This window comes from Amycolatopsis sp. 195334CR, assembly GCF_017309385.1.
Lineage (GTDB): Bacteria > Actinomycetota > Actinomycetes > Mycobacteriales > Pseudonocardiaceae > Amycolatopsis.
The window spans coordinates 56052-282763 of sequence record NZ_JAFJMJ010000004.1 but is presented as its reverse complement, the minus strand read 5'-3'; the positions used below and the strand labels follow the sequence as shown (position 1 = coordinate 282763).

220 protein-coding genes (2 of these 220 cut by a window edge) are annotated in these 226712 nt (G+C 71.0%); 119 read left to right on the top strand and 101 right to left on the bottom strand.

Annotated elements, in window-relative coordinates:
- The 14 genes in view from JYK18_RS45100 to JYK18_RS45035 are tightly spaced (at most 35 nt apart) and all read left to right on the top strand, a layout consistent with a single transcriptional unit that may run on beyond the window.
- Nucleotides 1-638, top strand: the 3' portion of a protein-coding gene (locus JYK18_RS45100; protein ID WP_206810426.1) for a GNAT family N-acetyltransferase. 172 nt of this gene lie to the left of the window's left edge; the window shows 638 of its 810 coding nt (coding positions 173-810); its start codon lies off the left edge, out of view; it ends in the stop codon at nt 636-638.
- Nucleotides 632-2098: a class I adenylate-forming enzyme family protein gene (locus tag JYK18_RS45095; RefSeq protein WP_206810425.1), complete on the top strand. Its 1467-nt coding sequence runs from the start codon at nt 632-634 to the stop codon at nt 2096-2098. The genes JYK18_RS45100 and JYK18_RS45095 overlap by 7 nt, the downstream gene beginning before the upstream one ends.
- Nucleotides 2095-3291: an aldehyde dehydrogenase family protein gene (locus JYK18_RS45090; RefSeq protein ID WP_206810424.1), complete on the top strand. Its 1197-nt coding sequence runs from the start codon at nt 2095-2097 to the stop codon at nt 3289-3291. Before JYK18_RS45095 ends, JYK18_RS45090 begins: the two co-directional genes overlap by 4 nt.
- Nucleotides 3292-3319: 28 nt before the next feature.
- Nucleotides 3320-4498 (top strand): Xaa-Pro peptidase family protein, encoded by a 1179-nt coding sequence (locus JYK18_RS45085; protein ID WP_206810423.1) that lies wholly within the window; start codon nt 3320-3322, stop codon nt 4496-4498.
- Nucleotides 4498-5835 carry a DegT/DnrJ/EryC1/StrS aminotransferase family protein gene (locus tag JYK18_RS45080; RefSeq protein WP_206810422.1) on the top strand — a complete coding sequence of 446 codons (1338 nt, stop codon included), beginning with the start codon at nt 4498-4500 and terminating at the stop codon, nt 5833-5835. The genes JYK18_RS45085 and JYK18_RS45080 overlap by 1 nt, the downstream gene beginning before the upstream one ends.
- Nucleotides 5836-5870: 35 nt before the next feature.
- The gene (locus tag JYK18_RS45075; RefSeq protein ID WP_206810421.1) at nt 5871-6704 is read left to right on the top strand and encodes a transketolase; all 834 of its coding nucleotides are present in this window, start codon (nt 5871-5873) and stop codon (nt 6702-6704) included.
- The gene (locus tag JYK18_RS45070; protein WP_206810420.1) at nt 6701-7696 is read left to right on the top strand and encodes a transketolase family protein; all 996 of its coding nucleotides are present in this window, start codon (nt 6701-6703) and stop codon (nt 7694-7696) included. Before JYK18_RS45075 ends, JYK18_RS45070 begins: the two co-directional genes overlap by 4 nt.
- Nucleotides 7693-8415 carry a hypothetical protein gene (locus JYK18_RS45065; RefSeq protein ID WP_206810419.1) on the top strand — a complete coding sequence of 241 codons (723 nt, stop codon included), beginning with the start codon at nt 7693-7695 and terminating at the stop codon, nt 8413-8415. Before JYK18_RS45070 ends, JYK18_RS45065 begins: the two co-directional genes overlap by 4 nt.
- Nucleotides 8408-9544: an iron-containing alcohol dehydrogenase gene (locus JYK18_RS45060; protein ID WP_206810418.1), complete on the top strand. Its 1137-nt coding sequence runs from the start codon at nt 8408-8410 to the stop codon at nt 9542-9544. Before JYK18_RS45065 ends, JYK18_RS45060 begins: the two co-directional genes overlap by 8 nt.
- Nucleotides 9544-10527, top strand: a complete 984-nt coding sequence (locus JYK18_RS45055; RefSeq protein ID WP_206810416.1) for a transketolase family protein — start codon at nt 9544-9546, stop codon at nt 10525-10527. The genes JYK18_RS45060 and JYK18_RS45055 overlap by 1 nt, the downstream gene beginning before the upstream one ends.
- Nucleotides 10509-11642 (top strand): iron-containing alcohol dehydrogenase family protein, encoded by a 1134-nt coding sequence (locus JYK18_RS45050; RefSeq protein WP_206810415.1) that lies wholly within the window; start codon nt 10509-10511, stop codon nt 11640-11642. Before JYK18_RS45055 ends, JYK18_RS45050 begins: the two co-directional genes overlap by 19 nt.
- A complete protein-coding gene (locus JYK18_RS45045) occupies nt 11639-12751 on the top strand; it encodes a M20 family metallopeptidase (protein WP_206810414.1) in 1113 nt (370 codons plus the stop codon). The genes JYK18_RS45050 and JYK18_RS45045 overlap by 4 nt, the downstream gene beginning before the upstream one ends.
- On the top strand, nt 12748-15900 hold the full coding sequence (locus JYK18_RS45040; protein ID WP_206810413.1) for a non-ribosomal peptide synthetase: 3153 nt from the start codon (nt 12748-12750) through the stop codon (nt 15898-15900). The genes JYK18_RS45045 and JYK18_RS45040 overlap by 4 nt, the downstream gene beginning before the upstream one ends.
- Nucleotides 15890-16690 (top strand): alpha/beta fold hydrolase, encoded by an 801-nt coding sequence (locus JYK18_RS45035; RefSeq protein ID WP_206810412.1) that lies wholly within the window; start codon nt 15890-15892, stop codon nt 16688-16690. The genes JYK18_RS45040 and JYK18_RS45035 overlap by 11 nt, the downstream gene beginning before the upstream one ends.
- Here the strand turns inward: JYK18_RS45035 and JYK18_RS45030 are convergent.
- The 3 genes from JYK18_RS45030 to alr form a co-directional block, all read right to left on the bottom strand.
- Complete coding sequence (locus JYK18_RS45030; RefSeq protein WP_206810411.1) at nt 16662-18896, bottom strand: non-ribosomal peptide synthetase; 2235 nt, start codon at nt 18894-18896, stop codon at nt 16662-16664. The two genes, JYK18_RS45035 and JYK18_RS45030, sit on opposite strands and share 29 nt — an antisense overlap.
- Nucleotides 18896-20167, bottom strand: coding sequence for a serine hydroxymethyltransferase (glyA, locus tag JYK18_RS45025; RefSeq protein ID WP_206810410.1), 1272 nt, complete (start codon nt 20165-20167; stop codon nt 18896-18898). The genes JYK18_RS45030 and glyA overlap by 1 nt, the downstream gene beginning before the upstream one ends.
- A gap of 92 nt (nt 20168-20259) precedes the next feature.
- On the bottom strand, nt 20260-21477 hold the full coding sequence (gene alr / locus JYK18_RS45020) for an alanine racemase (protein ID WP_206810408.1): 1218 nt from the start codon (nt 21475-21477) through the stop codon (nt 20260-20262).
- Nucleotides 21478-21578: 101 nt separating this feature from the next.
- On the opposite strand from alr, the gene JYK18_RS45015 reads away from it, so the two are divergent.
- The 12 genes from JYK18_RS45015 to JYK18_RS44960 all read left to right on the top strand — a co-directional run bounded on the left by JYK18_RS45015 (nt 21579) and on the right by JYK18_RS44960 (nt 37027).
- Nucleotides 21579-21716, top strand: coding sequence for a hypothetical protein (locus JYK18_RS45015; protein WP_206810407.1), 138 nt, complete (start codon nt 21579-21581; stop codon nt 21714-21716).
- A gap of 58 nt (nt 21717-21774) precedes the next feature.
- A complete protein-coding gene (locus JYK18_RS45010; RefSeq protein WP_206810813.1) occupies nt 21775-24843 on the top strand; it encodes a BTAD domain-containing putative transcriptional regulator in 3069 nt (1022 codons plus the stop codon).
- Between the two features lie 280 nt (nt 24844-25123).
- Nucleotides 25124-26608 carry an MFS transporter gene (locus tag JYK18_RS45005; protein WP_206810405.1) on the top strand — a complete coding sequence of 495 codons (1485 nt, stop codon included), beginning with the start codon at nt 25124-25126 and terminating at the stop codon, nt 26606-26608.
- The gene (locus JYK18_RS45000) at nt 26605-26805 is read left to right on the top strand and encodes a ferredoxin (protein WP_206810404.1); all 201 of its coding nucleotides are present in this window, start codon (nt 26605-26607) and stop codon (nt 26803-26805) included. Before JYK18_RS45005 ends, JYK18_RS45000 begins: the two co-directional genes overlap by 4 nt.
- A complete protein-coding gene (locus JYK18_RS44995; RefSeq protein ID WP_307796371.1) occupies nt 26802-27944 on the top strand; it encodes an FAD-dependent oxidoreductase in 1143 nt (380 codons plus the stop codon). The genes JYK18_RS45000 and JYK18_RS44995 overlap by 4 nt, the downstream gene beginning before the upstream one ends.
- A gap of 28 nt (nt 27945-27972) precedes the next feature.
- On the top strand, nt 27973-29172 hold the full coding sequence (locus JYK18_RS44990; RefSeq protein WP_206810402.1) for a cytochrome P450: 1200 nt from the start codon (nt 27973-27975) through the stop codon (nt 29170-29172).
- Between the two features lie 2 nt (nt 29173-29174).
- Complete coding sequence (locus tag JYK18_RS44985; RefSeq protein ID WP_206810401.1) at nt 29175-30341, top strand: serine hydrolase; 1167 nt, start codon at nt 29175-29177, stop codon at nt 30339-30341.
- A 130-nt stretch (nt 30342-30471) separates the two neighbouring features.
- On the top strand, nt 30472-31134 hold the full coding sequence (locus tag JYK18_RS44980) for a response regulator transcription factor (protein ID WP_307796370.1): 663 nt from the start codon (nt 30472-30474) through the stop codon (nt 31132-31134).
- Between the two features lie 138 nt (nt 31135-31272).
- The gene (locus JYK18_RS44975; protein ID WP_206810400.1) at nt 31273-31782 is read left to right on the top strand and encodes a lamin tail domain-containing protein; all 510 of its coding nucleotides are present in this window, start codon (nt 31273-31275) and stop codon (nt 31780-31782) included.
- Between the two features lie 61 nt (nt 31783-31843).
- Nucleotides 31844-32107 carry a helix-turn-helix transcriptional regulator gene (locus JYK18_RS44970; protein ID WP_307796369.1) on the top strand — a complete coding sequence of 88 codons (264 nt, stop codon included), beginning with the start codon at nt 31844-31846 and terminating at the stop codon, nt 32105-32107.
- Between the two features lie 140 nt (nt 32108-32247).
- Nucleotides 32248-32877 carry a lamin tail domain-containing protein gene (locus JYK18_RS44965; RefSeq protein ID WP_206810399.1) on the top strand — a complete coding sequence of 210 codons (630 nt, stop codon included), beginning with the start codon at nt 32248-32250 and terminating at the stop codon, nt 32875-32877.
- 205 nt (nt 32878-33082) lie between these two features.
- Entirely contained in the window at nt 33083-37027 is a 3945-nt protein-coding gene (locus JYK18_RS44960) for a S8 family peptidase (RefSeq protein ID WP_206810398.1), read from the top strand.
- On the opposite strand, the gene JYK18_RS44955 is transcribed toward JYK18_RS44960, so the two are convergent.
- The gene (locus JYK18_RS44955; protein WP_242584602.1) at nt 36997-38061 is read right to left on the bottom strand and encodes a helix-turn-helix domain-containing protein; all 1065 of its coding nucleotides are present in this window, start codon (nt 38059-38061) and stop codon (nt 36997-36999) included. The genes JYK18_RS44960 and JYK18_RS44955 overlap by 31 nt on opposite strands.
- Before the next feature lie 51 nt (nt 38062-38112).
- On the opposite strand from JYK18_RS44955, the gene JYK18_RS44950 reads away from it, so the two are divergent.
- Nucleotides 38113-41982 (top strand): tetratricopeptide repeat protein, encoded by a 3870-nt coding sequence (locus tag JYK18_RS44950; RefSeq protein ID WP_206810397.1) that lies wholly within the window; start codon nt 38113-38115, stop codon nt 41980-41982.
- A gap of 85 nt (nt 41983-42067) precedes the next feature.
- Here the strand turns inward: JYK18_RS44950 and JYK18_RS44945 are convergent, their stop codons facing one another.
- Complete coding sequence (locus JYK18_RS44945) at nt 42068-43030, bottom strand: arabinan endo-1,5-alpha-L-arabinosidase (protein ID WP_307796368.1); 963 nt, start codon at nt 43028-43030, stop codon at nt 42068-42070.
- Between the two features lie 223 nt (nt 43031-43253).
- Here JYK18_RS44945 and JYK18_RS44940 point away from each other — a divergent pair, with 223 nt between their 5' ends.
- The 3 genes from JYK18_RS44940 to JYK18_RS44930 all read left to right on the top strand — a co-directional run bounded on the left by JYK18_RS44940 (nt 43254) and on the right by JYK18_RS44930 (nt 46365).
- Nucleotides 43254-43808: a hypothetical protein gene (locus JYK18_RS44940; protein ID WP_206810396.1), complete on the top strand. Its 555-nt coding sequence runs from the start codon at nt 43254-43256 to the stop codon at nt 43806-43808.
- A 218-nt stretch (nt 43809-44026) separates the two neighbouring features.
- Nucleotides 44027-45361, top strand: a complete 1335-nt coding sequence (locus JYK18_RS44935) for a hemolysin family protein (protein WP_206810804.1) — start codon at nt 44027-44029, stop codon at nt 45359-45361.
- Nucleotides 45358-46365 carry a hemolysin family protein gene (locus JYK18_RS44930; protein ID WP_206810395.1) on the top strand — a complete coding sequence of 336 codons (1008 nt, stop codon included), beginning with the start codon at nt 45358-45360 and terminating at the stop codon, nt 46363-46365. Before JYK18_RS44935 ends, JYK18_RS44930 begins: the two co-directional genes overlap by 4 nt.
- Here JYK18_RS44930 and JYK18_RS44925 read toward each other — a convergent pair.
- The 9 genes from JYK18_RS44925 to JYK18_RS44885 all read right to left on the bottom strand — a co-directional run bounded on the left by JYK18_RS44925 (nt 46349) and on the right by JYK18_RS44885 (nt 52529).
- Nucleotides 46349-46858: a GNAT family N-acetyltransferase gene (locus JYK18_RS44925; protein WP_206810394.1), complete on the bottom strand. Its 510-nt coding sequence runs from the start codon at nt 46856-46858 to the stop codon at nt 46349-46351. The two genes, JYK18_RS44930 and JYK18_RS44925, sit on opposite strands and share 17 nt — an antisense overlap.
- A 27-nt stretch (nt 46859-46885) precedes the next feature.
- Nucleotides 46886-47704, bottom strand: coding sequence for an NPP1 family protein (locus JYK18_RS44920; RefSeq protein ID WP_206810392.1), 819 nt, complete (start codon nt 47702-47704; stop codon nt 46886-46888).
- Between the two features lie 151 nt (nt 47705-47855).
- Nucleotides 47856-48071, bottom strand: a complete 216-nt coding sequence (locus tag JYK18_RS44915) for a DUF397 domain-containing protein (RefSeq protein ID WP_242584717.1) — start codon at nt 48069-48071, stop codon at nt 47856-47858.
- Between the two features lie 252 nt (nt 48072-48323).
- On the bottom strand, nt 48324-49664 hold the full coding sequence (locus JYK18_RS44910; protein ID WP_206810391.1) for an erythromycin esterase family protein: 1341 nt from the start codon (nt 49662-49664) through the stop codon (nt 48324-48326).
- Between the two features lie 525 nt (nt 49665-50189).
- Nucleotides 50190-50648 carry an Asp23/Gls24 family envelope stress response protein gene (locus JYK18_RS44905; protein ID WP_206810390.1) on the bottom strand — a complete coding sequence of 153 codons (459 nt, stop codon included), beginning with the start codon at nt 50646-50648 and terminating at the stop codon, nt 50190-50192.
- A gap of 59 nt (nt 50649-50707) precedes the next feature.
- Nucleotides 50708-51031, bottom strand: a complete 324-nt coding sequence (locus JYK18_RS44900) for a hypothetical protein (RefSeq protein ID WP_307796367.1) — start codon at nt 51029-51031, stop codon at nt 50708-50710.
- Entirely contained in the window at nt 51028-51402 is a 375-nt protein-coding gene (locus JYK18_RS44895; RefSeq protein ID WP_307796366.1) for an Asp23/Gls24 family envelope stress response protein, read from the bottom strand. The genes JYK18_RS44900 and JYK18_RS44895 overlap by 4 nt, the downstream gene beginning before the upstream one ends.
- A 21-nt stretch (nt 51403-51423) precedes the next feature.
- The gene (locus tag JYK18_RS44890; RefSeq protein WP_206810388.1) at nt 51424-51981 is read right to left on the bottom strand and encodes an Asp23/Gls24 family envelope stress response protein; all 558 of its coding nucleotides are present in this window, start codon (nt 51979-51981) and stop codon (nt 51424-51426) included.
- Complete coding sequence (locus JYK18_RS44885) at nt 51972-52529, bottom strand: sigma-70 family RNA polymerase sigma factor (RefSeq protein WP_307796365.1); 558 nt, start codon at nt 52527-52529, stop codon at nt 51972-51974. The genes JYK18_RS44890 and JYK18_RS44885 overlap by 10 nt, the downstream gene beginning before the upstream one ends.
- A gap of 139 nt (nt 52530-52668) precedes the next feature.
- Between JYK18_RS44885 and JYK18_RS44880 the strand changes: the two genes are divergently transcribed.
- Nucleotides 52669-53628 carry a TSUP family transporter gene (locus JYK18_RS44880; RefSeq protein ID WP_206810387.1) on the top strand — a complete coding sequence of 320 codons (960 nt, stop codon included), beginning with the start codon at nt 52669-52671 and terminating at the stop codon, nt 53626-53628.
- Between the two features lie 3 nt (nt 53629-53631).
- Here the strand turns inward: JYK18_RS44880 and JYK18_RS44875 are convergent, their stop codons facing one another.
- The 6 genes from JYK18_RS44875 to tcuA form a co-directional block, all read right to left on the bottom strand.
- Nucleotides 53632-54414 carry an MEDS domain-containing protein gene (locus JYK18_RS44875; RefSeq protein WP_206810386.1) on the bottom strand — a complete coding sequence of 261 codons (783 nt, stop codon included), beginning with the start codon at nt 54412-54414 and terminating at the stop codon, nt 53632-53634.
- A 103-nt stretch (nt 54415-54517) separates the two neighbouring features.
- Nucleotides 54518-54865: an STAS domain-containing protein gene (locus tag JYK18_RS44870; RefSeq protein ID WP_206810385.1), complete on the bottom strand. Its 348-nt coding sequence runs from the start codon at nt 54863-54865 to the stop codon at nt 54518-54520.
- 45 nt (nt 54866-54910) lie between these two features.
- On the bottom strand, nt 54911-56818 hold the full coding sequence (locus JYK18_RS44865) for a beta-N-acetylglucosaminidase domain-containing protein (RefSeq protein ID WP_307796364.1): 1908 nt from the start codon (nt 56816-56818) through the stop codon (nt 54911-54913).
- A 60-nt stretch (nt 56819-56878) separates the two neighbouring features.
- On the bottom strand, nt 56879-57652 hold the full coding sequence (locus tag JYK18_RS44860; protein ID WP_374195133.1) for an endonuclease I family protein: 774 nt from the start codon (nt 57650-57652) through the stop codon (nt 56879-56881).
- Nucleotides 57653-57769: 117 nt separating this feature from the next.
- Nucleotides 57770-58420, bottom strand: a complete 651-nt coding sequence (locus JYK18_RS44855; protein ID WP_206810381.1) for a GntR family transcriptional regulator — start codon at nt 58418-58420, stop codon at nt 57770-57772.
- 26 nt (nt 58421-58446) lie between these two features.
- Complete coding sequence (tcuA, locus tag JYK18_RS44850) at nt 58447-59910, bottom strand: FAD-dependent tricarballylate dehydrogenase TcuA (RefSeq protein ID WP_206810380.1); 1464 nt, start codon at nt 59908-59910, stop codon at nt 58447-58449.
- A gap of 87 nt (nt 59911-59997) precedes the next feature.
- On the opposite strand from tcuA, the gene JYK18_RS44845 reads away from it, so the two are divergent.
- From JYK18_RS44845 to JYK18_RS44830, 4 genes are read left to right on the top strand one after another with little or no spacing between them, the layout of a single operon-like run.
- Complete coding sequence (locus JYK18_RS44845; protein WP_206810379.1) at nt 59998-61002, top strand: tripartite tricarboxylate transporter substrate binding protein; 1005 nt, start codon at nt 59998-60000, stop codon at nt 61000-61002.
- Nucleotides 61003-61007: 5 nt separating this feature from the next.
- Nucleotides 61008-61442, top strand: coding sequence for a tripartite tricarboxylate transporter TctB family protein (locus JYK18_RS44840; protein ID WP_206810378.1), 435 nt, complete (start codon nt 61008-61010; stop codon nt 61440-61442).
- Between the two features lie 37 nt (nt 61443-61479).
- The gene (locus JYK18_RS44835; RefSeq protein WP_206810377.1) at nt 61480-62982 is read left to right on the top strand and encodes a tripartite tricarboxylate transporter permease; all 1503 of its coding nucleotides are present in this window, start codon (nt 61480-61482) and stop codon (nt 62980-62982) included.
- 11 nt (nt 62983-62993) lie between these two features.
- The gene (locus JYK18_RS44830) at nt 62994-64379 is read left to right on the top strand and encodes a HEAT repeat domain-containing protein (RefSeq protein ID WP_206810376.1); all 1386 of its coding nucleotides are present in this window, start codon (nt 62994-62996) and stop codon (nt 64377-64379) included.
- Here the strand turns inward: JYK18_RS44830 and JYK18_RS44825 are convergent.
- Complete coding sequence (locus tag JYK18_RS44825; protein WP_206810375.1) at nt 64376-65266, bottom strand: LysR family transcriptional regulator; 891 nt, start codon at nt 65264-65266, stop codon at nt 64376-64378. The two genes, JYK18_RS44830 and JYK18_RS44825, sit on opposite strands and share 4 nt — an antisense overlap.
- 54 nt (nt 65267-65320) lie before the next feature.
- Between JYK18_RS44825 and JYK18_RS44820 the strand changes: the two genes are divergently transcribed.
- The 4 genes from JYK18_RS44820 (at nt 65321) to JYK18_RS44805 (ending at nt 69162) form a co-directional block, all read left to right on the top strand.
- Nucleotides 65321-66037: a type II CAAX prenyl endopeptidase Rce1 family protein gene (locus JYK18_RS44820; RefSeq protein WP_206810374.1), complete on the top strand. Its 717-nt coding sequence runs from the start codon at nt 65321-65323 to the stop codon at nt 66035-66037.
- A 46-nt stretch (nt 66038-66083) separates the two neighbouring features.
- Nucleotides 66084-67463: a PepSY domain-containing protein gene (locus JYK18_RS44815; protein ID WP_206810373.1), complete on the top strand. Its 1380-nt coding sequence runs from the start codon at nt 66084-66086 to the stop codon at nt 67461-67463.
- Between the two features lie 256 nt (nt 67464-67719).
- Complete coding sequence (locus tag JYK18_RS44810) at nt 67720-68814, top strand: hypothetical protein (RefSeq protein ID WP_206810371.1); 1095 nt, start codon at nt 67720-67722, stop codon at nt 68812-68814.
- A 60-nt stretch (nt 68815-68874) separates the two neighbouring features.
- Nucleotides 68875-69162, top strand: coding sequence for a DUF1883 domain-containing protein (locus JYK18_RS44805; protein ID WP_206810369.1), 288 nt, complete (start codon nt 68875-68877; stop codon nt 69160-69162).
- Here the strand turns inward: JYK18_RS44805 and JYK18_RS44800 are convergent.
- A complete protein-coding gene (locus JYK18_RS44800; protein ID WP_206810368.1) occupies nt 69152-69847 on the bottom strand; it encodes a FadR/GntR family transcriptional regulator in 696 nt (231 codons plus the stop codon). The two genes, JYK18_RS44805 and JYK18_RS44800, sit on opposite strands and share 11 nt — an antisense overlap.
- Nucleotides 69848-70010: 163 nt before the next feature.
- Between JYK18_RS44800 and JYK18_RS44795 the strand changes: the two genes are divergently transcribed.
- The 7 genes from JYK18_RS44795 to JYK18_RS44765 are packed head-to-tail and all read left to right on the top strand — an operon-like array spanning nt 70011 to nt 80272.
- On the top strand, nt 70011-71627 hold the full coding sequence (locus JYK18_RS44795; RefSeq protein ID WP_206810367.1) for an ABC transporter substrate-binding protein: 1617 nt from the start codon (nt 70011-70013) through the stop codon (nt 71625-71627).
- A gap of 16 nt (nt 71628-71643) precedes the next feature.
- Entirely contained in the window at nt 71644-72603 is a 960-nt protein-coding gene (locus JYK18_RS44790) for an ABC transporter permease (protein WP_206810366.1), read from the top strand.
- On the top strand, nt 72600-74528 hold the full coding sequence (locus JYK18_RS44785) for a dipeptide/oligopeptide/nickel ABC transporter permease/ATP-binding protein (protein ID WP_206810365.1): 1929 nt from the start codon (nt 72600-72602) through the stop codon (nt 74526-74528). The genes JYK18_RS44790 and JYK18_RS44785 overlap by 4 nt, the downstream gene beginning before the upstream one ends.
- A complete protein-coding gene (locus JYK18_RS44780) occupies nt 74525-75514 on the top strand; it encodes an ABC transporter ATP-binding protein (RefSeq protein ID WP_206810364.1) in 990 nt (329 codons plus the stop codon). Before JYK18_RS44785 ends, JYK18_RS44780 begins: the two co-directional genes overlap by 4 nt.
- Entirely contained in the window at nt 75511-76440 is a 930-nt protein-coding gene (locus JYK18_RS44775; RefSeq protein ID WP_206810363.1) for a dihydrodipicolinate synthase family protein, read from the top strand. The genes JYK18_RS44780 and JYK18_RS44775 overlap by 4 nt, the downstream gene beginning before the upstream one ends.
- Nucleotides 76440-78440 carry a beta-galactosidase gene (locus tag JYK18_RS44770; protein ID WP_206810362.1) on the top strand — a complete coding sequence of 667 codons (2001 nt, stop codon included), beginning with the start codon at nt 76440-76442 and terminating at the stop codon, nt 78438-78440. Before JYK18_RS44775 ends, JYK18_RS44770 begins: the two co-directional genes overlap by 1 nt.
- Nucleotides 78437-80272 carry a sialidase family protein gene (locus tag JYK18_RS44765; RefSeq protein ID WP_206810361.1) on the top strand — a complete coding sequence of 612 codons (1836 nt, stop codon included), beginning with the start codon at nt 78437-78439 and terminating at the stop codon, nt 80270-80272. Before JYK18_RS44770 ends, JYK18_RS44765 begins: the two co-directional genes overlap by 4 nt.
- Here the strand turns inward: JYK18_RS44765 and JYK18_RS44760 are convergent.
- The 3 genes from JYK18_RS44760 to JYK18_RS44750 form a co-directional block, all read right to left on the bottom strand.
- Nucleotides 80240-80842 (bottom strand): hypothetical protein, encoded by a 603-nt coding sequence (locus tag JYK18_RS44760; protein WP_206810359.1) that lies wholly within the window; start codon nt 80840-80842, stop codon nt 80240-80242. The two genes, JYK18_RS44765 and JYK18_RS44760, sit on opposite strands and share 33 nt — an antisense overlap.
- A 76-nt stretch (nt 80843-80918) precedes the next feature.
- Nucleotides 80919-81212, bottom strand: coding sequence for a Dabb family protein (locus JYK18_RS44755; protein WP_206810357.1), 294 nt, complete (start codon nt 81210-81212; stop codon nt 80919-80921).
- A gap of 112 nt (nt 81213-81324) precedes the next feature.
- Nucleotides 81325-82164: a peptidoglycan-binding protein gene (locus tag JYK18_RS44750; RefSeq protein WP_206810355.1), complete on the bottom strand. Its 840-nt coding sequence runs from the start codon at nt 82162-82164 to the stop codon at nt 81325-81327.
- Between the two features lie 106 nt (nt 82165-82270).
- Here JYK18_RS44750 and JYK18_RS44745 point away from each other — a divergent pair, with 106 nt between their 5' ends.
- Nucleotides 82271-82573: a hypothetical protein gene (locus tag JYK18_RS44745; protein ID WP_206810353.1), complete on the top strand. Its 303-nt coding sequence runs from the start codon at nt 82271-82273 to the stop codon at nt 82571-82573.
- On the opposite strand, the gene JYK18_RS44740 is transcribed toward JYK18_RS44745, so the two are convergent.
- The gene (locus JYK18_RS44740) at nt 82570-83508 is read right to left on the bottom strand and encodes a phosphotransferase (RefSeq protein ID WP_206810351.1); all 939 of its coding nucleotides are present in this window, start codon (nt 83506-83508) and stop codon (nt 82570-82572) included. The two genes, JYK18_RS44745 and JYK18_RS44740, sit on opposite strands and share 4 nt — an antisense overlap.
- A 95-nt stretch (nt 83509-83603) precedes the next feature.
- On the opposite strand from JYK18_RS44740, the gene JYK18_RS44735 reads away from it, so the two are divergent.
- Complete coding sequence (locus JYK18_RS44735; protein WP_206810348.1) at nt 83604-84353, top strand: ZIP family metal transporter; 750 nt, start codon at nt 83604-83606, stop codon at nt 84351-84353.
- A 47-nt stretch (nt 84354-84400) separates the two neighbouring features.
- On the opposite strand, the gene JYK18_RS44730 is transcribed toward JYK18_RS44735, so the two are convergent.
- Nucleotides 84401-84637: a S1 RNA-binding domain-containing protein gene (locus JYK18_RS44730; protein ID WP_206810346.1), complete on the bottom strand. Its 237-nt coding sequence runs from the start codon at nt 84635-84637 to the stop codon at nt 84401-84403.
- Nucleotides 84638-84794: 157 nt separating this feature from the next.
- Between JYK18_RS44730 and JYK18_RS44725 the strand changes: the two genes are divergently transcribed.
- The gene (locus JYK18_RS44725) at nt 84795-85970 is read left to right on the top strand and encodes a hypothetical protein (protein WP_206810344.1); all 1176 of its coding nucleotides are present in this window, start codon (nt 84795-84797) and stop codon (nt 85968-85970) included.
- Here the strand turns inward: JYK18_RS44725 and JYK18_RS44720 are convergent.
- From JYK18_RS44720 to JYK18_RS44695, 6 genes are all read right to left on the bottom strand, one after another.
- Nucleotides 85913-86764 carry an LLM class flavin-dependent oxidoreductase gene (locus JYK18_RS44720; RefSeq protein WP_206810343.1) on the bottom strand — a complete coding sequence of 284 codons (852 nt, stop codon included), beginning with the start codon at nt 86762-86764 and terminating at the stop codon, nt 85913-85915. The genes JYK18_RS44725 and JYK18_RS44720 overlap by 58 nt on opposite strands.
- Nucleotides 86765-86925: 161 nt before the next feature.
- On the bottom strand, nt 86926-87291 hold the full coding sequence (locus tag JYK18_RS44715) for a hypothetical protein (RefSeq protein WP_206810342.1): 366 nt from the start codon (nt 87289-87291) through the stop codon (nt 86926-86928).
- Nucleotide 87292: 1 nt separating this feature from the next.
- A complete protein-coding gene (locus tag JYK18_RS44710; RefSeq protein ID WP_206810341.1) occupies nt 87293-88288 on the bottom strand; it encodes a hypothetical protein in 996 nt (331 codons plus the stop codon).
- Nucleotides 88285-90504 (bottom strand): hypothetical protein, encoded by a 2220-nt coding sequence (locus JYK18_RS44705; protein WP_206810340.1) that lies wholly within the window; start codon nt 90502-90504, stop codon nt 88285-88287. Before JYK18_RS44705 ends, JYK18_RS44710 begins: the two co-directional genes overlap by 4 nt.
- Nucleotides 90505-90566: 62 nt before the next feature.
- The gene (locus JYK18_RS44700; RefSeq protein WP_206810339.1) at nt 90567-91793 is read right to left on the bottom strand and encodes a hypothetical protein; all 1227 of its coding nucleotides are present in this window, start codon (nt 91791-91793) and stop codon (nt 90567-90569) included.
- Nucleotides 91794-91858: 65 nt separating this feature from the next.
- Nucleotides 91859-92665 (bottom strand): Crp/Fnr family transcriptional regulator, encoded by an 807-nt coding sequence (locus tag JYK18_RS44695; protein WP_206810338.1) that lies wholly within the window; start codon nt 92663-92665, stop codon nt 91859-91861.
- Between the two features lie 151 nt (nt 92666-92816).
- On the opposite strand from JYK18_RS44695, the gene JYK18_RS44690 reads away from it, so the two are divergent.
- Complete coding sequence (locus tag JYK18_RS44690; RefSeq protein ID WP_206810337.1) at nt 92817-93338, top strand: hypothetical protein; 522 nt, start codon at nt 92817-92819, stop codon at nt 93336-93338.
- 6 nt (nt 93339-93344) lie between these two features.
- Here JYK18_RS44690 and JYK18_RS44685 read toward each other — a convergent pair whose 3' ends face one another.
- A complete protein-coding gene (locus tag JYK18_RS44685) occupies nt 93345-93968 on the bottom strand; it encodes a Crp/Fnr family transcriptional regulator (RefSeq protein WP_206810336.1) in 624 nt (207 codons plus the stop codon).
- 771 nt (nt 93969-94739) lie between these two features.
- Here JYK18_RS44685 and JYK18_RS44680 point away from each other — a divergent pair.
- From JYK18_RS44680 to JYK18_RS44660, 5 genes are all read left to right on the top strand, one after another.
- A complete protein-coding gene (locus JYK18_RS44680) occupies nt 94740-96104 on the top strand; it encodes an ATP-binding protein (RefSeq protein WP_206810334.1) in 1365 nt (454 codons plus the stop codon).
- A gap of 61 nt (nt 96105-96165) precedes the next feature.
- A complete protein-coding gene (locus tag JYK18_RS44675; RefSeq protein ID WP_206810332.1) occupies nt 96166-96582 on the top strand; it encodes a roadblock/LC7 domain-containing protein in 417 nt (138 codons plus the stop codon).
- On the top strand, nt 96579-96938 hold the full coding sequence (locus JYK18_RS44670) for a DUF742 domain-containing protein (RefSeq protein ID WP_206810330.1): 360 nt from the start codon (nt 96579-96581) through the stop codon (nt 96936-96938). Before JYK18_RS44675 ends, JYK18_RS44670 begins: the two co-directional genes overlap by 4 nt.
- Nucleotides 96919-97548, top strand: a complete 630-nt coding sequence (locus JYK18_RS44665) for an ATP/GTP-binding protein (RefSeq protein WP_206810328.1) — start codon at nt 96919-96921, stop codon at nt 97546-97548. The genes JYK18_RS44670 and JYK18_RS44665 overlap by 20 nt, the downstream gene beginning before the upstream one ends.
- On the top strand, nt 97545-98831 hold the full coding sequence (locus JYK18_RS44660; protein ID WP_206810326.1) for a cytochrome P450: 1287 nt from the start codon (nt 97545-97547) through the stop codon (nt 98829-98831). The genes JYK18_RS44665 and JYK18_RS44660 overlap by 4 nt, the downstream gene beginning before the upstream one ends.
- Before the next feature lie 105 nt (nt 98832-98936).
- Here JYK18_RS44660 and JYK18_RS44655 read toward each other — a convergent pair whose 3' ends face one another.
- Nucleotides 98937-100154, bottom strand: coding sequence for a cytochrome P450 (locus JYK18_RS44655; protein WP_206810323.1), 1218 nt, complete (start codon nt 100152-100154; stop codon nt 98937-98939).
- Nucleotides 100155-100331: 177 nt separating this feature from the next.
- On the opposite strand from JYK18_RS44655, the gene JYK18_RS44650 reads away from it, so the two are divergent.
- Nucleotides 100332-100733 carry a VOC family protein gene (locus JYK18_RS44650; protein WP_206810321.1) on the top strand — a complete coding sequence of 134 codons (402 nt, stop codon included), beginning with the start codon at nt 100332-100334 and terminating at the stop codon, nt 100731-100733.
- On the opposite strand, the gene JYK18_RS44645 is transcribed toward JYK18_RS44650, so the two are convergent.
- Together JYK18_RS44645 and JYK18_RS48230 are read right to left on the bottom strand one after the other, a co-directional pair.
- Nucleotides 100720-101160 (bottom strand): NUDIX hydrolase, encoded by a 441-nt coding sequence (locus JYK18_RS44645; RefSeq protein ID WP_307796363.1) that lies wholly within the window; start codon nt 101158-101160, stop codon nt 100720-100722. The genes JYK18_RS44650 and JYK18_RS44645 overlap by 14 nt on opposite strands.
- 38 nt (nt 101161-101198) lie before the next feature.
- A complete protein-coding gene (locus tag JYK18_RS48230; protein ID WP_206810319.1) occupies nt 101199-101792 on the bottom strand; it encodes a TetR/AcrR family transcriptional regulator in 594 nt (197 codons plus the stop codon).
- Nucleotides 101793-101880: 88 nt separating this feature from the next.
- Here JYK18_RS48230 and JYK18_RS44635 point away from each other — a divergent pair, with 88 nt between their 5' ends.
- Together JYK18_RS44635 and JYK18_RS44630 are read left to right on the top strand one after the other, a co-directional pair.
- A complete protein-coding gene (locus tag JYK18_RS44635) occupies nt 101881-103614 on the top strand; it encodes an ABC transporter ATP-binding protein (RefSeq protein WP_206810797.1) in 1734 nt (577 codons plus the stop codon).
- Entirely contained in the window at nt 103611-105467 is a 1857-nt protein-coding gene (locus JYK18_RS44630; protein ID WP_206810317.1) for an ABC transporter ATP-binding protein, read from the top strand. Before JYK18_RS44635 ends, JYK18_RS44630 begins: the two co-directional genes overlap by 4 nt.
- Here the strand turns inward: JYK18_RS44630 and JYK18_RS44625 are convergent.
- Complete coding sequence (locus JYK18_RS44625) at nt 105464-106648, bottom strand: MFS transporter (protein ID WP_307796362.1); 1185 nt, start codon at nt 106646-106648, stop codon at nt 105464-105466. The two genes, JYK18_RS44630 and JYK18_RS44625, sit on opposite strands and share 4 nt — an antisense overlap.
- A 53-nt stretch (nt 106649-106701) precedes the next feature.
- On the opposite strand from JYK18_RS44625, the gene JYK18_RS44620 reads away from it, so the two are divergent.
- A complete protein-coding gene (locus JYK18_RS44620; RefSeq protein ID WP_206810315.1) occupies nt 106702-107265 on the top strand; it encodes a transcriptional regulator in 564 nt (187 codons plus the stop codon).
- Here JYK18_RS44620 and JYK18_RS44615 read toward each other — a convergent pair.
- Both JYK18_RS44615 and JYK18_RS44610 read right to left on the bottom strand, forming a co-directional pair.
- Entirely contained in the window at nt 107225-107485 is a 261-nt protein-coding gene (locus JYK18_RS44615; protein ID WP_206810313.1) for a hypothetical protein, read from the bottom strand. The genes JYK18_RS44620 and JYK18_RS44615 overlap by 41 nt on opposite strands.
- 8 nt (nt 107486-107493) lie before the next feature.
- Complete coding sequence (locus tag JYK18_RS44610; RefSeq protein WP_206810312.1) at nt 107494-108114, bottom strand: TetR/AcrR family transcriptional regulator; 621 nt, start codon at nt 108112-108114, stop codon at nt 107494-107496.
- 80 nt (nt 108115-108194) lie between these two features.
- On the opposite strand from JYK18_RS44610, the gene JYK18_RS44605 reads away from it, so the two are divergent.
- Nucleotides 108195-108602: a Dabb family protein gene (locus JYK18_RS44605; RefSeq protein ID WP_307796361.1), complete on the top strand. Its 408-nt coding sequence runs from the start codon at nt 108195-108197 to the stop codon at nt 108600-108602.
- Here the strand turns inward: JYK18_RS44605 and JYK18_RS44600 are convergent.
- Nucleotides 108589-110343, bottom strand: coding sequence for a TIM barrel protein (locus tag JYK18_RS44600; RefSeq protein ID WP_307796360.1), 1755 nt, complete (start codon nt 110341-110343; stop codon nt 108589-108591). The two genes, JYK18_RS44605 and JYK18_RS44600, sit on opposite strands and share 14 nt — an antisense overlap.
- Nucleotides 110336-111193: a shikimate dehydrogenase gene (locus JYK18_RS44595; protein WP_206810310.1), complete on the bottom strand. Its 858-nt coding sequence runs from the start codon at nt 111191-111193 to the stop codon at nt 110336-110338. Before JYK18_RS44595 ends, JYK18_RS44600 begins: the two co-directional genes overlap by 8 nt.
- A 119-nt stretch (nt 111194-111312) precedes the next feature.
- Here JYK18_RS44595 and JYK18_RS44590 point away from each other — a divergent pair, with 119 nt between their 5' ends.
- The 4 genes from JYK18_RS44590 to JYK18_RS44575 all read left to right on the top strand — a co-directional run bounded on the left by JYK18_RS44590 (nt 111313) and on the right by JYK18_RS44575 (nt 114459).
- Nucleotides 111313-111954, top strand: coding sequence for a TetR/AcrR family transcriptional regulator (locus JYK18_RS44590; RefSeq protein ID WP_206810309.1), 642 nt, complete (start codon nt 111313-111315; stop codon nt 111952-111954).
- A 158-nt stretch (nt 111955-112112) separates the two neighbouring features.
- Nucleotides 112113-113498 (top strand): MFS transporter, encoded by a 1386-nt coding sequence (locus JYK18_RS44585; protein ID WP_206810793.1) that lies wholly within the window; start codon nt 112113-112115, stop codon nt 113496-113498.
- Entirely contained in the window at nt 113443-114009 is a 567-nt protein-coding gene (locus JYK18_RS44580; protein ID WP_206810308.1) for a bifunctional 2-polyprenyl-6-hydroxyphenol methylase/3-demethylubiquinol 3-O-methyltransferase UbiG, read from the top strand. Before JYK18_RS44585 ends, JYK18_RS44580 begins: the two co-directional genes overlap by 56 nt.
- A 108-nt stretch (nt 114010-114117) precedes the next feature.
- Complete coding sequence (locus JYK18_RS44575) at nt 114118-114459, top strand: hypothetical protein (RefSeq protein WP_206810307.1); 342 nt, start codon at nt 114118-114120, stop codon at nt 114457-114459.
- A 45-nt stretch (nt 114460-114504) separates the two neighbouring features.
- Here JYK18_RS44575 and JYK18_RS44570 read toward each other — a convergent pair whose 3' ends face one another.
- From JYK18_RS44570 to JYK18_RS44560, 3 genes are read right to left on the bottom strand one after another with little or no spacing between them, the layout of a single operon-like run.
- Complete coding sequence (locus JYK18_RS44570; protein ID WP_206810306.1) at nt 114505-115947, bottom strand: long-chain fatty acid--CoA ligase; 1443 nt, start codon at nt 115945-115947, stop codon at nt 114505-114507.
- 13 nt (nt 115948-115960) lie between these two features.
- Nucleotides 115961-117268, bottom strand: a complete 1308-nt coding sequence (locus tag JYK18_RS44565; RefSeq protein ID WP_206810303.1) for an MFS transporter — start codon at nt 117266-117268, stop codon at nt 115961-115963.
- Nucleotides 117269-117294: 26 nt separating this feature from the next.
- Complete coding sequence (locus JYK18_RS44560) at nt 117295-118182, bottom strand: amidohydrolase family protein (protein ID WP_206810301.1); 888 nt, start codon at nt 118180-118182, stop codon at nt 117295-117297.
- Between the two features lie 95 nt (nt 118183-118277).
- On the opposite strand from JYK18_RS44560, the gene JYK18_RS44555 reads away from it, so the two are divergent.
- The gene (locus JYK18_RS44555; RefSeq protein WP_307796359.1) at nt 118278-119108 is read left to right on the top strand and encodes a PaaX family transcriptional regulator C-terminal domain-containing protein; all 831 of its coding nucleotides are present in this window, start codon (nt 118278-118280) and stop codon (nt 119106-119108) included.
- Here JYK18_RS44555 and JYK18_RS44550 read toward each other — a convergent pair.
- Nucleotides 119105-120316, bottom strand: coding sequence for an MFS transporter (locus JYK18_RS44550; RefSeq protein ID WP_206810299.1), 1212 nt, complete (start codon nt 120314-120316; stop codon nt 119105-119107). The genes JYK18_RS44555 and JYK18_RS44550 overlap by 4 nt on opposite strands.
- A gap of 82 nt (nt 120317-120398) precedes the next feature.
- Between JYK18_RS44550 and JYK18_RS44545 the strand changes: the two genes are divergently transcribed.
- A complete protein-coding gene (locus JYK18_RS44545; RefSeq protein ID WP_206810298.1) occupies nt 120399-121322 on the top strand; it encodes a LysR family transcriptional regulator in 924 nt (307 codons plus the stop codon).
- Here JYK18_RS44545 and JYK18_RS44540 read toward each other — a convergent pair.
- From JYK18_RS44540 to JYK18_RS44530, 3 genes are all read right to left on the bottom strand, one after another.
- Nucleotides 121258-122904 carry an alpha/beta hydrolase gene (locus tag JYK18_RS44540; RefSeq protein ID WP_242584600.1) on the bottom strand — a complete coding sequence of 549 codons (1647 nt, stop codon included), beginning with the start codon at nt 122902-122904 and terminating at the stop codon, nt 121258-121260. The genes JYK18_RS44545 and JYK18_RS44540 overlap by 65 nt on opposite strands.
- Before the next feature lie 95 nt (nt 122905-122999).
- Nucleotides 123000-124373: a gluconate:H+ symporter gene (locus tag JYK18_RS44535; RefSeq protein WP_206810297.1), complete on the bottom strand. Its 1374-nt coding sequence runs from the start codon at nt 124371-124373 to the stop codon at nt 123000-123002.
- The gene (locus JYK18_RS44530; RefSeq protein ID WP_206810296.1) at nt 124370-124867 is read right to left on the bottom strand and encodes a gluconokinase; all 498 of its coding nucleotides are present in this window, start codon (nt 124865-124867) and stop codon (nt 124370-124372) included. The genes JYK18_RS44535 and JYK18_RS44530 overlap by 4 nt, the downstream gene beginning before the upstream one ends.
- A 125-nt stretch (nt 124868-124992) precedes the next feature.
- Here JYK18_RS44530 and JYK18_RS44525 point away from each other — a divergent pair, with 125 nt between their 5' ends.
- The gene (locus JYK18_RS44525) at nt 124993-125661 is read left to right on the top strand and encodes an FCD domain-containing protein (RefSeq protein WP_206810789.1); all 669 of its coding nucleotides are present in this window, start codon (nt 124993-124995) and stop codon (nt 125659-125661) included.
- Nucleotides 125662-125733: 72 nt separating this feature from the next.
- Nucleotides 125734-126687, top strand: coding sequence for a sporulation protein (locus JYK18_RS44520; RefSeq protein WP_206810295.1), 954 nt, complete (start codon nt 125734-125736; stop codon nt 126685-126687).
- A gap of 110 nt (nt 126688-126797) precedes the next feature.
- Here the strand turns inward: JYK18_RS44520 and JYK18_RS44515 are convergent, their stop codons facing one another.
- The 5 genes from JYK18_RS44515 to JYK18_RS44495 form a co-directional block, all read right to left on the bottom strand.
- On the bottom strand, nt 126798-127358 hold the full coding sequence (locus tag JYK18_RS44515) for a TIGR03086 family metal-binding protein (RefSeq protein ID WP_206810294.1): 561 nt from the start codon (nt 127356-127358) through the stop codon (nt 126798-126800).
- A 1-nt stretch (nt 127359) separates the two neighbouring features.
- Entirely contained in the window at nt 127360-127836 is a 477-nt protein-coding gene (locus JYK18_RS44510; protein ID WP_206810293.1) for an SRPBCC family protein, read from the bottom strand.
- Nucleotides 127833-128195, bottom strand: a complete 363-nt coding sequence (locus tag JYK18_RS44505) for a helix-turn-helix transcriptional regulator (protein WP_206810292.1) — start codon at nt 128193-128195, stop codon at nt 127833-127835. The genes JYK18_RS44510 and JYK18_RS44505 overlap by 4 nt, the downstream gene beginning before the upstream one ends.
- A gap of 77 nt (nt 128196-128272) precedes the next feature.
- Nucleotides 128273-128578: a DUF6204 family protein gene (locus JYK18_RS44500; RefSeq protein WP_206810291.1), complete on the bottom strand. Its 306-nt coding sequence runs from the start codon at nt 128576-128578 to the stop codon at nt 128273-128275.
- Nucleotides 128578-129222: a TetR/AcrR family transcriptional regulator gene (locus tag JYK18_RS44495; RefSeq protein ID WP_206810289.1), complete on the bottom strand. Its 645-nt coding sequence runs from the start codon at nt 129220-129222 to the stop codon at nt 128578-128580. Before JYK18_RS44495 ends, JYK18_RS44500 begins: the two co-directional genes overlap by 1 nt.
- A 71-nt stretch (nt 129223-129293) precedes the next feature.
- On the opposite strand from JYK18_RS44495, the gene JYK18_RS44490 reads away from it, so the two are divergent.
- Complete coding sequence (locus JYK18_RS44490) at nt 129294-130202, top strand: NAD(P)-dependent oxidoreductase (protein ID WP_206810287.1); 909 nt, start codon at nt 129294-129296, stop codon at nt 130200-130202.
- Here the strand turns inward: JYK18_RS44490 and JYK18_RS44485 are convergent.
- Nucleotides 130192-131055 (bottom strand): sigma-70 family RNA polymerase sigma factor, encoded by an 864-nt coding sequence (locus JYK18_RS44485; protein WP_206810285.1) that lies wholly within the window; start codon nt 131053-131055, stop codon nt 130192-130194. The genes JYK18_RS44490 and JYK18_RS44485 overlap by 11 nt on opposite strands.
- 111 nt (nt 131056-131166) lie before the next feature.
- Here JYK18_RS44485 and JYK18_RS44480 point away from each other — a divergent pair, with 111 nt between their 5' ends.
- Entirely contained in the window at nt 131167-131610 is a 444-nt protein-coding gene (locus JYK18_RS44480) for a MarR family winged helix-turn-helix transcriptional regulator (protein WP_206810283.1), read from the top strand.
- Nucleotides 131611-131612: 2 nt separating this feature from the next.
- Here the strand turns inward: JYK18_RS44480 and JYK18_RS44475 are convergent, their stop codons facing one another.
- The gene (locus tag JYK18_RS44475) at nt 131613-131948 is read right to left on the bottom strand and encodes a hypothetical protein (RefSeq protein WP_206810281.1); all 336 of its coding nucleotides are present in this window, start codon (nt 131946-131948) and stop codon (nt 131613-131615) included.
- Nucleotides 131949-132200: 252 nt separating this feature from the next.
- Between JYK18_RS44475 and JYK18_RS44470 the strand changes: the two genes are divergently transcribed.
- The 4 genes from JYK18_RS44470 (at nt 132201) to JYK18_RS44455 (ending at nt 137277) form a co-directional block, all read left to right on the top strand.
- Nucleotides 132201-132716 carry a hypothetical protein gene (locus JYK18_RS44470; protein ID WP_206810279.1) on the top strand — a complete coding sequence of 172 codons (516 nt, stop codon included), beginning with the start codon at nt 132201-132203 and terminating at the stop codon, nt 132714-132716.
- Between the two features lie 12 nt (nt 132717-132728).
- Complete coding sequence (locus JYK18_RS44465; protein WP_206810278.1) at nt 132729-133385, top strand: hypothetical protein; 657 nt, start codon at nt 132729-132731, stop codon at nt 133383-133385.
- A 119-nt stretch (nt 133386-133504) separates the two neighbouring features.
- Entirely contained in the window at nt 133505-134497 is a 993-nt protein-coding gene (locus JYK18_RS44460) for a LacI family DNA-binding transcriptional regulator (RefSeq protein WP_206810277.1), read from the top strand.
- 29 nt (nt 134498-134526) lie between these two features.
- Nucleotides 134527-137277: an AbfB domain-containing protein gene (locus tag JYK18_RS44455; RefSeq protein WP_206810276.1), complete on the top strand. Its 2751-nt coding sequence runs from the start codon at nt 134527-134529 to the stop codon at nt 137275-137277.
- A 10-nt stretch (nt 137278-137287) separates the two neighbouring features.
- On the opposite strand, the gene JYK18_RS44450 is transcribed toward JYK18_RS44455, so the two are convergent.
- The 5 genes from JYK18_RS44450 to JYK18_RS44430 form a co-directional block, all read right to left on the bottom strand.
- Entirely contained in the window at nt 137288-137590 is a 303-nt protein-coding gene (locus tag JYK18_RS44450; protein WP_206810275.1) for a hypothetical protein, read from the bottom strand.
- Nucleotides 137587-138075 (bottom strand): AAA family ATPase, encoded by a 489-nt coding sequence (locus JYK18_RS44445; RefSeq protein ID WP_206810274.1) that lies wholly within the window; start codon nt 138073-138075, stop codon nt 137587-137589. The genes JYK18_RS44450 and JYK18_RS44445 overlap by 4 nt, the downstream gene beginning before the upstream one ends.
- Before the next feature lie 143 nt (nt 138076-138218).
- Nucleotides 138219-140432 carry a sialidase family protein gene (locus tag JYK18_RS44440; protein WP_206810273.1) on the bottom strand — a complete coding sequence of 738 codons (2214 nt, stop codon included), beginning with the start codon at nt 140430-140432 and terminating at the stop codon, nt 138219-138221.
- A 78-nt stretch (nt 140433-140510) separates the two neighbouring features.
- The gene (locus JYK18_RS44435) at nt 140511-141806 is read right to left on the bottom strand and encodes a glycoside hydrolase family 5 protein (RefSeq protein WP_206810272.1); all 1296 of its coding nucleotides are present in this window, start codon (nt 141804-141806) and stop codon (nt 140511-140513) included.
- Between the two features lie 108 nt (nt 141807-141914).
- A complete protein-coding gene (locus JYK18_RS44430) occupies nt 141915-142928 on the bottom strand; it encodes a LacI family DNA-binding transcriptional regulator (RefSeq protein WP_206810270.1) in 1014 nt (337 codons plus the stop codon).
- Nucleotides 142929-143099: 171 nt separating this feature from the next.
- Here JYK18_RS44430 and JYK18_RS44425 point away from each other — a divergent pair, with 171 nt between their 5' ends.
- Nucleotides 143100-144461 carry a GH1 family beta-glucosidase gene (locus JYK18_RS44425; protein WP_206810269.1) on the top strand — a complete coding sequence of 454 codons (1362 nt, stop codon included), beginning with the start codon at nt 143100-143102 and terminating at the stop codon, nt 144459-144461.
- On the opposite strand, the gene JYK18_RS44420 is transcribed toward JYK18_RS44425, so the two are convergent.
- On the bottom strand, nt 144440-145354 hold the full coding sequence (locus JYK18_RS44420; RefSeq protein WP_206810268.1) for a LysR family transcriptional regulator: 915 nt from the start codon (nt 145352-145354) through the stop codon (nt 144440-144442). The two genes, JYK18_RS44425 and JYK18_RS44420, sit on opposite strands and share 22 nt — an antisense overlap.
- 85 nt (nt 145355-145439) lie before the next feature.
- On the opposite strand from JYK18_RS44420, the gene JYK18_RS44415 reads away from it, so the two are divergent.
- Together JYK18_RS44415 and JYK18_RS44410 are read left to right on the top strand one after the other, a co-directional pair.
- Entirely contained in the window at nt 145440-145970 is a 531-nt protein-coding gene (locus JYK18_RS44415; protein WP_206810267.1) for a nuclear transport factor 2 family protein, read from the top strand.
- A 34-nt stretch (nt 145971-146004) separates the two neighbouring features.
- On the top strand, nt 146005-146556 hold the full coding sequence (locus JYK18_RS44410; protein ID WP_206810266.1) for a cysteine hydrolase family protein: 552 nt from the start codon (nt 146005-146007) through the stop codon (nt 146554-146556).
- Here JYK18_RS44410 and JYK18_RS44405 read toward each other — a convergent pair.
- The 3 genes from JYK18_RS44405 to JYK18_RS44395 all read right to left on the bottom strand — a co-directional run bounded on the left by JYK18_RS44405 (nt 146546) and on the right by JYK18_RS44395 (nt 149807).
- Complete coding sequence (locus JYK18_RS44405) at nt 146546-147130, bottom strand: lytic polysaccharide monooxygenase (protein ID WP_206810788.1); 585 nt, start codon at nt 147128-147130, stop codon at nt 146546-146548. The two genes, JYK18_RS44410 and JYK18_RS44405, sit on opposite strands and share 11 nt — an antisense overlap.
- Nucleotides 147131-147257: 127 nt before the next feature.
- The gene (locus JYK18_RS44400) at nt 147258-148643 is read right to left on the bottom strand and encodes a glycoside hydrolase family 6 protein (protein WP_206810265.1); all 1386 of its coding nucleotides are present in this window, start codon (nt 148641-148643) and stop codon (nt 147258-147260) included.
- Between the two features lie 216 nt (nt 148644-148859).
- Nucleotides 148860-149807, bottom strand: a complete 948-nt coding sequence (locus tag JYK18_RS44395; RefSeq protein WP_242584596.1) for a glycoside hydrolase family 6 protein — start codon at nt 149805-149807, stop codon at nt 148860-148862.
- A 215-nt stretch (nt 149808-150022) separates the two neighbouring features.
- Between JYK18_RS44395 and JYK18_RS44390 the strand changes: the two genes are divergently transcribed.
- The 6 genes from JYK18_RS44390 (at nt 150023) to JYK18_RS44365 (ending at nt 156804) form a co-directional block, all read left to right on the top strand.
- Nucleotides 150023-151003 carry a LacI family DNA-binding transcriptional regulator gene (locus JYK18_RS44390; RefSeq protein ID WP_307796358.1) on the top strand — a complete coding sequence of 327 codons (981 nt, stop codon included), beginning with the start codon at nt 150023-150025 and terminating at the stop codon, nt 151001-151003.
- Between the two features lie 133 nt (nt 151004-151136).
- Complete coding sequence (locus JYK18_RS44385) at nt 151137-152438, top strand: extracellular solute-binding protein (RefSeq protein ID WP_374195122.1); 1302 nt, start codon at nt 151137-151139, stop codon at nt 152436-152438.
- 7 nt (nt 152439-152445) lie between these two features.
- Nucleotides 152446-153426 (top strand): carbohydrate ABC transporter permease, encoded by a 981-nt coding sequence (locus JYK18_RS44380; RefSeq protein WP_206810263.1) that lies wholly within the window; start codon nt 152446-152448, stop codon nt 153424-153426.
- Nucleotides 153423-154292, top strand: coding sequence for a carbohydrate ABC transporter permease (locus JYK18_RS44375; protein WP_206810262.1), 870 nt, complete (start codon nt 153423-153425; stop codon nt 154290-154292). Before JYK18_RS44380 ends, JYK18_RS44375 begins: the two co-directional genes overlap by 4 nt.
- Before the next feature lie 2 nt (nt 154293-154294).
- The gene (locus JYK18_RS44370; protein ID WP_206810260.1) at nt 154295-155707 is read left to right on the top strand and encodes a GH1 family beta-glucosidase; all 1413 of its coding nucleotides are present in this window, start codon (nt 154295-154297) and stop codon (nt 155705-155707) included.
- Entirely contained in the window at nt 155707-156804 is a 1098-nt protein-coding gene (locus tag JYK18_RS44365) for an ABC transporter ATP-binding protein (protein ID WP_206810259.1), read from the top strand. Before JYK18_RS44370 ends, JYK18_RS44365 begins: the two co-directional genes overlap by 1 nt.
- A gap of 175 nt (nt 156805-156979) precedes the next feature.
- Here JYK18_RS44365 and JYK18_RS44360 read toward each other — a convergent pair whose 3' ends face one another.
- The gene (locus JYK18_RS44360; protein WP_206810258.1) at nt 156980-159556 is read right to left on the bottom strand and encodes a glycoside hydrolase family 9 protein; all 2577 of its coding nucleotides are present in this window, start codon (nt 159554-159556) and stop codon (nt 156980-156982) included.
- A gap of 348 nt (nt 159557-159904) precedes the next feature.
- Here JYK18_RS44360 and JYK18_RS44355 point away from each other — a divergent pair, with 348 nt between their 5' ends.
- Complete coding sequence (locus JYK18_RS44355) at nt 159905-160939, top strand: lytic polysaccharide monooxygenase (RefSeq protein ID WP_307796357.1); 1035 nt, start codon at nt 159905-159907, stop codon at nt 160937-160939.
- 27 nt (nt 160940-160966) lie between these two features.
- Here the strand turns inward: JYK18_RS44355 and JYK18_RS44350 are convergent, their stop codons facing one another.
- Complete coding sequence (locus JYK18_RS44350; protein ID WP_206810257.1) at nt 160967-161515, bottom strand: hypothetical protein; 549 nt, start codon at nt 161513-161515, stop codon at nt 160967-160969.
- Between the two features lie 184 nt (nt 161516-161699).
- On the opposite strand from JYK18_RS44350, the gene JYK18_RS44345 reads away from it, so the two are divergent.
- The 3 genes from JYK18_RS44345 (at nt 161700) to JYK18_RS44335 (ending at nt 168454) form a co-directional block, all read left to right on the top strand.
- On the top strand, nt 161700-163622 hold the full coding sequence (locus JYK18_RS44345; RefSeq protein ID WP_206810256.1) for a glycoside hydrolase family 9 protein: 1923 nt from the start codon (nt 161700-161702) through the stop codon (nt 163620-163622).
- Between the two features lie 99 nt (nt 163623-163721).
- Nucleotides 163722-166664, top strand: a complete 2943-nt coding sequence (locus JYK18_RS44340) for a glycoside hydrolase family 48 protein (protein ID WP_242584594.1) — start codon at nt 163722-163724, stop codon at nt 166662-166664.
- A 182-nt stretch (nt 166665-166846) separates the two neighbouring features.
- Nucleotides 166847-168454 (top strand): cellulase family glycosylhydrolase, encoded by a 1608-nt coding sequence (locus JYK18_RS44335; protein WP_206810255.1) that lies wholly within the window; start codon nt 166847-166849, stop codon nt 168452-168454.
- Between the two features lie 60 nt (nt 168455-168514).
- Here JYK18_RS44335 and JYK18_RS44330 read toward each other — a convergent pair whose 3' ends face one another.
- Nucleotides 168515-169885, bottom strand: coding sequence for an MFS transporter (locus JYK18_RS44330; protein WP_206810253.1), 1371 nt, complete (start codon nt 169883-169885; stop codon nt 168515-168517).
- 56 nt (nt 169886-169941) lie between these two features.
- Here JYK18_RS44330 and JYK18_RS44325 point away from each other — a divergent pair, with 56 nt between their 5' ends.
- The 3 genes from JYK18_RS44325 to JYK18_RS44315 are packed head-to-tail and all read left to right on the top strand — an operon-like array spanning nt 169942 to nt 171615.
- Nucleotides 169942-170241: a helix-turn-helix transcriptional regulator gene (locus JYK18_RS44325; RefSeq protein WP_206810251.1), complete on the top strand. Its 300-nt coding sequence runs from the start codon at nt 169942-169944 to the stop codon at nt 170239-170241.
- Complete coding sequence (locus JYK18_RS44320; RefSeq protein ID WP_206810250.1) at nt 170241-171134, top strand: aminoglycoside phosphotransferase family protein; 894 nt, start codon at nt 170241-170243, stop codon at nt 171132-171134. Before JYK18_RS44325 ends, JYK18_RS44320 begins: the two co-directional genes overlap by 1 nt.
- Nucleotides 171135-171144: 10 nt before the next feature.
- Complete coding sequence (locus tag JYK18_RS44315) at nt 171145-171615, top strand: GyrI-like domain-containing protein (protein WP_206810249.1); 471 nt, start codon at nt 171145-171147, stop codon at nt 171613-171615.
- A gap of 11 nt (nt 171616-171626) precedes the next feature.
- On the opposite strand, the gene JYK18_RS44310 is transcribed toward JYK18_RS44315, so the two are convergent.
- Genes JYK18_RS44310 through JYK18_RS44300 form a run of 3 tightly spaced genes read right to left on the bottom strand, consistent with a single transcriptional unit; the run spans nt 171627 to nt 174665 of the window.
- Nucleotides 171627-172439: a carbohydrate ABC transporter permease gene (locus JYK18_RS44310; protein ID WP_206810248.1), complete on the bottom strand. Its 813-nt coding sequence runs from the start codon at nt 172437-172439 to the stop codon at nt 171627-171629.
- Complete coding sequence (locus tag JYK18_RS44305; protein ID WP_206810247.1) at nt 172436-173374, bottom strand: carbohydrate ABC transporter permease; 939 nt, start codon at nt 173372-173374, stop codon at nt 172436-172438. The genes JYK18_RS44310 and JYK18_RS44305 overlap by 4 nt, the downstream gene beginning before the upstream one ends.
- 1 nt (nt 173375) lies before the next feature.
- Nucleotides 173376-174665 (bottom strand): ABC transporter substrate-binding protein, encoded by a 1290-nt coding sequence (locus tag JYK18_RS44300; protein WP_206810246.1) that lies wholly within the window; start codon nt 174663-174665, stop codon nt 173376-173378.
- 159 nt (nt 174666-174824) lie between these two features.
- Between JYK18_RS44300 and JYK18_RS44295 the strand changes: the two genes are divergently transcribed.
- The gene (locus tag JYK18_RS44295; protein WP_206810243.1) at nt 174825-175823 is read left to right on the top strand and encodes a LacI family DNA-binding transcriptional regulator; all 999 of its coding nucleotides are present in this window, start codon (nt 174825-174827) and stop codon (nt 175821-175823) included.
- Nucleotides 175824-175894: 71 nt separating this feature from the next.
- Nucleotides 175895-178120 carry a glycoside hydrolase family 3 N-terminal domain-containing protein gene (locus JYK18_RS44290; RefSeq protein WP_206810781.1) on the top strand — a complete coding sequence of 742 codons (2226 nt, stop codon included), beginning with the start codon at nt 175895-175897 and terminating at the stop codon, nt 178118-178120.
- A gap of 53 nt (nt 178121-178173) precedes the next feature.
- On the opposite strand, the gene JYK18_RS44285 is transcribed toward JYK18_RS44290, so the two are convergent.
- Nucleotides 178174-179202 carry an endo-1,4-beta-xylanase gene (locus JYK18_RS44285; protein ID WP_206810242.1) on the bottom strand — a complete coding sequence of 343 codons (1029 nt, stop codon included), beginning with the start codon at nt 179200-179202 and terminating at the stop codon, nt 178174-178176.
- A 136-nt stretch (nt 179203-179338) separates the two neighbouring features.
- On the opposite strand from JYK18_RS44285, the gene JYK18_RS44280 reads away from it, so the two are divergent.
- The 3 genes from JYK18_RS44280 (at nt 179339) to JYK18_RS44270 (ending at nt 182476) form a co-directional block, all read left to right on the top strand.
- Nucleotides 179339-180391, top strand: coding sequence for a LacI family DNA-binding transcriptional regulator (locus JYK18_RS44280; RefSeq protein WP_206810240.1), 1053 nt, complete (start codon nt 179339-179341; stop codon nt 180389-180391).
- A gap of 139 nt (nt 180392-180530) precedes the next feature.
- The gene (locus JYK18_RS44275) at nt 180531-181613 is read left to right on the top strand and encodes a Gfo/Idh/MocA family protein (RefSeq protein WP_206810238.1); all 1083 of its coding nucleotides are present in this window, start codon (nt 180531-180533) and stop codon (nt 181611-181613) included.
- Nucleotides 181610-182476, top strand: a complete 867-nt coding sequence (locus tag JYK18_RS44270; RefSeq protein ID WP_206810236.1) for a PmoA family protein — start codon at nt 181610-181612, stop codon at nt 182474-182476. The genes JYK18_RS44275 and JYK18_RS44270 overlap by 4 nt, the downstream gene beginning before the upstream one ends.
- Nucleotides 182477-182548: 72 nt before the next feature.
- Here the strand turns inward: JYK18_RS44270 and JYK18_RS44265 are convergent, their stop codons facing one another.
- The 7 genes from JYK18_RS44265 to JYK18_RS44235 form a co-directional block, all read right to left on the bottom strand.
- Complete coding sequence (locus tag JYK18_RS44265; RefSeq protein ID WP_206810234.1) at nt 182549-184180, bottom strand: extracellular solute-binding protein; 1632 nt, start codon at nt 184178-184180, stop codon at nt 182549-182551.
- A gap of 20 nt (nt 184181-184200) precedes the next feature.
- Complete coding sequence (locus JYK18_RS44260) at nt 184201-185076, bottom strand: carbohydrate ABC transporter permease (RefSeq protein WP_206810231.1); 876 nt, start codon at nt 185074-185076, stop codon at nt 184201-184203.
- Nucleotides 185073-185999, bottom strand: a complete 927-nt coding sequence (locus JYK18_RS44255) for an ABC transporter permease subunit (protein WP_307796356.1) — start codon at nt 185997-185999, stop codon at nt 185073-185075. The genes JYK18_RS44260 and JYK18_RS44255 overlap by 4 nt, the downstream gene beginning before the upstream one ends.
- Nucleotides 186000-186166: 167 nt before the next feature.
- Nucleotides 186167-186778 carry a GntR family transcriptional regulator gene (locus JYK18_RS44250; protein ID WP_206810229.1) on the bottom strand — a complete coding sequence of 204 codons (612 nt, stop codon included), beginning with the start codon at nt 186776-186778 and terminating at the stop codon, nt 186167-186169.
- Entirely contained in the window at nt 186775-187857 is a 1083-nt protein-coding gene (locus JYK18_RS44245) for a low specificity L-threonine aldolase (protein ID WP_206810227.1), read from the bottom strand. Before JYK18_RS44245 ends, JYK18_RS44250 begins: the two co-directional genes overlap by 4 nt.
- A gap of 45 nt (nt 187858-187902) precedes the next feature.
- Nucleotides 187903-188493, bottom strand: a complete 591-nt coding sequence (locus JYK18_RS44240; protein ID WP_206810226.1) for a DUF742 domain-containing protein — start codon at nt 188491-188493, stop codon at nt 187903-187905.
- A gap of 156 nt (nt 188494-188649) precedes the next feature.
- A complete protein-coding gene (locus JYK18_RS44235) occupies nt 188650-189687 on the bottom strand; it encodes an LLM class flavin-dependent oxidoreductase (protein ID WP_206810225.1) in 1038 nt (345 codons plus the stop codon).
- Between the two features lie 59 nt (nt 189688-189746).
- On the opposite strand from JYK18_RS44235, the gene JYK18_RS44230 reads away from it, so the two are divergent.
- Nucleotides 189747-190208 carry a MarR family winged helix-turn-helix transcriptional regulator gene (locus JYK18_RS44230; protein ID WP_206810224.1) on the top strand — a complete coding sequence of 154 codons (462 nt, stop codon included), beginning with the start codon at nt 189747-189749 and terminating at the stop codon, nt 190206-190208.
- Here the strand turns inward: JYK18_RS44230 and JYK18_RS44225 are convergent.
- The 3 genes from JYK18_RS44225 to JYK18_RS44215 form a co-directional block, all read right to left on the bottom strand.
- Nucleotides 190205-190747 (bottom strand): vitamin K epoxide reductase family protein, encoded by a 543-nt coding sequence (locus JYK18_RS44225; RefSeq protein WP_206810223.1) that lies wholly within the window; start codon nt 190745-190747, stop codon nt 190205-190207. The genes JYK18_RS44230 and JYK18_RS44225 overlap by 4 nt on opposite strands.
- Entirely contained in the window at nt 190747-191499 is a 753-nt protein-coding gene (locus JYK18_RS44220; RefSeq protein WP_206810222.1) for a thioredoxin domain-containing protein, read from the bottom strand. The genes JYK18_RS44225 and JYK18_RS44220 overlap by 1 nt, the downstream gene beginning before the upstream one ends.
- 180 nt (nt 191500-191679) lie before the next feature.
- Nucleotides 191680-192063 (bottom strand): hypothetical protein, encoded by a 384-nt coding sequence (locus tag JYK18_RS44215; RefSeq protein ID WP_206810221.1) that lies wholly within the window; start codon nt 192061-192063, stop codon nt 191680-191682.
- A gap of 151 nt (nt 192064-192214) precedes the next feature.
- Between JYK18_RS44215 and JYK18_RS44210 the strand changes: the two genes are divergently transcribed.
- From JYK18_RS44210 to JYK18_RS44195, 4 genes are read left to right on the top strand one after another with little or no spacing between them, the layout of a single operon-like run.
- The gene (locus JYK18_RS44210) at nt 192215-192793 is read left to right on the top strand and encodes a type 1 glutamine amidotransferase domain-containing protein (RefSeq protein ID WP_206810220.1); all 579 of its coding nucleotides are present in this window, start codon (nt 192215-192217) and stop codon (nt 192791-192793) included.
- Complete coding sequence (locus JYK18_RS44205) at nt 192793-193296, top strand: (2Fe-2S)-binding protein (protein ID WP_206810219.1); 504 nt, start codon at nt 192793-192795, stop codon at nt 193294-193296. The genes JYK18_RS44210 and JYK18_RS44205 overlap by 1 nt, the downstream gene beginning before the upstream one ends.
- A 2-nt stretch (nt 193297-193298) precedes the next feature.
- Nucleotides 193299-194297, top strand: coding sequence for a xanthine dehydrogenase family protein subunit M (locus JYK18_RS44200; protein ID WP_206810217.1), 999 nt, complete (start codon nt 193299-193301; stop codon nt 194295-194297).
- The gene (locus JYK18_RS44195) at nt 194294-196333 is read left to right on the top strand and encodes a xanthine dehydrogenase family protein molybdopterin-binding subunit (protein WP_206810215.1); all 2040 of its coding nucleotides are present in this window, start codon (nt 194294-194296) and stop codon (nt 196331-196333) included. Before JYK18_RS44200 ends, JYK18_RS44195 begins: the two co-directional genes overlap by 4 nt.
- Here JYK18_RS44195 and JYK18_RS44190 read toward each other — a convergent pair.
- Nucleotides 196311-196814 carry an SRPBCC family protein gene (locus JYK18_RS44190; RefSeq protein WP_206810212.1) on the bottom strand — a complete coding sequence of 168 codons (504 nt, stop codon included), beginning with the start codon at nt 196812-196814 and terminating at the stop codon, nt 196311-196313. The genes JYK18_RS44195 and JYK18_RS44190 overlap by 23 nt on opposite strands.
- Nucleotides 196815-196844: 30 nt before the next feature.
- On the opposite strand from JYK18_RS44190, the gene JYK18_RS44185 reads away from it, so the two are divergent.
- On the top strand, nt 196845-197318 hold the full coding sequence (locus tag JYK18_RS44185) for a TspO/MBR family protein (protein WP_206810210.1): 474 nt from the start codon (nt 196845-196847) through the stop codon (nt 197316-197318).
- 20 nt (nt 197319-197338) lie between these two features.
- On the opposite strand, the gene JYK18_RS44180 is transcribed toward JYK18_RS44185, so the two are convergent.
- Nucleotides 197339-197959, bottom strand: coding sequence for a phosphoribosyltransferase family protein (locus tag JYK18_RS44180; RefSeq protein WP_307796355.1), 621 nt, complete (start codon nt 197957-197959; stop codon nt 197339-197341).
- Nucleotides 197960-197976: 17 nt separating this feature from the next.
- A complete protein-coding gene (locus JYK18_RS44175) occupies nt 197977-199002 on the bottom strand; it encodes a Ppx/GppA phosphatase family protein (RefSeq protein WP_206810208.1) in 1026 nt (341 codons plus the stop codon).
- 124 nt (nt 199003-199126) lie between these two features.
- On the opposite strand from JYK18_RS44175, the gene JYK18_RS44170 reads away from it, so the two are divergent.
- Genes JYK18_RS44170 through JYK18_RS44160 form a run of 3 tightly spaced genes read left to right on the top strand, consistent with a single transcriptional unit; the run spans nt 199127 to nt 200960 of the window.
- The gene (locus JYK18_RS44170; RefSeq protein WP_206810206.1) at nt 199127-199552 is read left to right on the top strand and encodes an ATP-binding protein; all 426 of its coding nucleotides are present in this window, start codon (nt 199127-199129) and stop codon (nt 199550-199552) included.
- A complete protein-coding gene (locus JYK18_RS44165; protein WP_206810204.1) occupies nt 199549-200337 on the top strand; it encodes a SigB/SigF/SigG family RNA polymerase sigma factor in 789 nt (262 codons plus the stop codon). The genes JYK18_RS44170 and JYK18_RS44165 overlap by 4 nt, the downstream gene beginning before the upstream one ends.
- 41 nt (nt 200338-200378) lie before the next feature.
- Nucleotides 200379-200960 carry a methyltransferase gene (locus JYK18_RS44160; RefSeq protein WP_206810202.1) on the top strand — a complete coding sequence of 194 codons (582 nt, stop codon included), beginning with the start codon at nt 200379-200381 and terminating at the stop codon, nt 200958-200960.
- On the opposite strand, the gene JYK18_RS44155 is transcribed toward JYK18_RS44160, so the two are convergent.
- The 3 genes from JYK18_RS44155 to JYK18_RS44145 are packed head-to-tail and all read right to left on the bottom strand — an operon-like array spanning nt 200957 to nt 204466.
- Nucleotides 200957-201670: an SDR family oxidoreductase gene (locus JYK18_RS44155; protein ID WP_206810201.1), complete on the bottom strand. Its 714-nt coding sequence runs from the start codon at nt 201668-201670 to the stop codon at nt 200957-200959. The genes JYK18_RS44160 and JYK18_RS44155 overlap by 4 nt on opposite strands.
- Before the next feature lie 32 nt (nt 201671-201702).
- Nucleotides 201703-202953 carry a sodium:proton antiporter gene (locus tag JYK18_RS44150; RefSeq protein ID WP_206810200.1) on the bottom strand — a complete coding sequence of 417 codons (1251 nt, stop codon included), beginning with the start codon at nt 202951-202953 and terminating at the stop codon, nt 201703-201705.
- A gap of 4 nt (nt 202954-202957) precedes the next feature.
- Nucleotides 202958-204466 (bottom strand): FAD-dependent oxidoreductase, encoded by a 1509-nt coding sequence (locus JYK18_RS44145; protein ID WP_206810199.1) that lies wholly within the window; start codon nt 204464-204466, stop codon nt 202958-202960.
- Between the two features lie 75 nt (nt 204467-204541).
- Between JYK18_RS44145 and JYK18_RS44140 the strand changes: the two genes are divergently transcribed.
- The 3 genes from JYK18_RS44140 (at nt 204542) to JYK18_RS44130 (ending at nt 207302) form a co-directional block, all read left to right on the top strand.
- Nucleotides 204542-206566 carry a CocE/NonD family hydrolase gene (locus JYK18_RS44140; protein WP_206810198.1) on the top strand — a complete coding sequence of 675 codons (2025 nt, stop codon included), beginning with the start codon at nt 204542-204544 and terminating at the stop codon, nt 206564-206566.
- 77 nt (nt 206567-206643) lie between these two features.
- Nucleotides 206644-206904, top strand: coding sequence for a hypothetical protein (locus JYK18_RS44135; RefSeq protein WP_206810197.1), 261 nt, complete (start codon nt 206644-206646; stop codon nt 206902-206904).
- Complete coding sequence (locus tag JYK18_RS44130; RefSeq protein WP_206810195.1) at nt 206901-207302, top strand: DUF4383 domain-containing protein; 402 nt, start codon at nt 206901-206903, stop codon at nt 207300-207302. Before JYK18_RS44135 ends, JYK18_RS44130 begins: the two co-directional genes overlap by 4 nt.
- Before the next feature lie 22 nt (nt 207303-207324).
- Here the strand turns inward: JYK18_RS44130 and JYK18_RS44125 are convergent, their stop codons facing one another.
- Entirely contained in the window at nt 207325-208182 is an 858-nt protein-coding gene (locus JYK18_RS44125; protein WP_206810192.1) for an SDR family oxidoreductase, read from the bottom strand.
- A gap of 41 nt (nt 208183-208223) precedes the next feature.
- Between JYK18_RS44125 and JYK18_RS44120 the strand changes: the two genes are divergently transcribed.
- Nucleotides 208224-208832 (top strand): flavodoxin family protein, encoded by a 609-nt coding sequence (locus JYK18_RS44120; RefSeq protein ID WP_206810190.1) that lies wholly within the window; start codon nt 208224-208226, stop codon nt 208830-208832.
- Here JYK18_RS44120 and JYK18_RS44115 read toward each other — a convergent pair.
- Nucleotides 208817-210025, bottom strand: coding sequence for an aromatic acid/H+ symport family MFS transporter (locus tag JYK18_RS44115; protein WP_206810188.1), 1209 nt, complete (start codon nt 210023-210025; stop codon nt 208817-208819). The two genes, JYK18_RS44120 and JYK18_RS44115, sit on opposite strands and share 16 nt — an antisense overlap.
- 231 nt (nt 210026-210256) lie before the next feature.
- Between JYK18_RS44115 and JYK18_RS44110 the strand changes: the two genes are divergently transcribed.
- The 3 genes from JYK18_RS44110 to JYK18_RS44100 all read left to right on the top strand — a co-directional run bounded on the left by JYK18_RS44110 (nt 210257) and on the right by JYK18_RS44100 (nt 211938).
- Nucleotides 210257-210838, top strand: a complete 582-nt coding sequence (locus JYK18_RS44110; protein WP_206810186.1) for a hypothetical protein — start codon at nt 210257-210259, stop codon at nt 210836-210838.
- Nucleotides 210828-211427 (top strand): hypothetical protein, encoded by a 600-nt coding sequence (locus tag JYK18_RS44105; protein WP_206810185.1) that lies wholly within the window; start codon nt 210828-210830, stop codon nt 211425-211427. Before JYK18_RS44110 ends, JYK18_RS44105 begins: the two co-directional genes overlap by 11 nt.
- Before the next feature lie 88 nt (nt 211428-211515).
- Complete coding sequence (locus JYK18_RS44100) at nt 211516-211938, top strand: hypothetical protein (RefSeq protein ID WP_206810184.1); 423 nt, start codon at nt 211516-211518, stop codon at nt 211936-211938.
- On the opposite strand, the gene JYK18_RS44095 is transcribed toward JYK18_RS44100, so the two are convergent.
- Entirely contained in the window at nt 211898-212401 is a 504-nt protein-coding gene (locus JYK18_RS44095) for an SRPBCC family protein (RefSeq protein ID WP_206810183.1), read from the bottom strand. The genes JYK18_RS44100 and JYK18_RS44095 overlap by 41 nt on opposite strands.
- Before the next feature lie 67 nt (nt 212402-212468).
- Nucleotides 212469-213938 carry a carotenoid oxygenase family protein gene (locus JYK18_RS44090; RefSeq protein WP_206810182.1) on the bottom strand — a complete coding sequence of 490 codons (1470 nt, stop codon included), beginning with the start codon at nt 213936-213938 and terminating at the stop codon, nt 212469-212471.
- A gap of 79 nt (nt 213939-214017) precedes the next feature.
- Between JYK18_RS44090 and JYK18_RS44085 the strand changes: the two genes are divergently transcribed.
- Complete coding sequence (locus JYK18_RS44085; RefSeq protein WP_206810181.1) at nt 214018-214734, top strand: TetR/AcrR family transcriptional regulator; 717 nt, start codon at nt 214018-214020, stop codon at nt 214732-214734.
- Between the two features lie 37 nt (nt 214735-214771).
- On the opposite strand, the gene JYK18_RS44080 is transcribed toward JYK18_RS44085, so the two are convergent.
- Together JYK18_RS44080 and JYK18_RS44075 are read right to left on the bottom strand one after the other, a co-directional pair.
- Nucleotides 214772-214909, bottom strand: a complete 138-nt coding sequence (locus JYK18_RS44080) for a hypothetical protein (RefSeq protein WP_206810180.1) — start codon at nt 214907-214909, stop codon at nt 214772-214774.
- A 74-nt stretch (nt 214910-214983) separates the two neighbouring features.
- Entirely contained in the window at nt 214984-215367 is a 384-nt protein-coding gene (locus JYK18_RS44075) for a DUF5313 family protein (RefSeq protein WP_206810178.1), read from the bottom strand.
- Between the two features lie 58 nt (nt 215368-215425).
- Between JYK18_RS44075 and JYK18_RS44070 the strand changes: the two genes are divergently transcribed.
- From JYK18_RS44070 to JYK18_RS44060, 3 genes are all read left to right on the top strand, one after another.
- Nucleotides 215426-215872, top strand: coding sequence for a MarR family winged helix-turn-helix transcriptional regulator (locus JYK18_RS44070; RefSeq protein WP_206810176.1), 447 nt, complete (start codon nt 215426-215428; stop codon nt 215870-215872).
- Between the two features lie 63 nt (nt 215873-215935).
- Entirely contained in the window at nt 215936-216457 is a 522-nt protein-coding gene (locus JYK18_RS44065; protein ID WP_206810175.1) for a hypothetical protein, read from the top strand.
- A gap of 189 nt (nt 216458-216646) precedes the next feature.
- Nucleotides 216647-217054, top strand: a complete 408-nt coding sequence (locus JYK18_RS44060; protein ID WP_206810174.1) for a helix-turn-helix domain-containing protein — start codon at nt 216647-216649, stop codon at nt 217052-217054.
- Nucleotides 217055-217118: 64 nt separating this feature from the next.
- Here JYK18_RS44060 and JYK18_RS44055 read toward each other — a convergent pair whose 3' ends face one another.
- From JYK18_RS44055 to JYK18_RS44045, 3 genes are all read right to left on the bottom strand, one after another.
- Nucleotides 217119-218333, bottom strand: a complete 1215-nt coding sequence (locus tag JYK18_RS44055) for a diguanylate cyclase (protein WP_206810173.1) — start codon at nt 218331-218333, stop codon at nt 217119-217121.
- A 73-nt stretch (nt 218334-218406) separates the two neighbouring features.
- Nucleotides 218407-219690: an MFS transporter gene (locus tag JYK18_RS44050; protein WP_206810172.1), complete on the bottom strand. Its 1284-nt coding sequence runs from the start codon at nt 219688-219690 to the stop codon at nt 218407-218409.
- Nucleotides 219691-219756: 66 nt separating this feature from the next.
- Nucleotides 219757-220677, bottom strand: a complete 921-nt coding sequence (locus JYK18_RS44045) for an SDR family NAD(P)-dependent oxidoreductase (protein WP_206810171.1) — start codon at nt 220675-220677, stop codon at nt 219757-219759.
- Between the two features lie 79 nt (nt 220678-220756).
- Here JYK18_RS44045 and JYK18_RS44040 point away from each other — a divergent pair, with 79 nt between their 5' ends.
- Nucleotides 220757-221356: a TetR/AcrR family transcriptional regulator gene (locus JYK18_RS44040; RefSeq protein WP_206810170.1), complete on the top strand. Its 600-nt coding sequence runs from the start codon at nt 220757-220759 to the stop codon at nt 221354-221356.
- Nucleotides 221357-221417: 61 nt separating this feature from the next.
- On the opposite strand, the gene JYK18_RS44035 is transcribed toward JYK18_RS44040, so the two are convergent.
- Together JYK18_RS44035 and JYK18_RS44030 are read right to left on the bottom strand one after the other, a co-directional pair.
- The gene (locus JYK18_RS44035) at nt 221418-222143 is read right to left on the bottom strand and encodes an SDR family NAD(P)-dependent oxidoreductase (RefSeq protein ID WP_206810168.1); all 726 of its coding nucleotides are present in this window, start codon (nt 222141-222143) and stop codon (nt 221418-221420) included.
- A 10-nt stretch (nt 222144-222153) separates the two neighbouring features.
- Nucleotides 222154-223077 (bottom strand): MBL fold metallo-hydrolase, encoded by a 924-nt coding sequence (locus tag JYK18_RS44030; protein WP_206810166.1) that lies wholly within the window; start codon nt 223075-223077, stop codon nt 222154-222156.
- A gap of 102 nt (nt 223078-223179) precedes the next feature.
- Here JYK18_RS44030 and JYK18_RS44025 point away from each other — a divergent pair, with 102 nt between their 5' ends.
- Complete coding sequence (locus JYK18_RS44025) at nt 223180-224055, top strand: LLM class F420-dependent oxidoreductase (RefSeq protein WP_206810164.1); 876 nt, start codon at nt 223180-223182, stop codon at nt 224053-224055.
- Here JYK18_RS44025 and JYK18_RS44020 read toward each other — a convergent pair.
- Both JYK18_RS44020 and JYK18_RS44015 read right to left on the bottom strand, forming a co-directional pair.
- Nucleotides 224048-224737 carry a DJ-1/PfpI family protein gene (locus JYK18_RS44020; protein ID WP_206810162.1) on the bottom strand — a complete coding sequence of 230 codons (690 nt, stop codon included), beginning with the start codon at nt 224735-224737 and terminating at the stop codon, nt 224048-224050. The two genes, JYK18_RS44025 and JYK18_RS44020, sit on opposite strands and share 8 nt — an antisense overlap.
- Before the next feature lie 106 nt (nt 224738-224843).
- The gene (locus JYK18_RS44015; protein WP_206810160.1) at nt 224844-225275 is read right to left on the bottom strand and encodes a MarR family winged helix-turn-helix transcriptional regulator; all 432 of its coding nucleotides are present in this window, start codon (nt 225273-225275) and stop codon (nt 224844-224846) included.
- A gap of 73 nt (nt 225276-225348) precedes the next feature.
- On the opposite strand from JYK18_RS44015, the gene JYK18_RS44010 reads away from it, so the two are divergent.
- Together JYK18_RS44010 and JYK18_RS44005 are read left to right on the top strand one after the other, a co-directional pair.
- Nucleotides 225349-226275 carry a LysR family transcriptional regulator gene (locus tag JYK18_RS44010; protein WP_206810159.1) on the top strand — a complete coding sequence of 309 codons (927 nt, stop codon included), beginning with the start codon at nt 225349-225351 and terminating at the stop codon, nt 226273-226275.
- 91 nt (nt 226276-226366) lie between these two features.
- Nucleotides 226367-226712 carry the start of an NAD-dependent formate dehydrogenase gene (locus JYK18_RS44005; RefSeq protein ID WP_206810158.1) on the top strand. Its footprint extends 812 nt past the window's final position, so only the first 346 of its 1158 coding nucleotides appear in the window; its start codon is at nt 226367-226369; its stop codon lies off the right edge, out of view.

Sequence of the window (226712 nt, the reverse complement as noted above, 5' to 3'; positions counted from 1 at the left end):
GCGAGCTCGCCGGCTTCGCCTACTCCTTCGCCGGGCTCGGCCCCGACGGCCGCCTCCGGTTGTGCTCCATCATGATCGCGGTCGACGAGCGCTTCCGGAACTCCGGCATCGGCTACCGGCTCAAGCAAGCGCAGCGCGCCGACGGCCTGTCCAGGGGCATCGAGGTGATCACCTGGACCTTCGATCCGCTGCAGCGGGTGAACGCGGCGCTGAACATCCGGCGCCTCGGCGGGATCGCCCGGTCCTACCGGGTCAATCTCTACGGCACCTTCGACGGCCTCAACGCCGGGCTCGAAACCGACCGGCTGGTGGTGGAGTGGTGGCTGCGCCGCCATCCCCGGCCGTCGCACTGGAGCACGCCGCGCCTGGCCGTGCCGGTGAGCCAGGTCGTCGCCGACGAGCGCACCGGGTTCCCCCGGATCGCCGCCACCGATCCCGACGTGGACAGCGACAACCTGTTCCTGCCCATCCCGCCCAGCCTGGCCGAGCTCAAACGCGGTGATCTGCCGCTGGCACAGGACTGGCGTACCCGCACCAGGGAGCTGTTCCGCGCCTACCTGGACCGCGGGTACGTGATCGTCGACTTCCTCACCACCGGCACGTGGCCGGGGTACGTGCTGAGGCGGCCGCCATGCTGACCGTTCCCGCACTGCTCGCCGACACCGCGCGGCGCTTCCCGGATCGTCCTTTCCTCGTCGTGGCAACGGATTCCGGCCGCGAGGAAACCACATACGCCCAGGCGTGGCGGCGCGCCGGCGAGCTGGCGGCCGCGTTGTCCGCGCGGGGCGTCCTGCCGGGTTCACGGGTGGTCGCGGTGCTGCCCAACCAGCCCGAACTGGTCCACCTCTTCTTCGCCGTGCCGTCGATCGGCGCCACGCTGGTGCCGCTGGACCCCCGGCTCACCGACCTGGAACTGACCTCGCTCATCGCCCACGCCGACCCGGCGCTGGTGATCCTGCCGCTGGGCCGCGCCCTCGACACCGGCCGTCCGACAGTCCACATCGGACACCTGACTGCCGAGAACGAGGTGGCACCGCAGGAGGATCCCGCGGTCCCGGCCGTGGTGCTCTACACCTCCGGCTCCACCGGCCGGCCCAAGGGCTGCCTGCTCCCCCACGCCAGCTTCCTCACCCCGGCCGGGCACATGGCCGGGCGCCTGCGCCTGACCGAAGAGGACGTCCTGCTGCACGTGCTGCCGCTGCACCACATGGCCGGCCTGTCCTTCCTGACCACCGCGGTGGCGGTGGGCGCGGCCGTCGCGCTGGTCCCCCGGTTCAGCGGCAGCCGGTTCTGGGCGCAGGCGGAAGCCACCGGCGCCACGGTGTTCCGGCACCTCGGCGAGATGCTCGCGGTCCTGTGCGCGCACCGGAAGTCCGCTGTCGAACGCCGCCACCGGCTGCGCCTGGCCTACGGCGCGGGCGCCACCCCGGCGGTGGCCGCCCACTTCACCGGCCGGTTCGGCGTGCCCACGCTCGAGGGCTACGGCATGTCCGAGACCAACACCGTGCTGTGCGGCACCTCCGGCGAGTCGATGCCGGGCACGCTCGGAAAACCGTTGCCGCACATCAGGTTCCGCATCATGGGCCCGCACGGCGAGGTGCACGGCCGCGGCGTCGGCGAGTTGCAGGTCGGCCCGAATCCGGCGATGTTCGGCGGTTACCTCGGCGCGCCCGAGCTGACCGCGGCCGCCTTCGACGACGGCTGGTACCGCACCGGCGACCTGATCGCCCGGGGCGCGGACGGGGAGCTGCGCTTCGTCCGCCGCATCACCGACTCGATCCGCCGCCGCGGCGAGAACATCGACCCGGCCGAGATCGAGCAGGTCGCCGAATCCTTCCCCGGGGTGCGCCGGGCCGCGGCGGTCGGGGTGCCCGCCGAGGTCGGCGGAGTGGACATCATGCTCTACCTGGAGCCGGTGCCCGGCCACTCGGTGTCGGCCGCCGCGGTGCTCACCCTGTGCATCGAGCGGCTGGCCACCTTCAAGCTCCCCCGCTACCTGGAACTGGTCGACCGGCTGCCGCTGACCGCCACGCAGAAGATCGACAAGGTCGCACTGCGCCGGTTCTCCGCCGCCCGGTTCGGGGAGGTGGCGCGGTGACCGACCTGGACCGCGGGCTCGCGGCGGTGCGGGAACTGCACCGCGCGGTGGTGGCCCGGTCGGCGGAACTGGAGGAGATCGCGCTGGCGGCGCTGGGGTTTCCCCGGCGGGTCATCCGGGCGGACATCGAACTCGCCGCCCGCAGGCTGGCCGCGTTCGACGGGCTCGCGTCCGCGCTGGCCGGCCGCGGCCCACTGGGAACGGTGGCGCTCGCGCTGCCGGGCAACGCGATCCTGAGCAATCCGGTCGCCGCCGCCGGGTCGGCCTACCTGGCGGGCAACCACGTGCGGTTGCGGTTTCCCCGGCGGCGCAAGGAATGGGCGGACGCCGTGGTGGAACTGCTGCGCGAAGCCTTCGGCACGGCCATCGAACCGCACGACGAGCCCGGTTCGCGGTTCCTCGGCAGCGCGTTCGCCGATCCCGAGGTCGGCGCGCTGCTGGTGTTCGGCTCGGACGACTGGATGCTGCCGCACGAGGAAGCCGCCCGGCTCAGCGGGACCAAGGTGCTCTTCGAAGGACCCGGCAAGGACCCGTTCCTGGTCCTGCGCGGGGCGAACCTCGCGGCCGCCGCCGGAGCGGTGGCCGCGGCGGGCACCTACAACTCCGGCCGGGCGTGCACCGCACCGGAACGCATCTACGTCGACGAGCGCCTGCACGACCGGTTCGTCGAAGAACTCATCGACGCGGCCGCCGCGCTGCCGGTGGGCAACGCGGACGACGAGAAGACCTGGATCGGCCCACTGTCCACAACGGACGAAGCACGGGTGCGCGGGCAGATCGACGCGGCCGTCGCCGGTGGTGCGCGGGTCCACTTCGGTGGGACACCGGCCGAACCGACCGTGCTGAGCGGCGTCCGCCAGAACATGGACGTGGTGCGCGCGGAGACCTTCGGCCCGGTGCTGCCGGTGGTCGCGGTCGCCGACGCGGCCCAGGCGGTGACCTTCGCCGAGGACTCGCCGTACGGGCTCAGCGCCACCGTCTACGGCGGACCGGACTGGGTGCCCGCCCGGCTGGCCCGCAGCCACGGCGCGGTGCACCGCGGCCAGACCTGGCTCGACCACCGCGACCGCAGCCCGGTCGCGCCCTACGGCGGACGGCGCCGGTCCGGCTGGGTGTGGGAATGGCGCGAAGACCGCTTCACCCGGTGGGACGGCCCGCGGTCGACGGTGACCGAGCTGTCCAAGCCGGACTGACCTGTCCAAGGAAAACGAGGGGAATCACATGCGGGAGAACAAGAACCTGCCGTTCGAGCTGGCCGAGTACGAGCGGCGGCTGGGGGCGGTGCGCGAGCGCATGGCCGAGCGGGGCATCGACCTGGCGCTGGTGAGCGTGCCGGAGAACATCTACTACCTGACCGGCTACACCACGCTGGGCTACTACATGTACCAGACGCTGCTGGTGCCGCTCGACGGCGAGCCGCTGCTGCTGACCTACATCGAAGAGAAGATCAACATCGAACGGCTGTCCTGGCTGGAGCGCTTCGTCAACTACGGTGTCGGCGAGGACCCGATCGAGGTCACCGCGCGCACCGTGAAGAGCCTCGGCATCCAGGGCAAGACGCTGTCCATCGAGGAGAGCGGTTACTTCTTCCCGATCCGCACCTACCGCAGGCTGGTCGCCGAACTGTCCGGCGCGAGCTGGGTGGACGGCAGCGGGATCGTCGAGTCGTGCCGCCTGATCAAGTCGCCCGCCGAGATCGACTACATCCGCGGCGCGGCCAACGCGGCCATGTCCGGCATGGTCGAGGCGCTGGAGACCGCGCGCGTCGGCGCCACCGAGAACGAGGTGGCCGCCGCGGTGTACCGCGCCACGCTGGCCCACGGCAGCGAGTACCCGGGCAGCCCGCCGTACGTGATCAGCGGCGAGCGCTCCGGCCTGCCGCACGGCACCTGGGAAGGCCGCGAGCTGCGCGAGAACGACATCGTCTTCCTGGAGTTCTCCGGCTGCGTCAAGCGCTACAGCGCGGCGATGATGCGCACCGCCTACCTCGGCGACCCGCCCGCGTGCGTGCGCGACCGGGCCACCGCGGTGATCGACGGCCTCCAGCACGCGATCGACGCGATCGCGCCCGGCGCCACCTCCGGTTCGGTGGACGACGCCTGCCGCAAGGCCATGCTCAGCCACGGGTTCGGTGACCACACCCACGAAACCGGCTACTCCATCGGCGTCTGCTACCCGCCGGGCTGGAACGAGAGCCACATCATGAACCTGCACCCCGGCGACGAGACCGTGCTGCGGCCCAACATGGTCTTCCACCTGGTGCCCTCGCTGATCGTGCCGGAGCTCAACGGGCACGTCGGGTTCAGCGAAACGGTCCGCGTCACCGAAACCGGCTGCGAGGTGCTCACCGACAAGAAGGTGGCGCGCCAGCTGCAGCTGCTGCCCACGGGAGCCGCCTGATGGCCGCCGGCGGACTGGCCGTGCTCGGCGGCCCGCAGCTGATCCCCGGCGGCATCGACGAGACCGGGTGGCCCGACATCGAGGAGTCCGACATCGACGCGGTGGCGGCCACGCTGCGGTCGGGCAAGCTCAGCTGGTACAACAACACCGAGGTCAAGGCGCTCGAAGACGAGTGGGCCGACCACGTCGGGGTGCGGCACTGCCTGGCGCTCAACAGCGGGACCGCGGCGCTGCACGCGGCGGTCGCCGCGGTCGGGGTCGGGCCCGGTGACGAAGTGATCGTGCCCGCGCTGAGCTTTCTCGCCTCGGCCAGCTGCGTGCTGCACCACCAGGCCATCCCGGTCTTCGCCGACATCGACCCGGTCACCTTCACCCTGGACCCGGCCGAGCTGGAGCGGGTGGTGACGCCGCGGACGAAGGCGATCATCGTGGTGCACCTGCACGGGCTGCCCGCCGACATGGACGCGGTGCTCGCCTTCGCCGCCAAGCACGGACTCGCGGTGATCGAGGACGCCGCGCAGGCACACGGCGCCACCCACCGCGGCCGCCCGGTCGGTTCGCTCGGCGACGTGGGCGCGTTCAGCATCATGGCGGGCAAGAACCTGCCCACCGCCGGCGAGGGCGGGCTGCTCACCACCGACGACCCCGGGCTGCGCAACCGCGCGGACGCGGTGAAGATGTTCGGCGAGCAGATCGGCCCGGACAACGAGCGCGAGTACAACGCGCACACCATCGGGTTCAACTACCGGATCGGGCCGGTGCTGGCCTCGATCGCGCGCAGCCAGCTCACCCGGCTCGACCGGTACACCAAGGAGGTCCAGACCGGGGCGGAGCGGCTGGCCGCGCGGCTGGCCGAGCTGCCGGGGGTGCGCCCGCCGGCGGTCCCGGCCGACCGGACCCACGTCTACCACCACTTCCGCATCACCCTCGACGCCGAGGCGGCCGGGGTCGACCTGCCGCCGGGGCTGTTCCGGCAGGCGGTGCAGAACGCGGTGGCCGCCGAGGGCGCGCCGGTCTCCATGTGGCAGAACCGCCCGCTGCCCGGCCAGGCGCTGTTCCGCACCCGGAGCGGGTACGGCAAGGGCTGCCCGTGGACCTGCGGGCACGCGCAGCCGGTCGAGTACCGGCAGGAGGAGTTCCCGAACACGCTCGCGGTGATCCAGCGGACGGTGCTGGCGGGCAGCAGGCTGTGCATGGCCTCGTTGCGCGACCCGGCGGCCGTGGAGGCCTACGCCGACGCCTTCACCAAGGTCATGACGCACCGGGACGCGCTGATCACCTACGCCCGCGGCCTGGACTACGCCGAGCCGTGGGAAACCGCGAGCCGGCTGTGGTGAGGCCGGTGCACCTGGTGAACCGATACGGAGGAAGTATGACCACCACCGGAACACGGCCGCTGGCCGAACTGGCCAACCGGATCCGGCACCACATCGCCGAACTGGCCACCACCAGTCCCGGCGCGCACGTCGGCGGCTCGATGTCGGCGACCGAGATCCTCACCGTGTTGTACTTCGACGAGGTGCTGCGGGTGGACCCGGACAATCCACAGTGGAACGACCGGGACCACCTGATCTACAGCAAGGGCCACGCCTCGGCCGCGTTGTACGCCGCACTGGCCGAACGCGGTTTCTTCCCGGTTTCCGAGCTGGCCGCCTACAAGCAGCCGGGCAGCAGGCTGGCCGGGCACCCGTCGCGGGCGGTGCCCGGGGTCGAGTGGGCCACCGGCTCGCTGGGCCACGGCCTGCCGGTCGGGGTCGGCATCGCGCTGGCCAACCGGCACGACGGCAATCCCGGCCGTGCCTTCGTCGTGCTCGGCGACGGCGAGTGCCAGGAGGGCTCGATCTGGGAGGCGGCCATGTCCGCCGCGCACTTCGGGCTGGACAACCTGGTGGTGGTCGTGGACCGCAACGGGTTCCAGGAGGACGGCCCGACCGAGGAGATCATGGCGCTGGAGCCGTTCGCCGACAAGTGGCGCAGCTTCGGCTGGCAGGTGTCCGAAGTGGACGGCCACGACCTGACCCAGCTCAGCGCCGCGCTGCACCGGGTGCCGTTCGCGCCGGGACGGCCCAGCTGCGTGATCGCGCGGACCGAGAAGGGCCACGGCCTGTCGTTCACCTCGAACACGCACACCTGGCACTACGGGAAGTTCTCCGCGGAGCAGTACCGGCAGGCGCTCGCGGAACTGGCCGGGGAGGCACGCGCATGACCGGCACCGTCACCCGGATCGAACCGGGCAGCGCGGACTGGGTCCGGCGGCACGGCCTGTCCGCCATCGACACCTGCCGCCTGGCCCAGCTGCACGCCGCCGACGCCGACGACCGGGTCACCTCGATCGAGGGCGATCTCGGCGACTGCGGTGGTGAGCCGTTCGCCGAGCGCTACCCCGAGCGGTACCACGACTTCGGCATCGCGGAGGCGAACCTGGTCGGCGCGGCGGCCGGGATGGCCGCCCGCGGCAAGATCCCGTTCGTCAACACCTTCGGCGGGTTCGCCCTGACCAGGGCCTGCGAGCAGGTCCGCTTGGAACTGGCCTACCACCGGTCGAACGTGAAGATCGCCGGTACCTTCACCGGCATCGTGGCCGGGTTCTCCGGGCCAACGCACCACTGCGGTGAGGACCTGGCGATCGCGCGGGCCATGCCGAACATGGTGGTGCTCGCGCCGGCCGACGCGGTCGCGGCCTACCGGCTGACCCGGGTCGCGGCGCGGTACCAGGGCCCGGTCTACCTCCGGCTCGGCATCGACCCGACCGACCAGGTCTACGACGACAGCGCGGACTTCCGCGTCGGCGGCTCGAACGTGCTGCGCGAGGGCGACGACGTGACCATCGTGGCCGCCGGGCTGACCAGCGTGGCCACCGCGGTGGCCGCCGCCGACTGCCTGGCCGCGCGCGGTATCGGCGCGCGGGTGGTGGACCTGTACTCGGTCAAGCCGGTGGATCGCGCGGTGCTGGTCGAATCGGCGCAGCGCACCGGCCTGATCGTCACCGTCGAGGAGCACTCGACGATCGGCGGGGTCGGCAGCACGGTCGCCGAGGTGGTCGCCGCCGAAGCCCCGGTGCCGGTGCGGATGCTCGGCATGCCGGACGAGTACGCCCACGAAATCGGTTCCTACGAAGAACAACTGCGCCGGTGCGGACTGGACGTGGACAGCGTCGTCGCCGCCGTCGAGGAGGAGACAAGGAGGTGGCAACCGTGACGGCACCGACCGAAACCCTGGGCATCCTGATGCTGGAGGGCAAGATGGCCGACGTCCCCGGCTGCATGGTCAACGACCGGACCTGGACGTACCCGGTGCGGCGGATGGTGGTACGCGGCGCGAAAACGCCGCGCACCGCCGAGGACGCCAAGGCGCTGCTGCCGCTCTACGTGGAGGCGGCCCGCGAACTCGAACGGCAGGGCGTCCGGGTGATCACCGCGAACTGCGGCCTGATGGCCCTGCTGCAGCAGGAGGTCGCGGCCGCGGTGCGCACCCCGGTGGTGCTCTCCAGCCTGGTCGCGGTGCCCGTGGTGGCCAGGATGATCACCCCGGGTACCCGCATCGGGGTGCTGACCTTCTTCCCGGACGCGGTCGGCGAGCACAACTTCACCGCGTGCGGCTGGTCGAGCACGGAGTTCCCGGTCAGCGTGGCCGGGGTCGGCGAGTACGAGTCGTGGCGCCGGTTCCTGGCGACCAAGGAGGCCGACGCCGAACTGCACGCGGAACTGCGGGAGGACCTGCGGCGGGTGATCCTGGAGTTCCTCGCCCGCGAGCCCGACATCGGCGCGCTGGTCTGCGAGTGCACCATGCTGCCCGCCGTGCTCGACGACCTGCGGCCGGACCTGCCGGTGCCGGTGTTCGACATCCTCACCGTGCTGGACTGGACGGTCAGCGGGTTCGGCAGGCTCAACCAGAAGGCGGTGGCCGCCGGTGTCTGAGTTCTTCCACCTGGTCCCGCAGGTCCACTATGGACGGGGAGCGGCCCGGCTGGCCGGGGACGCGCTCGCCGGGCTCGGCGTGCGGCACGTGCTCCTGGTGTCCGACCCCGGGGTGGTCGCGGCGGGCGTGCTCGATCCCGTGCTCACCTCGCTTAAGCACGCCGGGGTCGCCTGCACGATGTTCACCGGGGTGCGCACCAATCCGTCCGAAGTGGAGGTCGACGCGGCCGCGCAGGCCTACCGGGACAACGGGTGCGACGGGTTCCTCGGCGCCGGCGGCGGCAGCGCGCTGGACGTGGCGAAGTCGGCCGCGGTGGTGGTCTCGCACGGCGGCAGCATCATCGACTTCGAGGACGGCGCCCGACCGGTCACCGCGCCCGTGCCGCCACTGGTGCAGGTGCCGACCACGGCGGGCACCGGCAGCGAGGCGGTGGCGGGCGCGATCATCACCGACAGCCGCCGCGTGTTCAAGATGCACGTGGTGGCCACGCCGGCGCAGGTGGCGCTGTGCGATCCGGAGCTGACGCTGACCCTGCCGCCCGGCGCGACCGCGGCGGCCGGGATCGACGCGCTGGCCCACGCGATCGGCGCGTACGTCTCGGCCGAGCGCCAGCCGCTCGCGGACGCCATGGCGCTCTACGCCGTCTCGACGCTGTCGAAGGCGTTGCCCGAAGCGGTCGCCGACGGTTCCGACCTCGACGCACGCGAGCGGATGATGACCGGCAGCCTGTCCGCCGGCATCTCGATGAAGGGCGGCGGTGCGGTCGACCACGCCTTCGCGCACGCGGTCAACGCGATGTTCGACGTGCACCACGGGGTCGGCGTCGCGTTGTTCCTGGCCGACGGCATGGAATTCAACCTACCGCACCTGCCGGACCGGTTCGCCGCGCTGGCCGGCGCCCTGGGTGCCGGTGGGTCCGGGGAGGCGGCGGTGGCCGCGGTCCGGGAGCTGGTGGCCGCGCTGCCCATCCCGGGGCTGCCCGAGCTGGGCGTGACCGAAGCACACGTCCCGGATCTGGTGGCGAAGATGATGGCGGACAAGTTCCACCTGTCGCTCAACCCGGTCCCGGTGTCCCAGGAGGACGCCGCGGCGATGTTCACCACGGCCGTGCGACGGGGAGGTACGTGATGGCCGAGTTGTCCGCACTGTCCGAGTGGTACACCGAATACGGCCTGTCCAGCCGGGTCACCGCGCGCCGCGCGCAGCTGGAGCTGGCCCGCGAGGACGACCGGGTCTTCTCCGTGGAGAACGACCTCGGCCTGCCCGCGGTGCCGTTCGACAAGGAGTTCCCGGACCGCTACCTCCAGGCGGGCATCGCCGAGGCCGACCAGATCGGCATCGCGGCCGGGCTGGCGATGCGGGGGAAGGTCCCTTTTGTCAACACCTTCGCGGTGTTCGGCACGATGCGCGGCTGCGAGCAGCTCCGGCTGGACGTCTGCTACAACGGCGCCCCGGTCAAGCTGGTGGGTTACTACACCGGCCTGTCCGGCGGGTACGCGGGACCGAGCCACCAGTGCGTCGAGGACATCGCGGTGACCACGGCGATGCCGGGTATGACCGTGCTTTCCCCGGCGGACGCGTACGAAACCTACCTGGCCGTGAAAGCCGCGGCGGCGCATCCCGGCCCGGTGTACGTGCGGGCCAGCCGGGGGCCGACACCCGCCGTCCACGACGCTCCCGCCGAGTTCCGCATCGGCGAGGTGGTCGTGCTGCGCGACACCGGGGACGAACCGTCCGACGTGAGCATCCTGGCCACCGGCTGCCAGATCGTGCCGATGGCGCTGGCGGCGGCGGACCTGCTGGCGGCCAACGGGGTCCGCGCGCGCGTGGTCAACGTGCACACGCTCAAACCCCTTGACCGCGCGGCGATCCTGGCCGAGGCGCGGCGCAGCGAGCTGCTGGTCACCTACGAGGACCACAACCGGATCGGCGGGCTCGGCTCGGCGGTCGCCGGGGTGGTGCTGGCGGAGCACCCCGCCCCCGTGCTCGGCTTCGGCGTACCCGACCAGTACTGCGCGCAGACCGCGGAGTACGAGGAAATGCTGGAGCGGTACGGACTCGGCCCGGCCACGGTGAACGCGGCGGTGTTGCGATGGCTGTCGGCACACTGAGTACCTGGTCAGCCAGGGAACTGCCGGAGATCCGCGTCGGCGCGGGCGCGCTCGGTGAGGTCGGCGCGAGCGTGTCGGCGCTGGGCCTGCTGCGGCCGCTGGTCGTCGCGGATCCCGGGGTCACCGCGGCCGGCTGGCCGGGGCGGGTGGTCACCTGCCTGCAGGCCGCCGGGTTGCGGCCGCGTTTGTGGTCGGGGGCGCGGCCGGACCCGGACACCGAGGTGGTGCACCGGTGCCGCGACGAGTTGGACGGGCACGACGGCATCGTCGCGGTCGGCGGCGGCAGCACGATCGACGCGGCCAAGGCCGCCGCCGGCCTGTCCGTCCACTCCGGACAGATCGGTGACTACGAGGGGCTGGGCCGGTTCACCGCGCCCGGCGTTCCGGTGGTCGCCGTGCTCACCACCCCCGGCAGCGGTGCCGAACTCTCGCGGCACGCCACGATCGCGGACGGCACCGGCCGCAAGTTCGCGGTCAGCGGCCGGTGGCTGGCGCCGAAACTGGTGCTCGCCGACCCGGACGCACTGGCCACGCTGCCCGCCGGGGTGGCCGCGGACACCGCACTGGACGCACTCCTGCACGCGATCGAGGCCTACCTCGCGCGGGCGGCGACGGCGTACAGCGACGTGTGCGCCCGCCTCGCCGTGGAGATCCTGCGCGACGCGATGGTGCCCGGCCTGCGCGACGGCCTCCGGCTGATGACCGGCTGCCTCACCGCGGGCATGGCCATGGCCAACACCAACGCGGGCGTGGTGCACGCCCTCGGTTATCCGCTGACCAGCGAATACCGGATCCCGCACGGCCGGGCCAACGCGCTGGTCGCGCCGGCGGCGCTGCGGGCGCTCGCCGTGGTGGCGCCGGACCGCTGCGCCGAACTCGGGCGCCTGCTCGCCGGCACGCCCGACCTGGCCGACGCGTTCACCACCGTGCGCGACCGGCTCGGCGTGGCCGGTCCGCTGGCCGAGTACGGCGTGCCGCACGCGGACCTGCCCCGGCTGGCCGCGCTCGCGACCGCGTTCAAGCCGGTGCTGCGCAACACCCGGCGCGAGTTCACCGAAGCGGAGCTGTGCGGCCTGTACGCCTCCGCCTGGACCGAGCGGAGGAACGGATCGTGATCGGACTGCTCGACCGGCTGGTCTCCATCGAGTCCCCGGCCGACCACCCGCTCGGCTGCCACGCCGTGCAGGACGTGGTCGGCGCGGAGTTCGCCGCGCTGGGCGCCCGGCTCGACCGGCACACCGCGGCCAACGGCACCCCGGTGCTGCTGGCCCGGTGGGGGCGCCAGGAGCGGCCGGTGCTGGTGCTGGGCCACGTGGACACCGTGTTCGGCGTCGGCGAGCTGGCCCGGCGCCCGTTCACCGTCCACGACGGACGCGCGAGGGGGCCGGGCGTGTTCGACATGAAGGCCGGGCTGGTGCAGCTGGTCGAAGCACTGCGGCAGCTGCTGCCGCGCACCCCGGAACCGGACCTGACCGTGTTGCTGAACGCGGACGAGGAGCTGGGCAGTCCCGGCTCGGAACCGTTCCTGGTGGCCGAGGCGGAACGCAGCGCCTGCGCGCTGGTGCTGGAGCCGGGCGGGCCCGGTGGCGCGATGAAGACCGCGCGCAAGGGCATCGGCTTCTACGACGTCGAGGTCACCGGCGTGGCCGCCCACCCGGGGCTCGACTTCGACCGCGGCGTCAACGCGATCACCGAACTGGCCGCGCAGCTCGGCGAACTGGCCGGGTTCAGCGGACTGGACGAGGGCACCACGGTCAACCTCGGCACCGTCCGGGGCGGCACCGGCCGCAACGTGGTGGCCGCGCGGGCCACCGCCCAGCTCGAAACCCGGTTCTGGACCGCCGAGGCGGGCGAGCGGGTCGACGCGGCCGTCCGCGCCCGCACCCCGCACCACCCGGACGCGAAGATCACCGTCACCGGCGGGGTGCACCGCGGCCCCCTGCACCGCGGCCCCGGAGCCGCGCGGCTGGCCGAGCTCGCCCGCGCCTGCGCGGCCGCCGACGGCTGGGAACCCGGCGAGCTGGCGGTCGGCGGGGTCAGCGACGCCAACGTGGTCTCCGCGCTCGGCGTGCCCACAGTGGACGGACTGGGCGCCGAAGGCGGCGGTGCCCACGGCCCGGACGAGTACGTGCTCGTCGGCACCATGCCCCGCCGGGCGCGCTGGCTGGCCGCGGTGCTCGCCCGCCTCACCGATCGTCCTCACGAAGTTGGAGAAGCAGAATGAACGGCGAACGGCTCCCGCTGTCCTTCGGCCAGGAGCAGCTCTGGTTCCTCGACCAGCTGGCCCCGGACCGGTCCACCTACAACACCGCGGCCAACCACCGGCTCACCGGTGCGCTCCGCCCGGAGCTGCTGCGCGCCGCGCTCAGCGACATCGTGCGGCGTCACGAGTCCCTGCGCTGCACCGTGCACGTCGACGACGGCGCGCCCTACCTGCTCGCCGCGCCGCCCGCCGAGGTCGATCTGGAGGTGATCGACCTGAGCGGGCTGGATCCCGGCGCGCGCGAGGCGGCCGCGAACGAACTGCTCGCCGAACGCGTGGACACCCCGTTCGACCTGACCGCCGGCCCGCTCTACCGGTACACGCTGTTCCGGCTCGGGCCCGAGGAGCACATCCTGTCCCAGCGGTTCCACCACATCATCACCGACGGCTGGTCGAACGGGCTGATGAACGCCGAGCTGGCGGCCACCTACGCCGCGCTGGCCAAGGGCGAGACGCTGGACCGCGAGCCGCCTTCGCTGCGGTACGCGGACTTCGCCGCGCGGCAGCGCGAACTGCAGACGAACGGCGGGCTGGAGGCGCAGCTCGAGTACTGGGCGAAGCGGCTGGCCGATCTTCCCGCACTGGACCTGCCCGCCGACCGCAGCCGCCCGGCCGAGCAGAGCTTCGTCGGCGGCCTGCTGAGCGTGACGCTGTCCGGCGAGATCCTGCCCGCCGCGCGGAACCTGGTCAAAGAGCGCGGGGTGTCGATGTTCATGCTGCTGTCCGCGGCGACGGCGGCGCTGCTGACCCGGTACACCGGGCAGGAGGACATCCCGATCGGCATCGCCACGCTCGGCCGCACCGACCCGGACTTCGAGGAGCTGGTCGGCTTCTTCACCAACATGGTGGTGCTGCGGGCCGACACCTCCGGCGACCCGGTCTTCGGCGACCTGCTGGAGCAGGTGGCCGACCACGTGATGGACGCCTACGACAACCAGGACGCCCCGTTCGAGCTGGTGGTCGACCGGGTGCAGCCGACCCGCGACCTGGGCCGCAACCCGCTTTTCGTGGTCGGCCTGCAGCTGATCGACGGCCGCCTGTCGGCCACCGACTTCGACCTGCCGGACCTGCGGGCCGAACCGGTCGGCCAGGCCAACCCGGTGTCCCGGTTCGACCTGGCGATGAACTTCGTCGAACTGTCCGACCGGCTGGAACTGGTCATCGAGTACTCGGCCGACCTGTTCGACCGGTGGCGGATCGAGGCGCTGGCCGGGCACCTGGAGCACCTGCTGGCCGGGGCCTGCGCCGAACCGGACCGGCCGCTGTCGGAACTGCCGCTGCTGGCCGGATCGGAACGCGCGGAACTGCTGGACGCCGGCCGCGGTGAGTTCCTGGAGTACGGGCCGGAGCCGGTGCACGCGGTGGTCGCGGCCAAGGCCGCCGAGCAGCCGGACCACCCGGCCGCGGTGTTCCAGGGCGAGGTGCTGACCTACGGCGAACTGGACCGCCGGGCCGAGACACTGGCCCGGTACCTGCGGGCCGGCCGGGTCCACCCCGGGCAGATCGTGGCCGTGGCGATGGAGCGCGACCTCAACGCGCTGGTCACCTTTCTCGGCGTGCTCAAGGCCGGGGTCGCCTACGTGGCGCTCGATCCGGCCAACCCGCCGAACCGGCTGGACTACATGCTGCGAGACACCGCCACTCCCCTGGTGCTCACCCAGTCCCGGGTGCGCGAGCGCATCCCGGCCGGGCCGTGGCAGGTGACCGAAGTGGACGGTGCGTGGACGGCGGTCGCCGCCGTGGCGCGGGAGCCGATGCCGGAGTGGGCGGGCCGCGATTCGCTGGCCTACGTGCTCTACACCTCCGGGTCCACCGGCAGGCCCAAGGGCGTGCTCGTCGAGCACCGCGCGCTGATGTCGTTCGCCGAGTCCTACCGCCGGGTGTTCGACCTGGTGCCCCAGGACCGGATGCTGCAGCTGGCGGCGCTGTCGTTCGACATGTCGCACGGCGAGATCTTCGCCGGGCTGTGCGCCGGTGCCACCATCGTGCTGGTGGACCAGGAGGCGGGCACCGCGCCCGACGTGCTGGCCCAGCTCATGCGCGACCAGCGCACCACCTACGCGTGCATGTCGCCGGCGATGCTGTCGCTGGTCGAGGCCGGGCCCTACCCGGACCTGCGCAAGATCATGATGGGGGCCGAGGCCATCCCGGCCGAACTGGTCAACAAGTGGAACACCGACGGCCGCAGGCTGATCAACGTCTACGGCCCGACCGAGGCGGCCGTCGGCTGCACGGCCTACGAGTGCCCGCCGGGGTTCTGCGAGGCCGCGCCCCCGATCGGCGTGCCGTTCCCGGACCGCCGGATGTACATTGTGGACAAAGCCGGTGAGCTGGTGCCGCGCGGGGTTCCGGGCGAACTGCTGATCGGCGGCCCGGAGGGGCTCGCGCGGGGGTACCTGAACCAGCCGGAGCTGACCGCGGCGGCGTTCACCGAGGACCCGTTCCACCCCGGTGGCCGGGTCTACCGCACCGGCGACCTGGTCCGCTGGAACCACGACCTCCAGCTGGAGTTCGTCGGCCGGGTGGACAACCAGGTCAAACTGCACGGGCTGCGGATCGAGCTGGAGGAGATCGAGGCCGCGCTGCTGGCCAGCCCGGACGTCGGCACGGTGGCCGTGGCGCTGCGGCCCGACCAGCGCGGCGCGCCCCGGCTGGTCGGCTACGTGACCCCGGCCGACGGGCGGGAGCCGACCGCGGCGGAGCTGAAGGTGCACCTGCTGGACCGGCTGCCGGAGTACATGGTGCCCACCGCGTGGGTGGTGCTGGAGAAGATGCCGCTGACCGCGGCGCGCAAGGTGAACCGGGCCGCGCTGCCCGATCCGGAACCGGACGCGGCCGAGGAGTTCCTGGCTCCGCGGACAGCGACGGAGCAGACCGTGGCGGAGGTGTTCACCGAGGTGCTCGGCGAAAAGCGCATCGGGGCGGCGAGCAGTTTCTTCGACAGCGGCGGGAACTCGCTGGAGGCGCTGCGCCTGGTCAGCAGGCTCAACCGCGCGTTCGGCATCAAGTTCAAGCTGCGCAGGCTGTTCGGCAATCCGACCGTGCGCGGGATCGCCGCGGTCATCGACGAGCAGCTCGCGCCGGCGAAGGTGGCGGCAGATGGAGCCTGAGCCGCTCATCCCGCTGCGCCCGTCCGGCGCCGGAACCCCGCTCTACTGCCTGCACCCGGCGTCGGGCTCGGCGTATTCGTACTTCTCGCTGGTCCCGCTGCTCGACGCGGACCGGCCGGTCTACGGCGTCGAGGCCCCCGGCTTCGACGACGAGGACGAGAAACCGCTCTGCTCGGTGGGTGAACTGGCGGAGCTGTACCTGGCCGCCATCGCCGCGGAACGGCCGGGCGAGCCGTTCGCCCTGCTGGGCTGGTCGATGGGCGGGGTGATCGGGTACGAGATGGCCCGGCGGTCCGATGGCCCGCCACCGCTGCTGATCACCGTGGACACCCCGGTACCGATGCCCGAGCCGATGCCGGACGCGGAGTCGCTGCTGCGCCGGTTCGCCATCGACCTCACCGGCGCCGATCCCTTCGCCGACCACGGTGTGCTGGACGCGGCGCTGGCCGAACTGGTGATCACCGACGAGTCCGTGGAGAGCGCGCTGGCCACGCTCTCCGCGGACGGGGTCATCCCGGCCGAACTCGATCTCGGCACGCTGACGCGGCGGTACGCGGTGCACCGCGCGAACACCATCGCGCTGCACAGCTACCAGCCGCGCGGCGGGCACCCCGGGCCGATGGTCACCATCAAGGGCGCGGGATCACCGTCGACCGGCATGGACTGGACGGGGATGTGCGCCGAGGTCACCGCGGAAACCGTGCCCGGCAACCACTACACGATGTGGCAGGGCGAGGGGCTGACCGCGCTCGCCCGGATCGTCACGCGGGCGCTGCGCCGTTCTTCCTGACGCGCAGCACCTCGGCGACCCCGGCGACGGTGGCCTTGGTCAGCACGTCCCGCACCGACAGGTCCGCGTCGAAGCGGCGGCGCAGGCGGCTCACCACCTGCGTCGCCGCGAGCGACCCGCCGCCCAGCGCGGCGAACCGCTCGTGGGCGGCCGGCGGCTCGGCGAGGCCGAGCACCTGCGTCCATACCTGGGCCACCGCTTCGGCGTACTCGTCCACTTCGGACTCCGTCGGTTCGGGGATGGCCAGGTTCGCCAGTGCGGTCCGGTCGACCTTCCCGTTGGCGTTCAACGGAATTCGCTCGACCAGCCGGAACTCGCCGGGCACGGACGAGCGGTGGAGCACCGCCCGCAACCGCTCCGGCAGCTCGTCCAGGAGCGTGCCCGGATTCCCGTCCGGCACCACGAAGGCGACGAGCGCGACGGCGCGGCCCGAATCGTCGCGGCGGGGCACCACCACGGCCTCGCGCACCCGCGGGTCCGCCTCGATCGCGGTCTGGATCTCCCCCAGTTCGATGCGCACCCCGTCGAGCTTGAGCTGCTGGTCCAGCCGTCCCAGCAGGTCGATCGTGCCGTCCGGCGCCAGCCGCGCGGCGTCGCCGGTCCGGTACATCCGGCCGCCGGTGAACGGGTCGGCCGGGAAGCGTTCGGCGGTCAGTTCGGGCCGCCGGTCGTAACCCCGCCCGACGCCGACACCGCCGAGCACCAGCTCGCCGGGCAGTTCGAGCGCCGCCTCGCGGCCGTATCGGTCGAGCACGCGCGCGGTCTGGTTGGCCAGCGGCCGCCCGTACGGGATCGCCCGCGGGTACCGCCGCCCCGGCGGCACGCGGTGGATCACGCTGTCCACCGACACCTCCGTCGCCCCGCCGAGGCTGTAGAACTCGGCCCCGGGAAACACGCGGCGCACCCGTTCCGGCTGGTCCACCGGGATCCAGTCGCCGCCGACCAGGAACAACCGCAGCACACTGTCCACAGGCGACGGAAGCAGGTTCAGTACCAGGCTCAGCGCCGACGGCACCGAGTGCCAGAGGGTCACGCGTTCCTCGGTGATCAGCCGCGCCCAGTGGTCCACGTCCTGCTCGCACCCCCGCTGCGGCAGCACCGCCGTCGCCCCGGCGGCGAGCGTGCCGAACAGGTCGTAGACGGACATGTCGAAGCTCGGTGAACTCACCACGAGCATCCGGTCACCGGGAGCGATGCCGAAGCGCTGGTTGAGGTCGGTGATCAGGTTCGCCCGGCCGACGTGGTCCAGCAGCACGCCCTTGGGCTCACCCGTCGATCCGGAGGTGAAGATCAAGTACGCCAGATCGGTGCCGGTGACCCCGGCACGCGGGCGTTCCCCGCTCATCACGCCGTCCGGTACGGGGAGCCAGGAATCGGTCAGCTCCCCGGCCACGTCCGCGTAGGCCGGATCGGCCAGCAGCATCGAGACGTGCCCGAGCCGGAAGAGCGTGCGCAGTCGCTGTTCCGGCAGCTTCGGGTCCAGCGGGACGTAGGCGGCGCCGGACTTCATCACCGCGAGCGCGCACACCACGAACTCCACGCTCAGCGTGGCGAGGATCCCGATCCGCTCGCCGCGCAGGCGCGCGGCCAGGCCGTTCGCGCGCGCGTCGAGCTCACCGAAGGTCAGCCGGGTTTCGCCCTGCACCAGGGCGATCGCGTCCGGGTCGCGGTCCACCGCGGCCTCGAACAGCTCGTGCAGGCACGCCGGGTGCACCAGATCACGGGCGGTGTCGTTGAGCTCGGCGGCCACCTGCTTCTCCGCCGGGGTCCGGTAGTCCACTTGAGACACTTCGGTGTTCGGATCGGCGAGCGCGGCGTGCAGGAAGGTGAGGTAGTGCGCGGCTATCCGGTCCAGCGCCGCGGGATCGCGCGGTTGCCCGGCGCACTCGATCCGGAACTCCTCGCAGAAGGCGAAGGTGAGCGCGGTGGCGGCGGGTTCCGGGTCCAGCGCCACCTGGAAGGCCGGCGCCGAGTCGACCGCGGCGGCAGTGGCGATGAAGTCCGCGATCGTGCTCCCGTCCAGGGTGAGCACGTGGTCGATGTCGGTGCGGACGGTGACCATGCGCGGACCGGAGTACGCCATGGCCTGCGCGAGCAGGGCACCGAGCAGTACCGGCGCGGGCGCCGGGGGCAGCCGGTGACCACTGCTGGCGGCCGGGCTGGTTCCGTGGCACACCAGGGGGAAATGGGGATGCGCGCGTTCCATCACAGCGCCCCTTCCAGCGGGTACCGCGACATCACTTCGGCGATCTCGGCACGTACCCCGGGCACTGCCGCCGGATTCTCCAGCACGTCGACGATCCCGGTGCAGCAGCGGTCGAAGTCCGCCGTGGTCATCCCCCGGTACGCGGCGATGTTCGTACCCACGCGCAGTCCGGCGGCGACCCTGGCCGGGGTGGTGTCCCCGGGCACCCGGTTGCGGTTGGCCAGGATGCCCGCGGCCTCCAGCGCGCGTTCGGCGTCGCGGCCGGTGATCCCGCGGGAGCGCAGGTCCACCAGCACCATATGGCTGTCCGTACCGCCGGACACCAGGTCGAAGCCGCGTTCGAGGCGCCGGGCCAGCAGGTCGGCCAGTTCGCGGACCCGCCGCATCAGCCGGTGGAACTCCGCCGTGCGCACCCAGTCGAGCACGCAGGCCTTGCCCGCGATCGCGCCGAAGTCGGGAGATCCCTGGAAGTACGGGAACACCGCGCGGTCCAGGATCTTCGCCAGCGGTTCGGTGCGCCCCGGCGGCGGGACCAGCGCGTCCGGCCCGGACAGGATCAGCCCGCCCTTGGGCCCGTACAGCTGCTTGTGCGTGCAGAGCGTGGTGACGTGGACGTGCGGCACGGGGCTCGGGTAGAGACCGGCCGCCACCAGCCCGGCGGTGTGCGAGATGTCGGCCACCAGCACGCAGCCGTGGCGGTCGGCGATGCGCCGGAACCCGGCGAAGTCGATGCCCCTGGTGTACCCGCTGCCCCCGCAGATGATCATCTTCGGCCGGTGGCGGGCGGCCAGTTCGTCCACCTCGGCCAGGTCGATCCGGCCGTCCGCGCGCACGCCGTAGTACACGCCGCGGAAGAACCGCCCGGTCACCGACGGCCTGCTGACGTGGGTGAGGTGCCCGCCGCTGGCCAGGTCCATGCTGAGCACCACGTCACCGGGGGCGAGCAGCGCGGTCAGCACGGTGAGGTTCGCCGTGCTGGCGGCGTGGGACTGCACGTTCGCGTAGGCGGCGCCGAAGACCGCGCACGCCGAGTCCACCGCCATCCGCTCGACCACGTCGGCACCGGCCGAACCGGAGTGGTAGCGGTCGCCGGGATAGCCCTCGGTGGTGATGTTGGCGAACACCGACTGGGTGGCCGCCGCCACGCGCGGGTGCACGATGCTGCGGGCCGCGATCAGGCACAGCGTTTCCCGCTGGTATTCGTGCTCGGCCCGGATGGTCTCCACCAGACCGGCGGCGCCGATCCGCCGGTCCGTCGCGTCGATTGTCATCCCGCCCCCACTTTTTCTTACGAATCACTCCGGATCGACCAGAAATGGTGATGTCACATTGTTCCCGTGCCGAAGGACACTACCACCGGTTATTACGCCCTGGCCGTTCCACGACCATTGCTGCCATTCGACGGAATTGCCGGTAGATAACGCCTCGGTACCCTGTTTCCGATACCGGTGAGAATCTCGTGCGGATTTGTCTGCGCCCAGTGTGCCCATTCGGCCACGGTCGGTTCACCCCGGGTTCCCGGCCCGAAAACCAGCACCTCGTCACCGACGCGCACCGGCGCGTCACCCGCGTCGGCGACGAACTGGTCCATCGCCACGCGGCCGGCCACCGGGCACCGCCGCCCGTGCAGCAGCACCTCACCGCGCCCGGAGGCGCGGCGCGGCACACCGTCGGCGAAGCCGAGCGGAACCAGCGCCAGCGTGGTCTCGCGGCCGGTGACGTACTCGTGGTCGTAGGAGACCCCGGTGCCCGCCGGAACACGCCGCACCAGGTTCGTCCTGGTGCGCAGGGTCATCGCGGGCCGGAGCCCGGAGTACCGCCCGGCCAGCGGTTCGACCCCGTACAGCGCGATGCCCGCGCGCACGAGTTCGTAGTGCGTGGCGGGCGCGGTCAGCACCGCGGCGGAGTTGGCCAGGTGCCGCAGCTCCGGGTCCAGTCCGGCGGCCCTGGCCAGCGCGAACCCCTCCTCGAACCGGCCGAGCTGGCGGCGCACGGACGGGTCTCCGGGATGGTCACCGCTGATCAGGTGCGACCAGATCCCGCGCACGCGCACCAGGCCCGCGCGCTCGAGTTCCCTGGCCGCGGCGACCAGGTCGGGCCACTGCCCGGCGAGCGCGCCGTTGCGGGAGAGCCCGGTGTCCAGCTTGAGGTGCACCAGGGCGCGGATCCCGGCGCGCTCGGCACCCGCGGCGACCCCGTCGAGGTGCGCGCGCGAGGACACCGACAGGTCCACGTCCCGCGCGATCACCGGGGCGAAGTCCTGGTCGGGCAGGTGGATCCAGCTGAGCACCGGCGCGGTGATCCCGGCGTCGCGGAGCGAGATCGCCTCGGCCAGCGAGGTCACCCCGAGCCAGGTGGCGCCGTGCGCGAGCGCGGTTTCGGCGACCGGCACCATGCCGTGCCCGAAACCGTCGGCTTTCACCACCGCCATCAACTCCCCGGCACCGCGTGACCGCAGCAGCTCGGTATTGTGCGCGATGGCGCCGAGATCGACCAGCGCTTCCCCCAACGATTCCGGCGGCGGCGGTGCCGTCCGGTCGAGCACCGGGTTCCACCGGAATTCCTCGCGCACAACACTCATAGCGCCCCCAAGTCTCTCACCGGCATGTCGCGCCATTTTAGGCAATTCCCGGGGAAATCCAGACCGCTTGCACTGGGTGAAAACAAATCGGCAGTGGGAAATTGTCCACCCCGGGGACGACGATCGCCCCGGCCGGGCGAACGTCCGATGTGGACAGCCGGTTCCCGGCCATCGTGGCGGGCCCGCCGGGCCGCCCGGCCGGACCGCTCGACGCCGCCGACCCGCCCGACCGCCGCTGAGCGCCCCGCCCTCTACGATGAGGCGTCGAGGGGTGTCGTCGCGGAGGGCGGGGTGGGGATGCGGGTCGTGCTGCTCGGGCCGGTCCGGGCCGGGGACGCACCGGTCTCCGCGCGCCTGCGCATGCTGCTGGCCCGGCTGGCGCTCACCCCGGGTGCGGTCGTTTCCACCGACGCGCTGATCGACGGGCTCTGGGGCGCGGACCCGCCCGCCGAGGCGGTGAACGCGCTGCACGCGCTGGTCTACCGGCTGCGCAAGGCGTTGCGGGAGACGGTGGCGGTCGAATCGGCGGGCACCGGGTACCGGCTGGCCGTCGAGGCGCGGGACGTGGACGCGAGCCGGTTCGAGGAGTTGGCCGCGCGAGGACGGCGTGAACTGGCCGATTCACCCCAGCAGGCGGCGGAAACCCTGCGCGAGGCACTCGCCTTGTGGCGCGGTGACGCACTGGCTGACGTCCGCGGTGCCCCGTTCGCCGAAGCGGCGGCCACCCGGCTGGCGGAGCTGCGGCTCGCGGCGCTGGAAGACCGGTTCGAGGCGGAGTTGCGCCTCGGTCACCACGGCGAGGTGCTGGCCGACCTGACCGCCACCGCCGCCGCCCATCCGCTGCGGGAACGCCTTGCCGCGCTGCGGATGCGCGCGCTCGCCGCGGCCGGGCGCCAGTCCGACGCGCTGGCGGCCTACGAGGAGGTCCGCGGCACGCTCGCCGACGAACTGGGCATGGACCCGTCCGAGGCGGTGCGGGACGCGCATCTGGCCGTGCTGCGCGGGGAACCGGCGACCCGGCCCGCGCCCGGCCGCCTGCCCGCGCCGCTGACCAGCTTCGTCGGCCGGGAAACCGAGGTGAAGCTGGTCGAGGAACTGCTGGGGACCGCGCGCCTGGTGACCATCGCCGGGCCGGGCGGGGTCGGCAAGACGCGGCTGGCCACCGAGGTCGCGGCCCGGCACCACACCCACCGGCAGGGCCGGTTGTGGCTGGTCCCGCTCGCCGGGGTGGACGACCCGGCCGGCGCGGTGCTCGGCGCGCTCAGCACGTCGACCGGCCGCCCGGCAGGCGGGACCGCGGATCCGGTGGCGCGCGTGGCCGAGTTGCTCGGCGGCGGCGAGGCCGTGCTGGTGCTGGACAACTGCGAGCAGGTCATCGAAGCCGTCGCGGAACTGGCCGGGCGGCTGCTGGAGCGCCAGCCCCAGCTCCGGGTGCTGGTCACCAGCCGGGAACCGCTGGAGGTGCTGGGCGAGGCGCTGTGCCGACTCGGGCCGCTCGCGCTGCCACACCGGCGGGACGACGCCGCCGGATCCCCGGCGGTGCGGTTGTTCCTCGACCGGGCGGCGGCCGTGCGACCGGGGTTCGCGCTGGACGAGTCCACTGTGGACGCGGTGGTCGAGGTGGTGCGGCGGCTCGACGGGCTGCCGCTGGCGCTCGAGCTCGCCGCGGCCCGGCTGCGGTCGATGAGCGCCGGGCAGATCGCCCGGCGGCTCGACGACCGGTTCCGCCTGCTGTCCACCGGGAACCGGGCCGCGCAACCGCGTCAGCGCACGCTGCACGCGGTGATCGAGTGGAGCTGGGAGCTGCTCACCGCGCCGGAACGAACGCTGGCCAGGCGGCTCGCGGTGTTCCCCACCGGGGCGGGGGCGAACGCCGTCGAGTCGGTCTGCGCGGACGAGCGGCTGCCCGCCGAGGACGTCGCGTACCTGCTCGGTTCACTGGTGGACAAGTCCATTGTGGACGTCTCCGGCGACCGGTACCGGATGCTGGAGAGCATTCGCGCGCACCTGGGCGAGAAGCTGGACGACGCCGAACGCACCGCGGTCCAGCACCGGTTCACCCGTTACTTCGCCGGGCTGGCCGACCGGAACGAGCCGCTGCTGCGGTCCGCCGCGCAACGGGAAGCACTGGCGTTGTTCGAAACCGAGTACGACAACCTCCTGCTCGCGCTGCGCTCGGCCATCGACAACCGGGACGCCGGGAGCGCGGTCCTGCTGCTCGCCCCGTTGTGCTGGTACTGGAACACGCTTCGCTTCGACGGGCGCGCCGACGGGCTCATGGAGGGGGTGCTGGGCCTCGGCGACGCGCTGCCCGAGGACGCGCGAGCGGCCTTCACCGGGTACCACCTGTTCACCGGGGCGGGGCCGATGCCCCAGGACGCGGAGAAGGTGCGTGAGCTGGCCGAGGAGTGCGTGCGCACCGGGGCGATGCGCCGGTACCCGATGCTCATGATGGCCACGCTGACCGCGGCCTACCTGCTGGGGCAGGGCGAGCTGGTCGAGCGGGAGATCGACGCGGTGCGCGCGGGCACCGACCGCTGGGCGCGGGCGTGCACGTACCTGGTGGAGACGTTCCTGCGGTACGACCGCGGGGACTGGGCGGGCGTCATCGCCGCGACGGACGAGGCGCTGCGGGCGTTCGAGGAGACCGGCGACCGGGTGTTCACCGCGATGGCGTTGTCCGGGGTGGCGCACGTGCGGTCGATCGGGGGCGACCACGCCGCCGCCCTCGCCGCCTACCGCCGGGCGGCCGATCTCGCTCCGCCCGGTGACCTGTCCTACCGGATCGGCCTGGCCACCGAGCGGATGCGCGCCGGTGACCTCGACGGCGCCCGGCAGGACCTGGCCACCGCGCAACGGCTCGCCGCGGACAGCGGGCAGCACCTGCTCGAAGTGGTCACCGCGATCGGACTGGCCGACCTGCACCGGCGTGCTGGGGATCCCGCGCGTTCGGATCGTGAACTGGACCGGCTGCTCGCCGTCGCGCGGGAGGCTCCCCTGCCCGACCACGCGGCCAAGGACGCCGTCGCAGCCGCGCGCATGGAGAACCGCCTCACCGCCGGTGACGCCGTCGGGGCGCGGGCGTTGCTGCCCGCGACCATCGCCACCGCCACCGCGCACCACGATCTCGCCTCGGCCGCGCAGCACGTCGCGCGCCTGCGCTTTTTGGAGGGGGACCACGCCGGGGCGGCCACCGCCCTCGGCCTGAGCGAGGCGATCCGCGGCACGTTCGACCGCGGTGACGCGGAACTGCGGGACCTGGTCACGGCCCTCACCGGGTTGCTCGGCGCGGAGGCGTACGAGACGGCTTACCTTCGCGGCGCCGCCCTCCCGCGCGAAGACGCCGCGACGCACCTGCTGACCTGACGCCCTCTCCCGGGCGAGCGATGACGATGGCTCCCTGACTACCTGCCCAGCCGCCCTAACCGGCGAGCCACCACGCCGCCCGCCAATCCAGCAAGCCGCCAGTGCGGCGGTTGCCAGGGCGGTGATTGCCAGGCGGGCCGGTCGAGGCGGGGCTGTCAGGTCGGTCTGTCAGGGCGGGCTGTCAGGGCGGCTATCAGGTCGGGCTGTCAGGTCGGGCTGTCAGGGCGCCTATCAGAGGATTGTCAGCGGCCTGTCATCGCCGGTCGGCACGGTCGTGGGCGTGTCCTCTTCCGCATCCCATCCCCGCAGATGGCTCATCCTGCTCACGCTGTGCCTGTCGACCCTCGTGCTCACGGTGGACAACCAGGTGCTCACCGTGGCCATCCCCACCCTGGTCCGCGATCTCGGCGCCGACGCGCAGGACATCCAGTGGATCACCGACGCCTACATACTCGCCTGCGCCGGCCTCCTGCTCACCGCGGGCAGCCTCTCCGACCGCTACGGGCGCCGCCGGTTGCTCGTCATCGGGCTGGTGGTCTTCGCCCTCGCGTCACTGGTCGCCGCCGCCGCGACCAGCCCGGGCCAGCTGATCGCCGGCCGCGCGCTGATGGGCGTGGGCACCGCACTGGTGCTGCCCAGCACGCTGTCCATCCTGATCACCGTCTTCACCGAGGAGGAACGCCGGACGGCCACCTCCGCCTGGTCCGCGGTGGCCATGCTCGGCATGATCGGCGGCCCGATCCTCGGCGGCGCGCTGCTGTCCGGTTTCGGCTGGAACTCGGTGTTCCTGATCAACATCCCGATCGCCGCGCTGGCGATCGTCGCGGCGCTCTGGCTGATGCCGGAGTCGAAGGGCCCGGCGCGCAAGGCCGATCCGCTCGGTGCGGTGCTGTCGGTGATCGGCCTGACCGCGCTGGTCTGGGCCATCATCGAACTGCCGGTGGCCGGGCTGACCGCACCCGGCACGCTGCTCGCCCTCGCCGTGGCCGTGGTCGCGCTGGCGGCCTTCGCGGTGTGGGAGCTGAAGACGCCGTCGCCGATGGTGCCGCTCTCGCTCTACCGGAACCGCGACTTCAGTGGCGGCAGCTTCGCGCTGGTGCTGACCCAGATCGGCCTCGGCGGCCTGGTCCTGGTGCTGACCCAGTACCTGCAGTTCGTGCTCGGTTACACGCCGACCGAAGCCGGGACCGCGATGGTGCCGATGGCGGTGGCCACCATCGCGGCCAACGCGCTCGGCGCCACCCTCGGGCGCAAGCTCGGCAACCGGACGATGACCGCCGCCGGTCTCGCCGTGGTGGCGGCGGGTTTCGGCCTGATGGCCTCGCTGGCACCGGACAGCGGCTTCGCGGTGGTGGCGGCGTCGCTGGCGGTGTTCGGCATCGGCGCGGGCCTGGCGCAACCGGCCGCGGTCGCCGCGCTGATGGGTGCCGTGCCACCCGAACACGCCGGCGTCGGCTCCGCGGTGAACGACACCATGCAGCAGGCGGGCGGCGCGCTCGGCGTGGCCGTGCTCGGCAGCGTGCTCGCCGGTGCCTACACCGCCTCGATGCCGGACACCGCACCCGAACCGGCGCGCGCGTCCATCGGCGAGGCGCTCGCCGTCGGCGACCCGGCCCTCACCCACGCCGCCCGCGAGGCGTTCACCTCCGGCATGGCCACCACCTCGTGGGCCACCGCCGCCCTCGTGCTGGCCGCCGCCGTGCTCGCACTGTTCGTGATGAAACCCAGTAGCCGCAAGGAAACCCGGGAAGGGGAACTCGTATGAAGGTGCTCGTGGACGAGGCCAGGTGCGTCGGCGCCGGAACCTGCGTGATGGCCGCGGAGCAGGTGTTCGACCAGCGCGATGAAGACGGCATCGTGGTGCTGCTCGACGACGCTCCCCCGCCGGACGCGCACGACGCGGTGCGGGAAGCCGCGATGCTCTGCCCGGCCGCCGCGATCCTGCTGGAGGAGTCGCCGTGAACGTGCTGATCGTCGGCGCCTCCGTCGGCGGGCTCACCGTGGCCGAAGCGTTGCGGCACAAGGGGTACACCGGTTCCCTGCGGATCGTCGGCGAGGAATCGCACCCGCCCTACGACCGGCCGCCGCTGTCCAAGGAGGTGCTCACCGGCACCTGGCCGGTCGAACGAACCCACCTGCGTGACGAACAGCGGCTGGCCGCGCTGGACGCCGACTGGCTGCTCGGCCGCACCGCCGAACGCCTCCGCCCGGCCGACCACGCGGTGGAACTGGACGACGGCCGCGTGCTCACCTACGACGCGCTGGTCATCGCGACCGGGTTGAAACCGCGCCGCCTGCCCGGCCAACCGCACCTCGCCGGGGTGCACACCCTGCGGACGCTGGACGAAACACTGGCGCTGAAGCGGGAACTGCAAGTGGCCCAACGGGTTTCCGTGGTCGGCGCCGGGGTGCTCGGCTGCGAGGTAGCGGCTGCCGCCCGCACCCTCGGCAAGGCCGTCACGCTGATCGACCCCGAGCCGGTGCCGATGCTGCGCACACTGGGCCACGAACTCGGCGGCCGGGTCGCGGAGTTGCACCGCTCACGGGGCGTGCGCCTGCGCACCGGCACCACGGTGTCCCGGCTGGTCGGCGAAAACGGCCGGGTCACCGGGATCGCGCTGCCCGGCGGTGAACTGGTCGAGACCGAGCTGGTGGTGCTCGCGCTCGGCTCCGTGCCCGCCACCGGCTGGCTGGCCGGCAGCGGCCTGACCCTGGACGACGGCCTCCGCTGCGACTCCACCCTGCGCGCCGCCGACGACGTCTACGCGGTCGGTGACGTGGCGCGCTGGTCCGATCCCGCGACCGGCACCACGCACCGGCTGGAAACCCGCACCAACGCCACGGAACAGGCGCTGGTGGTGGCCGCGAACCTGCTCGGCGGACAGCGGCACCACCGTCCGGTCCCCTACTTCTGGTCCGACCAGTACGAGATCAAGATCCAGGTCCACGGCGTGCTCGGGCCGCACGCGCGGCTCCGCCTGCTGGACCACGACGACAGCCGGTTCGCCGCGGTCGCCGAGGAGAACGGCACCACCACCGCCGCCATCGGCTGGAACCACCCCCGCGGTGTCCGCACCGCACGACGGCACCTCGCCGCCTGACCTCCCTACCTGACAAGGAGAAACCACCATGACCGACCTGTTCACCCAGCCGGAACTGCTCTTCCGCTCGTTCCCGGACCGGCCGTTCCAGCTCCCGCCCGAACTCGGCCGCCTGCGCGAGGAGCGGCCGCTGGCCCCCATGCGCTTCCCCGACGGGCACGAGGGCTGGCTGGCCACCGGGTACGACGAAGCCCGTGCCGTGCTCGGGCACCAGGCCTTCAGCAACCGCTACGAGCTGATGCACGTGCCGCTGCCCGGGTTCAGCGGGGAGCTGCCGCCCGCGCAGCCCGGCGACTTCCTCGGCCTGGACGCCCCGGAGCACACGCGGTTCCGGAAACTGCTCGCCGGGAAGTTCACCCCGCGCCGGATGCGGTTGCTCGCCGAGCAGGTCGCGGCGTGCACCGAAGACCGGCTCACCGTGCTGGCCGGCTCGGCGCGGCCCGCCGACCTGATGGAGGTCTACGCCCGCCCCATTCCCGCGCTGGTGATCTGCGAACTGCTCGGCGTGCCGTCCGCCGATCGCGAGTGGTTCCGCCGCATGGTGGACGGGATGCTCGCGCGGGAGGGCGTGACCGCGGACGACATCGCGGCGAACTGGACCGCGCTGAGCGACTACCTCCGCGAACTCGTCCGGGGCAAGCGGGCGCGGCCGACCGACGACGTGCTCAGCGAGCTGACCACCAGCGACCTCACCGAGGACGAGCTCGCCGGGGTCGGCGCCTTCCTGCTCGGGGCCGGGCTGCACACCACCGCCACCGTGCTCGGCCTGTCCACCTTCGCGCTGCTGATCAATCCCGGCCAGCTCGCCGCATTGCGCGCGGATCCGGGGCTGACCGATCGCGCCATCGAGGAACTGTTGCGCTACACCGGGATCGGCGGTGGTTCGGCACGGGCGGCGGTGGCGGACGTGGAGATCGGCGGCCAGCTGGTCAGGGCGGGCCAGACCGTGGCCATCTCGCCGATCGCGGCGAACCGCGATCCCCGGCGGTTCCCCGACGGCGACGCGCTCGACATCACCCGCGACGCGAGCGGGCACCTGTCCTTCGCCCACGGCGTCCACCAGTGCCTCGGCCAGCACCTGGCCCGCATCGAACTGCGGACCGCGCTGCCCGCGCTGCTCAACCGGTTCCCCACGCTCGAACTGGCCATCCCGGTCCACGAAGTACCGCTGCGCACCGACGCCAACATGTACGACCTCGCCGGCCTCCCCGTCACCTGGAAGGACTGACCGTGACCCACCACGAAAAGACCCAGCGCGTGCTCGACCACGCGGTGGCCGAGTACGGCGTGCCCGGCATCGTCGTCGAGGTCGCCGACGAGCACGGCACCTGGTTCGGCGCCGCCGGGGTGGCCGACCTGGACACCGGCCGCCCGCGCGAACGCGGTGAGCACCTGAACTTCGGCAGCATCGGCAAGAGCTACACCGCCGCGGCGGTGCTCGCGCTGACCGCCGAGGGGAAGCTGGACCTGGACGACACAGTGGACAAATGGCTGCCGGGCGCGGCCGACGCCCACGGCAACGACGGGCGCAAGCTCACCGTGCGCTCGTTGCTCAACCACACCAGCGGCCTGTTCGCCACCGGACTGGCCACCCGGACCGCGGGCCGGTTCATCCGGTCCCGCTGGGAGAAGCACCGCTTCGACGTGTGGACGGTGGACGAGCTGGTGAAGCTCGCCGTCTCGGAACCGCCCGTGGCGGAGCCCGGCGAGACCTTCATGTACTCCAACGGCGGGTATTACCTGCTCGGCGCGATCATCGAGGCGGCGACCGGCCGCACGCACGCCGAGGAGGTGCACCGCACGGTCATCGAGCCGCTTGGCCTCACCGACACCTACGTGCGGCCCGCGGAGGAGACGAAGTACCCGGACCCGCACCCGCGGGCGTATTCGAAGGTGTTCCTGCGCGAGGGCGTGGACCCCGCGCGGGTGACGCCGGAGAACTGGCCGTCCCTGATGGAGGATCCCGGTCTCCCGCCGCTCGACGTCACCGAGATGAACACCTCGCTGGGGCACGCCGCCGGCGGGATCGTCTCCACCACCGCGGACATGCTGCGCTTCTACACCGCGTTGCTGCGGGGCACCCTGCTGCCGCCGGAACAGCACGCGCGGATGTGGGCCACGGTGTCCACCGAGGGCGGGAGCTGGCTGCCCAACAGCCGGTACGGCCTCGGCGTGCACGAGGAAACGCTGCCCGGCGGCCTGGTGCTCCGCGGTGGCGCGGGCAGCGACGCCGGCACGTGCAGCTACCTGCGCGGCACCCCGGACGCGAAGCACCTGGTCGTCATCCACACCAACAACGACTGGTGCACCTTCGGCGTCTTCGCCGAGATCCTGGCCGCGGAGTCCGGCCGGAACCACCGCGAATGCGTCCGCCGGTTTCCGCGCCGGCGGGCGTAATTCACCCGTTTCCCACCGCCGTCAAGAACAACTGTGCCGCTTGGCCGTGTCATCCGCGCGGCGTGGAGTGGTAGTAAGTTCTCTGCGCCCGCGACCGCGCGCGGACGGAACCGATTGGCGAAGGGGTAACGTGGAACACGTCACCACACTGGTGGTTGATGAGCAGCCACTGATCAGATATGCCCTGCGCACCCTGATCGAATCGGCGGGCGAATGCCAGGAAATAGCCGAGGCCGGTAGTGGTGCCGAAGCACTGGCGAAATGCCGCCGGGTGCATCCCGATCTGGTCATCACCGAACTCACGCTGACCGGGGAACGGGTGGGCATCGGAATATGCCGGTTCGCGAAGCGCGCACTGCGCGGAACCGCGGTACTGGTGCTGACCGCGGATTCCTCACCGTCGGCGGTGGCCGCCGCGCTCAACGCCGGCGCGGACAGCTTCGTGCACAAGTCGGCCGGGGACCGCGTGGTCGGCGAAGCCATCCGCCGGACCAGAGCCGGTGAGCGAACCTGGCTGGTGGGCGCGGAAACCGCGCCGCAGCCCGCCCCGCCGCCACCCCCGCCGGACAGCCCGCCGATGACCTCCCGCGAGGAGGAGGTGCTGGCACTGGTGCTGTGCCGCCGGTCGAACGACGAGATCGCCGACCAGCTGCACCTGGCCAGGCAGACGGTGAAGAACTACGTCAGCTGCGTGCTGCGCAAACTCGGCTTCACCAGCAGGCGGGACCTGTTCCGCTCATTGGACCTGCGGCCGAGCCCGTCCGCCGCGGGCCCGCCCCGCCGTCCGGGGTGAGGCCGTACCGGCGGTACCCCGGACCCGGGCGGGACAGTACCGCGCGGCACATCCTCGCTACCGCCCGTGCTCCTAGGCTGGACGGCGCGGGCCTCGTCGTGCCGCGCAGCAGTCCCCTCCGCGGGCGGTGAGGAGCAGATGCCGAGCAGACTGTGCCACCTGGCCGTCGTCGCCGTGCTCACCGCCGCCGCACCGGGCCCGGCAGTGCCGCCGGTCCGGATCCACCAGCTGCTCGCCGGTCCGGCGGGATTCCTCGAACTGCGCAACCTCTCGGCGGCCCCGGTGTGGCTGGACGGCTGGTCCGTGCTCAGCTGCCACGGCAGCGCGCTGGCCGAACTGGCCCGGTTCCCGGCGGGCAGCGCGGTCCCCGGCGGTGGTTCGTTCGTGCTGGCCGGCCTGGACTTCGCCGGGGAGCACGACGCCGACCTGCTCGTGCCCGCGGTGCCCGGCACCGGCCAGCTCCTGCTCGACGGGCACCAGGCGCGGGTGGACGGGGTGGCGGTGGCACCGGAGTCGCCCTGCCGGGAGAACGAGGCCGCCGCACCCTGCCCCGGCCCGCTCTCCCGGGACGCGCTGAGCACCGACACCGACAACAACCGGGTCGATTTCGGCTGCCCGTCCCCGCCCGCGGCCCAGCCGCACCCGTGAAAAAGCAGTAATCCCACTCGCGAAGTCCCGTGCCATCGGTAACGGGACGGAAAGGCATGCCGTGCCCACCCAGGCCAAGCCGGTATTCGACGTGATCGCCGAAACCCGCCGCGACAAAGGACTTTCCCAGGACGAACTGGCCGCCCGTTTGCGGGCCGCGTCGGGGAACAGTGGTATCACCCGGGAGGACGTGTCGCGCTGGGAACGCGGTAAACGCATTCCCGGGCCCTATTGGCGGAGCTGGCTGAGCCAGGTGCTGGACACCTGCCCGCAGGAACTGCGCGCGGCCGCCGCACTGGCCCGCCGATACCGGCGGCATGCATGAGGTCACCGGGAACTGGCCCCTTCCGGCCGCCGACACCATTGCGGCAGCATTGTTGGTACCGGCGGAAAACGGATCCGCACAACGGATTCGGCGCCGGATCGTATTTTCCGTCCCCCTTTGTTTCCCGGAAAGGAAAGACAATGCGTCGTCTGCTGAGTGGTTCGGCTCTCGCGCTGGCCCTGCTGAGCCTGCCGGTGATCGCCGGTGCGGCCAGTGCCGGCCAGCCCGACGAGGTGCAGCCGCTGGCCTCGTCCACGGTGGTGGTCAACGAGATCTCGACCCGCGGCCCGAACGGCACGCTGGACGAGTTCATCGAGATCCGCAACATCAGCAACAACCCGGTGGACCTGACCGGGTACACCATGCGGGTCTACGGCCCGCAGAACGCGCTGGTCGACACCATCACCCTGCCCGCGGGCATCGTGCTCTCGCCCAAGGGCAACGCCGGCCAGTTCCTCGTGCTCACCAGCCAGAACTTCTCCGGCACCATCGAGGACGAGACCAATGTGGTGCCGTTCCTGCTGGCCGGCCCCGAGGGCATCCCGGTCAACGGCGGGGTCGCGGTGGTCAGCCCGACCGGCACCAGGGTCGACGGCATCGCCTTCTCGGCCTCGGTGACCGCGGCGAAGGAAGGGCAGCCCGCGCTGCCCGAGACGCAGGTGACCGAGCAGCTCGCGGCCTCGAGCGGCCGGGACATCGTCAGCACCGACACCGACAACAACCGGCAGGACTTCTCCCTGCACCAGCGCACCCCCGGCCAGCTGAACTGATCTCGGCCCCGGCCACGGCCCGGTCCGCCCACCCGGCGGACCGGGCCTTTCCCGTGCTGGCGCACAGTCGCCAACGGCGACAATCCGCCGACGGCGACTGATGACCTTCGGCGTGGACTAGCTCATCCTCAGTGGAAATGTCTCTCCGCGTTCACCCGGGCACTCCGGGTGTGCGCCCGGGACTCCACGGAGGGAGCGAGCCCCGATGAACCCACGGTCCCCACGCACTGGCGCCACCCCGGCCCGATGCCTGATCGCGGTGCTGTTGCTGCTGTTCGCGCTACCGGCCGCACCCGCGTTCGCGGCCGATCCACCGGTCACCACCACCGCGGTCGCACGGGTGCACCGGCTCACCCTGATCACCGGCGACGTGGTCACCCACACCGTCGACCGGGACGGCCGGAGCACCGCGGACATCGACGCGGCCGAGTCACCCGGCAGGCCGGAACCCTCCTTCGGCACGATGACCACCCCCGACGGGTTCTTCGTCTACCCGTCCGACGCGCTGCCGTTCGTCTCCGCCGGCGTGCTCGACCGGAACCTGTTCAACCTCAGCGCACTCGCCGAGGACGGCCGCGACGACAGCACGAGCGGCACGATCCCGGTGATCGCGGACTACGACGGTGAGCCGGGTATCCAGTCGCTGGAGCAGAAGGCCGACGCACTGGCCGCCGCCGAGACCCGCAGCGTGCTGCCCACCGCGTCGGCCGTGGGCCTGCGCGTGGACAAGGCACGGGCGGGCGAGTTCTGGGAGTCGCTGACCGCCGGTTCGCCTCGGCTGCGCCACGACGTCGCGCGCCTCACCCTCGATCGCCGGGTCCGGGTCGTGCTCGACAAGAGCACCGCGCAGGTCGGCGCGCCGGCCGCGTGGCAGGCCGGTCTCGACGGCACCGGCAGCACGGTGGCGGTGGTGGACACCGGGATCGACGCCGGGCACCCGGATCTGGCTGGCAAGGTGACCGCGTCCGCGGACTTCAGCGGGGAGGGCGACGTGGTCGACCGGCACGGCCACGGCACGCACGTCGCGTCGATCGCGGCCGGGACCGGTGCCGCTTCGGGCGGCAAGTACCGCGGTGTCGCCCCGGCGGCGAAACTGGTGGTGGCCAAGGTTTTCGACAGCAGCGGTGCGGGCGACACCTCGCAGGTGATGGCCGGGATCGACTGGGCGGTGGGCACCGGCGCGAAGATCGTCAACCTGAGCCTGGGCGCCGGGGTGACCGACGGCGCCGACCCGCTGAGCGAGCAGGTCGACGAGCTGTCCGCGAAGACCGGCACGCTTTTTGTGGTGGCCGCGGGCAATTCGGGTCCCGGTGACCGGACGGTCACCACCCCGGGCAGCGCGGCGGCGGCGCTCACCGTGGGCGCGGTCGACGACGCGGGCAAGCTGGCCTGGTTCAGCAGCCGGGGCCCGCGCCTGCGTGACGCACTGGTCAAGCCCGAGCTCACCGCGCCGGGGGTGGAGATCGCCGCGGCCCGCGCGAGCGGCACCGCGATGGGCGCCCCGGTGGACGAGAACTACACCTCGGCCTCCGGCACCTCGATGGCCACGCCGCACGTGGCCGGGGCCGCCGCCCTGCTGCTGCAGCAACATCCACAGTGGACAGGACAGGCGCTCAAGAACGCGCTCGCGTCCACCGCGAAGGACCTCGGGCTGCGCTGGTTCGAGCAGGGCGCCGGGCTGCTCGACCTGAACCGGGTGGTCAGCCAGCCCGCCACCGGCCCGGCCACCGCGAGCTTCGGCCGGCTCGAACGGACCCCGGCCGGCACCGCCGTCACCGAGCGAACACTGGCCTACACCAACGAAAGCGACCAGCCGCTGGCGCTGTCCCTCTCGCTGTCCGTGCAGCAGTGGGACGGCGGCAAGCCCCCGCCCGACGGCGTCAAACTGGGGACGAGCACGCTGTCCGTACCCCCGAAGTCGACCGGTCAGCTGACCGTGACGGCCGATCCGGCGAAGGGCGCGCCCGGTGTCTACGGCGGCACCGTGGTCGCCTCCACCCCGGACGGGAAGACCGTGCTGCGCACCCCGCTCAGCACCTACCACGCACCCCCGTTGTTCCCGGTGACCCTGCGGGTACTGGATTCCGCGGGCAAACCGGCGTCGATGGCCGCGGTCCAGCTGATCGACGACTCCGGCGGCACCGCCTATCCCAACGACCCGATGCTCGGCCCGCTCACCCAGCAGGTCGACCTGGTCGGCGGCACCGGCCAGGTCTCGCTGCCCGCGGGCCGGTACTCGGCGCTGGGCTGGGTGATGGAACGCGGGCTGGCGGTCCGGAGGTGGAGCGCGCTGAGCGTGGCCGAGGCCTCGATCACCGGTCCCGCCCAGCTCACGCTCGACGCCACCAAGGCGGTGCCGGTCGACCTGGTCACCCCGGCCCCGACCGATCAGCGCGACCGCACGGTCATGCTGCGGCGGGTCCTGCCGAGCTACGTCGGCGAAGCCGGGCTCACCGCGGGCGCCACCGCCTGGCAGGTCAGGGCGACCCCGGCCCCGGCGACCAAGACCGGCGAGATCTCCTTGCAGGACACGGCTTCCCTGGCCCAGTCCACCGTCGCGGCGAAACAGGGCGGAACCACGCTGAACCCGGTCTACGACGTGCCCACGCTGGCCGCGGCCTGGCCCGGTGAGCACACCGCGCCGGTGGTCTTCGCCGGTGCCGGACGCGCGGAGGACTTCACCGGCCTCGACGTGAAGGGCAAGATCGCGCTGGTCCGGATCCCCGTGCCGCCGGGTGCGGCCGATCCGGTCGCCGCGGTGTTCCAGGGCGCGGTCAACGCGGCCACCCAGGCAGCGGCCGCCGGCGCGGTGGCCGTGGTGCCCTACGCCGGTGTCCCCGGCGCGCTGCCGATCACCGGGCTCACCAGCACCACGCTCCCCCAGCTCTCCCTCGGTTGGGACCAGGGCGAACTGGTGCGCCAGGCGGGCACGCCGCTCACCCTGCTCGTGCGCGCCGCGCCGGAACTCATGTACAACCTCAGCTACCTCGACGCCAACGGCGTGCCCGCCGCGCACGTCCGCCAAGTTGACCACCAGCAGCTGGTGGCCACCAGGACCGGGTACCACGCCGATCTGCCCGGCCTGTCCGCGCAGAAGAACTTCTACGCCTTCCCCACCGGCCGGTGGAAGACACAACCGTTGCAGGGCACCAAGATCCCGGTACCCGGCAGCTGGACCGAGTACACCGGCCCCGGCGACGACCGGCAGGTGTGGAAGCGCGTGGTCACCCAGTCCGGCCCCGGGCCGGGCGGCAAGAAGGCCTCGCTCGCCATGCACCAGCAGAACATCTACCGGCCCGGCGAGAAGACCCGGCCCGACGAGCACTGGTTCCGCGCGCCGGTGCACAGCACGGCCGTCGAACTCCGGCCCGACCACCCGGCCCGCTACCCGGCGACCGCGGACGGCTGGCGGGTGCTGTGCTCGCTGTGCCGGAGCGGGGACCTGTTCGCCCCGGCGCTGCAGTGGGCCGATTCCGAGGGCGGGCACTTCACCAGCCCGTACGAGAACGGGAAGTACTTCACCACCACCGAAACCCACCTCTACCGCGGGGACACGGAGATCCCGCGCGACAACGCCGGGGACCCGTTCGCCCAGTTCCCGGTCTACCGGCTGGCCCCGGAACCGGCGGTGTACCGGCTGTCCACCGTCGACGTGCTCCCCGCCCAGGCCCAGATCGGCGCGCCGAGCACCTCGCTGTTCGCACACGCCCCGCGCACCGAGACGACCTGGACCTTCGCCTCGGCCCGCACCACCGACGCACCACCGCCGGGTTACCACTGCCACGCCGAGGGCACGGCGTGCGCGTTCCAGCCGCTGATCCTGCTGGACCACCGGTTCCCGCTCGACCTCGGCAACCGCGCGCCCGCCGGCGGGCCGTTCGAGTTCGAGATCACCGCGGCCGAGCACAGCGGTGCCCGTGGTGGCGGTCCGGTGACCCAGCTCAAGACCGCCTACTCCACCGACGACGGTGTCACCTGGACGGCCGCGACGGCCAAACCGCTCGGGGACGCGCGCTGGACGGTGACCGTGCAGCACCCGCCGCAGGCGGGCGCGGTCTCGCTCCGCACCGAGGCGAAGGACAGCGCGGGCAACACGGTGACCAGCACGACGCTCCGCGCCTACCTGCTCGCGGCACCGTCGGCCGGCTGACGGGGTTCGGTGCGGGGCTGGGTGACCGGCACGGTGACCCAGCCCCGCGCCGCGGCCTGCAGTCCGGCCTGGAACCGGGTGCGCGCGCCGAGCACGCCCATCAGCTCGTGCAACCGGCGCTGGAAGGTGCGGTAGCTCATGCCGAGCTGCTTGGCGATGCCGCGGTCGGGCATGCCGGTGGTCAGCAGCGCCAGCAGTCGCATGTCCACAGTGGACAGCAGTTCGGTGCGGGCCTGCGGGCTGCCGGGCAGGCCGAGCGGCATCGCGTCGCACCACAGGAACTCGAACAGCGACCGGAGCGCGCCGAGCAGCGCGCACGGGTGGACCACCAGCGCGGCCTCCACCGACGGCGCGTGCGAATGCAGTGGTACCAAGGCCATCGCGTCGTCGACCAGGATCAGCTTCAGCGGGGCGTCGGTGACCACCCTGGCTTCTTCCCCGAGCGACAACCCCAGTTCGAGGTCGGCGCGCAGGTCGTGCAGTTCGAGCGCGGTCCGGTCGTACACCCCGCGAAACCGCACCCCCCGCGCGAGCAGCTCCCGCTCCACCGGGTGCAGATCCGACGGCGAGCGGGCGTACGGTGGTTTGTCCACAAAGCACACTTCACCGGCCGCGGCCTGGATCATCCGGTCCGCCCGCCCGGCCACCGCGGCGGCCCCGTGCACCACCTCGACCAGCCCGCCCGGCTGCCCGCCGAGCGCGAGCCGGTGCCGCTCCTGCAGTTCGACGGCGAGCAACCGCGCCCGCTCCAGTTCCTGTTCCCTGCGGTGGCACAGCAAGCCGAGCCCGACCTCCGGCGCCACCGCGCTGAACCGCGCCGGCCGGCTGCCGTCCCGCAACACCAGCCCCTCCCGGCAGAGCACCAGAAGCACCGACGCCAGCCGCTGCCTGCTCAGCCCCACCACCCCGGCCAGTTCGGCCGCGGTCGCCGCGCCCCGGTCGACCACCGCCCGGTACACCTCGACGTCGACCTCGCGCAGGCCAGCCAGTTCCAGCACGGTGCACCTCGATTCGCCGGGGGTGCCCACCAGCATCGCCCGAACGGCAGAAGCGCGCACCACCGGGCACCGTGTCCACTGCTGCGGGTGGACACCGCGACCGAACGCCGCCTCACGCTGCTCCGCCGGAGCGACCGGTACGCCGAGACCGAGGCGCTGATCACCGAACTGCTGGGCCCGCCGGAGGAGAACCCGGACGCGCTGGTCGAACTCGGCAGGCTGGCGTTCCAGCGGCGGCGGTACGCCCGCGCCCTCGACCACTTCGAGCGGGCGTGGCGGCTCGATCACGACCACGAACGCGCGCTCGCCTGGCGCGTGGCGGCGCTGAGCAGGCTGAACCGCTTCGACGAAGCGCAGGAGCTGGCGGAGACCGCGCTCGCCACCGCGCCGGGCAGGCACCTCCTGCGGGTGGCCTACGGCCAGGTCGGTGACGACCGCGCCGACCACCGGATGCTGCTCGACCAGGTCGACCGCGTGCTGAAGGAAGCGCCGGATTTCCTCGAAGCCCTGGAGTGGCGGATCTTCGCGCTCAGCGACCTGAACCGGTTCGACGAGGCCGAAGCGGCCGCCACCGAGGCGTTCCGGCGGCACCCGGACGCGGCCGAACTCCACGTCGCCCACTCCTACGCCCTCTACCGCCAGGCCCGCTACCACGAAGCCGCCCAGCGGTGCCGCACCGCGCTCGAACTGCACCCGGAATACGTCCACGCGCACGCCAAGCTCATCGACCACCTGCTCGCCAGGACCGAGTACGGCGCTGCCAGGGAGGCCGCCGAACACGCCGTCGCACTGCTCCCCTGGTCCAGCGAGGTACACCGCTGCCTGGGCCGGGTGTTCGACGCGCTCCAGGACCACGAGGCCGCGCTCGCCGAGTTCGACCGGGTGATCGAGCTCGATCCGCACATCGAGGAGGGCTACACCTGGCGCGCGAGCACGCTGCGCGTCCTCAACCGGACCGCGGAAGCGCTGGAGACCTGCCGCACCGGGCGGGAACGGGTCGACCATCCGGCCGGGATCTGCGCCCAGCAGGCCTGGTGCCACGACGACCTCGAAGAACGCGAGGAAGCCCTGCTGGCCATCGGCGAGGCGGTGAAGATCGCGCCCTACAACCGGTTCTTCGTCTCCTGGCGGATCGCGCTGCTCCGCGACTACCACCGGTACGCCGAAGCCGAAGCGGAAGCACGGGCGGCCGTCGAGCGGATCCCCGGCGACGCGGAACTGGCCTCCACGCTCGCCTGGGCCTACTCCGCGCGCGACCGGGACGAAGAGGCGCTGGTCTGGTTCCGGCGCGCGGTCGAGATCGACCCCCATCGCGTCACGCACCTCCGCAACCTCACCACCGCGCTCGGCTGGCTCTTCCGCTACGAGGAAGCCGAATCGGTGCTCCGCGAAGCGCTGGCGGTGACCCCGGAATCGACCGGCCTGCTGGAGCAGCTCGGCGGCCTGATGCACGACCAGGGCCGCTTCGACGAGGCCATCGACGCCTACCGCTCGGTGCTCCGCGAGACACCCCAGCACGGTTCCTGCTGGGTCAAGCTCATCCGCCTGCTCCGGATCCACCGCGATCTCGACGAGGCCGAGAGCGTGGCCCGCGCGGCGATCGCGGCCAATCCCCGCAACGCGGTGCTGCGCATGGAACTCGGCTACGTCCTCGATGCGAGCGGCCGCCACGAGGAGATGCTCGAACGGTACCGCGCCGCCTGCCTCGAACTCCCGCACGAACTGGTGCTGCGGCGGCAACTGGCGATCGAACTCACCGATCTGGGCCGGGTCGACGAGGCCCTCGCGGTACTCGACGGCATCGACGACGGCGATTTCGAGACCCGGTGGTGGCGAATCTCCCTCCTGGTCAGTTCCCGCCGGTTCGAGCAGGCGGTGGCCGAAGGCAGGCGCGCGGTCGCGGACTTCCCCGAGCACGTCGGGCTCCGCCTGCAACTCGCCGCCGCCCACCAGGCGACCGGCGAGCACGAAGCCGCGCTCGCCGAGTTGCGGAAGGCCAGGGAATTCGACCCGGAAAGCCGCAGCGTCCTGCGCGCCTACGCAGACCACCTGCGAGTCACCCGCGAATTCGGCAAGGCGCTGGAACTCCTGCCCGCCGAGATCGAGCGCAAGCCCAATTACCCCGAGCTGCGCACCGAACTGGGCCTGGTCTACGGCGCGATGGGCCGCGTCGCCGACAAGCTGGCGCAGCACCGGCGCGCGGTGGAGCTCAACCCGTACAGCAGCAATCTCCAGTTCCACTACATCCGCGCGCTCCGCCTCAACGGCCTGCTCGACGAGGCCCACGCCGCGTTGACCGAGGTGCTCGAGAAGTTCCCCGGCTGGACCGGCCTGCTGGCCGAGATGGGCAGGCTCTGCGACGACCGCAACGAGTACGAGGAAGCGTTGTCCTGGTTCGACAAGGCGCTCGCCCGGGCGCCGAGGGCGTGCTGGATCCTGGTGCGCAAGTCGGCCACGCTGCGCGCGCTGGGCCGCTTCAGCGAAGCCGAGGACCTGCTGGCGCCCGAACTGCGCCGCCGCACCTTCGACCTCGACCTGCTGGTCGAATGGGGCTGGGTGCTCCGCGACCGCGGTGAGCTGACCCGCGCGCAGCAGGAGTTCGAGAAGGCCGCCGAGCTGGCGGGCAGCCCCCGCGAGCGCGCCGACGTCCTGCACTGCCTCGGCTGGGTCGCGTTCACCGCGGGCGACGGCGAAACGGCCGAACGCCGCTTCCGCGCGGCACTCGCCGCCCAGCCGCACGCCGCGGACGCCAAGCTCGGCCTGGCCTGGACCCTGGTCAGGACGGCCGAACCCGCCGGGGAGGCCGAGGCCGAACGCCTGTGCCGGGAGGTGCTCGCCGAACGCCCGCGACGGCACATCGCGCACACCTGCCTCGGCGTGCTGCGCGCACACCAGGGTGACCTCCCCCAGGCCGAGCACCACCTCCGGCGCTCCATCGAAATCGACCCCTACGACGGCAGTTACGTCGATCTGGGCGCGCTGTTCGTGCAGATGGACCGGTACGACGAAGCCGAGGAGCTGTTGCGGAAGGCGGTCGAGCGGAACTGGTACGACAGCCAGGCCCACATCGAACTCGGCGGCCTCTACCTCCAGCGCGATTCCGACGCCGAGGACGAGGGCGCGGACGCACGGCGGGCGGCGCAGCACTTCCGGCAGGCACTGGTGATCGACCCGGCGCGCGGGGCCGCCGCCATCGGGCTGGCGCTGGCGCTGGTCAAGGCCCCCGGCGACCTGCTCGCCGCCGAGCGCGTGCTGCGCGCCGCGCTGGCCAGGTCGGACTGCGACCAGCCCCGGTGGCAGCTGCTGGTCGCGCTGAGCAGGCTGCTGATCGAACGCGGTGACGCCACCCAGCGCCGCGACCTGCACCTGGAGGCGCTCAGCTGTGCCCAGCAGGCGATCGAACTGGCCGCCACCGAGCCCGATCCGTACTACGTCGCGGGAATCGCCGCGTACAAGGCCGGCGAACACGGTCCGGAGGTGCAGGCACGCCCGTTCCACCGGCGCCGCGCACTGCGGTACCTGCGCCGCTGCCTGCACCACGACCCCGCGCACGCCGAAGCCCGGCGCGTGCTGAACCTGGCCGAGCAGAGCCTCGCCGTGGCGCGCGGCAGCGTGCTCGGCAGCGTCAGCACCATCGTGGTGGCCGGCGTGCTGCTGATCGCGCTGTGGCTCGGCTTCTTCCTCACCGACAAGGTGACCACGCTGGTGATCGGCACGCTGACGCCGATCCTGGTCGGCCTGATGGCGCTGGGGTTCGTGCTGCCGTTCCTGGTCCGGCTCAAACTGCCCGGCGGGGTCGAGGCCGATCTGTCGGCCAGCCTCAGCCAGGTCACCTCCGGCCCGACCGGCGAGGTCAGCATCGGCCCCGGGCGCCTGGTCGGGCACGGGTTCGACCGCTCGCCCGGCGCCTCCGGCGTCAGCGCGGGCCCCCGCGGCGAGCTGCCGCGCCTCGGCTGAGCCGCCGAATTTTGACACCCGTGCCGCGGCCGTAATACGCCGTATTACGACCGCGGCACGGGTGTCAAAACAGACCCCGCGATGCCTAGTGCACGTACGGCCAGCCCGCGGCGTCGAAGCCGAGCCAGTTGATGCCGAGCAGCGCGGCGCCGTTGTTCGCGTAGTAGTGGTAGGCCAGGATGTCGTGATCGGTGTCGGCGAACACGGACGGGTGGCCGGGGCCATGGATGTCACCGTGCCCGGCCAGGATTTCGGTGCCACCGCCCGAGGTCATCGCCACGCCGTTGCGGTCGGTGAACGGGCCGGTCGGGCTCGCCGACCGGCCGGCCATCACGCGGTAGGAACTCGACGCGCCCTGGCAGCAGTGGTCGAACGAGACGAACAGGTAGTAGTACGAACCGCGTTTGAAGATGACCGGGGCCTCGATCGCGCCACCGCCGCGGCCGGCCAGGTGCCGGATCGCCGAGTCGGAGCGCTTCCCGGTGGCCGGGTCGAGGGCGACCAGCTTGATCCCCGACCAGAACGAGCCGAAGCTGAGCCACCACCGGCCCTGGTCGTCCACCAGCAGGCTCGGATCGATGGCGTTGAAGTCGTCGGTGGTCCGCGATTCGATCACCAGGCCGTGGTTCGCCCAGCTGCCCGGGGCACCGGTGGTGCTGGTGGCGAGGAAGATCGCCGAGCGGTTCGAGCCGAAGGTGGAGGCGGAGTAGTACAGGTAGTACCGGCCGTTGCGATAGGACAGATCCGGTGCCCACAGGTTCCGGCTGCCGCCGGTGTAGGCCGTGGTCCACGGCGCACCGCCGGGGAACGCGGAGCCTTCGTTGCGGAAGGCCGTCCGGTCCGAAGAGGACTTGAGCGCGATGTCGTTCCCGGTGTGCGCGACCAGATAACCGCCACCCGGGCGCTTCACCACCGACGGGTCGTGCACGTTGACGTCCCCGGTGACCGGCCCGGGGTTCGGGTAGGCGGCCACCGCGTGCGGCGCGGCGGCGATCGTCACGGTCATCGCGGCGAACAGGGTCAGCATCGACTTTCGCCAGGCAGGCACGGGAATCCCCTCGATCCGGGACGGGATGGGAGCGTTCCCAGAAGACGCTAGCGCGGTGGTTCCGCCACCGGCAAGACGCGATTGGGGTGCACCTCACCGCACCGCGGGGGAAGTGGCCTGGGGTACCCGCTGAATGGATGAGGGGCGATCGACCGGCATCCGGCCGACCGGCACCGCCCTAACTTCTTGTTCGTCAGAAATCCTTTGACCACAGGAGAAAGCCATGCGATTGAGACGCTGCTTCACCATCGCCGGCCTGTCGGCCCTGCTCGTGCTCGGCGCGAACACCGTGGCCGGTGCGGCGCCGTCCGAGTTCGCCGCGCAGGGGGCCGAGGCCGGGCTGACCGCGAGCCAGATCTCCAGCCTGCAGGCCGAAGCCGACACCTACGTGGCCGAACTCGGCGGCAAGCAGGTCGCGCTGAACCGGGTCGAACTGCCGGGCGCCACCATCACCATCGCGCTGCCGGGTGAGGCGGCGCCCCGCAAGCTGGGCGTGGGCGCGCTCGACGTCCACTGCGACGGCGGCTTCGCCGACTACAAGCACTTCTGCGCCTACCGCGGCCAGAACTTCACCGGCACGCACATCGACATGTTCGCCTGCGGGGTCTACGACATCCCCGAATCCTGGGTCGGCCCCGGCTCCTGGGACAACAACCAGACCGCGGGCACCGTCGCAAAGATGATGAACGACGCGGGCAAGGTCATCTTCAAGACCACGGCGCCGGACTGGGACGAGAGCGGCAGCTGGACCCCGGTCGACCGGATGCGCAACTGCTAGGCCCCCGCAGTGACCCGCGCCGGTGCTCCACCCGGCGCGGGCCCCTCTCCTGTGTGATCCTGCTGTCCATCCGGAACTGATCAGCGGCGTTGTTCGTACTCCAGTCAACCGGACATTTCCGGCTCGATCACCGACCGCGAGAGGACCATGGACCCATCCCGAAGTACCGGCGCACCCCCTGACCACGTCCGGCGCGAGGGGGTGGCGCCACCGTGCTGATGGTGGTGGTCAACATCCTCGTCGGCGTGGTCGTCGTCCTCCTGCTGACCGCGGCGACCGGCTACTTCGTCGCGCAGGAATTCGGCTACATGGCCGTGGACCGCTCCCGGCTCAAGGCCCGCGCGGCCGCCGGGGACCGCGGTGCCGAACGCGCGCTGGGCATCACCCGGCGCACCTCGTTCATGCTCTCCGGCGCCCAGCTCGGCATCACCGTGACCGGCCTGCTGGTCGGGTACGTGGCCGAGCCGATGATCGGCGCGGGCATCGGCACCCTGCTCGGCGGGGCCGGCGTGCCGCAGGCCGTGGGCGTCGCCGTGGGCACCGTGCTGGCGCTGGTGTTCTCAACGCTGGTGCAGATGCTCTTCGGCGAGCTGTTCCCGAAGAACCTGGCGATCGCCAAGCCGGAGCCGGTGGCGCGGAAGCTGGCCTTCTCGACGCGGCTCTACCTGGCCACCTTCGGCTGGCTAATCCACCTGTTCGACCAGGCGTCCAACCTGCTGCTCAAGGCGTTGCGCATCGAACCGGTGCACGACGTCGAGCACGCCGCCACCCCGCGCGACCTCGAGCACATCGTGGCCGAGTCCCGCGACAGCGGCGACCTCTCGAGCGAACTGTCCATCCTGCTCGACCGGACGCTCGAACTGCACGACCGGACCGCCGAGCACGCGATGATCCCGCGTCCGCAGGTCACCGCCATCCCCGGCACCGCGACCGTGACCGACGCCGTCGAGCTGATGGCGGGCGGGCACTCGCGGTTGCCGGTGCTCGGGGAAAGCGTCGACGACGTGCTCGGCGTGTTGTGGCTGCACGACGTGCTGGCGTGCGAAAACCCCGAGCGGACGGTCGCCGGGATCGCCCGCGAGGCCGTGGTGGTGCCCGCGTCGCTGCCGCTGCCGGGCGTGCTGACCCAGCTGCGGGCCTCCGGTGACGAGTTCGCCTGCGTGATGGACGAGTACGGCGGCCTGGCCGGGGTGATCACGCTGGAGGACATCGCCGAGGAGCTGGTCGGCGAGATCACCGACGAGCACGATCCGGAGCACGAGGACCGGGCGCTGGCCGACAACGGCGGCTGGCTGATCCCCGGCACCACGCACGTGGACGAGGTCGAGCGCCTGCTCGGCCACGACCTGCCCGCCGGGGACTACGAAACCCTGGGCGGACTGGTCATCGCCGAACTGGCCCGGCTGCCCGAACCCGGTGACACCGTGCGGGTCGACCTGCCCGCCGGGATCGACGAGGACGCGGCCCGGCTGACGGTGGAGGTCCGCGAGATCGAACGGCACGTTCCCGCTTTGGTCTGGGTGGGCCTCGACACCACGGAGGTGCCGCGATGAGTGGCCTGAGCCCGTTGACGGCTTCGCTGATCTCGGCGGCGATCATCGCGCTGAGCGCGTTCTTCGTCGCCATCGAGTTCGCGCTGATGGCGGCCCGCCGCTACCGCCTGGAGGAAGCCGCCGAGACCAGTGCCTCGGCACGCGCCGCGTTGAAGAGCGCGCGCGAGCTTTCCCTGCTGCTGGCCGGATCGCAGCTCGGCATCACCCTGTGCACGCTGGCGCTGGGCGCGGTCGCCAAGCCCGCCGTGCACGACATGATGACCCCGGTGATGGAGGGCTGGGGCCTGCCCGCGGCCACGGCCGACATCGTCGCCTTCGTGCTGTCGCTGGTGGTGGTCACCTTCCTGCACCTGGTGGTCGGGGAGATGGCGCCCAAGTCGTGGGCCATCGCGCACCCGGAGCGCTCGGCGACCCTGCTGGCGCTGCCGATGCGCGGGTTCATGGCGCTGACCCGGCCCCTGCTGATCGCGCTGAACAACATGGCGAACTGGTGCCTGCGCCGCGTCGGCGTGCAGCCGGTCGACGAGATCAGCGCCGGGCGCACCCCGGAAGACCTGCGGCAGCTGGTCGACCACTCGGCGAAGGCGGGCGCGCTCGCGCCCGAGCGGCGCGACCAGCTGGCGACGGCGCTGGAGCTGAACTCGCGGCCGTTGCGGGAGATCACCCGTCCCCGGGAGGAGGTCGCCGGGGTGCCGGCGGAGGCGTCGGTGGAGACCATCCGGGAGGTCGCGCGCACCAGCGGCCACCTGCGGCTGGTGGTGTTCGACGGGCCGACGCCGATCGGGGTGGTCCACGTGCGGGACGCGCTGCGCCCGGGCGGCACGGCGGGCGAGCTGATGCGGCCGGTGCTCACCTTCGACGCCGGCACCGCGATCTACCTGGCGCTGAACACCATGCGGGACAGCCGGAACCACCTGGCGCTGGTCGAGTCCGATGGTGAGCTGGCCGGTCTGGTCACCCTGCGGGACCTGCTCGACCGGCTGCTGGTCACCGAACCGGCGTGAGGGGTTTGACGTAGCGGTGCGCGGGGACGGCGATCGGGCCGTCCTCGTGCGGGGCGGCGTGGGTGAACAGGCCCTCGTCCGCCCAGCCGTGGCGTTCGTAGAACCGGCGCGCCCGGGTGTTGCCCGCGACCACGGCCAGCCAGGCGGACCGGTGCCCGTTCCCGGCGACCAGCCGTTCCGCCTCGGCCAGCAGCAGGACGGCGACCCCCGAGCCGCGGTGCGCGGCCGACACGTAAACCTGCTCGACCTCGTCGCCGACCACCATCACGAAGCCGGCGACCTCCCCACCGGCCTCCGCGACCGCGGTCCGCGTGCCCGGGTCGGCCACACGCTGGACCGCGCGCTCGCCGAAGGACGCCTCGGTCCGCACCGCGAGCAGCGCGTCCGGCACGTTGCCGAGGTGGGCGTCGCGCCAGCCGGGGTACCAGATCCGCGCGATGGCCGCCGCGTCCGCCGGGGTGGCGGGCCGCGGTCTCGGTGCCGTGCCGTTCATGCGGGCAGCTTAGGCGCCGAGGGCGGGTCAGCCGCGCGGGTCGAACGGGATGCCGTCCGGTTTGGCCTTCTCCAGGTTCGACTCGAACGCGCCGTCCTTGATCGCCAGGCTGGCGCTGCCGTAGTTCGCCGAGGTGAGCTTGTCGCGGATGCCGGCCGGGAAGTTGTTCCAGCTCACCAGGTCCGGGTACTGCCAGGTGCCGTAGTGGTTCTCCGGCGGCTCGTCCCCGGTGGTGGCCTTGCGGAAGCAGTGCGTGCTCGCGCCGTCCTTGTGGTAGACGACCTTCGCGTGCGTGCCCTCCCACTGCATGTCGGCGGCGGCGTGCGTGGCGTAGTCGCCGTGCTGGGAGGTGGAGACGAAGCGGGCCTGGTCGTTCTGCACCCAGACCACCACGTGCTCGATGTCGTGCCGGTGGCCGAAGGCGTCGAGGCCGGGCACCGCCTGATCCTTCTCGAAGTACAGGTCGTAGAGGTAGGCGCACCAGCCGTTGTTGCACTTCGAGCGGGAGTAGGAGTTCGTGTTGTCCAGGTCCGACTGGTCCCGGCAGTTGCCGTTGAGCGCGCCGGAGTTGTTCAGCCCGGGGGCGATGGTGCCGTCGGGGCCGATCGCGGGCGTGGGGTAGCAGCCGTCGGTGTCGTAGTCGAAGGCGGGCTGCCACTTGCCGTCGGGTTCGGTGACACTGGACGGCAGGGCGCGGGGCGGGTCCGCGAAGGCGAGCGCCGGGGGCAGGGCCAGGGTCAGCACGGCCGCGCCGACCAGCGACTTCGCCGCGAAGGAGGTCCTGCCCCGCCACCGGCGGCCTGCCGGTTCGGTCTGCCTGCGCGGACTGCCGGTGTGAGTACGCATCGGGTGGCGGTTCCCTTCGCTCGGCGTCGACGCGCCAAAGCGTAGAGAGGACTCAAGTCAACTCACAACGGACCAAAGTAGGAATTTGAAAAGCATTCACACTTCGGCTTTGTAGTCCACAGTGGACATCCAGGACCGGCAGGGCGCCGGGTCAGCTCAGTACGTCGTCGAACTCGCCGTCCTTGGCGCCGGCGAGGAAGGCCGCCATCTCGGCCTGCGTGTAGACCAGGGCCGGGCCGGTCGGGAACCGCGAGTTGCGGACCGCGATCTCACCGTTGGCCAGCGGAGCGACCTCCACACAGTTGCCCACCGCACCGCTGCGGGAGCTCTTGCGCCACTGCGCGCCGGTCAGCAGCTCGGCCGACATCCCGTTCGAAATCTGCTCCACCTTGATCTCCACCTTCCCGACTCTCCACCAGGGGATGCAAATGCACGTGCATCTGACTGTGCTGTGGACCATAGCACGCGCAAGAGCAGATGAAAATGCACGTGCATTAAGCCTTTTGCAGGTCAGGCGGGTGCTCCTCACTCGTTCGAGGGACATTTGGCCCATGATCAGACTCCGCGCAGTGATCTTCGTGCGGTAGACGCACCGATCGGGTACCCCGATTTCGCCGTCTCAGCGCGGGGTGGTCAGGTCGTCCGGCGTCATCGCAGGCAGACAGACGACGCCATCGAAGGCGGCGGGCAGGTCTACCGCCAAATGGGTGGTGACATGCCGAATGCGACGCGGAATTGCGGCTTCGGTGGCCTGGAGCGCCTGTAGGTCGGAGGGCCCAGGTTCCTGCCCGTCTTCCGTGGCTCGGGCCGCCCGCAGATCGGGAGACCCGGGTTCCTGTCCGCCTTCGGTGACTCGGGTCGCCCGCAGATCGGGAGACCCGGGTTCCTGTCCACCTTCGGTGACTCGGGTCGCCCGCACATCGGCAGGCGCAGGCTCCTGCCCGGCATCCGTGGCTAGGGCCGCCCGCCGATCGGCAGCCGCAGAATCCTGACCGGCGCCCCCCGGCCGGGCCGCCCGCACGTCGGCAAGCACGGGATCCTGCGCCGCCTCCGCGGCCAGAACTGTTCGCCGGTCGGCGGCCGCACGATCCTGACCGGCCTCCGCAGCCCGGGGCACCCGCCGATCGGCAGCTGCGGGACCGGCCTCCGCAGCCCGGGCCGCCTGCACATCGGCAAGCACAGGAGCCTCCCCTGCCTCCGTAAGCCGAGCTGCTCGTAGGTCGAGGAGGACGGGTTCCTGTCCGGTGACGGCGGCCTCAACACTGTCCTCGGCAGGCGGCCCCGCCGGATGCCCGACCACGGTGAAGCCTTGAGGGGCCTCCTCGTCCAGTTCGGTGTCGGTGGTGGTGCCGCCGGTTGCGGTGACGGCGATCGCGACGTAGGCCGGCCCGGCCAGGTGCGTGCCCGCGGACTCCGCCCGGATGCCCGGCAGGAGTTCCATCGGCACGCGCTGGATGTGGGCGTTGTGCATCATCAGCACGATGCGGGCCTCGGGCCCGTGCAACTCGCGCAGCAGCCGGACGGTCTCGGCGTGGTAGACATCCCGCGAGGACACGACCTTCGCGGGCGCCTGGGCCACACCGAGCACGGTGAACTCCCGGAGGTGCTCGTCCAAGCGCAGCGCGCCGAGCGCGTGGTGCCGGGCGATCAGGTGCGCGGAATCCTTCACGGGCATCGCGTCGAGTTGGAGGAGCAGGCGGGCGAGGGCCGCCGTGGCCGCGTCGCGCGAGGCCTCGTCCAGTTCGCTGTAGCGAGCGAACGCGACGCTGTTGTTGGCACTCCGGTACAGCGCGGTCGCCTCGATGGCGGCGTCGGCCAGTTCGGTCGACGCGCGCCGGGCGAGGTAGTCCCGCACCTTGAGCAGCGCCGGCAGCGCGGATCCACCCGACCCCGGTAGATCGAGCCCGGCGAAGTGCACCTGGCCACCGCCCGCGTTGCGCTCACGAAGCCAGCCGAGCATCTCGGCGGGCCGCCGAAGCGGAAGGCGAACCCGTTGCGCGCCACCACATCCGGTTCACCGTCGTGGATCCAGTCGTCGGCCCGCTCGCCCTCGGCGAAACCCGATCCGCAGGCGAGCACGGTGAAGCCGAGTTCGGTCACCAGCGTGCGGAGGAGGTGGGCGCTGCCCGAACTCGCGGATCCCGGTCAACGGCAATGGGCGCACGGACTCCGGCAACGGCATCGCGACTCCCCAGCTGATGATCGGGAGCCCACCCTAGCCCTCACGGTCAGCGGCGCTCGCGGCGCAGGGGCAGCATCGCGCCGATGCCCGCCACCACGAGCACGAAGACGGTGATCCAGGTCAACATTCCTCGCCACCTCCCGTCCGATGCCCCACAGTTGCCCGGATCGCCGCGCCGGGAAACCACCCTTCACCCACCCGTGCGGCCCCGCCGCCCCGGCGCGCCGACCTCGTTCGCCCTGTGCCACAAGGAAATCGCGCCGGAGGACCACCTTCCGGCGCGATCACCCGCCCGGGCGTGGGTCAGCTGACCCTGGCCGGGGCGGGCGCGGAGTCCTCCTCGGGCAGGTGCAGGTCGTGGATGTGGATGTTCACCTCGACCACCTCCAGACCGGTCATGCGCTCGAGTGCGGTGATCACGTTGCGCCGCACGGCCCGCGAGAGGTCGGCGATGCCGACGCCGTATTCGACCACCAGCTGGAGGTCGACGGCGGCCTGCTTCTCCCCCACCTCGACCGAAACGCCCTGCCCCGCGCTCGCCGAGGCGCCCGGGATGCGCTCCCGCAGGGCGCTCATCGCCCGGGCCGCGCCGCCGCCCAGCGCGTGCACGCCGCTGACCTCGCGCGCGGCCAGGCCGGCGATCTTCTGCACCACGGTGTCGGCGATGGAGGTGACGCCCTGCTCGGTCACCAGCTTGCTCTCGGTCTTCACCAGTTCGACCGAAGCCTTGGTCTCGGTCTGCTGCGCGGTGGCGGTGCTCATGGGTTCCTCCCTGGGTTGTCCACTGTGGTCATCGGTAGGACACCGGGAAAACCGGAACGTCACGACCCGATCGGGTAATCCACGCCACTTTCTTCACGGGGGTGCAGGGCGATCCGGTCGATGTCGGTGACCACCAGGCGCAGCCGCGTTCCGGCTGGCAGGACCGGGCCGAGCAGCTCTTCGGCGTGCTCCAGCACTGGCGGCAGCGGCAGTTTCGTCGCCACCAGGCGGATTTCCACCACTTCGGGGGTGACCGTGACGGCCAGGTCGTCCCAGTCCCACGGCACCCAGGCCAGTGACGGCACGGTGGCCGGCGTCGCCGGGCGGAGGCCGGGCACCTTGCGCAACGCCGCCAGCAGTTCCTCGACGACCGCTCCGCTCACCAGCCACCCCGCACTTCGACGTCGAGCACCGCGACCGAAACCGCGGCCACCGCCAGCCCGGTCGCCGCGGCCACCGCCCCGGCCACCGCGCGCTGCACCGCCTGCGCCACCGCGGCCACCTGACCGGCCCCGGACAGCACCAGATCGACCTCGACCCGCACGCTCTCGTTCCCCTCGTAACTGACCCGCACGCCTTCGGTGGGCGCGGGGTCGAGGCCCTTCACCTGCTGGCGCAAGGTGCGCCCCAACGAACCGACCAGGCCGAACACCCCCGGTTCGAGCCGGACCACCCCGGGCACGCCGGCGGCCGCGGCCGCCGCCACCGCGGCCACCACCGGCTCGCCGATCACCCATTCGCCGAACGTCGCCACTGCCACTCCCGCGAAACCCCGTCAGTCCTCGTACAGATCCGCGATCCGGATGTCCAGCTGGGCCAGCGTCACGCCGACGCGTGCCACGGCCGCGGCGGAAACCCGTTCCCGCACGGTGTCCAGCGCGTCCGCGGCGAAGGCGTGGTAGCTCACCGCGACCTCCAGGTGCACCTCGAAGGCACCGGCGAAGGTGACGTCGACCTTGCACGCCCTGGCGCGCACGCCGTCCACGCTGTCCGCGGCGAACCGCAGGATCGCGGCCACCGCCCGGTCGCTGACCCGCGCCTGCCCGGGTTCGGGGGTGGGCAGCGGCAGCAGGTCGTGCCTGCGGACCTCGGCCCGCACCGCCGACATGATCCGGCCGACCAGGTCCGGTGGCGGCTCGACCGCCTCCCTGGCCAGCTCGCCGGTCAGCGAGCGCAGCACCAGCAGCCCCTCTCTGGCGGCGCGGCAGTGCTCGCACGAGAGGTCGTGCTCGTCGGCCCGCCCCGACTCCACCTCGTCGAGCCGGTCCCACACCGCCTCCACGTCACGTCCGCAGGGCAGCGGGTAGGACTCGGCAGCCTGGTTCATCGCCACGGCGCCATCACCTCCGCCAGTTGTGCGCGTGCCCGCGCGATCCGCCCGCGCACCGCGGTGGCCGTGGTGCCCACCGCCTGCGCGATCTCCTCGTAGGACCGCCCGTGCACCTCTCTGAGCAGCCAGCAGGCCCGTTGCTCGCCGGTCAGCTGCTGCAGCGCCCGGCTCAGCGCGGCCAGCTGGGCGCCCACCTCGACCGCCCGGTCCGGGCGCGGCACCGGTGATTCCTGCTCGTCCGGCTCCGCGGCCGAGGACGGCCGGCGGGCGCGGATCACGTTGAGGCACCGGTTGGTGGTGGTGCGGTACAGCCAGCCGACGAAGGCCGCGTCGTCCTGCAGCTGGCCGAGGCGCCGCCACGCGGTCAGGAACACCTCCTGCACGACGTCCTCGGCGTCGCCCCGGCTCGCCAGCATACGCACCGCGAGCCCGTACATGGGGCCTTGGTAGCGGCGAACCAGCTGCTCATAGGCCTGCGTGTCACCGTCGCGGGCCCTGGCGACGAGCGTGACGTCGTCCAGCGGGCCCTCGGTGAGGGGCGCGGCTGACACTGGCAGCTCCTCCTTTTCCGGGTGTTCTGCTCCTAGGACACCCGCTTCGCCGATTCGTCACGCCGGGCGGCGGGGGAATTTTTCCGGATCGTACGCGCGGCGGGGGTGTCCGGCCGGTCGATCACTAGGTTGGGGGGTGATGATCGGGATGGTGGCGCTCGCGGTGCCGGTGGGGTTGCTCATCGGCGCGGTCGGGGTCGGCGGGGTGCTGCTGCCGCCCGCGCTGGTGCACCTGGCCGGGTTCGACGTGCACGCCGCGGCGGGCACCAGCAGCTGGGCGTTCCTGTTCACCGGGGTGGTCGGGACGCTGGCGTACGCGCGGTCGGGGACCATGCCGTGGCCACTGGCGACCCGGCTGGCACTGGGCGCCGCCCCGGCGGCGGCGGGCGGGGCGCTGGTCAACGGCTTGGTGTCGCCGGTGGTGGTGTGGCTGGTGCTGGGCTCGATCACGCTCGGGGCCGGCTTGCACCGCCTACGCGCCGACCGCGCTCGCCGCCGCACCGGTCGCGGCAGCGACGGCGCTGGCCGCGGCGGTGGTGACGACGACGGCGGCAACGGCGACAGCCGCGGCGATGGTGACGACGACGACAACGGTCGCCGCGCTGGCGACGGTGGTGGCGGCGGTCGCGGCGGCGACGGTCACCGCGACGGCGACGACGGTGGCGGTCACGGCAGCGGTGGCGACGGCGGCGACGGCAGGCACAGCGGTGGCCAGGGCCGGAGTGGGGAGCGGATCGGGTTGGCCACGCCGGTCGCGGTCGGGGTGGGGGTGGTGGTCGGGTTCGGGTCGGCGTTGACCGGGACCGGCGGGCCCGTGCTCCTCGTGCCGGTGCTGATGGTGCTCGGGGTGGCGCCGCTCGCGGCGGTGGGGGCGGGGCAGGTGATCCAGGTGCCGCTCGCGGTGTTCGCGGTGGCCGGGTACGGCGCCACCGGATCCGTCCACTTCGGACTCGGGGCGGTGCTCGGGGTGGTCGCCGCCGCCGCGGTCGTGGGGGGCGCGCGGATCGCCCGCCGACTGGACGCCGCGCGGTTGGGCCGCGTCTCCGCCGTCATCCTGGTCGGGGTCGGCGTGTTCCTCTTCGCCCAAGCCGCCCTCTGAACCTCAGCGGAGCTGCTCCACCTGCATCCGCCCGCGCCGGTCCCCCGGCGCCCCCAGGCCGAAGACCTCCCAGCACCGCAGGAACGACGCCGGCGGATCCACCAGCGTCAGCCTCAGCTCCGGGAACACCGCCGTCACCCTGGCCAGCGCCCGCATCCCGGCCACGTCGATGAACCGCAGGTCGTCGAAGGTCAGGCGCATCCGGGCCGACATGCCCGCCGCGGTCAGCATCGCCAGTTCGAACAGGTCCGCGTTGAGCCGGTCGATCTCCCCGCTGACCCGCCACTCCCCCCGCCCCGCGCTGCCCATCCGGAACCCGCGGTCCTCGCGGTTCGCGCCGAAGCCGAGCGGGTGCGCGCACATCGCCGCGCCCACCTCGGCCGGGGTGAACCCGCGGTTGTGGTAGACGCAGACCATGGTGGCGCCCGCCTCGCTGACCACCCGGTCCAGGTCCAGCTCGAACTCCACCAGTTCGCGCGCGGAAAGCGAGTCCAGGCCGAGTTCCTGCATGTCGGCGACCACGCGCAGGCCGCGGTACCCCTCGCGCTGCGCGACGCTCACCTCGGTGCGCAGCCCGCCGACCAGCCCGGCCCCCAGCGAGAACGGCGCCAGCAGGTCCGCCCCGCGACCCCACGGCTCGGCCGACCCGACCACGATCACCTTCTCGCCGGCGCGCCCGCCGCGTGCCCTGGACAGCCCGACCAGTTCGGCGTGGTCCTCCGGCGAATCCACCACCACACCGATGTGCCCGTACGACGTCGTCGGATCCTGCCCGGCCGCCCTCACGGCGGGTAGCGTAGACGCGCCGCGATCGTTGGCCCAGCAAGTTCGGCCGAGAGCATGAACCGACTGACGGGGAAATTCGCCAACTTCCGCCACTTGCCTGGTCTCAGCCCCGGCGGACCCGGGCCACCGCGTCGTTGATGCTGGCCGAGATCGGCAGCGCCTGGGTCAGGTTGAGCACGGTCACCGGCCGGACGATCGCCGGGGACACCGCCACCAGGCCGAACCCGAGTCCCTCCGAATGCGCGCGCCGGGCGGTGCGCAGCAGCGCGTGCAGGCAGCTGGAATCGCAGAAACTGACGCCGATCAGGTCCACCACCAGCCCGTGGCCCGCCCGGGCGAGCGCCTCGTCCAGCACCCGCCCGAGCTCGTCGACCACGGCCAGGTCCAGCTCACCGGTCAGGGTGAGGATCTGGACGCCGCGGTGCACCTCCGGCGTGGCCGACCACACCATGGGCAACTCCTCTTCGCCGACGGGAAGAAGAGTATCGCCGCCGGGTCAGGGAATCAGCCCCGGCGCGTCGGCGAGGAAGGTGTCCAGCACCCCGTCGGCCACCCGGATCGGCCCCTGCGGGCGGGTGGTGCCGGGAATGGTCTGGATCTTCGCGGCCTCGGCGGCGAGTTCCGCCGACTCGGCGAAGGCGGCGTCGGCGGCCGGCCGGTCCTCCGGGGCCAGCTCCAGCCCGTCCACTGTGGACTGCAGCGCCCGGCCCCACAGGGTCAGCGCGTCCAGCCACGGCTTGGCCTGCGCGGAGAAGGCCGGGTCGGGCACCCCGCCGCGGATGCGCTCGGGCGCCGCCGCGAGCAGGTCGGCGTACGCGCTCAGGTCCCGCAGCGCGGCCCCCGACGGTTCCGCGCGCACAGCGTCCACTTTGGCCTTGAGCACCGGGGCCTGCGGCTGCCACACCACCTCACCGAAGGTCGGCGCGAGGTGCTGGGTGTCGAAGAAGGCGAGCAGCGCCTCGGCGGTGCGGGCGTCCCCGGCGGCCAGGTACTCCGCGGCCGCGCGCCAGGTGCGGCCGGCGTCGTAGTCCTGGTCGTTCCACGCGAAGGACGCGCCGCCGAACAACGCCACCTTGCTCGGCGCGGCCTGGTTCATCGGGTTGAGCACGATGCCACCGAGCGCGGCGTGCAACCCGGCTTCGCGCTTGTCGTAGGGCGCCATCAGCAGCCGCCCGGTGGTCTGCCCGTAGTCGTTGACCGGGTAGTTGTCCCACAGGAAGACCTTGCGGCCCCAGACCTGCGCCGCCTTCTCCGCGTCGGCGACGCTGATCGACGGCGGCACCACGTCGGTCCCGGTCCACTGCACGACGATCCGCTCGTCGAGGCTCTCCCGCAGCACCTTCTTGTACGGCGAGTCGGCCACGTCGGAGTACTCGGTGGGGACCATCTGCAGCGGCTGCGCGCCGACGGTGTCGAGGAAGTCGCGCTGGACGCCGTTGAGCAGGTCGGCCTGCGCGCGCCCGGCGGCGGCCTGGCCCGGCGCACCGTACTTCTGCTCGTCCCCGGCGCAGTTCCACTTGGTGTAGCTGATGTCGTCGAGCGCGATGTAGAAGCTCTCCGCGCCCTGGTCGTGGATGGAGGCCAGCTTGTCGTGCAGCGCCTTGACGTCGGCCGGGTCGCTGTAGCAGATCGACGGGCCGGGCGAGACCGCGTAGGTGAACTGGACGTGGTGGGCCGCGGCGGCGCCGATCAGCTCCTTGATCTTCGCCAGCTCGGCGGCCGGGTACGGCTCGCGCCACTTCTCCCGCAGGTAGAGGTCGTCCTTCGGGGTGTAGATGTAGGTGTTGGCCTTGATGTCGCCGTAGAAGGCGAGCTGGTCGAGCCGGTCCTCGTGCGACCACGGCGCGCCGTAGAAGCCCTCGATGCTGCCGCGCAACGCCATCAGCGGGTGGTCGACCACCTTCGCCGCGGCGATCCTGCCCGGTGCGGCGAGCTGGCGCAGGGTCTGCGCGGCGTAGTACACGCCGTCACCGTCGTTGCCCGCCAGCGCGATCAGGCCGCCGCGGCCGTGTGCCCGCGCGGCGAGTGAATAGCCCTCCGGCCGCAGCTCGGCCGGTTTCGCGCCCCCGGCTTCGGTCAGCGCGCCGGCCACGCCGGGATCGGAGATCAGGCCCGCGACCACGGTCAGCTCGGCCTCGCCGTCCACCACTTCACGGGCACCGGCGTGCTCCAGCGTGCGGCGGACGAGGTCCTCGGTGGCCTGGTCCGCCCCTTCGGCGAGCACGAGGCCGACGCGGAAGGGCACCCGCAGCTGGTGGCCGTTGCCCGCGATCGACTGCGGGGTCGGGGTGACCACCGGCAGCCGGGTTCCCGGCGGTTCCGCGACGGCCGCCGCTCCCGGGGTCAGCCCCAGCGAGACACCGAGGACAGCGGCCACCGCGGTGGTTCGGACGGATCGGCGCACCGGACCTCCCTAGTCGATCTTTGGTCCAGACCATCAGGGATCCGGGGCGCCGTCAAGCCGTCATCCGTATACCGAGGCCGCCCACTCCGGGTGGTCGATGAACGGGTTGCGGTTCTTCTGGATGCCGAAGATCGCGTCGTTGCGGTTCTTCTCCACGTCGTCCACCGGGTCCGCCTCGTGCCACTGCAGCAGCACCGAGATCTTGCCGATGGCCGGCGCCGAGCCGTTGTCGACCTGGTCGTTGGGCTCCAGGTCGGCGAAGCCGTCACCGCCGTCCCAGCGCACGCCCATGTACATGATCATCCGGGCGACGTCGCCCTTGACCTCGTCCCGCGCTTCGAACGAGTCGTCGTCGGTGAGGTTGCCCGGCGCGCCGTCGACCGGCTCGCCGCCGTTGTCGAAGTCCTTGTTGCCGCGAATGCTGTTCACCGTGACGTCGGTCGGGCGCAGGTGGTGGATGTCGGTGCCGGGGCCGGGCGAGGTGCCGAAGTCGCCGTGGGACTTGGCCCAGGTGTGCTCGCGGTTCCAGTCGCCGGAGTCGCCGCCGTTGGCGTCCTTGCTGCGGGATTCGCCGCTGTAGAGCAGCAGCACGTTGGCGGCGTTGGCCGGGTCCTCGTCGGTGGTCTTGAGCGCGTCCCACACGTCGTCGTAGTTCAGCGTGGTGACGCCCGAGCTGATGATGGTGTGCAGTGCTGCCTTGAGTTCGGCGCCGGACTTGCCCTCGGCGTCGGCGTAGTAGCCGTCCGGTGGTTCGGCCGACTGCGCGGCGGGTGCCGCGAGCAGGCCGGCCGCGGCCAGCGCGCCGGCCAGGGCGGTGCCGGCCGTGCGCCGCAGGATTCGCTTGGTGGCCACCCAGAATCTCCTCACCATGTGGATATCACTGTCAGTGAAAGACTGACAGCTGGGAGATTCGGTTGACTACCGACGAACGGCGATCAACTGGCCCGGACTTTACCGGGCGGCGGCCTCGCGCAGGAGGTGGAGGCGGATCTTTCGCGCGGTGTTCATGTGGTCGGCGGCGATCGCCCTGGCCGCCTGCTCGTCGCGGTCGCGGATGGCGTTGATCAGGTTCTCGTGCTCGTCGAGCGCTTCGCGCCAGCGGTCGCCGACCGACAGGGTCGACTGGGGCGCGTGCACCAGGTGCCCGGTCAGCCGCTCCAGCAGGTCGATCAGCACCGGGTTGTGGGTGGCCCGCCAGACCGCCGCGTGGAACTCCAGGTTGGTGCGGATGCGGGTGGCGTCGTCAGGATCGGGCACCTTCCGGTCCCGGTCGAGCAGGCCCTCCAGGCGCAGGAGATCGGTGGTGCCGCGGGCCTGCGCGGCCTGTCCGGCTGCCTCCGCCTCGAGCAGTACGCGCATGTCGTAGATCTGCACCACCTCCTCGGCGTCGATGGTGCGGACCTCCATCCCGCGCGTGCCCGGCACCAGCAGCCGGTCCTGCGCCAGCCGCCGCAGCGCCTCGCGCACGGGGGTGCGCGAGACGCCGAAGCGGGTGGCGAGCGCGGTCTCGCGCAACGGACTGCCCGGCGCGAAACCGCCGGAAAGGATCTCCGCGCGCAGGTCGTGGTACACGGCCTCCGCGTCGGTCCTGCTCGTCGTCATCGCTGCGCTCCCACCCTGTGCCGGCGTCAGGCCAGTGTCCCAGCCCGCCTGCCGAACACCGCGCCGGAGGTCAGGCCGGTGCCGCCCGGGTAGTTCCCGCTGAACAGACCACCGAGCATCTCACCGCAGACGAACAGGCCCGGCAGCGGCGCGCCCGCCGGGTCGAGCACCCGGCCGTGCTCGTCGGCGCGCAGGCCGCCGAAGGTGAAGGTGATGCCACAGGTGACCGGGAAGGCGTAGTACGGCGCGGTCTCCAGCGGGATGGCCCAGTGCGACTTGGGCGGGTCGACCTTCGCCGCGCGGCCGTCCTTCACCGCGAGGTCGAGCGGCACGTCACGGTCGATCGAGGCGTTGAACTCGCGCACCGTGCGCTCCAGCGCCGCCGCGTCCACGCCGATCCCTTCGGCGAGTTCGGCGAGCGTGCCCGCCGAGACGACCGACGCGCCGGGCATGTCGTACTCCTCGGTACGCAGCCGCGGCCGGGTGGTGGCGTCGAACAGCTGGAACGCGAGCCCGTCCGGCTGGGCGAGGATGCGCGCGCCGTAGAGCGCGTAGGTGTAGTTGCGGAAGTCCGCGCCCTCGTCGATGAACCGCTCGCCGCGCCGGTTCACCACGATGCCGAGCGGGTAGCCGCCGCGGGTCAGCTGGTTGGTCAGCTCGCGGTTGCTCTCGTTGCCCTCGGCCCAGGCGTCCCAGGCCACGCTGTGGCAGGTGGACCAGTCGCCGTGGGTGGCCGCGCCCGCCTTGATCGCGGCGGTGAGCATGTCGCCGGTGTTGAACGGGGTGCCCCGCACCTTGGCCCGCTGCCAGCCCTCGCCGAGGTGTTCGCGGCGCAGCTCGGGGTCGGCCTCGAAACCGCCCGCGGCGAGGACCACCGACTCCGCGCGCAGCTCGCCTTCGGCACCGGTGTCGTCGGTCCAGGTGACGCCGACGATCCGGTTGCCCTCCTGGATCAGGTCGCGGGCGCGCACGCCGTAGCGGATCTCCACGCCCGCGCGCTCGGCCGCCGCGGTGTGCTGCTCGATCAGCCCCTTGCCGCCGCCGGTGCTGCCGACCGCGAGCCCGCCCCAGAACACCTGCCTGCCGTGCTCGTCCGGATAGGCCTGGCGCTCGTACATCAGCCGGTACCGCAGGCCCTTGCCGTGCAGCCAGCGCAGCGTGTCCTGGCTGCGCGACACCAGCACCTCGGTCAGCGCCGGATCGTTGCGGCCTCCGGTCACCTTGGTCATGTCGGCGTGGAACTGCTCGGCCGGGTACGGCGGCAGGTCGCTGATCGCGTGCCGGTCGTCCGGGTCGAGCAGGTCGGCCACCGAGGCCAGCCCGTCGTGCACGATCCGCACCGCGCCGGCGGTGTAGAAGCTGTTGCCCCCGGCCAGCTCCCGGCTGCCCCGCTCCAACAGGACCACCCGCCGTCCGCGTTCGGCCGCCGCGTGCGCGGCACTGAACCCCGCGTTGCCCCCGCCGACCACGATCACCTCGGGCTGCGCCATCTGTCCTCCCGCTCTTGTCAACGTCTGCACACCACTGTATACAGTCGTATGCAAAAGCTTCAAGGCGCATCGACCAAAGGACGTTCGATGGAGCAGAAACCCTGGCGCCGCTGGGTGCCCTGGGCGGCCGCGGTACTGGCCACCGGTGCCGTGGTCGCCACCGCACCCGCCGACGACACGGCCGCCGGATCGACGGCGATGGACGTGCTCGGCGGCGCGCAGCTGCGGATCATGGCCCCGGCCGCGCCCGGCGGCGGCTGGGACCAGACCTCCCGCGAGATGCAGGCCGCGCTGCGGGAGCTGGCCGGCCGGACCGAGGTCTACAACGTGGCGGGCGCGGGCGGCACGATCGGGCTCAGCCAGTTCGTCCGCTTCGGCGACGACCCGGCGCAGCTGATGACCACCGGGCTGATCATGGTCGGCGCGGCCAAGGCCAACAAATCCGCGCACTCGCTGGCCGACACCACTCCCCTGGTCCGGCTGACCACCGACTACCAGGCGATCGTGGTGCCCTCGGCCTCCCCGCTGCGCACCACCGCCGACCTCGCCGCGGCGATGCGGGCCGACCTGCCCGCGGTGTCCATCGCGGGTGGTTCGGCGGGTGGGGTCGAGCAGATCCTGGCCGGGTTGATGGCCAAGGCGGCGGGCGGCGACCCCGCGCGGGTCAGCTACGTGGCGCACTCCGGTGGTGGCGAGGCGCTGACCACGCTGCTGTCCGGCCGTGCCGTCATCGGCATCTCCGGGCTCTCCGAGATCCAGCCGCAGATCGAGGCGGGCACCGTGCGCGCGCTCGCCGTGTCGAGTCCCGAGCGGCTCCCGTCGGTGCCCGGGATCCCGACCCTGCGCGAAGGCGGCATGGACGTCGAACTGCAGAACTGGCGCGGGGTCACCGCGCCCAAGGGGATCAGCGACGAAGAGGAGCAGGCGCTGGAAACCCTGCTGCTCGACATGACGCGCACGAGCGCGTGGCAGGACGCGCTGCAGCGACGCGGTTGGGGCGACGCCACGCTGGCCGGGCCGGAGTTCGAAGAGTTCGTCCGCACCGAGCAGGAACGCGTGTCGCAGGTGCTCGACGAGATCGGGCTGGGGTGAGGGACATGCCTGGAACCGAACTGCGCACGATCCGCGCGACCCTGGCCTTCGGCGCGCTGATGCTGGTCGCCGCCGTGCTCGTGGTGGTGGACGCGGTGCGCCTGCCCGAAACCTCCGCCGTGGTCGGGCCCGCCGCGGTGCCGTTGCCCGTCGGCGTGCTGCTGGCCGTGGTCGGCGCCGCGTTGCTGGTGCGGTCACGCGCCCAATTGGCCACCGCGACCCCGGGTGAGGAACGCCCGCCGCACGGCGCGCTCCGCGTCGTGGCGCTGGTCGCCACGCTCGCCGCTTTCGCGCTGCTGCTGCCGGTGCTCGGGTACGTGGTGTGCTCGGCGGCGCTGTTCACCGCCACCGCCATGCTGCTCGGCGCCCCGCGCCGCCGGCGACCGCGGCCGTCGGCTGGGCGCTGGCCGCCGTCGTCTTCCTGGTCTTCGACCGCCTGATCGGGCTCACCCTGCCCGCCGGACCGTGGGGGTTCTGATGGACCAGTTCGCACTGCTGCTCGACGGCTTCGCCGGCGCGCTGACCCCGGGCCACCTGCTGTTCGCGCTGGCCGGGGTGACCATCGGCACCGCGGTCGGCGTGCTGCCGGGCATCGGGCCCGCGCTGACCGTGGCGCTGCTGCTGCCGATCACCTTCCGGCTGGACCCGTCGAGCGCGCTGATCATGTTCGCCGGCATCTACTACGGCGGCATGTACGGCGGGTCGACCACCTCGATCCTGCTCAACACCCCCGGCGAGAGCGCGTCGATGATCTCCGCGCTGGAGGGCAACAAGATGGCGCGGGCCGGGCGGGCGGCGGCCGCGCTGGCCACCGCCGCGCTGGGCAGTTTCGTGGCGGGCACGATCGGCACCGTGGCGTTGACCTTCCTGGCGCCGTCGGTGGCCGATTTCGCCACCACCTTCGGCCCGCCGGAGTACGTGGCGCTGATGGCGGTCGCCTTCGTCACGGTCAGCGCGCTGCTCGGGCCGAGCCTGCTCAAGGGCGCGGCGAGCCTGCTCACCGGGCTGACCATCGGGCTGATCGGCATCGACTCGCAGACCGGGCAGCCGCGGCTGGTCTTCGGCGTCGAGTCGCTGCTCGACGGCATCGACATCGTGATCGTGGTGGTCGCGCTGTTCGCGCTGAGCGAGGCGTTCGGGCACCTGCTCACCGGCACCGGGCACAGCACCGTGCGGCCGCTGCGCGAACGCGCCATCCTGTCCAAAAAGGACTTCCGCCGGTCGTGGCCGTCGTGGCTGCGCGGGACCGCGCTGGGCTTCCCGATCGGCAGCCTGCCCGCCGGTGGCGCCGAGGTGCCCACGTTCCTCAGCTACAGCGTGGAGAAGAAGCTCACCAAGCACCCGGAGGAGTTCGGGAAGGGCGCCATCGAGGGCGTCGCCGGTCCCGAGGCGGCCAACAACGCCGCCGCGGCCGGGGTGCTGGTGCCGCTGCTGACCATCGGGCTGCCGACCTCGGCCACCGCGGCGGTGATCCTGACCGCGTTCCAGTCCTACGGGCTGCAGCCGGGCCCGCAGCTGTTCACCGAATCGGGTCCGCTGGTGTGGACGCTGATCGCGAGCCTGTACGTGGGCAACCTGATGCTGCTGGTGCTCAACCTGCCGCTGGCGCGGGTGTGGGCGCGGCTGCTGACGATTCCCGCGTACGGCATCTACGCCGGGGTGCTGGTGTTCGCCACGCTCGGCGCGTACGCGGCCGGTGGCACCACGGCGGACCTGCTGATCCTGTGCGGTCTCGGGTTGGTCGGGCTGCTGATGCGGGAGGCGGGCATCCCGGTGGCACCCGCGGTGGTCGGGCTCATCCTCGGGCCGATCGCCGAGCAGCAGCTGCGGCGCGCGCTGACGTTGTCCGAGGGCGACCCGTCGATCCTGGTCTCCGGGCCGATCACCATCGTGCTGTGGATCGTGGTGGCGCTGGCGCTGCTGATCCCGGCGGTGCTCGCGCTCCGCCGGCGCCGGGCCGATCGGTACGCTGCCGTGTGAGCGTCTGGCCGATGGTGGTGCGAGATTTCGACGCGTTCCTCGACGCCCCGGGGCAGGTGAGCCACGAGGCGATGGACGAGTTGCTGGAGTTCCTGGGCATCGAGGCGCGGGGGCCGGCGGAGGAATGGTGGGCGACGCGCGTCGACGCGGCGGCCGAGGCCGGGCGGGACCGGCTGATCGCGGCGCTGGCCCACGAGAACCCGGCCGTCCGGCGGGTCACCACCTGCGTGCTCTGCTACTGCTACGAACCCGGGGTCGCCGACGCGGTCCGGGCGGTCGTCCCGGCGGACGAAGGGACGCGGCTCGGGCTGCACATCGTGCTCGGCACGCACGAAGGCTGGTCACCGGAGGGCGACGAGCTGGCGCGCTTCGGTTCCGCGTTCGGCGCGCTGCTCGGCTCTCACCGGCACCCGGACATGCTCGGCCCGCTCGCCTCGTGCGCCGGGCGGCCGGGTGAGGTGCTGGCCGAGCTGCCGTGGGCCGAGCCCGACTGGGACACGCCGGTGCGCGCGGTCGACGAGTTGCTGGACCGCGCGCCGGAACTGCACGTGCCGTGGTTGCTCGCGCTCGCCGGGGACCACGCGCCCGAGCTGGCGGATTTCGCGCTGCGCCGGGGAGATCCCGTGCTGGTCGAGCCGTACGGACTGGGGTTGCTCGAGCATCCCGACGTCGAAGTCCGGCGTGCGGCCGTGCGGCGGCTGGGGCGCTGGAAGTTCGACGGGCACCTGGACGCGGTGGCGGCCCTGCTGCCGGATCCGGACCTGGGCGACGCCGCGCTCGACACGCTGACCAGGGCGGACGACCGGCGTGCGCTGCCGCGGTTGCGCGCGTTGCTCGACGATCCGGCGGATCCCCGGCTGCGCGTGGTCGCCGGGCTCGGCGCGGAGCTGGTGCCGGACGTCGTGGCGCGGCTCGACGGGCCGCGGGCGCCGGAACTGGTCGAGGTCGCGGCGAACTGGGGTGCTCTGCTGGACCGTCCCGAAGTGGCCGCGTGGTTGGGGCGGCTGTCCGAGGAGGCAGCGGTGATCCGGTTCTGCCGCCGCGTCGCGTTGCGCCGCCGGATCGGTGACGAGCTGCGTGACCAGGTGCGTGTGCTGGCGACCGGGCCGTCGCTGCGGGTCCGGCAGCACGCGCAGTTCGCGCTGCTGGAGACCGGTGAGACGGAGTGGCTGGTGGCGGTGCTGATCGCCGAGATCGTCGAGCACCCGGTGCGCACCGGGCGGCCGGGGCCGCACAACGGCAACTACGGCAGCCGGGCGGACACGACCGCGTGCGCGTGGCTTGGCCGCCTGGGCCCGGTGGCCGTGGAGGCGGTGACGGTGCTGCGTTCGGTGGTGGCCGAAGCGGGCGAGGCGAGCGCGGCGGCGGCCGAGGCGCTCCAGCGCATCACCGGTTAGGTGGTCCAGCAGCGGACCATCGCGTCGACGAAGGCGCGGATGGCGGGGCGGTCGTCGTCGGAGCGCCAGACCACCGCGAGTTCCGCCGGGGTCAGGCCGGTGACCGGGCGCACGACCACGTCGTCGCGCCGGTACAGCTCGGCGTTGCCCGCCGAGAGCAGTACCACGCCCAGCCCGGATGCGACCGCCTCGAAGGTCTCCTCGGCGGTTTCGGCCTCGGTGGCGACCGTGGGCGGGGTCTCGCGTTCGTCGAGGGCCAGCCAGAAGCGGCGCAGGGCCCCGGCGGTGGCGGGCAGCGCGATGAACGGCTCGTCGGCCAGTTCGCCGAAGGGCACCTCGGTGTGCTCGGCGAGCCGGTGGCCGGCCGGCAGCGCCACGCAGCGGTCCTCGGTCGCCACCACGCGCCAGGTGAGGTCGCCGCTTTCGGGGACCGGCAGCCACGCCACCGCCACGTCGACCTCGGCGCGCGCGAGGCCCGCGGTGGAGTCGCGCCAGGTGATCTGGCGGAACAGCAGGCGCCAGCCGGGCAGGCGGTCCGCCAGCTCGGCGGTGACCCGGGGCATCAGCCCGCGCCCGATCCGCGTCTGGAACCCGACGGTCAGCGTGGCCTCCCGGGCCGCCGCCGCTTCCCCCACCTCGCGGCGCGTGTCGTCCCACAGTTCGAGGAGCTGACGCGCTCGGGGCAACAGCGCCTCCCCGGCGGCGGTGAGCGTGACGCGCTGGTGGTCGCGGTCGAAGAGGGTGACGCGCAGGAGGTTCTCCAGCTGGCGGATCTGCTTGCTGAGCGCGGGCTGCGAGATGTAGAGGCGCTCGGTGGCCGCCTTGGTGAAGCTCAGCTCCTCGGCCACCGCGGTGAAGTAGCGGAGATCCCGCAGGTGCGCTTCCATGCCCGAAGGCTAGCCAACCGGGCAGGGAGCCCATGGGCGAATTAGTGTCGAAGTATGAGTGTGCGCGCCGGCGGTGACGTTCGCGTCGTCGCCGTTGTCGCTGCGGTGGGGTTGCTGGCGGCCGCCACCTTTCTCGCCAATCGCGTGTTGCCTGGGTGGGCGTACCCCGTGTGCGGCACCGTCACCGCGATCCTCCTGGTCCTGCTCGCCCGCGCGGCCGGGGTCGGCTCCCCGGCGATGGGGCTGGGCAGGCACCAGCTGGGCCGCGGGATGCTGGTGGGGCTGGCCGGCATGGGCCTGGTCCTGCTCACCTTCGCCATCGCGCTGGCGGTGCCCGCGTTGCGCCCGCTCTTCGACGACGGCCGCGTCGGCTCGCCGGACCTGACCGAGGTGCTCTGGCAAACCCTCATCCGCATCCCGCTGGGCACCGTGCTGATCGAGGAGGTCGCCTTCCGCGGGGTCCTGCCCGCCCTCCTCGGCGGCGGGCAGCGCTGGCGCTGGGGCCCGGTGCTCGGCGCGGCCGCGCTGTTCGGCCTCTGGCACCTGCTCCCCTCGCTCGCCCTGGTGCGGAACGCCGCGGTGGACGCCACCTTCGGCGGCCTCCCGCTGTGGCTGATCTCCGTGCTGGCCATGCTCGCCGCCGCCGGCGCGGGGGTGTTCCTGCACTGGTGGCGCCACACCGGGCGCAGCCTGCTGGCCCCGATGGCGGTGCACACCGCGACCAACTCCGGCGGCCTCGCCGCCGCCTGGTGGCTGCTCGCCCAGCGCTGACCGGATCGCCGGGAACTTCTGCCCCCGGCCCGCCGACCTTAGCGACGTGACCACTGACGAGTTCGTCGAAACCGACGCGGAAGCGGCCAGGGCGCGGCGGCGCTCGGCGCGTCCGCTGCTGCTGCGCCTGCACTTCTACGCCGGTGTGTTCATCGGCCCGTTCCTGCTGGTCGCCGCGCTGACCGGACTGCTGTACATCTTCACCCCGCAGCTGGAGCAGGTCGTCTACGACCACGAGCTGCACGTCCCGGCCGGTTCGTCCGCGCAGCCGCTGGAGTCCCAGCTGACCGCCGCGCGGCAGGCCGTGCCGGACGGGACCGTGGTCCGGGTGCGCCCCGGCCGCGAGGCCACCGACACCACCCAGGTCATCTTCAGCCGCCCCGACCTGGAGGCCAGCCACTGGCTGACCGCCTACGTCGACCCGTACTCCAGCCAGGTGCGCGGGGTGCTGGAGACCTACGGCTCCAGCCAGGCCACCCCGGTCCGCACCTGGATCGACCAGCTGCACCGCAGCCTCCACCTCGGCGACTTCGGCCGGTTGTACAGCGAGCTCGCGGCGAGCTGGCTGTGGGTGGTGGTGCTCGGCGGGCTGGTGCTGTGGTGGTCGAAGCGGCGCCAGCACCGCGCGGCCGACCGCCGCGCGAAGGGCAGGCGCAAGCTGGTCGCCTGGCACGCGGCGACCGGGTCCTGGGTGGCGATCGTGCTGCTGTTCCTGTCGGTGACCGGGCTGACCTGGTCGCAGTACGCCGGCGAGAGCATCACCGACCTGCGCAAGGCGCTGTCCTGGGAGACCCCGACGCTGGCCACCAGCCTGTCCGAGCACGCGGAGCACGGCGCCCACGCCGGCCACAGCGGGCACCACTCGGCCCCGGTTGCCGACGCCGGGCCGGACCGGGTGCTCGACGCCGCCCGTGACCACGGCCTCGACGGCCCGGTCGAGCTCACCCTGCCCGCCGGTGAGGGCGAGGTGTACCTGGTCAAGCAGATCAAGACCAGCTGGCCGGAGAAGCAGGACACGGTCGCCATCGACCCGGCGAGCGCGCAGGTGCTGGAAACCCTGCGCTTCGACGACTTCCCGCTGGGCGCGAAGCTCGCCCGCTGGGGCATCGACGCGCACATGGGCCTGCTGTTCGGGCTGCCCAACCAGATCGTGCTCGCGGTGGTGTGCCTGTCGCTGATCACCATGGTGGTCTGGGGCTACCGCATGTGGTGGCACCGCAGGCCGACCCGCGACGGGTTCGGCATGGGCAAACCGTTCGCCCGCGGCGGCTGGCGGTCGATGCCCCCGGCCGCGCTGGTCGCACTCATCGTGGTGGGCGCGCTCGGGGCGTGGTTCCTGCCGGTGTTCGGCGTGACCCTGCTCGGTTTCCTGCTGGTGGACGCCTTACTCGGGCTGCGCGCGAAGGCCCGGCAGCAAACGCCATAACCGCTCAGTCGGCGCGTTCGCGGGTGGTCGCGGACGCGCCGGCCGACCATCTGCGCTCGTACCGTTCGAGCAGCAGGGCGAGGATCATCACGACTGCCGGGGTGCTCACCGCGAACCACATGGCAGGGGGCGTACCCCCGGACCGGCCGCCGCCAAACCTCCCGCAGGCTGGTCCGTTCGGGCGCTCCGGTAACGGGTCCAGGTGTGAATAATCGGAAAGGGGGTACCTGGGAGCGTTACCGGAGGAGGACGAGCAGTGGCGGTCGCGGGCGGCACGGCGCAGCGGCGCTGGTTGCGCGCCCTGCTCTGGCTGGCCGGGTTGCTGCTGGCGATGTTCGCGGTTTCCTGTCTTTTCGGCTCTTCCGCCGACGCGGAGGAAGAACCGAAAAGGCCCGATCTTGTCACCCACCTCCTCGACCCCCTGCTGGGTGAAGCCGGAAAAGCCGTGCACCCCAAGAAAAACGCACCTGGTGCACCAATTCCTCCCAAGCCGGTCACCCCATTGATCAAACCCGTCACCGAGTTGGTCGAACCGGTGGTGCACCAGATCAGCAAACCGGTCACCCGGCCGGTCGCGCCGCTGCTGGACCAGACCAAGAAAACCCTGTCGCAGGCCGGTAAACCGGTGGCGGACCTGGTGGACGCGACCGCTCCCCTGCTGCACCTGGTGGAACAGCCCGTCGCGAATGTGCTCGAACCGGTGAAACCCGTGCTCGACCAGGTGGACCACACCGTGGCCACAGTGGTCCAGCCGGTCTCCGGAGTGGTCCAGACCCTTGAACCGGTGCTCGACCTCGTCGAGGATCCGCTGTCACTGGTGACCGACAGCGTCGGCGTGGTCAGCCGCGGACTGGGCCAAGCTGTCGAACCGATCCTGGTCCCGCTGGCCGAAGCGACCGAGACACCGCTGCTCCCTTCACTCCCGGCCCCGAAACCCCCGTCGGCGACCAGCACGCCCCCTACCGCGGCGAAAGTGCCGGGAACCACCACTCCCGCCCCGCAAGCCGTCGCGGCAACCCCGGTCGTCACCGTCGTGCACCAGGCACCGGAATCGATCACCGTGACGCTGCCGCGCGGCGAAACGCCTGCCGAGGTTCCGGCGCGCACCTCCGCCGCGAGACCCGGCACCCCGACCGCACCGACACCGGAATCGCCCGCACACCAAGGCTTTCCACCGGTCCCCTTCGTCCCGCTCTCCTCGCCGGGTAACACCACCACCGCGACGCCCCACGCCACGTCGGCCGGGTTCGCGCCGGAGGGCGTGCGGCTGGTCCTCGGTTACGTGGTCGCCCGCCAGGGTGATGACGTGCCGCTGTGGCGTTCGATCAAACCGGGCAGCCGCCCGGACTGAAGGTTCACCGCGTTTCGCAGCCACACCAGCGAACATCCCTTGCGGTGAATCGAGGACACCTTGTACCACAAGACTTTCGACCTGGGCACGGTACAACGCGAAACCGTGGTCACGGTCCGGCTCAACGCGATGGCGAACGTCCGCCTGCTGACCGAGGTCAACTACACCGCCTACCGGCGCAAGCAGTTCTACCGGATGCACGGCGGCGTGGCCACCGCCCCGCTGTTCAAGATCTCCGTGCCCAGCACCGCGCACTGGTACCTGGTGCTGGACGTGGAAGGCCTGGAGCCGCGGCCGCTGCACCCGCAGGTGACGATCGGCCAGCTCACCCGCCAGATCAGGCGGTGACCGGGGCGCCGTAGGGCGCGGCCTTGGCCCGCTTGCGCACCTCGTCGAAGTGGCGGTGCATGGCTTCGACCGCGGCGTCCGGATCGCCGGCGGCCAGTGCGTCGACGATCCGCTGGTGCCGTTTCGCGGTCGAAGCCGGGGACGAGACCGGGCCGCCGACTTCGGGTTCCGTGGCGCGGTAGACGTCCCAGAACAGGGCGGTCAGCTCGCGCGCGAGCGCGAACCCGGCCTCGGCGCCGAGCAGGTCGTGGAACTCCCGGTCGGCCACCGCGGCGTCCGGGCCCTTGCGGCGCATCCGCGCGACGCACGCCTCCAGTTCGCCGATCAGCTCGGGCCGGTGCCGCGAGGCCACGCGCCGGGTCAGCTCGGTCTCGATCATCTCCCGCAGTTCCAGGAGGTCACGGAGCCGTCCGACGTCACCGCGGGTGCGGGTACGGAACATCAGCCACGTCTGCAGCGCCTCCGGCCCGCCGGAGCCGACGAAGGTGCCGTGGCCGTGCCGCACCTCGACGATGCCCAGCGCCTGCAGCGCCTTGATCGCCTCGCGGATCGAGGTGCGGCTGACCCCGAGGTCGTCCATCAGGCTCAGCTCGGTGGGCATCGGCGCGCCGGGCGGCAGCTCGCGCTCGACGATCAGATCGATGATCTGCCGGGTGATCTCGGCACCGCGTTGGGGACGCGCCACGACAGTTCTCCTCGGATACGTTCGGTCACCGGCCGGTTGCGTCGGACATCGTACGTCATAAGACCCCTTGACCGGGAAGAGCGCCGCCTCCTACAGTTCGGCCCACGTCGGACATCCCACGTCCGATGACCACCATCGCCGTTGGTGCCACACAGGAGTCCTCATGCCCCACAGCCCGATCGGATCCGTTCGCCGGTTCAGCCGGCGCGACCTGCTTCGCTACTCCGCACTCGCGGGCGGCGCCGTGGCGTTCTCCTCCACGCTGGCCGCCTGCGGCGGCGGCCCGGCCTCGACGAACAAGACCGGCAACTCGACCGGCTCCATCACCGCGGTGCTCGGCTACGGCAACAACCAGTCGTGGGATCCGCTGCAGACCGCCTCCGCCTTCGCGATGGCGGCCAACCTGCACTGCTACGAATCGCTGGTCGAGGGCGACCCGATCACCCGCGAGTCCTTCCCCGCGCTGGCCAAGGCCCTGCCGGCCGACCTCAACGCCACCACGCTGAAGTTCGAGCTCCGCGACGGCGCGAAGTGGCACGACGGGCAGCCGGTGACCGCCGACGACGTGGTGTTCACCTACGCCCGCGCGCTCGACCCGAAGGAGAACGTGCTGGTCCACGCCTTCTTCGCGCACTGGCTGGCCGAGGTCCGCAAGTCCGGTGAGCGCGCGGTCGAGTTCGTGCTGAAGTTCCCCTTCCCCTACGCGCTCGACCGCATCCAGACCTGCAAGATCGTGCCGAAGCACGTGTTCGAGGGGAAGTGGGCCGACGCGGCCAGCGGCAAGGTGGTCGGCTCCGGCCCGTACAAGGTCACCGAGCAGGCCCCGCTGAGCCACACCTCGTTCGAGAAGTTCGCCGAGTACAACGGCCCGCGCCCGGCCGCGTACCAGAAGATGCTCTGGAAGTCGATCGTGGACGCCGCGCCCCGCGTGGCCGCCATCTCCGGCGCCACGCCGGACGCGCAGATCGTGGAGAACATCCCCGCCGCCAACACCGAGCAGCTGCGGGCCGCCGGGCGGACGGTCGAGTTCGCCGACGGCGGCAACAACCTGTTCCTGCTGTTCAACACCGCGCACCCGCCGTTCGACAACAAGCTGGTGCGCCAAGCGCTGCACTACGCCATCGACAACAAGAAGATGGTGGAGATCGGCCTCAAGGGCGCGGGCACCCCGGCCACCTCGTTCATCAACCCGGCGCTGCCGTCGTCGCAGCCCGCCGTGCACGACTTCGGCTACAACCCGCAGAAGGCCAGGGATCTGCTGGCCCAGGCCGGGGTCGGCAACCTCGCCATCTCACTGTCCACTTCGAACACCTCGCTGGTGGCCGACTGCGTGAAGGTGATCAAGGAGGGCTGGGACGCCATCGGCGTGCAGACCACTTTGGACTCCCAGGACACCAAGGCGCTGTTCAGCAAGCTCGACGCGGGCACCGACTTCCAGGTGGTCGCGACCACGAACAACCCGCAGCAGTTCGGCAACGACCCCGATCTGCTCATCCGCTACTACTACGACGAGAAGTCGCTGCTGATGAAGACCTACGCGAAGTGGACCGGCGCGGACGCCCAGGCGTTGCTGGCCCTGCAGAACCAGGCCGCCGCCGAGGTCGACGCGGGCAAGCGCGCCGCGCTGACCAAGCAGCTGCTCGACCTGATCTCCGAGCACGCGGTCATCTACCCGGTGGTGTTCACCCAGCTCGGCACCGCCTGGGACGGCAAGGCGCTCAGCGGCGTGCGCGCGCAGGGGTATCCGGGCATCTACCTCAACCAGGCCAAGCCGGTCTGAGCCGGGAGACAGGTTCGTGGTCGTCATCGTGCGGATGCTCGCCGGGCGGGTGCTGGCCCTGGTGCCACTGCTGCTCGGCGTCATCCTCTTCGTGTTCATCGTGATGCGCTTCTCCCCCACCGATCCGGCGCTGGCCGCGTTCGAGGGCGCCAACGTCAGCCAGGAGCAGCTCGAAGCGTTCCGGGAGGCCAACGGGCTCAACGACCCGCTGCCGCTGCAGTACGTGCACTTCGTCTGGCAGCTGGTCCAGGGTGACTTCGGCACCAGCGTGATCACCAAGCAGCCGGTCGGCGAGACCATCACCACCGCGCTGCCGCTGACCGTGCAGCTGACCCTGATGGGCCTGGTCATCGCCATCGTGGTGGCGCTGGCGCTGGGCATCACCTCGGCGCTGTTCCGCGACCGCTGGCCCGACCAGCTGATCCGGCTGGTCAGCCTGGCCGGGGTGGCCGCGCCGGCGTTCTGGATCGCGCTGCTGCTGGTGCAGTGGCTGGCCGTGGGCGAGGGCCTGTTCCCGACCAGCGGCTACGTCAGCATGAACGACTCGTTCGGCGGCTGGCTGAACTCGATGGCGCTGCCCGCGATCGCGCTGGCCATGCCGGTGGCGGCGCAGCTGACCCGGATCATCCGCACCTCGATGGTGGAGGAACTGGACCGCGACTACGTCCGGACCGCGCGCGGCGGCGGGCTGCCGCCGGTGGTGGTGATCGGGCGCAACGTGCTGCGCAACGCGCTGGTCAACCCGCTCACCGTGCTCGGCCTGAGGGTCGGTTACCTGCTCGGCGGCGCCGTGGTGATCGAGACGATGTTCGCGCTGCCGGGAATGGGGCAGAACATGATCCAGGCGGTCAAGGACGGCGACACCGCCAAGGTGCAGGGCTTCGTGATCACCATCGCGATCGGCTTCGTGCTGGTGAACCTGATCGTCGACCTGCTGTACCTGCTGGCGAACCCGCGGCTGCGGAGCCACGCGTGAGCGGCGCGCGGCGGCTGGGCGCCGCTTCGTGGATCGCGCTGGGCGTGCTGGCGGTGCTGGTGCTGGTCGCGTTGTTCGGCGACCTGCTCACCACGCACGACCCGGACGCGCTGAGCACCGACGCCGGCGGGCCCGGCGGCGGGCACTGGTTCGGCACCGACCAGTCGGGCCGGGACATCTTCTCCCGCCTGGTCGCGGGTACCCGCTGGTCGCTGGCGATCGGGCTGGGCGCCACCGCGCTCGCGCTGGTCGCGGGCGCGCTGATCGGCTCGCTCGCGGCGACCGCCGGCCGCCGCACCGACGCGGTGATCATGCGGATCCTCGACGTGATCATGGCCTTCCCCGGCATCGCGCTGGCCGCGGTGCTGGTGGCGGTGTTCGGGCGCGGGATCAGCGTGCTGATCCTGGCCATCGCCTTCCTGAACACGCCGTCGATCGCGCGGGTGGTGCGGGCGAACGTGCTGGCGCAGTACAGCGAGGACTACGTCGCCGCGGAGCACATCATCGGCGCGAAGCGGTGGTTCATCCTGGCCCGGCACGTCGCGGTCAACTGCGCGGCGCCGGTGCTGGTGTTCTGCACGGTGATGGTGGCCGAGGCGATCGTATTCGAGGCCTCGCTGTCGTTCATCGGCGCGGGCATCCAGCCGCCGGACCCGTCGTGGGGCTCGGTGCTCTCCGACGGCAAGGACCTGGTGCTGATCGGCGGCTGGTGGGCCACGGTGTTCCCCGGCCTGCTGATCCTGGTGACCGTGCTCGCGCTGAACGTGCTCTCCGAAGGCATCTCCGACGCGTGGGCGGCGCCCTCGGCCCGCAGCGCGAAGGCGGGCCGGGCGGCCAAGGAGGTCGCCGCCGAGGAGGCCGCGGAGAACACCGAACCGGTGCTGCCCATTTCGGGCCTGCGCGAGGTCGGCACCCGGCTTTCCCGCACGGCACGGGATCTCGACGGCAAACCGCCGGTGCTCGAGGTGGACAGCCTGGCGATCTCGTTCCCCGACCGGCACAACGGGGTCGACGTGGTCGCCGGGGTCTCGTTCTCCGTGCGGGCGGGCGAAGTGCTCGGCCTGATCGGCGAGTCGGGCTGCGGCAAGTCGCTGACCTCGCTGTCGATCATGGGCCTGCAACCGCGCACGGCGAAGGTGTCCGGCCAGATCCGGTTCGCCCAGCGGGACCTGCTCGCGCTGAGCCCGGCGGAGCGGCGGCGCCACCTCGGGCACGACATCTCGATGATCTACCAGGACGCGCTCAGCTCGCTGAACCCGGCGATGACCATCCAGGCCCAGCTCAAGCAGTTCACCCGGCGTGGCGGCACGCGCACCCCGGCCGAACTGCTGGAGCTGGTCAACCTGGATCCGCAGAGGACACTGCGGGCCTATCCGCACGAGCTGTCCGGCGGGCAGCGGCAGCGGGTGCTGATCGCGATGGCGCTCTCGCGCAGCCCCAAGCTGATCGTCGCGGACGAGCCGACCACCGCGCTCGACGTCACGGTGCAGGCGCAGGTCATCGCGCTGCTGCTGCGGTTGCAGGAGGAGCTCGGGTTCGCGCTGATCCTGGTCTCGCACGACCTCGCGCTGGTCTCCGACGTGGCCGACCGCGTGGTGGTGATGTACGGCGGGCAGGTCGCCGAGACCGGCACCACCGCGCGGGTGGTCGGCGCGCCACGCCACCACTACACCCGCGGCCTGCTCAGCGCGGTGCTGTCGCTGGAGGAGAGCCAGGCGCGGCTCACCCAGATCAAGGGCGTGGTCCCGGCACCGGCCGAATTCGGCTCCGGCTGCCGGTTCGCCGACCGGTGCCCGGCGGCGCGGGCCCGCTGCCGCACGGAAGCACCGGCGGTCGAAGGCACCACGCTCAAGCACCAGGTGGCCTGCCACTTCCCCGCCGAGATCGACGAAGAAGCCCTGCTCGCCGAAGGAGCGCGGTCATGAGCCTGCTCGAACTCGACGGGGTGCACGTGGTGCACCGGATCGCCGGTGACCGGCTGTTCGGCCACGCCTCGGTGTACGCGCTGACCGACGCCAACCTGGCCATCGACCCCGGGGAAACCGTGGGCGTGGTGGGCGAATCCGGCTGCGGGAAGTCCACTTTGGCCAAGGTGATGGTCGGGCTGCAACGGCCGACCAGCGGCACCGTGCGCTACCGAGGCGACTCGCTGTGGGAGATGCGCGGGGCGGACCGGGCCGGGAAGTTCGGCCGCGACGTCGGCATGATCTTCCAGGACCCGGCCACCGCGCTGAACCGGCGGCTGGCCGTGTCCCGGATCATCCGCGACCCGCTCGACGTGCACCGCGTCGGCACGAACACCACGCGGGACGCCCGGGTGCGCGAGCTGATGTCGCTGGTCGGCCTGCCGGACAGCGTCGCGGACGCGGTACCCGGCCAGCTCTCCGGCGGCCAGCGGCAGCGCGTTGCCATCGCCAGGGCGCTGGCGCTGGAACCGGCGTTGCTGGTGGCCGACGAGCCGACCTCGGCGCTGGACGTCTCGGTCCGCGCGCAGATCCTGAACCTGCTCATCGACCTGCGCGAACAGCTCGGCCTGGCGATGGTCTTCGTCTCGCACGACATCCAGACCGTGCGGAAGATGAGCGACCGCATCGTCACCATGTACCTGGGGCGGGTGGTGGAGCAGGCGCCGGCCGCCGAACTCCCCGAAGGCGCCCGCCACCCGTACACGCGGGCGTTGTTCTCCGCCACGCCGAGCCTGCTGAACCCGGTCGAGCCGATCGTGCTCAGCGGGCCGGTGCCCTCGGCGACCGCGCCGCCCAGCGGCTGCGGTTTCCGCACGCGGTGCCCGAAGGCCACCGACGCCTGCGCCGTCGGCCTGCCCCCGTTGTCCACCGGTTCGCCCGGCCACACCTACCGCTGCATCCACCCGGAAACACCCGCCGAAACCATCGGAGTGAGCCCATCATGACCACCCCGCAGTTCGCCGGCGTCATCCCGCCGCTGTGCACCCCGCTGCACGACGACTGGACCGTCGACACCGCCTCGTTCCGGCGGCACATCGAAGCCCAGATCACCGCCGGTGTGCACGGGATCTTCGTGCTCGGCTCGTCCGGTGAGGTGCCGTTCCTGCCCGACGCGCAGCGGCGCGTGGTCCTCGAAACGGCGGTCGACCAGGCCGCCGGGCGCGTGCCGGTGCTGGCCGGGTGCATCGACATGACCACCCTGCGCGTGGCCGAGCACGTCCGCGACGCGGAGAAGGCCGGTGCGGACGCGATCGTGGTCACCGCGCCGTACTACACCCGCACGCACGTCGCCGAGATCGACCGGCACTTCCGGCTGCTCGCCGAGCGCACCGGGCTGCCGATCTTCGCCTACGACATCCCGATGGCCGTGCACAACCGGCTCGACCGCGAGATGGTGCTGCGCCTGGCCGCCGACGGCGTGATCGCCGGGCTGAAGGACTCCAGCGGGGACGAGGCCGGGTTCCGGTTCGTGTTGCTGCGCAAGGCCGAACGCGGGCTGGACTCGTTCGCCGTGTTCACCGGCTCCGAGCTGATGGTGGACACCGCGCTGGCGCTGGGCGCGAACGGGGTGGTGCCCGGGCTGGCCAACGTCGACCCGGACGGGTACGTGGCCATCCACCGGCACGTGCTCGCCGGTGAGCTGGACGCGGCGAAGAAGGTGCAGGAGCGCCTGCTGAACCTGTTCACCATCACCGATGTCGCGCCGGTCGACCGGATGGGCCGCGGTTCGGCGGCGCTGGGCGCGTTCAAGGCGGCGATGAAGCTGCGCGGGTTCATCGACAACGCCGTGATGGCCCCGCCGCAGCTCCCGCTGAACGCGGAGGAACTGCTGCGGATCAAGGAGAAGCTCGCCGAGACGGGGCTGGTCTGATGTTCGGGAAGATCCACTACGGGGCCGACTACAACCCGGAGCACTGGTCCGCCGAGGTGTGGGACGAGGACATCAAACTGATGGCCGAGTCCGGGGTGACCATGGTGACCGCGGGCATCTTCTCCTGGGCCGGGGTCGAACCGCGGCCGGGCGAGTACGACTTCGGCTGGTTCGACACGGTGATGGACAAGCTCGGTGACGCCGGCGTCGAGGTCTGCCTGGCCACGATGACCGCCTCTCCCCCGCCGTGGCTGACCCACCTGCACCCGGAGGTGCTGCCGGTGCGGGCCGACGGCACCCGGCTCTCGGCCGGGGCGCGCCAGCAGTTCTGCCCGTCCAGCGAGGTCTTCCGCCGCTACGCCGCGCGGCTGGCCGAGCAGGTCGCCCGGCGCTACGGCGAGCACCCCGCGTTGTCCATGTGGCACATCGGCAACGAGTACGGTTGCCACATCCGCGCCTGCTACTGCGACAACTCGGCGGCGGACTTCCGGCGGTGGCTGGCCGATCGCTACGGCGACATCGCCGCGCTGAACCAGGCGTGGAGCACCACGTTCTGGTCGCAGCAGTACGACGACTGGGCCGAGGTGTTCCCGCCGAGGGTGGCGCCGACCTTCCCGAACCCGGCGCAGCAGCTGGACTTCCACCGGTTCTCCTCCGACGCCTCGCTCGGCTGTTACCTGGCCGAGCAGAAGGTGCTGCGGCGGCTCACCCCGCAGGTGCCGATCACCACGAACTTCGTCGGCCGGGTGCAGAAGTCGCTGGACTGGCACCGCTGGGTCCCGCACGAGGACGTGGTCAGCCTCGACTCCTACCCCGATCCGTACGACCCGCGCTCGCACGTGGAGGCCGCGTTCGCCTACGACCTGGTGCGCTCGCTCAAGGACGGCAAGCCGTGGATGCTGCTGGAGCAGGCGCCCAGCGCGGTGAACTGGCGCAACCGCAACAGCCCCAAGGCCCCCGGCGCGATGCGGCTGGGCAGCTGGCAGGCCGTCGCCGGTGGTGCCGATGCGATCCTGTTCTTCCAGTGGCGGCAGACCAGCGGTGGGGCGGAGAAGTTCCACTCGGCGATGGTGCCGCACGGCGGCCGGGAAACCCGGACCTGGCGCGAGGTGAGCGCGCTCGGCCAGGAGCTGGCCACGGTCTCCGAACTGGCGGGCACCACGATCGACGCGGACGTGGCGATCCTGCACGACTGGGAGAGCTGGTGGGGCCTGGAACTGGACTCGCACCCCTCCGGTGACCTGGACCAGCTCGAAACGCACCTGGTGCACTACGCGCCGCTGTTCGACGCCGGGATCACCTGCGACGTGCGGCACCCCGCCGACGACCTGTCGGGGTACAAGCTGGTCGTGGTGCCGAACCTGTACCTGATGGACGAGGCGGTGGCGGCGAACCTGCGCCGGTACGTCGAGCGCGGCGGGCACCTGGTGGTGTCGTTCTTCTCCGGCATCGTGGACGCCTGCGACCGCGCGTACCTCGGCGGGTATCCGGTGCCGCTGCGGGACATCCTCGGGCTGCGGGTGGACGAGTTCTGGCCGCTGCCCGACGGCGGCACGACCACGGTCCGGTTCACCGACGGCACCGAGTCCGGCGCGACGGTGTGGTCGGAGTGGGTCGAGCTCGAAGGCGCCGAGGTGGTGGCTTCCTTCGCCGGTGGTGACCTGGCCGGGCGCCCGGCGGTGACCCGGCACGAGTTCGGCGAGGGGGTCGCCTGGTACCTGGCTACCCGGCCCGAGCCCGGCGCGATGCGCGCGTTGTTCGACCGCATCTCGGCGGCGGCTTCGGCGGCGCCGGTGGTGACCGGTCTGCCAGAGGGCGTGCAGGCGGTGGTCCGGCGCGGGGCGGAGCGCGAGTACCTGATCCTGCTCAACCACACCACCGAAGAGGTCACCGTGCCGATGCCGTCGGCTTCGGCCGATCTGCTCACCGATCCGGAAGTCGCGCTGGACGAGGTCGTGCTCGGCTCGCGTGGTGTCGCCGTGCTTCGGAGGACGTCGTGAAACGAGCGCTGCTCCTGGTTTTCCTGCTGCTGGCGGGATTCGCGGTACCGGCCGCGGCGGCGCCCGCGATCGACGAGCAGGTGTTGTTCGAGGCTTCGGCCGATCCGGGTTATGCCTGCTACCGGATCCCGGCGATCGTGAAGACCGCGCGCGGCACACTGCTCGCGTTCGCCGAGGGCCGGGTGGACAACTGCGGGGACACCGGGGACATCGACCTGGTGCTCAAGCGGTCGGAGGACGGCGGGCGCACGTGGTCGCCGTTGCAGGTGGTGAACTCCGGGGACGGGGACACCCACGGCAACCCGGTGCCGATCGTGGACGCGGTGACCGGGCGGATCGTGCTGATCAGCACGTACAACGCGGGACGCGAGGACGACAAGGGCTGCGCGATCCCGTGCCCGCGGTTCCCGCACCAGCAGCACAGCGACGACGACGGCAAGACGTGGTCGGTGCCGCGTGACATCGGTGCCCAGGTCAAGCGTCCGGAGTGGACGGCGTGGTACGCCTCCGGGCCGGTGCACGGGATCCAGCTGGAGAAGGGCCCGCACGCCGGGCGGCTGGTGTTCGGGATCAACGCGGAAACCGCCCGCGGTACGCAGTCGGTGGAGAACCACGCCGCGCTGATCTACAGCGACGACCACGGTGACAGCTGGCGGATCGGCGCGCAGACCGACTACCCGCATTCGGTACCGGGCACGTACACGCAGAAACCGCAGGAGATCAGCGTCGCCGAGTTGGCCGACGGGTCGGTGTACGCGGCCGGGCGCGACCAGGGCGGCACGGACGTCGGCAACCGTTCGTACGCGATCAGCCGGGATGGTGGCGAGTCGTTCAGCACGCCGTTCGCCACGATTCCGGATCTGGTGACGCCGATCGTGCAGGGTTCGGTGCTGCGGTTGCAGCGGCCGGGCAAGCCCGAGCGGCTGCTGTTCTCGTCGCCCTCGGACACCGACCGGCGGCGGTGGATGATGATCCGTTCGTCGTATGACGGTGGGCGGAGCTGGGAGACGGTCGAGCAGGGCACGCGGGTCACCTCGGATTGGTCCGGGTACTCGGATCTGGTGCAGATCAGCGATCCGCGGTCGCCGTCGGTGGAGATCGGGCTGATGTACGAGGGCGGCCCGGTGGACGCCCGCGACGAGATCCGGTTCGCGCGGTTCGGCGAGGAGGTACTGGGCTGGAAGAACCCGGCCGGACCGTCCACACCGGACCTTTCCCGGCAGCACTCGGACGCCACGGTGGTGGGCTCCTCGTCCACCGTGGACGGCCCGTACGGGCGGGCGCTGGAGCTGGGCGGTTATCTCCGCGTGCCGTACCACCCGGCGCAGTCGCCGGGTGCGGGTGACTTCACCTGGACCGGCTGGTTCCGCTACGGCGGGAGCAAGGCCGATCAGGTGCTGACCTGGCTGGGTGGCATGGGTGGGACCGCGCCGCAGCTGTGGCTGCGCGCCGAACCGCGGCTGGGCAGGCTGATCGCCACGATGACCACCCCGGCCGGGTCCAAGTCGATCACCACTTTTGGCGCCTACGACGACCAGCAGTGGCACCACGTGGCCCTGCGGCGCACCGGGGATCGCCTGTCGCTGAGCATCGATGGCGCCGAAGCCGCGGCAGGCCCGGCCTCGGCGGGCACGATCAGCCAGACCGTGTCGTGGCAGTTCATCGTCGGGCAGCGGCTGGACAACACGCAACGCTGGCAAGGCGCGCTCGACGAAATCCGCTTCTACCGGCGCTCGTTGAGCGACGCCGAACTGGAGGCCATCCGGACGCGAAACGCCGCGGTGGCGGAGGGGCAGGTGCTACGCCTCCCCCTGGACCGCGTCTCCCGGTGACGACGCGTCTCCCGGTGACGACGGGGCGGCCCAGCGGCGGAACAGGCTGAACCACATGGTGCAGACCACTCCCTGCACCACGAAGCCCGCCGCCAGGGCCGCCCATTTCCACCACGCGTCGGCGGTCACCACCAGCCCGGCGCACAGGGCGGCCGGGCCGAGGACGAAGAGCAGCAGGAGGGGGATGCCGAACCGGATGAGCAACGGTCTGCGCTGGCTGCGTTCGACCTTGTTCGCACCTTCCCAGCGCAACAGCGTGTCGTCACCGAGCAGCCGCGCCAGCGCGGGGCGGACTTCGGTGTCGAGGTAGGAACCGATGGTGTCGATCTGGGCGGCGTGGTCGAAGTACAGCATCGCGCAGCAGCCCGACAGGAACGGGATCAGCAGAAGCACCGCCACCGCGACCCGGCCGGACAGGGCCAGTCCGGCGATCGCCCCGCAGGCGGTGAGGTCGATGTTGATCAGGGTGTGCTGGGCCGCCGACCGGGACGCGACCTCGGCGCGCAACGCGGTGTACTCGGCGAGCAGAACCGACGTCCGCTCCGTGGCGAGGGGCGGTTCGTCCGGCACCGGCCCCAGCCTACGGCTCGCCGCCTGGACACGAATGCGGCTTTCGGGGCGTTTCCGAAAGCCGCATTCGTGTCCGTCAGGCGAGGGGTTCGTAGTCGATTTCGAGGAAGTCGTCGACTTCGGTCAGCCAGCGGTCCGCCACGAAGGCCGTGTGCACCGGGTGCTCGTTGTACCCGGTGTACGCGGCCTGATCGGCGAACTCCATCGAGAAGCCGAAGCGGAAGTCGTTCTTCGGGCTGGTTTGGCGCAGTTGCTCGAACCGCTGCACCCCGGGGATGTCGGCGAGCACGAGCGCGGCGGTCAGGAACTCGCGCTCCTCGGCCGAGCCGGGTGCGTGGCGAAGCCGGAAGGCAACCGTGTGACGGATCATGATCCGAACACTACTGGTTCGCCAAGGCTCCCGGCAGGCCTCGCGCAACCGGTCCGCCGAGCAACCCGGCAGGCCTCGCAATTCTGCTTCGCCGGGGTCCGGCAACTTCCGACTACTGCTCCGCCGAGACTCCCGGCAGGCTTCCGGCGGTGACTCGGCGGTACTCCTCCCAGGTGCGTTTCGGGGTCACCGGGGGCCCGTCGTCCGGGCCGCGGTTGGCCAGGCCGTTTCGCCCCAGGTAGTAGTCGCCGCCCTGGTGTTGCGCCGGGGGTGAGAGGTCCGGGTCGGCCAGGGCGACCGCGTGGATGTGCGCCTCCCAGTCACCCTGCGCGGGAGTCCGGTACCACGCCGCGAAGCCGACCGTCCGCAGCTCTCGCACCACGTTCACCGGCGTCACCCCGCTGACCGAGATGTCCAGCACGCCCCCGCCGTCGTGCGTGCCCGCCGAAGTCGGGTCGCCGCCCGGGTTGTACGAACCCTGCGTGACCACCAGCGCGTGCCCCATCCTGCCTTCGGCCGCCACCAGCATCGCCTTGGTCCGCGCGTTCATCAACGCACCGCGGTAGGTCACTTTCGCGCCCGGCACCAGCGTCCGCGTCACGGAGAACCGCTGCTCACCGAGCTTCAGCAACGACGCCCGCCCCGGGAAACCCGACGCGTCGAGGCCGCTGGAACCCTGCGCTCGCTGGAAAGCCGCGTACGCCTCGACGGTCTTCGTGCCGAAGTGCCCGTCGACGTACTCAGCGGCGAGGAGTCCCTCGTCCGTGAGGGCCTGTTCCACCGCCAGCACACTGTCCCCGCTACCCGGCGTCACCGCCGAATCCGCGCGCCGGGGGTCGATCTGCGCGGCCTTGAGCACCGCTTCCATGTTCACCGCGGGCAGCGCCTGGGCCACCGCGCTTCCGGACAGCACGGTCAGCGCCGCGACCAGCGCACCGATTCGCCTGATCATGCGGGCGAGCGTAGGCAGCGCCGTCCGGCGTCCACCAGATGCAAATGTAATCAGTCAAGAGCAAACCGGAAGGCGTTCCCCGCGCTCCCCAGCCTACGCTGGAATCATGCGCCTGCTGATCGCCCAGTCCGGCCCGGACCTCGCCGATCCCGACGACTGCACCCGCTTCCACGTCGAGGTCAGCGCGGACGACCGGCTGCCCGAGGTGCTCGCCGAGCACGACCTCGGCAAGCTCGACGACGGCGGCGAGCACGTCCACGTATCCGTCGACGCCCTGCGCAAGCTGGCGGACGGCCGCACCGCCGACGACTGGCCCACCCGATTCGACGGCATGCTCGCCTACGCCGCGTCGAAGGGCTGGCTCGACCCGGCGGGCACCCACGTCCGCGCCCACATCGAGCGGGTCTAGAGCTTCGCCACGATCTCGGCCAGCTCCGCCCAGGCGAGCCCGGTGTCCTCGGTCCGCGCGTGCGGTTGCCGGAACAGTTCGACGTAGATGGCCACCTCGTCAAGATCCCAGCGCAGGCGGTAAGTCGACAACGTCGCCGGATCGGGCCGGTGCCCGGTCAGCTCCTCGTACCGCTCCAACTCCTCCGCGGTGGCGAAGGCGAGATCACGCTCCCGGACCGCGAGGCCGACGGTGTCCCAATCGAGCAGGTGCCGGTCTTCCCCCGACCAGAGCACATTGCCGGGATGCGGCTCACCGTGCGTGACGACCCGCTCGGGGCTCAGCTCGGCGATCCGGCGATCGAACTCGGCCAGCCGGCGCCGCAGCCCGTCCTGGTGACCGGCCAGCAACTCCCGCGTGGATTCGCCGTACGGACCGGTGTCCCACGGGCAGTCCAACTCACCGAACGCCCCTTCCAGCCGCGAACGCAGCGCGAGATCAGGTTCGAGCACGGGCACGCACTCGGGCGGCGCGACACCGTGCAGGGTCGCCAGCAGATCGACCACCGAACCCCGCGGCGTGTCCCCGAAATCACCGGAAGACCCGTCCAGCAAAGGGAAAACGCTCACCGCGTACCGGCCCCCCACCGGCCGGACCGTGTCCCCGCCAGTAGTTTTCTCCGGCGCCACGACAAAATCCAGTCCGGTGTGCCGCAGGTGCCAGGCGGTGTCCATCGCCCGGCGGAGCCCGGCCCCGGCCGCCACCACGCCGAGTCCACAGTGGACCTTGTTGGCCAGGTCGGCCAGGGTGACGAACCAGCGACGGCCGTCCGCAGCGGTGGCGAGCCAGTGGTAGTCACCGAAACCGACCGCCGCGTAGTCGAGCACGACCGCGTCGATCCCCCAGTCGCGCAGCACCGGCCGCAGGTCGACCTCGCCCTCCGGATGATCTTTCATGCCCGCGAAGCTAACCCGTCCGGCGGCCCGTGGCACGGCATTTTCCGCCGCGGGCGGGTACGGTGCGCCGGAGGGACGAGCAAGGAGGAACCCGCATGCCGGAACTGCTCGCCGCCGGCGGCTGGGGCCTGCTCGCCGGATCGGCGCTGCTGGGCGGTGCGCTGCTCGGGTACCTGATCCGGATTCCCGCCGGGATCGTCGCCGCGGTGATGGCCTTCGGCAGCGGCGTGCTGCTCTCGGCGGTCTCGTTCGAACTGATCGCCGAGGCACACGAACGAGGCGGACTGCTGCCCACCGCCGCGGGCGCGCTCGGCGGGGCCGTGCTCTACACGCTCGCGAACGTGGTGCTGGCGCGCCGGGGTGCCCGGCACCGCAAGCGCTCCGGTGACCAGCAGCCCAGCGAAACCGAGCAGAGCGGGTCCGGCACCGCGATCGCGCTGGGCGCGTTGCTCGACGGCGTGCCGGAGTCGATGGTGATCGGCACCAGCCTGCTCGGCGGCGGTTCGGTCAGCGCGGTGACCGTGGCCGCGGTGTTCATCAGCAACGTGCCCGAGGGTCTGTCCAGTGCGTCCGGTATGCGGCGCGCCGGGCGGAGCGCGCGGTACGTGTTCGCGCTGTGGGCCGGGATCGCGCTGATCAGCGGTGGCGCGGCGATGCTGGGGTACGGCTTGCTCGGCGGCGTGCCCGAGGAGGTGCTGGCCGCGATCACCGCACTCGCGGGCGGCGCGATCCTGGCGATGATCGCCGACACGATGATCCCGGAGGCGTTCGAGAGCGCGCACCTGTGGAACGGCATCATCACCGTGACCGGCTTCCTGACCGCCTTCGCGCTGTCGCACCTCTAAACTGCGGGAGGTGCGGGGGCAGCCTCAATCTGCCCCCGCACCGCTCATCAGGCGGGAGCCACGCTCAGCCGCTGCTTCTCCTCGTCGATATCGAGGATGCGCACCGACAGCGACGCGCCGACGGCCGGTTCGGCCGTCCAGCCGGACGCGTGCAGCAGGGCGTGGATTCCGGGCGCCACCTCGAGAAAGGCGCCGAACGGAACCACCGAGGCGACGGTGCCGTCGACAACGCTGCCCTGGCCGTGCTCAGCGAGGAAGTCCTGCCATACCTGGTTCTGGGACATGTGATCACCTCCTTCCACGCAGTCCCGAGGAACGGGAAAACGCACGGAGGTGGCGGGCCCCTGGCCCGCCGGGTGATCACGGCGCGGCCGGGATCCTCATCCGCTCTTGGCTCTGGGCCGACCCGGCAGTCACGCGGAGGATCATAGCATCGGCACCATGGCAGCAAGGACGCTGAAGGCGTTGCGGGACTACGGCATCGACGAACACCGCGGTTTCCTGCCCGCGGCCGACCCGCTGGACCGGCTGCCGCCGTACTTCGGGCCGTGGGAAGACGCGGCCCGCGACATCGGCGCGCGGCTGATGACCGGCCGGATGCGAGAGGCCGTGGCCGCGCTGCCCGAATTGTCGCCGGAGGGACTGACCACCGACGCCGAGCGGGAGCGGGCGATGCTGCTGCTCGTCTGCCTCGCCAACGCCCACGTCTGGGCCGCCGATCCACCCACGTCGAACGTGCCCGCCGTGCTCGCGCGGCCCCTGCACCGCCTGGCCGCCGAACTGGACCGGCCACCGATCATCGCGCACGCGTCGATCGTGCTGGCGAACTGGCGGCGCCTCGATCCCGCCCGGCCGCTGGGCATGGACAACATCGACACCCAGGTCACCTTTCTCGGCGGCGTCGACGAGAAGTGGTTCTACCTGGCCACCGCCGGGGTCGAACTGACCGGCGCGCCCGCGCTGAAACTGCTCGCCGACGGGCAGGAGGCCGTCGCGGGCGACGACGCCGCGCGGCTGACCTCCTGCCTCACCGACCTGCGGCTGGTGCTCGACCGCACCATACGCGCCTTTCTCGACGTCGAGCGCTGGTGCGACCCGTACGTCTTCTACCACCGGGTGCGCCGCTTCCTCACCGGCTGGGACGGCGTGACGCTCGACGGGACCGGCGCCGCCCCCTGCGTGCTCGCCGGGGGCAGCGCCGCGCAGAGCTCACTGATCCAGGCCTTCGACACCGGGCTCGGCATCGTGCACGACGACCCGCTCACCGCCGGGTTCCTGGGCGGCATGCGCCGGTCCATGCCGAAGGCGCACCGGCGCTTCCTGCACGACCTCGGCGCGGGACCGTCCATTCGCGACTACGCCGGCACCGCCGGGCACCCGCCGCTGACCGAGTCGTACAACGCGGCCGTGCGCACCCTCACCGACCTCCGGGGCAGGCACATCGGCCTGACCGGGCGGTACATCACCCGGTTCGAACGCGGCGAGGGCAAGGGCACCGGCGGCAGCGACTTCGTGAGCATGCTGCGCCGGGCCCGCGAGGAAACCGGCGGTGCCGCCGTTCAGGACACCACGTCGGCGAGCCGGCCGACCTGGCCGGTGTCCGAGGACCAGCAGTAGAGCATCACCTCGTCGGCCCCGATGTCCGAATAGGACTTCGCGGCGTCACGGATCGCGTCAGGGGTGGCGAGCAGGGCGCCGGCGATGTGGTCGGCGTGACCGCTGAACGCGTAGTAGGCCCGGATGTTCCGGCGGGCCTGTTCGACCGTTTCGTCCGGCCCGAGCGCCACATTGACCTGTGCGATCAACCGCGGTTCGCCGGGACGGTCGTACTTCCGCCACGCATCCCGCACCTGCTGGAACCGATCCGCCATCAGGGCGGGTGGCAGCGCGGCACCGAGGAAGCCGTCGCCGAAGCGGCCGACCCGGTCGATGGCGGCCGGGGCGAACCCGCCGAACAGCACTTCCGGACCGCCGGGCGTGACCGGCGACGGGCCGATGGGACCGGCACCGGAACCGTACGGCTCCCCGGCCCAGATCCGGTGCAGCAGCGTCATTTGCTCGTCGAGCCGGCGGCCGCGGGTGCGGATGTCGATGCCCGCGGCGAAGCAGTCGTCCGCGCGGCCGCCGACCCCGATGCCGAGGGTGAACCGGCCGCCGGACAGGCGGTCGAGCGTGGCCGACTGCTTGGCCAGCAGCGCGGTGTTGTGCAGCGGCGCGATGAGCACCTCGGTCTGCAGCCGGACGCGCGAGGTGGCGGCGGCCAGGTGCGCCAGCGTGACCAGCGGCTCGGGGTTGCCGAACACCAGCCGGTCGAGCAGGCCGAGCGTGCGGAACGGGCCGGCGTCCGCGCGCCGCGCCCAGTCCACCAGCACGGCGGGTTCGTCGACGGGCAGGCCAAGACCGATCTTCATGGGGGTTACCTCCGGAGGGCAGGACAACAACGGCGCCGCCCCTCCGTGCCCTTCGCGGGCCTGCTCCCCATCTGCGGCATGGTTCCCGGGAAGCGTTGATCTTCAGAGTGCGCCGACCCTAACCCCGCCCGCCACGGCGCGGCAACCGGTTATCCACCCCGTCAGCTCACCAGGCGCAACAATTGCCACGACGCGGCAACCAGCCCTATCAGGGCCGGATGCACGATCTTCGCGACATTCGCCATCCCTTCGCACACCACGCCAACCGCGCGGCAGGCGATCGCCGCCATCCAGCCGACGACGCTGCCGTACAGATACGCGAGTCCCGGAGGACAACCATGACGACGTCGGCTGGCGGCACTAACCCAGTACTCCGGCAGCACCAGAACAGCGGCTACCACCAGGACAACGCCACGCAGCGGTTCAATCAGTACTGCCAATACGACCGGCAGCACGAACCTCACGACAAGACAGGTCAGCGCGACAAAGAGGACAAATCCGAAGAACCCCTCGGCGAGACCGGACACACTAATTCCTGCCCTTCCTCCCGTTCACACCGGATTCGGACTTCCTCGATTTCACAGAAAACCGGTGCGCGTCGTCAGTCCCGTAAATGACACGATCGGCGGACTCCTGCAGCCACTTCAATGCGTCGTTGACCTTGTCATCGACCTGCCACCGCTCGAGCGCACCCGACTTCAGAAGCTTGGCGATGAATTCGAAGAGATCGTGACGATGGGAATCACGCTCGCTGACCAGGGTTTTGAGCACGTCTTCCACGTCTCCGGGGCGCTGTGCGAGGTGAAGCGCGAACTGGTCCAGATCTCCTCGGGCGATAATGGCCCGATATGTGGCCACCTCCGACTTCATCCGAACACCCCGTTCCCACTGTTCATCCATTCGCAGGCGCACGAACACCTCCGCCGAGATCCCGTACTCCGAGCCGAGTTGCTTCTTTCTCACTCTCAGTTCCTCGTTCGCCAGGTCCTCAGCGTCCTGGACACTCGCAGCCTGCTGGTCCCGCGTCGCTTTTCGCAGGACTTGCAACAACAACGGAACGACCAGCCTGCGGATATCGGTGATCCCCTCCGCCACCACCTTCCTCGGCTCCTCGACCTTCCACCGCAGATCGACATTCGCACGGAACGCGAAGGCATCACCCTTGCTGGGCACGGAGAGTTCGAGCGCCAGCCGCCGCCGGGAGAGATCGACGTCGTACATCGTCCGGTACCCGCTCCACAACAGCTCGCCGGTGGTCGGCTGCTCGTCCGGGGCGAAGACACGCAACTCTCCGGTGGACAGGACGAAAACCCTGGCCACCCACGCTCGAACCGGCGGCCGTCGAAAGAGGAACTCGAACCGCCGGAGGTGCCGCTCTTTGGAAATCGGCGCGTATGCCGCGGATTCGGCCCGTGCGACTCCACCGTCGTCAGTGCGGGATTCACCCGCCGCGCGCTCCCAGACAGGATACGAGACATCGCCCGGCTCACCGACCTTGTTGGCTTCCTGCTGTCCCTCGGTCATGAAGTCGGCTCCTTCTCGTTCTCCGGCGAAACGGCCGCGACCAGGTCCTTCGCTACGTCGTCTCGCAGCGGGTCCTCCCAGCTCGTCCGCGTCCACTCGATCAAGTAGCACAGCCGCTGCGTGTCGTTCTGGTCATGTACGACATTGGGGAGGAACTTCACCAGCACGCCCATGCACTCCGCGTCGAACTCGGCCGCGCGAAACCACTTGCGGAGGAATTCCCTGGCTGTCCGCTCGCCCTCCGTGCTGCGAAGAAGACCTCGAATGAGATTGGCGATGGGCTCGGTCAAGCCGGGGTCGTCGGCCTGGAGCACCAACAGCAACGGCCAGCGTTCCGATCCGGGACGCATCACCGACCTTCCGCTCACCGGGAGCTGCAAGTAAGCTAGCTCATAGCTGTCAAGGTTGGCAGCGTAAGCCAGCGAAGTGACAGCAAGTCTCCGCAGACTGCTGCGGCCACTCGTGTTCCACACCTCGATACGCGCCAGGGCCTCTCGCACGGCGCCGCCTGCGAGCAATCTCGCCAAGCTGCGGCCAGCGATGTGCATCAGTACGACGTCGGCTGCCTCGTCCTCGTCCACTGGGACCCGCAGCTCGGACTGCGTCCCGAGCACACGCAATTCCTCGAACGCACGTTCCGGTGACTCCCGCCCCAAGGTGAACCCCCAGGCCGCGGCAGCCGTCCAGCGTTCCCCCCACAAACCACGCCTGCGCCACTCACACAGCCGCTCGTCGATGGCGGCTCGCAACTCGCCGTCCTGGCCTGCCTGATCGAGCGCGAGCGCCGCGAACATCTTCCGCTGCCAGGCCTTCCTCGAGTATTCGGCTCGGGCACCCGGCACGATCACCTTGCTGAACGCGTAGGAGAAGTCCAGCGAGCAAAGGTACCCGGCGGCCTGGGCGGATCGCACCCACACCGCCGTTACCGTGTGCTTGCTCAACTTCATCAACCAGCGCACCATCTCCGCCCGCAAGTGGTGATGGTTGCGCCAGACGTACTTGAGGATCGTGATCGGATACCGATCGTCTTGGAACGCCAGGAGTTCGGTCGCGACCCTGACCTTGTCGAAGACCGCGTACCCGTTGACGAGGTGCGCACGAAGCGCCGGCAACCGCGTCTCCTGGTCATCGGAGAACAGCGAAGTGCGGCGCGTGCGCACCGTGCCCATCGCGTCGATGAAAAACTGGCTCAACAACGCAGCGACCTCGGCCACGACGTTGAAGGGCGCCTCGTTCAACACCGCGAGCGCGATTCGGAACCCCGCGAGCCGGAGCGCTTCGTCCAGGTCCTCGCCCGGGCGTAACGCCTGTAACGCGGCAAACCATTCCGCCACCTGATCATAGGCGAACCCGTCGGCCTCACGCTCAACCTCTTCCCGGGTCACCCCGCCCCTGGCGTGTTCAGCCAGCAACGCCGCCATCCGGGCCGACTCGATCGGCCGCGGTGCGGTTCCCAGCGCGGCCGAGACCCACTTCGCGCGGATCAGCCCGCTGAGCTTTTCCTCGAACCCGGCTGTTTCATCGCCGCGAATCTCTTCGATGATGTGTGCCCGCAGCAAGTCCCCGGGTTCGGGCGCGACGCAGGGGAACGCGTACCCGCCGAACGCGCCATCGTGTCGCGGGTCGGTCTCCCCGATCAGCACGCAGTAGGAAGATTTCTCCTCCAACTGATCGCGCAACTTCTCCAGGTGCACTTCAGTCAGGGAGTTGCCGACCCGGCGTGTCAGTTCAATGACGTATCCAGCCTCTTCATGAGGCAGTTCCCGATCAGTCAAGCTTTCGACTTTTTCGCCGCTGTCCAAGCGGAAGACCTTTCCACCCGTGACGCGATCGAGTAGGTGCAGAGCCGTGGTGGCTCTACCCGTGCCCGGCAGGCCGCGAATGAAAATGACCCGTCGCGAACCCAGCGCGTCGAACATCTCGTCGTACCGCGAGACCGGCACGTAGCGCGCCTTGGTCCAAGCCAGTACATCAGCTGGCACCGAACCTGACGTCCGCGACAGGGAACTTCCGATGTACACGTTGTCGCCGATGTGCAGACTTCGTGCCTCTGCCTCGCCGATTATTGTCGTGTACCGCGACATGACCGCGCTTTCCGACAGGAACCGCTGCCCTCGGGTGTAGGCTTCGCTGAGCCCTCGGTCCTGTTCGCCCGGGGTTTCCTCGACCTGCCCTTGGCCGGGTTCCGTTTTGCCTCCGGCTGCCTCAGCACCCATCGCCGAACTCCCCGGCGCGTGGGCTCCAGCCGACGCGGGCGCCGACGCGGCTGCTGAATCGCTCACCGGTCTCGCCCCTTTCGACCGTAGTTGTCCCCGAATTGAATCGAACCAGCACGGACTTCACCGATCTGACTCACCGTTCCGTTGACCTTCCCGATCTCGGAGATGAACAGGGGACCGCGCCCACTCCTCTCCGGCGAAGGAGGGGGCGGCGGCATCGACTCGCCAGTCACCCGGACCCAGGCGGTGAAATCGCCCTCAGCACGCCGGTAGGCATCCGCTTGCACCGAAAGGCCGCCGTCTCGCACCACAGCGTTGTACACCTGATCGGAAACCATGATGACCAAACCGCTTCTACGCGCACCGACGGCGGTTTCCTCGATCCGGCAGGAGCCAGCTAACTCGCGAGCAACAGCCTCGTCGTCGATGGTAACCCCCAGTGATATGAGCGAGCCGGGGAATCGCGCACGCAGCACCCCATCGAGGGCCCGGACACCTGGCCCGAGAAGGCGCGTCCAGGACGTTCTCGACGTCAATTCGAAAAGGACCTCGCCGGATGTCGTCCGCCGCTTCCCCGAAATGGGGAGTTCTGCCGTTTCAAGAGTTCGAACAAGAATGTCGTCGAACATGACCTGGCCGACCGGCGTACCCCCGTCCATCTTGGCCGCAACGGTCATGCTTTCTTGAGTGTCGCCTTCGCCTCCCAGCAAAGAGGCGATTTTCTCCGGAGGTACACCGGGCACCCTCAGCCAGGCGACCGCGTGGAAACCTTTTTGCTCCGAGTCGATCGAGATCCTGAGGAACTCGCTGCCCACCAATGAGGTGTGCCACTGGTGAACCGTCTCGGCGACGAGTTCGGACACGACCAGGACGAGATTTGCCTCGGGGATCCGTTCCAGCGCTTTCCGGGCCGGTGCGGAGTCACACAATCGGCACACATGAACGACGCCTTGACCGGCGAAGCCGAGTCGCGCCTCCACCGCCACCCCGTGGTGGACGGCGATCTTCAAGCGCAACCGGGCGTCCGCCAGGCGTGGCTTGTTGTACTTCGCCAGCCACTCGTCGACCAGGCGGACGAACTGGTCGATGATCGTCGGTTCGGCACTGCTGTCCGCCACCACCGCGAGGAAGCCGTCACCTGCTTCCTGTGTCCGCCATTCCGACTGGTCGAGGCCCGCCGTCGCCGCCGCGACATCCATCGCTTCCGCGAGTGCCTCCTGAAGATCGAACTGCGCTCGGTCATCACGCGGTCCGTACCGCCACGCGTCGACGGCCAGCAACAGCACACGTGAGAACTCACCTCTTGCCGGCAACGTGTCCTCCCTCTGCCAGATCGGTTCGAACGGATCGCCTAACTCTGTGCCACATCGGGACCGCCGACCCCGTATTGATACGGGTTTTCGCGGTCCAACTCACCGAAACGGCATAGTCCACCCAGATCCTCGACCACGATCCGTCGGTAGCGCCGACGTACCAGCCCGTGGCCCTGCATGACCTGCAGTGCCTTCTCCAGGGTGGCCAGTGCTACCCCGGCCAACGACGCGATCTCCAACTGGGTGAGCGAAACGTCAAGGTCCCAGCCGGCGTCGGTCCGCTCTCCGTATCGCTGAGCGATGTCGGCCAGGACCCGGCTGACCCGAACCGGCGCCGGACAAGCGACGAAGTCGGCACGGCGCCGATTCGCCCAGCGCAGGCGTTCGCTGAGTCCCCTCGCGACAACGGCCCAGGCTTCCGGGTATCGATCCAGGAACTCGTGGAATCGGGCGTCCCGGATAACCCGGGCCTGAACGGTGGAACAGGTGACCACGTTCGCCGATCGGGGAAGGCTCTCGAACACGGACATCTCACCGAGCAAGTCACCGCGACCTCGAAGGGCGAGCAGGACCGGGCCACCGAACTCGGTGTCGACCCGCACCTTCACGTGACCGGCGAGGATCACCAAGACGTGATGACTGCTCGCGCCCTGCCGCAGTACGGTCTGCCGCGCGCCGAAGGTCGACAAAGCACCCAGTTCGAGCAGTTCCCGGCGTGCCCGCGGGCTGAGCCGGGCGACCAGGGTGTCCTTAGGCCACTCTTGCTGGTTCAGCGGATTCTCCCGTTGTCCAGGCGTTCTCCGGCACCACCCACCCGGAGCGCGATCCTCGTCCAGGGATCTCATATCGCTCCGCGCCGCACCTCGTCGAATGACGGGATCTTCCGGTGGGAGGCCTCACCGCACCGAGTGCCCGAAAACCAGCTTTCGATCGGTTCAGCCACGCGGCGGAAGCGCATGCTGCGTATCAGAGAGAACGGAGGAGAACATGCCAGTCATGGGGAGAAGAGCGACCACGTCACGGCTAGCCGACGGCACCGGTGAACTCACCACCGCGCTCACAACTGTTACCTTCTTTCAAGGAGCTGTTCAGCACGCGGACGAGAAGGTACGCACCCTGATCGCCGCGCAAAGCATGATCACCGCGCTGACGACGGCGCAAGCAGGCCTGCTCCTCAGCCGCGGCCACTCGCCTGCGGTACAGGTCCTCGCCTTCGCTCTGCTCGGTGCGTTCGGAATCGGCTACGCACTCTCGGGTTTTCACTTGATCCAGGCATTGCGGCCGCGGACGAAAGCGCCTTCACCCCTCAATCGTTTCGCCTTCCCGAGCGTTGCCGCCGGCAATGCGCAGATTGCCGAGGTGCCTCTTCGAGCGCAGTGCGAGCAGGCACACGAACTCGCCCGCCTGCTGGCGGATCTCGCGATGATCAAGCACCGGCACGTCCGGCGGGCGTTGTCCGGAACCGCGGCCATGTTCACGAGCGGACTGGCGTTGCTGGCGATGATCGCTGTGTCCTGAAAGACGCTAGTCGACGCCGGCCACCGCGTGCAGCCGTTCAGCGTCGAGGACGATGATCTGCCGGTAACCGGTGTCGATGATGGCCGCACGACGCGCCTCGGCCAGTGCCTTGTGCACCGTCGGTTCGGCCGCGCCGACCAGCGCCGCCAGTTCGGGCTGTGTGAGCGCTACACCGATCACTATCCGGTCAGCCTCTCGGTGCCCATAGCCAGCCGCGAGTTCGGCGAGCACGCGGGCCAGCCGAACCCGGACCTCACACCCGCTGAAGTCAATCCGGCGTCGCGTGGCCCAGCGGAGTTTCGCACCCACGCTTCGGCTCACGGCCCGGGAAGCGTCGGGGAACTGGGACAGGAAGTAGTGGAAGTCCGCTTGCTTGATCAACCGGGCGCGGAGCGGGCCAGCGGTGGTCACCGTCGCCACCCTGGGCTGGTCGTCCATACTCGCGAGTTCGCCGATCAAGTCTCCGCCGACCCGGATGGCGAGCAAGGCCAGTTTGCCTTCGGGAGTCATGGCCGTCACCTTCACACAGCCGTCGAGCAGCAGGAACAGGTGCGAGGACACTTCGCCCTCGCGCAGCAGCACCCGGTCGCCGTCGAACTGTCTCAGCGTTCCGAGTTCCAAAAGTGCCATCCTCGCACCGGCGGGCAAGCCCGCAAGAAAGCTGCTTGCCGGAAACGTTGTGTCATGACCGTTCACTCGCTCGCCCCTTCGGATCGGCAGGGTCAACGCGGTCCCCACAGTCTACGAGGGGCCACGCAAGCGGTGCGTTGATTGCCGCAGTCAGAGGCGATCACGTCCACCACGAAGCATCCACGCCCCCGCGACGACCGGATCGTGGTCGCGCTCTCCTGGCACAACGCGATCGCCGGAACGGCGTGGAATACCCATTGGAAAATAAATGTGAACCTTTCGAAATACACACTGAACGCCACGTTCACCCGACGATTCCTTATTCTACTTTGGCGATACACCGAACCGCTGCCCACATCGGACCGCGGGTCGGCAAGGCGCGCTCAAGATCAACCGCACCTCGGGCGCACCGTCGGCCGTTGAGTTCCGCGTACTGACGATCCCGACGCAGGCGCGCGCTCGCGACACCGACGAAGAGCCCCCGCCATGATCAAGTCGGGATTTGATCTTCATCGGGGTGGCTTAATAGCGCGAACGGAGCATTTCCGCACTGACGGCCCGCTCCGTAAAAAGTGTCCCTCGATCAGGTGTATTTGAATTTCACTCGGATGGCCCAGAGTGGAAAGAAACCCCACCCGGCCTGGTCCGGCCGGTGGCGGAGTACTACCATCCCTGCCACGATTTCCCGCATTCGACTTCAGCACCCCGGCCGCAAAACAATGCGGTCGCGCCCGGTACGAGAATCACCCACGAACGACGAGGACCTGAGCTATGTCGGAACAGCCGCCTGTTCGTCTTCGCGCGGCGCGGGGACCGTTCGGCCAAGCCCTGATCGCCGCGCTGGTCACCGCCGTGGTGGTGAGCGGGCTGTGGTGGTGGGTGGCGGCGGTCGTGCCCACCGGCGCGCACGGGCCCGTGCTCACCATCGCCGCGATCACCGGGGTGCTGCTCTGCGCCGCCGCCTTCGCGGCGGTCCACCACCACGGCGAACTCCAGCGGGCCCGCGCCGAGGTCCACCGGGCCCGCGGTGCCACCGACGCGCACGAGGCCGAGCTCGCCAGGCTGGTCGACCAGACCGTGCCCGCCGCGGTGTCGCTGCTGCGCGACGGCGCCTCGGTGGACACCGTGTTCGCCGAGATCCCGCGCCCGCCGGGGGAAAACCACGCGCGGCTGCTGCGCTCGGTGATCTACGAGATCAGCGTCGGCGAGCGCCGCCGGGCCGCGGCCACCGCCGCCTGCGCCAACGCCGCCGGGCGCGTGCAGGCGCTGGCGACCAGCATGCTGGCCAACATCCGCGAACTGCAGAACCGCTGCTCCGAGGAATTCCTCGGCGACCTGATGGTGCTCGACCACAGCACCGCGCAGGCCGGCAGGCTCGCCGACAGCATCGCGGTGCTCACCGGCGCCCGCTCCGGCCGCCGCTGGACCAAGCCGATCGTGATGGAGAGCGTGCTGCGCGGGGCGATGGGCCGCATCGGTGCCTACCAGCGCATCCGCATCCACTCGACCAGCGCCGCCGCGGTCGCCGGGTACGCCGCCGAGGACGTGATGCACGCGCTGGCCGAGCTGATGGACAACGGCACCCGGTTCTCCGCGCCGTCGGAGGAGGTGCACATCTACGTCGAGGACCTGCACAACGGCGTGGTGGTCACCGTCGAGGACGGCGGGCTCGGCATGAAACCGCAGGCGCTGACCCGCGCCGAGGCGGCCGTGTCCACCACCACCCCGCTGGACCTGACCACGCTGACCGGCACCCGGCTCGGCCTGGCCGTGGTCGGCTGCCTGGCCCGCAAGCACGAACTGCACGTGTTCTTCCGCCCGTCCTCGCGCGGCGGCACCGGCGTGGTGCTGCGCATCCCGAGCCGGCTGATCACCCAGATCCGGCACGAGCCGTTCGAACTGACCCCGCGGCACCAAGCCCCGCGTGAACTGCCCGAACCCGCCACCGTCGGCGCGCCCGCCCTCGAACAGGCCGAAAGCGCGCTGCCCAAACGCCCGCGCGGGCAGACGCTGGCCGCGTCGCGCCCCTCCCCCGCGCCGCGTGGCGACATGCCGCGCCCGCGGCCGGACTCCGGCTCCCGCTTCGGTGCCTACCAGGCCGGGCGCACCCGCAAGGAAACCGGCGAAGACCGGTGATTCCCGCCGTCCACCCACCGATGAGCAGAGGGGAGCGCGGGGCGGGCCGCCCCGACACTCGATGAACACGACTGATCCGAGCCTCGAATGGTTACTGGAGAACCTGGTGCGGAACACGCCCGGCGCCCGTCACGCGCTGGTGCTGTCCAGGGACGGGCTCAAGCTGTGCCACACCGCCGCCCTCGGCACCGACCAGGCCGACCAGCTGGCCGCCATCGCGGCCGGTGTGCAGTCGCTGTGCTACGGCGCGTCGATGGAGTTCGGCGACGGTTCCGGCGGCGTGCGCAACTCGATGACCGAGTTCCACGGCGGCATCCTGTTCATCGTCGACGCCGGGGACGGCGCGCACCTGGCGGTGATCGCCGGCGAGGACGCCGACGTCGGGCTGATCGGCCACAACATGGACGAGCTGGTCGAGCAGATCGGCGGCTACCTGACCGCTCCACCCCGGCATGCGCAGCCCAGCGCGCTGACATGAACCGGAGCCCGCTCGAGGACGAGAACCCCGACCGGCTCTACACCGTCACCGGCGGGCGCAGCGGGCCCGGGGAGATCGACCTCGACCTGGTCACGCTGATCGTCAGCGAAGCGGACCCCTCGGCGGGCAGGCAGTCCGAACACGTGCGGATCCTCCAGCTGGGCCGCCACCCGACCTCGGTGGTCGAACTCGCCTCGGAACTCGGGCTGCCGGTGAGCGTGGTCCGCATCCTGGTGGCCGACCTGCTGCGGGCCGGCCTCGTCTCCGCCCGCCACCCCGCCGCCGTCGGGCCGGGGACCGATCTGCCCGAGCTGGAATTCCTGAAGAAGGTGCTCGTTGGACTCCGCAATCTCTGAAGCAGCCGCCGGGCCGTCCGCCCGCACCCCGTTGCACGGCACCGCCGCGCACGGGCTGAAGATCGTGGTGGTCGGCGGCTTCGGCGTCGGCAAGACCACGATGGTCCGCTCGGTCAGCGAGATCCGGCCGCTGAGCACCGAGGAGACGATGACCCAGGCCGGCGCCGGGGTGGACTTCAACGCCGGGGCCCGGTTCAAGACCACCACCACGGTGGCCTTCGACTTCGGCCGGATCAGCCTGGACGAGAAGATGGTGCTCTACCTGTTCGGCGCGCCCGGCCAGGAGCGGTTCTGGTTCCTGTGGGACCGGCTGTTCTCCGGCACCCTCGGCGCGGTGGTGCTGGTGGACACCCGGCGGCTGGCCGACTCGTGGTACGCGATCGACCGCCTCGAACACCACGGCACGCCGTTCATCGTGGCCCGCAACAACTTCGGCCCGCCGCGGCACGACCTCGCCGACGTGCGCGAGGCGCTGTCCCTGCCCGACGGGATCCCGCTGATCGACTGCGACGCGCGGGCGCGGTCCTCGGCCAAACAGGTCCTGATCGCCCTCGTCGACCACCTCTACCACCTCTCCGCCCTGTCAGCCGCCCGGGAGACCGCACCATGACCGAGTTCCGCCACTCCGCCGACCCCGCCTGGCCGCCGGCCGCCCCGGTGGAGCGGGTCCGGCTCTACGGCCCGCAGTTCAACACCGATCCGGCCAAGCTCTACGCCGCCATCCGCGACGAGTACGGGCCGGTGGCGCCGATCCTGCTCGACGGCGACATCCCGGCGTGGTTCGTCTCCGGGTACCGCGAGATGCACCAGGTCACCAGCGATTCGCAGCTGTTCGCCAGGGACACCCGCCGCTGGAACGAATGGGAGCGCGTGCCCGCCGACTGGCCGCTGCTGCCGTACGTGGCGCACAACCCGTCGGTGATGTTCACCGAGGGCGCCGAGCACCGCCGCCGCGCGGGCGCGATCAGCGAGGCGCTCGCCGCGGTGGACCAGTTCGAGCTGGGCGCGCACTGCGAGCGGATCGCCGACCGGCTGATCGACGCCTTCGCCGGGACCGGCGAAGCGGATCTGGTGGCGCAGTACGCGATGCGCATCCCGTTGCTGGCGGTGGCGAAGATCTACGGCATGCCGGAGGCGGAGACCCCGGCGCTGGTGCGGGATGTGGCGATCTCGCTGGACGTCGGGCCGGACGCGATGAACGCGCACCTGCGGGTGCAGGCCGCGATGCGCGCGCTGGTGGCGTACAAACGGGACTACCCGGGCACCGACCTGCCCTCGCAGCTGCTGGCCTCCCCCGCCGGGCTGTCCGAGGAGGAGATCGTGCAGGACCTGCTGGTGGTCACCGCGGCCGCGCAGCAGCCGACGGCGAACTGGATCGGCAACACCATCCGGCTGATGCTGACCGACCTGCGGTTCGCGATGACCCTGTCCGGTGGGCGCGGCAGCGTCGGGCAGGCGCTGAACGAGGTGCTCTGGCACGACACGCCGACGCAGAACTTCATCGGCCGCTTCGCCACCAGGGACACCCAGCTCGGCGGGCAGCGGGTGCGCTCGGGCGACCTGGTGGTGATGGGGCTGGCCGCGGCGAACTCGGATCCGCTGGTGCGCCCCGACTCTTCGGCCGGTTCGCTGGGCAACCACGCGCACATGTCCTTCGGCCACGGCGAGCACGGCTGCCCGTACCCGGCGCCGGAGGTGGCCGAGGTGATCGCCAGGACCACCATCGAGGTGCTGCTCGACCGGCTGCCGGACGTCTCGCTCGCGGTCGAGGGGGACGCGCTGGTGTGGCACCCGTCGGTGTGGATGCGCGGGCTGGAGAGCCTGCCGGTCACCTTCACCCCGACCCACGTCGCCGGCGCGCTCGGGGCCGCGCCGCTCGGCCGGGTGCGCTGACCCTTCTGCTCCCGGCGCGGGGAGCGGAAGGCCGCGGGTGTGGGACTCGCCGGAACTCGCCGTGCGGGGGGCGAGTTCCGGCGGCCGGGTCCCACACCCGCGCGCTCAGGCCGCCGGGGTGAAGCGGACCGGGAGACAGGCCGGGCCCCGGGTGAACACGCCCTCCTCCGCCGGGGTGAAGCCGTCGGCGAAGCGCAGGTCCGGCATGGCGTCGAGCAGCTGGTTCACGCCGACCTCCACCTCGGTCTTCGCCAGCAGCGCGCCGACGCAGAAGTGCCGTCCCAGTGCGAAGGACAGGTGGCTCGCCGCCGCGGAGAACGCGGTGTGGGTGGGCAGGTCGGTGCGGAAGATGTCGAACCGGTCGGCGTCGGCGAAGCGGCGGCTGTCGCGGTTGGCCGCGCCGATCAGGCAGGTCACCGTGCTGCCCGCCGGGATCACGCCGCCGCCGAGTTCGACGTCCTCGGCGGGCTGGCGCATGATCATGTGCACCGGCGGGGTGTAGCGCAGGGTTTCCGCGAACGCCTGGGGGATCAGGCTCCGGTCGGCCCGCACCGCGGCGAGCTGGTCCGGGTGCCGCAGCAGGTTCTGGAAGATGCTCGCGATCGCCTTGTCGGTGGTCTCGCCGCCGGCGGCGAGCAGCAGGCTGCAGAAGGCCTTGATGTCCTCGTCGCTCATCCTCGTGCCGTCGACCTCGGCCGCGCACAGGGTGGAGAGCAGGTCGTCGCCGGGGTTTTCCCGGCGCAGCCGGATGATCGGCACCATGTACTCGGCGAACTCCGCGCGGGTGCGCAGGCCGTCCGCGGTGATCCGCTCGTCCTGGCTGAGGTTGCCGAGGAAGGCGATGATCGAGGTGTACCAGCGCTGGAACCGGTCGTGGTCGCCCGCGTCGAGGCCCAGCATGTCGACGATCACCCCGATCGGGAACCGGCGGGCGAAGTCGGTGACCAGATCGGCGGATCCCTTGTCGCGGAAGGCATCGATCAACCGGCGCGCGTTGGCTTCGATGACCGGGCGGAACCGGCGCTCGAGTTCGCTGCCGCGGAACGCGGGCGCGATCAGCGCGCGGCGCACGGCGTGCTCGCGGCCGCTCAGCTGGAGAATGGTCTTGCCGTGCACCGGTTCCAGCTGCCAGTCGTAGTTGTCCGTGGTGAAGGCCGGTTCCTTGAACGCCCGCGACACGTCCTCGTAGCGGGAGACGATGTAGCTCGACATGGCCTCGTGCCAGATCAGCGGCCGGTCGGCGAGCATGATCCGGTAGGCCGAGTACGGGTCCGCGGCGAATTCGGCGGAAAGGATGTCCGGTGCCTCACGTGCGGTAGTCATGACACTCCTCGGTCGGCAGTGAACGGGTCAGCCACGTTAGCGAGAGGCACGGGAATTACCCACTCCGGAGTGAAAACCCGAGCCGAATGCCGTAATCGGGTGTTACCGGATCGAGCGTTGTCGGGTTCGGGGCCGGTCTGCGAGTATGGCGCTCCGTCACGAACAGAGGAGCTTCCGATGCCCAGTCGGCTCAATCCCTACATCAGCTTCGACGGCAACGCGCGCGCGGCGATGGAGTTCTACCGCGAGGTGTTCGGCGGGGACCTGGTGCTGAACACCTTCGGGGAATCCGGCGCCGACCACGACCAGGACAAGATCATGCACGGCATGCTGGAGACCCCGGGCGGGTTCACCCTGATGGGCGCGGACACGCCGACCGGCATGGAATACAACCCCGGCACGAACATCGCCATCAGCCTCAGCGGCGACGACTCGGGCGAACTGCGTGGTTACTGGGAGCAGCTGTCCGGCAAGGGCACCGTTTCGGTACCGCTGGAAAAGCAGATGTGGGGTGACGAATTCGGCGCCTGCGAAGACCAGTTCGGCATTTCCTGGATGGTCAACATCAGCGGCGCCTGAGCACGCGCGCGATCTCGGCGTCGAGCGGGCTCGTCGCTTCGGGGACCGGCGTGGCCGGGTCCCACCACCGGAAGTCCAGTGCCTCGTCGCTGACCACCGGCCGCGGGCGGCCGGGCAGCGAGAGCCGGTAGAGCGCGGCGAACTCGCGCCGGACCGGCGCCACCAACGCGAACTCGGCCACGGCGGCGAACTCCGCCGCCGTGGCCGTGAGGCCGGTTTCCTCGGCGAGTTCCCGCAGGGCCGCCGCTTCCGGGGTCTCCCCCGGTTCGAGCATGCCGCCGGGCAGCTCCCACGTCCGGCGGAAGGCGTTGAGCATCAGCAGCACCAGCCCGCCGGATTCGACCACCACCAGCGCGAGCGGCATCGGCTCGGGACCGAGTGCCGGGTGGAAGCCCCGCAGTTCGTTGCCCAGTTCGTCGCGCACCACGGGGCCGACAGTAGCCGCCCGCGTCCGGGGCGCGGTGCTCACTGAGCCGCGAGGCCGCGCAGCAGCGGGAGGAAGACGTCGTCGACGATCTCGGCGATGCGCGCCTCGGTCAACTGCCTGCCGTAGAGCACCGCGTCCGCGCGGATCAGGTCCAGCGGCAGCGCGAGCACACGCGGGGTCAGCCGCGGCTCGGCGAGTTCACCGCGTTCGACCGCCCGTCGGATCAGCGCCTCGAACGCCTGTCCCGGCGCGGCCTTCGCGATCTGCTTGCGCAGCAGGGCGAACACCTCCGGATCGCGGAAGGTCTCGGTGGTCAGCCCGGCCAGCAGGTCCGGCGAGAAGTCCTCGAACCGGCACAGCGACCGGCCGAGCAGCTCCTTCAGGTCCGCCGGCAGCGTCCCGGTGTCCGGCAGTTCCAGCGACACCGGGAGCCGGTGCCGCCACGCCGCCAGCACCAGTTCGGCCCGCCCGGCCCACCGCCGGTACAGCACCGGCTTGCTGGTCCCGGCCCGCGCGGCGACCGCCTCCATGGTGAGCTTCGCGTAACCGACGTCGAGCAGTTCCGCCCAGACGGCTTCGAAGATCGCCTGTTCGAGGTGTTCGCCCCGGCGGCGCGGCCTCGCCTCTGCCACAGTGCCCCTTTTATCCCAGTTGCGTTTCCCGACCGGGACTGTAGCCTGGCGCGGTTAGATACGGAACGTTTCTTCCTGGGGGTTGGGCTTGCTGAGTCGCCTGCTGCGCGGTCACCTGCGGCCGTACCGGCGTGAACTGACCGGCGTGGTGCTCCTGCAACTGGTCGGCACGATGGGCTCGCTGTACCTGCCGACCCTGAACGCCGACATCATCGACCAGGGCGTGGCCACCGGGGACACCGCCTACATCCTGCGCGTCGGCGGCTGGATGCTCGCCGTCACGCTGCTGCAGATCCTGTGCTCCACCGGTGCGGTCTACCTCGGCGCGCGGGTGGCGATGAGCTTCGGCCGCGACGTGCGCGCGTCGCTGTTCCACCGCGCGGGCGCGTTCTCGGCCAGGGAGGTCTCCGGCTTCGGCGCCGCCTCGCTGATCACCCGCAACACCAACGACGTGCAGCAGGTGCAGATGCTGGTGGTGATGGCCTGCACGATGCTGGTCACCGCGCCGATCATGTCCGTCGGCGGCATCGTGCTGGCCATCCGCGAGGACGCCGGGCTGTCCTGGCTGATGCTGGTCGCGGTGCCGGTGCTGCTGGTCGCGATGGGCCTGATCATCGTCCGCATGGTGCCGCGCTTCCGCACCATGCAGGACCGCATCGACGCGGTGAACCGGGTGCTGCGCGAACAGCTGTCCGGCATCCGCGTGGTCCGCGCCTTCGTCCGCGAACCGGTGGAGACGCGCCGCTTCGCCGAGGCGAACACCGCGCTGACCGACACCGCGCTGCGGGTGGGCCGGTTGCAGGCGCTGCTGTTCCCGATCGTGATGCTGGTGCTCAACGCCTCCAGCGTGGCGGTGGTCTGGTTCGGCGCGCACCGGGTGGCCGAGGGGCAGCTCCAGGTGGGCGCCATGGTCGCGTTCCTGAGCTACCTGATGCTCATCCTCACCTCGGTGATGATGGTGACCTTCATCGCCACGCTGATCCCGCGCGCGTCGGTCTGCGCCGAGCGCATCGTCGAGGTGCTGGACACCGAATCCTCCGTGCTGCCGCCGGAAAACCCGGTGCGCGAGGTGACCGGGCACGGCGAGGTGGAGTTCCGCGACGTCGAACTGCGCTACCCCGGTGCCGCGGATCCGGTGCTGCGCGGGGTTTCCTTCCGCGCCGGGCCGGGCAGGACCACCGCGATCGTGGGCAGCACGGGCGCGGGCAAGACCACGCTGGTCTCGCTGATCCCCCGGCTGCTCGACGTCACCGGCGGCAGCCTGCTGGTCAACGGCGTGGACGTGCGGGAGCTCGATCCCGCGCTGCTGCGCGGCCGGATCGGGCTGGTGCCCCAGCGGCCGTACCTGTTCACCGGCACCGTGGCGAGCAACCTGCGGTACGGGAAACCGGAGGCCACCGACGAAGAACTGTGGGAGGCGCTGGAAATCGCGCAGGCCCGCGAGTTCGTCGAAGCCATGAGCGGCGGGCTCGACGCGCCGATCACCCAGGGCGGCACGAACGTCTCCGGCGGGCAGCGCCAGCGCCTGTCCATCGCCCGCGCGCTGGTGCGCAAACCCGAGATCTACCTGTTCGACGACTCGTTCTCCGCGCTCGACCTGGCCACCGACGCCGCGTTGCGCACCGCGCTGCGGCCGCACATCACCGACGCCGCCGTGCTGGTGGTCGCCCAACGGGTGTCCACTGTGGTCGATGCCGAGCAGATCGTGGTGCTGGAGAACGGTTCCGTGGTCGGTCTCGGCACGCACGCCGAACTGCTGGAGAGCTGCCCCACCTATCTCGAGATCGTCCAGTCCCAGCTGACCCCGGAGCCCGCGGCATGAGCGCCCCCACCACGAACCGCCCGCTGCAGCAGCAGGCGACGATCTTCGGCCGCGGGCCCGCGATCGGCATGCCCGCGAGCAAGGCGGTGAACTTCACCGCGTCGGCGAAGCGCCTGCTCGGCAGGCTGCGCGGCGAACGCCCGCTGCTGCTGGTGATCATCACGCTCGGCGTGGCCAGCGTCGCGCTTTCGGTGGCCGGGCCCAAGGTGCTCGGGCACGCCACGGACGTGGTGATCGAGGGCGTGCGGCGCGGTGCGCTGGACTTCGCCGCGCTCGGGGAGGTGCTCGCGTGGGTGCTCGGGCTCTACCTGGCGTCGTCGGTGTTCAGCTGGGCGCAGGGCCGGATGCTGAACAACGTGGTGCAGCGCTTCGTGTTCCGGTTGCGCGAGGAGGTCGAGGGCAAACTGCACCGGCTGCCGCTGCGCTACTACGACCGGCAGCCGCGCGGTGAGCTGCTCAGCCGGGTCACCAACGACATCGACAACATCTCGCAGACCCTGCTGCAGACGCTGAGCCAGCTGCTCTCGGCGGTGCTGACCGTGCTCGGCGTGCTGGTGATGATGCTGGTCATCTCGCCGCTGCTGGCGCTGATCGCGCTCACCGCGGTTCCACTGTCCATTGTGGTCACGCGGGTGATCGGGAAGCGGTCGCAGAAGCTGTTCGTGGCGCAGTGGCAGCACACCGGTTCGCTCAACGCGCAGATCGAGGAGGCCTTCTCCGGGCACGAGCTGGTCACCGCCTTCGGCCGCCGCGAAGAGGTGGAGCGGGAGTTCTCCGAGCGCAACGAGAAGCTGTTCGGGGCCAGCCTCGGCGCGCAGTTCGTCTCCGGCGTGATCATGCCGTCGATGATGTTCGTGTCCAACCTCAGCTACCTGGCGCTGGCCGTGGTCGGCGGGCTCCGGGTGACCACCGGCGCGATGACCATCGGTGACGTGCAGGCCTTCCTGCAGTACTCGCGGCAGTTCACCCAGCCGCTGACGCAGGCGGCCTCGATGGCGAACCTGCTGCAGTCGGGTGTGGCCTCGGCGGAGCGGGTGTTCGAGCTGCTCGACGCCGAGGAGCAGGAACCCGATCCGGCCGTGCCGGAGCGGGCGGCGCACCGGCAGGGCCAGCGCGGCCGGGTCGAGTTCGAGCGGGTGAGCTTCTCCTACGACCCGGAGACGCCGCTGATCGAGGACCTGTCGCTGGTCGCCGAACCGGGCCAGACGGTGGCCGTGGTCGGGCCGACCGGGGCGGGCAAGACCACGCTGGTCAACCTGATCATGCGGTTCTACGAGCTGGACGCGGGCCGGATCACCCTGGACCGCACCGACATCACCCGGCTCGACCGGGCCGGGCTGCGCGGGCAGATCGGCATGGTGCTGCAGGACACCTGGCTGTTCGGCGGCACCATCCGGGACAACATCGCCTACGGCAGGCCGGACGCGACCGAGGAGCAGATCGAGGCGGCGGCGAAGGCCACCTTCGTCGACCGGTTCGTGCGCAGCCTGCCCGACGGCTACGACACGGTGATCGACGACGACGGCACCAACATCAGCGCCGGGGAGAAGCAGCTGCTCACCATCGCGCGGGCGTTCCTGGCCGATCCGTCGCTGCTGATCCTGGACGAGGCGACCAGTTCGGTGGACACCCGCACCGAATCGCTGGTGCAGCACGCGATGGCGGCGCTGCGGTCGAACCGGACCAGCTTCGTCATCGCGCACCGGCTGTCCACCATCCGCGACGCGGACCTGATCCTGGTGATGGAAGCGGGCCGCATCGTCGAACAGGGCACGCACGCGGAACTGCTCGCGGCCGAGGGCGCGTACCACCGCCTCTACGCCGCCCAGTTCCGCAGGCCCGCGACCGACTAGCGGAGGCGGACCACCCCCGGCAGCAGCGCCAAGGTCAGCGCCGCCATCAGGAGGAACGTCGCGGGCAGCCCGAGCCACTGGGCGAGCAGGCCGCCCGCGGCGGCGCCGAGCGGCATGGTGCCCCAGGCCAGCAGCCGGTGCACGCTGTTGACCCGGCCGAGCAGGTGGTCCGGGGTGAGCCGCTGGCGCAGCGACACCATCACCACGTTGGCGACCATCAGCCCGGCGCCGCCGAGCACGAAGGCGGCGCCGACGACGTACGGATCCGTGCTCACCGCGGGCATCCCGAGCATCACCCCGCTCGAGGCGAACCCGAGTCCCACCGTCCACGCCCGCCCCAGCACGCGCTCGGCCCACTCGCCGGCGAGCGAGCCGAGCAGCCCGCCGACCGCGACCCCGGTCAGCATCAGGCCGAACGCCTGCTCGGACAGCCCCATCGCCGAACCCGGGCCCACCGCGTGCAGCACGAGCACGGCGAACACCGCGGTGTCGGCGAAGTTGAACACGCCCACCATCACCGAGATCGTCCGCAGCACCCGGTGGCGGAACAGGAAGCGCAGGCCTTCGGCGATGTCGGCGCGCAGGCTCGACGACGGCCCCTCCCTCGGCGGCCGGAACTCCCCGCGCACCAGGAACAACGCGCCGATCGCCGCCAGCCATAACCCGGCCGGGGTGGCGAAGGAGGCCAGTGCGCCCGCGGCCACCAGCAGCCCGGCCAGCGGCGGCCCGACGAACTCGTTGGCGGTCAGTTCGACGGCGAACAGGCGCCCGTTCGCCCGTGACAGCTGGTCCCGGTCCACCAGCCGCGGCACGAGCGACTGCGCGCAGGTGTCGTAGATCGTCTCGGTGACGCCCACCGCGAACGCGATGGCGTAGAGCACCCAAATTGACGCCACGTCCAGCGATACCGCCAGCGCGAGTACGGCGAGCAGCCCGGCCCGCGCGAAGTTCGCGCCGAGCATGGCGTGACGGCGGTCGAGCCGGTCGGCCAGCGCGCCCGCCGGTAACGCGAAGAGCAACCACGGCAGCCTGACCGCCAGCGTGAGCCCGGCGATCAGCGCGGGCGACCGCGTCAGCCCCACCGCGACCAGCGGCAGGGCGACCTTGAACACTCCGTCGGCGAGGTTGGACAGGGCGGAGGAAAGCCACAGGCGCCAGTAGGCACCCCCCAGAGAAGCCACCAATGGAGAGTGGCACATCGATGGGGAAAAGTCCATCGATGTACTCTCTTCCCATGACCGGCCACAAACGGCGGGCGGCCACCGCCCGCGAGGTGAAGGCGCTCGGGCACCCGCTGCGCCTGCGCATCCTGCGGTTGTGCAAGGAACACGAGCTGACCAACAAGCAGCTCGCCGACCGGCTCGGCCGCGACCCCGGCACCGTGCTGCACCACGTCCGCCAGCTCACCGACGCCGGGCTGCTCGAACAGGCACCGGTGCGGACCGGCGCGAGCGGCGCGCTGGAGAAGCCCTACCGGAGCGCGACCCAGACCTGGTGGCTGGACGGCCCGCTGCTCGAAGCCGAGACCGCGGACGAACGGTCCGCGCCGGTGGTCGCGTTCCAGGAGGAACTGCGGGAGGCGGGCCCGGAATCGGTGCGCTTGTACGAGCGGTTCGTCCTGCACCTGTCCGACGAGGACCTCGCCGAACTGGACCGCCGCATCCTCGAGGTGCTCGACGAGTACGTGGCCACCGACGACCAGCGCGCCGGAAAGCCCGCGCTCAACGGGATCTTCCTGCTGCACCGTCTCGGTGGGGTCAGTGACCCGCCGCCTCCATCGCCATCAGGAACACCGTGAAGAACAGCTGACCGGCGGCGATCGAGGCGCCGGCCACCGCGGTCCAGTCGAGCCGGTACTGGCGGTCGGTGAGGATGGACGCGCTCGCGCAGGCGATCGCGGCGGCGGCCACCGCCACCCCGCCCACCGGCGTCACCCAGCACAGCACGGCCAGCAGCAGCGCGATCGGCCCGAGCCACGCGCGCTTGCCGGGACGGTCCCGTACCGGTCGCGTCCGCATCGAGGTCATCAGGCCGCGTACGCACGCAGGAAGGTGTCGACGGCCGCGTCGGAGACGGCCCGCATCTCCGGCGCCGGCACCTTGCGCGTGCCCAGGCGCGAGCGGGTTTCCAGCGGCCCGGTGAGCAACGAGAGCAGGTGCTCAGAGGCCGTCGACGGATCGCAGGGCCGCAGGTGCCCGGCGAGCGAGAAGCGCGCGAGCCGGTCGGCCAGCGCTTCGCCGACCTTGTCCGCGGTCCGGGTCTGGACCAGCTCGATCAGCTCGGGGAACCGCGCCACCTGGCCGTAGGTCAGCCGGCGCAGGGAGCGCGACCGCTCGCCGCAGCAGAGCTGGACCAGCCGGTGCGCCACGTCCTCCAGCGCCGCGCGCAGGTCGTCCCCCGGCTCGCGCAGCCGCTCCACCACTTCGAGATTGGCCGCCATCACCTCGTCGGCGGCCGCTTCGATGGCGTGGCGGAAGAGGTTTTCCTTGTCGTTGAGGTGGTTGTAGACCGTCGGCTTGGCGACGCCCGCCTCCTCGGCGATCTCCTTGACGCAGGCTTCGGCGTACCCGCGGCGGGCGAAGACGGTGAACGCGGCGGTCAGGATCGACTGCCGCTTGTCGATCCGCCCCCGGGAGGCAGTGGTCACCCCCGCAGCATATCCCGGTTCTTGCGAACGAACCTTCGAGAACACTAGATTGAACCCATCGGTTCAATTTGGAGGTCAGCGTGATCGTCAACATCCTGCGGTTCAGCTTCAAGGACGGGACCACCGAAGAAGACAAGGAGACCGTGCTGGCCGCGATGCGGCGCACGGCCTCGGTCGAATCGGTGTCGTTCTCCACGGTGGGACAGGACATCGGCGACCCGGCGGAGGGGTTCACGCACACCTACCTCGCCGGGATCGCCGACCTGCCCGCGCTGGAGCGGTACCTGCACGACCCGGTGCACCTGGCCGGGGACTGGGAGATCCTGCCGCACCTCCAGCGCATGTCCGCCGTCCGGTTGTCCGACGACCTCGACCCGGAGCTGAGCGCCAAGGTGATGGCCCTGCACCTGGCCAAGGTCGCGAAGTACCCGGACTGGGCTCAGGCGCTCGACGCCATTCCCGAGGCGCGGATCGCTAACGCGCGCTGAGCCTGCGATCGCGGTGGGCGGCCATCCGGTTCGGCGCGTTCGCCACGCCGAACCCGCGGTAGCCGCCGACGCGCTGCACCACTTCGAAGAACACCCGCTCCCCCGCCAGTTCGGTGTAGAAGTGCAGGAACTCGCCGTGCTCGTCGCGGTCGTAGAGCACCGACTCGGCACGCAACGCGGCCAGCAGCTCCGGATCCAGGTCGAGCCGGGCTTCGAGGTCGTCGTAGTAGTTCGCGGGGATTTCCAGCAGTGGTGCGCCGAGTGCGCGCATCGCCTTCGCGCTGGCGATCGCGTCGCCGGTGGCGAAGGCGATGTGCTGCGGTTCGCGCACCGCCGGGGCCCACTCCCCGCGGCGCACGAGCGCGGTGTCCAGGGTCAGCCGGACGCCCTGGTGCGCGGCGGCACGGCTGCGCACCAGGCCGAACGGCGCGGCGAACTCCACCACCGGTTCCAGCCGCAGGCCCAGCACCGACCGGTAGAACAGGGCGGCTTCCTCGAACTGGTCGAACGGCTGGGTCAGCGCGACGTGATCGATCCCGGTGATCCCGGCGGTGTTCTCGGTTTCCCCGGTGAGTTCGAAGTCCGCCAGCCAGTCCTCACTGCCGCAGAAGAACAACTCGGTGGCGTCGGGGGCGGCGACCGCTTCCCGGCCGCGGGGCAGCGGCTGGGCCAGGAACGCCGCGGCCCGCCGGGCCGAGCGCGCCGGGTCCTCGCTCTCGACCGCGATCGCCGTGCGTTCCCCGGTTTCGTTGACCAGCACGCGCGCGCCGCCCTGCGCCCACAGGCTCACCGGCTTCGTCCGGTGGTGGCCCGCGACGCCGAAGCCGAGTCCGGCGAGCACCTTGCCCACGTCCTCCCCCGACGACGCGGCGAGTTCGGCGAACGCGTGCCCGTGCAACGCCGGCGCCTCGGGGAGGTCGGCCAGGCCGAGCGACTCCTGCAACGCCAGCAGCGACCGCATCGCGTCGACCGCGGTGAGCCGCGGGTCGGCCTGCCGGAAGACGTCGTTGAACACCTCCAGCGACAGCGGCCCGGCGTACCCGGTGGCCAGCACGTGCCCGGTGAACGCGGTCAGGTCGAACTCGCCCTGGCCGGGGAACAGCCGGTGGTGCCTGCTCCACTGCAGCACGTCCATCGCCAGCCTCGGCGCGTCGGCGAGCTGCACGAAGAAGATCTTTTCGCCGGGAATGGTGCGGATCGCGGCCGGATCCCCGCCGACGGAAAGGATGTGGAAGCTGTCCAGGCACAGGCCGAGCGCCGGGTGCGCGGCCTGGCGCACGATCCGCCACGAACGCTGGTAGGTGTCGACGAACCGGCCCCACGCCAGTGCTTCGTAGGCGATCCGCATGCCCCGCTCCCCCGCGAGTTCGGCGAGGGCGTGCAGGTGCTCGGCGGCGAGTTCGTCGTCGTCCACCGCGTCGGGCGAGACCGAGGAGCAGACGAGCACGGTGTCCGTGCCGAGTTCGGCCATCAGATCCAGCTTGCGCCCGGCGCGCCGCAGGTTGGCCCGGAACAGCTCCGGCGGTACCGCCTCGAAATCGCGGAACGGCTGGTAGAGATCGATCGACAGGCCCAGATCCGCGCAGTGGCGCCGGATCCCGGCCGGGGACAGGCGGGAGGCGAGCAGGTCGTTCTCGAAGATCTCGACCCCGTCGAACCCGGCGGCGGACGCGGCCGCCAGCTTGTCCTCCAGCGTGCCGGACAAGCACACGGTGGCGATGGCGGTCCGTCGCTCAGCCACGGGCGTACACCTTTCCCTCACTGGCCGCGAGTTCGGCGAAGTGGCGCAGCATGCGCTCGGTGTCCGGCTCGATGCCGGTGAACAACCGGAACGAGTCGGCGGCCTGCAGCACCACCATGCCGCCGCCGTCGAGCACCCGGCAACCGCGGGCGGCGGCGGTGCGCAGCAGCTCAGTCTCAAGTGGACGGTAGACGATGTCGGCCACCCAGAGTTCCGGCCGCAGCGCGGACGCGGGCACCGGGCTGCCCGGGTACCGCGCCATGCCGGTGGGCGTCGCGTGCACCAGACCGTCGGCGCCGTCCAGCACGTCGAGACTTCCGGTGACCGCCCGATCGGCACCGAAACGCCCGCACAGCGCGGAAACCAGCTTCGCCGCGCGGGCTTCGTCGACGTCGTGGACGTGCAGGGTGCCGGTGCCCAGTGAGAGCAGCGCGTGCGCGACGGCCGCGCCCGCGCCGCCCGCGCCCAGCAGCAGCACGGTGTCCATCGCGGCGTCGGGCAGGCCGCGGCTGAGACTGCCGGCGAATCCGGTGCTGTCGGTGTTGTGCCCGATCGCGCGGCCGCCGTCGAAGACCACGGTGTTCACCGCACCGAGCGCGGCGGCCTCCGGCGAAAGCTCGTCGAGGTGGTCGAGCACCGACTGCTTGGCGGGGTGGGTCACGTTGAGCCCGTCGAACCCGGCCAGCCGCGCGGCTTCGAGCACCTGGCCCGCCGGGCGGTCCAGCACGTCGAGGTCGAGGCGGCGGTAGAGGTAGCGCAGGCCGAGCTGGTCCGCTTCGCGCTCGTGCAGGGCCGGGCTCAGTGACGGCCCGATGCCGGAACCGATCAGTCCGAAGAGATAGCTGGTCACCACAGGCCTTCCGGCGATTAATGTACTAACTGGTGAGTTCACTGTAGCGCGGGGTCCGGCACCCGGAAAGGGGACTGGGTTAGAGTTGGGTGGTCCGCTCACGAATCGGAGGCAACCCGGTGGCCGCACCGTCGTCCGACGTCGAGCGGCAGCGCGACAAGGAACGGACCCGCGCCGACATCCTCGCGGTGGCCACCAGCGAGTTCGCCGACAAGGGCTACACCGGGGCCAGGGTGGACGAGATCGCCGCCAGGACCAGCACCACCAAGCGGATGATCTACTACTACTTCGGCGGCAAGGAACAGCTCTACGTCGCCGTGCTCGAACAGGCCTATTCGGCGATCCGGGCGCTGGAGCAGCAGCTGGACGTCGAGCACCTCGAGCCGGAGGACGCCATCCGCCAGCTCGCGGAGCTGACCTTCGACCACCACGAGGCGCACCCGGACTTCATCCGGCTGGTCAGCATCGAGAACATCCACCGGGCCGAGCACATCGCGCGCTCGGAGGTGCTGTCCGGACTGGCCAATCCCGCGCTCGACGTGCTCACGCGCATCCTGTCCCGCGGGCGCGCGGCCGGCCGGTTCCGCGCCGACGCCGACGCGCTGGACATCCACATGGTGATCAGCTCGTACTGCGTGTTCCGCCTGGCGAACCGGCACACCTTCGCCGCCATCTTCGACCGGGACCTGCTGGACCCGCAGCGCCGGGAGCACCAGCGGCGCCTGCTCGGCGACCTGGTGATCAACTACCTCACCGCCTGACCGCCCGTCCCGGCGGCGACCTCCCCGCGCACCCTTGACATCGGGGGCGCCGTTGTCCAGCCTGTGTTAACTAACTAGATGGTTCATTACCCCGCCCCCGCTGTGTCTGAGCAACGGAGCACGGACTTCAGGAGCCCGAAGTGACCCCTGCACAAGGCATGCCACGCAAGGCCGCGCTGGCCGCCTGGATCGGCAGCGCGCTCGAGTACTACGACTTCTTCATCTACGGCACCGCCGCGGCACTGGTGTTCAACAAGATCTTCTTCCCGGCGTCCTCCCCCGCCGCCGGCACGCTGCTGGCGCTGGCCACCTTCGGCGTCGGCTACCTCGCCCGGCCGATCGGCGCGGTGATCCTCGGTCACGTCGGCGATCGCTTCGGCCGCAAGAAGGTCCTGGTCTTCACGCTGCTGCTGATGGGCGTGGCCACCTTCGCGGTCGGCTGCCTGCCGACCTACGCCGACGTCGGCGTGCTCGCCCCGATCCTGCTGGTGGTGCTGCGCCTGCTGCAGGGTCTGTCCGCCGCCGGGGAGCAGGCCAGCGCGAACTCGATGTCGCTGGAACACGCGCCCGAACACCGGCGCGCCTACTACACCAGCTTCACCCTCAGCGGCACCCAGGCCGGCCAGATCCTGGCCACCGCGGTGTTCCTGCCGATCGCCGCGATGCCGGAGGACCAGCTGCTCTCGTGGGGCTGGCGCGTGCCGTTCTGGGCCAGCGCGCTGGTGGTCATCGTCGGTTTCGTGATCCGGCGCAAGCTCGACGAGACGCCGGTGTTCGAACGCGCCGAGGTGGCCAAGCTGCCGGTCGCGGTGCTGTTCCGCGACCACTGGGCCGACGTGCTGCGCGTGGTCGTCGCGGCCACCATCGCCTCGGTCAGCACGATCTTCACCGTCTACGCGCTGAGCTACGCGGTGAACACGGTCGGGCTGGAGCGCACGCCGATGCTGTGGGTCGGGGTGCTGGCCAACGTGCTGGCGCTGGCGGCGATCCCGGCGCTGGCCGGGCTGGCCGACCGGATCGGCCGCAAACCGGTGTTCATCGGCGGCTGCCTCGGCTGCGGGGTGCTGATCTTCCCGTACCTGTGGTCGATCTCGGCCGGGCAGTTCGCCCTGATCTTCCCACTGGGCCTGCTGCTGTTCGGCGTGGTCTACAGCGGGGTCAACGGCGTGTGGCCCGCCTTCTACGGCGAGATGTTCAGCGCGCGGGTGCGCCTTTCCGGGATGGCCATCGGCACCCAGATCGGCTTCGCGGTGGCGGGGTTCGCGCCGAGCGTGGTGGCCGCGATCGGCTCCGGCAAGGACGACTGGCTGGGCGTGGCGATCTTCACCGCGGCGGTCTGCCTGCTCGCCGCCGGTGCCGCGGCGACCGCGCGCGAGACGCGCCAGGTGCCGACCGAACAGCTGGGAGTGAACGAAACGGGCGGGTCACCCGTAGGTACGGGAAACACAGGCGAGCTCGGTTCCCCGGCCCCGGACGACAGGTTGCCCGATGTCATTACACCACCTGCGCACCACGACACTCGAACCCAGGCCCCTCGGCGATGACGCGCGGCACACCATCGCCTTCTACCAGCACTGGGTTCCCGACCGCACCATCCTGGAGCTGGGCGCGAACCCGGACGGACCGGCGCGCGCGCTGGCCGCGGCGGGGTTCAACGTCTTCGTCGTCGACGAATCCCCCACGGCGATCGAGTACGCGGCGAGCATGCCGGGTGCCGAGTCGGTCTACTTCGTGCACGCCGACCTGCGGCGCGAGTGCCTCGAGGACGTGTTCGGCGCGGTACTGGTCGAACCGTCGGCGCTGGCGCAGCTCTACACCCTGCGCGCGCAGATCGAACTGCTGATGACCGCCGCCGACCACATCGTCGACGACGGTGTGGTGATCATCGAGACGCCGACGATGCCGGTGCAGCTCGGGCACTACTACCGGACCGCCGAGTTCCCGCCGCTGGCGGAGCTGGACATCATGGCGGGCACGGCGGACCTGCGCCTGCTGCACCGGACCGGCGGCTTCGGCGGCAGCCGGACGCTGTCGGTCTACGGCCTCGGGCTCTGAACTGGCGCCCCGCTCACTGGCGGGGCGCCTTTTCACCGGCCGCCGACAGCCACCTGACAGAGATGATCTTTAACTTTCGAACTCCAACCGCAAGGTAGAAGGAGAAAGATGAAGAAATCCCTGTTCGCGCTGGCCATGCTGCCGGCGGTCGGCGCACTGGCCGCTCTGGGCGCGGGCACCGCCACCGCCACCACCAGCAGCGCCGCCACCACCAGCGTCGAATCCTCGGTCCAGGCGATGGCGAACTGCGACCCCATCTGGCGGCTCTCCGACCGGGCTGGGGGCAACTGCCACGACATCGCGTTCCGCGTGGGCGTCCGCTGCAAGTCGGCGAGCGGGTCTGACTGGCAGATCTTCTACAGCGAATGGAAGCAGCCGGGCAACCCGGCGGTGGCCCTCTGCCCGGCCGGCTGGCCTTCGGTGAGCGCCGACTACGACCTCCCCGAATAGCCCGAGAACGGACGGGGGCCCGCACCGGCACCACCGGTGCGGGCCTCAGTCGGCCGACCGGCGCAGTTCGGCTTTGCGGATCTTGCCGGATCCGGTGCGCGGCAAGGCATCCACCGCTTCGACGGTGACCGGGATCTTGTACTTCGCGATCCGGCCGAGCAGGAACTCCCGCAGTTCCCGCTCGGCCAGTCCACCCCCGGGGTGGCACACCACGAACGCTTTGCCCACCTCGCCCCATTTCGGGTCGGGCACACCGATCACAGCGACCTCGGCCACCGCCGGGTGTTCGAAGATCGCCGCTTCCACCTCGGCCGGGTACACGTTCTCCCCGCCGGAGACGAACATGTCCTTCAGCCGGTCGACCACGTGGAAGTGCCCGTCGGCGTCGACCGTGGCGATGTCGCCCGAGCGGAACCAGCCGTCCTCGGTCCACGCGGCCTTCGTCGCCTCGGGGTTGTTCCAGTAGCCGGGGGAAACGTTGGGGCCGCGGAGCAGCACCTCACCCGGTTCCCCAGGTGGACCGTCCACTTTGGCCTCACCGAAGAACACCTCGACCCCGGCCGAGCCCGCCTTGCGCAGGCTCTCCCCCGCCTCCAGGAAGGTGGCGCCCGGCGCGGTCTCGGTGAGCCCGTACCCCTGGCAGAACACCAGCCCGCGCTCCTGGTAGGTCCGGACCAGCGCGAGCGGCACCGAAGCGCCCCCGCACATCAGCGTCCGCAGCGACGACAGGTCGGCCGAGGCCCAGCGCGGGGACGCCGCGAGCGCGGCGAACATCGTCGGCACGCCGAACATCATCGTGACGCGCTGCCGTTCGATCAGGTCGAAGCAGGCATCCACGTCCCACGAACCGGTCAGCACCGAGCAGCCGCCCTTGATGAACGTCGGCAGCAGCGTCTGCCCGAGCGCGGCGACGTGGAACAGCGGCGCCGACACCAGCGTCACCTCGTCCGCGGCGACGTCCACGCCGACGAGCAGGTTGTAGGTGTTCCAGATCAGGTTGGCGTGGCTGAGCATCGCGCCCTTGGGGCGTCCCGTGGTGCCGGAGGTGTAGAGGATCAGCGCGATGTCGTCGGCCCGCACCTCGGCGTCGATCGCCGTCGGCGTGGCATGGAAGGAAGCCGTGGTGTCGACGTCCAGCCCGGCGGCCACGTCGGCGTACTCCGGCGCGTGGAGCAGCAGTTTCGCGCCGGAGTCGGCCAGCACGTAAGCCAGTTCCGGCTCGGTGAGGCGGAAGTTGAGCGGGACGAAGATGGCGCCGAGCGAGTGCGTGGCGAACATGGCCTCGGCGAAGGACGGGTGGTTCGGGCCGAGGTAGGCCACCCGGTCCCCCGCCGACACCCCGCGCCCGGCCAGGTACGCCGCCACCGAGGCGGTGCGCCCGGCGAACTCGGCGTAGCTGATCGACTGTCCATCGTGGACGAACGCGGTGCGGTCCGGCGACATCTTCGCCCGCCGCACCGGCCAGGCACCCAGTCCTTCGTCGCGCATCCGGCCTCCCGCCTCAGGACGCGGGCTCGGGAACCGCGCCACCGCTCAGATCCTGGCGGCTGGTCTCCTTGAGCGCCAGCACGCACACCACGGTCAGCACGCAGAACGCCGCGATGATCCACGAGATCACCGCGGTGCCCGGCCCGCGCCGGAGTTCGGCGAACAGCAGCGGGGCGAACCCGGCGCCCAGCCCGGCGAGCTGGTAACCCAGCGACGCCCCGGTGTACCGGTTCTCCGTGCTGAACAGTTCGGTGTACAGCGCGGCCAGCGGGCCGTACATCATCGGGTGGATCACCGCCTGGCCGACGATCAGCGCGAGCACCAGCAGCGCGCCGTCCCCGGTGGCGACCAGCGGGAACAACGCGAACCCGTAGATCCCCATGGCCAGCGCCCCGGCCACCACGATCGGCCGCCTGCCGAACCGGTCCGAGGCCGCCGACCAGGCGAGGATGCCCACCACAGCGCACGCCGAAGAGATGGTCAGCGCGTTCAGCACGCTCTGGCGCGCATGGCCTTCCTGCACACCGTAGGCCACCACGAAGGTGGTCAGCGTCGACTGCGCGACGAACGCCGCCAGCCCGACCCCCACCCCGAGCGCGAGGACCCGCGGGTGCTTGCGGAACACGTCGAGCACCGGGACGCGGCGGCGGGCACCGGACTCGGCCACCGCGCGGAACACCGGCGTCTCCTCCACCTTCAACCGGACGAACAGGCCGACCGCCAGCAGCGCGATGCTGAGCAGGAACGGGATCCGCCAGCCCCAGTCGAGGAAGGCCTCCTGGCCGACGATCGCGCTGGTGCCGGTCATCGCGCCGGTGGACAGCACCATGCCGCAGGGCGCGCCGGCGTTGGTGAAGCTGGCCCACAGTCCGCGCCGGGTGCGCGCGTGCTCGGCCGACATCAGCACCGCGCCGCCCCACTCCCCGCCGACCGAGATGCCCTGGACCACGCGCAGCAGCACCAGCCCGACCGGGGCCAGCGCACCGGCCTGGGCGTAGGTCGGCAGCACGCCGATCAGGAAGCTCGCCACGCCCATCAGCGTCATGGTCAGCAGCAGCATCCGCTTGCGGCCGAGCAGGTCGCCGAAGTGCCCGAACAGCACCCCGCCGAGCGGGCGCGCGACGTAACCGGTGGCGAACGTGCCGAGGCTGGCGACGGTGGCCGCGAGCGGGTCCAGCGAGGAGAAGAACACCTTGTCGAAGACCACCGCCGAAGCGGTGGCGTAGAGCAGGAAGTCGTAGTACTCGATCAGGCTGCCCAGGAAGCTCGACGCGACCGCGCGCCGGAGCTGGACGGGATCGTGGGCCGGGCTCTCGGTCATGGCGAACTCCCTCGTCGTCGGGGGTGCTACCTCTTGCCGTCTGCGGTTTCGGCGAGGCCCAGCAGCTTCGCCGCGTTGTGCTTGAGGATCAGTGGGCGGACCTCGGGCTTGAGGTCCAGCTTCTCGAAGTCGGCCAGCCAGCGGTCCGGGGTGAGCACCGGGTAGTCCGAGCCGAAGAGCACCTTGTCCTTGAGCAGCGAGTTGGCGTACCGGACCAGCTGCGGCGGGAAGTACTTCGGTGACCAGCCGGACAGGTCGATGTAGACGTACGGCTTGTGCGTGGCCACCGCGAGCGCCTCGTCCTGCCACGGGAAGGACGGGTGCGCCAGGATGATCCGCAGTTCGGGGAAGTCCACGGCCACGTCGTCGACGAGCATCGGGTTCGAGTACTTGAGCCGGATCCCGCCGCCACCCGGCACGCCGGCGCCGATGCCGGTCTGTCCGGTGTGGAACAACGCGGGCACGCCGAGTTCCTCGATCGCCTCGTACAGCGGGTAGGCCATCCGGTCGTCCGGCGCGAAGCCCTGGATGCTCGGGTGGAACTTGAACCCGCGCACGCCGTGCTCCTCGACCAGCCGCCGCGCCTCGCGAACGCCGGCGCGCCCCTTCCACGGGTCGACGCTGGCGAACGGGATGAGCACGTCGCCGTGCTCGGCGCAGGCGGCCGCGATCTCCTCGTTGGCGATCCGCGGGTGCCCGGTGGCGTGCTCGGCGTCGACGGTGAAGACCACCGCGGCCATCCGGCGGTCCCGGTAGTAGGCCGCCATCTCCGGGATCGTCGGCTGGCGGTGCCCGTGCGCCCGGAAGTAGTCGGCCGAGGCGCCGAGCAGTTCCGGGCTCAGCGAGGACCGCCCGTCCGCCGAGACCTCGGCGTGCGTGTGCACGTCGATGGCCACCAGTTCGCCCAGGTCCACCGCACCTCCCGCCGTCGCTGGCGACTCAACATAGGGCGCTGTCGTGACGGCCGTCAAGATTGTGCCCAACATTGATCGGGAACTAGGCTGGCGGGGTGACGGTTTCCGACGACGAGCTGAGCTACTCGGCCCGGCCGCAGTCGCTGATGCTCAGCTTTCTCGGCCTGCACGTGGTCGAGCGGGACACCGCCGTGTACTCGGGCAGCGTGATCGACGTGTTCGCCAGGGTGGGCATCTCCGAGGAGGCGGTGCGCTCGACGCTGACCAGGATGGTCAACCGGGGCCTGCTCGCCCGCCACCGCCGCGGCCGCCGGGTCTACTTCGGACTCACCAGCCGGGCGGCGGCGGTGCTGGAGGACGGCAAGCGGCGGGTCTGGCGCACCGGCGCGGTCAACCGCGACTGGGACGGCAACTGGACGCTGGTCGGCTTCTCCCTGCCGGACAGCAGGCGCAGCGATCGCCACGACCTGCGCTCACGGCTGGTCTGGGCCGGCTTCGGCCCGCTGCAGAACGGGCTGTGGATCGCGCCGGGCGTCAAGGACGTGACCGCGCTGGTCGAGGACCTCGGTGACCACGTGAACGTGTTCACCGCGCAGCACACCAAGCCGACCGAGTCGGCCGACCTGGTGCACCGCGCCTTCGACGTGGCCGCGATCGCCACCCGGTACCACGCCTTCCTCAGCCGCTGGGAGCCCGCGGCCCCGCTGCCCGCCCTGCCCGACGACCTGGCGCGCCAGCTGGTGCTGCACACCGACTGGCTGCAGCTGGTGCGGCAGGACCCGCACCTGCCCGCCGAGCACCTGGCCGCCGACTGGCCGGCGATCCGCGCCGAGCAGTTGTTCCACCGGCTGGCCACCCGCTACCAGGAAACCGGCGGCGCACTGGCGAACGAGGTGCTGGACCAGATCCCGGTCGGGCCGCCCTAGCGGAGTGCCCGCGGCGCCGCCCAGGCGAGCAAACCCAGTTCCAGCACGGAAAACCCGAGCAGCGCCGACGAACTCGGCAGCCACACCAGTGCGATCCCGACGAGCAGGATCGGCAGCACGAGCCCGGCATACGCGGCCAGGAACAGCGCCGCCAGCACCTCGCCGCGCGACGGCGGGTCGGCGAGCGCGGCCACGGTGGCCACCGAAGCGCGGATGTTCAGCCCGGCTCCCGCCCCGGCCGCGATCCCGCCCGCGAGGAACAGCCACAGCACCGAGGTGCTCGCCGCGACCGGCAACGCCACCAGGCCGGTGACCATCAGCGCCAGGCCGAGCCGGAGCTGCGTCCTGGTGCTCAGCCCGGCGAAGACCACCTGGGCCGAAGCCGCCGCGGCGAACACCGCGAACGAGGCGAACCCGGCCAGCAGCCGGGAGTTCTCGTGCAGTCCCTGCGCCAGCAGGGTCGGCGTCAGCGCCATCGACAACCCGGTGATGGCGAACGCGGCGAAGGCACCGATCGCCGCCCCGGCGAACGCGGGCCGCGCACCCGGCGGCAGGGCCACGCGCTGCGGGCGGTAGGCCGGGCGTTCTTCGGCGCGTTCCACGGTTTCCGGCACCAGGGCCACGGCGATCGCCAGCCCCAGCAGCAACACCAGGAAGAACACGAACGGCGTCCGCAACGGCTCCACCGCGTAGCTCGCGAACACGCCGCCGACCAGCGGCCCGAGCGCGAGCCCGCCCATGTTCACCACGGTGGCGACCAGTCCCGCGCGCCCGTGGTCCTCACGCGGGCGGGCCACCGCGCGCAGTTCGGACAGGTGCGCGGTGGCGGTGGCGGTCAGCGCGCCGATACCGGCACCGCCGACGAGCCGGGCCAGCACCAGCCCCGGCACCTCCGGCCAGGCCAGGAACAACGCCGCCGACAACGCCTCGGCCAGCGTCGCCGCGAGGATCACCCGGCGGCGGCCCAGCCAGTCGCTGACGTGCCCGGCGAGGTAGAGGCTGGCCATCACGCCGACCGCGTAGGCGGCGAACACGATGGTCACCACGAACGTCGGGAACCCGTCGCGCTGCTGGTAGAGCACGTAGAGCGGGGTCGGCACGGTGGAGAAGGCGAGTGCGGCGGCGAAGGCGGCGGCGATGGTCCAGAACCCGGCGCCGTGGCTGATCCGCCACGGCACCCGGGTGGTTCGCGGGGCTGTTTCGAGCATGCCTCCACGATGGACCGAGCGATAATCCAAGTCCAACGAACAATCTTGGTCACAGTCATCGCCGAATGCGATAATTACTCGCGTGGAGACCCGTCAGCTCGAACACTTCGTCGCCGTCGCCGAGGAACTCAGCTTCACCCGCGCCGCCCAGCGGCTCTACGCCGTGCAGTCCACCGTGTCCGCGACGATCCAGGCGCTGGAGGGCGAGCTGGGCGTCAAGCTGTTCGACCGGTCGACGCGACGGGTGGCGCTGTCCCCGGCGGGCGCGGTGTTCCTGCCCGAGGCGAAGGCCGCGCTGGCGGCGGTCGACCGGGCGCGGGAGGTGGTCGCCGACGCCTCCGCCGGACTGCGCGGCAGCCTGCGCATCGGCACGCTGACCAGCGTCGGCGAGCTCGACCTGCCCGACCTGCTCGGCGCCTTCCACCAGCGGTACCCCCTGGTGGACCTGCACGTCACGGTGTCGGTCACCGGCTCGACCGGCCTGGCCGAGGACGTCCGGCAGGGCAGGCTCGACGTGGCGCTGGTCGGCCTGCCCGAGGCGGACCTGGCCGGGCTCGACACCCGGCCGCTGGGCTCGGCCCCGTACGTCGTGGTGCTGCCGGACGGGCACCGGCTGGCCGGACGGCGCTCGCTCGAGCTGGCCGACCTCGCCGGGGAGTCCTTTGTGGACAACCCGCGCGGGTTCGGCAACCGGCTCGCGCTGGACCGGGCGTTCGAGGCGATCGGCCTCCCGCGCCGGGTCATCGTCGAGGTCGCCGACCTGCGCACGGTGCCCGCCTACGTGGCCGCGGGCCTGGGCATCGCGGTGGTCCCGGACCTCCGGACGCTGCCCGGCCTGCGCGCCGTCCCGCTCAGCGGCACCGGGCTGGTGTGGCCGTTCACCATCGCCACCCGCGCCGGCCACCCGCCGAGCCCGGCCGTGCGCACCCTGCTGGAGCTGATCAGCGCGCGGGAGTTCTCCGTCGCGGCTCCAGACCGAGGTGCTCGCGGAGATACACCTCGATGAAGTCGCGGAGGTACTCCGCCTTCGCCAGCTCCGCGAACACCGCGGCCAGCGCGGGATCGACGGTCTCGGTGAGGAACACGATGCGCCACCGGTTGAGCGGGCGGTCCTCGGTACCGGTCACCGAGTGCTCGACGTGGAACAGCGGCTGCCCGGTCCCGGCACGCAGTTCGCCGAACCCGGCCAGCCCGTAGAACAACGCGCGCTGGTCCCGGTGGTCGAGGTGAACGCGCTCGATGACGGTCCCGTACCGCGACGGGTCCAGCCAAAGCTTTTGGTCCGAGACACGCACGAAGTCCGCGCCCTCGCCGAACTTCGCGACGCTGCCGGGGCGCACCACGTTGGGCAGGTACACATCCGGTGCCGACGCCTTGCGGATTTCCATGTCCCACAAGGAAGTCCGGGTGAAGCGGTAGTCCAGGTCGTAGCGCTCGGCGAGCACCGCGTTCACGTCCACCGGCGGCAGTTCGTAGACGGTGAGCCCGGCGAACCGGGCCGCCACGCCGTCGCGGAGCACCTTCCACGCGGGCCCGGCCGGGTCGAGCACGTCGAAGTGCCCGGCGCCGTCGATCTCGACGTGCTGCGCGGCCCGCGCGTGTTTGACGGGCACCACTTCGTCGGCGGTGCCGTGCACAGCGAGCACCTGCGACCCGACCCGCGAGGCCAGGGCGTAGCGCTCGGGCACCTCGTCGGCGTGGCCGCCGAGCAGTGCCGCCACCATTCCCTCACCCGCCCGTTCGGCGACGGCCGGATGGATCTCGGGCCACGCGGCCGCGGGCGCGCCGGCGGGCGGCGGGGCGTCGAGATCGGCCAGCTCCACTCCGGCGCGAGCGGCGTCGGCCGCTTCGAGGTCGAGCGGCGCGCCGTAGGTGAACGCCCCGGCGAGCGGCACGCGCGGGTTCGCGCCGGGCGCGCCTTCCGGGAGCTCGGTCCGCGCGGCCGCCCACGCGGCGAGCTGGCCCCCGGCGGAATGCCCGATCGCCACCACCCGGGTGACGTCGAGAACCGGATCGAGATCGGCCACGGCGTCCACGGCGGCGGCCACGTCCTCGAAGGTGCCGGGCCAGCCCGCGCCTTCCTCACCGACCCGGCGGTATCCGACGTTCCAGACCGCGTACCCCTGTTCGACGAGGTCGTCGGCGAGCGCGGTCGTCTGGCGGCGGTCGAACATGGCGGCCCAGTAGCCGCCGTGCAGCAGCACCGCGACCGGGAACGGGCCGTCGCCTTCGGGCAGGTACAACTCCCCCGCCTGCGACGGCGCCGGTCCGTAGGCGATCGTCCGGACGCGGCCGGGTTCGTCGTCGTAGCGCACGCCGCGTTCGGCGGAGACGAGCGCGTCGATGGTCCCGAAGAACGCGGCGATCTCCGGTTGGTTGGCGCCCTTGGCCTTCGACTCGTCCCACGCCGCGTCGTCGTCCCATTCGACGAAGTCCAGCCAGGTGTGCTCGGCGACGCGCACCAGCCGCGCGGCGCGGAAGCCGCGACGATCCCGGCGGAACGCCTCGACCATCCCCGCCCGCGCGGCCAGCATCTCCGCGGTGCGCTCCGCGCGGACGGTGAACGTGGTCAGCTCCACGACCGACATGACCGGCTCCCTCACTGGTCCAAATTCGTGATAGTCACCTTTGATGACTATCGCGAATATAGACCGATCCACCGGGACGTGCCAGGAACCCCGCCCTACAAGATCGCGCCGAGCGGCAGGATGAGGGCGATCGCCACCACCGAGATCACCGTCTCCATGATCGACCAGCTCTTCACCGTCTGCCCCACCGTCATCCCGAAGTACTCCTTCACCAGCCAGAAACCGGCGTCGTTGACGTGCGAGAAGAACAGCGAGCCCGCCCCGATGGCGAGCACCAGCAGCGCGCTGTGCGCCGGATCCAAGGTGGCGGCCAGCGGCGCGACTATCCCGGCCGCCGACACCGTGGCCACCGTGGCCGAACCGGTCGCCAGGCGGATCGCCACCGCGACCAGCCAGCCCAGCAGCAGCGGCGAGAAGTTCGCCCCGGTGGCCAGTTCGGTGATCACGTCCCCGACGCCCGCGTCCACCAGCGTCTGCTTGAACCCGCCACCGGCGCCGACGATCAGCAGGATGCCGGCGATCGGGCCGAGCGAATCGGCCAGCGTGCTCGACATGCGGCCGCGGGTGAACCCGGCGGCCCGGCCGAGGGTGACCATGCCGACCAGCACCGCGGCCAGCAGCGCGACCAGCGGGTCACCGATGAAGTCGAGCACCCGGCGGACCTGGTTCTCCTTCTCCAGCAGGATGTCCGCGAGCGCCTTGCCCATCATCAGCACCACCGGCAGCAGCACGGTGGCCACCGTGGCGAAGAAGCTGGGGCGGCGCGTGTTGCCCTCGGTGTCGCCGACCGACTCCGGGATCAGGTGCTCCGGCGCCGTCGCGTCCGGCACCAGCTTCGCGGCCAGCCTGCCGAACAGCGGACCGGCGATGATCACCGTCGGGATGGCGATCAGCACGCCGAGCGCCAGGGTGATGCCGACGTTGGCGTTGAGCGCACCGGCCGCGGCGAGCGGGCCGGGGTGCGGCGGGACCAGGCCGTGCAGCACCGAGAGCCCGGCCAGCGCCGGGATGCCAAGCAGCATCAGCGGCTGCCCGCTGCGCCGCGACACCAGCAGCACCACCGGGATCAGCATGACCAGGCCGATCTCGAAGAACATCGGCAGCCCGATCAGCGCGGCCACCAGTGCCATCGCCCACGGCAGCAGCTTCGGCCCCGACCGGGAGATGATGGTGTCCACGATCTGCTCGGCCCCGCCGGAGTCGGCGAGCAGCTTGCCGAGCATCGCGCCGAGCGCGATCAGCACGCCGACCGAGGCCACGGTCGAGCCGACGCCGCCGCTGAAGCTCTTGATCAGCTTGTCCACCGGCATGCCCGCGACCAGGCCGAGCACCCCGGAACTGAGGATCAGCGCGAGGAACGGGTGCAGTTTCAGCTTGGTGATCAGCACCACGATCAGCGCGATCGCCAGCACGGTGGCGCCGAGCAGGCGGAGGTCGTGGCCGCCGGCGGCCGCGGCGAGTGTGTTCACGGGTGGTCCTTCCGATAGGCGGTGATCGCGGCTTCGACGAGCTCGTCCGGCGGGGCGCCGATGTCGAGGGTGTACCCGTGCTCGTCCGGGCGCAGCGGGGAGAGATCGGCCAGCTGCGAGTCGAGCAGCGACGGGGGCATGAAGTGGCCGGAACGACCACCCATCCGGGTGGCCAGCAGGGCGCGGACGCCGTCGAGGTGCAGGAACCAGACCGGTCCCCCGCCCCGCAGCACGTCGCGGTACTCGTACTTCAGCGCCGAGCAGGTGACCACGCCGCCGGTTCCGGCGTGCGCGCCGATCCAGTCCGCGATGGACTCGAGCCACGGCCACCGGTCGTCGTCGGTGAGCGGGACACCGGAAGTCATCTTCGCGATGTTCGACGCCGGGTGGAACTCGTCGGCTTCGGCGTATTCGACGCCAAGGTGCCCGGCCAGCGCGGTGCCGATGGTGCTCTTGCCCGCGCCCGCCACGCCCATCACCACGATGACCGCCATGGAAGTGACCTCCTTGTCCGCGGAGGAGAGTAGACCCAATAGGTACTACTTAATCAAGTGAAAGGTACTACTTAATCGAGTCAGTGCGGTACGGTCACCGCATGGCCGACGGGGTGCACTCGAAGATGCTGGACGAGCTGGGCACCGCGATCGCCGGCGGCGAGCTGCCCCCGGGTTCGGTGCTGCGCCTGGAAGAACTCCAGGTCCGCTACGGCGCGTCGCGCACGGTCGCGCGGGAAGTGGTGCGCGCGCTGGAGACGATGAGGCTGACCTCCAGCAAGCGCCGCGTCGGCGTCACCGTGCGGGAGCACGCCGAGTGGAACCACTACGACCCGCGGGTGATCCGCTGGCAGCTCGACGGCCCGCAGCGGCAGACCGCGCTGCGCACGCTGACCGAACTGCGGTCCGCGATCGAGCCGAGTGCCGCCCGGTTCGCCGCCCTGCGCGCCACCCCGGAACAACGCGGTCAGCTGCGCGCGCTCGGCTCACGGCTGGCGAGCACCGCGAAGGCCCGCGACCTGACCACGTTCCTCGGGCACGACATCGACTTCCACGACCTGCTGCTGTCCGCGTCGGGCAATCCGATGTTCTCGCAGCTCTCCGCGGTGGTGGCCGAGGTGCTCACCGGGCGGACCGGGCACGGGCTGATGCCGCCCGAACCGCAGCCGGAAGCCGTGGCGCTGCACCAGGAAGTGGCGCTCGCGGTGGATCGCGGCGAGCCGGACCGCGCCGAGCGCGCGATGCGCGACATCGTCATCCAGGCCCGGGACGAAATGGTGGAACTGTCGGGCTGAGCCGCCTGCTAATGTCCGGTTTGCGCCTTTCCTTCCCAGCGCGATCCACTCCCACTCCCGGAGGAATTCCCGATGTTCAAACGGATGCTGAGCGCCTTCGGCGTCGGCGGGCCGTCGGTCGACACCGTGCTCGACTCCCCCGCCGCGGTACCCGGCGGCACGATCACCGGCCAGGTACGCATCCAGGGCGGCAAGCACGAGGCGAAGATCGATCGCATCGAGCTGTCGCTGGTGACCAGGGTGGAGGCCGAGCACCACGACCGCGAGCGCGTCGGCGCCGCGGAGTTCCACCGGGTGGTGGTGCGCCAGGACGTGCGCGTGGCCGCCGGTGAGGCGATGGACGTGCCGTTCGAACTGCCGGTGCCGTGGGAAACCCCGGTCACCGCGGTGGGTTCGGCGCAGCTGCGCGGCATGGTGGTCGGCGTGCGCACCGAGCTGGTCATCGCCGGGGCGCCGGACAAGGGTGACCTCGACCCGGTCGCGGTGCACCCGCTGCCCTCGCAGGAGGCGGTGCTCGACGCGTTCGGCGAGCTGGGTTTCCAGTTCCACAGCGCGGATGTCGAGGTGGGCAGGCTGCACGGGGTGCCGCAGCGGCTGGACTGCTTCCAGGAGCTGGAGTTCTCCCCGCCGCGGGAGTTCGCCGGCCGGATCAACGAGGTCGAGCTGACCTTCGTGGCCACCCCGCACGAGCTGCACGTGGTGCTGGAGGCGGACAAGCGCGGCGGCATGTTCCGCTCTGGTGGCGACGCGTTCGGGCGGTTCGGTTACCCGCACGAGGAAGCCGAGCGGGTGAACTGGGCGGAGCTGGTCGGGCAGTGGCTGAGCCGGGTGGCCGAGAGCAGGCCCTCGGATCACTACGGTCACCACGGGCATCACGACGAGTACGGCCACCACGCGCGTGGCGGTCCCGGCATGGGAGCCGTCGTCGGTGGCGTGGCGGCCGGTGTGGTCGGCGGCATGGTGCTCGGCGAGGTCTTCGACGAGATGGGCGACCTGGGCGAGATGGGCGACTTCGGCGAGGAGTAGCCGCCCAGGACCCAAAAGGCCACGGAGGTGGCTTCGGGGCGCTTCGGTGCCCCCAGGACACGAAGGTGGCTTTCGGGGCGTTCCCGACAAGCCACCTTCGTGTCCACCCCTCAGGGCGTCCAGGCGGGATCGCGGCCGATGAACGCCATCAGCCGGTCCTGCGCCGGGGCGTCCCCGTCGACCGGCACGGCCGCGCCGAACTGCCCGCTGTCACGCAGCAGGTGCTCCATCGGCTCCATGCCCGCCAGCGCGGCGGCACTGCGCTCCTCACCCAGGTCCGGCTCCCGGCCGAGCGCCTTCGCCAGGTCCCACGAGTGCATCCACACGTCGACGGTGTAGAACTGGTCGATCGCCTGTTCCACCGGCAGTTCACCGGTGTGCTGGTTGCGCAGCACCCGCCCGGCGGGTTCGTCGAGGATCGCCTGGATGTCGCTGACGTGCTGCTTCCACGCCCCCACCGGATCGGCCGCCACGTCCAGCGCGGGCAGCTCGATCCCGGCCCCGGTCAGGAATCCGCGCGACCACTCGACCAAGTGCTTCACGATGTCGAGGGCCGTCCACTCCGCGACCGGGCTGGGCCGCGACCAGTCCCCCGCCGAGGCCGACTCGACGAGTTCGGTGAAGCGGGCCGCGTCGAGGGCGTGCTGCTGGGCCGGTCCCTTGGATTCCATTTCAGGCCTCCTTCGCCAGCAGCTCGTCGAGCTTGTCGTAACCCTCGTTGACGCCCACGTCCATGCCGCTGGCCAGCATGGCGTCACGGGTAGCGAAGTCGGACACCACGCTCAACGTCCTCAACCGCGTGCGCCCGTCACCGAGGTCCTCGAAGGTCAGCGTCTCCAGCGACACACCGTCGGGCTGGCCCTCGTAGGTGAAGGTCCACACGATCCGCTCGTCCGGCCGCACCTCGTGGAAGCTGCCGAAGAAGGAGGCGACCTCCTCGCCGTCGCGGTCGTTGGCGAAGGCCCACGCGCCGCCGGTTTTGGCTTCCCACCGCAGCACCCGCGTGGTCATCGAGCGCGGCCCGATCCAGCGGGCGTAGATCTCGGGGTCGACGTGGGCGCGGAAGACGCGGTCGGGCGTCGCGCCGAAGTCGCGGACGATCTCGATCGTCGGCACCTTCGGGTCCGCGTTGATCGTGGTCTCGGTCATGAGGCGTCCTTTTCGGGGGTTCTGAGGTCGTCGTCGGCCATCTCGGCCAGCACGTCGTCGAGGCGCTGGTAGCGCTCCTCGACCTGCCGCCGGTACCGCTCGATCCACTTGGTCATCAGGTCGAACACGGCCGCGTCCAGGTGGACCGGCCGCCGCTGGGCGTCCTTGCTGCGCGTGACCAGCCCGGCTTCCTCGAGCACCTTCACGTGCTTCGAGACCGCCTGCAGGCTCATCTCGTACGGCTCCGCCAGTTCGCCGACGGTCGCGTCGGCGACGGACAGCCGGGCCACCAGATCGCGCCGGGTGGGGTCGGCCAGTGCCGCGAACACCCGGTTGAGCTGTGCCGAAGCCTCGTCCATTCGCTTTCCTCAACTGTTCGGTTGAATAAGAACCTAGCCCGGCCCCGCCGGTGTTGTCAACCAATCAGTTGAGTAACTCAGCGCCCCTTGCGGCGGATCCGGATGTCGCGCAGGTCGGTCACCGCGACGGTCACGTCCCGGTACGGCAGCCCGTGCGCGTCCAGTGCGGCGAGCGCGCGTCCCTTCGCCGCGCGATCGTCGTCATCGGGCCGCGCCGGGACCTGGCAGCGGAAGGTGAACACGGTGACGTTCGCGTCGTGGGTGAACGTGCCCTCCTCGGAGAACATCAGCTGTCCCCCGCGCTCGGCGAGATCGGCCCGCTGCTCGTCGGTCAGCCCGTCGAACTTGCCGCGGATGGTCACGCGGAACACGTCCTGGCTCATCACTCCTCCTCCGTGCGCACGGCATAGGTCAGCACCCGCGTCCCGAGCAGTGCTTCGATCTCGTCGAGCAGGGTCAGCGCGGCGGCGGCGATCGACTCGGGGTCCTCACCGGCCACGGTCCGCTGCCCGATCTCCCCGAACACCACGCCGTGGAACCAGCCGATCTGCCCGGCCACCAGCCGCGGCACCGGGTCCCCCTCGGTGGCGCCGGTCTCCTCGGCGAGCAGCGCGGCGAGGTTCCGCACCATCTGGCCGCTCACGTCCTCCAGCCGCGCGGCCAGCGTGGGCGCGGCGAGCATCATCGCCAGCACCCGGCCGAACCCCTCGGTCAGCCCGACCACCCGATCGCGGCGGCGCACCTCGTCACGCAGCCGCCCGAGCACCGCCACCGCCGCCGATTCCCCGGCGCCCCGGCCACGGACGATGTCGGCCAGCCGGTCCGGCGAGGCCTGGTCCGGCGGCAGCACCAGGTCCTCCTTGGTGGCGAAGTAGTTGTAGACGGTGTTCACCGAGACGTCCGCCCGCTCGGCCACTTCGGCGATGGTCACCTGGTCGAACCCGCGCTCGACGAACAGGCCGAGCGCCACGTCGGCGATCCGCCGACGGGTCAGCCGCTTCTTGCGTTCGCGCAAGCCTTCTCTCATGCCCAAGATTCAAGCACACTCTATTTTTGGAGTCGACTCCATTATTAGTCGAGACGATAGGCTCGGCGAGCATGCGGATCTTTGTCACGGGCGCGACCGGGGCACTCGGCGGGCACGCGGTCCCGGCGCTGATCGAAGCCGGGCACGAGGTCACCGCGCTGGCCCGCACGCCGGAGAAGGCCGCCGCGCTGACCGCTCAGGGCGCGACCGCGGTCACGGTCTCGCTGTTCGACCGCGCGGCGCTGGCCGAGGCGTTCACCGGGCACGACGCGGTGGCCAACCTCGCCTCGGCGATCCCGCCGATGAGCCGGTTCCTCAGCAGCCGCGCGTGGGCCGACTGCGCGAAGGTTCGGACCGAGGGGTCGGCGGCGGTGGCCGGGGCGGCGCTGGACGCCGGTGTCGGGCGCGTGGTCCAGGAGTCGGTGAGCATGCTCTACCGCGACCACGGCGCGCGCTGGATCGAGGAGGACCACCCGATCGACCACTACCCGCTGGCCAGGTCGAACATCGCCGCCGAGACCAGTGCCAACGGGTTCACCGAGGCCGGGCGCACCGGCGTGGTGCTGCGGTTCGGCTGGTTCTACGGCCCGGGAGCCGCGCACGCCGAGCAGATGCTCGCGCAGGCACGTCACCACGTCGTGACGCAGCTCGGGCCGTCCGGGAGCTACGTTTCCTCGATCCACATGGCCGACGCCGGCCGCGCGGTCGCCGCCGCACTGCACGCTCCCGCCGGTACGTACAACGTGGTCGACGACGAACCGCTGACCAAACGCGAGTACGCCGACGCGCTCGCCGAAGCGGCGGGCGTCCGCGTGTGGTTCCGCGGTCCGGGACGGGCCGCGCTGCTGCTCGGCGACCGGCTCACCTCGCTGACCCGCTCGATCCGCGTGTCCAACGCGAAGTTCCGCGGGGCCACCGGCTGGGCCCCAGAGTTCCCCAGCGCCCGCGAGGGGTGGTGGGCCACCGCGCTCAGCCGATGAACCGCACGTCGAGGGCGTCGAGGTGGCTGTTGTCGGCGACCACCTCGATGGCGGCGATCCGGTCGCCGACGACGGTGAAGTACAGCGCCAGCCGCGTCCGGCGGCGTGGTGCCACCACCGCGCCGACGGTCCCGTCGATCACCGCGACGCGGGCGAGCTTCGCCCCGCCGAGGAAGGTCTTCGCCACCTGGTCCGCGCCGAAGGTCTCCGGCTGCGCGCCCATCTGCACGGCCCGCCGGTCGGCCCGCAGCACCACGTCCGGATCGAGCACGGTCAGCAGCGCACCGAAGTCACCACCCCGCGACGCCGCGAGGAAGGCGTCGATGATCTCCCGCTTGCGCCCTTGCTCGGCCTCCGGCGCGGGCGCGCCCTGGACCCGGCGGCGCGCGCGGCTGGCCAGCTGCCGGGCGGCGGCCGGGGTGCGGTCCACGATCGGCGCGATCTCGTCGAACGGCACGGCGAACAGGTCGTGCAGCACGAAGGCGAGGCGTTCGGCGGGGGTGAGCGTGTCGAGCACGACGAGCAGCGCCAGGCCGACCGAGTCGTACTCGACCGCCTCCTGCTCGGGGCCGCGTTCGCGGGTCTCGGTCAGTTCGGCGGCCTGCTCCCCCAGCGGGTCCTCACGCCGGGAGCGGCGCGAGGACAGCGCGTTCAGGCAGACCCGGGCGACCACCGTGGTCAGCCAGCCGCCCAGGTTCGCCACCGCGTCGGAATCGGAGCGGGCCAGCCGCACCCAGGCCTCCTGCACGGCGTCCTCGGCCTCGGCGCGCGAGCCGAGCATCCGGTAGGCCACCGCGGTCAGGTGCGGGCGGTGCTCCTCGAACCGCTGCGCCAGGAAATCCTCGTCGCCCATCAGTCACCCGTCCTCCGTTGCCGCCGGTCACCCGGTTGACCGGCGGGCGGGTGCGGATGTGACAACGGCGAGATCAGCAGCAGGCTGGCATCACGGAAGTATGCTGCCGCGGTGACCGATGCACTGGAACAGTACCGGCTGCTCATCGCCGACGTGTACGAACTGGCCGGGATCTCCCGGCGCACCAGTGAAGACATCGCGCGCGAGGCGGGGCAGACCGCGGCGAGGTGGCACGTGCTCAGCGTGCTCTCGGACGGCCCGCGCACGGTGCCGAACGCCGCGCGGCGCCTGGGCCTGACCCCGCAGAGCGTGCAGCGGGTGGTGGGCGACCTGCTGGCGGCCGGGCAGGCCGAGGCCGTGCCGAACCCGGACCACGCGCGGTCCCCGCTGATCGCCCTGACCGACGAAGGGCGCGACACGCTGGAACGCCTGTTCGCCCGCTCGGAGGCGGCCAGAGAACGCCTGCTCACCCGAGCCGGCACCGATGCGGAAGAACTGCGGCAGGCCACCGAGACCCTGCGGCGCCTGCTCGACGTGCTGCGCACCCCCGGCTGAGCTCAGGTGTGGCGGTGCCGGAGTTCGTAGTGCTGTGAGTGCTCGTCGAAGCGGGTCAGCAGGGCGCGGGCGGCGGGTGGTACCACCGAGCCGGTGAGGTCCTCACCGGCGAAGGCACGGACGGCGGCCCAGTCCGCGAAGGTCATCACGGTGGCGAACTCGGTCAGACCGTCCGGTTCGGACACTGTGGATTCGTTGCGCCGCAAGACGGAAAGGTCGAGCAGGCCGGGAATGCCCCGGCGAAGGATGCCCGGCGCGATCTCGGTGTTCAGCAGTTCCTCGTAGGCGTCCGCTCGCGCGCCGGTGGGTGCCCAGCCGTGCCAAATCCGCAGGATCATGCGCTCACGGTAGCGCCAGCAGGCTGTCTTAACAACAGCACGCTGTCAAATGTCTGCTCACCGGGAGGTCCTGCCGCTACCCGGCAGCACCCCGCCGCTCACCGGCAGGACGAATACGGCAAACGGGTTTTCCGGGCGTTTTTCCGTTGCGCCGGGAACATCGAAATAGACAGTTTGAACGCCCAACGCCACAACCGACGAAGGGGCGGGAGAATGGCGAGAAACCGAAGACGATATCTGGTACCTGCAGCGGTGGCGGCCGCTTTGGTGCTGCTGGGTGGAACGGCCTCGGCCAATCCGTTCCCCAACAACTACGACAGCGCGGTGGCCGACAGTTCTTTGCACACCTTCTGCACCACCACCGGGTTCACCACCGACCGCACGGTGGCCACGTACGCGATGGACACCCTGGACAACACCACCGATCTCACCGATTCCGACCTGGGTTCCTGCACCGACGTGACCATCGACGTGTGGTGGTTCGAACTCGACCTGCCCGGCACGCTCCGCGGGGAACGGTCCTGCTATTCGCATTCCAGTCCCGGCGTCTGCGATTCCTCCGACGTCAAGCTGGATTACGCGCAACTCGATATCGGCAGCAACGACTGGTACGACCGGCGCAAGACCTCGGTGCACGAACTCGGGCACAGCATCGGGCTCGGGCACGACACGATCAGCGCGATGATCTCCGGTGAGGTGCCCAGCACCGCGCTGCAGTGGCGCACCTACAGCGCCCACGACCTCGGCCACATCAACGCCCACTACTGAGAGGAGCCCGGCATGCGGAAGATGATCGCCGCCCTCGTGGCAGGCGGAGTGGCCATCGGGGTGCTCGCGGGCTGCGGCTCGGCGCGGGACACCGGAAGCGGTTCGGCCGAGGCGCTGCTCACGCAGCTCGGGCAGGACTACGAAGCGGACTTCGAGCCGCTGGCCTCGCCGAAGCAGGCGCTGGAACTGAGCGACCTGATCGTGCGGGGCACGGTGGCCGAGGTGCACGACGGCATCACCACGGCGTATCCCGACGCCGCGCGCACGCAGCGCGGGCAGGGGCATTACGTCACGTTGCAGGTCAGCGTGACGGAGGTGGTGTCCGGCCCGGCCACCGCGGTGACCGACGGGCAGGTCTACGTGCAGGTGGCGAAGAGCCCGTCCACCCCGACCTCGGCGATCGCCGGGGCCAACACGAAGGCCGACGCCGTGCTGATCCTGGAGGACATCACCACCTGGAAGCCGGCGGCGGAGGCCACGGTGACGCGCCCGGAGAAGGTGCCCGCCGCGGCGCCGCTGTTCTTCGCCTATCCGGACGGCCTTTGGCTGCAGGGCAGCGCGGACGCGGCGATGGCGGGGAGCGCGACCGAACGGGAGCACCTGGCCCCGGCGTGGGGCGCACCGGCCACGCTGAACGACCTGGTCGGCGTGCTGCGCTCGGCTCGCTGAGGCTGCTGTGACCGGGGCGCCCTGGCCGCTGTCCACCCGGCCCGGGCGCCCTCCCCGGGGCGAAGTAACCACCGTTTTGCATCGTTGGCACAACGTTGTAAAACGGCTACGCTCGACCGATGGCCACTCTGCGGGACGTCGCGGTGCTCGCCGGGGTTTCGGTCAAGACGGTGTCCAACGTGGTCAACGGGTACGACTTCGTCAAACCCGAGAACCGCCGCCGCGTCGAGGACGCGCTGGCCGCGACCGGGTACCGCCCCAACCTCGGCGCGCGGAACCTCCGGCGCGGGCGGACCGGCTTCCTCGCGCTGGTCGTGCCCGAGCTGAGCATCCCCTACTTCGGCGAACTCGCCGGCGCCGTGCTCACCGCCGCCCGCGGGCGCGGCTGGAACGTCCTCATCGAGGAAACCCAGGGCAACCGCGAAAACGAGCGCGCCACCCTCGCCTCCCTCGGCCCGCACATGGCCGACGGCGCGATCATCAGCCCCGAGGCGCTCGAACCCGGCGACCTCACCGATCCCACCGTCCCACTCGTCCTGCTCGGCGAGCACACCGTCGACCTGCCGATGGACCACGCCGGGATCGACAACGTGCTCGCCGCCCGCACCGCCGTCCGGCACCTCGTCGAGGTGGGCCGCCGGAGGATCGCGGTGATCGGCCAGCACCCCCGCCGGGGCACCGCCGCCCTGCGGCTGGCCGGGTACCGCGAGGCACTCGCCGAGGCGGGCCTGCGCGAGGCACCCGAACTCATCGCCACCGCCACCCGGTACCACCAGCGCGACGGTGCCGAGGCCATGACGCACCTCCTCGACCTGCCCGAACCGCCGGACGCGGTGTTCTGCTTCAACGACATGCTCGCCCTCGGCGCCGTCCGCGCCGCCTTCGAGCGCGGGCGCAGCGTGCCCGGGGACATCGCCGTCGCCGGGTTCGACAACACCGAGCAGAGCGCGTACAGCCTCCCCTCGCTGACCACCATCGCCCCGGACAAGACCGCGCTCGCGCGCGCGGCCGTCGAGCTGGTCCACCGCCGCACCAGCGGGACGGCACCGGCTGCGCCGGAGGACGTGCGCATCCCGTTTTCCCTGGAGATCAGGGAGAGCACCACCGGATAGGTCCCCACCGAAGAACCGGAGGTCACCGCATGTCGAAACCACGTGTCAAGGGCAGACCTCACGCCCTGGTGTTCGCGCTCCTCGTCCTGGCCGGGCTCCTCGTCGCCACCCCGGCCGCCTCCGCCGCCACCTGGCAACCCAAACCCGCTCCCCTGAACACCCCGTGGACCGCGCAGGTCTCCCCCGCCAACGCCCTGCCGGAGTACCCACGGCCGCACCTCGTGCGCTCGGACTGGCTCAACCTCAACGGCGTCTGGGAGTTCACCGGCGCCCCCAACCTCAACACCCCGCCGATCGGCCAGGCGCTGCCCGAAGGCGTCCTCGTGCCCTACCCCGTCGAATCCGCGTTGTCCGGCATCAAGCGCCACGAGGACAACATGTTCTACCGCCGCACCTTCACCGTACCGTCCACTTGGGACGGACGACGGGTGAAGCTGAACTTCGGCGCGGTCACCTGGGAGACCCGGGTCTGGGTGAACGGCACCCAGGTCGGCACGCACACCGGCGGCTTCGACGCGTTCTCCTTCGACATCACGAACGCCCTGCGCGCCGGGAGCAACGAGATCGTCGTCGGCGTGCACTCCCCCGTCGACGGCAACCGCTTCCCGATCGGCAAGCAGCGCCGCAGCCCCAGCGGCATCTTCTACACCGCCTCCTCGGGCATCTGGCAGACGGTGTGGCTGGAACCGGTCACCACCGCGCACATCACCCGCCTCGACACCACCCCGGACGTGCCCGCCGGGGTACTCGACCTGGTGGTCCAGGGCACGGCAGGGCAGCAGGCCCGCGCCGAGGTGCTCAGCGGCGGCCAAGTGGTCGGCACGGCCACCGGCGCGGTCGGCTCGCACCTGCGGATCCCGGTGCCGAACGCGCGCCTGTGGTCACCGGACGACCCGTTCCTCTACGACCTGCGCGTCACCCTGCCCGGCGGCGGTGACGCGGTCACCGGTTACTTCGGCATGCGCTCGGTCGGCAAGGCCGTGGTCGGCGGCGTGCTGCGGCCGCTGCTCAACGGCAAGTTCGTCTTCCAGCTCGGCACCCTGGACCAGGGTTACTGGCCCGACGGCGTGTACACCGCGCCGACCGACGCCGCGCTGCGCTTCGACCTGGAACGCCAGAAGGCCCTCGGCTTCAACATGGTCCGCAAGCACATCAAGGTCGAACCGGCGCGCTGGTTCTACCACGCGGACCGGCTCGGCCTGCTGGTGTGGCAGGACATGCCCTCGCTCGACGCGGTCGACGACACCGCCCCGGCCAGCCACGTGAACTACGAGTCCGAACTGCGGCGGATCGTCGACCAGCTCAAGGGCATCACCTCGATCGTGCAGTGGGTGCCGTTCAACGAGGGCTGGGGCGAGTACGACAACGCCCGCATCGTCGACCTGGTGCGCTCGCACGACAACACCCGGCTGATCAACCACAACTCGGGCTCGAACTGCTGCGTCTCCGATCCCGAACCACCCAACGGCGACATCATCGACGACCACGCGTACCAGATGTCCGCCGGCACCAGGCTCCCCACCGCGAGCCGGGTCGCGGTGCTCGGTGAGTACGGCGGGCTGGGCAGGCGGATCGTCGGGCACGAGTACCAGCCCGGCGCCGGTTTCGCCTACGGGGACCTGTACCCCGACGAGACCTCGCTGACCAACCGCTACACCGAGATCACCCGCGAGGTCGGCCGGTTCGTGCAGACACGCGGGCTGTCCGCGTCCGTCTACACCGAACCGTACGACGTGGAGAACGAGATCAACGGCTTCTACACCTACGACCGCCAGGTGCTGAAGATGACCGAGTCGCGGGTGCGCGAGGTGAACCAGCAGGTGCTCGCGCTGGCCGCCGGGACCGCGATCCCGCGTGGTGAACCGGTTTCGCTGCGGGTGACCACACCGGGCTTCACCGACCGCTACCTGCGTCACCAGGACAGCCTCGCCCGCACCGACGTGCCGTCGAGCGATCTGGTGAAGCTCGACGCCACGTTCTGGACGCGGCCGGGACTGGCGAACTCGTCGTGCGTGTCGTTCGAATCGCGCAACTTCCCGGGCCGGTTCCTGCGGCACGCCAACTCGCGCATCCGGACCGACGTGAACGACGGTTCGGCCGGGTTCGCCGGTGACGCGACCTTCTGCGTCAAGGCGGGCCAGGGCGCGGCGGCACTCGAATCGCACAACCAGCCGGGCGCGTTCATCCGGCACTACAACGAGCTGGTCTACCTGGCGCGCGCGAGCGGGCCGAACCCCTGGGACGGTGGCGGCAGCTTCGCCGCGGACACCACCTGGGCGGCGACCATCCCGTTGTGGCGCAGCGGTGCCGACCTGCCGGTGGACCAGGCGCGATCGTTCCAGGTGACCACGCCCGGGTTCACCGACCGGTTCCTTCGGCACCGGGACAGCCTCGCGCGCACCGACGTGGTCAACGCGAGCAGTCCGGCGTTGCTGAAGTCGGACGCCACCTTCGTGATCCGGCGCGGGCTCGCCGACCCGTCGTGCTACTCGCTGGAATCGCGGAACCTGCCGGGACAGTTCCTGCGGCACGCCGCCTTCCGCGTGCGACTGGGCACCGACGACGGCACCGAGTTGTTCGACCGGGACGCGACCTTCTGCGCCCAGCCGGGCAGCGGTGCCGGAACGGTGCGGCTGGCCTCGATCAACGAACTGGGCACGAACGTCCGGCACTACGCGGAGGAGGTGTGGGTCGCCTCCAGCGGCGGCGCGCACACCTACGACAACCCGGCGTCCTACGCGCAGGACGTGAGCTGGGCGGTCGCCGTTCCCTGGGCGTGAGTCCGGTGGCTCACCGTCCGCCGCGGCGGACGGTGAGCCGCGCGCCCGGCACCAGGTCGGCGTACTCGCGGGCGACCGCGTCACCGGCCGCTCCCCCGAAGACGACCAGGTGCCGGGCACCCGCTTCTTCGTAAACCCGCCACAGTGCGGCGAAACCGCGTCGGGTGAGCTGCTCGTCGCCGTTCCAGCTGATGTCGTTCAGGTCGATGTAGGCGGCTTTGGTGCCCTGCGTGAAGAGCGCGCTGTAGATCGCCCAGGCCTCGGCGGACTGTCCACGCTCGCCGGGGTCGTACAGCCAGGTCAGCTCGATCATCGGGCGAACCCCGTCCGGTCGAGCACCAGCGCGGCGGAGTCCGCTGTGGACAGATGGGTGGTGTCCACGGTGAAGTCGGCGAACTCCGTGCGGTCCAGTGCGGCGGCTTCTTCCAGGCACAGCTCGACCAGGTCGGTGAACCGGCCCCGGCCGAGGAACCGTGCTCGGTGCACCTCGGGTTCGGCACGCAGGCGGCACAGGACGACCTTCACCTCGCCGAGGCGGTCGCGGTAGAGGTCCACCGCTTCGGCGGTGAGCAGGCCGGAGACCACCAGGCCCCGGGCGCCGGCGTCCCGGTAGAGCGGCCACAACGCCGCGAGGCTCGCGGACTTGACCCGGTGGTTGGCCTGGTCGTCGTCCGGGGCCGGGTAGCAGAGCCCGATCTGGTCGGTGTCGAGGTGTGCGAGCTCGGGGTGCGTGCCCACGATCTCCCGCGCCAGGGTGGTCTTGCCCGACGCGGGCGGGCCGAACAGCCAGAGGATCACGGCGGCCACCCTGCCAGGCCGGCCCCGGACAGGGCCACCGATTTACCAGGATCGGGATCGGGCGGCAGATCAAGGCGCTGTGAATGTGGCTTTCACAGCGTCTGGCGCAATGAAAGCCACATTCACAGCATGCTGGCCGTGGACTAGGCGGTGTCGGCGTAGACGATGCCCCGGCCGTTCGTGCCGATGTAGACCCGGCCGTAGATCCGCGGGTCGCCGGTGACCGCCTCGCCCGCGTTGCCGTACTGGTGCGCGTTGTCGTTGATCCGCACCCAGCTCGCCCCGGTGTCGTCCGAGCGGTAGAAACCGTTCTGCCGCACCAGGTACAGCGCCGGGTAGGCCTTGCCGGGCGCGGCCTTGCCGAAGCCGACGTTCACCGCGTTGTCCACACCGGACAGTTTGGTCACGGTGGCACCGGAGTTCGTGGAGCGGAACAACCCGCCCGCACCGGCCAGCCACAGGTCGCCTTCGCGGCCCGGCACGGCGTGGAACTTGCTCGCGTCCACTGTGGCCGCCGCGGTGAAGTTCGCGCCGCCGTCGGTGCTCACGTAGAGCCATCCGGCGGCGAGGCCGTAGAACTTCATCGGGTTCACCCGGTCCGATTCGACCACCGCCCCGGCCGGGATGCCCGCCGACGGTGTCCACGAGTTGCCGAACCCGACCGAGTAGTGCACCCCCGTCCCCTGCGGGCTCCAGACGAACCGGCTGCCGTTCGCCGCCGCCGCGACCGTGCCGCCGCCGGTCACCCCGCCCGGTTCGCCGGCACCCCACCAGTTCGCGCCGCCGTCGGTGGAGAACGCGACACGGGGCGACTGGTCGGTGTGGCCCGAACGAACCATCGTGCCCGGCGAGAGTTCGGCGTAGTCCAGGCTGGTGGTCGAGGTGAACACCGGACCGGTGAACATCATCGACGGCACCTTGGTCAGGTCGTTGTGCCGGAAGCCGCCGATGTCCCCGAGCGCGCTGACCAGCGGCGGCCCCGACGGCGGGCTGACCAGGTCGAGCACCGCGGTCTCCTCCAGGCCGCCGACGGTGGGTTCGAGCCGGATCCTCTCGCCTCGGTCCCACGCGGTGAGGTTCTTGGTGCCGTAGATCGTCGCGCCCGTGCCGTACATCATCCGGTCGGAGTTGAACGGGTCGATCTCCAGTGACTCGGTCATCCAGCCGAGTTTGGGCGCCTTCTCCGGTGGCGCCGGGTTCGCGCCGAAGGTCAGCCACGGCGCGGCCGAGATGTCCATGTCGTACCGCAGCGTCCGCTCGGGATAGCTGGCCCAGTCCCAGATCCGCGTCCAGGTGGCGCCGCCGTCGGTGCTGCGAAAGATGATGATGTCCGGCCACCACGAGATCTGCGTGGCCACCATCAGCGTTCCCGGGCGCTGCCGGTCCACGCTCAGCCCGCTGTAGCCGAAGTGGTTGTCCGCGCTGTCCGAGGGGATCGGGCTGATCCTCGTCCAGGCACCGGTGGCGGTGTCGAACTTCCACACGTCACCCTTGCCGCCGTCGTACGGGCCGCCCTTGTCGTTCGTGGCGATGTAGAGGAATCCACCGGACTCGTCCAGCACGCCCTTGTGGGCCAGGTACCCGGTCGGCTGCCCGGCGAGGCGCTGCCAGGTCGCGCCCGCGTCGGTGCTGCGGTAGACGGTGTTCTCCTTGTCCGCCACGCCGACGTAGATCGCCTTGCTCGGACTGCCCGCGGTGCCCGAGCGCGAATCGTAGGTCACCCAGACCACGCCCTGGTTGTCGTTGGCGTAACCGTTCGGGTCGGCCGGGTTCTCCACGTAGTTGCCCGGGTTCGGGAAGCTGGCCACCTTCGCCCAGCTCACCCCGGAATCCGTGCTGCGCCACAGCCCGTTGCCGCTGGGCGCGCCGAGGTAGAGCACGCGCCCGTCGTTCGGGTCGACGGCCAGCCGCTCCCCCATGCCACGGCCCGGCATGTTGCCGCCGAGCTTGAACGGCAGCTGGCTGACCTGCCAGCTGGCGCCGCGGTCCGACGACCGCAGGACAGCGCCGTTGTTCGGGTCCCAGCTGTTGGTGTACATCCCGGCCGCGGCGTACACGCGGTTCGCGTTCTTCGGATCCGGCGCGATGCTGACCACGCCGTTGTAGCCCCACCGGTCCCAGCCCGCCCAGTCCAGCAGCGGGATCCAACGGCCGGTGGCCTGGTTCCACCGGTACGCGCCGCCGATGTCGGTGCGCGCGTAGATGAGGTCCTTCTCGGCCGGGCTGAACACGATGCCCGGCACGAAACCGCCACCGGCGATCTCGACGTTGCGCCAGGTGGGCGCCACGGGCGCGGGCGCGGCCGGGGCGGTGAGGGTGGACAGGGTCAGCAGCAACGCGGTGAGCAGCCATCTCATGGCCGGGCTCCAATCGGTTCCCGCCGGGGCGGGCGGGCTTCGGGACGCGCGGCGGGGGCAGTCGCCGCGCGGTGCCGGCTACCAGCGGTCTCCCAGGCTGATGCCGGTGGTGCTGCCCGCGCCGCCGAGCGGCACGTCGTGGTCGAGGCCGACGAACTTGCCGCCGTGCTGCCACAGCGCGGGTTTGAGCAGCGCGTACTTCTTCTCGTCCCAGGTGGTCCAGTCGTCCAGCAGCAGGCCGCCGGTGTCGCCGGAGTTCGGGTTGAGGCACCAGAACGTCTGGTGCAGGCCGTGCTCGGTGATCAGGTCGCGCAGCGCGGTCATCCACTTGTCCTGCCGCGCGTCCTGGCCCAGTCGCCCGCCCCACTCGCCGACCAGCAGCGGCGCGGTGCCGTTCTCGTGCAGGTACAGCCAGTTCGGGCGCCACACGTCGGTGGTCAGCGTGGTCTTGTCGAACTCCTTCTGGAACCACGGCTGGTCGAACACCAGCGGGCCGTAGTCGTGCGGTGAGTAGACCAGCTGGTCCTGCCCGGCGCCGAGGTTCACCGGGTGCTCGGCCACCCCGCGCAGGTTCCCGCCCCACCAGGTGGAGTGGTAGTCGGTGCCGGTGACCGAACTCCAGTTCTTGCCGGCCTTGGGGTAGATCTCGTTGCCCTCGCAGAGGATCAGCACCTCGGGATTGATCGCCAGGATGCGCTTGCCCGCGGTTTCGCAGGTGTGCTTGAAGTTGTCCTGGTCGGCCGAGCCGTCCCACTTCGCGCGCGGGCTGGCCGACGCGGTGCCGTGCGGTTCGTTCTTGACGTCCATCGCGATGACGGTGTCGTTGTTCTCGTACCGCGCGGTGATCCACTCCCAGCCCTGGTAGAACAGCTCGGGCGTGATCGAGCCCTTCCACCACACCGGGTGCACGTGGCCGGAGTTGTCGGCTTCGGCGCTGTGCACGTCGAGCATCACCTTGATGCCGTACTTCTCGCACAGCGCCAGCCAGTGGTCGAACACCTGCAGGGTGGTCTTCCCGGCCAGTTCCGGGTTCACCCAGGTGTTCACCGCGCCCGGCACGCTCGCCTGCCCGGCCTTCCACTCCAGCAGCAGCTGGGTGGAGATCGGCACGCGGACCAGGTTGATCCCGCGCTGGGCCATCGACTTCGTGACCTGCTCGACGTTCACGCCCCACAGGCCGTGGAAGACGCGCTCACCGGCGTTGAAGCCGAACCAGTTGGCGCCGGTGAGCCACACCTGGTTGCCCTCGGCGTCGACGATCCGGTTGCCCTGGGTGTGCAGCCAGTCGGGCGTGGCGGCGGCCGGGGACGCCTGCGCGGTGGGCACCAGCACGGTGGCAAGCGCCAGCAGGACAGCGGCGAACAGTTTTCGCACCGGAACTCCTCACACCTTTGGGAGCGCTCCCAGACCTGTTCGGACAGTAACCAGGCGGGAACTCCGGTGTAAAGGGCCGGGGCCTAGGCCGTTGGGATGATTTCGGGATTACCGGGCCGGTCCGCTGCTGCTCCGGGTGACCAGCATCGGCAGCGGGGTGCGTTCGTCGCCGACGGTCTCGCCTTCGACGGTGCGCCGCAACAGGGAGGCGGCCAGTGCGCCGAATTCCGCGATCGGGCGGCGGACGGCGCTCAGCGCGGGCCGGACCAGCCGGCACAGCACCGAATCGTCCCAGGCGACCAGGGAAACGTCCCCGGGCACCGAGATGCCGAGTTCGTGGGCGACGCCGAGCGCGGCCACCGCCATCACGTCGTTGTCGAAGACCAGCGCGGTCGGCGGGCGACGCGAGACCAGCACCCGCCGCGCGGCGCTCGCGCCCGCCTCGTCGGAGTAGTCGGTGTGCACCACTTCCGCGCTCTCGAACCCGAGCCGCCCGGCCGCCCGTTCGAACGCCTCGGACCGCACCCGCGTGTGCATGAACTCCCGCGGCCCGGCCACCCGGACGATCCGGCGGTGCCCGAGCGCGGCGAGGTAGTCCAGCACCTCGTCGATCGCGGCCTCGTCGTCGATCCACGCGCACGGCAGGCCGGGCCGCCCGAGCGGGCCGCCCATGACCACCGCGGGCAGGCCCATCGCGGCCACCGCGTCCAGCCGGGCGTCGTGGTCGCGGAGGTCGATCAGCAGGACGCCGTCGACGCGGCGTTCGGCGTGCCAGCGGCGGTAGATCTCCAGTTCGGTGTCGTGGTTCGGGGACACCTGCAGCACCAGCGAGGCCGGGCCGGTGCCGAGTTCGTCCTGGATCCCGGCGATCAGCCGGATGAAGAACGGCTCGGCGGCCAGCGTTTCCGCCGGGCGGTCGATCACCAGGCCGAACGCGCCCGCCCGGCCGTCGGACAGCGCGCGGGCGGCGGTGCTCGGCGCCCAGCCCAGTTCCGCGGCGATGCCGGTGATCCGGCTGCGGGTGGCGGCCGAGACCCCGGGCCGGTTGTTCAGCGCGTACGACACCGCGCCCTTGGACACCCCGGCCGCCTTGGCGATGTCGGCGATGGTGGGACGTTTCAAGCAGACCTCCCCGCTGTGCTCGGGCCACTCTAGCAAGGTGCACTTAACCGGGTAAGTGATTGCTGTTCGTTGACTAGAGCACGATGGTCTGCCTAGGTTGTCCAGCGGGGGTACCGCCGGATCTTCACTCACTGAACCAGTTCAGCTGTTCAGTCGCGGGAGAGGACAGCCATGGCACTTCGGTTTCCGCCCGGCTTCACCTGGGGCGCGTCGACCGCGGCCTACCAGATCGAGGGCGCCGGTCCGCCGGGCTCCCGCGGCACGTCCATCTGGGACACCTTCGCCGCGCGCCCCGGCCGCGTCCGCGACGGGGACAACGGCGATCTCGCCTGCGACCACTACCACCGCTACCCCGAGGACGTGCAACTGCTCGAAGCGCTCGGCACCGGCGCCTACCGGTTCTCGGTGTCCTGGTCGCGCCTGCAGCACGCCGGGCGCGGCCCGCTCAACCAGCGCGGGATCGACTTCTACTCGCGCCTGGTCGACGCCCTGCTCGACCGCGGCATCGAGCCGTGGGTGACGCTCTACCACGCGGATCTGCCGCAACCGCTGGAGGACGCGGGCGGCTGGCCCGCCCGCGACACCGCGCTGCGGTTCGCCGACTTCGCCGCGGCCGTGCACCACTTCCTCGCCGAGCGCGTCACCCGGTTCATCACGGTGAACGAGCCCTGGTGCTCGGCCCTGCTCGGCTACGCGAGCGGGGAGCACGCCCCCGGCCGCACCGATCCGGCCGCTGCCCTGCGCGCCGCGCACCACCTGCTGCTCGGCCACGGGCTCGCGCTCGAAGCCATCCGGTCGATCGCCCCGGCCCAAGCCGGGATCACGCTGAACGTCGCCCCGGTCGCGGCGGCCACCGAACACCCCGACGACGCCGACGCCGCCCGCCGCGTCGACGGCCTGACCAACCGGTTGTTCCTCGATCCGGTGCTGCGCGGGGAATACCCGGAAGACGTGGTGCGCGACCTTTCCCCGCTCAGCAATTTCGGTTTCACCGCCGACGGTGATCTGGCGGCGATCAGCGCACCGATGGATTTCCTCGGCATCAATTACTACGCGCCGCAAAAGGTGTACGGAACACCGGACGCGCCGCCCGTCGAACAGCCGTCGAGATATCCCGGAATGGACCGGCTCGGTTTCCACCACACCGGCCGCCGCACGGCCATGGGCTGGAGCATCGACGCCTCCGGGCTCACCGGGACCCTCACCCGGCTCACCCGCGACTACCCGGCCATCCCGTTGTACATCACCGAAAACGGCGCCGCCTTCGACGACGAGGTGACCGGCGGCCAGGTGCTCGACCACGACCGGATCGACTACCTCGACGAGCACCTGCGTGCCGCGCACGCGGCCATCACCGCCGGGGCCGACCTGCGCGGCTACTTCGTCTGGTCGCTGCTGGACAACTTCGAATGGGACCAGGGCTATTCGAAGCGCTTCGGCCTGGTCCACGTCGATTACGCCAGTCAGGAACGCATTCCGAAACTGAGCGCGAAATGGTACCGGGACGTGGTTCAGGCGAACGGTTTCGACTGAGCGCTCTGCGCGGCCGACAACTGGCGGACCACCTTGGCGAAATCGGCCACCAGCGGGTTGTTGCTGGTGGCGGGCCAGGCGAAGGCGATGCGCAGCGGTTCGACGTCGACGATCGGGCGCCAGTCGAGATCGGGCCGGGCGTAGTAGGTGGCCATCGAGCGCGGCCCGATGCACACCGCCGCTCCCCCGGCCACGTTCTCCAGCATCTCCTCGACGTTGTCGTTCTCCGGACCCCACTTCGGTTCCGAGCCGTCCGGGCGCGGGTTGACCGCCCACCAGTCGACCCAGTGCCGCGGTGCCTTCCTGGTCCACATCAGCGGTTCGTCGGCCAGGTCCCCGATGGTCACCGTGTCCTGCCCGGCCAGGCGGTGCCCGGTGGCGAACCCGACCATGCGCGGCTCCACGGCGACGATCTCGGCGTGCAGCCCGGCGGTGTCGGCGGGCAGCCAGAGGAACGCGATGTCGACCAGGCCGTCGCGCAGCGCGGTCGCCTCCCCGCCCCAGTCGAAGCGCTTGGGCTCGATGGTCACGTCGGGGTGGCGTTCGGTGAACAACTGGCGGGCCTTGGCGCTGAGCGGCCCGGCGCCGGTGGCCTCGAAGCCGACGCGCAGCACCCGCAGTTCGGCGGCGGCCACGCTGCGGGCGGTGCGCTGGGCGGTCTGCCAGTCCGCGACCAGCCGCCGCGCCGAGGGCAGCAGCGCCTCACCGGCCAGCGTCAGCCGCACCTCGCGGCTGGTCCGCTCGAACAGCGAGATCCGCAGATCGGCCTCCAGCTGGCGGATCTGCCTGCTCAGCGCGGGCTGGGAGACGTAGAGCCGCTCGGCCGCCCGGGTGAAGCTCAGTTCCTCGGCCACCGCAACGAAGTACCGCAGGACGCGGGTGTCGACATCCAACTGCTGGCCCCTCACCGTGATCTATGCGCACAGCTTATGGCCACCGGTCTTGGACCCGGGTCAAAATCCGGTGCCTTCTCGGAGTGTGCGAAAACTTCCGCGTTCCCACGAATCCGTCTCCCGGGCCCAGGTCCTCCGCGGCGCCGGTCTGGCCGCCGCCGGCACGCTGGCCTTCGGCGGCACCGCCTCCGCGGCGGGCCGGGTGCATCCCCACGTCAAGCTGATCCAGGACTACTACGCCGCCTACGCGGCCGGTGACCTGACCAAGCTGAGCACCTTCTTCGCCGACGACATCCGGTGGACCATTCCCGGCCACCACCCGCTGTCCGGCACCAAAACCGGGATCACCGAGGTGCTCGCCTTCTTCGCCGAGCTGAACCGGGCCGGGTTCCAGGCGCAGCCGATCTTCCTGGCCGCCGACGGGGACTGGGTGGTCGACCTGCACCGCGGCTGGAGCACCCAGCCGGCCGGGCTCGACCTCACCTGGGCGCTCGCGTTCCGGATCGCCGGCCGCAAGATCGCCGAGGCGGTCAACTTCCCCGGGGACCAGCACGCCGCGGACGCCTACTTCTGGCGCGCCTACCCGCTGGCCCCGATCCCGGCCCGGTTCGCTTGACCTCCACCGCGCTGGAACTCCTACCGTCGGGCCCATGACCGACGCGCTGATCGTGGTGGACGTGCAGAACCTGTTCGTGGACATGGTGGGGGCCCGAGGGCCCGCCGTGGTGGCCGCCGTCAACCGGCACGTGGCCGAGGCCGCCGAACGCGGGGACCCGGTGTTCTACACCCGCGACTACGCCCCGATCGACCTGCCCGACGGTGATCCGGAGGGCCTGACGGACCTCCACCGGGATCTCGACATCCGGGGCACGGTGGTGGAGAAGGGGCCGGGTAAGCGCGGCGGGTTCTCCGGCTTCCTGCTCGCGCCGGTGCTCGAACCGCAGCAGGGACACGGTGGCGGCGGGCTCGGGCCGCTGGCCGGGCTGCTCGCCGACCACGGCGTCCGGTCGGTCACCGTGGCCGGCATCGCCACCGACATCTGCGTGGCCGCGACCGCCCGCGACGCCGCGCGCCTCGGCTACCGGGTGACGATCCCGCTGGAGGCCACCGCGTACGCGAATCCGGTGCCCGGCGGCGAGCACCCCGTGCTCGGGGACCTGCGCGCCGCCGGGGTCACCCTGCTCACCGGGGTCAGCCGGTGAAGTTCACATCGCTGCAGAAGTAGTACGACTGGTCCAGGTGGCTGGCCTGCCAGATGGTGTAGACGATGTGGCGGCCGGTGCGCGCCCCGGCGTCCACCGGGATCACCGTGTTGCTGGTCGGCGGGGTCCGGCCGACCTCCTTGACCAGTTCCAGGTTGCCCCAGCCCAGTGGCTGGGTGAGCGGGTTGAAGCCCTGCTTGGTGATGTACACCTTGTAGTAGTCCGCACCGTGCAGGGCCTGGTCGAGCACGGTGACCGAGAAGTTCCTCGGCTTGTTCGCCGCCTTCCAGTCGCCGACGGCGTCCATCGAGTCGTACCGGCCGTCCCCGGTCCGGCCGGCACTGCACAGCTGGCCGTCCGGGATGGCGCCCTGGTGGTTGCCCTTGACGTTCTCCCGGTACAGGCCGTTCCAGTTCCACATCGCGTTGGTGTCGTGCTGCCAGGCCTGCCAGCACATCGGGTCCTGGGTGGCCATGGCCGGGTTCTGGAAGTCGTTGCCCCAGCGGAGCCAGCAACCGTAGTTGCGGGACGGCGGATCGACGGCCGAACCGTGCGCGGCGGCGGTGCCCGCCATCGCGGTGAGCGCGAGCGCCGCGGCCGAGAGCAGTGCCGCGGCGCGAGATCGGGTGGACACGGGTGTTCTCCTTCCGGCGGGGACGGGGCCGGCCAGTCCCGTGTGGACTGACCGGCCCCCGGTGCCGCTACAGCGGCGGGTACGCGTTCTGCATCAGCTGCTGGAACTGCGCGGAGAACCAGTGCCCGGACAGCGGTGCGTCCGGCAGCGAACCGGACTTGTTGTAGTTGTTGAGCGCGTTGCCCCCGTAGTTGGGGTCACACATCTGGTCGAAGCCCTTGCCCTCGTTGTTCGGGATCTCCTTGCTCGCCCCGTCGGACTCACCCGGCGGCTTCATCCACACGTAGGCGTCGATGCCCGAGGCGGGGGCCGCCGTCGGCCGCTCGCCGAGCCCGGCACCGGACTGGTTGCACCAGTTGCCGATGTGGATGCGGCGGTCGTAGCGGCCACCTTCGACGTAGGTGTCCACAGTGGTCTTGGGACCGGGGGCGGCGGGCCGCGCGGAACCGCCCCAGCCGTTGCGCGAGGTGTCGATCAGCATGCCGACCCCGGACGGGAAGCCGACCTTGACCAGTTCCTGGCGGAACGCCTGCGCGAACGAGAGCTCGTCGACGTACCAGTTCCAGTCGACCCACTTCGACTGGCGCACGGTGGTGCCGTTCACCGTGTCGTTGATGGTGAAGTTGCCCTCCTTCAGCGCCGAGTAGTTCGCCGTGTTCGTGATGAACCCGTGCACGTTCGCCGGGGTGCTGCCCTCGGCCTTGGCGGCCTCGAGGAACTGCAGCGCGGAGGCGTTGAAGTTGTTGTCCCACCCGATCCAGCCGTGGTGCGCGGCGTCGATGTAGTTGTAGACGTTGCCGATCGCGCCGAGCTTGTTCAGCGCGTAGCCGATCCCCTTGACGTAGTTGCCGTTCTGCTTCATCTGGTCGCACTTGGCGATGGCCGTCGGGCGGCCGCTGACGTTCGTCACCAGGTTCGGCAGCGAGTCGATCTCGATCGTGGTCACGATGCGCAGGTTCGCGTACTTCGCGTCGGCCAGGATCGAGGCGATCGGGTCGATGAACTCCGTCTTGTAGCGCGGCAGCTCGTCCGGTTTGAGCTCACCGTTGGAAGCCAGCGCCGCGCAGTCGCGGCCGGGGAGGTTGTAGACCACCAGCTGGACCACCATCGGCTGCCCGCCGGCCTGCCCGACCGCGGCGTCGAGGTGGTCCCGCAGGCCCATCGCGCCGTTGGCGCCCTCGATCGCGGCGATCCGGTCGAGCCAGATACCGGTCGGCTGGTTCGCGATCCGGCTGCCGCCGGGCTCGGCGTTGGCCTTGGCCGCCCAGTCGGGGTTCACGTACACCTTGGCACCGGAGTAGGGGTTGTCGACCCGCGGCGCCGGGGCCTGCTGGGCTCCCGCCGAGGCACCCCCGACCCCGGTGAGCAACGCGACCGACGCGAGCGAGACCCCCGCGGCCAGGCCACGAAGCAGCCGTTTGGCGGGCGTGCCTCTAGCGAAGGCAGAACGCATGATGACTCCTTTGTCATGATCTTTCAGGGAGAGCCTGGGAACGCTCCCAGAACCAGGACTCTAACCCGGGCGGGCCTGGCTCCGGAAGCCCTTTGGCCTAAACTAGGCCAGGCGAGGGAATTTCCCACGGCGGTCGTCGCAGCGGCCACCCGCGAAGAATGGGGCGCCACTCGCACGTGAATGCGAGTGGCGCCCCATTACCATTCCGGTTGCCGCTCAGGCGGTGGCCAGTTCATAGGCCCGCTGCGGGACGAACTGCCCCGCCGAAGCGATGCACCCGTCGGCCTCACCGGGCAGTTTGACCCACAGGAAAGCCGCGATCTGGCCGTCCCCGGTCGATGTGGTGCTCGGCGTGCCGATGGCCCGTCCCGGCGGGTCGCACCATTCACTCCCGGCCGGTCCGTTGCCGTTACGGGAAGTGTCGATCACCGCGCGCAGGCGGCTGTCGCCGACCGCGCCGAGAACGGACTTCGCGAAATTGATCTCGTCCGAGGTGTGCCGGTAGTTCGAAACGTTCGTGGAGATTCCGTCGGCACTCCCGGAAATGTCGGCCGCTTTCAATCGCGCGGCCGCTTCACCCGGGGAGAGCCACGCCGAATGCCCGATGTCGAAGTAGACCTTCGCCTGCGCCGAACCCGCCTTCAGCGCCTTTCCGGCATACGCCATCGAGGCCCGGGTCTCGGCCTGCTGGGCCGGGGTCTGGCAGTTGGTCATCAACGGCAGCACGTCGGGTTCGAGCACGATCGCCGCCGGGCGGCCGGCCAGTCCGGCGGCCACCTGGTCGACCCACTGCCGGTAAGCCGGGTGCGACGGCGCACCGCCACCACTCGCGCCGCCGCAGTCCCGGTTCGGCACGTTGTAGACCACCAGGATCGGGATCCGGCCCGCCGCCGCCGCGGCGCCGACGAAACCGTCCACCTGGGATCGCACCGTGCCCGTGTTGGTGGTGGTGAACCACCGCGCTTGGGGAACGCTCGCGATCCGGTCCCGGATGACCGGCATTCTCGAGTCACCCTGGTTCGCGGCCACCCACTGGGCCGAACTCGTCGCAGGGTCCACATAGAACGCCGACTGCGCCACCGCCTGGGCGGAGCCACCGGGAACCGCCACCGCGAAGGCGCACACCACCGCGCCCGCCGCGGCGAACCGCTTGCTGATCGCCATCCATACCTCCGAAGTCACATCGGCGGAACTTGGATGGGAGCGCTCCCAAAGCCGTTTCAGTGTGGCGCTCGTCCCGCCCCGTGTCAAGGCGGACCGCGCTGGGAGGGTTCCCAGTATCATGCTGGGCAGCAGCGGGAATCCAAGTGGAGTCGGGGAGTCGCAACATGACGAGTACTGGTCGAGCCCGGACGAGCGGGCGCCCCACCCTGGAACAGGTGGCGGTGGAGGCCGGCGTGTCCCGTGGCACCGTCTCCCGGGTGGTGAACGGCTCGCTCGAGGTGAGCCCGCGCGCGCTCAAGGCCGTCCAGGAAGCGATCCAGAAACTGGGCTACGTCCCCAACCAGGCCGCGCGGAGCCTGGTCACCCGCCGCAGCGACACGGTGCTGCTGGTGGTCTCCGAATCCGAGGCGCGGGTCTTCGGCGAACCGTTCTTCGGCAGCCTGGTGCGCGGCCTGAGCCAGGAGCTGTCCACCACCTCGCTGCAACTGCAGCTGATGATGGCCAGCACCGCCCGGCAACACGATCGGGTGGAACAATTGGTGCGCAACGGACACGTCGACGGCGTCGCGCTGATCTCCCTGCACGGCGACGACCCGCTCCCCCGCAACCTGGTCGCGGCCGGCGCGCCGGTCGCGCTCAACGGCAGGCCGATGTCCGACATCGGCGCGGTGCCCTACGTCGACGCCGACAACCTCTCCGGCGCCAAGGCCGCCACCGAGTACCTGTACCAGCGGGGCAGGCGCCGCATCGCCACCATCACCGGCCCGCAGGACATGGCCGCCGGGATCGACCGCCTCAGCGGCTACCGCTCGGCCCTGCGCGGCCGCCGCGGTGGCGCGCGCCTGGTGGCGCAGGGCGATTTCGGCCAGGCCAGTGGTGAAGCCGCGATGCGCGAGCTGTTGGAAAAGGACCCGCAGGTCGACGCCGTGTTCGCGGCCAGCGACCTGATGGCGGCCGGTGCGCTGCGGGCGCTGCGCATCGCGGGCAGGCGGGTGCCCGACGACGTGGCGGTGATCGGCTTCGACGACTCCGACATCGCGCGCAACATCGACCCGATGCTCACCAGCGTGGCCCAGCCGGTCGGCCAGATGGGCCGCGAGCTGGCGAAACTGCTGATCGCCCAGATCCGCGAGCCGGAGACCCGGCTCAGCCCGGTCATCCTGCCCACCGAGCTGGTCACCCGCGAATCCGCCTGACCGCCCGACCGCGCTGGTAACGCTCCAGACACGGATTCTTGACACCCGGAGAGACCGAGGACACACTCGCCTGCACTGGGAGCGCTCCCATTGAGTGCTCCGCGACGAGACCCATCCGGAAATAGGGGCACAAGTGCGAAACCGGCCAAGAAGAACACTCACCCTGGCGACGATCCTGGCGACGACGGCCCTGCTGGCCGGCGCGTGCGGTTCGTCCGGCAGCGGCGAACCGGCGGATTCAGGCGGGCCGATCGAACTGACGATCGCCACCTTCGGCGAATTCGGCTACGAGGAGTTGCTGCGGGAATACCAGACGCTCCACCCGAACATCAAGGTCACCGAGCGCAAGACCGGCAAGGCGGGCCCGCACCACCAGAACCTGATCGCCAAGCTGGGCGCGGGCTCGGGGCTCGCCGACATCGAGGCGATCGAGGAGGGCCACCTGTCCAACGTGCTGGACAAGGCCGCCCGGTTCAACGACCTGACCCAGATCGGCCCGGCCGACGCCGGTGCCGACCGCTGGCTCCCGTGGAAGTACGAGGCGGCCAAGAGCAAGGACGGCAAGCTGATCGGCTACGGCACCGACAGCGGCCCGCTGGCCATGTGCTACCGCAAGGACCTGCTGGAGGCGGCGAACATGCCCGCCGACCCGCAGGGCGTCAAGGCGCTGTTCGCCACCTGGGAGTCCTACTTCCAGGCCGGGCAGGAGTACGTGCAGAAGTCCGGCGGCAAGCCGTGGTTCGACTCGGCGGCGCAGAACTTCAACTCCATGGTCAACCAGCAGGAGATCGGCTACCTCGACCGCAACGACAAGCTGACCCTGGAGAACAACGCCGGCATCAAGAAGGCGTGGGACCAGGTGACCACGGCCGTGTCGCAGGGCCAGTCGGCCAAGCTGACCGCGTTCAGCAACGAGTGGAACAGCGGCTTCAAGGAGGGCGCGTTCGCCACCAAGGCCTGCCCGGCGTGGATGATCGGCGTGATCAAGGAGCAGAGCGGCCCGGACAACGCGGGCAAGTGGGCGGTCACCGACGCCTTCCCCGGCGGCGGCGGGAACTGGGGCGGGTCCTACCTGAGCGTGCCGACCCAGACCAAGCACCCGAAGGAGGCCGCCGAGCTGGCCGCCTGGCTGACCGCGCCCGAGCAGCAGCTGAAGGCCTTCGAGGCCAAGGGCACCTTCCCCAGCCAGGTCAAGGCGCTGGAGTCGCCGCGGCTGGCCGCGCAGACCGAGCCGTTCTTCGCCGGTGAGCCCAAGATCGGTGAGCTGTTCGCCGCACAGGCCCGCAAGATCGCGCAGCCGCAGTACAAGGGTCCGGGCGACGGGCAGATCCAGGAGAACGTGAGCACCCCCGCGCTGCAGGCCGTGGAGCAGGGCACCTCGGCGGCGCAGGGCTGGCAGCAGCTGGTCGACGGCGCCAAGAAGATCGTCGGGTAACACACCGATGACCGTTGTACAGGCACCGCGGCGGGACGACCGGCCTCCGGCCGCCCCGCCGCGGCCCACCTTCCGGCAGCGACTGTCCACATGGGACGTCAAGTTCTCGCCGTACGTCTACATCGCCCCGTTCTTCGTGGTGTTCGGGCTGGTCGGGCTCTTCCCGCTGCTCTACACCGCCTACGTCTCGCTCTACGACTGGGAGATCGGCGACGACGATCCCCCGTTCACCGGTTTCGACAACTACGTCCAGCTCTTCGGCGACGGCCAGTTCTGGAACGCGGTCGGCAACACGCTGTCGATCTTCGTGCTCTCCAGCGGGCCGCAGATCGTCATCGCGGTGCTGCTGGCCGCGCTGCTGAACACCCGGCTGCGCGGCCCGACGGGCTGGCGCATCGGCATCCTGCTGCCGTACGCGGCCAGCCTGGTCGCCATCGGGATCATCTTCGCCAACCTGTTCGGCAACCAGTACGGCCTGCTGAACTCGATCCTGGAGATGCTCGGCCTCGACCGGATCGACTGGCAGGCGGGCACGCTGTCCAGCCACCTGGCCATCGCGACGATGGTGAACTGGCGCTGGACCGGGTACAACGCGCTGATCGTGCTCGCCGCGATGCAGGCCATCCCGAAGGAGATCAACGAGGCCGCGGTGGTCGACGGCGCGGGCCCGGTGCGCCGGTTCTTCAGCGTCACCCTGCCGCTGCTGCGGCCGACGCTGATCTTCGTGGTGATCACCTCGACCATCGGCGGGCTGCAGATCTTCACCGAGCCGAAGCTGTTCGACGTCGGCCAGGGCTCGAACAACGGCGGTTCGAGCAACCAGTTCCAGACCGTGACGCTGTACATGTACCAGCAGGGCTTCGAGAACTTCGAGCTCGGTTACGCCTCGGCCATCGCCTGGGTGCTGTTCCTGCTGATCGTGGTGATCGCGCTGGTGAACTTCCTGATCACGCGGCGGCTGGCCGCCACCGAAGGAGGGCGTCGATGACGCTGACCACCTCGCGGCCCGCACCGGCGGGCAGGCCCAAGGTGGCGAAGCTGGGCAGGCCGAACTTCTTCGTCTACGCCACGCTCGCGGTGTTCGTGCTCGGTTCGCTGTTCCCGTTCTACTGGTCGTTCCTGGTGGCCAGCCGGGACAGCGGGATGCTCACCGAGCGCGTGCCGCCGCTGCTGCCCGGCGGGAACTTCTTCGCCAACGCGGCGGAGGTGTTCGACTCGGTGGCCTTCTGGAAGTCGCTGGGCAACAGCGTCCTGGTGGCCACCTCGGTCACCCTGACCACGGTGCTGTTCTCCTCGCTGGCCGGGTTCGCCTTCGCCAAGCTGCGCTTCCGCGGCCGCGACCCGCTGTTCGTGTTCATCGTGGTGACCCTGGCGGTGCCGACGCAGCTCGGCGTGATCCCGCTGTTCATCGCGATGTCGGAACTGGGCTGGGCCGGCGGGCTGCAGGCGGTGATCGTGCCGAACCTGGTCACCGCGTTCGGCGTGTTCTGGATGCGCCAGTACACAGTGGACGCCGTGCCGTACGAGCTGGTCGAGGCGGCGCGGATGGACGGGTGCAGCATGATCCGCATCTTCTGGCACGTCTGCCTGCCCGCGGTGCGCCCGGCGGCCGCGGTGCTGGCCATGTTCACCTTCATGACCTCGTGGAACGACTTCCTCTGGCCGCTGATCGTGCTGGACGCGGGCAACCCCACCGTCCAGCTGGCACTGGAGCAGCTGCAGAGCGGCTACTACACCAACTACTCACTGGTGCTCGCCGGTACCACACTGGCGACCATCCCCATCTTGATCGTCTTCCTCCTGCTGGGCCGCCAGATCGTGGCCGGCATCATGCAAGGCGCTGTGAAAGGGTGAAAATGTCGACTATTCCTCAGGAACTCACCACCGAACCGGACCTGCGGTTCCCGGAGAAGTTCCTCTGGGGCGCGGCGACGGCCTCGTTCCAGGTGGAGGGGTCCACCACCGCGGACGGGCGGGTCCCGTCCATCTGGGACACGTTCTGCGCGAAGCCCGGAGCGGTGCGCAATGGGGACACCGGCGACCCGGCGGCCGACCACTACCGGCTGATGACCAAGGACGTGCAGCTGATGGCCGAACTCGGCCTCGGCGCGTACCGGTTCTCGCTGGCCTGGCCGCGCATCGGCACCGACCCCGCCCGCCCCAACCGGACCGGGCTGGACTTCTACCGGCGCCTGGTGGACACGCTGCTCGAGAACGGCATCACCCCGTGGCCCACGCTCTACCACTGGGACCTGCCGCAGTCGCTGGAGGACAAGGGCGGCTGGGCCAACCGCGACACCGCCTACCGCTTCGCCGAGTACACCGAGACGGTGCTGTCCGCGCTCGGTGACCGGGTGGACACCTGGACCACGCTGAACGAGCCGTGGTGCTCGGCCTTCGCCGGGTACGGCAGCGGCCGCCACGCGCCGGGCCGCACCGAGCCCGAGGCCGCGGTCGCCTCCGCGCACCACCTGATGCTGGCGCACGGCCTGGCCGTCGGGGTGATCCGCGCGCACGGCCGGTCCTCGGCGGGGATCACGCTCAACCTGTTCCCGGTGCACGCGGCGAACCCGGACGACATGGCCGACGTGGAGGCCGCGCGCCGGGTGGACGGGGTGCAGAACCGGATCTTCCTGGAGCCGATCCTGCAGGCGCGGTACCCGCTCGACGTGCTCGACGACCTGGCGCCGTACGGCATCGGCGAGGTGATCCGCGACGGTGACCTGACCACCATCGCCGCGCCGATCGACATGCTCGGCGTGAACTACTACCGCGACCACCACGTCTCGGGGCACTCGGACGCCAGTTCCGGGCTCCCCTCGGAGTGGGTCGGGGTGGAGTACGCGAGCTTCCCCACGCGCGGGCTGCCGCAGACCGATTCGGGCTGGGAGACCAATCCCACCGAGCTGACCACCCTGCTGGTCGACCTGCACCGGAAGTACCCGCGGATGCCGTTGTACGTCACCGAGAACGGCGCGGCCTACCCGGACCACCTCACCCCGGGCGGCACCATCGACGACCACGACCGGGTGCGGTTCCTGGAAACGCACCTGGCCGCCGCCCACGAGGCGATCGACCGCGGGGTGGACCTGCGGGGCTACTTCTACTGGTCGCTGCTGGACAACTTCGAATGGGCCGAGGGCTACGCGAAGCGGTTCGGCCTGGTGCACGTGGACTACGGGACGCAGCGGCGTACCCCCAAACTGAGCGCGCGACGGTACTCGCGGATCATCCGCGAGAACGGCCTGCGTGCGGACGGGATCTCCTGATGGCGGCGGTGACCTACGCCGGGGCGAGCCGGGTGTACCCCGGCAAGCCACCGGTCCGCGCGGTGGACCAGCTCGACCTGGACGTGGCCGACGGCGAGTTCCTGGTGCTGGTCGGCCCCTCCGGTTCGGGCAAGTCGACCGCGCTGCGCATGCTCGCCGGTCTCGAGGAGATCGACGAGGGCATCGTCCAGATCGGTGACAAGGATGTCACTTCGATTCCCTCGCGGGACCGCGACATCGCGATGGTGTTCCAGAACTACGCGCTGTACCCGCACATGTCGGTCGGCGAGAACATGGGCTTCGCGCTGAAGCTGCGCCGCACGCCGAAGGCCGAGATCCGCGAACGCGTGCTCACCGCCGCGCGGTTGCTGGACCTGGAGCCCTACCTGGACCGCAAGCCGAAGGCCCTCTCCGGCGGCCAGCGGCAGCGGGTGGCGATGGGCCGGGCCATCGTGCGCGAGCCCTCGGTGTTCCTGATGGACGAGCCACTGTCCAACCTGGACGCCAAACTCCGGGTGGAAACCAGGGCGAACATCGCCGCCCTGCAACGCCGCCTCGGCACGACCACGGTCTACGTCACCCACGACCAGGTCGAGGCGATGACCATGGGCCACCGCGTGGCCGTGCTCAAGGACGGTCTGCTCCAGCAGTGCGCCACCCCGCGCGAGCTGTACGACCGCCCAGCCAACTCGTTCGTGGCGGGCTTCATCGGCTCCCCGTCGATGAACCTGCTGACCGTCCCGGTCACCGACGGGGGCGCCCGGATCGGCTCCTACGAGATCCCCCTTCGCCGCGACCACCTGCGCGACGCCAAATGGACCGGCCTGGCGGAAATCACCGTCGGGGTGCGCCCAGAAGCCCTGCGCGTCACCGGCGCCGCCGATGACGCCATCAAGCTGACGGTCGACCTGGTCGAGGAACTGGGCGCCGACGCCCTGGTCCACGGCACCACCCCGGAAGACGAAACCTTGGTGCTGCGGATCGACGGCCGCCTGGCCCCCACCATGGGCAAATCCCTGCGCATCGCCGTCCGCGACCCCAACGAACTACACCTCTTCCACCCCGTAACCGGCGAACGAATCAGCACCACCAAATAATCAACGGGGAGGGGCGGGTGACCGGGCAGCAAAACGAAACCACCCACCCATCCACCCCTCCCCCATCCCGATCCCCAGCCAAAACACGGCGAAGGCCCCGATGTCAAGGCATCTTTCCCGCCTTGACATCGGGGCCTTCGCCGTAGTCACACTAAAAAATCGGGATGGCGGCCCCCTACTTACATACCGCCCCATTCACCGCAAAAGAAGCCGGCGTCGTAGCAGGACCAGAGTTCGACGCGTTAAAACCGATAGTCACCGACTTCCCAGGCGCCACCGACGCATTCCACGGCAGATTCACCGCCGTCACGTCCTTCCCCTGCTGCGACCACGTCGCCGACCACCCATGCTGCAACTTCTCATTCCCCGCGAACGAGAACTTCAACGTCCACCCGTTCCACGCCGTCGCACTCTCGTTCTTCACCGTCACCGACGCCGAAAGACCGGACCCCCACCCGTTCGCCGCATACGCCACCGAGCACGACGCCGGAGCCTCCACAACGGACTTCTCCGCCGTCCAGTTCGCCAGCCAGGCCAGCGCCGAGTTCCAGTTCACCGTCACCTCGTTGACCGAGTACGCCTCGATGTGGTCGACGAAGCACCGCTGCGCCGGGCAACCCTGCAGCAGTCCCGCCGAGATCGGGTCCTGCAGCGCGCTGTTCGGCCCGCCCGACAACGCGCCCGCCGGCGCGATCGGCAGCGACGGGTCGAGCTGGTTCGCCCAGTGCCGGTGGTGCACGTTCCGCACCGGCTGGTCACCCCAGCCCGAAACGTACGAGTAGTTCACCGGATTCCGCCCGAGCAGGTAGTTCATCACGCCGAACGCGCCCTCCCGGTACTTCGCCTGCTTCGTGAAGTCGTACGCCAGCGCCAGCACGACCCCGTTGTTCGCGACCAGCCCGTTGGAACCCCATTCGTACGAACCGTCCTGCGTGCGGTACGGCGCCGGGTGCCCCTGCGTGGCCATCTGCGTCAGGTGCCCGTCCGCGGTGGTGGTGATCGCCTGCTTGATCGCGGCCACGTCCGCGGCGGGCAGCGCGGTCGGCACCAGCGCCAGGGTGATGTCGCCGAGCGCACCCGTCGAACCCCAGTCGAACCCGCGGGTGTTGAAGCTCGCGCCCTTGTACAGCGGCGAACCGGTGACATCACTTTGATGAGAACCCGTGGTCGCGAACAACTCCGCCGCCGCCCAGTAGAACTCGTCGGTCACCGTGCCGTCGCTGTAGGCACCGCCCCCGGTCCCGTCGGCGGGATCGGCCAGCTTCGCCGGATTGGCCCGCGCCGCCTGGTACGCCTTCTCCGCCGCGGTCAGCGCCTGCGCGGAGAACGCCGGGTCGATGTCCTTCCACAACCTCGCGGCCTGCGCCGCCACCGCGGCCAGGTTCAACGTCGCCGCCGTGCTCGGCGCGGACAGCCGCCGGACCTGCGGATCGAGGTGCGGCAGCAACGGCAGCCCGGTCCACTGCGCGTCGTGGATCTTGTGGTGCGCCATGCCCGCGAGCGGATTGCCGTCCGGCACCTGCATCTTCAGCAGGAACTCGACCTCCCACCGGGCTTCGTCCAGGATGTCCGGCACCCCGTTGCCGCTTTCCGGGATGGCCAGCTTGCCGTCGCCCAGCGCCGCCGCGTCGCCGACGCGCAGCGCCCGCTCGTACTCGTTGAGCAGCTGCCAGACCGAGATCCCGCCGTTGACCACGTACTTGCCGTGATCACCCGCGTCGTACCAGCCGCCCGGCACGTCCAAGGTGTACCCGCAGGCGACCCCGGCCAGGCACGGCACGTCGTTGTCGCCCTGGTTCGGCGCCACGTTCAGGTGCCCGGCCGGCCGCGCGTACTCCGCACCCACGTACTCGGCCTCGATCGGCGTCCCGCTGCGCTGGTGGTAGAAGAACGCCAGCGAGTCGTAGCGCAGGTCCTTGAGCACGTCCGGCGAGATGTCGAACGGGTGGCTCGTGTCCGCGCCGACGGTGAGCGTGTAGCCGGTGCCGACCGTTTCGTACGAGGAGAAGTCGACCAGGTGCACGTTCTCCCCGGACAGCGGGTCCAGCCCCTTCGGGGTGCTCTGCCCGCTCGCGACCGCCGTTCCCGCCGAGTTCTTCAGCGTCCACGGAACCGGCGTCGTGGCCTCGTTCGCCACGCTCGCCTGCTTGGGCAGCCCCGGCAGGTACCCGACCTGGTTGACCCGCACCGGCGCGGCGGGTTCGAGCCCGGCCGGTGGTTTCACCCCGCCGACCAGTGAGACGTTGTCCACGCAGATGGTGTTGTCGAAGGACTGGCCGCCGAACCAGAAGGCCAGCTGCCCGTTCCCGGCGCCCGGGAAGTCCAATGTGGACTCGAAGGTGTAGGTGAAGCTCTGCCGTTCCGGGGTGAGCGCCACGTCCGTCCTGGCGATCTGCCGGTACGGCGCGACCGACTCCCCGGCCACCGCCGAGATCGGCTGGGCGGTGGTCGCGCGCGCGTCGAACTTCAGCGTGTAGGACTGCCCGGCTTCGAAGGCCACGCCGTTCTGCCCGGCGAGCGCGTCGTAGCCGTTGACCGTGCCGCCGGTGACCTTGGTGCAGAACTCGCCGCCCACCACCGAACCGGTGGTGCCCGAACCGTTCCACCACGGGTTGACCTCACCACTGGCGAAGTCCCCGTTCACCACGCGTTCGTAGGCCGCCGCGGCCGCGGCGGGTGGCAGTGCCAGCAGACCGGCGGCCAGTACCGCGCCGGTGGCCGTCAGCGCACGCCGTCGTGCTCTGTTCCCCATCGAGACGATCTCCTTTGCTGGGAATAAGCTGGATGGCCGCCGTAAGTGTCCACCTCGGACCGAGCGATGACCTCGGGAAACGGCGACTAGGAGCGCTCCCAGAAGGTACCCGGGCCGCGCCGGTTTTGGGAAGGTGGCCGCACCACCGGGACGGTCCGTATCACCCGCACCACGCGAGTCTCACCCCATTGGCCCAGCACGCTGGCCACATCGGGCGGGGGCGCCGACCAGCCTATTCCCCCGGCCAGTCCGTTCGCGCTATGGTTTTCCTCCGCTTGGGAGCGCTTCCACACGGATTTCCCCACCGGCATCGGCGCCGGCGGGGAGCAGGAAGAAAGGAAGCGAAGAGTGACAAAGAAAAGGGCGGGTACCGCACTCGCCGCCGTCACCGCTCTGGTGGCCGGTTTGCTCACCATGGTGCTGGGCGCGCCGGGGGCGTCGGCGCACGGCGCGCTGATGAAAGCGGGCAGCCGGACCTTCCTCTGCTGGCAGGACGGGCTCAGTCCGCAGGGCAACATCGTGCCGATCAACCCCGCCTGCTCGGCGGCGGTGAACCAGAGCGGGGCGAATTCGCTCTACAACTGGTTCTCTGTGCTCCGGTCCGACGGGGCGGGCCGGACCCGCGGCTTCATCCCCGACGGGCAGCTCTGCTCCGGCGGCAACCCCAGCTTCTCCGGCTTCAACGGGACCGGGAACTGGCCGCTGACGCACCTGACCTCCGGGGCGAACTTCAACTTCTCCTACAACGCCTGGGCCGCCCACCCCGGCTGGTTCTACCTCTACGTGACCAAGAACGGCTGGAACCCCGACGCCCCGCTGCGCTGGGACGACCTGGAGGACCAGCCGTTCCTGACCGTGGACCACCCGCCGGTGACCGGCTCGGTGGGCAGCGTGGAGGCGCAGTACAAGTGGTCCGGCGCGCTCCCGTCGGGCAAGAGCGGACGCCACATCATCTACTCGGTGTGGAAGCGCTCGGACAGCGCGGAGACCTTCTACGGCTGCTCCGACGTCACCTTCGACGGCGGGAACGGCGAGGTCACCGGGGTCAAGGACAGCACGGGCACGCCACCGGCCACCGGGAGCTGCGTGGCCGAGTACGCGGTCACCAGCACCTGGAACGGCGGACACCAGGCCGAGGTGACGGTGAAGAACCAGGGCACCACCCCGCTGTCGGGCTGGCGGGCGAACTGGACGCTGCCCGCCGGGCAGACGGTCAACAGCGTGTGGAACGGCACGCAGACCCAGTCCGGTGATCAGGTGACGGTGCGCAACGTGGACTGGAACGCCGGTGTGGCGGCCAACGGGTCCGCGAAGTTCGGGCTGTCGGTGAACTCGCCGGGCAGCACACCGGTGGTCCCGGCGGTCACCTGCCAGAGCCCGTAGCCCGCGCGCATCATTGAGGCGGCGGCCTCAGTGATGCCCGTGCTCGGGATCGGCGTACACGCAGCCGTCGACGTCGGCGGGCACCTGCGGGACCCGGTCGTCGTGGTAGTCGCACCGGAAGTAGTAGAGATCGAGCGCGCTCACCCCGAGAAAACCGGCGGAAACCGCGAACCCGTTGCCGAAGGCGAAGGTGGGCCCGTCCCCGATCGTTCCCCCGGCCATCGCGCGCTGCCACGAACGCTGGAACTCCAGTTGCCGATCACCGCCGAACAACAGCAGGCCGACCCTGGGGTATTCGGCCGAGACCGCGCAGCTGGCCCATTCACTGACGAACGGTTCGTAGAGCGCGGCGATATCGGAACCGACGAAAGCCCGCAGATCGGCGGGCTTTTCCCGGACCACCCGCGTGCATTCCCCGGCTTTGTCCTCGACCCAGCCGATCACCTGGTCCATCGTGTCCAGCCGCGCGGTCAGCGCGGCCGAACCGCGCTCGGCGGACGGCTCCTCCCGGCCGTCCGCCGAGCACCCGGTGAGCCCGACCAGTGCGGCGAGCACGGCGGCACCGACCCGGTTCATGCGGCCTCCAACCCCAGCTTTGGGAGCGCTTCCAGAACCACCACCGTAGCCCGCCAAGCACTGGGGGACAACGCTTCGCGCACTGCCGGTCACTCACCTCTTCCCAAATCGGCCGGCCGGGGCCTACACTTCTGGGAGCGCTCCCAAATGTGGATCACCCAAGCCCTCAACGAGGAGGCCGCAAGTGCCCCACCGCCGCTCTCCAGCGCTGCTCGCGGCCGCCGCCCTGCTCACCACCGCACTCGCCACCCCGGCCCAGGCTTCGGTCGAGGCCGGGTTCAACTACGGTGAGGCGCTCCAGAAGTCGATCCTGTTCTACGACGCCCAGCGCTCCGGCGTCCTCGGCCCGGGCAACCGGGTGAACTGGCGCGGTGATTCCGCGTTGACCGACGGCCAGGACGCCGGCCTCGACCTGACCGGGGGTTTCTACGACGCCGGTGACCACGTGAAGTTCGGCCTGCCCTTCGCCTCCAGCATGACCATGCTGGCCTGGGGCGCGGTCGAGGAACCCGCCGCGTACCAGCGTTCCGGCCAGCTGCCGCACCTGAAGTCGAACCTGAAGTGGGGCACCGACTGGCTGCTCAGGGCGCACCCGCAGCCGAACGTCCTCTATGGACAGGTGGGCAGCGGGAACCCCGACCACGCCTGGTGGGGCCCGGCCGAGGTGATGCCGATGGCGCGGCCGTCGTACAAGATCGACGCGAGCTGCCCCGGTTCGGACCTCGCCGGTGAGGCCGCCGCGGCGCTGGCCTCCTCCTCGATGGTCTTCGCCGGTGACGACCCGGCGTACGCGCAAACCCTGGTGCAGCACGCGAAACAGCTCTACCAGTTCGCGGACACCCACCGCGGCAAGTACAGCGACTGCATCACCGACGCGGCCAACTTCTACCGCTCGTGGAGCGGTTACACCGACGAGCTGGTGTGGGCGGCGGCCTGGCTGTACCGGGCCACCGGCGATCCCGCCTACCTCGCCAAGGCCGAAGCCGAGTACGGCAACCTGGCCACCGAACCGCAGAGCAGCGAACGCTCCTACAAGTGGACGATCGCCTGGGACGACAAGTCCTACGGCGCCTACGTGCTGCTCGCCGAGCTGACCGGCGGCGCGCGCTACTTCACCGACGCCAACCGGTGGCTCGACTACTGGACCACCGGCCACAACGGGCAGCGGGTGCGGTACTCCCCCGGCGGACAGGCCCACCTGGACACCTGGGGGTCGCTGCGCTACGCCGCCAACACCGCCTTCGCCGCGCTGGTGCACAGCGAGAACGTGACCGATCCGGCGCGCAAGGCGCGGTACCACGACTTCGGCGTCCGGCAGATCGACTACACCCTCGGCGACAACCCGAGGAAGTCGAGCTACCTGATCGGCTTCGGGCAGAACCCGCCGCGCAACCCGCACCACCGGACCGCGCACGGCAGCTGGACCGACAACCTCCAGCAGCCCGCGCAGAACCGGCACGTGCTCTTCGGCGCGCTGGTCGGCGGCCCCGGCCAGCCCGATGACTCCTATGTGGACAACCGGGGCGACTACGTGGCCAACGAGGTCGCGCTCGACTACAACGCCGCCTACACCGGTGCGCTGGCCAAGCTGTACGACGAGTTCGGCGGCACGCCGCTGGGGAACTTCCCGGTGCCGGAAACCGCCGACGGCCCCGAGCTGTACGTGCAGGGCGCGGCCACCCAGCAGAGCGCCACCTTCACCGAGGTGAAGATGTACGTGCTGAACACCTCGGCCTGGCCGGCGCGGGCGCTGACCGGCGGCAAGGTCCGCTACTACTTCACCCTCGACGGCACCACCACGCCGGGGCAGCTTTCGGTCACCACGAACTACAACCAGTGCGGCACCGCCTCCGCGCCGATCCAGCACAGCGGCAGCGTCTACTACGTCGAGATCCCCTGCCCGGTGACGATCGCCCCGGCCGGGCAGAGCGCGCACCGCAAGGAGATCCAGGTCCGGATCACCAGCGCGGGCTCCTGGAACCCGGCCAACGACTGGTCCTACGCGGGACTGCCCTCGGGCAGCGGCGCGCAGCCGGCGAACACCGCGAACATCGTGCTGACCGATCCGGCGGGCACCCGGCTCTGGGGCAGTGCCCCGGCGGGCTGAGGTGGCCCCCTTCCCCGAACCCCCGGCCCGGGGCGGCTGACGTGCGCCGTCCCGGTCCGGTCTCCAACCTTCGGTTTTCCGCTGGACTAGGAGGAAAAGTTGAGATCACGACTATTCGCCAGGCCGAGGCGGGCGCGGCCGCTGCCCGCGCTGGCCGCGGTGGCCCTGATGGGCGCCGCGGCCACGGTGGGGCTGACGCCCGCGGCCACCGCCGCCGACGTGGCCTGCACGGTGACCTACAAGGTGGGCAGTGAGTGGGGCAACGGCTTCGGCGCCACCGTGGACGTGCGCAACGAAGGCACCGAGGCGCTGGACTGGAATCTCACCTGGACCTTCCCCGACGGCCAGCAGATCACCCAGCTGTGGAACGGCACGCACACCCAGACCGGGTCCGCGGTGAGCGTGCGCGGGGTGAACTGGAACCGGACGCTGGCCACCGGTGCCACCGCGCAGTTCGGCTTCAACGCCAGCAAGGGCGCGCAGAACCGGGTGCCTGCCGACTTCGCGGTCAACGGCACGGCGTGCACCGGGGCGAACAAGGCCCCCGGCGTGCAGCTGACCAAGCCCGCCGCGAACTCCTCCTACGCGGTCCCGGCCGAGATCCCGCTCGAAGCCAGCGCCAGCGACTCCGACGGCACGGTGCAGAAGGTGGAGTTCTACGCCGGGACGCAGCTGCTCGGCACGGACACCACCGCGCCGTACCAGTACAACTGGACCGGCGCGGCCGCCGGTGAGTACTCGGTGACCGCCAAGGCCTTCGACAACAAGGGCGCGACCTCGATGTCCACCCCGGTCGCGGTGAAGGTGCTCGCCGCCCCCGCGGTGGTCACCACGCCGTCGAAGGTCAACGTCAAGCAGGGCGGCACCACCACGGTGGACGTCAAGCTGGCGGTGCAGCCCAGCGGCCCGGTCACGGTGACCGTGGCCAGGGCGTCGGGCAGCACGGACCTGACCGCCAGCCCGGCCACGCTCTCGTTCACCACGGCCAACTGGAACGTCGGCCAGCCGGTGACGATCAGCTCGGCGGCCAACGGCGGCGCCCCGGCCACGGCCAGCTTCTCGGTCACCGCGCCGGGCCTGACCGCGGCGCCGATCGACGTGACCGAACTGGACCCGGCCGCCTCCGACTACCAGGCGGCGTTCCTGGAGCAGTACAACAAGATCAAGGACCCGGACAGCGGCTACTTCCGCAATTTCGGCGGGCTGCTGGTGCCGTACCACTCGGTGGAGACGCTGCTGGTGGAGGCACCGGACCACGGGCACCAGACCACCTCGGAGGCGTTCAGCTACTACCTGTGGCTGGAGGCCGCCTACGGTCAGCTGCAGGGTGACTGGGCCCCGTTCAACGCGGCCTGGGCGTCGATGGAGAAGTACATCATCCCGGCGAAGGCCGACCAGCCCACCAACGACAAGTACAACGCGAGCAAGCCCGCGACGTACGCGCCGGAACACCCGCGGATGGACAAGTACCCGTCGCAGCTGGAGAGCTCGGTGCCGGTCGGGGCCGACCCGATCGCGGCCGAGCTGAAGGCCGCCTACGGCACCGACGACATCTACGGCATGCACTGGCTGATCGACGTCGACAACACCTACGGCTTCGGCCGCTGCGGGGACGGCACCACCGCCCCGGCGTACATGAACACCTACCAGCGCGGGTCCAGCGAGTCGGTGTGGGAGACCATCCCGCAGCCCTCGTGCGACACCTTCGCGCACGGCGGCCCGAACGGGTACCTCGACCTGTTCACCAAGGACGCCAGCTACGCCAAGCAGTGGAAGTACACCAACGCCCCCGACGCCGACGCGCGCGCGGTGCAGGTGGCGCACCTGGCCAACCAGTGGGCCACCGCGCAGGGCAAGGGCGCGCAGATCGCCGACACCGTGAAGAAGGCGTCGAAGATGGGCGACTACCTGCGGTACGCCATGTTCGACAAGTACTTCAAGAAGATCGGCAACTGCGTCGGCCCGAGCAGCTGCCCGGCGGGCAGCGGCAAGAACAGCGAGCACTACCTGATGTCCTGGTACTACGCCTGGGGTGGCGCGACCGACACCTCGGCGGGCTGGGCGTGGCGCATCGGCGACGGCGCGGCCCACCAGGGTTACCAGAACCCGCTCGCCGCGCACGCGCTGGCCAACGACCCGGCGCTCAAGCCGATCTCGGCCACCGGCGCGCAGGACTGGGCCAAGAGCCTGGAGCGGCAGCTGGAGTTCCTGCAGTGGCTGCAGTCGTCCGAAGGCGGTATCGCCGGTGGCGCGACGAACAGCTGGGAGGGCAACTACGGCACCCCGCCGGCCGGGCTGCCGACCTTCTACGGCATGTACTACGACTACCAGCCGGTCTGGCACGACCCGCCGAGCAACCGTTGGTTCGGCTTCCAGGCGTGGGGGCTGGAGCGGGTGGCCGCGCTGTACCAGCAGACCGGGGACGCGCGGGCGAAGAAGATCCTGGACAAGTGGGTGCCGTGGGCGATCGACAACACCACCGTCGGCACCGGTGGCCAGTTCGCCATCCCGAACGACCTGCAGTGGACCGGGAACCCGGACACCTGGAACCCGTCCTCGCCGGGGGCGAACTCCGGGCTGCACGTCACCGTGCTCAACCACAGCCAGGATGTCGGCGTGGCGGCCGCGTACGCGAAGATCCTGCTGAACTACGCGGCGAAGTCCGGCAACGCCGAGGCCAGGACCGTGGGTGAGGGCCTGCTCGACGCGATGCTGGCGCACACCGACGAGATCGGGATCGCGGTGCCGGAGACGCGGGCGGACTACAACCGCTTCGACGACGAGTACAACGCGACCAGCGGCGAGGGCGTGTACGTGCCGCCGGGCTGGACCGGGGAGATGCCCAACGGCGACCAGATCGCCGCGGGTGCGGACTTCCTGTCCATCCGGTCGTTCTACACCGACGACCCGCAGTGGCCGAAGGTCCAGGACTATTTGGACGGCGGACCGGCGCCGACGCTGACCTACCACCGGTTCTGGGCGCAGGCCGAGATCGCCACGGCGTTCTCGACCCATGTGCAGTTGTTCGGTTCAGGTGGTTGAGAACCTAACCGGACAACCCTAGACGCGGTCGCTACATCGCCGTTCGCGGCCGCGAGGCCAGGCCCGCCATCCGCCGGTGGCGGGCCTGGCCGCGTTTTCTGCCCCGCCTCCGGCAGGGCGGGCGAGGTCGCGCGTGGTGCATTTGCTCTTTGTGCCCCCAAGAGAATCGAGAGAGGTGCCCGATGAAAAAGAGACTGGCTCTGATCAGTGCGTTGCTGGCGGCGCTGGCGGGACTGGCGGTTCCCGCGAGCGCCGCCGCCCCGGCGCCGGGGTTCCACGTCCAGAACGGGCGGTTGTACGAGGCCAACGGCGCCGAGTTCGTCATGCGCGGGGTCAACCACGCGCACACCTGGTACCGCAGCGAGACCAGCTCGTTCGCCAACATCAAGGCGCTCGGCGCCAACACCGTCCGCGTGGTGCTCTCCTCCGGCCACCAGTGGACCAAGAACGACGCCGCCGACGTGTCCACTGTGGTCTCGCGCTGCAAGCAGAACCGGCTCATCTGCGTGCTCGAGGTCCACGACACCACCGGCTACGGCGAGCAGGGTGCCGCCGTCTCGCTGGACGCCGCGGCGAACTACTGGCTGGAGGTGAAGAACTCGATCATCGGCCAGGAGCAGTACGTCATCGTCAACATCGGCAACGAGCCGTGGGGCAACACCGGCTACGCGGGCTGGACCGACGCGACGAAGTCCGCCATCGGAAAGCTGCGCGCGGGCGGGCTGACGCACACCCTGATGGTCGACGCCCCCAACTGGGGCCAGGACTGGTCGTTCACCATGCGCGACAACGCGGCCGCCGTGTTCGCCGCGGACACGCAGAAGAACACGATGTTCTCGGTGCACATGTACGGCGTGTTCGACACCGCCGCGGAGATCACCGACTACCTCGGCCGGTTCACCTCCGCCGGGCTGCCGATCCTGGTCGGCGAGTTCGGGCACAACCACTCCGACGGCAATCCCGACGAGGACACCATTCTCGCCACCACGCAGGCGGAGCGGCTCGGCTACCTCGGCTGGTCGTGGAGCGGCAACGGCGGCGGCGTGGAGTACCTCGACATGGTCACCAGCTTCAACCCCGCCGCGCTGACCTCCTGGGGACAGCGGATCTTCAACGGGGCCAACGGGATCAAGCAGACCGCCAAGGAGGCCACCGTCTTCGGTGGTGACAACGTTGACACCCAGGCGCCGACCACCCCGGGCACGCCGACGGCCTCCGGGGTGACCGCCACCAGCGTGAAACTGGACTGGACGGCGTCCACCGACAACACCGGCGTGACCGGGTACGACGTGGTCCGGATCAGCGGCACCACCGAGGCGGCGGCGGTTTCGGCGAGCACGAACACCGCGACGGTCACCGGCCTCTCCCCCGTCACGGCGTACACCTTCGCCGTCTACGCCCGCGACGCGGCGGGCAACCGCTCGGCGCGCTCGGGCACGGTCGCGGTGACCACCGGCCCGGCGGGCGCGGGCGCCTGCACGGTCGGCTACCAGGTGACCGGGCAGTGGTCCGGCGGCTACCAGGCGGAGGTCACCCTGACCAACACCGGCACCAGCGCGCTCGACGGCTGGCAACTCGGCTGGACCTTCACCGGCGGGCAGACCATCACGAACCTGTGGCACGGCGTGCCGGTGCAGACCGGGGCGTCGGTGGTGGTCACCAACGCCGCGTACAACAAGGTCCTCGCGGCGGGCGGTTCGGTGAAGATCGGCTTCACCGGCTCGTGGACCGGCAGCAATCCGGCCCCGGCCTCGTTCGCCCTGAACGGCGCCACCTGCTCGGCGGCCTGACGAATGCTATGAGTGGGGCATTACTTGCATTCACCGCAAGTAATGCCCCACTCATAGCATTCAGCAGCGCGGCAGGGTGGCGGTGACGAGCACGCCCAGCAGCATGCCCCCGGCGGCCAGCAGGATCGCCAGTGCGCCGCCGTCGGCCAGTGAAACCGCGCCCGCGTGCGAGACGGCGATCAGCACCGCCAGGCCCACCGCGTTCCCCACGTTCAGCGTCGTCGACGCCAGGCCCGAAGCCACGCCCTGCTCCCCCGCCGGGGTCCCGGTGGCCGCGGCGATCCACATCGCCGTCCAGACCACGCCCTGCCCCACCCCGGAAACCACCAGCCCGGGCAGCGCGGCGGCCACCGAACTGCCCTCGTCCGCACCCCACGCCAGCACCGCGGTCCCCACCGCGCCCACGGCGAACGCGGCCAGCAGCGTGGTCCGCACCCCGAGCCGGTTCGTCATCCGCTCGCCGAGTTGCGTGCCGGTGGCGATCGCGATCGACGGCACCAGGAACAGCAGCCCGGTCTGCAGCGCGCTCAGCCCGTGCACGGTCTGCAGCAACACGGTCAGGAAGTACGGCAGCGTGCCGAACGTGCCCATGAACAGGAAGGTCACCACGACGGCCACCACCAGACTGCGATTCTTCAGCAACCGCAACGGAAGCAGCGGATCGCGTCCGCGTGCTTCCAGCCGTGCGAACAACGCCAGCAGCCCCACCGCGGCGATCGCGGCCAGCACGATCACCGGTGACGCCCAGCCGATTTCCGGCCCCTGTACGAGCGCGAACACCAGCAGCGTGGCGCCCGCGGTCACGGCGACCGCGCCGGGCAGGTCGAACCGGCGACCGGCCCGCGAGGCGACGTCACGCGGGATCACCACCAGCGCGGCGACGGCCACCGCGCCCGCCAGCGGCACGTTGACCAGGAACACCGCGGGCCAGCCGAACGCCTCGGTGAGCACCCCGCCGAGCAGCGCGCCGACGGTCAGCCCGCTCGCCCCCGCGCCACCCCAGACGGCCAGCGCGCGGTTGCGCCGCGGTCCCTCTTCGAACAGCGTGCCGATCAGCGACAGCGTGGACGGCAGCAGCAACGCGCCGCCGACGCCCTGCACCGCCCTGGCCACCACGATCAGCGCCGGGCTGGTGGCGAGCCCGCCGGCCAGCGAGGACACCGCGTACAGCGCGAGCGCGGTGACGAAGATCCGGCGGCGGCCCAGCAGGTCCGCCGCGCGGCCGCCGAGCAGCAGGAAGCCACCGGCGAAGACCACGTAGGCGCTGACCACCCACTGCTGCGTCTGCCCGGTGAAGCCCAGCTCCGCGCCGATCTCCGGCAGCGCCACGAAAACGATGTTCAGGTCCAGCGAAAAGATCAGCTGTGCCAGCGCCAGCAGCACCAGGCTCCAGCGGAGCCGGGCGCGTTCCCCAGATTCGATAGTACGCATAAACACGTACTGTACGTCTGTACGTCAACAGTCGTATCAAAGGGTAGGATGGTGCCGTGTTCACCCCGCACCCCGAGCGCGAGCAGATCCGGCTGGACCAGGTGCTCTCGACCCTGGGCAATCCCATCCGGCTGCAGATCGTGCGGGTGCTCGCGGACGGCTCGGAGCGCAGCTGCGGCAAGATCATCGACGGGATGTCGAAGTCCACGCTGACCAGGCACTGGCGGGTGCTGCGGGACAGCGGGGTGATCTGGCAGCGGCCCTACGGCCGGGAGAACCTGCTCTCGCTGCGGCGGGAGGACCTCGACGCCCGCTTCCCCGGTCTGCTCGACGCCGTGCTCAACGCCGAGACCTGATGACCGCCGTCCCCGCCGGGTTGCTGGCCTCCGGAGCCTGGCAACGCGCGGGCCCGGCGGGCCGCCACTGGGTGGAAGAACTGCCGAGAACCTTCGAGCGGTTGCGCGCGCGGTGGTCGCTCACCCCCGACGGCGAGGCCCGGCACGGTTACCACGCGATGGTGCAACCGGTGCGGCGTGACGGCGAGCCGTTGGCGCTCAAGGTCTCCTGGCCGGACGAGGACGTCGACAGCGAGGCCCGCGCACTGTCCATCTGGGACGGACGTGACGCGGTGCGCCTGTTGGAGGCCGCTCCGGAGGACCACGCGCTCCTGCTGGAACGCGCGTCCCCGACCCGGTCGGCCCAGTCCATCCGGGTCGAGGACGCGGTCCCCCTGCTGGGCGGCCTGCTGCGCCGGATGGCGGTCCCCGCACCGGACGGCCTGCGCCGGATTTCGGACGTGGCCGGGGAAATCCGCGACACCCTCACCGCCCGGTGGGACGCCGCCGGACGGCCCTTCCCGCCGTCGCTGGCCGCGCGCGTGGAGCACCTGGCCGGTGAGTTGAGCGAGCTGGACGACCCCTACCTGGTCAACCGCGAACTGTCCTACGGCAAGGTGCTCGCTGCGGACCGCGAACCGTGGCTGGTGATCAGCCCGCGCGCGGTCGCCGGGCAACTGGAGTACCAGGTGGCGCCGTTGCTGTGGACCCGCCTCGACGAGATCGGCAGGCGCACCGCGGTGCTGCGGCAGTTCCGCCGCCTGGCGGTGGCGGCGGGCCTGGACCGCGACCTCGCGCGGTCGTGGACCGTGGTGCGCGCGGCCGACCACCTCCTGACCGGCCTGGCGGCGGGCTACACGGAGGAGCCGGTCCGGTGCCGCCTCCTGCTCGACACCTTTTCCGGCACGCACTAGAAAGGCACCCATGAGCACGAACGACGTCACGGTCAAGGCGGTCCCGCCGGTGCGGGTGGCTTCGGTGAGCGGAATCGCGGAGAGCGACGCCCACGAGCACGTCGGGCCGGTGGCGCAGGCGTTGTTCGAGCGGTTGTTCGGCGCGCTGGAACGGGACGGGGTTCCGCCGGCCGGCACGCCGCTCGCCACGTACGCGCCGGCCGGCGGGGCCCGGCTCACGGTGACGGCGGCCTGCCCGGTCGGCGAAGACACCGTCGACGGCGTCCAGCTCACCGTGCTCGACGGCATCGGCCAGGCCGCCTGCTACGTCCACCACGGGACGATGGCCACGATCGACGCCAGCTACCGGATCCTGACCACCTGGATCGAGGACAACGGCTACCGCACCGACGGCACCGCCCGCGAGGTCCACCTCGTCGCCCACCCCGACGCGGACGACCACTGGCGGACCGAACTGCAGTTGCCGATCACACCCCGCTAGCCGGACACCGCCTACCCCTTCACCGATCCTGTCAGCCCGCCCACGATCCGGCGTTCGGCGAGCATGAAGAAGCCCAGTGCCGGGATCATCGACAACGCGGTGAACGCCAGCACCCGCGCCGTGTCCTGGGAGTACTGCGACTGGAAGGTGGCCACGCCCAGCGGCAGGGTGAAGTTGCCCGAGTCGTTGAACACCAGCAGTGGCAACAGGTACGCGTTCCAGCTGGTGACGAAGGCCAGCACCGCCACCGTGGTCAGCGCGGGCATCGACAGCGGCAGCAGGATCCGCCAGAAAAAACCGATCCGGGTGGCGCCGTCGAGCACCGCGGCGTCCTCGATCTCCGCCGGGATGGCCCGCATGAACGGCCGCAGGATCACGATGGTCACCGGCAGCGAGAACGCCGCCTCCGGCAGGGCCACGCCCAGCGGGTTCTCCAGCATGTCCAGCTGCCGCAGCAACAGGTACAACGGCAGCGTGGCCACCCCGAGCGGGAACAGCAGCCCCAGGGTGAACAGCGTGTACCACCCCTCCCGCCCGCGGAACTGGTACCGCGACAGGGCGAACGCCGCCATCGAGCCCAGCGCCACCGCGAGCGTGGTGGCCACCACCGCGATCAGCAGGCTGTTGCCGAGAAAGGTCCAGAACTCCGGCGCGGTCAGGATCTCCCGGTAGTTGTCCCACACCCACGGCCCCGGCAGCCCGGCCGGATCGGCGTTGATCTGGCCGGTGGTGCGGAACCCGCCGAGGATGACGAAGATCAGCGGCACCACGGTGATGCCGACGATCAGGATCGCCACCAGGTAGGCCAGCGACTGCCGCTTCATCCGGTCACCGCCCCCTCGGTGTCGCGCCGCAGCGCGAATCGCTGGTACAGCAGGGCGAAGGTGAAGCAGATGATGAACAGCAACACCGCCACCGCACTGCCGAAGCCGAACTCGTACCGCTTGAACCCGTGGTCGATCAGGTAGGTCGCCATCGTGGTGGAGGCGTTGGCAGGCCCGCCCAGCGTCATGATCCACACCAGGTCGAACAACTGCAGCGAGCCGATCACCGACAGGAAGATCCAGATCCGCACGGTCGGGCCGAGCAGCGGCAGCACCACGTGCCGGGTGGTCTGCCACGCCGTCGCCCCGTCCAGCGCGGCGGCCTCCTTCACCTCCGGCGGAATCCCCTGGAGCCCGGCCAGCAGCAGGATGATGCCGAAGCCGATGTACTTCCAGGTGATCACCACGAACAGGGTGAACAGCACCAGCCCGGGATCGGCCAGCCACTGCCGCACCAGCCCGCCGAGCCCGGCCGCGCGCAGCACCTGGTCGGCGAACCCGCCCGGCTGCAGGATGAGCAGCCAGATCACCGCGGTGATCGCCTCCGAGAGCACGTACGGCGCGAAGACGATCACCCGCAGGAAGGCCCGCCCGCGCAGCCGCCGGTTGAGCAGCAGGGCCAGCCCGATGCTCAGCGGCAGTTGCACCACCAGCGACAGCACGGCGATGACCACGTTGTGCCACACCGCGTTCTGGAACACCGAGCCGGTCAGCGCGTCCAGGTAGTTCTTGAACCCGGCGAAGTCCCCGAGCGAGCCGAAACCGGTCCAGTCGTACAGGCTGTAGTACACCGCCAGCACCATCGGCACCAGCACGAACCCGACGAACAACAGCAGGGCCGGGCCGAGGAACAGGGTCAGTTCGAGCTTCCGGCGCAGCCCCGAGGAGACCGCGCTCCCCCGTGGCCGGGCACCTCGCCCGCGCGAACGCAGCATGTCACTTGTTCCCCGCCGCCGCCGAGTTCACGGCCTGCACGATCGACTCCGGCGTGCCCTGCCCGGCGAAGAAGTTCGCGATCGCGTCGTTGAGCGCCTGGCCGACGCTGGTCGGCAGGGCGATGTCGAAGTAGGTCTGCCGGTGCGGGGCCTGCTGGGTGTGCTCGAACACCGACTTGAGCGAATCGGTGCCCAGCGCCGGGGCCGCGGCCGGGTTCACCGGCAGGCCGGCGCCGATCGCGGCGAGCTTCTCCTGCACCGGCGGGGTGGTCAGGTACTGCAGGAACTTCGCGCAGGCCGCGCCCGTGCGCTGGGTGCACGAGAAGCCGTCACCACCGGCGAGGATCGCGCCCGGCGCGCCGGCCCCACCGGCCACGGACGGGAACGGGAACCAGCCGAGCTTCGAGTTCAGGTCCTTGTCCGAGGTGAGCGAGGCCATCGTGTCCGGCGACCAGTCGCCCTGCAGTTCCATCGCGGCCTGTCCGTTGGCCACCATCCCGGCCGAACTGCCCGCGCCCTGCTGGGCCGGGGTCCCGACGAAACCGGTCTGGAACGGCTGGGTGTCCAGGAACGCCTTGAGGTCCTGACCGGCCCGGAGCCAGCACGGGTGTTCCATCCGCACGGACTCGACGGCCTTCTTCAGCTCTTCCGGCGCGCAGTGCCGGGTGGCGAGGTAACCCCAGTAGAACGCGTCCGGCCAGCGGTCCTTGCCGCCGACCGCGATCGGCGCCACCCCGGCGCCCTTGAGCTTGGCCACCGCCTCGTTCAGCTGCTCCATCGTGGTCGGGGGCGTGGTGATGCCGGCGTTGGCGAAGATGTCCTTGCGGTACCAGAACCCCACCGTGTGCCCGACGTAGGGCACGCCGTACTGCTTGCCGTCGGCCGCCCAGTCCTGGGCGATCGGGCCGAGCTGGCCGATCCACGGCGAGGCCTGCCCGGTGATGTCGGCGACCTTGCCCGACGCCAGCTGGCCCGCGCCCTGGCCGCCGCCCCACTGCTGGTAGATGTCCGGCGGGCTGTCCGACTGCAGCGCCAGCGGGATCTTGGTCTGGAACTGCTCGTTCTGCACCGGCTCGATCTTGAAGCTCACCCCGGGATTGGCCGCCTGGTAGTCGGCGGCGATCTGCTCCCACAGCGCCTTCCGCGTATCGGTGGTGCCGTTGTGCCACCAGGTGAAGGTGACGGGTCCGTCCGCGTTGCCCGCCGTGTCGTCCCCACCACCGCAGGCGGTGAGGGCGGCGGCGGTGACCGCGGCGAGGAGGAAGGCGCAAACGTTCCGGATTCGGCGCATGGTGGTCCACTCCTGACGACTTCGGCCGAGCTGGACCGGGCTGGCGAGGCACCGCAGCCCAGGTTGGCTTGAAAGTCTGGCCCGAGGTCAAGGCCGTGTCAATCGTTGTCGATAACGTTTTACAGAGCTACGCTGAGCCCCGTGCAGCCAAGCTCCCGTGTGACCATCAGGGACGTCGCCGAACGCGCCGGCGTCTCGGTGGCGACCGTGTCCAAAGTGCTCAATCAGCGCTACGGCGTCGCCGCCGCCACCTCCGCCCGCGTGCGCTCGGTGATCGAGGAGCTGGGCTACGAAGCCAGCCTGGTCGCCCAGAGCCTGCGCAACCACCGCACCAACGTGATCGGCATCCTGGTGGCCGATCTCGAACCGTTCAGCACCGAGTTGCTCAAGGGCGCGGCCGACGCGATCCGCGGCTCGGGTTTCGAGCTGGTCGTCTACTCGGCGGGCGGGCGCACGGACGACAAGGCGGGCTGGGAACGCCGGTACCTCTCGCGGTTGAGCGGCACCCTGGTCGACGGCGCGCTGCTGGTCACCCCGGCCGCCTCCCCCGAACCCCGCGAGGGCACGCCGGTGGTCGCGGTCGACCCGCACACCGGTTCCGCCGAGCTGCCCACCATCGACTCGGACAACCTTCGTGGCGCGCAGCTGGCCGTGGAGCACCTGCTGGCGCTGGGCCACCGCCGGATCGCCCTGCTCACCGGCCGGCCGGACCTGCAGTCGGCGCAGCTGCGCGAGACCGGTTACCGGCGTGCGCTGGCCGCGGCCGGGGTGCCGGTGGACGAGGACCTGGTGCAGGTCGGCGCCTACGACCCGGAGATCTCCGCGGCCTCGGCGCGCCGCCTGCTGGACTCCCCCGCCCGGCCCACCGCGATCTTCGCGGCGAACGACCTGTCGGCCATCGCCACCGTCGAGGCGGCGCAGGCGCTCGGCCTGCGCGTGCCGGAGGACCTGTCGGTGGTCGGCTTCGACAACATCCCGGAGTCGGTGCTGTGCGTGCCGCCGCTGACCACCGTCGAGCAGCCCATCCGCGAGATGGGCCGCCGCGCCATCGAACTCCTCATCCCGCTGATCAACCGGGAAACCCCGGAAACCACGCACGTCACGCTGGAGACCCGGCTCGTCGTGCGCTCGTCGACCCGACAGGTGGAGCAGCCGTGACCCTCGACCCCGCGCGCACCGAACTCTGGCGCGATCCCGCCGCCGCCCCCGCCGACCGGGTGGCCGACCTGATGGCCAGGATGAACACGCGCGAGAAACTGGCGCAGTTGTTCGGCGTCTGGGTCGGCATCGACGCGGCCGGCGAGATGGCGCCGCACCAGCACGACTTCGCCATCGAACCGGGCGACTGGGACCGGCTGGTCGGCTCCGGCATCGGCCAGCTGACCCGGGTGTTCGGCACCCGGCCGGTGGAGCCGCTGATCGGCGCGCGCGGGCTGGCCCGCACGCAGCGCGAGGTGATGGCCGCCAGCCGGTTCGGCATCCCGGCGCAGGTGCACGAGGAGTGCCTGACCGGGCTGGCCGCCTGGCGCGCCACGGTGTACCCGTCGCCGCTGTGCTGGGGCGCCACCTTCGACCCGGGGCTGGTCGAGCGGATGGGTGTCCACATCGGACGGTCGATGCGGCGGCTCGGGGTGCACCAGGGCATGGCGCCGGTGCTCGACGTGGCCCGCGATCTGCGGTGGGGCCGGATCGAGGAGACCATCGCCGAGGACCCGTACCTGGTCGGCACGATCGGCTCGGCGTACGTGCGCGGGCTGGAGTCGGCCGGGGTGGTGGCCACGCTGAAGCACTTCGCCGGGTACTCCGCGTCGAAGGCGGGCCGCAACCTGGCGCCGGTGTCGATCGGCGCGCGGGAACTGGCCGACGTGCTGCTGCCGCCGTTCGAAATGGCGCTGCGCGCGGGTGCCCGTTCGGTGATGAACGGCTACAACGACAACGACGGCGTGCCCGCGGCCGCCGATCCCGAACTGCTCACCACGCGGCTGCGCGAGGTCTACGGCTTCACCGGCACGGTGGTGGCCGACTACTTCTCCGTCTCGTTCCTGCGCACGCTGCACGGGGTGGCCGGCACGCGGGCCGAAGCCGCCGCGCAGGCGCTGGCCGCCGGGATCGACGTCGAACTGCCGACCGTCGACTGCTTCGGCGCGCCGTTGCTGATGGCGCTGGAGTCCGGGGAGGCCGACGTCGCGCTGGTGGACCGCGCGCTGGAGCGGGTGCTGCGGCAGAAGTGCGAGCTCGGGTTACTCGACCCCGGCTGGTCGCCCGATCCCGAGGTGCTCGCCGACGGCCGCGCCGACCTCGACGACGACGAGTCCCGTGCCCTCGCGCGTGAACTGGCCCAGCGATCGATCGTGTTGCTGCGCAACGAAGACGTGCTGCCGCTGGCCCCCGGCAAGCGGCTCGCCGTGATCGGCCCGCGGGCCGACGACCCCGGCGCGATGTTCGGCTGCTACTCGTTCCCGATGCACGTCGGGGTGCACCACCCGGACGTGCCGCTGGGCATCGAGGTGCCCACCGTGCTGGAGGCGCTCGGCGCCGACCACGACGTGACCTACGCGCAGGGCTGCCCGGTCGAAGGCGGTGACGACGCCGGGATCGCCGACGCGGTCCGGGTGGCCGCCGACGCCGAGATCTGCGTGGTGGTGCTGGGCGATCGCGCCGGGTTGTTCGGTGGTGGCACCTCCGGTGAAGGCTGCGACGTCGCCGATCTGCGCCTGCCGGGGCGGCAGGAGGAACTGCTGGAAGCCTTGCTGGGCACCGGAACCCCGGTGGTGCTGGTGCTGCTGAGCGGGCGCCCGTACGAGCTTTCGCGGCAGGCCGACCGGCTCGCCGCCATCGTCTGCGGGTTCTTCCCCGGCGAGGAGGGCGGGGTGGCGCTGGCGGACGTGCTCAGCGGGCGGGTGAACCCGTCGGGACGGCTGCCGGTCAGCTTCCCGGCGGCCGGGGCGAACCAGCCCGCCACCTATCTCGCCGCGCCGCTGGCCACCCGCAGCGAGGTGAGCACGGTCGACCCGACGGCGTTGTACGGGTTCGGGCACGGGCTTTCCTACGCGCCGCTGAGCTGGGGCGAGGTCACCGGCGGCGAGGAGTGGCGCACCGACGGGGTGTTCGAGCTGACCGTCCCGCTGCGCAACGAGACCGATCGCGCGAGCAGCGAGGTGGTCCAGGTGTACCTGCACGACCCGGTGGCCGAATGCGTGCGGCCGGTGCAGCGGCTGATCGCCGCGGCCAGGGTGGACCTGGCGCCGGGTGAGGCGCAGACCGTACGGTTCGGCCTGCACGCGGACCTGACCTGCTACACCGGCCGCGCCGGGCAGCGGCAGGTGGATCCGGGTGAGGTGGAACTGCGGGTGGGGGCGTCCAGCACCGACATCCGGGCGACGCTGGCCCGCGTGCTGACCGGACCGCGGCGCGAGGTCGGCTTCGACCGCGTCCTCTCCCCCGAAATCGGATGACACGAAGGGGCTTTCGGGGCACGGTGAGCGCCCCGAAAGCCACCTTCGTGTCCTTACGGGTTGATGCGGGTGTAGGCGGGTTTCGGTTGCAGGTTCGCATCGAACAGGCAGGCCGCGCCTTCACCGGGGAAGGTGCCCGGCACCCACGAGTGCCGGTCGGTGAAGCCCCAGGTGGTGAACTCCACGCAGCGGCTCACCGCGTGGCAGCCGTCCCAGGCCTGGTCGAAGTAGTCGGCCTGCTTGGCCAGCTTCGCCGAGTCGGCGGGCAGCTGGACGCGGACGTCGGCCTCGGTGATCGCCACGTCCACGCCGAGGTCGGCGAAGCGCTGCAGGTTCGCCTGGAACCCGCCGGGGAAGCCGTACTGCGTGGACAGGTGCGTCTGGAAGCCCGCGCCCTCCACCGGAACCCCTTGCTGCCGCAGGGATTTCACCAGCTCGTACATGGCGTTGCTCTTGGCGCCCTGCCATTCGACGTTGTAGTCGTTGATGTACAGCTTCGCGCCGGGATCGACCTGCTTCGCCCAGCGGAACGCGTCGGCGATGTAGTTGGCGCCGAGCTTCTGCTGGAAGATCGAGTTGCGGCGGCTGCCGTCCTCGTTGAACACCTCGTTCACCACGTCCCAGGCCCGGATCTTGCCCTTGTACCTGGTCATCACCGTGGTGATGTGGTTCTGCAGCGCGGTGCGCAGGTCGGTGGCGGACAGGTTGTTCAACCACCCGGGGTACTGGTTGTGCCAGACCAGCGTGTGGCCGCGCACGGTTTTCCCGTTCTGCTGCGCGTAGTTCACGATGGCGTCCGCACCGGACCAGTTGTACTGGCCGCGGTTCGGTTCGAGGCTGGCCCACTTCATCTCGTTTTCCGGTGTCACGCTGTCGAATTCGCGGGTCAGCGTGGTGCGGAAGTCGGCCTCGTTCGCCAGTGCCGAGGCGGGTACGGCACTGCCGACGTAGCGGCTGGTGATGTCCTTCAGCGGGGGCGCCGCCGAGGCCGGGGCCGCCTGCCACGCCACCAGGCCGGCGCTGAGCGCCAGCACCGCGCCCCACCGGCGGAGGCCGCCGGTGACTCGTTTCGCTCGCAACATCGTCGTTGCTCCTCGTTGTCGGGGCAAAAACGGTGGCGGTCCCCCGATGTTGGCAGATCACCCACTGGGTGGTCAAGAACTTTCGAATTAACCGCCGAAAGTATCGGAAACCGGAAAGGCGCGTAGACTGCCCGCCATGCCAGTGGAATCCGAGCGGAAGCCGGCCAGCGAGCCCGTCCAGGGCAAGGTCACCATCGCGCAGATCGCGGTGGAGGCCGGGGTTTCCATCCCGACAGTTTCGAAGGTGGTCAACGGGCGCACCGACGTGGCCGCGGCGACCAGGGAACGGGTGGAGGAGATCATCCGCCGCCACGGCTACCAGCGGCGCAGCGACGAGCGGGCCCGGCGGTCCAACCTGCTGGAGCTGATGTTCCACGAGCTGGAGAGCATCTGGGCGCTGGAGATCATGCGCGGGGTGGAGCAGGTGGCCAGCGAGCACGACCTGGCGGTGGTGCTCTCGGAGTCACAGGGCAGGCTCACCCCCGGCCGCGGCTGGCTGGAGAAGGTGCTGGCGCGGCGGCCGATCGGGGTGGTGTCGGTGTTCTCCGACCTCAGCGCCGACCAGCTGGCGAAGCTGGAGTCGCGCAACATCCCGGTGGTGGTGGTCGACCCGGTCGGGGAACCGGGTGAGCGCACCTACTCGATCGGGGCCACCAACTGGAACGGCGGGCTGATCGCCACCCGGCACCTGCTCGAACTGGGCCACCGCCGGATCGCGGTGATCGGCGGGCCGGAGCGGGTGCTGTGCAGCCGCGCCCGCGTGGACGGCTACCGCGCCGCGCTGGAGACCGCCGGGGTGCCGGTGGACCCGGCACTGGTGCGCTACGGCGACTTCCACGTCGAAGCCGGGCGCGCGCAGCTGACCGAACTGCTGAAGCTGGGCGACCGGCCGACCGCCGTGTTCGCGGGCAGCGACCTGCAGGCGTTCGGGGTGTACGAGGCCGCCCGCGCGGCCGGCCTGCGCATTCCGGAGGACCTCAGCGTGATCGGCTTCGACGACCTGCCGGTGGCGGGCTGGGTCGGGCCGCCGCTGACCACCATCCGGCAGCCGCTGCAGGAGATGGCCGCCGCGGGCACGCGCCTGCTGCTGGCACTGGCGCGCGGCGAGGAGGCCGAGCACCGGCGGGTGGAACTGGCGACCAGCCTGGTGGTGCGGCAGAGCACCGCACCCCCGGCGGAGCACCGGTAAACAGCAGTACCGGCGCACGGGTTTTCGAAACTGTTTCGACGGCGTATTCCCGCCATTCACCAGTCTTGACGGGGATTCGAGCCCATTCTAGGGTCGAATGGACAGGGCACCGCTTCGAAACTATCGAAATGAGGGCTCGATGCGGACCTACCGGGTGGCCGTGGTCGGTACCGGCAGTATCGCCGAAGCAGCTCACGTCCCGGCCATCCGGGCCGCCGGTGACCGCGCGAAACTCATCACCGCGGTGGACACCGATCCCGCCCGGTTGGCGGTGTTCCAGCAGAAAACCGGGGTCCCGGTGGCATACCAGTCGCTGAAGTCCATGCTGCGCACCGAAAAACCGGATCTGGTGCAGGTGTGCACACCCCCGGCCACGCACGCCGGCATCGCGGTCGCCTGCCTGGACGCCGGTGCCTGGGTGCTGCTGGAGAAACCGCCCGCGCTGTCGCTGGCCGAGTACGACCGGATCACCGCCGCCGAACGCGACGGCGGGCCGTACGCGAGCGTGGTTTTCCAGCACCGCTTCGGTTCCGGGGCGCGGCACGCGCGGGAACTGATCGGGAGCGGCGCGCTCGGGCGGCCGCTCGTCGCGGTGTGCCACACCACCTGGTTCCGCGATCAGTCCTATTTCGACGTTCCGTGGCGCGGGAAGTGGGCCACCGAGGGCGGCGGGCCGACGATGGGCCACGGCATCCACCAGATCGACCTGCTGCTGGCGCTGCTCGGCGAGTGGACCGAGGTGCGCGCGATGGTGGGCAGGCTGGACCGCGTGATGGAGACCGAGGACGTGTCGATGGCGATCGTGCGGTTCGCCAGCGGGGCGATGGCGTCCATTGTGAACAGTGTGCTTTCCCCGCGCGAGGAGAGCTACCTCCGGCTCGACCTGACCGACGCCACGGTCGAGGTGACCCACCTGTACGGCTATCGCAACGCCGACTGGCGCTACACGCCCGCCCCGCACGTGACCGACGAACGGCTGATCTCGTCCTGGTCCGAAATACCGGAGGACGTGGGCAGCTCGCATTCGGCGCAGTTGCCGTACCTGCTGGACGCCATGGACCAGGGGCAGCGGCCGCCGCTGTCCGGGCCGCAGGGACGGGAAGCCCTCGAACTGATCACCGCGCTGTACCGGTCGGCGTTCACCGGAGCGCCGGTCACCCGGGACCAACTGCGGCCCGGCGACGTGTTCTACCACCGGATGAACGGGGACGTGAAACTGTGAAGCTGGCCGACGGCGATGGCGTGTTCACCGTGTCCGAAGGCGGCGTGGAGCTGCTGCGCTACACCTACCGGCCGGACATCGCCGCGTTCGAGTGCCCGAGCCCGAGCTTCCACCCGCTGCGCACCCTCGACGGCGACGTGGTCACCGGCAACCGGCCGCACGACCACCGCTGGCACAAGGGCCTGGCGATGACGGCGTCCCACCTGGACGACCAGAACTTCTGGGGCGGGGTGAGCTACGTCCGCGACCGGGGATACCAGGTGCTGCCGAACGTGGGTTCACTGGTGCACCGGGATTTCCTCGCGCTGGCAACGGAAAACGTGGTCGAGGAGATCGACTGGCTGACCGCCGCTGGGCAGAAGTGGATCACCGAGCGGCGGACGATGTCGTTCACCGCCGAGGCCGGGGCGTGGACCCTGGACTTCACCTCGGAACTGCGGAACGCGCGCGAGACCGCGCTGGAGTTCAGCAGCCCGACCGTGCACGGGCGGGAACTGGCCGGGTACTGCGGTTTCTTCTGGCGGGGCCCGCGTTCCTTCGAACACGGCGAGGTGCTCGCCTCGGACGGGCAGTCGGGCCCGGAGATGATGGGCCGGGCGGCGTCGTGGCTCGCCTACGTCGGCACGCACGACGAGGTCGACCACACCTCGACGCTGCTGTTCACCCCGGACCCGGGGAACCCGGAATGGCGGTGGTTCGTGCGGAACTCGCCGTACGCCGTGGTGAACCCTTCGGTGGCCTTCCACGAGCCGTTGTTCCTGGCCGCCGGGGAGACGCTGCGTCTGCGATACCGCCTCCTGGTGGGCAACGGTTCGTGGTCACGGGACCAGTTGGAAACCCGCGCCGCCTCCTACACTTGGTAGGCGAGATGCTGTGAATGTGGCTTTCACTGCAGATTTCGCTGTGAAAGCCACATTCACTGCACCAGTGCCCGTCTACTGCGCCGCCAGTGCCTCTTCGAATTCGGTGCGGACCTTGTCACCGCCGGTGGCGCGCCACTGGGTGACCACCTCGTCCCAGGAGGACACCGGTTTCCGCCCGGCCAGGATGTCGTTCTGCGCGTCGTTGATCATGGTGCCCAGCTGGCCCTGCTTGCGCGACCAGGTGTCCGAGAACAGGCTCAGCGTCGGGTCCGGCACCGAGGTCGGCACCACCGAGGCCTGGTAGTCGTAACACGCCTTCGTCGCTTCCGGATTGCCCGGCACGAACAACACGTCCGGTGAGTCCACTATGTACCGGATGCCGAGCACGGTCTGCGAGACCCCGGCCTGCGTCTGCCGCGGCCCGCCGTCCTGCATGGTGTAGTGCGTGCCGGCGGTGCCGTACTTGCGGAACAGGTACTCCTCGGTGCCGAACGGCGCGGCCAGCCAGTCCGCCAGCTTCAGGAGCTGCCGGATCCGGCCCTCGTCGGCCTTCTTCAGCACGGTGAAGTTGTTCGTCGCCTGGGCCTGCCAGGTCCCGGCGAACCCGCCCCCGTGATACAGCGGCGGCCGCATCCCGGAGATCCTGAACCCCGGCCCCGCCACGTTTTCCGCGTAGTACTGCGGCCAGGCGGTGTACCGGTCGGTGTGCATCAGTGCGCTGCCCGCGTTGAACCACTTCTTCACCGGCGCGTTGTTCGTCGTGCTGTCCGGGTGCACCACGCCGTCGGTGAACAGCTGCGCCGCGTCCGCCAGCACCTGCTTGTACTCCTCGTACTCGAACTTGGCCTTCAGCTTCCCGCCCTCGTCGCGCCAGCGGAACGGCAGCCCGAGCATCTGCGAGATGAAGTCCTGCGCCCCGCCCGCGAGCGCCCACCGCCCGGCCTTCTCGTCGGTCACCTGACGGCACAGGGCGCGGAACTCGGCGAAGTTCGCCGGATTCGGGTTCGCGCCGAGCTGCGCGAACAGGTCGTCGCGGCGGAACATCAGGCTGCCGGCCACCCCGCGCGCCACCGGCAGGCCGTAGATGCCGCCGTTGTACCGGCAGTCCTTCCACGCCGCGGTCGGCAGGTTCGCCAGGAACGGGTACTCCTTGATCGCGTCCCCGCCGAGGAACGGGGTGAGGTCCTGGCACTTGCCCGACAGCCAGGCGGGCAGGTTCGCCACCCCGGCGGGCAGGCCGTTCGGGGTGTACAGCGCGGGCACGATGAAGTCGGGCAGGTCGTCCCCGGCGACCAGGGTGGCGAACTTCGTCGGCATGTCCGAGTTCGGCACGATGGTCAACCGCAGATCGACGTTGAGGCGCTTGTTCAGCTCCTGCCAGTACGGGTTCTGGTCCACCGTCGGTGGTACCGGTGAACTCGTCAGCACGAAGGCCGAAACCGGCGAGCCGTCCCCCGGCGGCGCGCTGAACGCCCGCACCGGCGGGTCGGGGTAGTTGAGGAAGCCGTTCAGCAGCCCCTGCTCGTTGCCGGGCAGATCCGGTTTGACGCCGGTGTAGGGCAGGTACGCGGGCAGCTTCGTGTCGGCCACGGTCTGCTGCGTGGCCGCCCCGTTGCCGCCGCTGCTGCACGCGCCCAGCAGCGCGGGCGCGGCGACGGTGGCGAGGGTGCCGGAGAGGAACAACCGGCGGTTCATCGCGTTCATCGGATTCTCCTTCGGTGGGTTCAGCCCTTCACCGCGCCGATCAGCACCCCCTTGGTGAAATGGCGCTGCACGAACGGATAGACCAGCAGGACCGGCACGATCGAAAGCACCAGGATGGCCATCTGCACCGCCTCGGCCGGCGGTAGTTCCGCGCCGGCGCCGAGCTGGTCCACCCCGAGCTGGGACTGGTTGACCACGTAGGTCCGCAGCACCAGCTGCAGCGGCCACTTCGCGGTGTCGTTGAGGTAGAGCAACGCGCTGAAGAACGAGTTCCAGTACGCCACCGCGTAGAACAACGCGATCACCGCGAGCACCGCCTTGCTCATCGGCAGCACGATCCGCCAGAGGATCAGCCCGTCCCCGGCGCCGTCCACGCGCGCGCTGTCGATGATCTCGCCGGGCAGTTCCATGAAGAACGCGCGCAGCACGATCACGTTGAACACATTCACCAGCACCGGCAGGATGAGCGACCAGTAGCTGTCCAGCAGCCCTAGGTTCTTCACGATCAGGTAGCTCGGGATGATGCCCGGGGTGAACAGCAGCGGCATCAGCACCAGCAGCAGGAACGGCCGGTGCAGCACGGTCCCGCGGCGGCTCAGCCCGTAGGCGAGCAGGGTGGTCGCGGTCAGGCTCAGCAGCGTGCCCGTCACCGTGACGAACAGGCTGACCAGCACCGCCCTGGTCACCACTCCCCCGGACAGGATCGCCTGGTAGGCATCGAAGTTGATCGAGCGGGGGAACAACACGAACCCGCCCGCGGCGGTCACGTCCTCGCGGGTGGCCAGGCTGGTCGCCACGATGCCGAGGAACGGCACCACCACCGCGGCGCAGCACACCGTGAGCACCACCGCCTTGACCGCCTTGGCCAGTGCCGACGGTTCTTCGAGCGCGCTCATCGCTGGTAGACCCCCTGCTCGCCGAACCGGTGCGCCAGCTTGTTCGCGCCCAGCACCAGCGCCACTCCGACCAGCCCCTTGACCAGGCCGACCGCCGCGCTGACGCCCCAGCTGCCGGCCAGGATGCCGTTGTTGTAGACGTAGGTGTCGAGCACCTCGCTGGCTTCGGTGCCGACCGCGGCCTGCTGCAGGATGATCTGCTCGAAGCCGACGGTCAGCGCGTCGCCGAGGCGCAGGATGAGCAGCAGCACGATGATCCCGCGCAGGCCGGGCAGGGTGACGTGCCACAGCTGGCGCCACCGCCCGGCCCCGTCCATCGCCGACGCCTCGTACAGCGTGGTGTCTATTCGCGACAGTGCGGCGAGGAACAGGATGGTCGCCCAGCCCGCGTCCTTCCACAGCACCTGGCTGGTGATCAGCGCCTTGAACAGTTCCGGCGAGCCGATCACGCTCACCGAGCCGAGGTCGTGCTCGCGCAGGAAACCGTTGAGCAGCCCCGAATCCCCGAGCATCTGCTGGAAGATGGCCACCACGATCACCCAGGACAGGAAGTGCGGCAGGTAGAGCACGCTCTGCACGATCCGCTTGAGCCGCTCGGAGACCAGGCTGTCCAGCAGCAGCGCCAGCGCGATCGGCACCGGGAACACCACGACCACCTGGAGCAGGGTGATCACCAGGGTGTTGCTCAGCGCGTTGAGGAAGACCGGGTCGCCGGTGAACACACCTTCGAAGTTCGCCAGGCCGACCCACGGGCTCTCCAGGATGCCGAGGTAGGGCTGGTAGTCCTTGAACGCGATCACGTTGCCGAGCAGCGGCACGTAGTGGAACACCACCAGCAGCACGATGCCGGGCAGCGCGGCGAACACCAGGAACCGGTCCCGCGCGAACCGCTGGCGGCGGCTGGGTCCGGTTCGTGCGGTCACGCCGTCCTCCTCGAGGCAGTTTCCAGAAACTATCGGAAACTATCGCGACCAAAAACTAACCGGCGCGTCCAGCCGCGTCAAGGATTCGGACAATCACCGCGTGAGGTGCGCGAATAGCCGATCGGCCTATTCGAAACTTTCGAATAGGCCGATCAGGGGAAGCGCTTTCACAGCCGGTCGAGCAGAAGGTGCATCGACTCCGTGGTGTTGTCCGCGACGGCCCGCGCCGCGACGGCGACCTCACCGGCGGCCACCGCCTCGACGATCGCCGCGTGCCGGGCGGCGGACCGGTGGCGGTCACCGTCAGCGGTGAAGTAGACGTGCTCGTACCGGCGGATGTCGAGCCACAGGTCGCCGATCAGGCCGATCAGCCGCCGGTTCCCGCAGCGGGAAACCAGGATCCGGTGGAACTCCGCGTCGAGTTCGTGTGCTTCGGCGGCCGTGCCCGCGGCGGCGAACGCGGTGTTGGTCTCGGCGAGTTCCGGTGCCAGGCCACGCAAAGCGGGCCCGGCCCCGGTCACCGCCAGCTCTTCGAGGTGCGCGATGATCGGATAGGTCTGGCGCACCTGCGCGGCGTCGAGCGGTGCGGCGAGGAAACCGCGGCCGCGCTCGAACCGGACCAGGCCACCACCTTCCATACGCAGCAACGCTTCCCGCACCGGCGTGCGGCTGACCCCGAGTTCCGCCGCGACCGCGCTTTCGTTGATCCGCTCCCCCGGCGCGATCTCCGCGGCCAGGATCCTGGTGCGCAGCAACGCTTCGAGTTCGTCCCGCGTCATCGCGCCTCGTCGAGCAGCCGCGCGAGCAGGGCGGCGGCCTCGTCGTCGGTGAACGCGGCGGTGGCACTGCCCACCCCGACCTCGGCCATGGCGAGCCCGGGCACCTGGCTTTCGGTGAAGTGGGCGAACAACCACACGTTCTCCCGTTCCAGCAGGACCCGGTTCGCCGCGGTGAGCCGGTCCGGCGTGCCCGGCAGGTAGACCTGGAAAGCGTTGGTGTGCGGTGGTTCCGGCGCGATCCGCACCCCGGGGACACGCGCCAGCGCGGCGGCGAGGCTCAGCGCGCGTTCGCGGTATTCCGCCATTCTCGGCAGGTGTTCGCGCAATCCGGCACGCGCGGCGAGCACGTACGGGAAGACGGTGTAGAGGTTGCCGCCGTGCCGGGTGGTCCACGGCCGCGTCCGGGCGATCGGCGTCGGCTCCCCCGCGAGCACGCAGCCGCCGAGACCGCCGATGGTCTTGTACAGCGACACGTAGACCGAATCCGCCAGCGCCGCGATCTCCGCGAGCGTACGGCCGTAGTACGGCGCGCTTTCCCAGAGCCGGGCGCCGTCGAAGTGCAACGGCACCCCGCGCTCGCGGCACCACGCGGAAATGGCGGTCAGCTCGTCCCACGACGGCAGCTTGTGCCCGGACCGCCGGATCGGCAGTTCGACCACCACCACGCCGAGCCGCTCGGCGACCGCGTCCAGTTCGGCGGCGGTGAACGGGTCCCAGGTGCCCAGCCGCACCGGGACCAGCCCGTGCAGCCGCTGGTAACCGCCGTCCTCGTCCAGTTCGAGGTGGCTGCGGCTGTGCAGCGCGACCGCCGGCGTGCCGCTGCGCTCGGTCCACACCCGCAGCATCGCCTGCTGCGCGATCACGCCCTTGGGCACGAACCGGGCCGCGGGCTTGCCGAGCAGCCCGGCCACCTCGGTCTCCAGCTCACGCAGCCCGGGCCCCTCGTTGTAGACGTCCGGCAGCGCGTCCACGCCGGGTGCTTCCCGCAGCCGGTCGAGCCATTCGGCGGCCGAGCGCCGCTCGTGGTGGGACAGGAACCGGGTGTCCGCGCGCCACCCCGGATCGTCTCTCAGGTGCATGCGCCCAGGATCGCATGCGATCGAGCGAAATCGCATGCGATTTTCTCAGGTGAGCCGGTGCAGGCCCTCCAGCACCCGGTACATCAGGTCCATCGGCGGGCGGCCGTTGGCGGTCAACTGCTGGTTGGCGCGCATTTCCAGCAGGCCGAGGTCGAGCGCGTCCCCGATCAGCACCCTGGCCGCGCCGAGCGGGCTGCGCAGGTGCGTGGCCAGTTCGGCGACCGAGAGCGGGTGACGGCACAGCTCGCAGATCAGCAGGTGGTCGCGCGAGAGCCGGGCGCGGTCCAGCCGGACCCCGCGCTTGGTGCTCACCATCACCTCGACCCGCAGGTCGTGCTTGGTGCCGGTGCGGCCGCCGGTGCGCACGTACGGCCGGGCGCGGATGTAGTCCCTGGCGTCCTCGCCGCCGTCGAACTCCTCGACCGGCTCGGGTTCCGGCTGGGACACCGGCACGGGCTCGGGTTCCGGCTCGGGCGCGGGCGGCGGGGCCGCTTCGGTCACCGGCTGTGACGGTGGCGGCTCGTCCACCGGCTTGGGCTGGAAGTCGTGATCCGCCCACTGCTGGTAATCACCCCACCCGCCGAAGGACAGCTGGGACATGCCGGACCACAACGAGGATTTCTTGTGCGCACCCATCACAACTCCGTGGTCCGGCCCTTGGGGCATCGACCAAACCACGCCGGCGCCGGAAACGCCAGAGATCGGCGGTGGGTTACCGCACGAGATCACCGGTTGTGCGTAACCGGACCGGGCCGGGGTGACGCGTCCGAAGTGGATCGTCACCCAGCGCGATCATGAATCGGCCAGTTCCTTGCGCACCTGCGGCAGCACCTCGGTACCGAGCAACTCGATCGCGGTCATCACCCGCGCGTGCGGCACCCCGGCCCAGTCCATCTGCAACGCGTACCGGTCGGCACCGACCAGCCTGCCCACGGTGATCAGCCGCTCGGCCACCTCGTCCGGGCTGCCCGCGAAGATCGACTGCGCACCGCGGGCGAACTCGTCGTACTCACCGCGCGTGGGCACCTGCCAGCCGCGGGCCCGCGCGCCGTACTTCATCGTCTCCAGCCAGTACGGGTAGAACGCCTCCTTGGCGTCCTGCGAGTCGCGGGTGATCAGGCCGATGGCGCTCATCGTGACGTTCAGCTCGTCCGGCGTGTGCCCGCCGGACTCGCCCGCCTGCCGGTACAGGTCCACCAGCGGCGCGAACCGCTCGGGACGGCCGCCGATGATCGCGTAGACCACCGGCAGGCCGAGCAGGCCGGCCCGGATCGAGGACTCGGGGTTGCCGCCGGTGCCGATGCTGACCCGCAGCCGCCGCCGGTACGGCCGGGGCAGCACCCGCGCGTTCTCCAGTGGCGGCCGGAACCGGCCCGACCAGGTGATCGGGTCCTCGCGGTCGATCCGCAGCAGCAGCGCGAGCTTCTCCTCGAACAGGTCGTCGTAGTCGGTGAGCTCGGCGCCGAAGAGCGGGAAGGACTCGGTGAACGAGCCGCGGCCGGCGAGCAGTTCCGCGCGGCCCTCGCTCAGCTGGTCGAGCGTGGTGAACTGCTGGTACACCCGCACCGGATCCTCGGTGCTGAGCACGGTGACCGCACTGCTGAGGGTGATCTGCCCGGTGACGCTCGCCGCGGCCGCCAGCACGGTGGCCGGGTTGGAGCTGGCGTAGTTCTCCAGGTGGTGCTCGCCCACCCCGTAGAAGCCCAACCCCAGCTCGTCGGCCAGCTTGATGCGCTCGACGGTGTTCTTCAGCGCCCGCGAGACCGGCAGCTGCTCGCCGGTGCGCGGGTCGGGGTGGCGGTCGGCGAAGCTGTAGATCCCCAATTCCATGCGGCCCAACGTACGCCGGAGATGATGATGCGTCAACAAAACCGTGTTAGCGTGACCCGATGACCGAACCGCGCTGGCTGACCGAGGACGAGCAGCACGTCTGGCAGGCTTACCTCGCCCTGCAGCGGGAGTTGCAGGGCGCGCAGGAACGCCAGCTGGAACGGGATTCCGGACTGTCCACAGCGGACTACACGCTGCTGGCGCCGCTGTCCGAGGCGCCGGACGGGCTGCTGCGCGCGCGGGAACTGGCGCGGATGGCGGGCTGGGAGCGCAGCCGGCTCTCCCACCAGGTGAGCCGGATGACCAAGCGCGGGCTGGTCGTCCGGGAGGAGTGCCCGGACGACGCCCGCGGCTCGATGATCCGGCTCACCGCGGCGGGCCGCGAAGCCATCGAGGCCGCCGCGCCGGAGCACGTGGCGACCGTGCGCCGCTACTTCTTCGACCCGCTCTCGGCCGAGGAGACCGCCCAGCTCGGGGAACTGTTCGGCCGCATGCTCACCAAGCTGGCGCGAGACCGCTAGGAGGTCCAGTAGTCCCAGAACGCCTGGAGGATGAGCGCGGCGATCAGCGCGTACCAGGCGGCGAGCACCGCGGTGTGCCAGCGGGACAGCCGCGGGCTGCGCACCGTGTCGAGCGTGGTATACCAGAAGATCGGGATGGTCACCGCCCACACCACCATGCAGTACGGGCACAGCGCGTGGATCTGGTACAGGCTGGCGAAGACCAGCCAGTGCACGAAGAGCACGCCGAAGGTGGCCCCGGCCTGCATGCCGATCCGGTACCAGCGCGGTGGTTCGAACCCGGCCAGCATCACCACGCCGGTGGTGGTGACCACGGCGAAGGCGGCGATGCCCAGCAACGGGTTCGGGAAGCCGAACGCCGCGGCCTGGCTGCTGTCCATCACTGAACCGCACGAGACGACCGGGTTCAGCGAGCAGGTCGGCACGTAGTCCGGGTCCTTGAGCTTGGCCAGCTTCTCCAGCATCAGCGCGGCGGCGGCGAGCAGCCCGATGCCGCCGCCGACGGTGTAGAGCCAGGCCAGCCCGCGGCGGTCCGCCATCAGCCGAGTTCCTTGTCGAGCAGGTCGCGCAGTTCCTTGTCCACCGCCCCGAAGGTGTCCCCCTTGGGCTCGAACTTGATGCCGTTCACGAACAGCGTCGGCGTGCTGGTCACCCCGGCCTGCTGGCCGTCGGCACGGCCCTGGTCGATGGCCGCCTGCACCGGCGGGGAGGTCAGATCCGCCTGGTACTTCGCCACGTCCAGGCCGAGCTGGGTGGCGTAGCCCTGGAACAGGTTCTTGGCCGCGGCCTCGTCGGTGTTGACGTTCTGGCCGTCCGCGGTGATCGCCCACTGCTGGAAGTTGTCGTACAGCGCGTGGTACATCTCCTGGTACTTGCCCTGCAGCGCGGCGGCTTCGGCGGCCTGGGCGGCGGGCACCGCGAGCGGGTGCATCTCCAGCGGGAAGTTCCGCGTGACGAAGGTGATCCGCCCGGCGTAGTCCTGCTCGATCTTGCTGGTGATGTTCTTGTAGTACGACGCGCAGGCCGGGCACTGGTAGTCGAGGAACTCGACCAGGGTGACCTTGCCGTCGGGGGCCTCGGTCAGCGTGTGGCTGTCCGGTTTGCGCAGCAGTTCGGCCGAGACGCGGGGCTGGTCGGTGCCGCCGCCCTCGCCGTCGTCACCGCCGCTGAACAACAGGATCCCGCCGAGCACGAGCGCGGCCACCACCACGATCACCAGGGTGACCACGACGTTCGGGGAGAGCCCCCGCTTGGCCGTGACGGGATTGCTGTTCCGAGTACTGCGCGACATCCGGCTGACACCTTCCGAGACGATCTGGTTCCGCCATTCTGGTCGTCTCCCGGTCGCGGCTGGTTCCCGGACCCCGGAAAACGTGGTCGGGACCATCCTGCCGCGACCCGCCTGACGTGCGCGTGAGGAAAAGCCGGTCGTCCCCGGGACGGGTTACGACCGGCTGGTGGCGCGGGCGGATCAGGAGGCGGACAGCGTGCGGCTGACGTTCTCGGCGATGTCGAGCTGGCGGCCGAGGCGGGCGGCCGATTCCCGGGCGCAGGCCAGTGCCGAGGTGACCTCGACCACCGACTGGGTGAGCGCTTCGAACTCCCGCTCGTTCCCGAGTTCGCCGGCGAGCAGGCGTTCTTCGAGCCAGCCGCCGAGGCCGGGCAGGGTGCGGGCGACGTTGTCGGTGAGCGAGCGCAGGTGCCCCAGCAGCACGCTCAGCTCCTCGGCGTCGCCGACCGGGGAGCCGCCGTGCGGGTCCACCGTGCGGTAGTAGAGGCAACGGGTCAGTTCTTCTGCTCGGGTGGCCAGCGAGACCAGTCCGCCACCCAGGTTGTCGCCGCGCGTCGTATCCATCGGCTCGGTCCTCACTCGCGGGGGAGTCGCCGGTGGGTACCCACGCCGCCACCAGCCGAAACCGTCGTCGGTGCAGCCGTTGCCCGCCGAGGTTTGCCGCCCGGTCACCGTGGTAACCGCCCGGGAGATCACCACGCGAAAGGACTCCCGAATGGGCTCCACACTGACCGGACGTGCCGTCGCCATGCTCGCCGCCGACGGGGTCGAGCAGGTCGAATTGGTCGAACCGCGCAAGGCGGTCGAGGCCGAGGGCGCGACGGTGACCCTGCTCTCCCTCGACTCCGGCGAGATCCAGGCGATGAACTCCGACCTCAACCCGGCGGACAGGTTCCCGGTGGACCGGGTGGTCTCCGACGCCTCGGCGGGCGAGTTCGACGCCCTGATCCTGCCCGGCGGCACGATCAACCCGGACAAGCTGCGGATGGACGAGGCCGCGGTCGGCTTCGTCCGCGACTTCTTCGCGGCAGGCAAGCCGGTCGGGGTGATCTGCCACGGGCCGATCACGCTGATCGAGGCCGGGGTGGCCAAGGGCCGCACGCTCACCTCGTACCCGAGCATCCGCACCGACCTGCGCAACGCCGGGGCGAACGTGGTCGATGAGGAAGTGGTCACCGACCGGGGGCTGGTGTCCAGCCGCAACCCCGACGACCTGCCCGCGTTCTGCGCGAAGATCGTCGAGGAGTTCGCCGAGGGCAAGCACCCGGTGCACGACGAAGGCGCCACGGCCTGATGGCGGCCGAGATCACGCTGCGGGTCGACGGGCAGGACCACCGGCTGCCCGCCGACCCGCGCACCACGCTGCTCGACGCGCTGCGCGAGCGCCTCGGCAACCCGAGCCCGAAGAAGGGCTGCGACCACGGCCAGTGCGGCGCGTGCACGGTGCTCGCCGACGGCCGCCGGGTGCTGAGCTGCCTGACGCTGGCCGTCGCCGCCGAAGGCACCGAGATCACCACGGCGAAGGGGCTGGCCCCGGCCGGTGAACTCCACCCGGTGCAGAAGGCGTTCATCGAGCACGACGCGTTCCAGTGCGGGTACTGCACCCCGGGCCAGGTCTGCTCGGCCGTCGGGGTGCTCGACGAACTCGACCGGGGCTGGCCGAGCCACGCGACCACCGACGTGGCCTCCTCCCCCACCCCGAGCCGCGCGGAGATCGCCGAGCGGATGAGCGGCAACCTGTGCCGCTGCGGTGCGTACCCGGGGATCGTCGCCGCGATCGAGGAGGCGGCCGGATAGGCATGGAACCCTTCGACTACCGCCGTCCCGGCGACGCCGCCACGGCCGTGCGGACGGTGGCCGCCGATCCGTCCGCGGTCTTCCTCGGCGGCGGCACCAACCTGGTCGACCACCTGAAGCTGGGCGTGCGCACGCCGGGCCTGGTGGTCGACGTGACTTCGCTGACGTCCGCGGAAATCACCGACCACAACGGGGGTCTCCGGATCGGCGCGGCCGTGCGCAACAGCGACCTGGCCGCCGACCGCCGGGTCCGCGAGCGGTACCCGGTGCTCGCGCAGGCGCTGCTCGCCGGTGCGTCCGGGCAACTGCGGAACATGGCCACCACCGGCGGGAACCCCTTGCAGCGCACGCGCTGCGTGTACTTCCAGGACGTCACCACGCCGTGCAACAAGCGGTCGCCCGGCAGCGGTTGCTCGGCGATCGGCGGGTACACCCGGCACCACGCCGTGCTCGGCGCCTCGCCGGAGTGCATCGCCACGCACCCGTCCGATCTCGCGGTCGCGCTCACCGCGCTCGACGCGGAGGTCCAGGTGCTCGGGCCGGACGGCGAACGCACCCTCGGTTTCGGGGACCTGCACCGGTTGCCCGGCGACCGGCCCGATCGGGACACCGTGCTCGAGCACGGTGAACTGATCACCGCGATCGATCTGCCGGAGGTGCCGATCGCGCGGAATTCGGCGTACCGCAAGGTCCGCGACCGCGCGTCGTACGCGTTCGCGCTGGTTTCCGTGGCGGCCGCGCTGCGGGTGGAGAGCGGGATCGTGCGTGATTCCCGGATCGCGTTCGGCGGGGTGGCGCACAAGCCGTGGCGCGCGAGCCGGGCCGAGGAAGTGCTGCTGGACGCCCCGGCCACCGAAGCCACCTATCGCGAAGCCGCCGAAGCGGAACTCGCCGGTGCCGTCGCGGTCGACGGGATCGACGGCGGGAACGGGTTCAAGATCCCGTTGCTGGCCAACACCTTGGCCGCCACGCTGCGCGACCTCACCCGGGAGGCGAAGTGACCCCGCGCTCGATCGGACTGGACCTGGCCCGCCGCGACGGGCCCGCGAAGGTCACCGGAACCGCCACCTACGCCTACGAGACCGCGGTCGAGCACCCCGCCTACTGCCACCCCGTCCAGGCCACCATCGCCCGCGGGCGCGTGACGCGCCTGGACACCACCGCGGCCGCGGCGCTGCCCGGTGTGCTCACCGTGCTCACCGAGGCCAATGCCGAGCGGCTTGCGTCCACAGAGGACGGTGAACTGGCCGTGCTGCAGTCGGCCGAGGTCGCGTTCCGGGGCCAGCTGATCGGCTGCGTGGTCGCGGAAACCTCGGAAATCGCGCGGCAGGCGGCGGATCTGGTCGAGGTCTCCTATGCCGAAGAGGACCACGAGACGGAGCTGACGGCCGACGGTTCGTACGACGCCGACACCACCGGTGATGTGGAATCGGCCTTCGCGGAAGCGGAGTTCGTGGTCGACCAGACGTACACGACCGCGATGTACCACAACAACCCGATGGAACCGCACGCCACGACCGCGCTGTGGCAGGACGGCACGCTGACGCTGTGGGAATCCACGCAGGGCGTGCACCCGACGCGGTCCTCGGTGGCCGAGGTCTTCGGGCTCGACACCTCGCGGATCCGGGTGGTCTGCCCGTACGTCGGCGGTGGGTTCGGGTCGAAGGGCATGCCGCACGCCAACGTGGTGCTGGCCGCGATGGCCGCCAGGGCGCTGCCGGGCAGGCCGGTCAAGCTCGCGGTGACACGGCAGCAGATGTTCTCGCTGACCGGGTACCGCACCCCGACCATCCAGCGCACCCGGCTGGCCGCCGGCCGGGACGGGCGGCTGTCCGCGATCGCGTTCGACGTGGCCGAGCAGACCTCGAAGGTCAAGGAGTTCGCCGAGGAGAGCGGGAAACCGTCCCGGACCATGTACGCGGCGCCGAACCGGCGGATCGCGCACCGGCTGGCCGCGCTCGACGTGCCGGTGACCTCGTGGATGCGGGCGCCGGGTGAGTGCCCGGGCATGTTCGGTCCCGAGGTGGCGATGGACGAACTGGCCGATCGGCTGGGCATGGATCCGATCGAGCTGCGCCTGGTCAACGATCCGGCCGAGGACCCGGAGTCCGGCAAGCCGTTCTCCAGCCGGAACCTGGCCGAGTGCCTGCGCACCGGCGCCGAGCGGTTCGGCTGGGCGGACCGCGGTCCCCGGCGTGACGGCCGCTGGCTGGTCGGCTGCGGCGTGGCGGCGTCGGTGTACCCGGTGAACCGGATGCCGGAGTCGACCGCGGTGATCCGGTTCGCCGGCGGCCGCTACACCGTCGACATCGGCGCGGCCGATCTCGGTACCGGTACCTGGACCACGCTGCCGCAGATCGCCGCGGACGCGCTCGGCGTGCCGGTGGACGAGGTCGAGGTGCGCATCGGCGACACCGACTACCCGCACGCGTCGGTGGCCGGTGGTTCCTCGGGGATGATCACCTGGGGTTCGGCGGTGCTCGACGCGGCGGCGGTGTTCCGGGAGAAGTTCGGCACCGATCCGGCCGACGGCGACGAGGCCGAGGGGTCGGTGAGCGAGAACCCCGAGGAGGAGCACTTCGCGATGTCCGCGTTCGGCGCGCAGTTCGTCGAGGCGCGGGTGCACGCCGACACCGGTGAGGTGCGGGTGCCCCGGATGCACGGGGTGTTCGCGGTCGGCCGGGTGATCAACCCGCGCACCACGCGGTCCCAGCTGGTCGGCGGCATGACCATGGGGTTGTCGATGGCGCTGCACGAGCAGAGCGTGCTCGATCCGCGGTTCGGGCACGTGGTCAACCACGACCTCGCCGAGTACCACGTGGCGGCCAACGCCGACGCCGGGCAGATCACCGCGGAGTGGCTCGACGAGCACGACCCGCACGTGAACGCCATGGGCGCCAAGGGAGTCGGGGAGATCGGCATCGTGGGCGCGGCGGCGGCCGTGGTGAACGCGGTGCACCGGGCGACCGGGGTGCGGGTGCGGGACCTGCCGGTCACCCTGGACAAGCTGCTGGTCAGCGCTCCGCGAGGGTTTTGATGCCGCGCAGGGTTTCGAGCATGCCGGTGCGCAGGTCGGCGAGGCGGTGGCGGAGGAAGGCGTCCGCCTGGTCCGGGAACCGGTCGATGGCCAGGCTGAGGCCGGAGCGCGCGGGTCCGATCCGCACCGAGTGGATCAGCCGCACGCCGTTGCCGGTGTCTTCGAGGTCGAAGCGCCAGGTTGCCATGGGGTCGCCGGTGACCTCGCCGAACCGGCCGTCGGGATCGGCGACGGTCCAGGCGAAGGCGCGTGGCTCGTCGCACTCGACGATGGTGGCGATGGTGCGCCAGGTGCCGAGCACCTTGTTCTCGTTGTACCCCTCGAACCGCGCACCGGGGGCCGGGGTGGTGGCGTCGAGCCAGCGCACGCGCTGGAGTTCGGGGCTGAAGCGGGCGGGCGCGGTGATGTCCGCGACCTGCCGCCACACCCGGTGGGGTTCGGCGTCGATGACCAGATCGCAGGAGGTTTCCGCGTTGCGCACGTATTCATCTTCTCACCCGGGAGTGCTTCGATGACGACCACCGCGAGCCCTCGCGCCCCGCTCGCCCTCGCCGGCTTCGTCGCGGCCGTGGCGGTGGTGGCCGTGGCGGGGGCGCTGTCCTCGATGAACGCGCGTTCGGTGTACGAGTCGCTGGAGTTGCCGGGCTGGGCGCCGCCGCCGTGGCTGTTCGGTCCGGTTTGGACGGTGCTGTACGCGATGATCGCGGTTTCGGGATGGCTGTACTGGCGCGCGGGCGGCGATCGGCGCGGGCTCGGGGTTTACGGGGTCGGATTGGTGCTCAACCTCGCCTGGACGCCGTTGTTCTTCGCGGCTGGGGCGTATGAGCTGGCGCTGGTGGACATCGTGCTGCTGGACGTGGCGGTGGTCGCTTCGATCATCCTGTTCTGGCGACGGTCTCGGCTGGCGGCGTGGTTGCAGGTGCCGTATCTGGTGTGGATTCTTTACGCGTCGGCGCTGACCGTGTCGATCGTGATCCTGAATTGAGGACGGGGCGGCGTGTGGCGTCAGGACTTCAGCAACCGGATGACCTCGGTGTCGCTGGTTTGGTCGAAGTCCTCGTACCAGCGGCCGACGGCGGTGAAGTCGCGCGGGGCCTCCACGCAGACCACCTCATCGGCTTCCCGCCGCACCCGTTCGACGGCTTCCGGGGCGCCCACGGGAGCCGCGAACGTGAGGGAGCGCGGGGCTTCCGCGCGAGCGGCCCGCAGCGCGGCGATCGCGGTGACGCCGGTGGCCAGGCCATCGTCCACCACGATCACGTCCCGGCCCACGCGGGAGGCGGGTGTCCGGCCGTCTTCGTACAACTCCACCCGCCGGGCGGCTTCGGTGCGTTCCGGTTCGCACAGCTCCGCCAACTGCTGGGCGGTCAGGCCCAGGCGTGACGTGCTGGCGGCGTCGTAGATCGGCGGCCCCTCGGCGGTCACCGCGCCGATCCCCCACTCCGGCTGGCCGGGCGCGCCGATCTTGCGTGCCACCGCCACCTCCAGCGGGGCGTCGAGCCCGGCGGCGACCACCGCCGCCACCGGTACGCCGCCGCGCGCCAGGCCCAGCACCAGCGGCTCCTGCCAGGGACCGGTCAGCCGTGCGGCCAGTTGCCGTCCGGCGTCCCGGCGATCGGTGAACACAAGGACCTCCTCACCGGTCAGGATGTCGGCAACGCGCTGTCCGCCACCGGTCTCAGCGGCACCGCGTCGTCCGGGCGCGCGGCCCCGCGGACCGGCTGCAGGTGCAGGTCCGGCACCTGGTCCGGCAGCCCGGCCAGGTACCGCAGGATCACGCCCTCCCGCAGCGCCCACGGGCACAGCTCCACCGACCGCAGGTCGAAGGCCTTCATCGCCTGCTCGGCCACCACCGCACCGGCCACGATCTGGCCCGCCCGGCCCGCCGAGATCCCGCGCAGCTTCGCGCGCTTCGCCGCCGGTCTCGCAGCCAGTTCGGGGACCAGTCTCCGCAGGTCCGCGGCCTGGAGCTCCCGGTGCACGAACGGGCCCTTGCGCTGCGGCGCCGCCCCGCACACGCGCGCCAGCTGCTTGAACGTCTTCGAGGTGGCCACCACCCGCGCGGGGTGACCTTCCCAGCGCAGTCGATCCGAGATCTCGCGCAGGGTGGAGCGCACGTGCCGGCGCAGGTCGCGCAGCTGAGCGCGGCTCGGCGGGTCGTCCGGCAGGAACGCCCTGGTCAGCCTGCCCGCGCCGAGCGGGAGGGACAGCGCCAGCTCGGGCTTGGCATCGCGGCCCAGCGCGATCTCCAGCGAGCCACCGCCGATGTCGAGCAGGAGGATGCGCCCGGCTGCCCAGCCGTACCACCGGTGGGCGGCGGCGTAGGTGAGCCGCGCCTCGTCCTCGCCGGTGAGGAACTGCGGCCGGATCCCGGCCTCGGCTTCGATCCGGTCGAGCACCGAGTCGCGGTTCGACGCGTCGCGGATGGCGGAGGTCGCGTAGACGAACAGCTCCTCCACGTGGTTCTGGCGCGCCGCGACCATCGCCTGGCAGACCGCGTGGACGACCCGCTCGGTCCCGGCCTCGCTCAGCGCCCCGTCCTCGAGTTCCTCGGCCAGGCGCGTCGGCTCCTTGATGGCCAGCGCGGGAAGCGGCGGCGCCCCCGGCGTCGCGTCCACGATCTGGAGCTGGGCGCAGTTCGACCCGATGTCCAGCACACCCAATTTCATCCATCCCGGGTACCCGGCCGGGTGGAGCGTTACACAGCGCACACGGAAATCGCGTGTGTGCCGGGCACCCCGGCGGGTACTCCCCAAGTCATGGCAACGGCGATCCACCATGGGGAGTACGACGATGGCCGAGATTGATCTGAGCGGGCAGATCGACGCCCTGCTCACCGAGCACGTCGAACTCAGCGTGCCCGCCCGGCTGGAGCACCTGCCGCTGCTGCGGATGCTGGCCGAGGCGGTGGCCACCAAGGAGGACTTCGACCTCGACTCGATCGCCGACTTCAAGATCGCGGTGGACGAGGTCGCGTCCTGGCTGGTCCACCACGCCGACGTGGGGAGCAGCGTGAGCTGCCGCTACCGGCTCTCCGCCGGGGAGCTGTCGGTGTCGGTGTCCGCGCCGACCGCCGACCAGGCCGTGCCCGAGACCGACGGGTTCGGCTGGCACGTGGTGAAGACCGTGACCGATTCCGCCTCCTACCGGGTGACCGAGCAGGGCGGCCGGGTGGTGACCATCGACCTGGTGATGGCGGCGAGGACTGGTCGCGGGTGAGCAGGGAACCGGCTTCCAAGTCCAGGGGTGAGCAGTACGCGCACTGCGTGCCGCTGTTCGCCGAGCTGGCCGCGCTTCCCGAAGGCGATCGCAAGCGCGACGAGCTGCGCGATCGCCTGGTGACCGAGTTCCTCCCGGTCGCCGAGCACATCGCGCGCCGGTTCTCCGGGCGCGGCGAGACCTTCGACGACCTGCTCCAGGTCGCCCGGCTCGGGCTGATCAACGCGGTGGACCGCTTCGACGCGGCCCGCGGATCGGAGTTCCTGTCCTTCGCCGTGCCGACGGTGATGGGCGAGGTCCGGCGCTACTTCCGCGACAGCAGCTGGTCGGTGCGGGTACCGCGGCGGCTCAAGGAGCTGCACCTGCAGATCAGCCACGCCACCGGCGAACTGGCGCAGACGCTCGGCCGCGCGCCGACCCCGTCGGAGATCGCCGAGAAGCTCGGGATGGATCCCGAAGAGGTGCGCGAAGGGCTGATCGCGGGCAACGCCTACCAGGCGGTGTCGGTGGACAAGCCGGTCAGCTCGGACAGCGAGCGGCTGCCGCTGGCCGAGACGCTCGGTGAGGAGGACTCCGACCTGGAGGCGGTGGAGAACCACGCGGCGCTGCGGCCGCTGCTGGCCGAACTGCCCGAACGCGAGCGCACCATCCTGCGGCTGCGGTTCTTCGGCAACATGACGCAGACGCAGATCGCCGACCGCCTCGGCATCTCGCAGATGCACGTCTCGCGGCTGCTTTCCCAGACACTGGAACGACTCCGGGGGAAACTGCTGACCGATCCATAGTGGACGGGTTTGAGTTCGCGCCCCGGTGGTACAGGACCGGGGTGCGAACTCTGCGAAGGACCGACGCGCGCCTGCTCTCCGGCGCACTGGCCGAAACCCGGTTCCGGCCGGGTGCCCGCGTGCTCGACCTCGGCACCGGCGCGGCCGCCGCCGCCCGCGGCCGGGTGGCCGAGGTGGTGACCATCGAACGCTGCCGCCGCGCGGTGCTCAGCGCCCGCGTGCACGGTTCGCTGCGGCGGCTGCCGGTGCGCGCGTTCCGCGGAGATCCGGCCGGGCGGGGTTCGCCCGGCCGGTTCGACGTCGTGCTGGCGAATCCCCCGTACGTGCCGGGCCCGGACGGGCGGCGGTACCTGGATCCGCTGTGCGCGCGGGCCCGTGATCTCCTGGCGCGCCAGGGCACCCTGCTGATGGTGCACTCCTCGCTCTGCGATCCGGAGGCCACGCTGGAGGAACTGCGGCGGCAGCGGCTGCGCGCGAGCGTGGTGGCCAGCCGGCTGCAGCCGTTCGACCCGGTCCTCAGTGGACACCGGCGTTACCTGGAACGGACCGGCCTGCTCGAACCCGGCCAGGACTTCGAGGAACTGCTGGTGATCCGCGCCGACCGCAGCGGCTGCGCGGCTTAGAACTGCCCGCCGCCCGCGTGCAGGGTCTGGCCGGTGATCCAGCGGCCGTCGTGCGAGGCGAGGAAGCCGACGATGTCGGCGATGTCCGAGGGTTCCGCGATGCGGCCCAGCGGCACCTGCCCGATGGTGCGTTCCACCACGCCCGGCGGTCCGTCGGCGGCGAGCGCGTCGGTGTGCACCGCGCCCGGCAGCACGCTGTTGACCGTGATCCCGCGTGCGCCGAGTTCCTTCGCCGCGACCTTGACCAGCTGGTCCCCCGCCGCCTTCGTGGCCGCGTAGAGCGCGGTGCCCGGCCGGTTCGTCACCACCACGGCGCTGGAGATCACCACGATCCGGCCGTGGTCGCGCACCCGGCGCGCCGCCTCCCGCAGGGCGTAGAAGGTCGAGCGCGTGTTGGTCTCGAAGAGGAAGTCGTACTGCTCGTCGGTCACTTCGGCGAGCGGGCCGAACCGGGCCACGCCCACGTTGCTGACGAAGACGTCGACCTCGCCGGCGGTGTCGAACAGGCTTCGCAGCTGCGCGAGGTCGGTGACGTCGGCCTGCACGGCGACCGCCTCGCCACCGCGTTCTTCGATCGCCCGGACCACCTTCGCGGCCGCATCGCCGTCACTGCGGTAGTTGACCACCACCTTCGCGCCGTCCGCGGCGAGCCGTTCGGCGATGGCGCGGCCGATGCCGCGGGAACTCCCGGTGACGATCGCTGTGGGCACGGCGTCATCCTGGTGACGCGGGCGAGCGGGTGTCAAGCGGTCCCACGCCTGCCCTGCGCGCCGAGGCGTTCGAGCCGCCGCATCGCCGGTTCCGCGGTGATGCCGTGCACCACCACCGACAGCGCCACGGCCAGCGCGGCCACCCGCCAGATCACGTCCGGCAGCGGGAAGTCACCGTGCGCGAGCGCGTAGGTGACGTAGAACAGCGTCCCGATCCCACGCACGCCGAAGAACGAGATGGCCGCCGCACCACGACGGCCCGGCGGTGCGCCGAACAGCGAGAGCAGGCCGGTGAGCGGGCGCACCACAAAAACCGCCACCGCGGCCAGCACGAATTCCAGCGGGCGCAGGCCGGACAGCAGCCCGTCCCCGATCGCCACGCCGAGGCCCAGCAGCGCGACCGCGACGAACAACCGTTCCAGCTGGTCACCGAACTCGTGCAGCACGGCGTGGTAACCGTGCGAGCGCTCCCGTGCCCGCAGGGTCACCGCGGCCGCGAACACGGCGAGGAAACCGTTGCCCTGCAGCAGTTCCGCCGCGGCGAACGGCAGGAACGCCATGGCCAGCACCACCATGCCGTCCGAGTACTCGGACAACCGCACCTGGTCGGACTCGGCGCGGAAGATCAGCCTGCCGAGCAGCAGCCCGATCGCCACCCCGACGGCCACCCCGACCGGCAGCGGCAGCAGCAGTTCGACAGCGAGCTTCCCCGGCCCCGGCAGGCCACCGGCGAGCAGGACGGCCAGCATCACGAACGGCATCGCCAGGCCGTCGTTGAGCCCAGCCTCGGTGGTCAGGGTGAACCGCACTTCGTTGCCCGCGGCCAGTTCCGAACCGGCGTGGGGTTCGGGCACCCCGACGTCCGAGGCCAGCACCGGGTCGGTCGGCGCGAGCGCGGCGGCCAGCGCCAGCGCCGCGGCCACCGGCAGCGCCAGCAACCACTGCCCCAGCAGGAAAACCACGCCGATGAACAACGGCATGGCCACCAGCAGCAGCCGCCAGGTGGAGTTCCACGACCGCCAGCCGAGCACCCGGTCGCTGTTCAGCCCGGCCCCGACCAGCGCGATGATCAGGCCGAACTCGGTGATCACCTGCAACGCGCCCAGGTGCGGCACCGGGTTCGCCCACACCTGCCCGTAGGGCGCGGGCAGCGGCAGCAGGCCGACCACCACGCCGAGCAGCAACAGCACCAGCGGCATGGACAGCGGCCGGTTGCTGGTCAGCTTCGGCAGCAGGGCCGCGGCCAGCGCGAGCAGACCGGCCAGGCCCAGCAGCAGCTCCACGGGCTCAGGCCTCCGGCAGCGGCCGGGTGGCCGGGCCCTGGATGACCGAACCGTCGACGCCGAACCGCGAGGCGTGGCACGGGCAGTCCCAGGTCTTCTCGGCGTTGTTGAAGGCGACCACGCAGCCGAGGTGCGTGCAGTGGGCGCTGCGGCGGTGCAGCACGCCCTCGCTGTCGCGGTAGGCGGCGACCACCGAGGCACCCGAGGTGGCCACCCGGGCCTCCCCCAGCCCCAGGGTGGCGAACTCGGCGTCCGCGCCGACCGCGCGCAGGTGGTCGCCGACCAGGTGCTTGGCCACGGTGAAGTTGTTGCGGGCCAGGGAAACCCCGGACCGCAGGTCGAAGCGCTCCGGGTGGTACAGCCAGGCGCCCGGGTTCTCGCGGCCGGCGATCAGGTCGGCCAGCAGCAGCCCGGCGGCGGTGCCGCCGCTCATCCCCCACTGGCCGAAGCCGGTCGCCACCCACAGGTGCCGCGAAACCGGGTGGTAGCGGCCGACGTAGGGCACCGAGTCCAGAGTGGACAGATCGTGCGCGGACCAGCGGTGGGTCACCCCGGTCACGCCCGCGTGCCTGCCCGCCCATTCGGCCAGCCGCGCGTACCGGGCTTCGACGTCGACCTCCTCGCCGGTGCGGTAGTGCTCACCGCCGACGATGGCCAGCCGTTCGCCGTTGTGGTCGAGGTAACGCACGGAGTGGTGGGTGTCGGCGTCGAGGAACATGCCGTCGGCGGGGTTCCCGGCGACCGGCCCGGCGACCACCAGGTCCCGCACCGGGTCGAGCCTGGCGAAGTAGAAACCCCGGTCCAGCACCGGGTAGTGGGTGGCGATCACCACCTCCTCGGCCCGGACCTTGCCGCGTTCGGTGTGCACCACCGGCACCGGCCGCTCGTCGACGCGCACCACCCTGGCGTTCTCGGAGACCTGCCCGCCCAGCGCCTCGATCGCGGAAGCGAGGCCGAGCAGCCACCGCCTGGGGTGGAAGCGCGCCTGGCCGGCGAAGCGCACCGCCCCGGCCGCGGGTACGTCCAGCGCGATCTGCTCGACGAACTCCGCGGGCAGCCCGGCGTCGGCGGCCGCGGCGGCTTCGGCCCGCAGATCGGTCACGCGCCGGGTTTCGGTGGTGTAAACGTAGCTGTCGGTGCGGGTGAACCCGCAGTCGACGCCCAGTTCCGCCGAGGTGCGCTCGATCCAGTCGACCGCGGCGCTCTGGTCCTGACCGTACTGCGCGGCGGCCTCCGGCCCCTTGTGCTCCCGCAGCGAGGCGTACTTCTCCGCGTGCTGCGCGGTCAGCTTCGCCGTGGTGTGGCCGGAAACCCCGCCGCCGACCGGTCCCGAGTCCACCACCAGCACCGACCGCCCGTCGCGCGCGAGCGCGTAGGCGGTGGTCAGCCCGGCGATCCCGGCGCCGATCACCACCACCTCGACCGCACCGGGCAGCGCGTTCCCGCCTCGGTCCGGACCGGCGGTGGAGTCCATCCACACCGACAGCGGTGCGGGCAAGCTGGGTGCGTCCATGGCTCCCGGATACCCGCGCGCCCCAGATCAAACCCGAGCCCTGCGGCCCGCCGAAACCGGCGTTACCGTCGAGGGATGCGTACGGTGACCCAACTGCCGAAGCAGATCATCGAGGAGGAGAACGTCTGGATCCCGCTGCCGGACGGGCAGCGCCTGGCCGCGCGGATCTGGCGCCCGGCCGATTCGGCCGAGCACCCGGTGCCCGGGATCCTGGAGTACATCCCCTACCGGAAACGGGATCTGACCGCCGGCCGCGACGCCATCCACCACCCGTACCTCGCCGGGCACGGGTACGCCTGCGTGCGGGTGGACATCCGCGGTTCCGGCGAGTCCGACGGGGTGCTCACCGACGAGTACCTCGAACAGGAGCAGCTCGACGCCGAGGAGGCGCTGGCCTGGATCGCCGACCAGCCCTGGTGCACCGGGAGCACCGGCATGATGGGCATTTCCTGGGGTGGCTTCGCCGCGCTGCAGGTCGCGGCCAGGAAACCGCCGAGCCTCAAGGCGATCGTCATCTCGTCGTTCACCGACGACCGCTACGGCGACGACATGCACTACATGGGCGGCTGCCTGCTCTCGGACAACCTCGCCGAGGCGTCCACCATGTTCGCCTACTCGACGCTGCCGCCGGACCCGGCGCTGGTCGGCGACCGCTGGCGCGAGATGTGGCGGGAACGCCTGGAGGACAGCGGCCTGTGGATCGAGAACTGGCTCTCGCACCAGCGGCGCGACGACTACTGGCGGCACGCGTCGGTGTGCGAGAACTACAGCGACGTCCAGTGCCCGGTGCTGGCCTCCAGCGGCTGGGCCGACGGGTACTCCAACGGCGTGTTCCGGCTGATGCGCCACCTCGACGTGCCGCGCAAGGGGCTGATCGGGCCGTGGTCGCACAAGTACCCGCACCTCGGCGCGCCCGGCCCGGCCATCGGGTACCTGCAGGAGGTGGTCCGCTGGTGGGACCACTGGCTGGCGGGGCGCGAGAACGACGTGATGGACGAGCCGATGCTGCGCGTGTGGATGCAGGACAGCGTGCCGCCGTCGACCGCGTACGAGACCCGGCCCGGCCGCTGGGTCGGTGAGCCGAGCTGGCCGTCCCCGCACATCGAGCCGTCGGTCCACTCACTCGACGCACACCGGATCGCCCGGCCGGGCGAAGAGGTCACCGAGCGTGGCCTGGAGATCGAGTCACCGCTGTCGGTCGGGCAGTTCTCCGGGAAGTGGGCTTCCTACAACGCCCCGCCGGACCTGCCGTACGACCAGCGCGAGGAGGACGGCGGTTCGCTCGTGTTCGAGACCGATCCGCTGACCGAGCGCTGCGAGATCCTGGGTGCGCCCAGCGTGGAGCTTGAGGTGGAGGCGAGCGAGCCGGTGGCGATGGTCGCCGTCCGGCTGTCCGACGTCTACCCCGACGGCCGGGCCACCCGGGTCACCTACGGGCTGCTGAACCTGACCCACCGGAACGGGCACGAGACGCCCGAACCGCTGGAGCCGGGGCGGCGGTACCGGGTGTCGGTGGAAATGAACGGGGTGGCGCAGGTGTTCCCGCCCGGCCACCGCATCCGGTTGTCACTGTCCACTTCGTACTGGCCGCTGGCGTGGCCGCCGCCGAGCCGCACCCGGGTGAAGGTGTACACCGGGGCGAGCACGGTCCGGTTGCCGGTGCGGCCGGTGGCCGAGCCGGACGAGCTGCCGCTGCGGCCGTTCGACGAGCCGGAGGGCGCGCCGCCGCTGACGGTGACCCAGCTGCGGCCCGGGGAGCAGCGGTGGACGGTCAGCCGTGACCTGGTGGACTACGAGTCGGCGCTGGAGATCGTCAAGGACAGCGGTGAGGACTACTTCGAGGACATCGACCTGCGGGTGGCCAGGCGGGCGTACGAGCGCTACAGCTGGCTCGCCGACGACTTCTCGTCGGCCCGCGGGGAGACGGCGTGGACGATGACCTTCGCGCGGGGTGAGTGGGAGTCGCGCACGGAGACCCACACCGTGCTGACCTGCACGCCCACCGAGTTCATCCTGCACGCCGAGTTGGACGGCTACGAAGGCGACCACCGCGTGTTCTCCCGGAACTGGCACCGCGTGATCCCCCGCGACCTGGTGTGACCCGATGCTCATCAGGGGTTTCACCCTCGTCGCAGCGGTTACCCCTTGAGGAGCAAAGGTTTTGGGGAGTGAGAACAATGGACACGCTCAAGGTGGTTTACCTCGGCAACTCGCCCGCACTGCGCGAACTCTCCGAGTGGGCCGACCGGCACGGCATCGAGGCCGTGGAGAGTTCCGATGACGGGGCCGCGTGCGCGGTGGTCGACCAGACCGCGCAAACCCGGTCGTCGAGCGCGATGAAGCGGTTGCGCGATCGGCACCTGCCCTGCTTGTCGGTGTCGCGTGGCTGGTGCTTCCTGGCATCAGCCGTCGGCCGCGGCCTGAACCCGGTGGTGTGACCACCGTGGTCAGGCTCGCGGCACTCGCCATCGGGCTGATCTACCTGCTGCTCGGCGTGCTCGGCTTCACCGTGGCCGAGCACCCCGGGCAGATCGGGCCCGGTGCCGAGAACACGGTGTGGATCTTCAGCGTGAGTTCCGTGCAGAACGTGCTGCACGTGGCGGTCGGCCTGCTCGGCCTGGCCGCGGCCACCCGGGCGGCCGGTGCCCGGATCTACGGCATCGGGCTGTTCGTGGTGTTCATCGGCATGACCGCGTTCGGCGTGCTGGCCAGCAGCGCGGACACGCCCGGCAACGTGCTGAACCTGAACTGGGCGGCCAACTGGCTCCACGGCCTGACCGCACTGGCCGGGCTGGCGATGTGGCTCAGCTCCCGCCGCACCCCCGAGCGCACGTGAGCGCTCGGGGGCACCCGCTGCCTCATCCCGGCGTCGTCTCGCCGCCGAGCGGGGCCAGCACCTCGCCCGTGTAGTACGAGGACAACCGGTTCGACGCGAAGAACACGAACGACGGCGCGATCTCGTCCGGCTGCGCCGCCCGCTGGTAGGGCACCTGCTGCCCGAACTCCGCCACCTTCTCCTCGTCGAAGGTGGACGGGATCAGCGGTGTCCACACCGGACCCGGCGCCACGCAGTTGATCCGGATCCCCTTGTCCGCCAGCGCCTGCGCCATCGAGTAGGTCCAGGCGTGCACGGCCCCCTTGGTGGCCGAGTAGTCGATCAGGGACTTGTTGCCGCGCAGGCCGTTGACCGAACCGGTGTTGATGATGACGTCGCCTTCGCCGAGGTGCGGCAGGGCGGCGGCGGTGACCCGGAAGTAGCTGTGGATGTTGACGTCGAAGGTGCGCATCCACTGCTGCTCGGTCAGTTCCTCCGGCGAGTCGACCGGCCACTGGGTGGCCACGTTGTTCACCAGGATGTCCAGTCCGCCCAGCGCTTCCACGGTCCGCTCCACCACCCGCGAGCACTGCGCGGCCTCGGCGAGATCACCGGGCAGCAGTTCGCAGCGGCGCCCTTCGGCGCGGACGAGTTCCGCGGTGTGCTTGGCGTCCTCGTCCTCCTCCAGGTAGGCGATCGCGACGTCGGCGCCCTCCTTCGCGAAGGCCACCGCGACCGCGCGGCCGATGCCGGAGTCACCACCGGTGATCAGCGCGCGGCGGCCGGCCAGCAGCTCACGGCCCTGGTAGCCGGCCATTTCGTCGCGGGGCTCCGGCCGCATGTCCCCGGTGTCACCCGGCGGTCGCTGTCCTTGCGGGGGCTGGTTGTGCTCTTTGCTCATGCCGACCGGTTACCCCGTGGCAGGCGGGGTAACCGGTCCGCATGACCGCACTACGAGCAGTGGCACTGACCTGCAGCCTCAAGCCGTCCCCGGCCCCGTCGAGCACCGAGCTGATCGCCACGCAGTTGCTGGACGAACTGCGCGGGCACGGGGTCGACGGCGAGTCGATCCGCGTGGTCGACCACGACGTCCGGCCCGGCACCGAGAAGGACATGGGCGACGGCGACGAGTGGCCGTCCATTCGCGACAAGGTGCTCGGCGCGGACATCCTGGTGCTGGCGTCACCGACCTGGGTCGGCCACATGTCCAGCGTGGCGCAGCGGGTGCTGGAGCGACTGGACGCCGAACTGTCCGAAACGGACGACGAGGGCCGCCCGCTGATGTTCGGCAAGGTCGCGGTGACCGCGGTGGTCGGCAACGAGGACGGCGCGCACAAGATCACCGCCGACCTGTTCCAGGCGCTCAACGACACCGGCTTCACCGTGCCCGCCCAGGGCGGCACCTACTGGAACGGCGAGGCGATGACGCCCGGCGACTACAACGACCTCGACGAGACCCCGAAGGCGGTCGCCTCGACGAACGCCACGCTCGCCCGCAACGCCGTCCACCTCGCCAAGCACCTGCGGACGCACCCCTATCCCGCGTCCTGACCGCGGGCACCGGCCGCCGCCGAGATGGCCAGCGCGCCCAGCACCCCGACCGCGGCGAAGGCGTAGAAACCCCACGGGTACGCGATTCCCGCGCTCAGCAGGGCGCCGCCGACCAGCGGGCCCGAGATGGCGCCCAGCCGTCCGATCCCGGCGGCCCAGCCGAGGCCGGTGGCCCGGAACGCGTCGCCGTAGGTGCGCCCGACGTAGGCGTAGACCAGCACCTGCGCGCTGAACACGAACCCGCCGGTGAGGAACACCGCCACGTACAGCGCGGGCCCGGGCAGTTTCACGCTCAGCAGGGCGAGGAACACCGCCGCCCCGGCGAACCAGCCGATGGCGGAACCCCGTACGCCCACCCGGTCGGCGACCCGCCCGGCCACGACCAGGCCGGCCACTCCCCCGAGGTTCAGCGTCAGCAGCAGCCCGAGCGCGGCGCCGAGCGGGTACCCGGCCTGCCGCATGATCTCCGGCAGCCAGGTGTTCAGCCCGTACACCAGCAGCAGGCCCATGAACGAGGTCACCCAGAACGCCAGCGTGGACCGCAGCACGCCGCCGCGGAACAGGCCCGCGACCGTCTCGGCGGGCCGCGTGCGCTCGAAGGCGGCGGACTCCGGCAGGAACCGGACCATCAGCGGTACCAGCACCAGCGCGGGCAGCGCGCCCGCCACGAACATCGACCGCCACCCCAGCAGCGGGATCAGCCAGATGCCCAGCAGCGCGGTGAGCACCGCGCCCACGTGGTAGCCGGTCATCAGGGTGGTGGTGGCGCTGCCCGCGCGGCCCGCCCTGGCGTGCTCGGTGACCAGCGCGATCGCCGTGGGCAGGCAGCCGCCCAGGCCCAGGCCGGCGACGAAGCGCAGCAGGCCGAACACCCACATCGACGGCGCGAGCGCGCACAGCAGCGTGCACGCGGAGAACAGCGCGACCGCGAAGATCAGCGCCTTGCGCCGCCCGATCACGTCGGTGACGGTGCCGATCGCCAGCGCGCCGAGCGTCATGCCGACCAGGCCCGCGGTCGACACCGCGGCCGCCGACGCCGGCGTGATGTCCCAGACGTGGTCGCGCAGCAGGACCGGCAGCACGGTGCCGAGCACCACCAGGTCGAAGCCGTCGAGCAGGACGGCGGTCCAGGCGAGCGGGACCACCCACCGGCGGTGCTCCACGGCTGAGTCGGCGGACAGCTCAGCGGTCATCGAAGCCTCCTTGCCTCGTTCGGTATGCGCACAAGTATGCACAGTCCGAACATCCAGGCAAGGGCCGCGTTGAACACCGACAGGTCGCCGACCGCCACCGGCATCCGGACCCGCCGCTGCGGCCAGATGGCCCAAGATCGGGAAGCTGTTGTCCCCCAAGGGTTTCCTGACCTCGAATCCGGGCACTCCAGTGACGCGGGGGTCAGCTCACCAGAGCACGAGGAGAAAACGATGCCCACATGGGTTGTTGTCCTGATCGTCATCGCCGCGGTCGTGGTCGCGGGTGCGGTGGCGTGGCTGGTCATGCAGGAACTGCAGCGGAAACGGCTGCAACGCAGGTTCGGCCCCGAGTACGAACGGGCGGTCGCCGACCACGACAGCCCGCGCGCGGCGCAGCGTGAACTGGCCGCGCGGGAGAAGCGGCACCACGAGCTCGACATCCGGCCGCTGTCGCCGGAGGCCAAGGAGCGCTACACGCGGGAATGGGCGCAGATCCAGGCGAAGTTCGTCGACCGCCCGTCGCCCGCGGTGGCCGACGCGGACCGGCTGCTCACCGAACTGATGGCCGAGCGCGGTTACCCCACCGAGGGGTACGACCAGCAGCTCGCCGATCTGTCGGTGCGCCACTCGAAGACGCTGGACCACTACCGGCACGCGCACGAGACCATGGTCGGCCACGACCACGAGCAGAAGTCCACTGAGGACCTGCGGGACGCGATGGTCCGCTACCGCACGGTTTTCGAGGACCTGCTCGGGGACGAGGACGCCGAGACCGAAACGCGCGAACACCACGACGCACGGAATGGCAGGTAGGGAAATGGTGGACCGCAAGGAGAACCTGAGCACTCAGGACCTGCTGCCCGGTGAGCCCGGGCACGCCGGCGAACCGAGGGACATCCCGGGGTCCGACAAGGACACTGTGGACACCCGTGGGCCGGAAACGGTCCGGCCAGGCGACACCACCCCGACACCGGAGACGGTGAGGCCCGGGGACACCACCCTGGAATCGGGGTTGGAAACCGAATCGACGGGGTCGGGCGACGCCACCTTGGCGCCGGTGCCGGAAACCTCTCCCGACACCACGTCGGAAGCCGTCCGGAGAGGTGCCGGATCCGACGACAACGAAGAGCAGAGCCAGCCGTTGTTCGCCGCCGACGAGGTGGACGGGTATCGCGAGAACTGGCAGTCCATCCAGATCGCCTTCGTCGACGACCCGCAGCGCGCGGTCCGCGAAGCCGACGAGCTGGTGGCCAAGGTGATCCAGTCGCTGGCCGCCACCTTCGCCGCGCACAAGAGCGAGCTGGAGGGGCAGTGGAGCCGTGGCGGCGAGGTCGCCACCGAGGACCTGCGGCTGGCCCTGCGCCAGTACCGCTCGTTCTTCCACCAGCTGCTCAGCGCGTAAAAGTCACTTTCCTGTCACCGGACGGGATTCCCGGCGGAAACCTGCTAAGAATCGTGGGCCGATCCCCCCGACGAAGCGGAGCCAGCCGATGACCGTCCCGCCGCCGGAGCGCCTGCCGAAGGTGCTGCGCCAGACCCGCGTCGTGTTGTACGTCCAGTCGCTGCTCAGCATCCTCGGCGGGGTGCTCCTGGTGGCGGCGGTGTCCTCGCTCGGTGACGGCGCGGACACCACCGCGCTGCTCCTGCTGGGCGTGGCGTCCATCCTGTTCGCCCTGCCGCTGCTGGTGTGCGCGATCAAACTGCGCGACCGGCTGCCGTGGGTGCGCACCACCGCGCTGGTCTTCGAATGGATCACCGTGGCCAGCGGCGCGCTCGGCCTGCTGATGAGCCTGGTCCAGGGCGCCGTGCCGACCGGCATCCTGTCGCTCGTGCTCGGCGTCCTGGTCCTGCAGTCGCTGATGAAGGCCGAGGTCAGGGAGTGGTTCGCGGGCCGGGCCTCGCTGCCGGGGTGACCGACTCGGCGTGCTGCTTGACCGCGCGCAGCGTGTGCTCGATGGAATGGGTGTTGAAGCCGGGCCGGTCGGCCCGGCCGGTCACCCTCGGGCCCATCACGCGGCGGATGAACCAGTTGCCCACGCGGTACCAGTGCTCGGTGAGCACGCAGCCGTCGCCGGCCGGGGTGAGTTCGTAGGACCAGCGCGAGACCCGCACCCCGAACGGCGTGCGCACGTCGAAGGTGAACCGGCGGCCCGGCTCGCAGGCGACCACCCGCACCCGCGTGTGCCACTCGCGCTCACCGTTGCGGTTGGTGCCGCGGAACCGGGCACCCGCCGCCGGGCCGGTCGCCGGGGCCACCCAGCGCCCGCCCGCGTTCTCCGGGCTGAACCGGCCCATTCCCGGCAGATCGGTGACCAGCGCCCACACGGCCGCCGCCGGGGCGTCGATCTCGACACTGCGCGAAATGCTGGGCTCCACGGGGAAACGGTCCCAGCCCGGGCGGCGCGGGACAACCCGCGCCGCCGGAGTGCGCAATTTCCGAGAGTCAGTCCGCGACCCAGCTGCCGTGGAAGCCCAGCGGCACCGGCTTCGGCAGGTGGACGCGCGCCAGCGGTTTCGCGGTGAAGTCCTGTGCCGACAGGATCACCAGGTCCGAAGCGCCCCGGTCGGGGTTGTGCACGTAGGCCAGCGCGTACCCGTCGTCCTCGGCCTTGCTCCCCGCCGAGGGCACAAAAACCGCCTCACTGGCCGCCGCGCCGGGCCCGAACCGGTGCACCTCGGACCGGCCGCCCCGGAAGTCGTGCTTGATCAGCGCGTTGCCGAAGGTGTTGGCGGGCTTGTCCAGGTAGACGTCGAGCAGCTCGCCCGGCGAGGCCGCGTACCCGTAGCGGTGCCGCCGCGAGACCAGGCTTTCGTTGACCCTGGGGAACTCCTGCGGCCGGTCGTCGAGCACCCGCCGCCGCACCGAACCCCGCGCGAGGTCGATCGTCCAGCGCTCCAGCACCGGCGGGCCGGACGCCGACGGGCCGCCGTAACCGAGCTTGCCGGACACCTCGAACGGCGCCGGCATGGTGGTCAGGTCGACCACCACCGAGGAACCGTGCTCGTAGGCGTTGAGCGTGTGCGAGTAGAACACCGGGTCCACGCCGAACCAGCGGACCGGTCCGCCCGAGCGCTTCATCACGCCGACCCTGGCGGGGTGGTTGAGGTTCCACTTGTAGGGCACCACCTTGCCCGGTTGGGGGTCGAAGGTGACCGGCACGTCGAAGACCACCACGTACCGCTCGGTCAGCGCGAAGTCGTGCATCATCGGGTTGTCGGCGACCTCGATGCGGTGCGTCCGCACCACCCGGCCGCCGCGGTCGACCACCAGGTGCCGCACGTGGTCCCAGGTGGGGTGGTAGGTCACCGCGTGCAGTTCGTCGGCACGGGCGTCGAACTTGGTGTGCGCGGTGTAGGCGCCGTCGAGCGAGCCGCCGAAGTCGTACGGGCCCAGCGTGTTCAGCTCACCGTCCAGTTCGTACGGCGGCGGGCCGCTCTCCTGCAGCGCGAGGATGCGGCCGTGGTGGCTGATCACGTGCGTGTTGGGCGCGAAGTCCTCCGCGGGCACCGGCCACGGGTACGGCTCGCCGAGTTTCGCCGCCACGCCCGACGAGCGCACCCAGCGGTTGCGGTACCACTCGGCGCGGCCGTCGCGCAGCCGGACGCCGTGCACCATGCCCTCCCCGAGCATCCAGTGGTGGGCGCGCGGGTCTTCCAGGCCGAGCACGTTCGGCCCGGTGCGCAGGTAGCGCCCGGCCAGCTCACGCGGGATGCGGCCGGTGACCGGCAGGTCGAACGCGGTCACCTCCTCCCGCACCGGCGCGAAGGCCCCTTCGAGGAACGGGTGGCGCTCGGCGGCGGCCGCCCCCGTCGTGGCGTGCGCGGCCGCGCCGCTCGTGTAGGTCGCCGCGACCCCGCCCGCGGCCAGCGCGGCCGCGCCGCGGAGCACGTTGCGCCTGGTGGGTTCCGTCATCGTCGATCCCCCTGATCGTTAACTGTGTATGGCACGAACAGTTTATGCCTTTACCAGTTTCGAATGCAAGGATGTCCCGGTGAACGAGGACCGGATCGAGTCGCTGCCCCCCGGCACCGCGCTGGCCTGGGGGTACACCCCGGCGCCCCGGCGCGGGCCGAAACCGGCCTACACCGTGGCGCAGATCGTCGACGCGGCGATCGCCCAGGCCGACGCCGAGGGCTTCGACGGCCTGTCCATGCCCGCGATCGCCAAACGCCTCGGCATCACCGCGAACGCGCTCTACCGGTACCTGCGCTCCAAGGAGGAACTGCTGGTGCTGGCCGCCGAAGCGGGCTGGGGCCCGCCGCCGGAGCCGCTGACCGGCGACTGGCGCACGGCGGTGACCACCTGGGCGCACGCCCAGCTCGACCGCTGCCGGCGGCACCCGTGGCTGATCGAACTGCCCGTGCGCGGCGGGCCGACCACGCCGAACATGTTGCGCTGGCTGGAGGTCTTCCTCGAGGCGATGGCCGATACCGGGCTGGCCGCCGAAGACGTGCTCGGCTGCGTCCTGCTGGTCGACGGCTGGGTCCGCAGCACGGCCGCGCTGGTGCGCGACGTGCGCGAGAGCGAGCAGGAGGCGCTGAACGAGTTCCTGCAGCCGTTGTTGCGCGAACGCGGTTACCCGCGGGTCGCGGAGGTGCTCAGTGGAGCCGACTACGGCGAAGAAGGCATGCGGGACACCGACGTCGAGTTCGGCCTGAACCGGATCCTGGACGGCATCGAAGCACTGATCGACCAGCGGCGCCGGTGACCCGCCGCACGCACTAGCTCCCCGAAGTCACCGAGGTCTACGAACTCTTGTCCCCCGCCTGGCGCCGCCGCTCGTCCGACCGGTCGGCGTCCTTGGCGCGCTTGTCGCCCGCCACCGAGTCGTAGATCGGTGTCGGCTCTTCGTCCGTCCCCTGCTTCCCCTCACGCACTGCCATAGTCCTATTTTCCGACACGGGTTCACGCCCCGCAGCGACAAGGCCCAAACACCCTCCAAGTGAGGGAGTGCTAGTCAGTCGCGGTACCGCGCCAGATAGCGCCGCGTGACCTCGGCCTCGGCGGCTTCCTTGGCCTCCGCGCGGAGTTGCCTGCCGGTGCCGCGCGGGTAGCCGTGCTTGGCCAGCCGGTGTTCACCGCTCTCCTCGACGTAGGCGAAGGAGTAGAAGTAGCCGACCAGCGCGGCCATCAGCACCAGCGACAACCGCAGGCCGAGCGGGCCAGGCAGGAGCAGCCACACCGAGACCAGCGGCAGGATCAGCACCGTGCTGCGCGCGCCGTGGCGCAGGATCCAGGTCTTCGCGGTGACGTCGTGCAGCACCCATTCGCGATGCCGGTCGGGCAGCCGCCCGCCGAGCGCGTACCAGAGCCAGAGCACCGGGTTCGGTCGGTTCCGCATGGTCGTAGAGTACGCTAATGGTTAGTGCGTTAACCATTAGTGTGCCGGAGGGAACACCGTGGCCGAGATCGACCTGGGACCGAACCCGCTCGCGCTGGAGCGGCAGGTCTGCTTCGCGCTGTCCATCGCGTCGAGATCGGTCATCGCGATCTACCGCCCGCTGCTCGAACCGCACGGGCTCACCCATCCCCAGTACCTGGTGATGCTGGCGCTGTGGGACAGCTCGCCGCGCACGGTCAAGGACCTCGGCGCCACCCTGCGGCACGACTCGGCCACGCTGTCGCCGCTGCTGAAGCGGCTGGAGAGCATCGGCTACCTGACCCGGCGGCGGAACGCCGGGAACGAGCGGGAGCTGGTGGTCGAGCTGACCGAGGCCGGGCGCGCGCTGCGGGCGGAGGCCGAGAAGATCCCGTACCGCGTGGTCGAGCAGCTGGGCATGGAGCTGGGCGAGCTGGAGGAGCTGCACGCGGTGCTGACGAAGGTCATCGCGGCGACCCGGGTTTAGGACCGGCCGGGGTGGGGAACCCTGTGTCTGTTTTGCGCCCGTTCCACTGCGAGGTCCCCGCCGATGACGAACCCCGAAGCCGCTCAGGGAGAGCCGGCCGCGTCCCCCGAGTCGCTCGAGGGGTTGCGGACCCAGATCGGCCAGTACGGCCGTCAGCTCGCCCGGCACGGGAGACGGCTGGACCAGCACTCCCGTGAACTCGACCGGCTTCAGGACGACCTGCGCACACTGACCCGGCGGATCGCCGCCGGCCTGGGAAAGCAACCCACCGTCCACGGCGAGAACGGGGACGGCTTCAGCCCGCTGGACGCCGCGGACGACCCCCTCGGCGAGGTCCGCCACGGCCTCGGCGACGACGGCCCCACCTTCGGCACCGACGGCTTCGGCGACACCCACGGCGATCTCGCGGCGGGCCATGGCGCCTTCGATGACGACGGCTTCGGCGACATCCGAGGCGGGTCCCGCGGCGGCTTCGGCGACGGCGGCTTCGGCCCCGCGCGCGGTGGGCGCCGCGAGAGCGGCGTGAGCGCCTTCGCCGAACGGCGGCCGGCCGGATGTCTGCGATCCCATCAGCCCCCCGAATGATGGGCACCCGGCCGCCGCCGTTCCTTGCGCCGCCAGGCAGTCCGCTCCTGGCGCCACCTCCTTGGATACCGGGTACCGACCGGCTGAGGGGAAGGTAAGGCGCCCACTGAGGGCACACTCAGTGGGCCGCTGTCACCCGTTTGGCCGCCACCCGGGGGCCCGCGGCGCCGGTCGTGATTAGCTGGGGCGGTGGCGGAGTTCGACGTGTCCTACCAGCAGCGGCTCAACGACGCCGTCGCGGTCATCCGCGGCCGGTGGACCATCGCGGTGCTGGCCACCCTCGCCCTGCGCGAGACCCAGTACACCGACCTCCTCGCCACCATCAACGACAACGAACGCCGCTCCGCCGGCGACGCCACCCGCCGCCCGCTGTCCGACCGCGTGCTCACCGACACCCTGCGCCGCGCCCGCGAGCACGACCTGATCGAGCGCCGCGCGGGCACCGGCAACTTCAGCTCCGTCTGGTACCGGCTCACCCCGAAGGGCCGCGCCCTGCTGCGCGCGGTGCGGCCGCTGCTGGAGTGGGCGCACGAGTACAGCGAAGAGGGCGGCGACGCGGCCGCCCTGCGCAAGCTGAACATCGGTCAACCGGGCTGACCCGGCCGATCAGGACTGACCCGGCCGATCAGGACAGCCCCGCCGATCAGGAAAACCCGGCCGCTCAGGGCAGCCCGACCGACAGCACCTTGTCCCGGCCCGCGCTCTTCGCGGCGAACAGCGCGTTGTCCGCGGCCAGCAGCACGTCCTCCACCGACTCCCCCGCCTGCGGGCACGCCGCCGCGCCGATCGACACCGTCAGCCGCAGGCGCGCGGCCCGCTCCCCGACCGCCGCCTCGTCCATCCGGTGGTCGCGGATGGCCACCCGGATCCGCTCGGCGACCTCCGCCGCGCCCGCCACCCCCGTCTCCGGCAGCAGGACCACGAACTCCTCACCGCCGAACCGGCCGCACAGGTCGTAGCGCCGGACCTGGCCGCGCATCAGGTCCGCGACCGCGCGCAGCACCTGGTCCCCGACCAGGTGCCCGAGTTCGTCGTTGACGTGCTTGAAGTGGTCGAGGTCGACCATCAGCACGCTGATCTCGGTCCCGCTCCGCCGCGCCCGCTCGAACTCGGTGGCGGCCAGGCTGTGCCAGCTCGACGCGTTGAGCAGCCCGGTCTTGTGGTCGGTGGTGGCCGCGTACTCCAGCTGCCGCACCAGCACGCTGCGGTGCAGCACGTACAACGGCGGCAGCACCAGCACCACCAGCCACGGCCGCCACAGCGCCAGCCCCGCCACCAGCACGCCGACACAGAGCGTCGCGATTTCGAGGCTGTTCTCGCTCCACGCCCCGGCGAGCCGCCGGATCGAGCGCTCCCCGCGCGACAGGCAGATGACCATTCCCACCAGTGCGGAATTCACCAGCCAGTAAACCGCGATGATCGCGATGATCGAGAACAGTCCTTCCGGCCGGGCGAAGCCGGGAATTCCACCGCCCGGTAAAACGGTGATCAATAACGCGATCGCGGTGCACGACAAGATCACCACACAAGCGCTGAATACCACCCGGAACGCGTGCATTCCGGAGACCTCGCGCCAACTGCGCCACCACAGGTGGAGATAGAGCGCCACGGTCACCGCGGCGGCCAGTGCCGGTGAGACCAGCAACGCCGCGGCCATGGTCCAGACCGAGGTCATGTTCACGTGCGGCGCATCGGCGAACTGGCGCCGCATGCGCTCGACCCCGCGGGTGACCTCGGCCGAGGTCACGCCCAGTGCGATCAGCGCCGCGGCGAGCGCCGCCTCGGTCCAGTCCTCCGGCCGGAAAAGGGAGAACACCACCGCCGCCAGCGCGGCGAGTTCCACGCCGAGCACATATCCGAGCACGGGCCGCGGCAATGTCCACACTTTCCAGTTCCCGGGCCTTTTGCCAGGGGAAGCGGCAACTGACTGATCGGTCATCCGGTGAACCTCAAACCTTCATACTGAGTGCGCTTGCGTCCCGGCAGTCCATTCGCTGTGAGGAGGTCCCCGCCATGGGTAACAAAGACTGGTGAGCCGTGAATTCGGGTCCGCCCCCGCGCCGGGGGCGGACCCGGCCCGAACCGAAACCGATCGCGGCCGCCAGTAGCACCGAGAGGGCGCCGGCGGCCGCGATCACCCGCACCGGACCGGCCGCGTCGGCGGCCAATCCGGCGAGCAGTACGGCTACGCCCTGTGAGCAGTAGAGGACCGTCGCCATGCGTCCCATCACCGTGCCGAGCCGGTGGTCCGGCACCGCTTCCACCACCATCTTCTGAGTCTGGAGCAGATACGCCGTCGAGAAAACACCCGACGCCGCCCAGCATAGGATCGACAGCGCCAGGCCCGGCGCGAGGCCGCACACCACCAGCGGCACCCCGCCCGCGGCGGCGAGCCCGGCCGCGATCGCGGGCGAGGACGGCACCCGGAACCGCGCGACCAGCCAGGCGCCCACCGCGCTGCCCAGCGGATCGGCGGCGAGCAGCAGGCCGACCGCGACCGCGACGGCCCCGAGCCCGTCCGCGTAGGGCGCGGCGAGCCCTTCCGGCACGACGTACAGCCCGACCAGCGACACCAGCGCGTACAGGGTGGCCAGCTTGCGGCGGTCGGTGCCGCCGCTCCCCTCGGCCGCCTCCGACCCCGACGCCGCCGCCTCCCGGTGCCGGACGCCGAACCGGACCACGATCGCGCTGATCAGGAACGTCAGCGCGTTCAGGCCGAGCGCGAGGTGCGGTTCGAGCACGACGAGCAGCGCACCACCGCCGGCGAACCCCGCCAGCTGCGCGCTCTGCCCGGTCACCTGGCGCAACGCGAGCGCCTGCGCGTACCCCTCCCCCGGCACCACCTGCGGCAACAGCGCCATCGACGCCGCTTTGACGGGACCGGACGCCACGCTCAGCAGGGCGATGCAGGCCCACAGCACCGGCAGCGGCAAGCCCGGCACCGCCATCAGCAGGGCGATGCCCGCGCGGAGGAAGTCGGTCACCACCAGCACCGCGCGCCGCGGGAACCGGTCGGCCAGCCCGGCGAGCAGGAAGCCGCCGAGCACCGAGGGCACGAAGGTCAGCGCGTAGGTGAGCGCGGTCAGCAGGGCCGAGTCGGTCCGGTCGAACACCAGCACCGCCAGCGCGACCCTGGCCAGCTGGTCACCGGCGACCGAGAGCAGTTCGGCGAACCAGAGCGCGCGGAACTCGCGCACCCGCAGGGGCGCGAGGATGCCTCCGCGCTCGGCCATCGCTCCCTGCCTCTCCGTACCCGGTCAACTACGATAACCGACTTCGGAGCCGCGCCGTATTCGACGTTATACAGAGAGCTCGGGCAGCGCGCACAGGCGGGCGGCGACCTGCCACAACTCTTCCTCACGGGCTTCGTCGTGCGAGTCGGGCGACGACGGAACCTCCTGACCCCGGTCGAGGTAGGCACCGCTGCGGCCGGGGCGGGGTCCGGTCATGGTGTCGGCGAGCAGCCGTCCGGCGGCCTCGGGCCCCATCGCCAGCGGGGTCAGGCGGAACAGCGGCAGGATGATCCCCGCGGCCCTCCGCGACACCGGCCCGGCGTCGCGGACGAGCCCGGTGCCCGGCACCAGCCCGGGGTCGTAGGTGTAGACGTCCACCCCGTCCGGCAACCGGCGCGCGAGGGCGTGCACCAGGTAGATGACCGCGAGCTTGCTGGTGGCGTAGGCGCGGCGGCCGGCCGTGGCGGCGGTTCGCGTGCCCGGCTCGGCGAGCTTCCCCACCGGCGCCCACTTCGGCGCGGGCACCAGGCCCAGGTTGTGCCGGAGCGTGCCGAAGTGCACGCCGCTGCCCACCACCACGATGCGGCCGGGCGCCTCGAAGCGGTCGAACAGCAGCCGCAGCAGCAGGTAGTTCGCGAGCACGTTGACGCCGAAGGTGGTCTCGAACCCGTCGGCGGTGGTGCTGGTGGTCGTCGCCATCTGGAGGCCCGCGTTGCCGAGGAAGTCGCGCAGCGGCGGGATCTCGCCCTCGTCGAGCCGCCTGCCGATCTCCTCGGCGGCGGCCCGGATGTCGGCGAACGAGGCCAGGTCGCAGGTGATCGCGGAGACGTTCGCGCGGCCGGTGCGCTCCCGGAGTTCGCGGACGAGGCGGTCGCCGTCACGGGCGAGCAGCAGCAGGTGGCGGTCGGGCTGGGTGGCGAGCAGGCGTTCGGCGGCCACGCGGCCGAGGCCGCGCCCGCCGCCGGTCATCAGGATCGTGCTGGTCATGGGAATCGCTCCGGTATTTGGTACCTAGTGGTACTCAGTACCATACGGAATTCAGACCCAGGGCGCTAGGCTGGGCGCCATGACCGGCCGTGCCCCACTCCGCGAGCGCAAGCAGCAGCGCGCGCGGGAGCAGATCGTCCGTGCCGCGTTCGAGCTGTTCGCCGAGCGCGGGTTCGGTGAGGTGACCGTGACGGACATCGCCGAGCGGGCCGAGGTCGGGCGGACCACGTTCTTCCGTTATTTCGGTGACAAGCAGGAGGTCGTCTTCGCCGACGAGCAGGACCTGCTCGACGTGCTCGCCGAGCGCCACCGCGCGTCGATCAGCGGGACGGCGCCGGGGCTGGAGGAAGCACTCGCGCAGATCCGGCTGGCGGTGCTGGCGGTGTGCGCGGAGGCGACCCGCGACGCCCAGCACTTCCGGCGGCACGAGCGGTTGCTGCGGGAGAACCCGGAACTGCACGACCGCGGCAACCGCAAGCTCCAGCGGTTCACCGAGACGATCACCGAGAACCTGCGCGAGGCGGGTGCCACGCCGATGGTCGCCGCGCTGGCGCCGCAGCTGGCGCTGGCGTGCTTCAACGCGGGCAGGCACCTCGGCGAGGAGGACCCGGACCGCCTCACCGGTGCCGTGGACGCCGCCTTCGCCGCCCTGGGCGCGGCTCGCTTCGAGATGCCGTGAAGGTGGCTTTCACTGCGGATTCCGCTGTGAAAGCCACATTCACAGCGCGCGGGCCGTCGCTTCAGGAGGAGGTTTTGTAGGTGCTCCAGCCGCCGTCCACCACGAGTGACGCGCCGGTGATGAACGAGGCGTCGTCCCCGGCGAGGAAGGCGATGGCGGCGGCGACCTCCTCCGGGCGCCCCAGGCGGTTCTGCATGGTCTGCGCGGCGCTGGCGGCACGGTCTTCCTCGCTGATGCCGTCCCAGGCGGCGGTCAGCACCGGCCCCGGCAGCACCGAGTTCACCCGCACCTCCGTGCCGTATTCGGCGGCGAGCTGGCGCGCGAGACCGGTGAGCCCGGCCTTCGCCGAGGCGTAGGCGGCCCGGCCCGGCAACCCGGTCAGCGCGTGCACCGAGGACGTCAGCACCACCGCACCCCGCGCGTTCCGGCGCAGATCGTCCAGGCACGCCTTGAACCCGAGGAACGCCCCGGTCAGCGTGACGCCGAGCTGCCGCTCCCACGAAGCGAGGCTCATTTCGTGCGCGGGCACCACTTCGACCGTGTAGGCGTTGCTCACCAGGATGTCCACCGGCCCGAGCCGTTCACGGCACCGCGCCACGGCGGCGGCCCAGTCGGCCTCGGAACTGACGTCGCAGCGCACGCCGATCGCCCCGTCGATCCCGGCCGCGACCTCGTCGACCACGGGATCGACGTCGAGCAACGCGACCGCGACCCCGTCGGCGGCCAGCCGGCGGGCGGTCGCCTCGCCGATGCCCCGCGCCGCCCCGGTGATCACCGCGACCTTCACCGCACCCACCTCAGACCGTCGTCCGCAACGGGCCGCCGTGGTAGGTGATCGCGTCGCCGAAGGCGGCCACCAAGTCCACTTCGGACTCTTCGGCGATGGCGTACTCCCGGTGCAGGTTCAGCACCAGTCGTTCGCCGTCGGCCCAGCCGGCGAACTCGCCGAGGTCGCACCGCCGCGCCGCGTCCAGCGGGGTCAGGCCGTCGCGCCGCCCGGCGGCCGCGGTGTCCAGCACCAGCCGGTAGTACGCGCTCAGCTTCTCGAACACCTCCGGCACGTCCTCGGCGCGCATCAGCGGCCCGTGCCCCGGCACCAGGTGCTCGGCTCGGAACGACGCCAGCCACTCCAGCGAGAGCAGCCCGCCCTCGCACGAACCCATGCCCATCATCGGGGTCAGCCCGTTGAACACCAGGTCGCCGGTGAACAGCACCTTCTCGCCCGGCAGCCAGACGACCACGTCCCCGCCGGTGTGCGCCGGATAGCCGGGGTGGTGCAGTTCGATCCGCCGGTCCCCGTTGTGCACCACCAGTTCGGTGGTCATCGTGACGTCCGGCAGGCGCCGCGTCACCGGGCCCCAGTCGGGTCGCGGCGTCCACACCGGCGGGCAGTACTCCAGCAACGGGTCCACCGCGAGCGCCGCGCGCATCGCCTCGTGCCCGATCAGCACGGTGGATTCGGGGAGCAGGCTGTTGCCGTAGCTGTGATCGCCGTGCTGGTGGGTGTTGACCGCCCAGCGCGGGGTGGCCGTCCCGGTGGCTTCGGCGGCCAGGCCGAGGAACCGGCGCGTGCGCTCGGCGGTGGCGCAGGTGTCCACCACGAAGGTGCCGCCGTCCCCGGCGATCACCCCCGCGTTGTTCACCCACCAGGTGCCGTCCGGCTGGACGTAGGCGTGCACGCCGTCGGCGATTTCGGTGAGCTCGCCGGAATCCGGTCCCATGCGGACCACCCTATCGGCACCGTTCCGGCTTGCGCTGGAGCGCGCTCCAGGTCCTAGCGTGAAACCGAAAATGAGCCCCAGCCGCACTGAGGAGACCGGTACATGGAACTCGGCTTTCACCTCCCCATCTTCGACATCGAGGGTGGCACCACCGCCATCGCCGGTGAGCTGGCCCGCGTGGGCACCGCGGCCGAAGCGGCCGGGGCCACCTGGTTGTCGTTCATGGACCACTACTTCCAGATCGAGCCGGTCGGCCTGCCCGCCGAGGCGAACATGCTGGAGGGTTACACCACGCTCGGCTTCCTCGCCGCGCACACCACCACCATCGACCTCGGCCTGCTGGTCACCGGCGTGACCTACCGCCACCCCGGCCTGCTCGCCAAGATCGTCACCACGCTCGACGTGCTCTCCGGCGGCCGCGCGGTGCTCGGCCTCGGCGCGGCGTGGTACGAGCGCGAGCACCACGGCCTCGGCGTGCCGTACCCGCCGGTGGCCGAGCGGTTCGAACGGCTGGAGGAGACCCTGCGCGTCTGCGGGCAGATGTGGGACCCGGCGGACAACGGCCCGTTCGAGGGCAAGCACTACCAGCTCGCCGAAACGCTGTGCTCCCCGCAGCCGATCAACCGGCCCAAGGTGCTCATCGGCGGCGGCGGTGAGCGCAAGACGCTGCGGCTGGTGGCGCAGTACGGCGACGCGTGCAACCTGTTCGGCAGCTCGCCGGAGGACGTCCGGCACAAGCTCGACGTACTGCGCCGCCACTGCGACGACGTGGACCGCGACTACGCCGCGATCCGCAAGACGATCATCGCGAACAACCCGCGCCCCGAACCCGCCGACCTGGACGAGTTCGTCGCCTCGATGAAGCCGTACGCCGACCTCGGCGTGGAAGCGGTGATCGTCACGCCGACCACCGGGTCCCCGGCCGCGTGGATCGACGGCATGGCCCCGGCCGTTCCCCGGCTCGCCGAACTCAGCTGAGCACCACGCTTTCCAGTTCTTCGGTCATCGGCCGGGTGTGCGCCCGCGCGCGGGCGGTCAGCTCGGGTCCGGCCAGTTCGACGCTGCCCACGTCGAACAGCGGCTCCGGCGCGTACTCGGCCTGCAGGATCGCTTCGCGCGCGAGGTCGTCGCCGTAGATGTCCTGGATGAGGCGGAAGGCGATTTCGAAACCGCCGGTGGCCGGGCCCGCGGTGATCCGGTTGCCGTCCTCGACCACGTTGCCCGCCTGGTGGGTCGCCCCGTAGTGCGCCAGCAGGTGGGTGGCGTGGAAGTTGGTGGTGGCGCGGTAGCCCTTGAGCAGCCCGGCGGCGCCCATCAGCAGCGCGCCGGTGCAGGAGGCGGCCACCCAGCGGGCGCGGCTGCCGCGGTCGGCCAGGAACGCCAGGGTTTCCTCGTCCCGGAAGACCGCCGCCGGGACCGCGCCGGCGAACAGGATGTCCACCTCGCGCGGGCAGTCGACGAAGCTGGTGGTGGGGCGGGTCGGGAAGGTGGGCACGCCGGTCAGCTCGTCGGTGTTCTTCCAGACCAGGTGGAGCTTCACCCCGGGCAGCAGGCCGAAGGTGGTGTGCAGGCCGATGATGTCCACCGGCATGAAGCCGGGCGCGACGAGGATCGCCACGGTCACCTCGGGCATCGACGAGTCGGGCATGGGCAGGGTCATGAGGGCCTCCTCGGTAGGTCGGACCCGACCAGAGTATCAGCCAAACTTACAGTCCGACTGATACACGGGACGCGAAGGTGGCTTTCGCGTCCCAGGCGAGGGGCGCTCAGGGGAAGGGGAGCAGGCTTCGCGTGAAGTCGCGGACGGTGGTCTGCTGCTGCGCGGTGAGGCCGTCGAGGAGGTCCGCGTCGATCCGGTCGAGCGCGGCCGCGACCTCGTCGAGCAGTTCCCGGCCCCTGGCGGTGACTTCGAGCCGCGCCCGCCGTCCGCGTTCGACCGGGGAGTCCGCCACCGCACCGGCTTCCTGGAGCAGGCGGACGGTGGCGTGCATGCTCTGCGCGGTGATCCCCGACCGCCGCGCCAGGTCGCTGTAGGACAGGTCCGGCCGCCGCGCGAGGTGGCCCAGCGCGCCGAGGTGGCGCAGCGTCAGGCCGTGCGGGGCGAGCGCGTCCTCGATCCGCCGCTGCGCTTCCCGCCCGGCCGCCACCAGGTTCATCGCCAGCGACGCGGTCAACCTCGGTGCGTCCCCGTCTGCCATCCGCCCGCTTCCTCCTGCCGTCACCGGCGGCATGATCTCACGCCGGCCGCGGTTCTGCGCCAGACTGCCGGGTGTGCTCCTCCGCCAACTCGAATACCTGGTCGCGCTGGCTCGCGAACGCCACTTCGGCCGGGCCGCGCAGGCGTGCCACGTCTCCCAGCCGTCGCTGTCCGCGGCGATCCGGACGCTGGAGCGGGAACTGGGCACCCCGCTGGTCCACCGCGGCCGCCGCTTCGCCGGGCTGACCCCCGAGGGCGAGCGCGTCCTGCTGTGGGCGCACCGGATGCTGGGCGAGCGCGACGCGCTGCTCGCCGATCTCGCGGTGATGCGCCACGGCCTGACCGGCACCCTGCGCATCGGCGCCATCCCGACCGCGCTCACCGCGGTCTCCCTGCTCACCGCGCCGTTCTGCGCCCGCCACCCGCACATCCGGATCGCCCTGCACTCACTGTCCTCAAGGGACATCGTGCACGAGCTGGCGGAGTTCGAACTGGACCTGGCACTGACCTATCTGGACGGTGAACCGCTCGGCCCGGTGCGGCGGCTGCCGGTGTACGAGGAGCACTACCTGCTGCTCGCCCCCGAGGACAGCGAACTCGCCCGCGCCGGGAGCGCGACCTGGGCGCAGGCCGCCGCGGTCCCGCTGTGCCTGCTGTCGGAGCGCATGCGCAACCGCCGCATCCTCGACGAGATCTTCGCCGCGAACGGGGCCACCGTGGCCCCGGCGATCGAGACCGATTCGGTGGCCGCGCTGTACGCGCACCTCGCCACGCGCACCTGGTACAGCGTCATCTCCCACGCCTGGCTGCACATGTTCGGGGTTCCGGCGGGCATGCGGGTGCTGCGGCTGCACGGCACGCCGCAGGCGCCGCGGATCGGGCTGGTGGTCCCCCGCCGCGACCCGGAACCGATGCTGGTGCGGGCGTTCACCGAATCCACGCGGCAGGTCGATGTGCGCGGCGAGCTGGACCGGCTCGCCTCGGACCAGCTCGGTTCATAGCTCCCGGCTATCTCACCATCGAAGGAAACGCTTTGACCAGGGGAAAAACCGCCGAGACGCTGGAGGGAGCCCACTACCGAGGAGCTGTCCCATGGCAAAGGTGCTTTGCGTGCTCTACGACGACCCGGCGACCGGCTACCCCGCCACGTACCCGCGGGACGACCTGCCCCGCATCGACCGCTACCCCGACGGGCAGACGCTGCCCACCCCGCGGGAGGTGGACTTCACCCCGGGGCACCTGCTCGGCAGCGTGTCCGGGGAACTGGGTCTGCGGACCTTCCTCGAAAGCCGCGGCCACACGCTGGTGGTGACCTCCGACAAGGAGGGTCCCGATTCGGTGTTCGACCGGGAGCTCGCCGACGCGGACGTCGTGATCTCCCAGCCGTTCTGGCCCGCCTACCTGACCGCGGAGCGGATCGCGCGGGCGCCGAAGCTGA

Bases quoted from the DNA above. Each gene is read 5' to 3' on its own strand.
- JYK18_RS45095 (WP_206810425.1), top strand. From the start codon at position 632: ATGCTGACCGTTCCCGCACTGCTCGCCGACACCGCGCGGCGCTTCCCG.
- JYK18_RS45085 (WP_206810423.1), top strand. From the start codon at position 3,320: ATGCGGGAGAACAAGAACCTGCCGTTCGAGCTGGCCGAGTACGAGCGG.
- JYK18_RS45080 (WP_206810422.1), top strand. From the start codon at position 4,498: ATGGCCGCCGGCGGACTGGCCGTGCTCGGCGGCCCGCAGCTGATCCCC.
- JYK18_RS45075 (WP_206810421.1), top strand. From the start codon at position 5,871: ATGACCACCACCGGAACACGGCCGCTGGCCGAACTGGCCAACCGGATC.
- JYK18_RS45070 (WP_206810420.1), top strand. From the start codon at position 6,701: ATGACCGGCACCGTCACCCGGATCGAACCGGGCAGCGCGGACTGGGTC.
- JYK18_RS45055 (WP_206810416.1), top strand. From the start codon at position 9,544: ATGGCCGAGTTGTCCGCACTGTCCGAGTGGTACACCGAATACGGCCTG.
- JYK18_RS45050 (WP_206810415.1), top strand. From the start codon at position 10,509: ATGGCTGTCGGCACACTGAGTACCTGGTCAGCCAGGGAACTGCCGGAG.
- JYK18_RS45040 (WP_206810413.1), top strand. From the start codon at position 12,748: ATGAACGGCGAACGGCTCCCGCTGTCCTTCGGCCAGGAGCAGCTCTGG.
- JYK18_RS45035 (WP_206810412.1), top strand. From the start codon at position 15,890: ATGGAGCCTGAGCCGCTCATCCCGCTGCGCCCGTCCGGCGCCGGAACC.
- JYK18_RS45030 (WP_206810411.1), bottom strand. From the start codon at position 18,896: ATGGAACGCGCGCATCCCCATTTCCCCCTGGTGTGCCACGGAACCAGC.
- glyA (WP_206810410.1), bottom strand. From the start codon at position 20,167: ATGACAATCGACGCGACGGACCGGCGGATCGGCGCCGCCGGTCTGGTG.
- alr (WP_206810408.1), bottom strand. From the start codon at position 21,477: ATGAGTGTTGTGCGCGAGGAATTCCGGTGGAACCCGGTGCTCGACCGG.
- JYK18_RS45010 (WP_206810813.1), top strand. From the start codon at position 21,775: ATGCGGGTCGTGCTGCTCGGGCCGGTCCGGGCCGGGGACGCACCGGTC.
- JYK18_RS45000 (WP_206810404.1), top strand. From the start codon at position 26,605: ATGAAGGTGCTCGTGGACGAGGCCAGGTGCGTCGGCGCCGGAACCTGC.
- JYK18_RS44990 (WP_206810402.1), top strand. From the start codon at position 27,973: ATGACCGACCTGTTCACCCAGCCGGAACTGCTCTTCCGCTCGTTCCCG.
- JYK18_RS44975 (WP_206810400.1), top strand. From the start codon at position 31,273: ATGCCGAGCAGACTGTGCCACCTGGCCGTCGTCGCCGTGCTCACCGCC.
- JYK18_RS44965 (WP_206810399.1), top strand. From the start codon at position 32,248: ATGCGTCGTCTGCTGAGTGGTTCGGCTCTCGCGCTGGCCCTGCTGAGC.
- JYK18_RS44960 (WP_206810398.1), top strand. From the start codon at position 33,083: ATGAACCCACGGTCCCCACGCACTGGCGCCACCCCGGCCCGATGCCTG.
- JYK18_RS44955 (WP_242584602.1), bottom strand. From the start codon at position 38,061: ATGCTGGTGGGCACCCCCGGCGAATCGAGGTGCACCGTGCTGGAACTG.
- JYK18_RS44940 (WP_206810396.1), top strand. From the start codon at position 43,254: ATGCGATTGAGACGCTGCTTCACCATCGCCGGCCTGTCGGCCCTGCTC.
- JYK18_RS44935 (WP_206810804.1), top strand. From the start codon at position 44,027: ATGGTGGTGGTCAACATCCTCGTCGGCGTGGTCGTCGTCCTCCTGCTG.
- JYK18_RS44930 (WP_206810395.1), top strand. From the start codon at position 45,358: ATGAGTGGCCTGAGCCCGTTGACGGCTTCGCTGATCTCGGCGGCGATC.
- JYK18_RS44925 (WP_206810394.1), bottom strand. From the start codon at position 46,858: ATGAACGGCACGGCACCGAGACCGCGGCCCGCCACCCCGGCGGACGCG.
- JYK18_RS44920 (WP_206810392.1), bottom strand. From the start codon at position 47,704: ATGCGTACTCACACCGGCAGTCCGCGCAGGCAGACCGAACCGGCAGGC.
- JYK18_RS44915 (WP_242584717.1), bottom strand. From the start codon at position 48,071: ATGTCGGCCGAGCTGCTGACCGGCGCGCAGTGGCGCAAGAGCTCCCGC.
- JYK18_RS44910 (WP_206810391.1), bottom strand. From the start codon at position 49,664: ATGCTCGGCTGGCTTCGTGAGCGCAACGCGGGCGGTGGCCAGGTGCAC.
- JYK18_RS44905 (WP_206810390.1), bottom strand. From the start codon at position 50,648: ATGAGCACCGCCACCGCGCAGCAGACCGAGACCAAGGCTTCGGTCGAA.
- JYK18_RS44880 (WP_206810387.1), top strand. From the start codon at position 52,669: ATGATCGGGATGGTGGCGCTCGCGGTGCCGGTGGGGTTGCTCATCGGC.
- JYK18_RS44870 (WP_206810385.1), bottom strand. From the start codon at position 54,865: ATGGTGTGGTCGGCCACGCCGGAGGTGCACCGCGGCGTCCAGATCCTC.
- JYK18_RS44855 (WP_206810381.1), bottom strand. From the start codon at position 58,420: ATGACGACGAGCAGGACCGACGCGGAGGCCGTGTACCACGACCTGCGC.
- tcuA (WP_206810380.1), bottom strand. From the start codon at position 59,910: ATGGCGCAGCCCGAGGTGATCGTGGTCGGCGGGGGCAACGCGGGGTTC.
- JYK18_RS44845 (WP_206810379.1), top strand. From the start codon at position 59,998: ATGGAGCAGAAACCCTGGCGCCGCTGGGTGCCCTGGGCGGCCGCGGTA.
- JYK18_RS44840 (WP_206810378.1), top strand. From the start codon at position 61,008: ATGCCTGGAACCGAACTGCGCACGATCCGCGCGACCCTGGCCTTCGGC.
- JYK18_RS44835 (WP_206810377.1), top strand. From the start codon at position 61,480: ATGGACCAGTTCGCACTGCTGCTCGACGGCTTCGCCGGCGCGCTGACC.
- JYK18_RS44830 (WP_206810376.1), top strand. From the start codon at position 62,994: ATGGTGGTGCGAGATTTCGACGCGTTCCTCGACGCCCCGGGGCAGGTG.
- JYK18_RS44825 (WP_206810375.1), bottom strand. From the start codon at position 65,266: ATGGAAGCGCACCTGCGGGATCTCCGCTACTTCACCGCGGTGGCCGAG.
- JYK18_RS44820 (WP_206810374.1), top strand. From the start codon at position 65,321: ATGAGTGTGCGCGCCGGCGGTGACGTTCGCGTCGTCGCCGTTGTCGCT.
- JYK18_RS44795 (WP_206810367.1), top strand. From the start codon at position 70,011: ATGCCCCACAGCCCGATCGGATCCGTTCGCCGGTTCAGCCGGCGCGAC.
- JYK18_RS44780 (WP_206810364.1), top strand. From the start codon at position 74,525: ATGAGCCTGCTCGAACTCGACGGGGTGCACGTGGTGCACCGGATCGCC.
- JYK18_RS44775 (WP_206810363.1), top strand. From the start codon at position 75,511: ATGACCACCCCGCAGTTCGCCGGCGTCATCCCGCCGCTGTGCACCCCG.
- JYK18_RS44770 (WP_206810362.1), top strand. From the start codon at position 76,440: ATGTTCGGGAAGATCCACTACGGGGCCGACTACAACCCGGAGCACTGG.
- JYK18_RS44755 (WP_206810357.1), bottom strand. From the start codon at position 81,212: ATGATCCGTCACACGGTTGCCTTCCGGCTTCGCCACGCACCCGGCTCG.
- JYK18_RS44750 (WP_206810355.1), bottom strand. From the start codon at position 82,164: ATGATCAGGCGAATCGGTGCGCTGGTCGCGGCGCTGACCGTGCTGTCC.
- JYK18_RS44745 (WP_206810353.1), top strand. From the start codon at position 82,271: ATGCGCCTGCTGATCGCCCAGTCCGGCCCGGACCTCGCCGATCCCGAC.
- JYK18_RS44740 (WP_206810351.1), bottom strand. From the start codon at position 83,508: ATGAAAGATCATCCGGAGGGCGAGGTCGACCTGCGGCCGGTGCTGCGC.
- JYK18_RS44735 (WP_206810348.1), top strand. From the start codon at position 83,604: ATGCCGGAACTGCTCGCCGCCGGCGGCTGGGGCCTGCTCGCCGGATCG.
- JYK18_RS44730 (WP_206810346.1), bottom strand. From the start codon at position 84,637: ATGTCCCAGAACCAGGTATGGCAGGACTTCCTCGCTGAGCACGGCCAG.
- JYK18_RS44725 (WP_206810344.1), top strand. From the start codon at position 84,795: ATGGCAGCAAGGACGCTGAAGGCGTTGCGGGACTACGGCATCGACGAA.
- JYK18_RS44720 (WP_206810343.1), bottom strand. From the start codon at position 86,764: ATGAAGATCGGTCTTGGCCTGCCCGTCGACGAACCCGCCGTGCTGGTG.
- JYK18_RS44710 (WP_206810341.1), bottom strand. From the start codon at position 88,288: ATGACCGAGGGACAGCAGGAAGCCAACAAGGTCGGTGAGCCGGGCGAT.
- JYK18_RS44705 (WP_206810340.1), bottom strand. From the start codon at position 90,504: ATGGGTGCTGAGGCAGCCGGAGGCAAAACGGAACCCGGCCAAGGGCAG.
- JYK18_RS44695 (WP_206810338.1), bottom strand. From the start codon at position 92,665: ATGAGATCCCTGGACGAGGATCGCGCTCCGGGTGGGTGGTGCCGGAGA.
- JYK18_RS44690 (WP_206810337.1), top strand. From the start codon at position 92,817: ATGGGGAGAAGAGCGACCACGTCACGGCTAGCCGACGGCACCGGTGAA.
- JYK18_RS44685 (WP_206810336.1), bottom strand. From the start codon at position 93,968: ATGGCACTTTTGGAACTCGGAACGCTGAGACAGTTCGACGGCGACCGG.
- JYK18_RS44680 (WP_206810334.1), top strand. From the start codon at position 94,740: ATGTCGGAACAGCCGCCTGTTCGTCTTCGCGCGGCGCGGGGACCGTTC.
- JYK18_RS44675 (WP_206810332.1), top strand. From the start codon at position 96,166: ATGAACACGACTGATCCGAGCCTCGAATGGTTACTGGAGAACCTGGTG.
- JYK18_RS44670 (WP_206810330.1), top strand. From the start codon at position 96,579: ATGAACCGGAGCCCGCTCGAGGACGAGAACCCCGACCGGCTCTACACC.
- JYK18_RS44660 (WP_206810326.1), top strand. From the start codon at position 97,545: ATGACCGAGTTCCGCCACTCCGCCGACCCCGCCTGGCCGCCGGCCGCC.
- JYK18_RS44655 (WP_206810323.1), bottom strand. From the start codon at position 100,154: ATGACTACCGCACGTGAGGCACCGGACATCCTTTCCGCCGAATTCGCC.
- JYK18_RS44650 (WP_206810321.1), top strand. From the start codon at position 100,332: ATGCCCAGTCGGCTCAATCCCTACATCAGCTTCGACGGCAACGCGCGC.
- JYK18_RS44630 (WP_206810317.1), top strand. From the start codon at position 103,611: ATGAGCGCCCCCACCACGAACCGCCCGCTGCAGCAGCAGGCGACGATC.
- JYK18_RS44620 (WP_206810315.1), top strand. From the start codon at position 106,702: ATGACCGGCCACAAACGGCGGGCGGCCACCGCCCGCGAGGTGAAGGCG.
- JYK18_RS44615 (WP_206810313.1), bottom strand. From the start codon at position 107,485: ATGCGGACGCGACCGGTACGGGACCGTCCCGGCAAGCGCGCGTGGCTC.
- JYK18_RS44585 (WP_206810793.1), top strand. From the start codon at position 112,113: ATGCCACGCAAGGCCGCGCTGGCCGCCTGGATCGGCAGCGCGCTCGAG.
- JYK18_RS44580 (WP_206810308.1), top strand. From the start codon at position 113,443: ATGTCATTACACCACCTGCGCACCACGACACTCGAACCCAGGCCCCTC.
- JYK18_RS44575 (WP_206810307.1), top strand. From the start codon at position 114,118: ATGAAGAAATCCCTGTTCGCGCTGGCCATGCTGCCGGCGGTCGGCGCA.
- JYK18_RS44570 (WP_206810306.1), bottom strand. From the start codon at position 115,947: ATGCGCGACGAAGGACTGGGTGCCTGGCCGGTGCGGCGGGCGAAGATG.
- JYK18_RS44565 (WP_206810303.1), bottom strand. From the start codon at position 117,268: ATGACCGAGAGCCCGGCCCACGATCCCGTCCAGCTCCGGCGCGCGGTC.
- JYK18_RS44550 (WP_206810299.1), bottom strand. From the start codon at position 120,316: ATGCTCGAAACAGCCCCGCGAACCACCCGGGTGCCGTGGCGGATCAGC.
- JYK18_RS44540 (WP_242584600.1), bottom strand. From the start codon at position 122,904: ATGTCGGTCGTGGAGCTGACCACGTTCACCGTCCGCGCGGAGCGCACC.
- JYK18_RS44530 (WP_206810296.1), bottom strand. From the start codon at position 124,867: ATGGCGGTCATCGTGGTGATGGGCGTGGCGGGCGCGGGCAAGAGCACC.
- JYK18_RS44525 (WP_206810789.1), top strand. From the start codon at position 124,993: ATGCTGGACGAGCTGGGCACCGCGATCGCCGGCGGCGAGCTGCCCCCG.
- JYK18_RS44520 (WP_206810295.1), top strand. From the start codon at position 125,734: ATGTTCAAACGGATGCTGAGCGCCTTCGGCGTCGGCGGGCCGTCGGTC.
- JYK18_RS44515 (WP_206810294.1), bottom strand. From the start codon at position 127,358: ATGGAATCCAAGGGACCGGCCCAGCAGCACGCCCTCGACGCGGCCCGC.
- JYK18_RS44510 (WP_206810293.1), bottom strand. From the start codon at position 127,836: ATGACCGAGACCACGATCAACGCGGACCCGAAGGTGCCGACGATCGAG.
- JYK18_RS44505 (WP_206810292.1), bottom strand. From the start codon at position 128,195: ATGGACGAGGCTTCGGCACAGCTCAACCGGGTGTTCGCGGCACTGGCC.
- JYK18_RS44500 (WP_206810291.1), bottom strand. From the start codon at position 128,578: ATGAGCCAGGACGTGTTCCGCGTGACCATCCGCGGCAAGTTCGACGGG.
- JYK18_RS44495 (WP_206810289.1), bottom strand. From the start codon at position 129,222: ATGAGAGAAGGCTTGCGCGAACGCAAGAAGCGGCTGACCCGTCGGCGG.
- JYK18_RS44490 (WP_206810287.1), top strand. From the start codon at position 129,294: ATGCGGATCTTTGTCACGGGCGCGACCGGGGCACTCGGCGGGCACGCG.
- JYK18_RS44485 (WP_206810285.1), bottom strand. From the start codon at position 131,055: ATGGGCGACGAGGATTTCCTGGCGCAGCGGTTCGAGGAGCACCGCCCG.
- JYK18_RS44475 (WP_206810281.1), bottom strand. From the start codon at position 131,948: ATGATCCTGCGGATTTGGCACGGCTGGGCACCCACCGGCGCGCGAGCG.
- JYK18_RS44465 (WP_206810278.1), top strand. From the start codon at position 132,729: ATGCGGAAGATGATCGCCGCCCTCGTGGCAGGCGGAGTGGCCATCGGG.
- JYK18_RS44460 (WP_206810277.1), top strand. From the start codon at position 133,505: ATGGCCACTCTGCGGGACGTCGCGGTGCTCGCCGGGGTTTCGGTCAAG.
- JYK18_RS44455 (WP_206810276.1), top strand. From the start codon at position 134,527: ATGTCGAAACCACGTGTCAAGGGCAGACCTCACGCCCTGGTGTTCGCG.
- JYK18_RS44450 (WP_206810275.1), bottom strand. From the start codon at position 137,590: ATGATCGAGCTGACCTGGCTGTACGACCCCGGCGAGCGTGGACAGTCC.
- JYK18_RS44440 (WP_206810273.1), bottom strand. From the start codon at position 140,432: ATGAGATGGCTGCTCACCGCGTTGCTGCTGACCCTGTCCACCCTCACC.
- JYK18_RS44425 (WP_206810269.1), top strand. From the start codon at position 143,100: ATGGCACTTCGGTTTCCGCCCGGCTTCACCTGGGGCGCGTCGACCGCG.
- JYK18_RS44410 (WP_206810266.1), top strand. From the start codon at position 146,005: ATGACCGACGCGCTGATCGTGGTGGACGTGCAGAACCTGTTCGTGGAC.
- JYK18_RS44405 (WP_206810788.1), bottom strand. From the start codon at position 147,130: ATGGCGGGCACCGCCGCCGCGCACGGTTCGGCCGTCGATCCGCCGTCC.
- JYK18_RS44400 (WP_206810265.1), bottom strand. From the start codon at position 148,643: ATGCGTTCTGCCTTCGCTAGAGGCACGCCCGCCAAACGGCTGCTTCGT.
- JYK18_RS44395 (WP_242584596.1), bottom strand. From the start codon at position 149,807: ATGGCGATCAGCAAGCGGTTCGCCGCGGCGGGCGCGGTGGTGTGCGCC.
- JYK18_RS44380 (WP_206810263.1), top strand. From the start codon at position 152,446: ATGACCGTTGTACAGGCACCGCGGCGGGACGACCGGCCTCCGGCCGCC.
- JYK18_RS44375 (WP_206810262.1), top strand. From the start codon at position 153,423: ATGACGCTGACCACCTCGCGGCCCGCACCGGCGGGCAGGCCCAAGGTG.
- JYK18_RS44370 (WP_206810260.1), top strand. From the start codon at position 154,295: ATGTCGACTATTCCTCAGGAACTCACCACCGAACCGGACCTGCGGTTC.
- JYK18_RS44365 (WP_206810259.1), top strand. From the start codon at position 155,707: ATGGCGGCGGTGACCTACGCCGGGGCGAGCCGGGTGTACCCCGGCAAG.
- JYK18_RS44360 (WP_206810258.1), bottom strand. From the start codon at position 159,556: ATGGGGAACAGAGCACGACGGCGTGCGCTGACGGCCACCGGCGCGGTA.
- JYK18_RS44350 (WP_206810257.1), bottom strand. From the start codon at position 161,515: ATGAACCGGGTCGGTGCCGCCGTGCTCGCCGCACTGGTCGGGCTCACC.
- JYK18_RS44335 (WP_206810255.1), top strand. From the start codon at position 166,847: ATGAAAAAGAGACTGGCTCTGATCAGTGCGTTGCTGGCGGCGCTGGCG.
- JYK18_RS44330 (WP_206810253.1), bottom strand. From the start codon at position 169,885: ATGCGTACTATCGAATCTGGGGAACGCGCCCGGCTCCGCTGGAGCCTG.
- JYK18_RS44320 (WP_206810250.1), top strand. From the start codon at position 170,241: ATGACCGCCGTCCCCGCCGGGTTGCTGGCCTCCGGAGCCTGGCAACGC.
- JYK18_RS44315 (WP_206810249.1), top strand. From the start codon at position 171,145: ATGAGCACGAACGACGTCACGGTCAAGGCGGTCCCGCCGGTGCGGGTG.
- JYK18_RS44310 (WP_206810248.1), bottom strand. From the start codon at position 172,439: ATGAAGCGGCAGTCGCTGGCCTACCTGGTGGCGATCCTGATCGTCGGC.
- JYK18_RS44305 (WP_206810247.1), bottom strand. From the start codon at position 173,374: ATGCTGCGTTCGCGCGGGCGAGGTGCCCGGCCACGGGGGAGCGCGGTC.
- JYK18_RS44300 (WP_206810246.1), bottom strand. From the start codon at position 174,665: ATGCGCCGAATCCGGAACGTTTGCGCCTTCCTCCTCGCCGCGGTCACC.
- JYK18_RS44290 (WP_206810781.1), top strand. From the start codon at position 175,895: ATGGCCAGGATGAACACGCGCGAGAAACTGGCGCAGTTGTTCGGCGTC.
- JYK18_RS44285 (WP_206810242.1), bottom strand. From the start codon at position 179,202: ATGTTGCGAGCGAAACGAGTCACCGGCGGCCTCCGCCGGTGGGGCGCG.
- JYK18_RS44280 (WP_206810240.1), top strand. From the start codon at position 179,339: ATGCCAGTGGAATCCGAGCGGAAGCCGGCCAGCGAGCCCGTCCAGGGC.
- JYK18_RS44275 (WP_206810238.1), top strand. From the start codon at position 180,531: ATGCGGACCTACCGGGTGGCCGTGGTCGGTACCGGCAGTATCGCCGAA.
- JYK18_RS44265 (WP_206810234.1), bottom strand. From the start codon at position 184,180: ATGAACGCGATGAACCGCCGGTTGTTCCTCTCCGGCACCCTCGCCACC.
- JYK18_RS44260 (WP_206810231.1), bottom strand. From the start codon at position 185,076: ATGAGCGCGCTCGAAGAACCGTCGGCACTGGCCAAGGCGGTCAAGGCG.
- JYK18_RS44250 (WP_206810229.1), bottom strand. From the start codon at position 186,778: ATGACGCGGGACGAACTCGAAGCGTTGCTGCGCACCAGGATCCTGGCC.
- JYK18_RS44245 (WP_206810227.1), bottom strand. From the start codon at position 187,857: ATGCACCTGAGAGACGATCCGGGGTGGCGCGCGGACACCCGGTTCCTG.
- JYK18_RS44240 (WP_206810226.1), bottom strand. From the start codon at position 188,493: ATGGGTGCGCACAAGAAATCCTCGTTGTGGTCCGGCATGTCCCAGCTG.
- JYK18_RS44235 (WP_206810225.1), bottom strand. From the start codon at position 189,687: ATGGAATTGGGGATCTACAGCTTCGCCGACCGCCACCCCGACCCGCGC.
- JYK18_RS44230 (WP_206810224.1), top strand. From the start codon at position 189,747: ATGACCGAACCGCGCTGGCTGACCGAGGACGAGCAGCACGTCTGGCAG.
- JYK18_RS44225 (WP_206810223.1), bottom strand. From the start codon at position 190,747: ATGGCGGACCGCCGCGGGCTGGCCTGGCTCTACACCGTCGGCGGCGGC.
- JYK18_RS44220 (WP_206810222.1), bottom strand. From the start codon at position 191,499: ATGTCGCGCAGTACTCGGAACAGCAATCCCGTCACGGCCAAGCGGGGG.
- JYK18_RS44215 (WP_206810221.1), bottom strand. From the start codon at position 192,063: ATGGATACGACGCGCGGCGACAACCTGGGTGGCGGACTGGTCTCGCTG.
- JYK18_RS44210 (WP_206810220.1), top strand. From the start codon at position 192,215: ATGGGCTCCACACTGACCGGACGTGCCGTCGCCATGCTCGCCGCCGAC.
- JYK18_RS44205 (WP_206810219.1), top strand. From the start codon at position 192,793: ATGGCGGCCGAGATCACGCTGCGGGTCGACGGGCAGGACCACCGGCTG.
- JYK18_RS44200 (WP_206810217.1), top strand. From the start codon at position 193,299: ATGGAACCCTTCGACTACCGCCGTCCCGGCGACGCCGCCACGGCCGTG.
- JYK18_RS44185 (WP_206810210.1), top strand. From the start codon at position 196,845: ATGACGACCACCGCGAGCCCTCGCGCCCCGCTCGCCCTCGCCGGCTTC.
- JYK18_RS44175 (WP_206810208.1), bottom strand. From the start codon at position 199,002: ATGAAATTGGGTGTGCTGGACATCGGGTCGAACTGCGCCCAGCTCCAG.
- JYK18_RS44170 (WP_206810206.1), top strand. From the start codon at position 199,127: ATGGCCGAGATTGATCTGAGCGGGCAGATCGACGCCCTGCTCACCGAG.
- JYK18_RS44145 (WP_206810199.1), bottom strand. From the start codon at position 204,466: ATGGACGCACCCAGCTTGCCCGCACCGCTGTCGGTGTGGATGGACTCC.
- JYK18_RS44140 (WP_206810198.1), top strand. From the start codon at position 204,542: ATGCGTACGGTGACCCAACTGCCGAAGCAGATCATCGAGGAGGAGAAC.
- JYK18_RS44135 (WP_206810197.1), top strand. From the start codon at position 206,644: ATGGACACGCTCAAGGTGGTTTACCTCGGCAACTCGCCCGCACTGCGC.
- JYK18_RS44125 (WP_206810192.1), bottom strand. From the start codon at position 208,182: ATGAGCAAAGAGCACAACCAGCCCCCGCAAGGACAGCGACCGCCGGGT.
- JYK18_RS44120 (WP_206810190.1), top strand. From the start codon at position 208,224: ATGACCGCACTACGAGCAGTGGCACTGACCTGCAGCCTCAAGCCGTCC.
- JYK18_RS44115 (WP_206810188.1), bottom strand. From the start codon at position 210,025: ATGACCGCTGAGCTGTCCGCCGACTCAGCCGTGGAGCACCGCCGGTGG.
- JYK18_RS44110 (WP_206810186.1), top strand. From the start codon at position 210,257: ATGCCCACATGGGTTGTTGTCCTGATCGTCATCGCCGCGGTCGTGGTC.
- JYK18_RS44105 (WP_206810185.1), top strand. From the start codon at position 210,828: ATGGCAGGTAGGGAAATGGTGGACCGCAAGGAGAACCTGAGCACTCAG.
- JYK18_RS44100 (WP_206810184.1), top strand. From the start codon at position 211,516: ATGACCGTCCCGCCGCCGGAGCGCCTGCCGAAGGTGCTGCGCCAGACC.
- JYK18_RS44090 (WP_206810182.1), bottom strand. From the start codon at position 213,938: ATGACGGAACCCACCAGGCGCAACGTGCTCCGCGGCGCGGCCGCGCTG.
- JYK18_RS44080 (WP_206810180.1), bottom strand. From the start codon at position 214,909: ATGGCAGTGCGTGAGGGGAAGCAGGGGACGGACGAAGAGCCGACACCG.
- JYK18_RS44075 (WP_206810178.1), bottom strand. From the start codon at position 215,367: ATGCGGAACCGACCGAACCCGGTGCTCTGGCTCTGGTACGCGCTCGGC.
- JYK18_RS44065 (WP_206810175.1), top strand. From the start codon at position 215,936: ATGACGAACCCCGAAGCCGCTCAGGGAGAGCCGGCCGCGTCCCCCGAG.
- JYK18_RS44050 (WP_206810172.1), bottom strand. From the start codon at position 219,690: ATGGCCGAGCGCGGAGGCATCCTCGCGCCCCTGCGGGTGCGCGAGTTC.
- JYK18_RS44045 (WP_206810171.1), bottom strand. From the start codon at position 220,677: ATGACCAGCACGATCCTGATGACCGGCGGCGGGCGCGGCCTCGGCCGC.
- JYK18_RS44040 (WP_206810170.1), top strand. From the start codon at position 220,757: ATGACCGGCCGTGCCCCACTCCGCGAGCGCAAGCAGCAGCGCGCGCGG.
- JYK18_RS44030 (WP_206810166.1), bottom strand. From the start codon at position 223,077: ATGGGACCGGATTCCGGCGAGCTCACCGAAATCGCCGACGGCGTGCAC.
- JYK18_RS44025 (WP_206810164.1), top strand. From the start codon at position 223,180: ATGGAACTCGGCTTTCACCTCCCCATCTTCGACATCGAGGGTGGCACC.
- JYK18_RS44020 (WP_206810162.1), bottom strand. From the start codon at position 224,737: ATGACCCTGCCCATGCCCGACTCGTCGATGCCCGAGGTGACCGTGGCG.
- JYK18_RS44015 (WP_206810160.1), bottom strand. From the start codon at position 225,275: ATGGCAGACGGGGACGCACCGAGGTTGACCGCGTCGCTGGCGATGAAC.